Source organism: Algoriphagus machipongonensis, from assembly GCF_000166275.1.
Lineage (GTDB): Bacteria > Bacteroidota > Bacteroidia > Cytophagales > Cyclobacteriaceae > Algoriphagus > Algoriphagus machipongonensis.
In genome coordinates, this window is the sequence record NZ_CM001023.1 from 1,370,858 (window position 1) to 1,601,543 (window position 230,686).

196 protein-coding genes, 3 tRNA genes, 1 other RNA gene and 1 riboswitch (2 of these 201 cut by a window edge) are annotated in these 230,686 nt (G+C 38.5%); of the genes, 109 read left to right on the plus strand and 91 right to left on the minus strand.

What is annotated here, in order from left to right; translation table 11 throughout:
* The 3 genes from ALPR1_RS05955 to ALPR1_RS05965 form a co-directional block, all read left to right on the plus strand.
* Positions 1–655, plus strand: the 3' portion of a protein-coding gene (locus ALPR1_RS05955; protein WP_008199184.1) for a sugar phosphate isomerase/epimerase family protein. The gene continues 209 nt to the left of window position 1, outside the view; the window shows 655 of its 864 coding nt (coding positions 210–864); the start codon falls outside the window, past its left edge; its stop codon occupies positions 653–655.
* Between the two features lie 157 nt (positions 656–812).
* Positions 813–2,081, plus strand: a complete 1,269-nt coding sequence (locus ALPR1_RS05960; protein ID WP_008199185.1) for an alpha/beta fold hydrolase — start codon at positions 813–815, stop codon at positions 2,079–2,081.
* Between the two features lie 76 nt (positions 2,082–2,157).
* Positions 2,158–3,573 carry a sulfatase gene (locus tag ALPR1_RS05965; protein ID WP_040303283.1) on the plus strand — a complete coding sequence of 472 codons (1,416 nt, stop codon included), beginning with the start codon at positions 2,158–2,160 and terminating at the stop codon, positions 3,571–3,573.
* On the opposite strand, the gene ALPR1_RS05970 is transcribed toward ALPR1_RS05965, so the two are convergent.
* Entirely contained in the window at positions 3,574–4,257 is a 684-nt protein-coding gene (locus ALPR1_RS05970) for a response regulator transcription factor (protein ID WP_008199187.1), read from the minus strand.
* Positions 4,254–5,774: a sensor histidine kinase gene (locus tag ALPR1_RS05975; RefSeq protein ID WP_008199188.1), complete on the minus strand. Its 1,521-nt coding sequence runs from the start codon at positions 5,772–5,774 to the stop codon at positions 4,254–4,256. Before ALPR1_RS05975 ends, ALPR1_RS05970 begins: the two co-directional genes overlap by 4 nt.
* 113 nt (positions 5,775–5,887) lie before the next feature.
* On the opposite strand from ALPR1_RS05975, the gene ALPR1_RS05980 reads away from it, so the two are divergent.
* The 5 genes from ALPR1_RS05980 to ALPR1_RS06000 all read left to right on the plus strand — a co-directional run bounded on the left by ALPR1_RS05980 (position 5,888) and on the right by ALPR1_RS06000 (position 13,048).
* Positions 5,888–6,718, plus strand: a complete 831-nt coding sequence (locus ALPR1_RS05980; RefSeq protein WP_008199189.1) for a GLPGLI family protein — start codon at positions 5,888–5,890, stop codon at positions 6,716–6,718.
* Positions 6,719–6,748: 30 nt separating this feature from the next.
* Entirely contained in the window at positions 6,749–9,433 is a 2,685-nt protein-coding gene (locus ALPR1_RS05985; protein ID WP_008199190.1) for a TonB-dependent receptor, read from the plus strand.
* Between the two features lie 135 nt (positions 9,434–9,568).
* Positions 9,569–10,666, plus strand: coding sequence for a Gfo/Idh/MocA family protein (locus tag ALPR1_RS05990; RefSeq protein WP_008199191.1), 1,098 nt, complete (start codon positions 9,569–9,571; stop codon positions 10,664–10,666).
* 266 nt (positions 10,667–10,932) lie between these two features.
* Complete coding sequence (locus ALPR1_RS05995; protein WP_008199192.1) at positions 10,933–11,916, plus strand: c-type cytochrome; 984 nt, start codon at positions 10,933–10,935, stop codon at positions 11,914–11,916.
* Between the two features lie 133 nt (positions 11,917–12,049).
* Positions 12,050–13,048, plus strand: a complete 999-nt coding sequence (locus ALPR1_RS06000) for a c-type cytochrome (protein ID WP_008199195.1) — start codon at positions 12,050–12,052, stop codon at positions 13,046–13,048.
* Between the two features lies 1 nt (position 13,049).
* Here the strand turns inward: ALPR1_RS06000 and ALPR1_RS06005 are convergent, their stop codons facing one another.
* Positions 13,050–14,144, minus strand: a complete 1,095-nt coding sequence (locus tag ALPR1_RS06005) for a Gfo/Idh/MocA family protein (RefSeq protein WP_008199197.1) — start codon at positions 14,142–14,144, stop codon at positions 13,050–13,052.
* 91 nt (positions 14,145–14,235) lie between these two features.
* Here ALPR1_RS06005 and ALPR1_RS06010 point away from each other — a divergent pair, with 91 nt between their 5' ends.
* Complete coding sequence (locus tag ALPR1_RS06010) at positions 14,236–14,772, plus strand: aspartyl/asparaginyl beta-hydroxylase domain-containing protein (RefSeq protein ID WP_008199199.1); 537 nt, start codon at positions 14,236–14,238, stop codon at positions 14,770–14,772.
* Between the two features lie 47 nt (positions 14,773–14,819).
* Here the strand turns inward: ALPR1_RS06010 and ALPR1_RS06015 are convergent, their stop codons facing one another.
* On the minus strand, positions 14,820–15,284 hold the full coding sequence (locus tag ALPR1_RS06015) for a hypothetical protein (protein ID WP_008199202.1): 465 nt from the start codon (positions 15,282–15,284) through the stop codon (positions 14,820–14,822).
* Between the two features lie 126 nt (positions 15,285–15,410).
* Between ALPR1_RS06015 and ALPR1_RS06020 the strand changes: the two genes are divergently transcribed.
* Entirely contained in the window at positions 15,411–17,048 is a 1,638-nt protein-coding gene (locus tag ALPR1_RS06020) for a M28 family metallopeptidase (protein WP_008199203.1), read from the plus strand.
* Between the two features lie 32 nt (positions 17,049–17,080).
* On the opposite strand, the gene ALPR1_RS06025 is transcribed toward ALPR1_RS06020, so the two are convergent.
* From ALPR1_RS06025 to ALPR1_RS06070, 10 genes are all read right to left on the minus strand, one after another.
* Entirely contained in the window at positions 17,081–17,647 is a 567-nt protein-coding gene (locus ALPR1_RS06025) for a mycothiol transferase (protein WP_008199204.1), read from the minus strand.
* An 11-nt stretch (positions 17,648–17,658) separates the two neighbouring features.
* A complete protein-coding gene (locus tag ALPR1_RS06030) occupies positions 17,659–18,042 on the minus strand; it encodes a VOC family protein (protein ID WP_008199205.1) in 384 nt (127 codons plus the stop codon).
* A gap of 6 nt (positions 18,043–18,048) precedes the next feature.
* Positions 18,049–20,337 carry a translocation and assembly module lipoprotein TamL gene (gene tamL / locus ALPR1_RS06035; protein ID WP_316929470.1) on the minus strand — a complete coding sequence of 763 codons (2,289 nt, stop codon included), beginning with the start codon at positions 20,335–20,337 and terminating at the stop codon, positions 18,049–18,051.
* On the minus strand, positions 20,324–25,264 hold the full coding sequence (locus ALPR1_RS06040) for a translocation/assembly module TamB domain-containing protein (RefSeq protein WP_237701623.1): 4,941 nt from the start codon (positions 25,262–25,264) through the stop codon (positions 20,324–20,326). The genes tamL and ALPR1_RS06040 overlap by 14 nt, the downstream gene beginning before the upstream one ends.
* Before the next feature lie 267 nt (positions 25,265–25,531).
* Complete coding sequence (locus ALPR1_RS06045; RefSeq protein WP_008199208.1) at positions 25,532–25,966, minus strand: VOC family protein; 435 nt, start codon at positions 25,964–25,966, stop codon at positions 25,532–25,534.
* A 3-nt stretch (positions 25,967–25,969) separates the two neighbouring features.
* Positions 25,970–27,064, minus strand: a complete 1,095-nt coding sequence (locus tag ALPR1_RS06050) for a ferritin-like domain-containing protein (RefSeq protein WP_008199209.1) — start codon at positions 27,062–27,064, stop codon at positions 25,970–25,972.
* Between the two features lie 3 nt (positions 27,065–27,067).
* A complete protein-coding gene (locus tag ALPR1_RS06055) occupies positions 27,068–28,750 on the minus strand; it encodes a hypothetical protein (RefSeq protein ID WP_008199211.1) in 1,683 nt (560 codons plus the stop codon).
* A gap of 267 nt (positions 28,751–29,017) precedes the next feature.
* Entirely contained in the window at positions 29,018–30,385 is a 1,368-nt protein-coding gene (locus ALPR1_RS06060; protein WP_008199213.1) for a purple acid phosphatase family protein, read from the minus strand.
* Positions 30,386–30,486: 101 nt separating this feature from the next.
* Entirely contained in the window at positions 30,487–30,921 is a 435-nt protein-coding gene (locus tag ALPR1_RS06065; RefSeq protein WP_008199214.1) for a VOC family protein, read from the minus strand.
* Positions 30,922–30,937: 16 nt separating this feature from the next.
* The gene (locus ALPR1_RS06070) at positions 30,938–31,555 is read right to left on the minus strand and encodes a hypothetical protein (RefSeq protein WP_008199216.1); all 618 of its coding nucleotides are present in this window, start codon (positions 31,553–31,555) and stop codon (positions 30,938–30,940) included.
* Positions 31,556–31,750: 195 nt separating this feature from the next.
* On the opposite strand from ALPR1_RS06070, the gene ALPR1_RS06075 reads away from it, so the two are divergent.
* The 4 genes from ALPR1_RS06075 to ALPR1_RS06090 all read left to right on the plus strand — a co-directional run bounded on the left by ALPR1_RS06075 (position 31,751) and on the right by ALPR1_RS06090 (position 37,158).
* The gene (locus ALPR1_RS06075; RefSeq protein WP_008199219.1) at positions 31,751–34,129 is read left to right on the plus strand and encodes a TonB-dependent receptor; all 2,379 of its coding nucleotides are present in this window, start codon (positions 31,751–31,753) and stop codon (positions 34,127–34,129) included.
* On the plus strand, positions 34,129–35,295 hold the full coding sequence (locus ALPR1_RS06080; RefSeq protein ID WP_008199221.1) for a PepSY-associated TM helix domain-containing protein: 1,167 nt from the start codon (positions 34,129–34,131) through the stop codon (positions 35,293–35,295). Before ALPR1_RS06075 ends, ALPR1_RS06080 begins: the two co-directional genes overlap by 1 nt.
* A gap of 145 nt (positions 35,296–35,440) precedes the next feature.
* Complete coding sequence (locus ALPR1_RS06085; RefSeq protein ID WP_008199223.1) at positions 35,441–35,980, plus strand: hypothetical protein; 540 nt, start codon at positions 35,441–35,443, stop codon at positions 35,978–35,980.
* A gap of 68 nt (positions 35,981–36,048) precedes the next feature.
* Positions 36,049–37,158, plus strand: coding sequence for an endo-1,4-beta-xylanase (locus tag ALPR1_RS06090; RefSeq protein ID WP_008199224.1), 1,110 nt, complete (start codon positions 36,049–36,051; stop codon positions 37,156–37,158).
* Between the two features lie 47 nt (positions 37,159–37,205).
* Here the strand turns inward: ALPR1_RS06090 and ALPR1_RS06095 are convergent, their stop codons facing one another.
* The 8 genes from ALPR1_RS06095 to ALPR1_RS06130 form a co-directional block, all read right to left on the minus strand.
* Positions 37,206–38,111, minus strand: coding sequence for an NAD(P)/FAD-dependent oxidoreductase (locus tag ALPR1_RS06095; protein ID WP_008199225.1), 906 nt, complete (start codon positions 38,109–38,111; stop codon positions 37,206–37,208).
* A 97-nt stretch (positions 38,112–38,208) separates the two neighbouring features.
* Complete coding sequence (locus ALPR1_RS06100) at positions 38,209–38,931, minus strand: 3-ketoacyl-ACP reductase (RefSeq protein WP_008199226.1); 723 nt, start codon at positions 38,929–38,931, stop codon at positions 38,209–38,211.
* A gap of 123 nt (positions 38,932–39,054) precedes the next feature.
* Positions 39,055–39,795 carry a subclass B1 metallo-beta-lactamase gene (gene bla / locus ALPR1_RS06105; RefSeq protein WP_008199227.1) on the minus strand — a complete coding sequence of 247 codons (741 nt, stop codon included), beginning with the start codon at positions 39,793–39,795 and terminating at the stop codon, positions 39,055–39,057.
* 99 nt (positions 39,796–39,894) lie between these two features.
* Entirely contained in the window at positions 39,895–42,906 is a 3,012-nt protein-coding gene (locus ALPR1_RS06110; protein WP_008199228.1) for a PVC-type heme-binding CxxCH protein, read from the minus strand.
* A 290-nt stretch (positions 42,907–43,196) separates the two neighbouring features.
* Positions 43,197–44,990 (minus strand): hypothetical protein, encoded by a 1,794-nt coding sequence (locus ALPR1_RS06115; RefSeq protein ID WP_008199230.1) that lies wholly within the window; start codon positions 44,988–44,990, stop codon positions 43,197–43,199.
* Positions 44,991–45,167: 177 nt separating this feature from the next.
* Positions 45,168–47,831, minus strand: coding sequence for a DUF7133 domain-containing protein (locus ALPR1_RS06120; protein ID WP_008199232.1), 2,664 nt, complete (start codon positions 47,829–47,831; stop codon positions 45,168–45,170).
* 249 nt (positions 47,832–48,080) lie between these two features.
* Entirely contained in the window at positions 48,081–49,550 is a 1,470-nt protein-coding gene (locus ALPR1_RS06125) for a SusD/RagB family nutrient-binding outer membrane lipoprotein (RefSeq protein ID WP_008199234.1), read from the minus strand.
* 30 nt (positions 49,551–49,580) lie between these two features.
* A complete protein-coding gene (locus ALPR1_RS06130) occupies positions 49,581–52,727 on the minus strand; it encodes a SusC/RagA family TonB-linked outer membrane protein (protein ID WP_008199236.1) in 3,147 nt (1,048 codons plus the stop codon).
* Positions 52,728–53,251: 524 nt separating this feature from the next.
* On the opposite strand from ALPR1_RS06130, the gene ALPR1_RS06135 reads away from it, so the two are divergent.
* The gene (locus tag ALPR1_RS06135) at positions 53,252–54,253 is read left to right on the plus strand and encodes a hypothetical protein (RefSeq protein ID WP_008199238.1); all 1,002 of its coding nucleotides are present in this window, start codon (positions 53,252–53,254) and stop codon (positions 54,251–54,253) included.
* Positions 54,254–54,648: 395 nt separating this feature from the next.
* Here ALPR1_RS06135 and ALPR1_RS06140 read toward each other — a convergent pair whose 3' ends face one another.
* The 6 genes from ALPR1_RS06140 to mltG all read right to left on the minus strand — a co-directional run bounded on the left by ALPR1_RS06140 (position 54,649) and on the right by mltG (position 60,689).
* Complete coding sequence (locus tag ALPR1_RS06140) at positions 54,649–55,446, minus strand: DUF4595 domain-containing protein (protein ID WP_008199239.1); 798 nt, start codon at positions 55,444–55,446, stop codon at positions 54,649–54,651.
* Between the two features lie 639 nt (positions 55,447–56,085).
* Positions 56,086–56,170 (minus strand) — tRNA-Ser (locus ALPR1_RS06145).
* Between the two features lie 138 nt (positions 56,171–56,308).
* A complete protein-coding gene (locus ALPR1_RS06150) occupies positions 56,309–58,144 on the minus strand; it encodes a DUF885 domain-containing protein (protein ID WP_008199240.1) in 1,836 nt (611 codons plus the stop codon).
* 97 nt (positions 58,145–58,241) lie between these two features.
* Entirely contained in the window at positions 58,242–59,225 is a 984-nt protein-coding gene (locus ALPR1_RS06155) for a YihY/virulence factor BrkB family protein (protein WP_008199241.1), read from the minus strand.
* Between the two features lie 13 nt (positions 59,226–59,238).
* A complete protein-coding gene (locus tag ALPR1_RS06160; protein ID WP_008199245.1) occupies positions 59,239–59,643 on the minus strand; it encodes an acyl-CoA thioesterase in 405 nt (134 codons plus the stop codon).
* A 2-nt stretch (positions 59,644–59,645) separates the two neighbouring features.
* The gene (gene mltG, locus ALPR1_RS06165) at positions 59,646–60,689 is read right to left on the minus strand and encodes an endolytic transglycosylase MltG (RefSeq protein ID WP_008199251.1); all 1,044 of its coding nucleotides are present in this window, start codon (positions 60,687–60,689) and stop codon (positions 59,646–59,648) included.
* Between the two features lie 90 nt (positions 60,690–60,779).
* On the opposite strand from mltG, the gene ALPR1_RS06170 reads away from it, so the two are divergent.
* From ALPR1_RS06170 to ALPR1_RS06185, 4 genes are all read left to right on the plus strand, one after another.
* Positions 60,780–61,184 (plus strand): (deoxy)nucleoside triphosphate pyrophosphohydrolase, encoded by a 405-nt coding sequence (locus tag ALPR1_RS06170; RefSeq protein WP_008199253.1) that lies wholly within the window; start codon positions 60,780–60,782, stop codon positions 61,182–61,184.
* Between the two features lie 17 nt (positions 61,185–61,201).
* Entirely contained in the window at positions 61,202–61,831 is a 630-nt protein-coding gene (locus tag ALPR1_RS06175; protein WP_008199255.1) for an L-threonylcarbamoyladenylate synthase, read from the plus strand.
* 54 nt (positions 61,832–61,885) lie between these two features.
* Positions 61,886–62,509, plus strand: coding sequence for a WbqC family protein (locus ALPR1_RS06180; RefSeq protein ID WP_008199256.1), 624 nt, complete (start codon positions 61,886–61,888; stop codon positions 62,507–62,509).
* Positions 62,510–62,590: 81 nt separating this feature from the next.
* Positions 62,591–65,122, plus strand: coding sequence for an ATP-dependent Clp protease ATP-binding subunit (locus tag ALPR1_RS06185; protein ID WP_008199258.1), 2,532 nt, complete (start codon positions 62,591–62,593; stop codon positions 65,120–65,122).
* An 85-nt stretch (positions 65,123–65,207) separates the two neighbouring features.
* Here the strand turns inward: ALPR1_RS06185 and ALPR1_RS06190 are convergent, their stop codons facing one another.
* Together ALPR1_RS06190 and ALPR1_RS06195 are read right to left on the minus strand one after the other, a co-directional pair.
* Complete coding sequence (locus tag ALPR1_RS06190) at positions 65,208–65,495, minus strand: hypothetical protein (protein ID WP_008199259.1); 288 nt, start codon at positions 65,493–65,495, stop codon at positions 65,208–65,210.
* A 49-nt stretch (positions 65,496–65,544) separates the two neighbouring features.
* Entirely contained in the window at positions 65,545–67,260 is a 1,716-nt protein-coding gene (locus ALPR1_RS06195; RefSeq protein ID WP_040302600.1) for a helix-hairpin-helix domain-containing protein, read from the minus strand.
* Between the two features lie 103 nt (positions 67,261–67,363).
* Between ALPR1_RS06195 and ALPR1_RS06200 the strand changes: the two genes are divergently transcribed.
* The 4 genes from ALPR1_RS06200 to ALPR1_RS06215 are packed head-to-tail and all read left to right on the plus strand — an operon-like array spanning position 67,364 to position 70,893.
* Positions 67,364–67,762: an EVE domain-containing protein gene (locus ALPR1_RS06200; RefSeq protein WP_040303298.1), complete on the plus strand. Its 399-nt coding sequence runs from the start codon at positions 67,364–67,366 to the stop codon at positions 67,760–67,762.
* The gene (locus ALPR1_RS06205; RefSeq protein WP_008199265.1) at positions 67,759–69,381 is read left to right on the plus strand and encodes a hypothetical protein; all 1,623 of its coding nucleotides are present in this window, start codon (positions 67,759–67,761) and stop codon (positions 69,379–69,381) included. Before ALPR1_RS06200 ends, ALPR1_RS06205 begins: the two co-directional genes overlap by 4 nt.
* A 34-nt stretch (positions 69,382–69,415) precedes the next feature.
* A complete protein-coding gene (gene pyrR, locus ALPR1_RS06210; RefSeq protein ID WP_008199266.1) occupies positions 69,416–69,964 on the plus strand; it encodes a bifunctional pyr operon transcriptional regulator/uracil phosphoribosyltransferase PyrR in 549 nt (182 codons plus the stop codon).
* 2 nt (positions 69,965–69,966) lie between these two features.
* Positions 69,967–70,893 (plus strand): aspartate carbamoyltransferase catalytic subunit, encoded by a 927-nt coding sequence (locus ALPR1_RS06215; protein WP_008199267.1) that lies wholly within the window; start codon positions 69,967–69,969, stop codon positions 70,891–70,893.
* 46 nt (positions 70,894–70,939) lie between these two features.
* Here the strand turns inward: ALPR1_RS06215 and ALPR1_RS06220 are convergent, their stop codons facing one another.
* The gene (locus ALPR1_RS06220) at positions 70,940–71,557 is read right to left on the minus strand and encodes a hypothetical protein (protein WP_008199268.1); all 618 of its coding nucleotides are present in this window, start codon (positions 71,555–71,557) and stop codon (positions 70,940–70,942) included.
* 97 nt (positions 71,558–71,654) lie between these two features.
* Between ALPR1_RS06220 and ALPR1_RS06225 the strand changes: the two genes are divergently transcribed.
* The 4 genes from ALPR1_RS06225 (at position 71,655) to ALPR1_RS06240 (ending at position 76,135) form a co-directional block, all read left to right on the plus strand.
* The gene (locus ALPR1_RS06225; RefSeq protein ID WP_008199269.1) at positions 71,655–72,371 is read left to right on the plus strand and encodes an ABC transporter ATP-binding protein; all 717 of its coding nucleotides are present in this window, start codon (positions 71,655–71,657) and stop codon (positions 72,369–72,371) included.
* Complete coding sequence (locus ALPR1_RS06230) at positions 72,364–73,992, plus strand: putative ABC exporter domain-containing protein (protein ID WP_008199270.1); 1,629 nt, start codon at positions 72,364–72,366, stop codon at positions 73,990–73,992. Before ALPR1_RS06225 ends, ALPR1_RS06230 begins: the two co-directional genes overlap by 8 nt.
* Before the next feature lie 99 nt (positions 73,993–74,091).
* Entirely contained in the window at positions 74,092–75,459 is a 1,368-nt protein-coding gene (locus tag ALPR1_RS06235; protein WP_008199274.1) for a pyridoxal-phosphate dependent enzyme, read from the plus strand.
* 10 nt (positions 75,460–75,469) lie between these two features.
* Entirely contained in the window at positions 75,470–76,135 is a 666-nt protein-coding gene (locus ALPR1_RS06240) for a DUF2189 domain-containing protein (RefSeq protein ID WP_008199275.1), read from the plus strand.
* Positions 76,136–76,143: 8 nt separating this feature from the next.
* On the opposite strand, the gene ALPR1_RS06245 is transcribed toward ALPR1_RS06240, so the two are convergent.
* Complete coding sequence (locus ALPR1_RS06245; protein WP_008199276.1) at positions 76,144–76,881, minus strand: lysophospholipid acyltransferase family protein; 738 nt, start codon at positions 76,879–76,881, stop codon at positions 76,144–76,146.
* Positions 76,882–77,197: 316 nt separating this feature from the next.
* On the opposite strand from ALPR1_RS06245, the gene rpsA reads away from it, so the two are divergent.
* Both rpsA and ALPR1_RS06255 read left to right on the plus strand, forming a co-directional pair.
* Complete coding sequence (gene rpsA / locus ALPR1_RS06250; RefSeq protein WP_008199277.1) at positions 77,198–78,970, plus strand: 30S ribosomal protein S1; 1,773 nt, start codon at positions 77,198–77,200, stop codon at positions 78,968–78,970.
* A gap of 270 nt (positions 78,971–79,240) precedes the next feature.
* Complete coding sequence (locus tag ALPR1_RS06255; RefSeq protein ID WP_008199281.1) at positions 79,241–79,837, plus strand: outer membrane beta-barrel protein; 597 nt, start codon at positions 79,241–79,243, stop codon at positions 79,835–79,837.
* Between the two features lie 141 nt (positions 79,838–79,978).
* Here the strand turns inward: ALPR1_RS06255 and ALPR1_RS06260 are convergent.
* A tRNA-Cys gene (locus ALPR1_RS06260) sits at positions 79,979–80,049 on the minus strand.
* A 366-nt stretch (positions 80,050–80,415) separates the two neighbouring features.
* Here ALPR1_RS06260 and ALPR1_RS06265 point away from each other — a divergent pair.
* From ALPR1_RS06265 to ALPR1_RS06365, 21 genes are all read left to right on the plus strand, one after another.
* Positions 80,416–81,684: a c-type cytochrome gene (locus ALPR1_RS06265; protein WP_008199283.1), complete on the plus strand. Its 1,269-nt coding sequence runs from the start codon at positions 80,416–80,418 to the stop codon at positions 81,682–81,684.
* A 39-nt stretch (positions 81,685–81,723) separates the two neighbouring features.
* Positions 81,724–84,810 carry a TAT-variant-translocated molybdopterin oxidoreductase gene (locus tag ALPR1_RS06270; protein WP_008199284.1) on the plus strand — a complete coding sequence of 1,029 codons (3,087 nt, stop codon included), beginning with the start codon at positions 81,724–81,726 and terminating at the stop codon, positions 84,808–84,810.
* A gap of 17 nt (positions 84,811–84,827) precedes the next feature.
* On the plus strand, positions 84,828–86,192 hold the full coding sequence (gene nrfD / locus ALPR1_RS06275) for an NrfD/PsrC family molybdoenzyme membrane anchor subunit (RefSeq protein ID WP_008199286.1): 1,365 nt from the start codon (positions 84,828–84,830) through the stop codon (positions 86,190–86,192).
* A 2-nt stretch (positions 86,193–86,194) separates the two neighbouring features.
* On the plus strand, positions 86,195–86,725 hold the full coding sequence (locus tag ALPR1_RS06280) for a DUF3341 domain-containing protein (protein ID WP_008199287.1): 531 nt from the start codon (positions 86,195–86,197) through the stop codon (positions 86,723–86,725).
* Positions 86,726–86,738: 13 nt separating this feature from the next.
* A complete protein-coding gene (locus ALPR1_RS06285; protein ID WP_008199288.1) occupies positions 86,739–87,368 on the plus strand; it encodes a c-type cytochrome in 630 nt (209 codons plus the stop codon).
* Between the two features lie 2 nt (positions 87,369–87,370).
* On the plus strand, positions 87,371–88,666 hold the full coding sequence (locus tag ALPR1_RS06290; RefSeq protein ID WP_008199289.1) for a hypothetical protein: 1,296 nt from the start codon (positions 87,371–87,373) through the stop codon (positions 88,664–88,666).
* Positions 88,667–88,688: 22 nt separating this feature from the next.
* Positions 88,689–89,723 carry a cytochrome c oxidase subunit II gene (locus tag ALPR1_RS06295; protein ID WP_008199291.1) on the plus strand — a complete coding sequence of 345 codons (1,035 nt, stop codon included), beginning with the start codon at positions 88,689–88,691 and terminating at the stop codon, positions 89,721–89,723.
* 14 nt (positions 89,724–89,737) lie between these two features.
* A complete protein-coding gene (locus tag ALPR1_RS06300) occupies positions 89,738–91,624 on the plus strand; it encodes a cytochrome c oxidase subunit I (RefSeq protein ID WP_008199292.1) in 1,887 nt (628 codons plus the stop codon).
* Entirely contained in the window at positions 91,608–92,684 is a 1,077-nt protein-coding gene (locus ALPR1_RS06305) for a COX15/CtaA family protein (protein WP_008199293.1), read from the plus strand. Before ALPR1_RS06300 ends, ALPR1_RS06305 begins: the two co-directional genes overlap by 17 nt.
* 2 nt (positions 92,685–92,686) lie before the next feature.
* Positions 92,687–93,595 (plus strand): heme o synthase, encoded by a 909-nt coding sequence (cyoE, locus tag ALPR1_RS06310; protein WP_008199294.1) that lies wholly within the window; start codon positions 92,687–92,689, stop codon positions 93,593–93,595.
* Complete coding sequence (locus tag ALPR1_RS06315) at positions 93,595–94,176, plus strand: cytochrome c oxidase subunit 3 (protein WP_008199298.1); 582 nt, start codon at positions 93,595–93,597, stop codon at positions 94,174–94,176. The genes cyoE and ALPR1_RS06315 overlap by 1 nt, the downstream gene beginning before the upstream one ends.
* A gap of 27 nt (positions 94,177–94,203) precedes the next feature.
* Positions 94,204–94,980, plus strand: a complete 777-nt coding sequence (locus tag ALPR1_RS06320; protein WP_008199299.1) for a cytochrome c oxidase subunit 3 — start codon at positions 94,204–94,206, stop codon at positions 94,978–94,980.
* Between the two features lie 20 nt (positions 94,981–95,000).
* A complete protein-coding gene (locus tag ALPR1_RS06325) occupies positions 95,001–95,330 on the plus strand; it encodes a cytochrome C oxidase subunit IV family protein (RefSeq protein WP_008199304.1) in 330 nt (109 codons plus the stop codon).
* Between the two features lie 72 nt (positions 95,331–95,402).
* Positions 95,403–96,071, plus strand: a complete 669-nt coding sequence (locus ALPR1_RS06330) for an SCO family protein (protein WP_008199305.1) — start codon at positions 95,403–95,405, stop codon at positions 96,069–96,071.
* Complete coding sequence (locus ALPR1_RS06335; RefSeq protein ID WP_040302603.1) at positions 96,058–96,612, plus strand: DUF420 domain-containing protein; 555 nt, start codon at positions 96,058–96,060, stop codon at positions 96,610–96,612. The genes ALPR1_RS06330 and ALPR1_RS06335 overlap by 14 nt, the downstream gene beginning before the upstream one ends.
* Positions 96,613–96,643: 31 nt before the next feature.
* Positions 96,644–96,895 carry a hypothetical protein gene (locus ALPR1_RS06340; RefSeq protein WP_008199309.1) on the plus strand — a complete coding sequence of 84 codons (252 nt, stop codon included), beginning with the start codon at positions 96,644–96,646 and terminating at the stop codon, positions 96,893–96,895.
* A 55-nt stretch (positions 96,896–96,950) separates the two neighbouring features.
* Positions 96,951–100,655, plus strand: a complete 3,705-nt coding sequence (locus ALPR1_RS06345; RefSeq protein WP_040302605.1) for an ATP-binding protein — start codon at positions 96,951–96,953, stop codon at positions 100,653–100,655.
* A gap of 43 nt (positions 100,656–100,698) precedes the next feature.
* Positions 100,699–104,166, plus strand: a complete 3,468-nt coding sequence (locus ALPR1_RS06350; protein WP_008199311.1) for a hypothetical protein — start codon at positions 100,699–100,701, stop codon at positions 104,164–104,166.
* A gap of 63 nt (positions 104,167–104,229) precedes the next feature.
* On the plus strand, positions 104,230–104,934 hold the full coding sequence (locus ALPR1_RS06355) for an SDR family oxidoreductase (RefSeq protein ID WP_008199313.1): 705 nt from the start codon (positions 104,230–104,232) through the stop codon (positions 104,932–104,934).
* Between the two features lie 5 nt (positions 104,935–104,939).
* Positions 104,940–106,925 (plus strand): (E)-4-hydroxy-3-methylbut-2-enyl-diphosphate synthase, encoded by a 1,986-nt coding sequence (gene ispG / locus ALPR1_RS06360; RefSeq protein ID WP_008199314.1) that lies wholly within the window; start codon positions 104,940–104,942, stop codon positions 106,923–106,925.
* A gap of 43 nt (positions 106,926–106,968) precedes the next feature.
* Positions 106,969–107,163, plus strand: a complete 195-nt coding sequence (locus ALPR1_RS06365; RefSeq protein ID WP_008199315.1) for a DUF6728 family protein — start codon at positions 106,969–106,971, stop codon at positions 107,161–107,163.
* A gap of 50 nt (positions 107,164–107,213) precedes the next feature.
* Here ALPR1_RS06365 and ALPR1_RS06370 read toward each other — a convergent pair whose 3' ends face one another.
* From ALPR1_RS06370 to ALPR1_RS06380, 3 genes are all read right to left on the minus strand, one after another.
* Positions 107,214–108,317 carry an acyltransferase family protein gene (locus tag ALPR1_RS06370; protein WP_008199316.1) on the minus strand — a complete coding sequence of 368 codons (1,104 nt, stop codon included), beginning with the start codon at positions 108,315–108,317 and terminating at the stop codon, positions 107,214–107,216.
* Positions 108,318–108,601: 284 nt separating this feature from the next.
* Positions 108,602–109,486 carry a sterol desaturase family protein gene (locus tag ALPR1_RS06375; RefSeq protein WP_008199317.1) on the minus strand — a complete coding sequence of 295 codons (885 nt, stop codon included), beginning with the start codon at positions 109,484–109,486 and terminating at the stop codon, positions 108,602–108,604.
* 143 nt (positions 109,487–109,629) lie between these two features.
* Complete coding sequence (locus ALPR1_RS06380) at positions 109,630–109,830, minus strand: dodecin family protein (protein WP_008199318.1); 201 nt, start codon at positions 109,828–109,830, stop codon at positions 109,630–109,632.
* Positions 109,831–109,950: 120 nt separating this feature from the next.
* Here ALPR1_RS06380 and ALPR1_RS06385 point away from each other — a divergent pair, with 120 nt between their 5' ends.
* The 3 genes from ALPR1_RS06385 to ALPR1_RS06395 all read left to right on the plus strand — a co-directional run bounded on the left by ALPR1_RS06385 (position 109,951) and on the right by ALPR1_RS06395 (position 112,403).
* Positions 109,951–110,301 carry an MmcQ/YjbR family DNA-binding protein gene (locus ALPR1_RS06385; protein ID WP_008199319.1) on the plus strand — a complete coding sequence of 117 codons (351 nt, stop codon included), beginning with the start codon at positions 109,951–109,953 and terminating at the stop codon, positions 110,299–110,301.
* A complete protein-coding gene (locus ALPR1_RS06390) occupies positions 110,298–111,251 on the plus strand; it encodes an ABC transporter ATP-binding protein (protein WP_008199321.1) in 954 nt (317 codons plus the stop codon). The genes ALPR1_RS06385 and ALPR1_RS06390 overlap by 4 nt, the downstream gene beginning before the upstream one ends.
* A gap of 114 nt (positions 111,252–111,365) precedes the next feature.
* On the plus strand, positions 111,366–112,403 hold the full coding sequence (locus ALPR1_RS06395; protein WP_237701625.1) for an App1 family protein: 1,038 nt from the start codon (positions 111,366–111,368) through the stop codon (positions 112,401–112,403).
* A 1-nt stretch (position 112,404) separates the two neighbouring features.
* Here the strand turns inward: ALPR1_RS06395 and ALPR1_RS06400 are convergent, their stop codons facing one another.
* From ALPR1_RS06400 to ALPR1_RS06415, 4 genes are all read right to left on the minus strand, one after another.
* Positions 112,405–112,806 (minus strand): c-type cytochrome, encoded by a 402-nt coding sequence (locus tag ALPR1_RS06400; RefSeq protein ID WP_237701626.1) that lies wholly within the window; start codon positions 112,804–112,806, stop codon positions 112,405–112,407.
* An 86-nt stretch (positions 112,807–112,892) separates the two neighbouring features.
* Positions 112,893–113,417 carry an FKBP-type peptidyl-prolyl cis-trans isomerase gene (locus ALPR1_RS06405; protein ID WP_040303300.1) on the minus strand — a complete coding sequence of 175 codons (525 nt, stop codon included), beginning with the start codon at positions 113,415–113,417 and terminating at the stop codon, positions 112,893–112,895.
* A 7-nt stretch (positions 113,418–113,424) separates the two neighbouring features.
* A complete protein-coding gene (locus tag ALPR1_RS06410) occupies positions 113,425–114,141 on the minus strand; it encodes a class I SAM-dependent methyltransferase (RefSeq protein WP_008199326.1) in 717 nt (238 codons plus the stop codon).
* Positions 114,128–116,539 (minus strand): glycosyltransferase family protein, encoded by a 2,412-nt coding sequence (locus ALPR1_RS06415; protein ID WP_008199327.1) that lies wholly within the window; start codon positions 116,537–116,539, stop codon positions 114,128–114,130. Before ALPR1_RS06415 ends, ALPR1_RS06410 begins: the two co-directional genes overlap by 14 nt.
* On the opposite strand from ALPR1_RS06415, the gene ALPR1_RS20800 reads away from it, so the two are divergent.
* Positions 116,538–116,690 carry a hypothetical protein gene (locus tag ALPR1_RS20800; protein ID WP_008199328.1) on the plus strand — a complete coding sequence of 51 codons (153 nt, stop codon included), beginning with the start codon at positions 116,538–116,540 and terminating at the stop codon, positions 116,688–116,690. The two genes, ALPR1_RS06415 and ALPR1_RS20800, sit on opposite strands and share 2 nt — an antisense overlap.
* 11 nt (positions 116,691–116,701) lie before the next feature.
* Positions 116,702–118,036 carry a signal recognition particle protein gene (gene ffh, locus ALPR1_RS06420; protein ID WP_008199329.1) on the plus strand — a complete coding sequence of 445 codons (1,335 nt, stop codon included), beginning with the start codon at positions 116,702–116,704 and terminating at the stop codon, positions 118,034–118,036.
* Positions 118,037–118,069: 33 nt separating this feature from the next.
* Here the strand turns inward: ffh and ALPR1_RS06425 are convergent, their stop codons facing one another.
* Positions 118,070–118,819, minus strand: a complete 750-nt coding sequence (locus ALPR1_RS06425) for a LytR/AlgR family response regulator transcription factor (RefSeq protein ID WP_008199330.1) — start codon at positions 118,817–118,819, stop codon at positions 118,070–118,072.
* Positions 118,816–119,793, minus strand: coding sequence for a sensor histidine kinase (locus ALPR1_RS06430; RefSeq protein ID WP_237701627.1), 978 nt, complete (start codon positions 119,791–119,793; stop codon positions 118,816–118,818). The genes ALPR1_RS06425 and ALPR1_RS06430 overlap by 4 nt, the downstream gene beginning before the upstream one ends.
* Positions 119,794–120,155: 362 nt before the next feature.
* On the opposite strand from ALPR1_RS06430, the gene ALPR1_RS06435 reads away from it, so the two are divergent.
* Positions 120,156–122,681 carry a TonB-dependent receptor domain-containing protein gene (locus ALPR1_RS06435; protein ID WP_008199336.1) on the plus strand — a complete coding sequence of 842 codons (2,526 nt, stop codon included), beginning with the start codon at positions 120,156–120,158 and terminating at the stop codon, positions 122,679–122,681.
* Positions 122,682–122,843: 162 nt separating this feature from the next.
* Here the strand turns inward: ALPR1_RS06435 and ALPR1_RS06440 are convergent, their stop codons facing one another.
* The 3 genes from ALPR1_RS06440 to ALPR1_RS06450 all read right to left on the minus strand — a co-directional run bounded on the left by ALPR1_RS06440 (position 122,844) and on the right by ALPR1_RS06450 (position 125,675).
* Complete coding sequence (locus tag ALPR1_RS06440) at positions 122,844–123,824, minus strand: pyruvate dehydrogenase complex E1 component subunit beta (protein WP_008199337.1); 981 nt, start codon at positions 123,822–123,824, stop codon at positions 122,844–122,846.
* An 82-nt stretch (positions 123,825–123,906) separates the two neighbouring features.
* Positions 123,907–125,277, minus strand: coding sequence for an NAD-dependent succinate-semialdehyde dehydrogenase (locus ALPR1_RS06445; RefSeq protein ID WP_008199338.1), 1,371 nt, complete (start codon positions 125,275–125,277; stop codon positions 123,907–123,909).
* Complete coding sequence (locus ALPR1_RS06450; RefSeq protein WP_008199339.1) at positions 125,274–125,675, minus strand: rhodanese-like domain-containing protein; 402 nt, start codon at positions 125,673–125,675, stop codon at positions 125,274–125,276. Before ALPR1_RS06450 ends, ALPR1_RS06445 begins: the two co-directional genes overlap by 4 nt.
* A 67-nt stretch (positions 125,676–125,742) precedes the next feature.
* On the opposite strand from ALPR1_RS06450, the gene ALPR1_RS06455 reads away from it, so the two are divergent.
* Positions 125,743–126,255, plus strand: a complete 513-nt coding sequence (locus tag ALPR1_RS06455) for a metallophosphoesterase family protein (protein WP_008199340.1) — start codon at positions 125,743–125,745, stop codon at positions 126,253–126,255.
* A gap of 39 nt (positions 126,256–126,294) precedes the next feature.
* Here ALPR1_RS06455 and ALPR1_RS20940 read toward each other — a convergent pair whose 3' ends face one another.
* Positions 126,295–126,438: a hypothetical protein gene (locus ALPR1_RS20940; RefSeq protein ID WP_193352728.1), complete on the minus strand. Its 144-nt coding sequence runs from the start codon at positions 126,436–126,438 to the stop codon at positions 126,295–126,297.
* A gap of 171 nt (positions 126,439–126,609) precedes the next feature.
* Between ALPR1_RS20940 and hisS the strand changes: the two genes are divergently transcribed.
* Positions 126,610–127,977 carry a histidine--tRNA ligase gene (hisS, locus tag ALPR1_RS06460; RefSeq protein ID WP_008199343.1) on the plus strand — a complete coding sequence of 456 codons (1,368 nt, stop codon included), beginning with the start codon at positions 126,610–126,612 and terminating at the stop codon, positions 127,975–127,977.
* Here hisS and ALPR1_RS06465 read toward each other — a convergent pair.
* Positions 127,974–128,255: a hypothetical protein gene (locus ALPR1_RS06465; RefSeq protein WP_008199348.1), complete on the minus strand. Its 282-nt coding sequence runs from the start codon at positions 128,253–128,255 to the stop codon at positions 127,974–127,976. The two genes, hisS and ALPR1_RS06465, sit on opposite strands and share 4 nt — an antisense overlap.
* 186 nt (positions 128,256–128,441) lie before the next feature.
* Here ALPR1_RS06465 and ALPR1_RS06470 point away from each other — a divergent pair, with 186 nt between their 5' ends.
* On the plus strand, positions 128,442–128,777 hold the full coding sequence (locus ALPR1_RS06470) for a YbaB/EbfC family nucleoid-associated protein (protein ID WP_008199349.1): 336 nt from the start codon (positions 128,442–128,444) through the stop codon (positions 128,775–128,777).
* A complete protein-coding gene (locus ALPR1_RS06475; RefSeq protein ID WP_008199350.1) occupies positions 128,774–129,781 on the plus strand; it encodes a glycosyltransferase family 2 protein in 1,008 nt (335 codons plus the stop codon). The genes ALPR1_RS06470 and ALPR1_RS06475 overlap by 4 nt, the downstream gene beginning before the upstream one ends.
* Here ALPR1_RS06475 and ALPR1_RS06480 read toward each other — a convergent pair.
* Positions 129,778–129,996 (minus strand): PspC domain-containing protein, encoded by a 219-nt coding sequence (locus tag ALPR1_RS06480; protein ID WP_008199351.1) that lies wholly within the window; start codon positions 129,994–129,996, stop codon positions 129,778–129,780. The two genes, ALPR1_RS06475 and ALPR1_RS06480, sit on opposite strands and share 4 nt — an antisense overlap.
* Positions 129,997–130,163: 167 nt before the next feature.
* Between ALPR1_RS06480 and ALPR1_RS06485 the strand changes: the two genes are divergently transcribed.
* From ALPR1_RS06485 to ALPR1_RS06500, 4 genes are all read left to right on the plus strand, one after another.
* The gene (locus tag ALPR1_RS06485) at positions 130,164–131,849 is read left to right on the plus strand and encodes a tetratricopeptide repeat protein (RefSeq protein WP_153231772.1); all 1,686 of its coding nucleotides are present in this window, start codon (positions 130,164–130,166) and stop codon (positions 131,847–131,849) included.
* Positions 131,850–132,318: 469 nt separating this feature from the next.
* Positions 132,319–135,573: a SusC/RagA family TonB-linked outer membrane protein gene (locus ALPR1_RS06490; protein ID WP_008199353.1), complete on the plus strand. Its 3,255-nt coding sequence runs from the start codon at positions 132,319–132,321 to the stop codon at positions 135,571–135,573.
* 51 nt (positions 135,574–135,624) lie between these two features.
* Positions 135,625–137,349: a RagB/SusD family nutrient uptake outer membrane protein gene (locus ALPR1_RS06495; RefSeq protein WP_008199355.1), complete on the plus strand. Its 1,725-nt coding sequence runs from the start codon at positions 135,625–135,627 to the stop codon at positions 137,347–137,349.
* 140 nt (positions 137,350–137,489) lie between these two features.
* Positions 137,490–141,011 carry an FG-GAP-like repeat-containing protein gene (locus ALPR1_RS06500; protein WP_008199360.1) on the plus strand — a complete coding sequence of 1,174 codons (3,522 nt, stop codon included), beginning with the start codon at positions 137,490–137,492 and terminating at the stop codon, positions 141,009–141,011.
* Here the strand turns inward: ALPR1_RS06500 and ALPR1_RS06505 are convergent, their stop codons facing one another.
* Positions 141,012–141,773: a creatininase family protein gene (locus ALPR1_RS06505; RefSeq protein ID WP_008199361.1), complete on the minus strand. Its 762-nt coding sequence runs from the start codon at positions 141,771–141,773 to the stop codon at positions 141,012–141,014.
* Between the two features lie 90 nt (positions 141,774–141,863).
* Between ALPR1_RS06505 and ALPR1_RS06510 the strand changes: the two genes are divergently transcribed.
* The 4 genes from ALPR1_RS06510 to ALPR1_RS06525 all read left to right on the plus strand — a co-directional run bounded on the left by ALPR1_RS06510 (position 141,864) and on the right by ALPR1_RS06525 (position 145,715).
* A complete protein-coding gene (locus ALPR1_RS06510) occupies positions 141,864–142,844 on the plus strand; it encodes an isoaspartyl peptidase/L-asparaginase family protein (RefSeq protein WP_040302614.1) in 981 nt (326 codons plus the stop codon).
* Position 142,845: 1 nt separating this feature from the next.
* Positions 142,846–143,592, plus strand: a complete 747-nt coding sequence (locus ALPR1_RS06515; protein ID WP_008199364.1) for a copper homeostasis protein CutC — start codon at positions 142,846–142,848, stop codon at positions 143,590–143,592.
* Positions 143,589–145,133, plus strand: coding sequence for an FG-GAP repeat domain-containing protein (locus tag ALPR1_RS06520; protein WP_008199365.1), 1,545 nt, complete (start codon positions 143,589–143,591; stop codon positions 145,131–145,133). The genes ALPR1_RS06515 and ALPR1_RS06520 overlap by 4 nt, the downstream gene beginning before the upstream one ends.
* A gap of 120 nt (positions 145,134–145,253) precedes the next feature.
* Positions 145,254–145,715 (plus strand): CBS domain-containing protein, encoded by a 462-nt coding sequence (locus ALPR1_RS06525; protein WP_008199367.1) that lies wholly within the window; start codon positions 145,254–145,256, stop codon positions 145,713–145,715.
* A 58-nt stretch (positions 145,716–145,773) separates the two neighbouring features.
* Here the strand turns inward: ALPR1_RS06525 and ALPR1_RS06530 are convergent, their stop codons facing one another.
* The 4 genes from ALPR1_RS06530 to ALPR1_RS06545 all read right to left on the minus strand — a co-directional run bounded on the left by ALPR1_RS06530 (position 145,774) and on the right by ALPR1_RS06545 (position 149,400).
* Positions 145,774–146,946 (minus strand): trans-sulfuration enzyme family protein, encoded by a 1,173-nt coding sequence (locus tag ALPR1_RS06530; protein ID WP_008199368.1) that lies wholly within the window; start codon positions 146,944–146,946, stop codon positions 145,774–145,776.
* Positions 146,947–147,050: 104 nt separating this feature from the next.
* Positions 147,051–147,154, minus strand: a riboswitch (SAM riboswitch).
* A gap of 58 nt (positions 147,155–147,212) precedes the next feature.
* Positions 147,213–147,773 (minus strand): aminoacyl-tRNA hydrolase, encoded by a 561-nt coding sequence (pth, locus tag ALPR1_RS06535; protein WP_008199369.1) that lies wholly within the window; start codon positions 147,771–147,773, stop codon positions 147,213–147,215.
* A gap of 82 nt (positions 147,774–147,855) precedes the next feature.
* The gene (locus tag ALPR1_RS06540) at positions 147,856–148,446 is read right to left on the minus strand and encodes a 50S ribosomal protein L25/general stress protein Ctc (RefSeq protein ID WP_008199370.1); all 591 of its coding nucleotides are present in this window, start codon (positions 148,444–148,446) and stop codon (positions 147,856–147,858) included.
* A gap of 27 nt (positions 148,447–148,473) precedes the next feature.
* Positions 148,474–149,400 carry a ribose-phosphate pyrophosphokinase gene (locus ALPR1_RS06545; protein ID WP_008199372.1) on the minus strand — a complete coding sequence of 309 codons (927 nt, stop codon included), beginning with the start codon at positions 149,398–149,400 and terminating at the stop codon, positions 148,474–148,476.
* A 303-nt stretch (positions 149,401–149,703) separates the two neighbouring features.
* On the opposite strand from ALPR1_RS06545, the gene ALPR1_RS06550 reads away from it, so the two are divergent.
* Both ALPR1_RS06550 and ALPR1_RS06555 read left to right on the plus strand, forming a co-directional pair.
* Positions 149,704–152,427 carry a M14 family metallopeptidase gene (locus ALPR1_RS06550; protein ID WP_153231773.1) on the plus strand — a complete coding sequence of 908 codons (2,724 nt, stop codon included), beginning with the start codon at positions 149,704–149,706 and terminating at the stop codon, positions 152,425–152,427.
* 130 nt (positions 152,428–152,557) lie between these two features.
* The gene (locus tag ALPR1_RS06555) at positions 152,558–153,277 is read left to right on the plus strand and encodes an EcsC family protein (protein WP_008199376.1); all 720 of its coding nucleotides are present in this window, start codon (positions 152,558–152,560) and stop codon (positions 153,275–153,277) included.
* 57 nt (positions 153,278–153,334) lie between these two features.
* Here the strand turns inward: ALPR1_RS06555 and ALPR1_RS06560 are convergent.
* A tRNA-Gln gene (locus ALPR1_RS06560) sits at positions 153,335–153,407 on the minus strand.
* Positions 153,408–153,725: 318 nt separating this feature from the next.
* Here ALPR1_RS06560 and ALPR1_RS06565 point away from each other — a divergent pair.
* The gene (locus ALPR1_RS06565) at positions 153,726–153,971 is read left to right on the plus strand and encodes a hypothetical protein (RefSeq protein WP_008199379.1); all 246 of its coding nucleotides are present in this window, start codon (positions 153,726–153,728) and stop codon (positions 153,969–153,971) included.
* Between the two features lie 59 nt (positions 153,972–154,030).
* Here the strand turns inward: ALPR1_RS06565 and rplI are convergent, their stop codons facing one another.
* The 4 genes from rplI to ALPR1_RS06585 form a co-directional block, all read right to left on the minus strand.
* Positions 154,031–154,474, minus strand: a complete 444-nt coding sequence (gene rplI / locus ALPR1_RS06570; protein WP_008199381.1) for a 50S ribosomal protein L9 — start codon at positions 154,472–154,474, stop codon at positions 154,031–154,033.
* Between the two features lie 39 nt (positions 154,475–154,513).
* Positions 154,514–154,765 carry a 30S ribosomal protein S18 gene (gene rpsR / locus ALPR1_RS06575; RefSeq protein ID WP_008199383.1) on the minus strand — a complete coding sequence of 84 codons (252 nt, stop codon included), beginning with the start codon at positions 154,763–154,765 and terminating at the stop codon, positions 154,514–154,516.
* Positions 154,762–155,133: a 30S ribosomal protein S6 gene (rpsF, locus tag ALPR1_RS06580; RefSeq protein ID WP_008199385.1), complete on the minus strand. Its 372-nt coding sequence runs from the start codon at positions 155,131–155,133 to the stop codon at positions 154,762–154,764. Before rpsF ends, rpsR begins: the two co-directional genes overlap by 4 nt.
* A 130-nt stretch (positions 155,134–155,263) precedes the next feature.
* On the minus strand, positions 155,264–156,193 hold the full coding sequence (locus ALPR1_RS06585) for a hypothetical protein (protein WP_008199386.1): 930 nt from the start codon (positions 156,191–156,193) through the stop codon (positions 155,264–155,266).
* A gap of 26 nt (positions 156,194–156,219) precedes the next feature.
* On the opposite strand from ALPR1_RS06585, the gene ALPR1_RS06590 reads away from it, so the two are divergent.
* Positions 156,220–156,810 carry a class I SAM-dependent methyltransferase gene (locus ALPR1_RS06590; protein WP_008199389.1) on the plus strand — a complete coding sequence of 197 codons (591 nt, stop codon included), beginning with the start codon at positions 156,220–156,222 and terminating at the stop codon, positions 156,808–156,810.
* Here the strand turns inward: ALPR1_RS06590 and ALPR1_RS06595 are convergent.
* A complete protein-coding gene (locus tag ALPR1_RS06595; RefSeq protein ID WP_237701629.1) occupies positions 156,799–157,461 on the minus strand; it encodes a class I SAM-dependent methyltransferase in 663 nt (220 codons plus the stop codon). The two genes, ALPR1_RS06590 and ALPR1_RS06595, sit on opposite strands and share 12 nt — an antisense overlap.
* 118 nt (positions 157,462–157,579) lie before the next feature.
* A complete protein-coding gene (gene apaG / locus ALPR1_RS06600) occupies positions 157,580–157,966 on the minus strand; it encodes a Co2+/Mg2+ efflux protein ApaG (RefSeq protein WP_008199393.1) in 387 nt (128 codons plus the stop codon).
* 61 nt (positions 157,967–158,027) lie between these two features.
* On the opposite strand from apaG, the gene ung reads away from it, so the two are divergent.
* The gene (gene ung, locus ALPR1_RS06605) at positions 158,028–158,690 is read left to right on the plus strand and encodes a uracil-DNA glycosylase (RefSeq protein ID WP_008199396.1); all 663 of its coding nucleotides are present in this window, start codon (positions 158,028–158,030) and stop codon (positions 158,688–158,690) included.
* Between the two features lie 37 nt (positions 158,691–158,727).
* Here ung and lepB read toward each other — a convergent pair whose 3' ends face one another.
* The 7 genes from lepB to ALPR1_RS06640 form a co-directional block, all read right to left on the minus strand.
* Positions 158,728–159,804: a signal peptidase I gene (gene lepB / locus ALPR1_RS06610; protein ID WP_008199397.1), complete on the minus strand. Its 1,077-nt coding sequence runs from the start codon at positions 159,802–159,804 to the stop codon at positions 158,728–158,730.
* 15 nt (positions 159,805–159,819) lie between these two features.
* Entirely contained in the window at positions 159,820–160,542 is a 723-nt protein-coding gene (gene dapB / locus ALPR1_RS06615; RefSeq protein WP_008199400.1) for a 4-hydroxy-tetrahydrodipicolinate reductase, read from the minus strand.
* A 2-nt stretch (positions 160,543–160,544) separates the two neighbouring features.
* Positions 160,545–161,096 (minus strand): DUF5683 domain-containing protein, encoded by a 552-nt coding sequence (locus tag ALPR1_RS06620; RefSeq protein ID WP_008199403.1) that lies wholly within the window; start codon positions 161,094–161,096, stop codon positions 160,545–160,547.
* A 57-nt stretch (positions 161,097–161,153) separates the two neighbouring features.
* A complete protein-coding gene (locus ALPR1_RS06625) occupies positions 161,154–162,065 on the minus strand; it encodes a ParB/RepB/Spo0J family partition protein (RefSeq protein WP_008199405.1) in 912 nt (303 codons plus the stop codon).
* Positions 162,066–162,068: 3 nt separating this feature from the next.
* Positions 162,069–162,851 carry a ParA family protein gene (locus ALPR1_RS06630; RefSeq protein WP_008199407.1) on the minus strand — a complete coding sequence of 261 codons (783 nt, stop codon included), beginning with the start codon at positions 162,849–162,851 and terminating at the stop codon, positions 162,069–162,071.
* 284 nt (positions 162,852–163,135) lie between these two features.
* The gene (gene yidC / locus ALPR1_RS06635) at positions 163,136–164,935 is read right to left on the minus strand and encodes a membrane protein insertase YidC (protein ID WP_008199408.1); all 1,800 of its coding nucleotides are present in this window, start codon (positions 164,933–164,935) and stop codon (positions 163,136–163,138) included.
* A gap of 42 nt (positions 164,936–164,977) precedes the next feature.
* The gene (locus ALPR1_RS06640; RefSeq protein WP_008199410.1) at positions 164,978–166,594 is read right to left on the minus strand and encodes a CTP synthase; all 1,617 of its coding nucleotides are present in this window, start codon (positions 166,592–166,594) and stop codon (positions 164,978–164,980) included.
* A 609-nt stretch (positions 166,595–167,203) separates the two neighbouring features.
* Here ALPR1_RS06640 and ALPR1_RS06645 point away from each other — a divergent pair.
* On the plus strand, positions 167,204–167,611 hold the full coding sequence (locus ALPR1_RS06645) for a hypothetical protein (RefSeq protein ID WP_008199412.1): 408 nt from the start codon (positions 167,204–167,206) through the stop codon (positions 167,609–167,611).
* Between the two features lie 467 nt (positions 167,612–168,078).
* Here ALPR1_RS06645 and ALPR1_RS06655 read toward each other — a convergent pair whose 3' ends face one another.
* A complete protein-coding gene (locus ALPR1_RS06655; RefSeq protein WP_008199414.1) occupies positions 168,079–168,654 on the minus strand; it encodes an RNA polymerase sigma factor in 576 nt (191 codons plus the stop codon).
* Between the two features lie 111 nt (positions 168,655–168,765).
* Here ALPR1_RS06655 and ALPR1_RS06660 point away from each other — a divergent pair, with 111 nt between their 5' ends.
* From ALPR1_RS06660 to ALPR1_RS06675, 4 genes are all read left to right on the plus strand, one after another.
* Positions 168,766–169,101 (plus strand): DUF6249 domain-containing protein, encoded by a 336-nt coding sequence (locus tag ALPR1_RS06660; RefSeq protein WP_008199416.1) that lies wholly within the window; start codon positions 168,766–168,768, stop codon positions 169,099–169,101.
* Positions 169,102–169,204: 103 nt separating this feature from the next.
* Positions 169,205–169,693 carry a hypothetical protein gene (locus ALPR1_RS06665; RefSeq protein WP_237701631.1) on the plus strand — a complete coding sequence of 163 codons (489 nt, stop codon included), beginning with the start codon at positions 169,205–169,207 and terminating at the stop codon, positions 169,691–169,693.
* Complete coding sequence (locus ALPR1_RS06670) at positions 169,690–171,141, plus strand: CCA tRNA nucleotidyltransferase (RefSeq protein ID WP_008199419.1); 1,452 nt, start codon at positions 169,690–169,692, stop codon at positions 171,139–171,141. The genes ALPR1_RS06665 and ALPR1_RS06670 overlap by 4 nt, the downstream gene beginning before the upstream one ends.
* A 12-nt stretch (positions 171,142–171,153) precedes the next feature.
* Complete coding sequence (locus ALPR1_RS06675) at positions 171,154–171,864, plus strand: tetratricopeptide repeat protein (RefSeq protein ID WP_008199420.1); 711 nt, start codon at positions 171,154–171,156, stop codon at positions 171,862–171,864.
* Between the two features lie 397 nt (positions 171,865–172,261).
* Here the strand turns inward: ALPR1_RS06675 and ALPR1_RS06685 are convergent, their stop codons facing one another.
* From ALPR1_RS06685 to ALPR1_RS06715, 8 genes are all read right to left on the minus strand, one after another.
* Positions 172,262–173,452 carry a S8 family serine peptidase gene (locus ALPR1_RS06685; protein WP_008199422.1) on the minus strand — a complete coding sequence of 397 codons (1,191 nt, stop codon included), beginning with the start codon at positions 173,450–173,452 and terminating at the stop codon, positions 172,262–172,264.
* 194 nt (positions 173,453–173,646) lie between these two features.
* Positions 173,647–175,041, minus strand: a complete 1,395-nt coding sequence (locus ALPR1_RS06690; RefSeq protein ID WP_008199423.1) for a S41 family peptidase — start codon at positions 175,039–175,041, stop codon at positions 173,647–173,649.
* A 67-nt stretch (positions 175,042–175,108) separates the two neighbouring features.
* Positions 175,109–175,819, minus strand: coding sequence for a cell division ATP-binding protein FtsE (locus ALPR1_RS06695; protein WP_008199424.1), 711 nt, complete (start codon positions 175,817–175,819; stop codon positions 175,109–175,111).
* A 2-nt stretch (positions 175,820–175,821) separates the two neighbouring features.
* Positions 175,822–176,025 carry a hypothetical protein gene (locus tag ALPR1_RS06700; RefSeq protein WP_008199425.1) on the minus strand — a complete coding sequence of 68 codons (204 nt, stop codon included), beginning with the start codon at positions 176,023–176,025 and terminating at the stop codon, positions 175,822–175,824.
* A gap of 45 nt (positions 176,026–176,070) precedes the next feature.
* Positions 176,071–176,730 carry a fructose-6-phosphate aldolase gene (fsa, locus tag ALPR1_RS06705; protein ID WP_008199426.1) on the minus strand — a complete coding sequence of 220 codons (660 nt, stop codon included), beginning with the start codon at positions 176,728–176,730 and terminating at the stop codon, positions 176,071–176,073.
* A 177-nt stretch (positions 176,731–176,907) separates the two neighbouring features.
* An RNA gene (gene ffs, locus ALPR1_RS20515) (signal recognition particle sRNA small type) lies at positions 176,908–176,994 on the minus strand.
* 121 nt (positions 176,995–177,115) lie between these two features.
* On the minus strand, positions 177,116–177,343 hold the full coding sequence (locus ALPR1_RS06710) for a hypothetical protein (protein WP_008199427.1): 228 nt from the start codon (positions 177,341–177,343) through the stop codon (positions 177,116–177,118).
* A 40-nt stretch (positions 177,344–177,383) separates the two neighbouring features.
* Positions 177,384–177,926: a hypothetical protein gene (locus ALPR1_RS06715; protein WP_008199428.1), complete on the minus strand. Its 543-nt coding sequence runs from the start codon at positions 177,924–177,926 to the stop codon at positions 177,384–177,386.
* Between the two features lie 319 nt (positions 177,927–178,245).
* Between ALPR1_RS06715 and ALPR1_RS06720 the strand changes: the two genes are divergently transcribed.
* The 14 genes from ALPR1_RS06720 (at position 178,246) to hisIE (ending at position 190,762) form a co-directional block, all read left to right on the plus strand.
* Positions 178,246–179,658, plus strand: coding sequence for an anthranilate synthase component I family protein (locus ALPR1_RS06720; protein ID WP_008199429.1), 1,413 nt, complete (start codon positions 178,246–178,248; stop codon positions 179,656–179,658).
* Positions 179,659–179,692: 34 nt separating this feature from the next.
* Positions 179,693–180,079: a four helix bundle protein gene (locus ALPR1_RS06725; protein ID WP_008199430.1), complete on the plus strand. Its 387-nt coding sequence runs from the start codon at positions 179,693–179,695 to the stop codon at positions 180,077–180,079.
* Between the two features lie 67 nt (positions 180,080–180,146).
* Positions 180,147–180,713 carry an anthranilate synthase component II gene (locus ALPR1_RS06730; RefSeq protein WP_008199431.1) on the plus strand — a complete coding sequence of 189 codons (567 nt, stop codon included), beginning with the start codon at positions 180,147–180,149 and terminating at the stop codon, positions 180,711–180,713.
* 31 nt (positions 180,714–180,744) lie between these two features.
* On the plus strand, positions 180,745–181,755 hold the full coding sequence (gene trpD, locus ALPR1_RS06735) for an anthranilate phosphoribosyltransferase (protein WP_008199432.1): 1,011 nt from the start codon (positions 180,745–180,747) through the stop codon (positions 181,753–181,755).
* A 5-nt stretch (positions 181,756–181,760) separates the two neighbouring features.
* Entirely contained in the window at positions 181,761–182,582 is an 822-nt protein-coding gene (trpC, locus tag ALPR1_RS06740) for an indole-3-glycerol phosphate synthase TrpC (RefSeq protein ID WP_008199434.1), read from the plus strand.
* On the plus strand, positions 182,582–183,208 hold the full coding sequence (locus tag ALPR1_RS06745; protein ID WP_008199436.1) for a phosphoribosylanthranilate isomerase: 627 nt from the start codon (positions 182,582–182,584) through the stop codon (positions 183,206–183,208). The genes trpC and ALPR1_RS06745 overlap by 1 nt, the downstream gene beginning before the upstream one ends.
* A 46-nt stretch (positions 183,209–183,254) precedes the next feature.
* Positions 183,255–184,433, plus strand: a complete 1,179-nt coding sequence (gene trpB, locus ALPR1_RS06750; protein WP_008199438.1) for a tryptophan synthase subunit beta — start codon at positions 183,255–183,257, stop codon at positions 184,431–184,433.
* A 194-nt stretch (positions 184,434–184,627) separates the two neighbouring features.
* On the plus strand, positions 184,628–185,401 hold the full coding sequence (gene trpA / locus ALPR1_RS06755; RefSeq protein ID WP_008199439.1) for a tryptophan synthase subunit alpha: 774 nt from the start codon (positions 184,628–184,630) through the stop codon (positions 185,399–185,401).
* A gap of 86 nt (positions 185,402–185,487) precedes the next feature.
* Positions 185,488–186,507, plus strand: a complete 1,020-nt coding sequence (locus ALPR1_RS06760; RefSeq protein ID WP_008199441.1) for a bifunctional 3-deoxy-7-phosphoheptulonate synthase/chorismate mutase — start codon at positions 185,488–185,490, stop codon at positions 186,505–186,507.
* A 390-nt stretch (positions 186,508–186,897) separates the two neighbouring features.
* Positions 186,898–187,677, plus strand: coding sequence for a phenylalanine 4-monooxygenase (locus ALPR1_RS06765; protein ID WP_008199442.1), 780 nt, complete (start codon positions 186,898–186,900; stop codon positions 187,675–187,677).
* A 73-nt stretch (positions 187,678–187,750) separates the two neighbouring features.
* Positions 187,751–188,347, plus strand: a complete 597-nt coding sequence (hisH, locus tag ALPR1_RS06770; protein ID WP_008199443.1) for an imidazole glycerol phosphate synthase subunit HisH — start codon at positions 187,751–187,753, stop codon at positions 188,345–188,347.
* Between the two features lie 142 nt (positions 188,348–188,489).
* Positions 188,490–189,206, plus strand: coding sequence for a 1-(5-phosphoribosyl)-5-[(5-phosphoribosylamino)methylideneamino]imidazole-4-carboxamide isomerase (gene hisA / locus ALPR1_RS06775; RefSeq protein ID WP_008199444.1), 717 nt, complete (start codon positions 188,490–188,492; stop codon positions 189,204–189,206).
* Between the two features lie 115 nt (positions 189,207–189,321).
* Entirely contained in the window at positions 189,322–190,077 is a 756-nt protein-coding gene (hisF, locus tag ALPR1_RS06780) for an imidazole glycerol phosphate synthase subunit HisF (protein ID WP_008199446.1), read from the plus strand.
* An 82-nt stretch (positions 190,078–190,159) separates the two neighbouring features.
* The gene (hisIE, locus tag ALPR1_RS06785; protein WP_008199448.1) at positions 190,160–190,762 is read left to right on the plus strand and encodes a bifunctional phosphoribosyl-AMP cyclohydrolase/phosphoribosyl-ATP diphosphatase HisIE; all 603 of its coding nucleotides are present in this window, start codon (positions 190,160–190,162) and stop codon (positions 190,760–190,762) included.
* Positions 190,763–190,802: 40 nt separating this feature from the next.
* Here the strand turns inward: hisIE and ALPR1_RS06790 are convergent, their stop codons facing one another.
* Both ALPR1_RS06790 and ALPR1_RS06795 read right to left on the minus strand, forming a co-directional pair.
* Positions 190,803–192,122 (minus strand): S41 family peptidase, encoded by a 1,320-nt coding sequence (locus ALPR1_RS06790; RefSeq protein WP_008199450.1) that lies wholly within the window; start codon positions 192,120–192,122, stop codon positions 190,803–190,805.
* Positions 192,123–192,167: 45 nt separating this feature from the next.
* Positions 192,168–192,560, minus strand: coding sequence for a Dabb family protein (locus ALPR1_RS06795; protein WP_008199451.1), 393 nt, complete (start codon positions 192,558–192,560; stop codon positions 192,168–192,170).
* Positions 192,561–192,715: 155 nt separating this feature from the next.
* On the opposite strand from ALPR1_RS06795, the gene ALPR1_RS06800 reads away from it, so the two are divergent.
* On the plus strand, positions 192,716–193,702 hold the full coding sequence (locus tag ALPR1_RS06800) for an aldo/keto reductase (RefSeq protein ID WP_008199452.1): 987 nt from the start codon (positions 192,716–192,718) through the stop codon (positions 193,700–193,702).
* Between the two features lie 39 nt (positions 193,703–193,741).
* On the opposite strand, the gene ALPR1_RS06805 is transcribed toward ALPR1_RS06800, so the two are convergent.
* Positions 193,742–194,665, minus strand: coding sequence for a hypothetical protein (locus ALPR1_RS06805; protein ID WP_008199453.1), 924 nt, complete (start codon positions 194,663–194,665; stop codon positions 193,742–193,744).
* Between the two features lie 151 nt (positions 194,666–194,816).
* Positions 194,817–196,622, minus strand: a complete 1,806-nt coding sequence (gene typA, locus ALPR1_RS06810) for a translational GTPase TypA (RefSeq protein WP_008199454.1) — start codon at positions 196,620–196,622, stop codon at positions 194,817–194,819.
* Between the two features lie 246 nt (positions 196,623–196,868).
* On the opposite strand from typA, the gene ALPR1_RS06815 reads away from it, so the two are divergent.
* The 3 genes from ALPR1_RS06815 to ALPR1_RS06825 all read left to right on the plus strand — a co-directional run bounded on the left by ALPR1_RS06815 (position 196,869) and on the right by ALPR1_RS06825 (position 200,896).
* Entirely contained in the window at positions 196,869–199,019 is a 2,151-nt protein-coding gene (locus ALPR1_RS06815) for a GH92 family glycosyl hydrolase (RefSeq protein WP_008199455.1), read from the plus strand.
* Positions 199,020–199,327: 308 nt separating this feature from the next.
* Positions 199,328–200,242, plus strand: a complete 915-nt coding sequence (locus tag ALPR1_RS06820; RefSeq protein WP_008199456.1) for a glutaminase — start codon at positions 199,328–199,330, stop codon at positions 200,240–200,242.
* Positions 200,243–200,311: 69 nt separating this feature from the next.
* Positions 200,312–200,896, plus strand: a complete 585-nt coding sequence (locus tag ALPR1_RS06825) for an outer membrane beta-barrel protein (protein WP_161599219.1) — start codon at positions 200,312–200,314, stop codon at positions 200,894–200,896.
* An 8-nt stretch (positions 200,897–200,904) separates the two neighbouring features.
* On the opposite strand, the gene ALPR1_RS06830 is transcribed toward ALPR1_RS06825, so the two are convergent.
* Positions 200,905–201,570: a GDSL-type esterase/lipase family protein gene (locus tag ALPR1_RS06830; protein WP_008199459.1), complete on the minus strand. Its 666-nt coding sequence runs from the start codon at positions 201,568–201,570 to the stop codon at positions 200,905–200,907.
* A 240-nt stretch (positions 201,571–201,810) separates the two neighbouring features.
* On the opposite strand from ALPR1_RS06830, the gene ALPR1_RS06835 reads away from it, so the two are divergent.
* Positions 201,811–202,932, plus strand: a complete 1,122-nt coding sequence (locus ALPR1_RS06835; protein WP_008199461.1) for a DUF4407 domain-containing protein — start codon at positions 201,811–201,813, stop codon at positions 202,930–202,932.
* 70 nt (positions 202,933–203,002) lie between these two features.
* Here ALPR1_RS06835 and ALPR1_RS06840 read toward each other — a convergent pair whose 3' ends face one another.
* From ALPR1_RS06840 to ALPR1_RS06860, 5 genes are all read right to left on the minus strand, one after another.
* Positions 203,003–203,758 (minus strand): DUF5995 family protein, encoded by a 756-nt coding sequence (locus ALPR1_RS06840; protein ID WP_008199462.1) that lies wholly within the window; start codon positions 203,756–203,758, stop codon positions 203,003–203,005.
* Between the two features lie 3 nt (positions 203,759–203,761).
* Complete coding sequence (locus ALPR1_RS06845) at positions 203,762–204,487, minus strand: VIT1/CCC1 transporter family protein (RefSeq protein WP_008199463.1); 726 nt, start codon at positions 204,485–204,487, stop codon at positions 203,762–203,764.
* Positions 204,484–205,650, minus strand: a complete 1,167-nt coding sequence (locus ALPR1_RS06850) for a dipeptidase (protein ID WP_008199464.1) — start codon at positions 205,648–205,650, stop codon at positions 204,484–204,486. Before ALPR1_RS06850 ends, ALPR1_RS06845 begins: the two co-directional genes overlap by 4 nt.
* A gap of 56 nt (positions 205,651–205,706) precedes the next feature.
* Positions 205,707–206,105 (minus strand): DUF779 domain-containing protein, encoded by a 399-nt coding sequence (locus ALPR1_RS06855; RefSeq protein ID WP_008199465.1) that lies wholly within the window; start codon positions 206,103–206,105, stop codon positions 205,707–205,709.
* Between the two features lie 84 nt (positions 206,106–206,189).
* Positions 206,190–207,716 (minus strand): aldehyde dehydrogenase family protein, encoded by a 1,527-nt coding sequence (locus ALPR1_RS06860; RefSeq protein ID WP_040302620.1) that lies wholly within the window; start codon positions 207,714–207,716, stop codon positions 206,190–206,192.
* 179 nt (positions 207,717–207,895) lie between these two features.
* Between ALPR1_RS06860 and ALPR1_RS06865 the strand changes: the two genes are divergently transcribed.
* A complete protein-coding gene (locus ALPR1_RS06865; protein WP_008199468.1) occupies positions 207,896–208,819 on the plus strand; it encodes an AraC family transcriptional regulator in 924 nt (307 codons plus the stop codon).
* 549 nt (positions 208,820–209,368) lie between these two features.
* On the opposite strand, the gene ALPR1_RS06870 is transcribed toward ALPR1_RS06865, so the two are convergent.
* On the minus strand, positions 209,369–210,391 hold the full coding sequence (locus ALPR1_RS06870; RefSeq protein ID WP_008199469.1) for a glycosyltransferase family 4 protein: 1,023 nt from the start codon (positions 210,389–210,391) through the stop codon (positions 209,369–209,371).
* Between the two features lie 101 nt (positions 210,392–210,492).
* Positions 210,493–213,267: a leucine--tRNA ligase gene (leuS, locus tag ALPR1_RS06875; RefSeq protein WP_008199470.1), complete on the minus strand. Its 2,775-nt coding sequence runs from the start codon at positions 213,265–213,267 to the stop codon at positions 210,493–210,495.
* Positions 213,268–213,440: 173 nt separating this feature from the next.
* Between leuS and ALPR1_RS06880 the strand changes: the two genes are divergently transcribed.
* The 11 genes from ALPR1_RS06880 to ALPR1_RS06930 all read left to right on the plus strand — a co-directional run bounded on the left by ALPR1_RS06880 (position 213,441) and on the right by ALPR1_RS06930 (position 228,600).
* Positions 213,441–215,045 carry an amidohydrolase gene (locus ALPR1_RS06880; protein WP_008199471.1) on the plus strand — a complete coding sequence of 535 codons (1,605 nt, stop codon included), beginning with the start codon at positions 213,441–213,443 and terminating at the stop codon, positions 215,043–215,045.
* A gap of 88 nt (positions 215,046–215,133) precedes the next feature.
* Positions 215,134–215,586 carry a GNAT family N-acetyltransferase gene (locus ALPR1_RS06885; protein ID WP_008199472.1) on the plus strand — a complete coding sequence of 151 codons (453 nt, stop codon included), beginning with the start codon at positions 215,134–215,136 and terminating at the stop codon, positions 215,584–215,586.
* Positions 215,587–215,717: 131 nt separating this feature from the next.
* A complete protein-coding gene (locus tag ALPR1_RS06890) occupies positions 215,718–216,344 on the plus strand; it encodes a 7-carboxy-7-deazaguanine synthase QueE (RefSeq protein ID WP_008199474.1) in 627 nt (208 codons plus the stop codon).
* 4 nt (positions 216,345–216,348) lie between these two features.
* Positions 216,349–218,271: an OmpA family protein gene (locus ALPR1_RS06895; protein WP_008199475.1), complete on the plus strand. Its 1,923-nt coding sequence runs from the start codon at positions 216,349–216,351 to the stop codon at positions 218,269–218,271.
* Between the two features lie 939 nt (positions 218,272–219,210).
* Positions 219,211–222,336: a SusC/RagA family TonB-linked outer membrane protein gene (locus ALPR1_RS06900; RefSeq protein ID WP_008199476.1), complete on the plus strand. Its 3,126-nt coding sequence runs from the start codon at positions 219,211–219,213 to the stop codon at positions 222,334–222,336.
* 10 nt (positions 222,337–222,346) lie between these two features.
* Positions 222,347–223,930 (plus strand): SusD/RagB family nutrient-binding outer membrane lipoprotein, encoded by a 1,584-nt coding sequence (locus ALPR1_RS06905; RefSeq protein ID WP_008199477.1) that lies wholly within the window; start codon positions 222,347–222,349, stop codon positions 223,928–223,930.
* A 22-nt stretch (positions 223,931–223,952) separates the two neighbouring features.
* Entirely contained in the window at positions 223,953–224,798 is an 846-nt protein-coding gene (locus tag ALPR1_RS06910) for a DUF1735 domain-containing protein (protein WP_008199478.1), read from the plus strand.
* A gap of 182 nt (positions 224,799–224,980) precedes the next feature.
* A complete protein-coding gene (locus tag ALPR1_RS06915; RefSeq protein ID WP_008199479.1) occupies positions 224,981–225,400 on the plus strand; it encodes a 6-pyruvoyl trahydropterin synthase family protein in 420 nt (139 codons plus the stop codon).
* Positions 225,401–225,583: 183 nt separating this feature from the next.
* Positions 225,584–225,895 carry a four helix bundle protein gene (locus ALPR1_RS06920; protein WP_008199480.1) on the plus strand — a complete coding sequence of 104 codons (312 nt, stop codon included), beginning with the start codon at positions 225,584–225,586 and terminating at the stop codon, positions 225,893–225,895.
* A gap of 72 nt (positions 225,896–225,967) precedes the next feature.
* A complete protein-coding gene (lpxB, locus tag ALPR1_RS06925; protein ID WP_008199481.1) occupies positions 225,968–227,092 on the plus strand; it encodes a lipid-A-disaccharide synthase in 1,125 nt (374 codons plus the stop codon).
* Between the two features lie 5 nt (positions 227,093–227,097).
* Complete coding sequence (locus ALPR1_RS06930) at positions 227,098–228,600, plus strand: glycoside hydrolase family 30 protein (RefSeq protein WP_008199482.1); 1,503 nt, start codon at positions 227,098–227,100, stop codon at positions 228,598–228,600.
* Between the two features lie 73 nt (positions 228,601–228,673).
* On the opposite strand, the gene clpX is transcribed toward ALPR1_RS06930, so the two are convergent.
* From clpX to tig, 3 genes are all read right to left on the minus strand, one after another.
* Positions 228,674–229,900, minus strand: coding sequence for an ATP-dependent Clp protease ATP-binding subunit ClpX (gene clpX, locus ALPR1_RS06935; RefSeq protein ID WP_008199483.1), 1,227 nt, complete (start codon positions 229,898–229,900; stop codon positions 228,674–228,676).
* A gap of 3 nt (positions 229,901–229,903) precedes the next feature.
* Complete coding sequence (locus tag ALPR1_RS06940) at positions 229,904–230,575, minus strand: ClpP family protease (RefSeq protein WP_008199484.1); 672 nt, start codon at positions 230,573–230,575, stop codon at positions 229,904–229,906.
* A 75-nt stretch (positions 230,576–230,650) separates the two neighbouring features.
* Positions 230,651–230,686: the end of a trigger factor gene (tig, locus tag ALPR1_RS06945; protein ID WP_008199485.1), read on the minus strand. It continues 1,290 nt past the right edge of the window; the window shows 36 of its 1,326 coding nt (coding positions 1,291–1,326); the start codon falls outside the window, past its right edge; its stop codon occupies positions 230,651–230,653.

Here is a 230,686-nt window from a genome sequence, read left to right on the forward strand (position 1 = left end):
AGGAGGTATGTCTGCAGAAGAATTTGTAAAACTTTGCGCTGCTAGAGGGATCAGTATTCCTTCTACTGGCACCGGATTCGAGCAATTGGAAGAAAACCCTGAGGCTGTAGCAGATAGAGTGAAGGCTTTGGGAGCAAAATATGTGATGGTCGCGTGGTTGCCCCATAATGGAGATTTTACCAAGGCGAATGCTGATAGGGCAATCAAAGCGTTTAATGAAGGTGGGAAAGTACTGGCAGAGAATGGGATCACCTTTATGTACCATGTGCATGGATATGAATTCCAGCCTTACGAAAACGGAACCTTATTTGACTACATAGTCAAACATACCGACCCTAAATATGTCTCATTTCAAATGGACATAATGTGGACTCATTTTGGTGGAGGTGATCCGGTGGCTTTGTTAAAGAAATATGGAGACCGTTGGGTTTCACTTCATTTAAAAGATCTTAGAAAAGGTGCACCAAAAGATATGACGGGATTGACAGGGCCAGAAAATGATGTGGTCTTAGGAACAGGTGAGTTGGATATCCCTGGGATATTGAGAGAGTCAAATAAGATCGGAATCAAACACATGTTTTTAGAGGATGAGAGCGATGAGGAATTGGTGAACCTACCTAAAAGTATTTCTTACTTGAAAAGCCTGAAATATTAATTACTGGTATTTAATTGTTCTCTTCTTTGACAGATTTTCAATAGACACTGGGAATTGATTCTTTAAATCATAGTTAAAATTTTGTAAATCATTACAAAACACTTTGATAAGCTGATTTTTAAATATAAATTTTTAGTTCATTTAAATCTCTTGTCATATGAAGAAGATACTTTTTGCGGGACTGATTTTGGTATTGAGTATAAGTTATTCACTTGAAGCCCAAGTGAAATACCAAAATGTTGAAGTAAATGGAAGCCAAATTCAAGTAAGAGTGGATGGTTTAGAGGAGAGGAAGTTTCTGCAGCCAGTAGTCATTTTTGAGGCTGGCTTGGCTGAGGAATTAAATGTTTGGGATAAGGTATTCGATCAGGTATCTGAATTTTCGCCAGTCCTTTCTTATAGTCGATCTGGCATTGGATGGTCCGAACCAATAGCAGAAGAGGTAAGCTTAGAAAGTAGGGCAAAACAGCTTCATTTATTACTTCAAGAGCTTGATATTGAGCCTCCCTATATTTTTGTGGGGAATAATTGGGGAAATGAAGTGATAAGAGAGTTTGCAGCTAAATACCCCAATCAGATCAAGGGAATGGTTTACCTCGATCCAATCATGGATTTGGATAATGTTGAAGATTTGACCGCATATCTAGAAGAGCAGGGATTGGATGGGGAGTTACTTACGCAAGAGTATCTTGAGTTCCAGAAATCTATAAAAAGTCGCTATTCCGAAGCAAATAAACAGGAAGTAGCTGCTTTTTTGGGACTTTTGGAAAAAAATAAGCTGAATTGGGAAGCTAAAGAAATTCCTTTTAAAAACTCTATTATTCTGCTGGGAAGAGGAAATGATATGTACCCTATGATGGACAAACTTTCCATGAACTCAAGAAAATTTTATCAACTTATGATCGACGGGAAAGTTGATTTTTTTGAAAAGTATACTCTTGAAAACAATAAATCTTCTTTGGTTCTAACTTCAGCCGGCATGAACTTTCTGCCTTTGCAAAGATCTTTGGAAATCACAATGGCGATCCAGCAATTAATTAATACGGATGTCAATCTATCCATAGTGTCAGCTAGTATGAATTTGAACGTGAAGGAGTTTGATGAATTTATCAATGGCTTGGAAACTTATGTTATGCCTTCGCTTTTAGATGAAAGAACTTATAATATGCTTGGCTATAGTCTGATGCGACGTGATCAATACGAAAACGCTTTAGTTTTACTTAAAAAAAATCTAGAGAAGCATCCTGAATCTGCCAATGTTTATGATTCCTATGGAGAGGGCTTGGTTGCTGTTGGGAAAGTAGAGGAGGCGATCCCAATGTTTGAAAAAGCTATAAAATTGGGTTCTCATGGTCCGCATAGGGATTTAGGGTTGTTTAAAAAGAACTTAGAAAAAAGTAAAAACCTGCTCGTAGGGAAAAAGTAATTCAATTTATTAAAATAGAATCATGGAAACTCTGGGTTTATGCCCGGAGTTTTTACTTTTGATAAACCCTATTTCTATGTACAGATTCTTAGCAAGCTGGTTGCTGTTTTCACTTGCATTTAATTCCCAAGCTCAGCATAACGATGACTTTAATGTGTTGATTATCCATGTTGATGATTTGGGCTGGGCAGATATTGAGCCTTTGGGCAGTGATTTTTATGAAACTCCCAATATTACCAAACTAGCAAAAGAGGGGATACTTTTTACTAACTCCTATGCCGCTGCTGCAATTTGTTCTCCAACAAGAGCCGCTTTATTAACCGGGAAATATCCAGCTAGGTTAGGCATTACGGATTGGATTCGGGCGAAATTCAACCAAAATTCAACTTCAGGATTACCTGGAGAATATGAGGTTTTCGAAAATAAGCCACTAAAAACGCCAAAGATTCAAGGCTTTTTGCCCTTGGAGGAAATTACAATTGCTGAGCGGATGAAAGCCCATGGATATGGAACTTTACATGTAGGAAAATGGCATTTGGGAGAAGAGGGGTTTTATCCAGAAGATCAGGGTTTTGACGTTAATATCGGAGGAAATGACTTAGGTCAACCCCCAAGCTATTTTGACCCATATCTACCAGCAAAACCGCGGGAGTTTTATGAGATCACTACTTTGAAGCCACGCAAGGAAGGTGAGTTCCTTACCGACAGAGAGGGAGATGAGGTTGTTAATTATATCCAAAATCAAAAAGGAAAGAAATTCTTTGTCCATTGGGCCCCTTATGCGGTCCATACCCCTATCATGGGGAAGCCTGATTTGGTAGAAAAATACGAGCAAAAAGAACCCGGAAATCAACGTAATCCGGTTTATGCGGCTCTAGTAGAAAGTGTGGATCAGAATGTAGGGAAAGTGCTTTCTGAGTTGGAAAGGATGGGTTTGAGAGAAAATACTTTGGTGATTTTTACTTCCGATAATGGAGGATTGATCGGGAATTATGATAATCCAATCACCAATAATTACCCCCTAAAATCTCAAAAGGGATATCCTTACGAAGGAGGGATCAGAATTCCTACTATTGTTAGCTGGCCAGGAAAAATCCCACAAGGTTTTGTTGATGAAACTCCCATTATTACTATGGATTGGATTCCTACTATTTTGGATTTTATGGGAGAAGACCCAACTTTACCTGAACTGGAAGGGGTAAGCCTTAAGCCGCTTTTGACAGAAAGAAAGGACTTAGCTGAAAGAGATTTATTTTGGTATTTTCCTCATTACAGGCTTTCCGATATCAGTCCTTATGTGATTGTTAGATCTGGTGGGTATAAATTGATCCATTACTTTGATGATACCCAGGATGAGCTCTATAACCTGGATTATGATATGGAGGAAAAAGTAAACGTGATTTCGACAAGAGGAGCCATCGCAGAGCAATTACAGCAAAAAATTGATCAGTGGTTGGTATATTCTAATGCGAGACTTCCCATCGAGAAATAATTAGCAAACCAGCTTATAACCATAGCCACGGATATTCAGGATTTGGATTTCCGGGTCCTTCTGTAGCTTCTTACGTAATTTGGTGATAAAAACGTCCATGCTTCGAGCATTGAAAAAGTCGTCATTTCCCCAAATTTTGGTAAGGATTAAACTTCGGTCTGAAATGTCATTTTGGTTCTCGAGTAATATTTGGAGTAGTTGAGTCTCTCGAGCAGTTAAGGGAGTCTCATTCTCTTCAAATTTTAATAATTGGCGAGTAGGGTGAAACTCAAATTTCCCAATAGGAAGCCAGTCACTTTGTTGGTTTTTCAGCTGTCTTCTATCCAGTTGTGCATGGATTCTTACTATGAGTTCTTCCATGCTAAATGGTTTCCTGACGTAATCATTTCCTCCGTGCCCAAATCCTTTTACTACATCTTCGGTTTGTCCTTTAGAGGTAAGGAAAATGATAGGAGTAAAGGGGTCAATTTTTCTGATTTGCTCAGCTAAAGTAAACCCATCTTTTTTGGGCATCATCACATCAAGCACCAAAACTTCTGGCTGCTCACTTTTATACTTTTCCCAGGCAATTTCTCCATTGGAACAAAGGATAACCTTAAAGTCTCGGCTTTCTAAACTTTCTTGAATGATCGTTCCTAAGGCGATTTCATCTTCGGCAAGTAAGACAGTTGTTTTCTCGTTCATGGCCAAGCTGTGATAAATGAAGTGCTGTTTTTAGAAGTTTGCAGACTGATTTTTCCATCATGCTTTTCAAGAATCTTTTTCACATAATACAAGCCAATCCCAAAGCCTTTTACATCATGTAGGTTGCCTTGAGGGATTCTGTAAAACTGCTCAAAAATACGATCTCTTTGTTCTGAGGTGATTTTCCCGCCATTGTCCCAAACTTTAATTATGGTTTGTTCTGATTGCTGCAAACATATTCGGATTTGATCACCTCCATATTTTAAGGCATTATCGATGAGGTTTGAAATGGCATTTTCAAAATGAAAGGCGTCAATACAGACCGGTTTAATATAAGAGGGAACCTCTAGATCAATGCTTTTTTCAGGGGCTAAGGTCTGATATTTTTGGAGAAGCGAACGAAGAATTGGTACCACGTCAGTTTCCTCTTTTTGAAGCATCAGTTGCTCGGAATCAAGTGTGGCTGTTTCTAATAATTTTTCCACCATATTATTCAACTTATGGAGTTGAACTTTAGATATTCCCAGGTATCTTTTATTCTTTTCAGGATCGTTGTTAGGGTTGAATTGCTCGATGCCTTCTATTGCTGAAAGTGTGGTGGCAATCGGAGTTTTAAACTCATGAGTAATATTTGAAATCAAGTCTTGTTTAATCTCAGCTACTTCTTTTTGATTTCTAATTGTTCTATACAAAAAATATAAGGCATAAGAGATAATTCCTAAAAATGTAATGGAAGTGAGGATTTCAAAGATTCCTCTTTTGACAAGATTCAATGCTGTGTTTTCAAAATACAATTCCAGGGTCTCACCTCTTGGTAAAAAAGTAGATTTTGTCACTGTTTTAAATGGCATTTCCTGCAGGTCTGGGTAATTGTAAGAACCAGCAATAGTGTCTTTGGCAAGGTGAAGCAGGCCGTAATTGATGTTTATCCCCTTTCTATCTAAGTCAGCTTGAAAGAGGTCGTTTATCTTTTCAAAATTAAGTGAGTCTCTGGTGATAGAAATGATGATGGTATTTGTCAACATTTTAAGGTGTCTTATACTATCTGCTGATTCCAAGCCTCTGAAAATATTGATTTGATTTTCTTTGTCGACAGCTTTATTTGTCAGTGAGTCAAAATTTAATTGGGTGGAAATAGACGAAAAGCTTAAGCTATCATTGGTAGACCAACTCGCATGAAGAGAATCGATTCCTTCCATGCCTTCAAGGGTTTTAAGTACGATTTTACTTTTGCCTATCCGGTTAAAAAAATTAAGTGAGTTATTTTCAAGTCCATCGTTTCCTGAGGAATCACTTTTTTCTAAAAATTCACTTTCTGTCAGTGTGACTACATCAGTTTTGGCTAAATCAGCAAAATATGCCTCCAAGGCATTGTCCAGACTGACTTGGATATCCTTCGTCAATTGGGTCTCAATTTGTTTAAACTGAGAAATATTTCTATAGATCTGCACTCCAATGGAAACCACCAAAGTGAAGGCTATCAAAATACCTATACGCTTGAATTGCAGCTTTTTCACGATGCTAAATTAGGAGCAAAGAATTTGAAAACCCGAATGTTAACACTCGTTAACACTGCTTAACGCAGTTGTTTTACTTGATTCTATTCATTTGTATCAAAGAAAAACACGCTATGAAAACCAAAATTTTACTTCTCGGATTTATTGTTTTAATGAGTTTTGTCGGAACGACAAATGCTCAAGGATTAACAGGTAGAGCCTATTACAAATCATCTTCCAATATCAAGATTTCCATGGATAGCAGCAAAATGGCTCCAGATGCAATGGCAGATATTCAGCGTCAGTTGAAAAAACAAATGGAAAAGGAATATGTCTTGACTTTTACCCAAGGGGAATCGAATTGGAAGCAAGCAGAAAGTTTGGGCTCTGGGCCAGCATCAGCTTCTTCTAGCGGCGCTATGGTCGTCATCAATACCGGTAGCAGCGATTTGGTATTGTATAAAAACCTTTCAGATCAAACTTACCTAAAAGAGGAGGATCTCATGGGTAAAGAGTTTTTAGTGAATGATAAGCTGAAACTTTATGATTGGGAGCTTACAGGAGAGACTAAAAAAATCGGAAACTACGAATGTCAGAAAGCAACCTATTCGAAAATTGTAGATAGCAAACGCTTTTCAACCGGTATGGAAGAGATGGAAGTCGTGAAAGATACCATCAAGGTAGAGGCTTGGTTCACATCGCAAATCCCGGTCAGTCATGGACCATCTGAATATTGGGGTTTACCAGGTTTGATTTTGGAGCTTCAAAACAATGGCAGCACATTGATTGCCGAAAAAATTGTGTTGAACCCAGAAGAGCCTGTTGAAATAATCATTCCAAAAAAAGGGAAAGAAATGAGTAGTGAGGATTACCGTGCTTTGGCAGATGAGAAGATGGAAGAAATGATGAAAAAGTACTCAGGTAAGTCTGGGGAGCATCAGATGATGATCAAAATCGGTAATTAAAAGTCTTTAAATCAAGAAAACTAAACCAACATGAAATTGATTTTTAGGACTTTAACAGGAGTGATTCTTTTGTGTTTGATGTCTTTTTCCGCTTTTTCCCAGACCAAGAATCTAGTAGGCCAAGTATTGGATTCCTTAAATCAGCCCATTAGCTATGCCAATGTGGTGGCAGTGAATCAGAGTACCCAGAAAATTGGCGCATTTGCAATTACCAATGGAGAAGGTAGATTCAAGCTTGCTCTGGCACCTGGTTCAGAATATTTGCTTCGAATTTCATTTGTTGGATACAAGCAATTTGAACGGGTATTTACAGAATGGTCTCCTGATGAACCTATCCAGGTGGTTTTGTCTACTGATGAAACTATGCTGGATCAAATTGAAGTGGTGACTGAACTACCTGTAACGATGCAGGGTGATACCCTGACTTACAAAACTGATGCTTTTACTACCGGTACAGAGAGAAAGCTCAAAGATGTGCTGGATAAACTTCCCGGATTCGAAGTGGATGAAGATGGGGGCGTAAAAGTTCAGGGGAAAAAGGTGGACAAGGTCATGGTGGATGGGAAGAATTTCTTCGATGGAGACACTAAATTGGCCACTAAAAATCTTCCTGCCAATGCGGTGGACCGAGTTCAGGTACTGAAGAATTTCAATGAAGTTTCGCCGATTCGAGGTCTAGATAATAATGAGTCTTTGGCATTGAATATTCAGTTGAAAGATGGGAAGAAAAGAATGGTTTTTGGTGATTTGACAGCTGGTGGTGGACCAAAAGAAAGGTATTTGGGCCATGCCAATGCATTTTACTATTCCCCAAAATTAAATTTGAATTTAATCGCTGATGCAAATAATGTTGGGGAGTTGCCATTCACCTTACAGGACTACTTCCGGTTTAGTGGAGGAATGTCAGGCCTAGCAACAAGGACAGGATCTTCTATTTCTCTTAGTGGGGAAGATATGGGTATTCCAATGGCACAAAGAAATAATGCGGCCTCCTTAGAAACTGCTTTGGGAGCATTTAATTTAAATTACCACCCAAGTTCTAAATGGAGGCATTCTGGGTTTATCATTGGTTCCACCTCTGAGAATAAATTGGGAAGCAATTCTCAACGAACCTATCTCCGTAACGATGAAAATAATCAGGAAAATCTGAGTACTGCGAGTACTGTGGAAAATGCTTCCGGCTTAATGAAATATGCGGTGACCTATACTCCAAAAGAGGAAACCTATGTGAAGTATTCAGTTTTTGGAAAAGTATCCGATATTCAGAATAGAAATATCATGGATTCTGATTTTGGGAATTTTCGTCAGCAGATCAATAATCTTCAATCCAGAAGGCCTTACAGTGTTCAACAAAAGGCAGAATGGTATCATGCGCCTTCGGAGAAAAGGGTTTTTTCCATGGAACTGAACTGGGAGAAAAAGTACCAGGATCCGCTGTATGACCTAACCACAAATCAGCAACCTTTTGTAGGATTGCTTCCGGTTATGGATAGTGAATCTTACCGATTTCTACAGCAGCAGGAAGTTCATTCGAGAGTGTTGGAGGGTTCTTTTAACTACTACCATATTCTTAATGCCACGAATCATTTGAATTGGAATCTAGGATATACCAATACGAAACAGGAGATGATTTCTGGTTTGAACCAGATTTTGCCTAACTCAGAATCTTCCTTTCCTGAATTTTCAAATGACAATCGATTTGGAATCCAGGATGCTTATTTGGGGATGACCTATAAAACCAAATGGAAAGATTTTATCCTGAGCCCTTCGGTTTTTGCTCATCGCTATACTTGGCAGGATATTCAGTTTGAAGATAAGAATGAGGTTGAAAAGTTCTTGCTTTTGCCCGGTATGTATGCCAAATGGGCTATTAAATCAAATCGGTCATTGGTATACCGATTCCAGCAAACAGCGAGTTTTATGGATATTCAAAAGCTTGCCGAGGGATATGTGATTCAAGACTATAATTCCATTTTTACTGGTAATCGGATGTTGGATAATGGACTTTTTTCAAATCATTCACTGTTTTATTCCCATTATGATTTCTTTTCTTCATTAAATATGTATGGGACAGTGAATTGGCAGCGAAAGAAGAATGATTTGGTGAATACCACTGATTTCCGAGGCATCAATCGGATTCTAACCGTGATGAATATTGAGCCGGTTAATGAGACTTTGAATGGAAATTTCAATGTAGATAAGAAATTCAACACTTTTAAAATGAGTGCTGGTGGTGGTTGGAATTCCTTCACTACCAACAACCTGATCAATGATGTAGTCAATCAGAACAAGCAATTTTCTCAGAATTATCATGTAAAAGGGACAACCACCTTTTTCAAAAAAGTTGAGGTGGATTTGAGCTATACATTTGCAACAAATAAATACCAAGGGCAAAGCACTCAAAACACTTTCAATACCCATACGCCAAAAATCGAAGTGGACTGGGATATATGGAAAGGTTTAAAATTGAATGCGGACTATGCTCTGAATACCTATAATAACAAAGGGTCAGAAACCCAAAGTGAATTCGATTTTCTAAATGCTTTTTTGAGCTATCAGGGAAAGTCTAGCCCTTGGGAGTTTAGGATTTCAGTGTGGAATATCTTGGATACACGATCTATTCGAAGAGATAGCTTCACTGATAACCTGATCAGTACCTATTCTTACCTAGTCCAGCCAAGGTATGGATTACTTACAGTAAAGTGGGATATTTAACATAAAGAGGACTTTGATAGAGTCCTCTTTTTTTTGTTTATAAGTTTAGGCTGAGGTCAAACCATTTGCAAAGGCGATTTTTTCATTTAAATTGATGGTTGTCAAATTTTTATAATTCCACCAAATGTAGATTTTATGAAACTTATATCTAGAAGAGATTCGATTAAAGGCATTTCCTTAGCTGCTGGAGCAAGTTTGATTTCCCCTTTTTCCTTGATGGGTAAAACAACAAAAAGAGATAGGTTGGGAGTGGCACTGGTTGGGCTGGGCTATTATAGTACTGATTTATTGGCTCCAGCTCTTCAACAAACAGAAAACTGCTATTTGGCGGGAATTGTAACTGGGACACCCACGAAAATACCTGTCTGGAAAGCAAAATATGGTATTCCAGATTCCAATGTTTACAATTATGAGAATTTTGATACAATTGCTGAAAACCCAGATATAGATGTGATATATGTGGTATTACCACCTTCCATGCATAAAGAATATGTCATTAGAGCAGCAAAGGCTGGTAAACATGTTTGGTGCGAAAAGCCGATGGCTGTGACCGCCGATGAATGTCAAGCTATGATTGATGCCTGTAATGAAAATGGAGTGAAATTATCGATAGGTTATCGCTGTCAACATGAACCCAATACTCAGGCCTTCCAAAAAATTGTAGCAAATAAAGAGTTGGGAAATGTCTTGAATGTAGATTGTGCAGCTGGCTATAGAGAGAATAGAACCGATCATTGGAAGCAAAAGCGTGAGATGGGTGGGGGAGTGATTTATGATATGGGAGTATATTCTATCCAAGGTGCAAGATTAGGAACGGGGATGGAACCCTTGGCTGTAAAAGCCGCAAAAGTATGGGCCGAAAGACCAGAGATATATAAGGATGGATTGGGTGAAATAGTAGAAGCGCAATTAGAGTTTCCTAACAATGTCATGGCTACCATTAAAACCTCCTTTTTTGAGAATACCAATTTCCTAAACATACAATGTGAAAAAGGGAAAATAGAAATGGCACCATTCTCTGGTTACAATGGGAACAAGGGCAAGAGTCCGCTAGGTGAAATTAATTTTCCTTACTCGATTCCAAGTCAGCAGGCATTTCAAATGGATCATGATGCTACTTCCATTATGGAAGATCAACCTGTTTTAGTTCCTGGTGAAGAGGGACTTAGAGATATTAGAGTTGTTCAGGCAATACTAAAATCTGCTGAAACAGGAATGCGGGTTGCACTTTAAATTCTAAAAAAATCATCAAACCACCGCCTCTATTCATTTGGAGGCGGTTTTTTTTATTTCTTTTTGATAACTAAAAATAATACAATGGTTAATTGAAAAATTATATTTAACTTATTGATATATATATTAAACTGTACTTCAGATAGTTAAAAACGATTTATGAATTACGGTATTGGCTTTTTTTCGGTTAATGATTGATTTTTCTGTGACAGCATTTCATTACACAAAGAGTTTTTAAATGAATTGACCACCATTTTAAAGATCTAATGAAAAAATTCGTAAAAATTTTCGTGGGACTGATTGGCTTTATAGCCTTAATTATCTTGTGTTTTGTGGCTTTTGTGTTTTTAAAGTGGGATAAGAAATACGATGCACCTTATCCTGAATTGGCTGCTACGCAAGATTCTACATTGATTGCCAGAGGCAAATATCTGGTATATGGTCCAGCACATTGTGCAGGTTGCCATAATACAACGGAAAGGATGCTTAGAGTAGATCAAGGAGAAGATTTAACTCTAATTGGAGGTGCAGAGTTTGTATTTGAGCCTGGGGTGATAAGGTCTCGAAATCTTACTCCAGATATGGAGACGGGTATTGGGAAATTGACTGATGGAGAAGTAGCGCGGGTTATGAGGAATTCGATTGGTGCAGATGGAAGACCGATTTTTCCGCTAATGCCATTTCAGAATATGTCTGATGAAGATGTAGTTGCGATTTTATCGTATTTAAGATCTCAGGAACCAGTCAATCATTTTGTCAAACCAACCGAATACAGTTTTATGGGAAAAGCAGTTCTTGCCCTCGGATTGATAAAGCCAGAAGGTCCAGCGGGAACTCCTCCGAAATCAATTAAAATAGAACCCTCAGAAGTTTATGGGAAGTATTTGGCTAATTCGGTAGCCAATTGCGTGGGTTGCCACTCGCCAAGAGACCTGATGAGTGGTGAATTTATCGGGCCTAAGTTTAGTGGAGGGTTGGAGTTTGAAGAAGTTCCTGGAGCCTTGTTTGTGACTCCTAACCTTACTCCTGATCCTGAAACAGGAATCATAGCAAATTGGTCAGAAGAAGCTTTTGTAGAAAGGTTTAAAGCCGGAAGAGTTTATGAACATTCTCCTATGCCTTGGGGCAGTTTTGCAAGAATGAGCGAGGTGGATTTAAGAGCCATCTTCCGTTACCTCAAGGCTTTGGAACCAGTGTCTAATAAGGTAGAAAAAACACAATATATGCTGGAAGTAGGAGGATCTAATTAAATATTAAAAACCTCCAATCCTTTTAAAAAACAACATCTTTCTTTTTACACCGTACCAATTCCTGATTTTCAGGAACAGAAATCCTATTGCCTAAAAATTATGTAAAGTTTTAATCATTTAATCCTTTTGCCATATGAAAAATCTATTAGGAGTGACCGTAGTATTAGTTGGTGTGGCATTAACAGTTTTAATTTTTTTAATGCTATTCGTTCAAACAAATTGGGATAAAAAATATGAAAGTCCTTACCCAGATTTGCGCGCAAGTACCGATTCCACCATCATCGCCAGAGGCAAGTATCTTGTTTACGGTCCTGCACATTGTGCAGCATGTCATTCTGGAGCAGAGGATTATGAAGCAATGGAATCTGGCGAGCAAGTTCCATTAAGGGGAGGTGAGGTGTTTATTATGAAAATAGGGAAGATTGTTGCGAGGAATTTGACGCCTGATGAAGAAACAGGGATCGGTAGACTTTCTGATGGGGAAATAGCAAGGGCAATGAGAGATGCAATAGGGCATGATGGGAGAGTTTTACCAGCTTTTATGCCATTTAAATTGATGACAGATGAAGACGTGATTGCTGTAATTTCTTTTCTGAGATCTCAAAAAGGAGTCAACAATAATATTCCTGATCCGGAATATTCAAGGATTGGAAAGTGGCAATTGAGCACAGGAAAGTACCAGCCAAGAAAAATTGAGGGAGAACCTTTAAAATCCATGAAGCGCGAAGCGACGGCTGTTTATGGAGAGTATTTGGTGAATAGTGTTGCGAATTGCGTTGGTTGCCATTCGTTAGCTACTATCAAATATGGGGTAAAGGAGTTTGATATAGCACCGCTTTCAGGAGGAGTCAATTTTGGAGGAAAGGATATCAACAATTTCAGATTTATCACTCCTAATCTCACTCCTGAAAAGCAAACAGGAATCATTGCAAATTGGGATGAAGAAACTTTTGTCAACCGGATTAAAGCTGGAAGAGTCTATGAGTATTCACCTATGCCTTGGGGGAATTTTTCAAGAATGGATGAAGTAGACATCAGAGCTATTTATCGGTATTTAAAGTCGGTCAAACCTGTTGCCCATAAAATTGAAAAAACAGTTTATGCTCCAGGGGAGGCTATGCCTGATTTTTAATCTATTTGAGGAAAACTGTTTTGTGGGTTTTAGAACTTTTTACAGCAGCTTCAAGAATTTCTACAACAATTTGATTGTTTTCCAAGGAGCTTAAATCAAAAGGTGAAAGAGTTATTTCTCCTCTAATCACTGATTTGAAGAATGTGAAAGGATCATCAAACGGTGCTTCTCTTTTATCAAACTTTAAAGTTTCTTCATCAAATCCATCATAGCCTTCTGCCATTCGTATCCTTAATGTTTTGCCGTTATCAGCAAACAAGGCGCCTGTCATGCCATAAATTTCCATGTCTTTTCTACCAATAGGCCAGTTCCAAGAGGGTTCTAAAATCACTTGTGAATCTTCGTATGTAAGAATTATTGTTGCATCATCATCTACTTTGGGGTTGTTCTCTTCCTGCAACTGCTGCGTCACAGCTGTTACTGAAATCGGTCTCTCACCTTTGTGAAGCCAAGTAGATAGATTAGCGCCATAACAACCAAAATCGATAATGGCTCCACCGCCATTAAGCTTTGGGTCAGTTAGCCATTCAAGGAATTCGTCACTAACACCAATGTTTTTCGGTCCTCTATGACCATCACGGACAATTAATTTTCGCATCTCACCGATTTCTCCTTCCTCTAAAATTTCTTGAGCTTTTTCCACGGAAGGATACCAGGTGGTTTCATAATTGGTTATCAGATGGATTTGGTGTTTTTTGGCTAATGCAGCCATTTTCTCAGCATGATCCACACTTACTGCCAATGGTTTTTCTACCATGACATGCATCCCCTTTGGTGCTGCAGCCTCCACAACAGCCAAATGGTCGAAAATATTTCCAAAAGCCGTGACTGCTTCTGGTTTGGTAGCTGTGAGCATTTCTTCCAAATCATCAAAGACCAAATCCATAGAAATCCCATATTGACTTGTGAGCCTTTCGGCAAGTTCTTTATTGGGTTCAGCGATACCTACAATCTCTATATCTGCTCTTTTATTTGCATCCAAAATCCACCCGACATGTCCATGAGTCAGTCCTGCGACTCCAACTCGTAATATATCTTGGGGAAAAGCTAGGTTGACAGAACTTAAAAAGATTAGTACAAAGAGGAAGTGTCGCATGAGTTTCAATGTTAATTGATTCAAAATTTGGACAAAAGGGATTGAAAACACAAATGATTTAGTTTCTTTGGTATGTTTCGTTTAAAATAAAATGGTGCAGAAAGACAGGGTAAAATTGCCATTCCATTTCGATGTAGTTAAACTCCAAAAAGAAGTGGAAGCGCTTGATCAAGTAGGATGGATCGGACACTTTGTCAAACAAAATTATAATGGGGATTGGTCAGTCATCCAATTGACTGCGCAAGAGGGGAGAGATCATCCGATTTTAATGGCTTCTGCCATTCCCAACGGAGAGAAATTTGTTCCAACTCCCTACTTAAAATTTTGCCCCTACATTTCTTCTATTCTCGATATTTTTTTATGTGAAAAATCTTCTGTTAGGCTAATGAAATTGACAGCTGGTTCAGAGATTAAAAAACATCAGGATTACGATTTAGATGAAAAGGAAATAAGAATTCATATACCTGTTTTCACCAATGAAAAAGTTATTTTTTCTGTAAATAATCTTCCTGTCAAAATGAAGGAAGGAGAGTGCTGGTATTTAAGACTATCTGATCCACATCAAGTGGAAAATAATGGCGAAAATGACCGAATCCATCTTGTCATGGATTTGGTTTTGAATGATTGACTTAGGGAAATTTTAGAATTGGCTGGGGATCAAGTCAATTAGTAGTTTTAACTTCTAATCCATTTTTTCATTTTAGGGAAAGTCTCATAATCACACAGCTCCATCCATACTAATAAGGGTAAGCCTCTGTATTGACCATTGGTGTATTCCATGATCAACATTTCCGAATCTCCTTTGTAGCCATCCGGATGAAAAACTACTTCTGGAGGAAGTCCCAAATGAACAAGTGCAGCATATGTCCAACACATGACTCCCATTTCATTATCTTGGCCGGGAGGTCTAAATTCTTTTACATTGCCGGCAATCGTTTCTTTTTCTTCTTTGGTCATCAGTGCGATATGACCTGCTTCGTGTAATAAATCACCCGGATATTTGAGCTTTTCAGGGTCGTAAAATAAAGTGCCCTTATCGATCTTAAGTCCAGGAAGAAAAGTGCTGTCATCAAGAGTTGAGCTGACTGTAGGAATTCCTATTTCCTTTAAAAATGAAAGGATTTGATCTTGGTAATTCATTGATTTTTTAAAAGTGTTGGATAGCGAAGATATTAGAAATTTTATCGGAGGAAAATGAAAGATTAGAAAAGTGAAAAATCTTTCCCCAAATAATGTAAATTTAGAAATACCCAACCTCCTTAAAATATGCGAAACCCAACTTTATTGATTCTATTTGGAATCCTTTTATTCGTGAGTTGCAATAATTCCGAAAAGTCAGAGTATACATTTCAAATATCAGATCTCGAACCCCAACTGATCAAACTTTCCTCAGATGAATTTATGGGAAGAATGCCTTTTACTGAAGGAGAAGAAATAACTACTGATTACTTGGAAAGTGAATTCAAATCCTTGGGGCTAGAGCCAGGAAATGGAGATTCTTATTTTCAAGATGTTCCTTTGGTTTCTATTAACACCATTCCTGCTTCAGAGATGACCGTCAGCTCAGCGATCGAGAGCGTCAGTTTTGAAGGTTTAAAAGATTATGTGCTTTGGACTCAGCGAACAGATACCCTCGTGAGTTTTGAAAATGCTGAAATGGTATTTGCTGGTTTTGGAATAGTCGCCCCCGAATATGGATGGGATGATTATAAAAATATCGATGTAAAGGATAAAATAGTAGTGGTTTTAGTCAATGATCCAGGCTTTGGAACAGAAGATGAATCCTTTTTTAAAGGGAATACCATGACTTATTATGGTCGCTGGACTTACAAATATGAAGAGGCTATCAGGCAAGGTGCCTTGGGTTGTTTGATCGTTCATAACACCATTCCGGCAGGTTATGGGTTTAATGTAGTGCAGGGAAAATGGAATGCACCAATTTTATATCTGGATGAAAGAGGGACAGAAAATTATAAACCAGCTTTTGAAGGTTGGGTGACTTTACCTACCGCCAACAAGCTTTTTGAAATGGCTGGTTTGGAAGGAAGAGAATTGCTTTCGAAAGCTAGAAAAGCTGATTTCCAAGCAATCCCAATGAACCTAAAAGCGAGTTCATCAATGAAGGTGGTTTCAGAGTACAATGTTTCCAAAAACGTTATCGCCAAAATAACTGGTGCAAGTAAGCCAGATGAAGTGATTGTATATACGGCCCATTGGGATCATTTCGGAATTGGTGCTCCTGATGAAACAGGTGATAGTATTTACAATGGGGCATTAGATAATGCCTCGGGAACTGCTGCTCTTTTAGCTTTGGCAAAGGCATTTAAAACTGATCCACTACCTGAAAGAACGGTCGTGTTTTTAGCAGTCACAGCTGAGGAACAGGGATTATGGGGTTCTGCGTATTATGCACAGCATCCGATTTACCCAAAAGAAAATACAGTAGCCAATATTAATATGGATGGAATTAATCCTTATGGAAAGATGAAAGATGTTTCTCTTATTGGAATGGGGCAATCGGAGATGGAAGATTTATTGAATGTGGAGTTGGAAAAAGTAGGTAGATATGCTGCTCCTGACCCGACACCTTCTGCAGGATATTATTTCAGGTCAGACCATTTCAATTTTGCCAAGATCGGAGTGCCGGCTCTTTATTTTACTAATGGTATTGATCATTTTGAAAAGGGTAAGGAATATGGGAAAGAAATGGAAGAGGAATATGTGCGGAAGTATTATCACAATCCTTCCGATGAATATGATCCTTCACGTTGGAATTTGGAAGGGGCAGTTGACGACGTGCAACTTCTTTATGAAGTGGGTAAAAACTTGGCTAATTCTGATACTTGGCCGAAATGGAAACCGAGCTCAGAATTTAGGGCAATTCGTGAAAGTTATATGAAATAAAAAAGAGGCAGCTTCAAGCTGCCTCTTTTGATTTACTGTGGTAGTCTTGACCGAATCAAAGCAATTTGCCCCATATGATTGGACTGATGTTCCATGACGTGAAACCAAGCCCAGAAATTATTCATTTTGGTCCCTTTTCTTTTAGAGTCAAACCATTTGTCGTCTTTCTCTTTTAAAAGGTCTTTAGTGTCGGCTCTTACTTGATCCCAGATTTCAAAGTAGTAGGAAATTGGCTTCCCTTTAAATTCCTCTCTAGCATTTTCTCCCAGCATTAACCCAGTCATCCACTCTTCCTCTTCAGCCTCATTAAATTCTCGGTTTTCGAAAGTGTATACCTGATAGAATTTTTCTGTAGCTGCCAAATGCATGATCATAGCACCTATTCTATTCGCTTGATCATCTAACAGAAAATCTACCTGTTCTTGATTCATATTTAACGTGATCCGGTGAATTCTTCCTTTGATATCATCCAGCATGGCAACCATATTTCCAATGTCATGTGAATAGCCTTTTGGTGGGCTTATTTGTTGAGCAAAAGAAGAATTGAATGCCAGCATAGCCACGATTAATGGAAGGGCGTAAGTTGTTAATTTTTTCATATGATAATTTTTTAAATTGTTAGTTCAATTGCATTTCCTTCGGGATCAAGAATGACACTTTCGAAGTAGCCATCGCCCGTTAGTCTAGGCTCGCCCACCACTTCATAGCCAGCATCTTTTATTGTTTTGGTAAGAGAGATGACTCGTTCCTTGCTTCCTGTACTGATTGCAATATGAGTAAAACCAAATGAGTTATTCCTGTTTTTACTCTCTTCAATAGCAGGTTTATGCATTAACTCTATTCTTGCTCCCGATTCAAATGATAGGAAATAAGAAGTGAAATTCTTTGTTGGGTTATGGTATTTTTCTCCAGATTTCATTTCGAAAAATTGCATATAAAATGCTTTCATCTTCTCCAAATCCGAAACCCAAATTGCTAAATGCTCTAAGTTCATATTATTTTAAAAAGGATATCCAATAGCAAAATTGAAGATCAAGTTTTCTCTTCTCCAAGTTTTGCTTCCTACGTCAAATGTATTTCCCCACCTTTGACCTTCTTCCAAAAATGGTTTTCGCAGTGGTGTCGCTAAATCAAATCGAATAACAAAAAAATCGATGTCTACACGTAATCCAAAACCGGTTCCGACGGCGATTTCATTCCACCAGCTCGAACTGAACTTACCTCCGGGTAGTGCTTCATTTTCATTCATAAGCCAGATATTTCCGGCATCCATAAATAAGGCTCCTTTCAGGAAGGAAACCATTGGGAACCTATATTCTATATTTCCTTCTAATCGGATATCGCCCGATTGATCAAAATAAGAATCATTGTTAAATTCCTCAGGTCTATAACTACCGGGGCCGATCGAACGGATTCTGAAAGCTCTGATACTATTGGGGCCACCAGAAAAATATTGTTTTGAATAGGGAAGGGAGGAAGAATTACCAATTGGAACTCCTATTCCTGCAAAAAGCCGAGTGGCGATGGTTTGGTTTTTATTGAAATTAAAATGGTATCTAAAGTCAAAATCAAACTTCCCATACCTAGCATATTCCAAGCCTAGGATTTTTCCATTGTTTTCGCCGAAAAGATTGTCTATCCCTGCCATCAAATTTCCAGCGAAGTCTATTCCTAGCCCAAAGAAGTAACCATGTTTCCTGATAGGGTCATTTATTTTATTGTAGTTGAAAATATAATTGATTCCTACGATGAAATTTTGGTCGAAACTTCTTTGTAGAAATGGGTTGTTGGCAAGAATTTCATCAAATTCAGGAGAAGACTTTGTTAGGTTGACTATGTTGATATTGATGGGGTTGATCTCGTGATAAGCGAATTTATTAGCGTTCCAGAAGTAACCATATGAGGTAAACAATGAATTAAGTTGGTATAACCCGCCTCTGCTTAGATATTCTGTACCTACGCTTATTTTGGTTTTCGGTACTGAGTAACTGAATTTTTCTTTTATCGGAACAAAAAAGATGACTCTGGGGAAGATTAAATCTGCTTTCAAACCTAACTCTAGAGAATGTAAGCCAGATCGATCACCTCCTGCTATCTGAAATTCATATCCGATATTGGCAGAGATATTAAAATTCTCTCCACCCTTAAATAGATTCCTATTTCTAAAAACAAGATTGAGAGCAGGACCGGCAAAATTATTTGATTTGGAAACACCTAAAAGCTCAGCTCTGACGGATCTCTTAGTCATAGGAGAAAGTTGGAAACTTGCAGCAAGATGCCCTAATGAATCCTTAAAATCCATCTCCTCATATCTAAGGTTTACATATTTGTAATTACCAATAGAACTTAGCCGGTTACTGGAAAGCCTTGAATTCTTTGGGTCATACATTTCACCCTTTTCGATAAGGATATAATCGTTAAGTAACTCCGGTTTAAAAACCACTGTCCCCTGAAGAAATTCTTTCCCATCAAGGTGTACTGTATCCACAGGCTCATTTTCATTGTCCAAGGAGTAATTGGGATACACTTTAATTTGGTCTACTTGGTATTTTAAAGTGCTGTTTTCAGGAATATTATTTTTCAATCGTAAATAAAGATTGAATTGTCTTGCACTATCAGAGATATTCGTGTCTGCTTCAAAAATCAGAAAGTCGTTATTGAAGTTATAATATCCTTTTTGCTTTAACTCGCTATCTAATCGCTCACGCTCTTTGTTCAATGAATTCAAATCAAAACGACTACCAGGTTGAAAATCACTGTCAGCCAACAAACTGTTTATATCATGCTCGATTTGAAGTGAATCTCTATCCAGTTTAAACTCCTTCAATACATATGGGCGACCTACTTTTGCTGAATATTTCACCTCGGCAAATTTCTCGCCGCTAATACTTTCTGAACTTGCAGTTCCGTAAAAAAAACCTCTGTTTTCAAGCCTATTTAGGATTAACTCCTCGGTACGTTCCGGATTAACCTGACTGAAATAAACAGGCTCTTCCCCAAATTTCTTATTTAGAAATCTGTTGATAAAACCAGGCTTCTCCTTTTGACTTTTATAATAAGCCCAGAGCCCAAAATAGGATCCTAGAAACTTTGAATTAGGTTCTGGGCGAAGTAGACTCTGTAACTCTTCTTCCACACTTTTAAAGTCCTTCACATCTGGAGCTTCTATGTCCAAAGTGGCACCTGTGTACAATAATTCTCCTTCTGGGATATGTTTTTTGATTTGACAACCCACAGCAGAAAACAGGCAAGCAAGGCATAAGAATATGGATTTATTAATTCTCATCATCCTCCTTCTTTTCTTCAATAGTAGGAGCTTCTTCTTCCTCTTCAGGTTTATTCCAAAGCTCATTAAATTCATTGAATTCCCGATTGAAAATCAATCCTCCTCCTGTGACGATCAGCTGTCCATCAATAATACTTTCAAATTGGTTTTTTCTAAAAACTCTCACTCTCCATCTTCTGTCTTCGGTAAGCATGTATTCAAAACTCACGTTAGCCAAAATGGAGTTCGTTTGTTCCTGATCTTGTGAGCTTCCTTCTAAACCAACCTGGCTTCCTACTTCCACCACCAAGCGGTCGTTAAAAAGAGTTTGTTGCGCATTAATATTAAGGTCTGTTCTGTTTTGCGCAGAACCAGATTGATAGTCTTGATAGGTATCTACATCAAATCCCAGTTGGAAACCGCTGTCGCCAAATAGCTTGCTGGAAAGTGCATTCATTTGATCTGAGAGTACTTGACTGGCACTGTTTCTAGCAATAGCTTCTGCACCTCCATTGGAACCATCACTTCCCTGAGAAGGGAAGAACCTGTTTAATACCAATAGGGAGAATACTTGCTTATTTAATTCGTCTTCCTGATCATTGATTTGTAAAACCTGGGAATAAACATTTCCTCCGAAAGCGCCTCTTTCATTTTCTGGCATATCCAGAGTAAAGGAAATTTCTGGTTTGAGGAGTTCTCCGTCAACATTCAAATAAACCAAAAATGGTAAGCGTCTTTGATATTGGGTCTGTGTGCTTTGACTGCTGCCTGAAATCTGGGTAGCCATCAATGCTGATGCTGAAGCATCTACTTCATAAATAGCCTGAATATCCATCGAAGCATCCATAGGATCTCCATTCCAGACAATTCTACTTCCTTGGTTTATGATGAATTTTTTACTGATAAGATTGTAAAGGGACATTTCGTAATGCCCTTCCGTAATTTCATAACCTCCACTGAGCGTGATTCTTCCATTAGGATTAATATCCATCTGAAGGTTTGCACTACCAGAAACCAGTAAGTTGTCTCCAGTTTTCGGGTCAATAATGACCGTGAATTTTGCTTTTGGGTCAGCCGTTAATTGTGCTTGAATATCATATCCCGAAAATGCAGTGGTAGTTTCCTCTGTTTGTCCCGTGAGAATATCGTCTGGATTTTCTTTATTGACAAACAAAACGACTCCATCTCTTTCCACTATGTCCAATTGGGATTCAGGAATCAAAAGGCTTAGATCTGTGCTTTCCCGGACATTCAGTTTTGCTCTGACGATGGGTAAATTCAAATCACCTTTTATGGAAACATCCGCATCTATTGTTCCTCGGCCATAAACAAGCTCATTATCTTTATCTGTAGAGTTGACCACCATAAAGTTTTTTGCCAAAAGTGTTAGGTCGAACTCTGGGTTTGTAAAATCATTGGTTAATATGGAACCATCAACAATGAAAGTGTTATTATCAGCATCTTTTACTGTGAATTGACTGAGGTATATTCCTTGGTTATCAGCGGTAATGGTTTCATTGGAAAGTAAATACTTGGTGCTTAGCTCGGCGGGTACAAAAGAGGTTTCATGAAATTGAAACTCACCCTTATAAATGGGATCATTGGTAGTACCATTTGCCGTGACATTGCCTTTTAGATAACCTGAGGCATCCAGGATTTGACCTTGGGAAAGCTGAGCTATCTTTTTCATTTCGACCTGAATCAAATCCAGTTGCATGTCAAATTCCCCACCTGACTCATTGGCTATAAACTGGCCATTAACATCAAGGTCGATTCCATCATCCCGAAGCTGAAGGGCTAAAATGTAGTTTCCAAGACTTTTTGCCGAAGCTTCCAGACTTAAATCCCCTAAACTTACGCCTGTAGCTTTCAAACTGTCGATTTGCAGTTCTCCCATCAATCCAGTGGCACCAAAGGGGTTTTCGATCACAAGTTGACCTTCCATTTTTCCGCCAGCTATAATTTCTTCAGGATTCAATAAACTGGTAAGGGTGGATAGTCTGAAATTTTTAAACAGGACTGCAATATTTTCATCCGTAAAACCTTCAATGTTATTTTCTATCGTAAGCTCTTGACTCTTTTGAGTAAAACTAAAATCCTGAAAATCTATATAGCTATCCGATAAAAGAACCTGATTGCTAGCAGGGATACTCCAATTGGTTTTCTTGAAAATCAGGTTTTCTGGGTTGAGGTGTACGCTGACAGTGTCGTTTACTAAACCAATATCTGAAGCAACATGAAATAGAATGCTGTCTTTTTCATAAGATGAAAAATCAAAATAGATTCTTGAATCCTTCATCTCTCCACTCAGTAAAGTTTTGTCCATATTTAATGGGCCCGAAGTCAAGCTTAAAAAACCAAATTCCAAATTGAGACTTTCAGGGTTTGAAATCAAATCCAATCCCAAGCTATCTATTTCCGAACCGGCATAGTCTATAAATGGGAAGTCCATCTTAGCTGTCAAAGAATCCGAATCCTGAAAATATGCCAGTTGTATCCTACCAGAATCAAGTTGCTCCAAACCCTGTAACAGGAATTCATTCAGTAAAGGATCTTCATAAATAGAAAAATCCATGTCCATGACAATACTGCTATCCAAGGCTACCTGCGTGGAATCTTCTTGACCTAAATATTTCAAGAAATGGTTCGATAAGGCTTGCGACAATGCTGAAGGGTTGGTATTGGTTTTTAAGTATCCATCAGCCAATTTGCTTTTTAAAGTCACACTTGTAGAATCAGGTTTGATCATGGCCTGAATATCTGTTACGCCAATTGGGAAGGTTTTGTCTTCATATAAGACCAGTCCATCATGTAGCGAAACATCAACGGTAAAATCTTCTGGGTTTCCTTCAAAATTGACATCAAGAACCAACTTAGCTCGAGATTCTTTAGCAGAAAATCCAAGCTGTTGGAAATCCGCTCCTTTTAGGTCTAAGTTTAGTTTGACAATGGAATTAGTAGTGTCAAGATCTAAGAAGCTGATCAAGTCAAATTTTAAATATTCGGAATCGAGGTTTAGGTTAATATCACCTTTGCCTTGATTGAGTTCTCCATCTAGCTGAAGTCCTGAATAATCAGATCCATATAATTTTAACTTTTCAAAATTTGAGCTCAAGCTCGCGTTTAAATCATTAATATTATTTCCACTTCCTTTTGCTTTTAGACCAAGGGATAAGGTGTCTAAATCAGGGTTTTGAAGAATAGTGCCAAGCTGAAGCTCATTCAGCTGAAGGTCTAGGTCAAAGGCAATCTGATCGGTATTTTGGTAGTTCGCAGCAAGCGTAACATTACCAAGGTCAGTCATCAAATCAAGATCAGCGAGGATGTCAGCTAAACTTCCCTTTGCTTTTGCTTTAAGTTCTATTTCATTAGGATATTGGATGCCAAAATCTGATTCATTTGCAAACCGATTGATCGTCTCCCGATTACTTTTTAAGTGAATTTCAGGAAGATCAAAGTACAATGAATCCGTGTTCATTACATTTGAAACATTTCCTCTGGCACTCGCACTGGATTCTCCCCAATTGGCAATAAACTTAGGAATCTCTATTTCCGAGAGATTTCCGCTAAGGACCAATTCCCCTTGCAAGGGATTTCTTGCTATTTCCTGAATCAGTGTGTCTCTCGCTAATTCTGGAGCAAAGAAATACCCATCTCTGAGGTCTAAGGAATATTCATTTACATCCAATGCAAGATTCGATTGATCTGGCTTGTTGATGAGGTTTTGGATAGATGAATAGCTGATTTCTGAGTTTAAATTCAGTTTACTTCTGTTGGTTTCAATTAAGAATTTTGAAATGGATAGAGCTTTCTGGTCTATTTCTAAATCAAGGTTTAAATCCTTCAATTCAAACCCACTTCCTTCCTGTAATTGAAACTTCTCAATTAGGAGTTTGGCTGAACTTTCATCTAAACTGATGTCTGAACCCTCTAAATTAAGTTGATTTAGGAGGATGACCTCCGGGTTAAACTCTCCCTTTTTACTTGGGAGATCTACTGTTTTATATTCTAGGTTGTTTTCCGAAAGTGTAATCTTGCTCAAATTCACTTTCCAGTCAGGCCAAGCAAATTCCTCCGTTTCTAAACTTGCTGAAGTATTTTCTTGAGTTGCAGGAGATGGAGAGAAATCATGGTAAAGGATGGAGGATTCTGCTAACGAAACCTCATTGATCTCAACTATCTGTTGAGCAAGATCCAGTTTTGGCATTCCAATACTGAAAGCTTGGATGAAAACATCCGCTTGCTGCTGATCCACTTGGTTTTCGTAGTTAAGATTGATGTTGTTTAGAGTTAATTCATCCAACTTGATTAAAGGCATGATAGATTCCTCTTCTGTTTCTTCAGATTCAGCAAGTGGTTTTGTTTGTATGTATTTTATTTCTGTGTCAGAAAGTAGCACTGACCCAATACCAAATTCATATTTATTCAGATCCAATTCGGGGATTGCCAGCTCAAAGTCTCCCAATAAAATGGAGGCTTCTATTCCCAAAACCTCATCCTTAAATTGAATGTCAAAATTCCGCAGTGAGATAGGTGAAAGAGTGATGTCCAATTGGGGAGATTCTTCCTCAGGTGGGGTCTCAGCTACCTCTTCCTCTCCAGAGGAAAAAGCATCAATAATGAATTGAAAATTATAGACACCGCTTTCTTCAGGTCTTTTTACTCTTACTTTAAGCCCGTCCCATTCAAAATTACTGACATGAATTGCTCCGTTTTTGATTAGAGGAACAAAGGCAATTCCAGCTTCAAGTTCCCTAGAATAGGCAAGGGTGTCTCCATTTACATCAGAAATGTAAAAGTTGTCTAAATATATATTTCCGGAAAAAGTGATGAAAAGTCTTTCAATTTCAACATCTGCTCCTGTTTTGTCCTCAAGAAAAGTTACTGCTTTATCCACAATGATCCCCTGACCCCATGGGCTTCTAATAAAAAGGATCAGGGCGAGAATCAATACCAAAAGGCTTGCAATCGCGTACCCAAAGATCTTTAAAAATTTTAGGAGTAATCGTTTGATAATAACCGGTTAAAGAATATGCCTAAAGCGAATTTTTGAACATTACCTATTAGACCAAGAAACAAGCCAGAATGTTCCCTGTATTTATGAAAGATTTAACTTTCTAAAGATAATAAAGACTTATGGAGAAAATCACCCCAATTAAAGGCTTAGGATTCAAAGAGGTAGATGAGCTAACGATTTAGCCTGTTTTCGGTTATTATTTTAAATTTTTAAGATGTTTTCACGGATAACTAGTGAATTATAGTCTGGATCTCTAAAAAAGAAGAACTTATCTTCATAGCCTAAATCTGATGTATTTGAAAGTATATAGCTCCCCTCGATTTCATCAATTACCACTTGATTTTTTTGAAAGAGTGTCAGAGTTGCTTCTATATCCTTCACAAGAAAACTTGGCACTGTTCCATTTGAAGGTAGTGGGTTAAAGGGTGCATCAATATCTTTATATAAACCTAAAATTATTTTGCTTCCATCTTCACATGCAAGGTTCATTTGTAGATAAGGTATTTCATCTGGGGCCTTTATTATCGAGTATTTAGGGTCCAATTGAAACCCAAGGATCTTTTCGTAAAAATCCCTGGATTTCGAAAGATCACTTACCGATAATTTTGTAATTAATTGGTCGGTGATAAACTTCATGGATTAAGAATTTTGGTTCAAAATGGAGATTTCCATACTCGACAAATCCTCATTGGTGACAAACTCAAAGCTTGGCCCAGCCACATAAGTTGGGTCATTTGGATAAGGGGTTGCAAGTAATTTTCCCGCATAAAGCCTGAGAGAAAACATTAATCCCATAGCTTCATTTATTTGTTCCGTTTGCCCATTAAATGTCAAATGAAGACTATTCAGAAGACAGGTGTAGGTGAAGTTAAAAAGCTTGCTGTATTGATATGCTAAAGAGTCCTTCGGCAAATCAGCCATTTTTGGGTTAGGGTACATATTTGGGATACCATCCTCCTTTAAAGGGATGGGATCTCCTGAATAGGAATAACCTGATTGTGTATTAGGATCTTTTACCAATGTTTTTCCATTATAGATTTCTTCAAATCGATAATAGTGAGCTGGTTCTCCCTCTTCGGTATCTATTGGATCGACAAATGGATCTGTAGAGGTCCCTTCTCCTTGATCTACTATGATATCTATTGCATTGAATGCAGAGGTTTCGTCATGGATAGGAAATAATAATTTTTCAGGGAAAAACTTAGCATAGGTAAGTTGATGAGATGACTTTCCTGTAAAAATTGTCTTTCCATTTTTTTTAGCTTCTCCTTCAAGGGAAGAAATTTTTTCTTTAATCTTTTGATAAAATTGCCCTATGGTCATAGAGTCTTCAACCTTGCTCAAAGTTTCTATGTGGATTGGGCTTTCTGGTTCCTCAATGGACATAAAAACATTTTTGATTAGGGGAAGTGAAAATTTCTCCAAAGGAACTATCAGTCCTGTATCGACTCCACCGGGTAGATGTCCGGGATATTTTGGGACAAAATCTGGCGTATTCAGTGCTGGAGATCCTCCTACTGCATTTAAGAGATTACAAGCGATAGAGAGGTGCAGCATTTCCTCGCCAACAACCGAACCTATAAGATTTGAGATCTGATCATTCCCAGTATTTGCTAAAGTAAAATTAGCGGTCAAGTAAGGAGGGATTGTAGAATGTTCCAGCTCAATAGCTGTTTGTATCGCTGATCGAAGATCTTCGATGGTATCTATTTGTATGTTTTTTAGAAAAATCATGTCTTATAGTTTTTTAAAAGTGATGGAATCTTTTGTTCCTTTTTCAGCTAAAACTGAATTTAAATAGTTGATAATCATTGCTGATTTATCTCTTGAGAGATCTCTAGTGGCGGGCATGTAGTTTGGGTCTTCCCTGTCTTTACTAAAAACAAATTTTAGGATTTCCGCATTTTGATCTACCACTTTTTGGTCAGCTAGATTAAAAATTCCTTTTGACATCAAAGGATATAAATTGGAGTACTGCAACATGATCGGGTAAATATCCTCCCAAGATGGATTGTTTATTTTTTCTTGATCTACCGAATCAAAAACAAGGAAACTTATAAAGTTATTTGGGTTGCAATCTGAAAAGTAGCCATCGCTAAAGTTATAGGCAATACCATAAACCTGACCATCGATGTACTTTCTTGGGTTACCAGGGTCATTTGCTTTCACTTTTATGGTTGCTTTTCCATCAGTATCGGAAAGCGTGGTGTTGGGGAATTCTAGAGTGGTTTTAGGAACCCCGACGACAGGTGGAGTAGGGCCAAAATTACTGGCAATAAGTCTGAAATCTATGCTTTTGTTTGGGATGGGTTTCCCGAGATGTGTACAATAAAATTCTAGTTCACAATCTTCGTTCGGATTTAAGTAAAACACAAATTTATCCGCACATACGTAATTGATAGTCTCTGAAAGAATTACCTCTTGTTCAGCATTTAAGATGACAATAGGATGGTTTTCTACTAAGGAGGTTTTGTCGTTTAATGGCAGAACTGAAATTCCAGCTTTTCCATCATACCAATCAGAGGCAGAAATATCGATTTCTCCTATTGAAACTAAATCGCTTGAACCATCCACTCCTTTATCCACCATCAGTTGAAGTGGCATGGAGTGTTTCAAAGTGCCATTTGAATTGATAGGGAAAGAATTAGCAAGATCAATAGTGACTTGATTTAGTTTTTTATCCAAGATGGCATTTGCATAATTAATTGTTGAGGACTGAGGAGCTAGTGGCCTTCCTATGGTGAAGAATGTAGGGTCGTTTTCAAAGCAAGGGCCGATAGAACCCACAATTCTACCGATGGTAAAAGCGGGAGATGTTTTGTCCATATCATATAAATCAGTTGTAAACTGTATGGACAGATTCTCTTTGCTTACAGAATACAACTCTTTCAAATACCTAGAACTGCAATTGTCTATGTTCCAAGAAATGTTTTTTAGAGTCGATTGGAAAATCGCAGCTGCTCGGGTATCTCCGCCTAAATCTGGAGCTCTTGCCATCCAAATATTAGTAAAGGATGAAACCGTGTAGTCTGAATTGATGATTTCCTTTTCTCCATCCACCAAGCGAACCACCAAGCCCCAAAGTGCAGATACCATTTGTTGCTGTGGATCTAAATCCACGATTTTACCTGCTACTTTTTTGTTAGAGTCCATTATTGTCATCCCGATGACTGGATCTTCTTTTGGGTCCGATGTGCTTGTGCCGTCAAGGTAAGTGACACTTTTTACCTTACAGCTTAAAAAGCGCCAACTTCCAGTCCCTTCTGGGTTCCACCATCCGTTTGTTGCACCGCTTCCCCATTCTTGAAAATTGGGTTGAAAGGTGTCGTTGTTAAAATGTGTCGGATCATTGTTGACCGTAGAAGGATCTGCCTGAAACTGCCCCGAAAAAGTCAATCGGGGAGAATTTAAATAAGACATAAAAGATTAATTTAAAAGTGATACTAAATGAAAAATCTTATAGAAAGTTAGCCTAAAAACCTTGAAAAAACTAAGTTTTACTTCTTGTTAAAGCGTCTAAATAGTTAGAAAACAATGAGTTGCTTTTTTTATGTTATATAAACAGAATTTAAGTCTTCAAATGGAAATTGTAATGAATTTCATTTTCTAGTAGAAGTGAAAGAAACCAATAAATTTATTAGAAAAGGCAACAATTAATCTGACCATTAAAATCTAATGGGAGGAATATTAATTTCCTCCCTTGTAGGTTTTCATGTATTCAGCCATCTCCTCGGGAGTCATTTTTTCCTCTGAACCGGGAGTTAATTCTATCGCTTCCTGAATAGCTTTATCTGCACGATCAATAAATTGTTTGCTTTTACCTTTTTCCTTGATCAAATCAAATGCATCGTATAAATCCCCCTTGGCTGTATAGGCACCATAGCTAAGACGGTTTCCTTCAATTGTAATCAATTGATAGAGTTGGGTGTTTGATGCAGCTCGGTCCATCCATTTGTCAAAAGTCAGATTATACATTTTTGGACCACTTACAGAGACAACATAGACGGGGCCTTGGCTTTCTGGGTCTTGGTTTCCTACTCCGGAAGATAGGTTTCGGCCTCTTCCATACGAGTGATCATGTCCTTGTAAGACTAAGTCTACTTTAAATTTGTCAAATATTGGCTTAAATGCTTCTCTGAATTCTTTGTTATCCCTTCCTGTTCCTGAGGAATAAATAGGGTGGTGAAAAGTAATGACGGTCCATTTTTGGGTGTTTTCAGTCAATACCTTTTCCAACCAAACTCTCTGAATTTCCATGGATTCTTCATCTGAAACAATTTCTTGAGAGTTCAATGAAATAATTCTCAAATCTGAATAATCGATGTAATACACTGATTCTTCGAAGCCTTCAGGTCCATTTTCAGGAAGGGTGAATTGCTTTTGCCAGTGATAATCCAATACCAATGATCCATCCTCGTCTCGATCGTATTCATGGTTGCCGGGTGTGCTGATGCTGGGGATCATCGCATTGATAAAGCTACCTGCATAATTCCACTCCCCCCATTCTGAGTCCGATTGGGTTCTATTGATTAGGTCGCCGGCATGAAGCATAAAAGCTGCTTTAGGCAGATTTGAATATGCCTGTCTTATGATTCGCGACCACTGTGACTTTAAGTTGTTTTGAGCATCACCAAAGTAAACAAATGAAAAGGGAGCGCCTTTTTCCGGGGCAGTAGTAAATTGAAACCACTCACTCCAAGTTCCTTCATTACCCACTCGATAAGCGTAGGTAGTGGCTGGATTTAAATTTCTAAAAGTCACTGAATGATAATTGGCTTTTACACTATCCACCTCAAGAGATTCTGTTATTGCTTCAAAACTCTCCACGCTGTCTAAATAAATCGGTGTGTTTGGAGCAAGAATAATTTGAGCCTTTGAATTAAGAATATCTGATGCCGTTCTCCAGGTTACAGATTGAGATGTCGTGGGTTCCTCTGCCCAAGTCAGAACAATTCTATCAGGGAATTCAGTAGGGAGGAACTTCTGTGCCGAAAGGTTTGAAGAAATGAAGAAAATGAGAAAACTAACAAATAGAAACTTTACAGAATGGGTCATGATGATCTGGTGAATTTAAAAATAAAGAAGAAGCTAAAAGATGGGATTTAAGTGTTTTTCCTGTTAAGGAATTTTTAATTCTTTCTGGAGTAGTTTGAATCTTATTCTTCTCCCTCTTTTAAATTATAATTCACCATCCATCCATTGCCATATTTGTCTTGAAAACTTCCGAAATAAGAACCCCAAAAGGCTTTCTCGTAGGGCATTTCTATTTTCCCTCCTTTAGACAAGCCCTCAAAAAACTTTCTACCTTGTTCTTTGGAATCAGGCATTAAAGAAATATGATTGTGATTTCCCACTTTTAATTGATGCCCCATACTTGGCATAGTATCACTTGCCATGATTTTGAGATCATCGGAAATTTTAAGAGTAACATGCATTACACGTTTTTTCTCTTCTTCCGTCATGTGGTCCATTCCGGGGATCTCACTGAAATAACTTATCCCTCCATCAAACTCTCCTCCTAACACACTTTTATAAAATGTCATAGCTTCCTCAGCTTCTCCGTCAAAATTTAAATAGGGATGGATTTTCATGTTTATTGGGTTTAAGTTATTGATTGATAGTGTCTTCTAATTTCGGTGTTATTACTGATTTTTTGTCAATTCTAAAGCTTAAATAAGACAAAAACAGTCCTACAATGACCACCGAACAAGCCATTATCCAATTGATGTAGGAGATTTGTATGGAAATGATCTGTAAGGAAAGGCCGGCAAGCCATACAAGGTGAGCACTGGTCGTTCGAACAGCTCTTTCTTTGACGGAGTGACTGACGGTGCTTTCATCAATAAGTGGTCTGAAATAATCTTTGTATTGCCAGAGAATGAAAAGATTGAGAAGCATAAGAAAGCCTAATACGATCGGGGTTCCTTTCCAATTTAAAGAAATGGTCACCATCAGGATATTTCCTATCAAGGGAATCATCATGATACTCCCAAGAAGTTTATAGCGGGTAGTTACCATTAGATAACCAATGATGATCTGACTATAAGCGATAAAAACCCCGTAGAGTCCCAAACCATAAGCGGCTAATTCTTCTATCAACCAGACAGGTCCGATCCAGCCAAAAAATTGGTGTTCATAGAATAATTTTGCCATACCTGCTCCCCAAAATGTGAAGCCGAGAAAAATGGAAATCCCTTGAATGAAGTAGAATTTCAGTTTGTCCATAAATTGATTTCGCTGGTAATTAAAATTATCGAATTTTTTTAGAAGAAGAGCAACGAATGGTATTGCCTTGATTTTTAATGTGTTTCTAGCTCCTTTTATTTAGGGTCTTGATTTTTTTTAGATTAATTCTAAATAAGCCTTGTTTAGAATTAGTCTAAGTAATAAGTTTGCGTCATCATTGAAAACAACACCAATATGAATTGCCGATTATTACTCTTTGTAAGCTTGTTCTTCTTGAGTACGATTACAGTTTTTGCACAGTCAGGAAGTATCCAGGGCGTAGTAACTACGTCAGACTTGCAGCCTCTGGAATTTGTAAATGTAGGCTTGAAAGGCTTTGCCAAAGGAAATACTACTGATCGTAAAGGGTTCTATACAATAAAGAATATTGAGCCTGGTACTTACACAGTTTTTGCCTCTTTTGTAGGTGTAGAAAAGCAGGAGAGGACTATTCAGATAAGTGCCGGTGAGACCATAGATTTAGATTTTACTTTGCCAGAAAGCTCCACTGAATTGTCGGAGGTGATCGTGACCGATCTAAGCTCGAATAGATTTTACGCTGACAGTAATTTCACCGTGGCAAAGTTGCCTTTGACAGATTTGGAAAATCCCCAGGTCTATAATTCTATCTCCCGAAAATTATTAAAGGAGCAGGTGGTGACTAACATGAATGATGCATTGAAAAATGCTACTGGTATCACCCGACTTTGGGAATCAACTGGTCGAGGTGGTGATGGTGCTGAATATTACTCTATGAGAGGGTTTTCTGTTCAGCCTACGATGGTAAACGGAATGCCAAGCCTAAATAATGGGGGGTTGGATCCTGCAAATATTGAAACAGTAGATGTAATCAAAGGTCCATCTGGTACTTTGTTTGGAAGTTCTGTTATATCATATGGTGGCTTGATCAACATTACGACCAAAAGACCTTCCGATTTATTTAAAGGAGAGGTTGGCTTTATCACAGGGAATAATGGACTGAATAGAATTTCTGGAGATGTAAACGTTCCTCTGAATGAAAATGCATCCATGAGGGTAAATACGGCCTATCAACAAAACAACACTTTTCAGGATGCAGGAGGTAAAACGTCCTTCTTTGTTGCTCCTTCCTTCAAGCTTCAGGCGAGTGAAAGACTATCATTTTTAATCAATACGGAGTTTTTAAATTCTAATTCCGTCAATGCTCCAATGATATTTTTAAACAGATCTAATCCATTGACTTTTGATTCGATCGAACCATTTGAAAGAAACTATGAGAGATCATTTACAAGTGATGAATTGAGTATCAACAATGATTCTTATGCAATTCAGGCGCAGGCTTTCTACAAAATTTCCAATGCCTGGACTTCTCAGACAGTAGTTTCCAGAAGCTCTACAAAAACAGCAGGATACTACCATTACCTATTTGATGGAAGTGATGGGGATTCATTTTACCGATATATTTCTGATAGAAATGGGCAAACCCTTACCACAGATATCCAACAGAATTTTATAGGTGACTTCTCCATTGGTTCGATGAAAAACAAAATGATTGTGGGACTTGATTTCTACGATCAGGATATCAAAAACAGCAGCACAGGTTGGGTCGGAAATGGCGTGGTGACTCTTTCTGATGGAAATGATACTGGGGTCTTGACTCAAGCAGGTGTAGATGAATTATTGAAAGATACTTTTGAAGGAAATACAACCGCCGCTACTCGAGTATTGAGTGCTTATGTTTCTGATGTGTTGGAATTGACCTCACAGCTTTCTTTAATGGCCAGCGTACGAGTGGATAATTTTAAAAACGAGTCTTGGGGAACCGATACTGAGGAAAATACACAAACTGCAGTATCTCCTAAATTCGGGATTGTATATCAGCCGATAAAAGACAAGGTTTCTGTTTTTGGGAATTATATGAATGGATTTACCAACATTGCCCCGACTACAGTCTCGGATGCAGATGGTACCAATTCAAGGTTTAAAGTTTTTGATCCAGAACGCGCTAACCAGTATGAATTCGGTGTAAAGACCAATTTATTAAGTGATAAGATCACAGCCACAGCAAGTTATTACAATATCAGGGTGAGCAATCGTGTGATGACTGATCCAACGAATGTGAATAATTCCATTCAAGGTGGAGAAGTAGTGAGCAAAGGTTTTGAATTGAGTGTTATAGCAAGTCCAGTGGAGGGATTGAATTTAGTAGCTGGATTTAGTCACAACGATGCTGAGGTAACCAAGGATTATCCTGAAAGTGGTTACTTAGGAGTGAGACCTGAAGAAGCTGGCCCTGAAGATTTGTTCAATTTTTGGGCTAGCTATAATTTCTACGCAGGACCATTAAAAGGCTTTGGTCTTGGCTTTGGAGGAAATGCAGCGAGTGAGTATTTAACTTTGAATAGAGACAACATTGGATCATTTGCACTTCCTTCTTACCAGGTGTTTAATGCTTCCCTTTCTTATACAGGTTCTCAGTACTTTTTGGCTTTGAAAGTAAATAATCTGACAGATCAAAAATATTACTCTGGTTGGTCAACTGTTACTCCACAGAATCTAAGAAATGTTTCTCTTAGCCTTAATTATAGATTTTAATGAATCTTAAAAAGACAATCAATAAGCTACACCTTTGGCTCGGACTTTCGTCCGGGCTTGTGGTGTTTATAGTGGCAGTGACGGGTTGTATCTATGCTTTTCAGGCAGAAATTAAAGAACTTACTTATCCTTTTCTATCTGTAGAACCGCAGGAATCGGCCGTATTACCACCAAGCCAAATTAGTGAAATAGCACAGGATGTTTATCCCGAAGGACACCTGCATGCAATTCTTTACCCTACCAAGGAGAAGTCAGCTCAAGCGATCTTTTTTAGCTATGGGGAAGGGAATGATCATTACCAGATTGCTTATATCAACCCCTATTCAGGAGAAGTTCTCAAGCTTAAGGATGAGTATGCTGATTTTTTCAGAATAGTTTTGGACGGGCATTTTTATTTATGGCTACCTCAAGAAATCGGGCAACCAGTCGTGGCGAGTTTTACTTTGATATTCTTGTTTATGGTGATTTCTGGATTGATCCTTTGGTGGCCAAAGAAAAAGAAGAATCTAAAACAAAGTTTGAAAATCAAATGGTCTGGAAGATGGAGAAGAAAGAACTATGATCTGCATCAAGTACTGGGTTTTTATGCAATGACTTTTGCTTTGGTTTTTGCTATCACAGGCTTGGTTTGGGGTTTTATGTGGTTTAGAGATGGTGTTTATTTTCTTACCTCTGGTGGAGATAAGTTCGTTGAATATTACAATCCAATGTCGGATTCAACTCAGACATATCAAGGAGAAATCCCTGCTATTGATGCGGTATGGTTGAAGATGAAAGAAGAGTACCCTGATGCTGAATGGATTGAAGTTCATCCGCCTGAATTTGAGGGTTCAGCGCTTGCAGCCAATGCAAATCCAGATGCATCAACCTATTGGAAAACTGACTATCGGTATTTCGATCAGAACACATTAGAAGAAATTTCTGTAGATCACTTTTACAATCGAATTGAGGAAGCTACGATAGCTCAGAAAATCATGCGGATGAATTATGATGTGCATGTGGGAGCAATTGCAGGCTTGCCAGGAAAAATACTTGCATTTTTTCTAAGTGCGATCATTGGTTCTTTGCCCGTAACCGGTTTTATGATCTGGTGGGGAAGGAAAAATAAAGCGAAGAAAAATAAAGAAATAAAGGTGAAGGAAAAGCCTGAGCTAGTGGAGGCTTAATTTTTTAAGAGTATAAATATTTGAATGTGAAATGGTTGTGAGAAATTGCAGCCATTTCTTTTTGCAGCAATGTTTTATGCCAATGGATTAAGAGTTTAGATTTTCCCGGAAATCCTTATTTTGCTTATCTAAAAACTTTTGAAAAATGGCATCAGCAAGTGAATTAGCACCAGGAAGTAAAATAAAGCATCCAAAATTCGGCACAGGAATGATTCTTTCTGTAGACGAAACGTATTACAAGATTTATTTTTATTCGAATGAGGAGGTAAAAACGCTAGCGAGGGATTATGAGGGGTTTGAGGTGGAAGAAGCCAAAACCCCTGATTTCCCAATGCTCACGATGAAGGATGTAGAAAAGGCAATTCGAGAGGCCTTGACTCAAACTTCTGAGCGAGCTCCCATAGTTCCTCTAGGAGGGAAGTGGATGGGAGGAAACGTGGTTTTTGAACCTAGTGATTCAAGCCTTCAAACAAAGGAAATTCCGATGGCTACCTTCTTCCACAAAATTGTTATGGTACGTGAAAAATTGAGAGTGTTGGAGCAGAATATCAATAATCACCCGAAACTCGACGATGAGGATCGTGTTCATCTTCAACAGTATATCACTCGCTGTTACGGTTCATTGACTACCTTTAATGTGCTGTTTGCTTATAAAGAAGATCAGTTTAGAGGAAGCGGATCCTAGGATTTATGATTTATGACAAATGATTTTTTAAACTCTATAAAAAGTGATTGCCTTAAACCTATTTAACCATGATTAAAAATACGATTCTTTTCTTAGTAATGACCTTGCTGTTGGCGTCCCATAAACCAAAGGAGCAAGGGCTGAAGGATATTTTTAAGGATAGCTATCATATTGGGGTGGCACTAAATCGATGGCAAGTAACTAGCGATGATCCCAAAGCGAAATCTGTGATAGAAAACAATTTTAACAGTTTAAGTCCTGAAAATGGTTTGAAGTGGGAAAGGGTTCATCCAGATCCTGATAGGTTCAACTTTGAATTTGGAGATGAATATGTGGCTTTGGGAGAAAAAATGAGGGCTTTTACGATAGGTCATTGTTTGGTTTGGCATCAGCAGGTTCCTGATTGGGTATTTGAAGATGAAGTAGGTGATTTGGTAGGAAAAGATGTCTTATACAGCCGAATGGAAAATCATATCCAAACTGTTGCTGGAAGATATAAAGGGAAAATCAATGGTTGGGATGTGGTCAATGAAGCATTTAACGAGGATGGAAGTTTTCGTGAATCGAAATGGTTTCAGATAGCAGGAAAAGATTTTATAAAAGAGGCATTCCGAAATGCTCAAAAAGCAGATCCTGATGCCGAGCTTTATTACAATGATTACAATGTCTGGAGAGCTTCCAAAAGGAAAGGAATTCTGGATTTTGCCAAGGAAATGAAAGCTGAAGGAATAAAAATTGACGCCATAGGTATGCAGGGACATTATCAGCTGGAATCACCGACTTTAGAAGAAATTGAGCAAGGGATCATCGATATCCATGAGGCAGGATTTAAAGTAATGATCACTGAACTGGATGTGGATGTGTTGCCAAGACCGAGAAGGGCAGAAGGAGCTGATTTGAATATGAACTTTGCTAATTCAGATGAATACAATCCTTATAAGGAAGGAATTACCCCAGAGGCTGAAGCAAAATTGGCGCAACGGTATGAGGATATCTTTGCTATTTATGAAAAGCATAAAGATAAAATCACACGTGTGACCTTTTGGGGTTTGAGTGATCGAAATAGTTGGCTGAATAACTTCCCGGTTCGTGGTCGAACCAATTACCCTTTGCCTTTTGACCGGAACTTGGATCCCAAAAAAGAGGTATTTGAAAAGCTAGCCGGTGTGGTAAAATAATCAAGAAAGAAAAAGGGCAAATCATTTAATCGATTTGCCCTTTTCAATTAAATGCTTTCGTCTATCAACTCCTTGTTGCAGGCAGCTCCGGCCATGGTTCCAGAGGATACCGCAAATGCCACCGAACGGAACATATTGGTATTATCACCACAGGCATAGATCCCGGCTACGGAAGTCTTATTAAGTTGATCGATGTCCACATAGCCGTTTTCTTTTAGCTCGCATCCCAATTCTGAGATCAGTGGAGTACTTTGTTCAAATTCAGGTTTTGCGTAGAGCGCTTTGATTTTTTCTTGTGATCCATCCTCGAAAACCAAGCTTTGAATCTTTCCGTCTTGATGGATGATTTGGCTTATTTTCTTCTCAGAAATAATGACATTTTTGGATAATAATTTCTCTGTTTGCTCAGGAGTTAAAGTTGATTTTCCATTGGTGTAGAGGGTCAAATCATTAGTCCAGTTGGTAATCATTTTTCCAAATTCGAAACCGAATTCACCATTGGCTAAAATCCCAGTTTTTTCATGTCTTACTTCATACCCATGGCAATAAGGACAATGAATGACTGAAATTCCCCAGCATTCCTGAATACCTGGGATTTCGGGCAGGATATCTTTGATTCCAGTGGCAAAAATGAGTTTTTGCCCAGAGAAAGTTGAGCCATTTTTTGTTTTGATTAAGAAACCGGGATCACTTTTCTTAGCTGACGTTACGGTATCAGAATAGAAGGAAATGGTTTCGTATGCTTCGACCTGTTCTCTGGCCAAGGATGAAATCTCCATTGGTGTTTTGCCATCCTGTGTTAAAAAATTGTGCGAATGCGGTGTTTGTCTGTTGCAAGGTTTTCCGGCATCAATGACTAAAACTTTTCTCAAAGATCTTCCTAATGCCATTGCTGCAGCTAGTCCTGCATAACTGCCTCCAATAATGATTACTTCAAAATTCTGTTGCTCCATTTTCTAGGTGGTTGAATTCCAAAGATACTAAAAACCTCTATAAATGCAATAATGTTGCATTTATAGAGGTTCATTTTTGTTAATATTTAAGATGGAATTATGGGTTGGTAGACCAGAGCCCTACTTCCTTCACTAATGCGCGTTTTGGCAGTTTTAAATGCGCAATTAGTAATTCGGCAAAATCTTCTGGTTGCAATACCTTATCCGGATTTCCATCAGTCAAGTTATTGTCCATGGCCAAATCAGTGGCCACAGTACTTGGGCTCATGCTGAACACCCGGATATCCGATTTTCTAACCTCCATCATGAGTGATTCAGTTAGTCCGTTTAGTCCAAATTTGGAGGCACTATAGGCACTTGTCATCGCATTTCCTTTTTGGCCAGCAGTGGAGGAAACGTTCACAATATCACCTGATTTTCTTTCAAGCATTCCCGGCAGAACTTCATGGATGACATAGTAAACGCCAAAAAGATTGACTTTCACGATATGTTCCCATTCGCTGACATCGAGATCCAAGAATTTCCCAAACTTGCCGGTTCCGGCATTATTCACCAAAATATCCGGAACTCCAACTTCTGAAGTCAGAGAAGCGATTGCAGTTTTGATGCTGGAGAAATCTGACTGATCAGCCACGGCGATTGCCACTTTCAAGGAGGAATCAATTCCTGCTACCTCCTCTTTGACTTTCAATAAGTCTGATTCAGTTCTGGATAATATGGCAAGATGTACCCCTTCTTGGGCCAGAGCTATTGCGATTGCTTTACCTAATCCTTTTCCTGCGCCAGTGATCAGCGCTGTTTTTCCTGTTAGTGATTCCATTATTTTTGTAGATCTTAATTGGATATAAAACAACAATCCCTGAATTGAGTTCAGGAATGTCGCTAATAAAAAATCAGGAAGTGATTTCTGTATAAGGTTTTATTTTATTAGAGAACGGCTAAATCACTTCTTCTCAAACATCTCTGCTGTATAATCCAATAACTCCGTTCCTCCAATTTTCCCATGGCCAGGAATTACAATCTGAGTATCCGGAAAAGCGGATTTTACTTTTTCTACCGTTGCAGACCATTCGGAAAGATTGGCATCTTCAAGATTGCCTTTTCCGGCACCAATGGCCTTGATCATGCATCCTCCAAAAATGACTTGGTCTGCAGGGACATAGGAAATGAAATTGTCTTTTGTATGCCCTTCTCCGAAAAATTGATTGACGATTTTTATACTTCCTGCTTCCAAAATCAATTTCTTTTTAAAGTCTATTTCTGGAACGGGATATCCAACTGATTTTGCCAAAGCAATGGTTTTAGCAGATGCATAGGAGTGGATTCCCTTCCTATGAAATTCATCCAACCCACCTAAGCAATCCCAATGGAAATGAGTGGCAACGACTCCTTTTACTGTCACTTGTTGCTCTTTTTCCAGCCAATTGATCAATTCCAGACTGGCTTCCTCATTGGCAGGCGTATCGAAAACCAGAGCTTCACCTTCATTGATGACAATCATTCCATTGCATGCCACTTTTCCAAAATCATCTGTATTCAGGTAGCTGATATGTAGAAAGGTGTTTTGGCTAATTTGCTCGACCTGAAGAGATTCGGAGTTGTAGGCAAACTCCTTTTTTTGTCCAAAAACTGATTGTTGTTGATAGACAAAAAGTAGAATTAAAAGGAAAGCCTGAGTTTTCATGAAAAATTGATTTTTAGGTTTTATTTATGGTTTTTATCATCAAACAAAATCCCAGCCTATTTTCATAAGCTGGGATCAGTTTTCGGGAAATGGAACAAATTACTTTCTCAAAGTCTCCAAGTAGCTGACCAAATCGACCAATTCTGTTTCAGAAAGTGGGAATTTTGGCATTAAGGACAGATCCTGCTGGGTGACGCTTTCCACATCCGCCAGTTTATAAATTTTCTGTTCACTACTTCCCACCAGTTTCACGATCAGGTCATTTTCAGTTTTGGAATTGACAATACAAGTAAATTCGGTGCCGTCTTTCAATTTTACCAGCTGGGTTTCATACCCAAAGCCCATCCCTTCGGAAGGGTTGATGATAGCGTTGAATAATCCTTCTTTGGATAGTTTATCTCCGATTTCCGAAAGGCCTGGGCCAAAATCGATTCCTTCTTCCCCGATTTTGTGACATGCCAGGCAATAGTTAGAAGCAATGGTTTTTCCGTTTTCTACGCTTCCACTGGAAGTAAGCATTTTTGATAAGTCGTAATCGCTATTGGCGGCATCCCCGAAAAACGCATTTGCTTCAGCTCGAAGGTTTCCATTCCAAGAAGAGAGCAGAATCTTTTGTGCGATGGGAAGCAAGTCTGCAGGAACTTTATCTGCCTTCACCAATTCCCATAAATAAGGCTCAGAATTGAATCCTCTGGCAGCTTCCATTGCAGCGGTTCTGATGGCTGTGGAATTTGATTCATCAGTATAATATCCTGCCAATAACTTCGCTATGTTTTCGTTGTCAATGGTTCCAAACTTCTCGATTGCCGTAATCGTTTGGGCCTCGTCACCTTGATCAATCTCTTTTTTTATATCCTCTATTCCGTAAAGGGAAGAATAAATATTGGCGGCCATTTGTGAATGCTGGTTGTTTTCTGATTGATAAACCAATTCCTTCAACCTTTCTTTCTGGTCTTTGATCTCATATTTTCTGACGATATCAAGGAAGTCTCTATTATCAGCAATACTTCCTGCAGTTGATTTTGCCAAAGCCAATAACTCTCTGTCAGGAGAAGATGCATCGAAATTTATCTGCCTTAAAATGATCAATTGATCCTCTTCTGGTGCAGATGCGAGAAGAGATTTAAGGATTTTTGTTTTACTACTTGGCTCCTGAAAGTCCAGAGCTCTGTAATATCTCTCATTATTTCTGCCAGGCTGAGAAAGAATAATTTTCCCTAAAAGTTCTGGAGTTTCAGAACTTCTTGATCTCCAAACAATATCTGTTGCTTCCTGGGATTTCATCCAAGTTTCATCCAAATCCGATAGATAGGCACTTAGATATTCATCCCAAAACCCATCGGCAGCGATTCCCAATGCTTCCAAAAACCATCTGTCGCCAGACTGGTAGGAATTAGCAAGTTTCAGCCATACATCTTCATTATTTTGATATCTGATAGCAAGGGCCACTTCTCTTCGAACTTGAATATCTTCATCTCCAGCCATTTTCATTAAGAAATCAGGGTCGTTTAACTGATTGATTCTTGATGCCCTAACTGCAGCAACGCGTATTAATGGATCAGCATCTGTGGATGCCATTTGAATATATTCATTACCATTTGGAAGTTTTGTCAACACCCAAAAAGCACGAGCTTTCATTCTTGGGTTTTGTGAAGATGTAAACAATGTTTCCAAAGCATCTTTGGCAGCGTCTCCTTTTTCCACTAAAGCCATAAATGCTTTGAAGTGGGTTGCTCGATTGGGATTTTGCAATAGCTGAACCAAAGATTCAATATTATCATAATTAGGCGCTGAAACTTTGTAATCAACTCCCTTTGGAGCTAGTCTGTAAACTCTTCCTTTATCCTGATCGCCCATTGCATGGCCTCCAACTCCCGGGTCATACCAGTCCGAGACAAATAAGGATCCATCTGGGGCGACTGTTACATCTGATGGTCTAAACCAGTTGTCTCGGGAATTACCATCCATTAAATTTTTGATCGTAGCGGTAAAACCAGCTCCATCTTTAGATGGAATGTATGCTCTTACAATATTTGGACCTGCATCCGAATGGATGATCTGCCCCTGATAATCTTCTGGTAATAAATTTCCTTCGTACACCAAAATTCCAGTAGGTGAACCTGCAAAAGTTTGCAACATATTAGGAACCACACCTGGGTCATTTAAATGCCAATGCCTTAGTGGAATGGAATCTTCCATATTGATCCTTCGGGTTCGCCAATCAGCTCCTGTGATCTCGTCTTTGAAGCCATAATTCCCAAAATCCATGACATAGTTGATTCTAGTAGCTCTATTACCGTCATCATCATTGTCTGACTGCCACATTCGACCATAGCTATCCACAGCGACCTCATAATTATTTCTGAAGTTCCAAGCCAATACTTCTACATCTGATCCATCAGGATTCATTCTGAAAACCATTCCTTCTCGATAGGGTTGGGTCTGACTGTTGACAGGCCTACCCAATGGATCCAAAATCGGTGAGCCATCGGCATGATGTATACCTTTGCCCTCATTTCCATAGTTGAAATAAAGCTTTCCGTCAGGGCCAAAAGTAAATGCGTGCATGCCATGATCATGCTGTACTCCGCCCACGCCTTCGAAAAGAATTTCTTTTTTCTCCGGAACATCATCTCCATCTGCATCAGTAAATACATACACATAAGGACTAACCGATACATAAACTTTATCCCCCAATACCGCGATGCCTAATGCTGCATTGATATCATTTCCCTGATAAAAAACCTTGGACTCATCGGCCACACCATCGCCATTGGTGTCTTCCATGATCAAAATCCGATCACCTTCGGCCTTGGTAGGATTTCTTGGATTTAAATGACTTCTGTAATTATACGCCTCCGCAATCCAAACTCTTCCACGATCATCAATGTCCATATTGGTAGGATTAATCATCATAGGCTCAGAGGCAAAAAGTGTCAATTCCAGACGATCATCTTCTACTACAATGCCATCGATAGCATTTGTGACTGATCTTTTTTGTTCGTCAGATAGTCGAGCATATTCTTTATCTGTAATTCCTTGTTTATCTGGTTGGGAACATGAAAAAGTGAGTAAAACAAGGAAGGTGAATAGGTAAGTGGTTTTTTTCATTTTGGGCTAGCTTTTGGCAATTTTATTCGGATAAAAATCCAAATTCTAAAGTAATCTTTTGAGATTATTGAACCAATCAACTATTAAAATATTATCAGGTTTGAAAACCAAAGAATAAAAAAAATAGGCTATCTCAAATAGCTAGTTTATGTCAGACTGAGCGCACCTGCCTAAGGGTAGGTAGGAAGTCGGAGTCTAATTTAACCTAAGAAAGTTGCAATTCGACTCCGCTCAATGTGACAAATAGCTAAAAGGAGATAACCTTTTTCCACTATTTCTTAAGGCGTATATTATGTCAAGGAAGGCTTCAATACTTTGAGTTCTTCTTGAATACTTACCAGTTGCTCCTTCATTTTTAATATGATTTCTTCAGTTTCCCACTGAAATGAAGCCAAAAGCTTTTGGTAGTAATCAATTCCCATCTCTAGATTTTCTTGGAATTTGACAAGGTAATTTTCTTGTTTTGTGCTTGGACTGGCAATGAATTTCTGAAATTCATTTTTTAAATGACTTGCATAGAGCTGGGCTTCTTTCACAAATACATGCGGACGATCAGAGTCAAGATTCAGGTTTAGTTTCCCATAAATATGTGCCGCCATTTCCTTGAGACTAAATGTCCCTTTAAAATAGGCCAAGTTGGGACCAGGGCAAATAGTAACAGCGTTTAGGTTTCGTCTTGGGGTATTTCCACTGGAGAGGATAGCCGAAGCACTTAAACCTTCGCAAAGACAGTCTTTTTCAGCTACCTCATTCCATTCCTTTTTGCTGATTTCACCTTGTTGCAGTTGCTTGTTTTTAAGGTTTTGATACTGTCTGGAGGCGGTGCAAATAGGTTTCTCTGTAAATTCAGTGCTGAATGATAAGAACTTCTTATAGCATGGACTACCTGGCCTGTTTTTCTCTAGTCTTTCTTTTCGCTGCTGCTCTCCACTACTGTTTCTAAGATTGTTAAATGGAACGCCCAAAGGGGAAGCATGGCTAAGGTAAAAGTCAGATTTCTTAGCTTTCAATAACCTATGTAAAGTGTCTTCATCCACTGAAGTTGCTTCAGGAACCAGCAGGAAAGGACTTCCCCAACCGGTTCCATCTAATTGATAATAATTTCTCAAGAAGCTGTCTTCTTGAGCGTTTCCAATTCCTCCTTGGTAAGTGATTTTAAATTGGGCCAGCTGCTCTGGAAAAGAAAGACCTTTTTCTGAAATTGCTTTTTGGTAGACCTCAGATAGGCTGTTTTTTAATTCTTCTTTTTTTGATTTGAATTCCTCCAGTATGGGGCCGATCAGAAAGCCGTCTGTAGCAAAAGCATGGCCTCCACAGTTCAGTCCGGATTCTATCCTAAATTCAGAAACCCAAAGCCCTTTTTTCGCAAGGAATTTTCCCTGAATCAAAGCAGAACGATAGTCCGAAACTTTTAATATGATTTTCTTTTGGGCAGGTTTACCGTCTATTGGGAAAAAGGATTCAAATTGCTCTGCATAACTGTATAAAGCAGGGTTTAGGCCTGCTGAGAACACTACAGAACTATTCAGCTTACTTTTTGCAAAACCCCTTAATGCAGAAAGAGCATCAGAGAATTCACGAGGTAAAGTGGAGCCGTTTTTATCATAATTTAATTTATCCACCTTGGTCATGATATTGACATCGATGGCTCCCGGTTGGATCCACTTGATAAGGCTTTCAAACTTCTTACGTTTAAGATCAGCCGGAGACTTCACAAAATCTTGGTATAGCTCATTTAAGGGGTGGCTTTTGGGGAGTAGTTCAATGTAATTTTGTAAAAGAGCTGGATTCTCCAATCCCTTATGATGAATCTCCAGGATTTGTTGATCAACGATATCCTTGGTCAGATTTAGAAATGCTGTAATTCGCTTAGCACGATAGTCATCCTCTTTTTCAGAAATAGATTGAAAAGGGAAGTTGAATTTATCTGAATAGATTTTCCGCATGTCTTCCAATAGGTGGTCATCCATAATGGATATCACACTTGAAATACCATATTGAGCCACTTTTATAGGGCTGTCAACAGTAAATCCCAATCCCATCACTGGGATATGGAAAGAATGGGGAGATGTTGCTTGGATCATGTTATTCCTTCTGAGTTGAAGCTTCAAATGTACAAGTGATACAAGCTCAAAAGGTGTTTTTCGGTCTGGTATTGATCAGACCTTGAGATGATCTTTGTCAGCTTTTTTTTGCAAGAAAAAAGCACAAACCAACAATTGTCGATTTGTGCTTTGAGTTTAAGGTTGCGTTAATACGCTTTATTTCTGCTGCTGAAGGTAAGTCACTAAAGAAGCGAGTTCTTCAAAAGAAAGTGAATTTGCTAAGCCTGCTGGCATTATTGAGTTTTCCAGTTCTTTTCGGCTTTTGATGTTTTTCTTTTCTAAAGTGGTTGCCTTTCCTGTGATATCTCTTAAAGTCAATTCATCAGCAGATTCAGCTGTGATAAAGCCCATGTAAGATTTATCGTCATTGGTTTGGATCATGAAAGAGGCGAAGCCTTGAGAAATTGAAGCATTTGGCTTCATGATGGATTCAGTAATTTGATCACGGTTCATGATAGACCCGATTTGACCCATGAAAGGACCTTTCATTACCTGTCCTTTTTCTATGCTATGGCAAGCAATACAACCCTGACTTGTGAATAGGGCTTTACCTTTTACAGGATCTCCCTTGATATCGGCAACGGCCAAGATCACATCTTCAATGGAAGCCTCACCCACTTGTCCTTTTTTGTTTTTAATCGCATCTAAATCCACATTAGGATCTTCTTCCACGATTAATTCTTCAGATACTGTGCCCAATTCTGAGATCTCCATTCTGTGACGATCATTTAGGCCCGCAAAGAAATTTTTCTTCGATGGGTTGGAGTTTTCATACTCCTGAACCAAGAAACTCTTGATTTTTTCAGAAGATTCCCATGTGATTCCCTTGTAATAGGGTCCATGTGTATCTGGTCGAGTGCTCCACCACCAGCTTCCGTCATATGGAGCTTCTTCCATATACAATCTGGAAAGAGTAGTTAAAATCTCATCTTTTAGCTCTTGATCGCTACTTGACTCATAAGCATTCATCAATCCTTCTACCGCTTTAGGATCATGCATATATCTCAAAGTCCACAGAGCCAATTTCGGATTGGTATCAATTGCATTTACAGCTGCATCTACAGCGTCTAATTCAACAAGAGATTTTACTGCTAAGTGAGATAAAATGATATCTGAGTTTGGAGTTGCATGAGGACCTTCAGTTCCTGGAGCAGGAATTTTAGCCGAAGAAGGAACTTGGATTTCTAAAAGTTTTTCTGCTGCATCCAGTTTGCCTAATCTTCCTAATCCAACAATTGCAGCTGCCTGAACTCTCGGGTTGGCATCATGAACTGCTGCTAAGTAAGGCTCCACAGGAACACTTCCAAGGCAAGATTTTCTATCTGTTAATGCTCTCAAAGCAAATTCCCGAATCTTATCTTCTTCGCTAAGTTTTAACAAAGACTCCACTCCGCTTTCACACGCTATCTGAGCATAGGTATAAATACCTGCTACACGATTTTGCAAGGGTAGTGATTGATCTTGAGCAATGTTTAATGCTGCCATTGCTGCTTCATCGGCAGGTCTTTTCAAAAGTTCTTGTTGTGCGTGGAATCTTGTCACTGAATTACCTGCTTTCAAAAGTTCTCCTAATGCTTCTACTGAGGCAGCCTTTAAATCAGGGAAAGCTTCATATTCGAAATCATTTGGCAAAACTTTTACTACATATCCTTTGTCTGGGCTACCTCTATAGCCAGCTCCATCCCATGCAGCCAAGTACATTCTTCCTGATCCATCTACATCTACATCGGTGATCTGAGAAAGTTTGATGAAGTTTTCATCTTCCTGTGTAAAGCCTGGCCCATCCATCGTGACACGGTGGATAAATAATTCGCTTTTACCCCAGTCAGACATCATAGGAACATGATTGTATTCTGTAGGCCATCTATCATCATCCATAAAGTAGCTTCCAGTTCCAGAACCTCCACCAAGGTCTGCAAGAGCAGGAATGATTTCATCTGTGAAATTTTTGAATAAGCTTGGGTATCCATATTCACCACTTTGAACGTAGTGGATAAACCTAATATTCCAGCCCCCACCGTCATTGGTATTACCTCGAGTATAAATATTCATGAAGGGGTCGATGGCAACGTCATAGATATTTCTGGTTCCATGAGCATAGACTTCCATTTCGGTTCCATCAGGTCTAACTCTGACAATTCCTCCGCCTAGCATGGTCATTTTTTTGCCAGATCTATCTTCTGCTTCATGAAAACCAAAGTCCCCAACTGCTACATAAATCCAACCATCGATTCCCATTCGGATACCGTTTGTGGCATGGTCAGTACCTCTACTTCTAAGAGAGGCAGGTGAACAAATGTTCTTGATTAGCGGAATAGACGGACCATCTGCTACTCCATCATTGTCTTTATCTACAAACTCCACCAAGTCCATTCTGTCTGCCTCACCAGTTGTTTCATTGAAGACAGTGTGAAGCACAAACACTTGATCTCCCACAGGCATGATACCTCTCGGATTATCTGCTTTTGCAAATTCTGTATGGGTCTCGTAAACGCCATCATTATCCTTATCTATCAGCTTGACGATGCTGCCTTTTCCAGGTTCTTTTCCCAACGATCCCATCATGTCCACGCCGACGAAAATTTCTCCTTGTGGGCTTACCGCCAAACAAGCAGGGCTTGGGACAATGTCAGATCCAGCAATGGTAGTAATATTCAATGAAGTACTATCAGTTATTACTGAGCTAGGGTCAAATCCGGCTGGAGTATAATATTCCTTAAGTTCAGCTATATCAACTGTGGTAGAAGGCTTGTATTTGGAGCATCCGAATAGGGCTGTAAAGGCCAAAATGCTTGCAAATGGAATTTTTATTTTAGTCATGCTAAAATGGAATCGGGTTACTGTAATATTTTAATGCTAATTTTCTAACCTTCAAATATAGACGTTTGGATATCTTTTCGCCTTACATTGAAGTGATTCATTCAGTTTTTGAGGGGGTATTTTTGATAAACGGGCGAATAAACTATTGAAAAAATGCCTAAGCTTATAGGGGACGTTTGGTTTCTTTGTCCTAAACAAAATAGGGCTTCCATTATTTTATGGAAGCCCTATTTTTATAAGTATTAATGGTTATTTCAGCCACCAAGGCATCTCGTGGATGTCATCGTTTCCAGAACCAAATTGTTTCTCTATTGCTGAACTCACATTTTCTGTGTTGTAATTGTATTCAGATTGTGGGTAAATCCATCTGTATGGAATAGTAACACCTGTAGGTCTTCTGAAGGATGGGAATCCAGTTCTTAAGTGATCGTAGAATCCTGACCATTTCATTTGGAAGAAAGACTGAAGGTATTTTTGCATGATGATCAGTTCGATTTTTTCTTCATCTGAGCTCGCCATAGAAAAGTCATTCAGTGGCTCTTGAAGATAGTTACTTGCTGCTTCTGGGCTTACGTACATGCTGTACTCTTCAGAATACATTTCGTAAAACCTGAAGGATCCCATAACACCTTCTTTATAAAGCATTTCAGCATCAGCATTGATCCAGCCACGGACTGCAGCTTCAGCTAGAATCAATTGCTGCTCTGAATAGCCTAATAACTTGTAAGGCTCATTAACCGGATCTCTATGGTATCTATCATTGACTTTTGAAACGTCTCCTCTTGCAGCCTTTTCATTAACCTCACCATAAGGAGCGGCAGGGTCCCCACCTTCGTAGGCTGAAAAGTCATTGATAGCTTTTCCTGCTTCTTTGGCATTTCTTGTCTGAGTAGAGTAAATAAATAATCTAGGATCTTTTCTCTCTTGAAGCCTCTGAATGAAGGTGGAGTCCATGTACATTCCGGAGCTGAATCCACTACTGTTGAAATCAGGATAACGGTTGTTTTGCTGATCTAAGAAAACAAGCTGACCACTTTCTTCTTCACTTTCCATCAAGGGGCTGTTGGTATAAATGGAGTTGAACTCACTAAAATCCACCTCTCCGGATTTAGGAGAAAGTGTGATCAAAACTTTTAGTCTAAAAGCATTGATTAATTTTCTCCAAGATTGCACGTTTCCATTGTAAATGATGTCTCCTGCAATGATGGTATTTAGGCTCGAAAGAATATCATCTGCTTCTTTCAGCTCCATCAAAATGCTTTCGAAAACTGCACTTTGATCATCATAAACCGGGCTATAATTTTGTTCGGTTTCACCTTTTAATGCTGAAGAATAGGGGATATCGCCAAACGTTAAAGTCAGGTTATAGAAATAGTAGCTTCTAAAGAATTTCCCCAAAGCAATGTAAGCGGGTTCGTTAATTCTTTCTGCTTCTTCTATCATCTTGGTTACATTTCTCAATGTGGAGTATGCTCCAAAACTACCTCGGTCCCATTTGTAGTATTGGTTGGAGTTTTCTCCATCCGTTTGTACCAGCATTTTTTGGGCATATAAGGGAGAAGTTCCGCTATACGATCTGAACACGTCCCACTCTACATTGGTTAACAAAAGCTGAGGGTGTGTTTCAGTAGGGAGATTCGGGTTGATGTTCATTTCCTCCAAATCAGAGCAAGAAAGTAACACCAAGGAAAGGAATAGTATTAATATATTATTTTTCATTTTTTCAATTATTTGAATAGCCAAAATCTATTAAAAAACAGCTTTTAAAGTCATTCCTACATACCTGGAAGATGGATCTTGCAAGTTGTTGTCGTTTCCAAAGTCAGGGTCTAGGTAAGGAAGATTCTTTATTACAAATAAATTGTACCCGTATACTGTCAGATCCAGATTTTTAAACCTTTTGGAGGGAATGACATTCATCAAATCATAAGTCACAGAAAGCCTTCTTAATTTTAAGAATGAGCGATCATAAACATTAGCAAAAATTTCGCTTTCGTCTTCTGTCACTTGGGCTCTATAAGGATAGTTTTGTGACCAAGTCTGCCAGCTAACTGCAGTGGTATTATCAGTGTATTCACGAGAATCAGAAATGATATTTCCGTCTACGTCACGAACTAGCTCACCACCGGTTACTACTACACCATCTGGAACATAAATTGGTTGACCCGCAGCATACTCTTCATCACGATATAGAGTAGAATTAGGATGTTTTCCACCCCACCACATTTTTTCAATGGTTAGGGATCTGATTAAACCACCCCAGGCTCCATCTACATCCATCGCAATTCTAAATTTGTTGATGTTGAATTGGTTTTGGATTCCGAATCTCCATGAAGGATCCAAGTGCCCGATTTTGGTAGGAAATGGATCTCTAGTTGGCATTCCTGTGTTGGCATCTAGAATTAATTGCCCATCAGCACTTTTTTGCCATACGGTCGCGTAATAACTATCCGCTCTATCACCTTCCTTGAGGTTGCCATATTTTTCAGCTCCTCCATAGATGTCTGTAATGCTTCTGGTGAATTTTGTCCAGTTTGCTCCGATATTCCATGAGAATTTCTCTCTCTTAATGGCAGCATAGTTAAGCATTACCTCAAAACCATGAGTGGTATATTCATTACCATTGACTTTTCTCGAATTGAAGCCAGAAGCCTCTGAAATATTCAAATCAATGATTTGATTCTCATCTAGAATTCTATAGTAAGTACCTTCTAAGCTAAGTCTTCTTTGGGCAAAGGAAGTAGATAAACCAGCTTCAAAAGTGGTAGACTTCTGAGGCATAATCTCGGAGTTCACCAAGCTGGAAGGGTAATTTACAGATGGAATAGATCCATAGGTTACGCCTTTGTTGTAAGTTGAATAAATACTGTAGGGATTCAAGTCACTGGATACTTCAGACCAAGAACCATAAACCTTGATAAAATCAATTGCTTTAGGCATGGTAATGAATTCCGATACAATTGCACTCACTGAAGCAGAAGGGTAGAAGTAAGAATTATTCAGTTTAGGGAGTGTGGAAGACCAGTCATTTCTAGCCGTAAAGTTTAAGAAGATTGACTTCCAAAGATCAATACCTGCTGATCCATAAACTGATCTAATTTCCTTGTCTTCAACATAGTTTGTTGCTTGAACAGGTCCTTGAGTGTTATTAAGACTGTATACATAAGGGACAATCAAGCCATCTGAGGAGGAGTAATCCTGCTTATAACTTCTGTAGAATGTGGAGGCTCCAGCATTAACTGATATTCCAATAGTTTCATTAAAATCTTTGGAATATGCAGCAAGAAAATCAGTGTCAAGGTTCAGTTGTTCGTTATTCCAAAATTTATAATCACCATTTCTGGAGTCCCCGTAATTCATATAGGATTTAGGACTTTGCATATCCTCAAAAAGCCCCTTTTGTCTGGCGGATACTCTACCCTGAACATAGAAATTTGGAGAGAATTGATACTTCAATTTCAATTTTCCATCTACGACATTTCTATTGTAAACTTGGTTTAATTCGTAAGCAGCAAAATACACATTGTTGTACCAAGCGTAATTGTAATTAGCCTGTCTGTAGCCCTCTAATCCTGGGACGTACATATGGTCTTTAAGGTCTTGACCATTGACATCATCACCCATCCAAACAAGGATAGTATACATGTGGTTTTTTGGCCCATATCCATATCGTGGATAATTTGGAGAATAAACCTTGTTATAACTTAAAGTCGCATCTAACTGAAGTTTTTCACTCAGTTTGAAAGAAGAGTTGAAGTTAAATCCGCCTGTATTCACAGAGGTGTTGGGCACTTGGCCTCTTTGAAAAGCATAATTAGCGGAGAATCGGAATTGGGCTTTCTCTCCTTGGTAGGCAATAGAAAGGTCATTTTTTGTTACCACACCAGTTCTGATAAAATCCTTTAAGTTGTCATGTCTCACCCATGGGGTAGGAACTCTTTCATATCTTGATTTATCATCATAGACAGTCCCAGCTACATTTCCATACCATTCGATTTCTTCTCCAGTTACTTTATCTCGAATGGGGCTATTCCACTGCGGAACCATCACTCCGGGTTCGAATTTAGGCCCCCAAATCATATCTCCATCAGAAATACCTCCGTCAGCACCATCCCAGAATTCATATTGACCATTTGACCCATTACCATATTCAGTTTGAGTTTCTGGAAAAACAGTAAAACCTGCAGTCACCATATTATTGGTAGTGGCAGTGATTGTTAATCCTTCTTTTGAAGCATTTTTTCTGGTGATTAAGATAGCTCCATTTTTTCCTCTGGAACCGTAAAGTGCGGAGGCTGAACCTCCTTTTAGCACGTTGATACTCTCAATGTCTTCAGGAGAGATGTCAAATAGATCTGTTTCTACAGGAATACCATCTAAAACAATCAATGGGCTTTTGCCTCTAAGGCTAAAAGATGGTGACTGAAACATTCCAGTTGGGTTATTGACTGTCAAGCCGGCAATCTGTCCAGTAAGCGCATTACCCAAATTTAATGTAGAGGCTTCTCCTACCACATCCATCGGAACTTCCTGTGTCGCATACCCGAGCTTTTTCTTCTGTTGCTTGATACCAATAGCCGTAACAACCACTTCATCCAATGATCTGCTGTCCTCATTTAATGTGAGGTTGATAATACTTCTACCATTGATAGCTTCCTCCTTAGTTTCGAAGCCAATAAAACTAAAAACTAGCACAGCGTTTTCGTCTGCACTAATCGTGTAGTTTCCTTCAAAATCTGCAATCGTTCCTTTGGTGGTGCCTTTCACCAAAACCGTAACTCCAGGAAGTCCTTCTCCTGTTTCATCAGATACTTTCCCCTTTACTTGGACTTGTGCAAGCAAAAAGCCGGGGCTTAAAAGCATCAATAAAGTAAAAAACGTAAAAGTTTTTTTCATGCTAAAATTGTGTTTAGTTTAAAATTTTGCGTAAAGTGTTAGTGAATCATTAAATAATCAGTATAAATATTAAAGATTAAGTAATGATGATTTACTTCACAAAAGTATTGAGTGTGGCAATGGAAGGGGAGATAAGGCAGTTATATTATCATTAATTCAAAATCCAGAAAAGTAATGAAGGATTAACCTGTTTTAAGATTTTGTTTGGAAAAATAGGATTTTAGTTTATTGGGCTGGTAATATTTTGAGATGAATGCGGGTTTTGCTTAACGCTGGGGAAATATGGCTATTGATAAGCGTGAATACATTTAAAAAAAGTCTCTGTGAATGTGATAAAGGTATTTGATGATTTAGGAAGAAGAACTACTCTGATTTCATCTTTTTAAGGTATGAGAGAAACCAAAATATTTTTTTTATTACAGTTTAAAATGTGTTTTATAAATAAAAATTTGCATTAAAAAAGACAATTTTTCAAATTATGGTGATTATTTAATTGTTTAAAGCATCGAATATTTTTCAAGCATATGTTATTAATTAAGAAAATTTCTTTTCTCAGTATTTTTCTGGTGGGTTTGGTTTCAGCGACATCAGTAAATTCCGTTCCTTTTAAAACCTCTGATGCCCCATTTCTTATTGAGGAATTGAATACCGATGGATTGTATTTCGCGGAGTTCTATGATTATATCTATCGTGGTCATTTCGAGCATGTAGAATTAGCGAGAGAGGACCAACTTTTTTTAATGATTTACTCTAAGTATTTGAGGACTTTTGGTGCGACCTGTCCTGATCAACTGCCGGAAAATAAAGTGGAGATCATGGATCTCATCTGTGTGACCGAAGAAGTGACCACCCAAAATGGAATGGAAACAAGTCGGGTTTGTGTGGAATATGAACGAGTGGGGAGTGGAATTTTTGCTGACCCTGAATTGTATGCTGCTCAATTGAGATTAGAGAAGGAGCAAGCATCTGATTTTTTTCCTAAAACTTTGGAAATGTTATCTGACCCAAACTCTATAGGCAATTCATTAGATATGGTCCATAAGTCAAAAGGCCTATTGGGGGACATGGAGAGGTTTTTTATTCTGAATCCTTGTGAATCTGAAGCCTTAAAGCAGTTTGAAAGAAATCTTATGAATTATGCCCTGAATCAGGAGTCTGATCGACTGGAAGGAGTAAGCAAATATCAGCAAATGAAAGAGTCTGGTGGACCCACTGGAGCTCAGGATTTTACTAAACTATTAGATAACCTTGTCAAAGACCAAGCGAGAACTTGGGTCTTTAATAAGTATCAGGCTGGCAGCATATCCGATGTAGCTATTCAAAGTAAAGATCAGTCAGGAAGGCCTAAAATTATTCAAGCCAATTATAAGTTTTCAGGATTTATGGGGAATAGCCAAGGTTGGGTGCGTGTGTTGTTTGAAAATGGATTACCTGAATGTATAATTTTTTATGATTACCCAGAGAATTGTAAAACTCCAAATTCTGGTATTGTCTCAGACTATGCTGAGGGTGGGTATAGAAAATAAGATTCAGTATTTAGAGAAAAATTCGACGTAAATCGATTCTAAAAAAGAAAAAGACTAACATTTTTCAGTATTGGGCTAAATCAAGATGAGAGTGGGTTTTGAACTTTGCTGTTGTTAAACTTGATAAATGATAAGCTTAATCACTAGTGTTTATTTTCTATTTGAGGTTTTAGAGTTCGCTTGCAAATATTTTAATTCATAAATGAATTTTGAATAGTCCCATATATTCTTAATTGACATCTTTTACCCAAAGTTATGGTTCAAACCTATATTAATTACTTTGAATGATTAACCTTAAAATTTCGCTTGCAACATCATTATATTAAATCTTCTATTAAATGGGGATTTAAGGTGGTTCTAGTTTGAATATGGTGCATACTGAACCTTTGTTTTAATTATTCACATTGATAACTGTAATTATACTCCCATATTCTAGTGACATTCCGACCATTAGAATAAAAAGAATGACTATCTATTACTGAAGTCAATTTGCCATTTTCATCAAAATTATAGGAGAAAGCATAAAATTTATTTGCAGGATAAGTTTGTGCACCTGTATTTATTCTTAAACTAATTATTCTATTTTGAGGAAGCTTACCGAAATACCCTTGTCCATAAAGTATGTTACAGCCTTTTATTTCGCTAGCTAAGACCATAGTGTTTGCAAAGTAGAATGGAGTATGTTTTAAAATCATTGTATTTATATAGGGTTCATCACTGCTGTATTCTAAAGGTGTTTCACTTTCAAATACCGTGAAATTTCCATTTTCATAGCCAATTTTAACTTCAATGTTATTAGACTTATTATTAATCCTAATAAGCTTTTCATCTTCACTATATTCAAAAGTTAAAGTTATGAGAGAACCGGATTGATCGAGTTCAGCCCTGTAAATTAGGTTGGAATCATTTAGGTAGTATTTAACTGATTTTCCCTTTGTAGTGGCTAAGATTTCAGTAGGTGAATAGCTGAATGAAACAATTTGATCCTCCCAAAAATACCCTTGGGTAATTTTGCCCTCTGAATCAATCATAATAGGGTAGTTATTTGTCTCATCAAATACTTCTCCTTCACTATCATATTTTACTTCTAACGATGACAGTGAACAATTTTGTCTTTTTGGTTTTGGATCTTCACTAGAACAAGATGAGATTAGAATTAGTAGACAGAAGAAAAAGACACTAAAAAGTTTCATTTTATTTGTAGTTAATTAAAGTTAAAAAAAACTGGTTTAAAGCGATAAGAAAAGACTTACAATTTCAATATCAGGCTTGATGCAGAGTAGGAGAGGACAGAGCGTAAATAAACAGTCCAGTGGACCGTTTTAGCGATGGGCCAGGTAGCGGGTAGCCCCAACGACTTGAAATGAAAAAAACCAAGCAATTTTTCTATTTTTTAAAAAAAGAGGGATTGACTTCGTCGATCCCTTTTGGGGAATATGGTACAAGCAAAACCCACCTCGCTTCTTTCGGCTTTTTTTGTTGAACTATTCGCTCAAGCAAAGCTTTAAACCTGAGATAATTTCCGATTCTCTAAAAGGGTTGTTTAGCAGAGGAGGAGAGGACAGAGCGTAAATAAACAGTCCAGTGGACTGTTTTAGCGATGGGCCAGGTAGCGGGTAGCCCCGACGACTCGAAATGAAAAAACCCAAGCTATTTTTTTATTTTTTAAAAATAGAGGGATTGACTTCGTCGATCCCGTTTTGAGGGGAGTTACAAAAGAAAAGCCTGCTCTCTTCGTTCGCACAGGCATTTTTACTGATTAGTTGAATCAAGCAAGCTTGAGCAACTAAACGCAAAAAAGCCTTTCCGATCACGGAAAGGCTTTTCTTTTGCAGAGGAGGAGGGATTCGAACCCCCGGTACCTCGCGGTACAACGGTTTTCAAGACCGCCGCATTCGACCACTCTGCCACTCCTCTAGGTCTAAATCAGGATTATTTCCCCTGATTTGGATTGCAAAGGTATTATAAATGTCAACTTTTGCAAAGCCCTTATTTCAATTTTATTCTAAGCCCCTGATTCTTTTGGGATTAATTTTTCAACGAAATCAAAATATCTTATTCGGAACCCAACGATTTGCTGATCCAAAGGTCTACTTCTTCCTCCAATAGATTCAAAGGCAAGGCTCCTTGACCTAATACTAGGTCGTGAAATTTCTTAATATCAAACTTATCTCCCAATTCGCTTTCAGCTTTGCTTCTCAACTCCTGAATCTTGAGCATTCCGATCTTATATCCGGTGGCTTGGCCTGGCATTACCATATATCTTCTCACCTCAGCCTGAATTGCTCCGTCAGCAATAGAGGAGTTGTCCTTGAAATACGCAATGGCTTGAGCTTCTGTCCAACCTTTGGAATGCAATCCAGTGTCAGTAACCAATCGGATGGCTCTCCATATTTCATTGACTAATCTGCCGAAGTCGTAATAGGGATTTTTGTACTGCCCCATTTCCTTTGCTAAGGCTTCAGAATACAAGGCCCAACCTTCTACATAAGCATTGAAAAAGAACTGTGTTCTGAATTTTGGGATTTCCTGTAATTCTTGTTGAATAGAAATCTGCATGTGATGCCCAGGAATCCCTTCATGGTAAGCAACGCCCTCCATGGTTGTTTTAGGCATGGCAGTCATATCAGAAAGGTGAACATAGTAAGTTCCAGGTCTGCTTCCATCAGGTGTGCCCTGAGAGTAATGTTGAGGGGCTCCGTCTTGTTCTCGAAATGGCTCCACACGTTTAACCACTAACTCTGCTTTTGGAAGAATGCCAAAGTAGTCAGGAAGCTTTTGCGAAATGGTGTCTAAGAAGGCACTGGATTCATCTAAATAAGCTTGTCTTCCCTCGTCGGTATTTGGGTAGAAAAACTGTGGGTCTGTATTGACAAATTTGAAAAACTCTTTTAAATCTCCTTCGAATCCAACTTGCTCTTTGATGGCTAGCATTTCTGCTTGAATTCGCTCTACTTCTTTCAATCCAATCTCATGAATTGCTGAAGCCGTAAGATTAGTGGTGGTGGCTTGATTTAATTTAAAATTATAGAATGCTTCACCATCGTGATGTCTGGAAAGCCCAGTTGGTGTCTCTTCAAGGGTCGGTAGTTCCTCATTCAGCCAAACAACTAGGTTTTGGTAAGCAGGCTGAAATGAATCTATTAAGGTTTGCTTTGCTTTCTCCTTCAGTTCTTCAGCTTGCTCGGCATTGATTAACTCTTCTTCTTGAAGCTTATCAATCTTGGAAATGGCATCACTCCATAATGGTGCATCCATTTCAGAACTATCAAATGGTTGTCCCGAAATCAAATTTTCGGATTGGGTGATCACATATTCGTAAGCAAATTTAGGTGGTTTATATCCAGCTGCTGTCTGAACTTTGGCCCTTTCCAAAAGCTGATTCATAGCTCTTCCTAATTCTGCATATCTGGAAATCAAAGCTTCCATATCTTCTAAAGAATCCACCTTATGATAATTGATCAGCATATTGGGAAGGTTAGTGTGCATTCCGGTCATCTGATTAAACATGTAACCTGAGTTTCGGAATTCCCATGCGGTTTTTGCCTGCTCATATTGGTATTCCCATAAATTCCAGGATAGCTGAGCTTCATGATTGATTTGATCATAAGAGAATTTTTCATTCATCTCCTCGACGCTAGCTTTCAACCAATCCAATTTTTCCTTTTCGGCAGATTCACTCATATCATCAATTTCTGAGTAATGATCCTTCCTGCCTTGAGCTGTCAATTGCAGAGGGCTCATTTGAAGGTATTCTTCATATTCTTCATCAAACCATGCATTGAGTGCATCGGTATCATCAGTAGCTTCTTTTTCTTGTTCACAGCTACTCAGAGAGAACATCATAAAAGAAATGCAAAACAGTGGAATTGGAAATTTTAGAAATTTCATAAGGCTTTGGTTTGGTGGGTAATAGGAAACCTATATTTGCTAAAGATAGCATGTACAAGGTTGGAAAATCAATTATAAAGACTTATTTCTGAGGTAATTAATCGTTGTCATTCTTCGCTACAGGAATGTATTTCTCCTCCTCCTCGAATTCTCGCAGCTTCTTATCCTCCTCTACTAAGTCCAGACTCACATTGACCTCAAAGCATACCAATACGATTAATGATGTGATTAGAAGCCAAAGCATCAAAGCGATTAAGGTACCGATGGATCCATAAAGTTTGTTGTAGCTGGCAAAGTTGTTTAGGTAAAATGTGAAGCCATAAAACCCAAGGGTAATCAAAAGTCCTCCTAATCTTGCTCCGGTAGAAAAAAACCTCCATTTGTCGTGGACAGCTGGCGCAAAGCGAAAAATAAATGCGGTGGTGATATAAAACATAAAGAGGAGTACCATAAACTTCAAGGTGGAAAAAAGAAAGATCATGAAGTCAGAATTAAAAAGCTGCAATTCATCCAGCCTTCGAATGATTACACCACCGATGATCATTACAGCACTGGCAGCAAAAATTGTAAGGACTAGGATAAAAACGATACTTGCTGCTATCGCTCTGGTTTGAAAGAAGCCTCGATTTTCTTTGGTTTGGTATACGGAGTTAAAGGAGTTCATCATTGAAACCACGCCTTGAGTGGAGGAAAACAAGGCGAAGAAGAAACCCAAGGAGATTAAGCTTTGTCTGGGTCTAGAGACAATATCCATGATGGTGGTTTCAGCCTGAGCGTAAAGTTCTCCGGGAAGCATTTCCTGGATAAAAGTCAGAATGTTTTGGGTGGTAACAATGGGAATAAAATCCTGCAGGTAAGGGATAATATTCAATAGAAAAAGAATCAAAGGGAAAAGGGCAAGGGTAAAGCTAAAGGCCACAGAACCTGCTCTTTCTACAATATCGTCTTTTTGAAGCTGCTGTATAAATATCCTTCCGACATCATATACGTTTTTGTCAGGATCGCCAAAATGGACTTTTTTAAAATACTTCGCTTTATTTTCCAGACGTTGTCGGAATAATTCAATCTTTTCCTTGACCACAAGCTACTTGATTCTAAAAATACGGTTTCAATAAAGCTAATAAATTCTGCGGAGGTCTCGTCGGAACGTGGCTGTCTTTTTTCAGAAAGGCTAAGGTTGTCCAACCTTTGGTGATTAATTCTTGATTTGGATTATAGACTTCGTATTCAAATTTTATGCGTACGCCAGGAAGTTCAGGGATGGTAGTTTTGATAGTTAATGTTTCATCGTATTTGCCCGGCTTGAAATACTGGTAATGGCTTTCCAGTACTGGCATCATCACACCGTCATCCTCCATTTCCTTATAGCTGAAACCAATGTTTCGCATCGCTTCCACTCTTCCCACTTCAAAATACATGGCATAATTACCATAGTAGACATAACTCATCTGGTCTGTCTCGGCATATCTTACCCGAATTTGAGTTTCTGACTGGTACATGGTTAGTATATTTTTGCAGCATTTAGCGCTGCTTGATATCTCCTTGCATTGGCATTATGCTGAGCTAAATTGGTAGCAAAAGCATGATAGCCTGAAAAATCCTCCTTGGCACAGAAATAAAGATAGTTATGGTCTTGGGGGTTTAACACTGCTTCTAAAGAATTAATATCAGGAAGGTTGATTGGTCCTGGAGGAAGCCCTGGATATTTGTAAGTGTTGTAAGGACTTTCGATTTCCTTATGGACGTTCAGAACTCTTTTGATGGTGAAATCACCTAATGCGAAAACCAATGTTGGATCTGCCTGAAGAGGCATATTTAAATTTAATCGGTTGAGGTAAACTCCGGCAATTTTTGGGCGCTCATCCGATTTTTGGCTTTCCGATTGGACTATGGAAGCTAGAGTGCTAACCTCTTTGGGAGAAAGGCCTAATGCGTTTGCCTTTGCTTTTCTTTCATCCGTCCAAAAAGCCTGATATTCCTTATGCATTCGATCAAAAAGTGCTTCTGGACTGGTGTTCCACCAAACCTCATAAGTATTCGGAATGAACATACTCATGATGGTTTCTTCATTAAAATCAAACTTTCGGATATATACTGAGTCCTGAATTAATTCCAGAAACTGATCTTCATTCATTTCAAGATTGTTGGTGATGCGTTCTGCTAGATCCTCTTTCGTCCGGATATTGTTGAAAGTGATTCTAACAGGCGTTTGGTCTCCTGAGCGAAGAAGGCGAACCAATTCTAAATTGGTCATTTGTGGTTTGACGATATACAATCCAGGTTTGACTGCCTCTTGATAGCCTAGTACTTTGGAAACAAAAGAAAAGCTCACTGCATCATTAATGACCTGATCTTTATACAAGCGATCTGTTACTCCTTTAAATGTGCTATTGCTTGGTATTTTTAAGGTGTAATTTTCGCTAGATTCTATCAAAGTGTTTGGGCTAAAAAACACTTGATAAAAGTAAAAGGACATAGAAATAGCCAAGACCGAGAAGGAAATGATCAAGACTAGAAATATTTTGTTTTTCTTATCGCTACGCATACGGATTCAAAAATAGGAAAAAATAAGTTCCCTGAGATTACACGGGACTTTTCACTTTACGTTCTTTTGCTATCGATTATCTTTATCTATATGAAAACCATCGCCGTAACTTGTGCTATTATTATCCATAATGGAAAGATTTTAATTACTAAAAGATCTGATAAAATGGATTTGGCAGGGTTTTGGGAGTTTCCAGGAGGGAAAGTCGAACCTGATGAGCTTGCTGAAGAATGCTTGAAAAGGGAGATTTTGGAAGAGTTACATATCAAAGTGGAAGTTGGTACAAGACTTTCTTCTTCAAGATTTCAAATTTCTCAGGAAAAAGTAATAGAATTGATGCCTTTTCTTTGCTCTTGGATTTCAGGAGAAATTAAATTGACGGAGCATGAGGAGGTTCGATGGGTTAATATAGGTGAATTGGAAAGCTTCCAATGGGCACCTGCTGATATTCCCATTTATAAGGAAGTTTTAGTAAAATGGCCTTTTAAAGATTAATCAGAAAAATTAAAATCATGGCTGCGGAGCTTATTCGATTGTATGAAGAAAACCCTGATCCTAAAAAGATTCGGGAAATAGCTGCTCTTTTGAGAGATGGGGCAGTTGTGATCTATCCTACGGATACGGTTTATGGACTCGGCTGTGATATCACCAACACCAGAGCTGTAGAGAGGATTTGTAGGATTAAAGGTATTAATCCTAGAAAGCACAATTTCTCATTTGTATGTGCCGATTTAAGTACCATTTCTCATTACACCCGAGTCATTACCAAACCGGTGTTTAAAATGATGAAAAAGGCATTGCCAGGACCTTATACCTTTATTTTGGAAGCTAATACCCAGGTTCCAAAAATTCTTCACAGCAAGAAAAAAACCGTGGGGATTCGTGTGCCCGACCATAAAGTTCCAAGAATGCTGGTGGAGGAATTAGGTCAACCTTTGTTATCTACTTCCATAAGAGATGAGGATGAGGTTTTAGAGTACAGCACAGACCCTGAATTGATCTTTGAAAAATATGAGCATTTAGTGGATGTAGTTATTCATGGAGGTTTTGGTCAAAATATAGGTTCTACAGTCCTGGATTGTACTGGTCATGAAATGGAGATTATTCGTGAAGGACTTGGAAACGTTGAGGAGATTTTATAGTCATCTGAGGCTGGGTATTCGTAAATTGATTTTTTTAGAGTTTTAAAGAAAAATATGAAAAGAGTCGCTGTAGACTTACATTTCCTTCCTTGTATTGAGTTCTTCGTGGCAATCTTAGATGCGGATGAAATCTTGATTTCTCCTCAGGAGTATTATCAGAGACAATCTTATTTGAACCGGGCAAAAATCAGGTTGGCAAATAAAGTGGAAACCCTAAGTGTTCCGATTCAGGGTCGGAGGCCAAGGCTTCCTTTAAACAAAGTATTGATAGATTATCGACAGAATTGGCAGAAAATTCATTTACGCGGAATCCAATCTGCCTATGGTAAGGCACCTTTTTTTGAATTTTATTTTCCATACCTGCAGCCTGTTCTAGAGAAGACACATACTAGTTTGTGGAGTTTAAATCAAGAAATGCTGACAATATGTCTTAAGTTATTGCAATTTAAAGGCAAGGTGACAGTTTGTGAAAACCTCTCAGAGGAGCAAGTGGATTTGGACATAAGGGGGCAAATTATGCCCTCAAGGCCATTTACCGAAAGAAATTACTATCAAGCCTTTCCGTATACCCAACTTTTTGGCTTAGACTTTGAGCCTAACCTGAGTATTATCGATCTTTTGTTTTGTATGGGACCTGAAGCAAAAAAGGTTTTGTTAAGTTCTATAAAAAAATTATGAACAATCTTCAAAAGGATTGTGTTTTTGAAACAAATTCGGTAACATACGTACAGGTATATTAAACAATCAGAAAGGAATTAAATGGAAGCTAAATTTTCAAACAGAGTTAAAGAGGTGATCTCTCTCAGCCGTGAAGAAGCGCTTCGCCTGGGACATGATTATATAGGTACAGAACACCTCTTGCTGGGGATGATCCGAGAGGGTGAAGGTGTAGCTGTTTCCATTCTTAAAAAACTTGGAGTACCACTTGACGAACTAAGGGGTGCTATCGAAAGAGCAGTGAAAGGTACTGCCAATCACAATGTGAAGAATATGGCCAATATTCCTTTGACTAGACAGTCGGAGAAGGTATTGAAAATAACATATTTAGAAGCTAAAATTTTCAAAAGTCAACTGATAGGAACGGAACATCTATTATTGTCCATACTTCGGGATGAAGATAATATTGCTACTCAGATACTGAATAAATTTGATGTCAATTATGACTCTGTCAAAGAGATGCTGGAAATGCAATCCGATGGCGGAGCTTCTCCTACAGCTAGAGCAGAAGCTGAGGATGGAGATGAGGATGGATCAAAATTATTTGGCTCTACAGGTAGTGGATCAGGATCATCTAAATCAGGTACTGAGAAATCAAGAACTCCGGTTTTAGATAATTTCGGTCGCGACCTAACCAAGATGGCCGAAGATGATAAGCTGGATCCTATAATTGGTAGAGAAAAAGAGATTGAGCGTGTCGCTCAAATACTTTCCAGAAGAAAGAAAAACAATCCAATTTTGATCGGTGAGCCAGGTGTGGGTAAAACTGCCATCGCAGAAGGACTTGCACTCAGAATCGTTCAGAAAAAAGTATCCCGTGTTCTCTTTAACAAACGCGTTGTAACCTTAGATCTTGCTTCTTTAGTGGCAGGGACCAAGTATAGAGGTCAGTTTGAGGAGAGAATGAAAGCAGTGATGAATGAATTGGAGAAATCTCCAAATGTGATTCTATTCATTGATGAGCTACATACGATAGTGGGAGCTGGTGGAGCCTCTGGTTCGCTAGATGCTTCCAATATGTTCAAGCCTGCCTTGGCAAGAGGAGAAATCCAATGTATTGGTGCCACTACTCTGGATGAGTATCGTCAATACATCGAAAAAGATGGAGCTTTGGCACGTAGATTCCAAATGGTCATGGTGGATGCCACCTCACCAGAGGAAACAATCCAAATCTTAAATAACATCAAGGATAAATACGAGGATCATCATAATGTAAATTATACCGATGCCGCGATTGATGCCTGTGTAAAACTTTCTGATAGATATATTTCTGATCGTTTCTTGCCAGATAAAGCCATTGATATTTTGGATGAGGCAGGAGCTAGGGTTCACATCAACAATATTCACGTTCCAGATGAAATCCTGAAACTTGAAGCAGAAGTAGAAGATATCAAGACGGAGAAAAACCGAGTAGTGAAATCTCAAAAATATGAGGAAGCAGCTCAGCTCCGAGATAAAGAGAAAAAGTTATTAGAGCAGTTGGATGCTGCCAAAGTCAAATGGGAAGAGGAGTCAAAGACCAAAAGATATGTGGTCGATGAAGAGCATGTAGCTGAGGTAATAGCCATGATGACGGGAGTACCAGCCAAGAGAATTGCTCAGAAAGAGGGAGCGAAGCTTCTTACAATGAATGATGAGTTGGCAGGAAAAGTTATCGGCCAAGATGAAGCAATCAAGAAGTTAACAAAGGCAATTCAAAGAACTAGGGTTGGTTTGAAAGATCCTAAAAAGCCTATTGGTTCCTTTATTTTCCTTGGGCCTACAGGAGTAGGAAAAACAGAGTTAGCGAAAATGCTTGCTACCTATCTGTTTGATAAGGAAGATTCTTTGATCCGCATTGATATGTCTGAATACATGGAGAAATTCTCTGTATCCAGATTAGTAGGAGCGCCTCCAGGATATGTTGGCTATGAAGAAGGTGGTCAATTGACAGAAAAAGTCAGAAGAAAGCCTTATTCAGTAGTCCTTTTGGATGAGATCGAAAAAGCCCATCCAGATGTATTTAATATCTTACTTCAAGTATTGGACGATGGGATTTTGACAGATGGTCTTGGAAGAAGAGTTGATTTTAGAAATACAATCATCATCATGACTTCCAATATCGGAGTAAGAGACTTGAAAGATTTCGGTGCAGGAATCGGTTTTGCAAACAAAGCCAAGAAGGATAATATGGATGATGTAGTGAAGTCTACCATTCAATCTGCTTTGAAAAAAGCCTTTAGTCCTGAATTCTTGAATCGATTAGATGATGTTGTTGTATTCAACTCATTGAACCAAGAGCACTTATTTAAGATCATTGATATCAGTTTGGGTAAGTTGTTCTCCAGAATTACGGACCTTGGCTATCAAATAGAACTCACTGACAAAGCGAAGGGCTTCTTAGCGGAAAAAGGTTATGACCAACAGTATGGCGCAAGACCTCTAAATAGAGCTATTCAGAAATATTTGGAAGATGCTATTGCTGAAGAAATCCTAAAAGGAGATTTGTCAGAAGGAGATGTGATTACAGCAGATTATCCTGGTGAAGGATCAGAATTGGTCATTACCGTAAATAAGAAGGAGAAGGCTGATTAATAGTATTAGCTTAGAAAATAAGAAACCCCGGATAATTGAGATTCGGGGTTTTTGTTTTTTAATGTTTTTGGAAGAGTGTTCTTAATCAGATTGTCAAAATGAAAAACACCAAGGCTGCTGCCAATACCACTATCATCTTTTGAGCTTTTTCTTTATCCTCTTTGCTTACTTTTCGTTTTCTGATTACCAAAATGGCTAAGCCCACAGCGAAAAGTTGAAGGATCAGGCTTACTCCATTCAATGGACCCATAGGAATTTGGAACAATTGAAATTTTGTAATGACAATCGAAATTGTGCCCAAAATGATGCCTACAATCCCAAACAGGAAAGACCTTTCTAATAAAACCCCATCGGGCAAATCACGCCATTTCATAATTACTGAATCTTTTGAAGCTCGAAGATAAACAAAGAAAGAGGATTCTTTAATTTGTGTTTGAAGAGATGGCTTTTTTCCGATCCGAAAAATACTTTTCAATTTCAGAAAGGCTCATGGAATTGAAGGTCATTTCTTTACCTAAACCACCTTTTCTACCCACCAAAACGCCGTATTTCATATCTGCATAACCATCGATTTCATGGGCATCCGGATTGATGGAAAGTTTAACTCCCTGATCCAATGCATAGCGAACCCATCTCCAATCTAAATCTAGTCTCCATGGATTAGCATTGATTTCAATTACCACATTGTTTTTAGCACAGGCATCTATGATTATTCGATGATCTATAGGGTATCCTGCCCTTCTTAATAATAGTCTTCCTGTAGGATGACCAAGTATGGTTGTGTAAGGGTTTTCTATCGCTCTTAAAAGGCGGGTAGTTGCCTTTTTGATATCCATATTGAGGACAGAATGGATGGATGAAACAATGAAGTCAAAGCTTGCTAAAACTTCATCTGGATAATCTAGGCTTCCATCTGGCAAAATATCGCTTTCAATTCCCTTAAAGATTTTGAATGGCGCCATTTCCTCGTTAAGGGAGTCGATTTCCCGGTGCTGCTTTTGTATTCGTTCCACTTCTAGTCCTCCGGCATAAAAAGCAGTTCTACTGTGATCCGAAATACCCAAGTATTCATATCCTAAATCCCGACAGGCTTCAGCCATTTGTCTTAAGCTATGCTTGCCATCACTGTAGGTGGAGTGGTTATGAAGAATTCCTTTCAGGTCTTGATCTGTCAAAAGCTCGGGGATTTTCTTCTCTTTTGCCAAAGCAACTTCGCCGTATCCTTCTCTCAGTTCGGCAGGGATAAATTGTAATTCATTGATTTGATAAAACTCCTTTTCCGAGCTAAAATTCTTTAATGCCAATCTATCTGAAATACTTCCCTTGTCATCGACTAGCTCAGCTAAATGCATTGGACTGGAGCTTAATGCGATTTTTCGACCAGCAAAATCCTTTTTGCTAGAGAAATGAACAGTGATTTGAAGATCTATGTCTTTTACTTTTCCTCTCCATGCAAAGGGGCCAGAAGCGCTCATATCCCAGTCTATAATCTCCCATTTCTTCAACTTTTCTTTTCCTCCAAAAAGGGACTCTAAACCGATCAGCCATTCTGCCTCAGCAATTATTTCCATTTGCCTAGCAAACTCTCCCACGATAGCAATTTCTGCATCAGGGTATAATCCTTTAAGTTCCTGACCTAATTTTTCTATGGTTTCTTCTATGTCTGCATAAAGCCATTTTCCAGCATTGGAGGCTTTAAACTCAAGGTTCTGGATAATGGTCTCTTGGGTTTTTGCCCCGAAGCCTTTAGTGTTTGCTACTTTGCCTGATTGACAGGCTTCCATCAACTCATGGGTACTTGTGATTCCCAGCTCCTCCCAAAGCAATTTCACTTTTTTAGGTCCAAGTCCTTTTATCTGTAGAATTTCCAGTATTCCTGTAGGAGTTTTTTCTAGCAATTCATCCAACAAGGGAAAGCTATCAGTTTCTTTCAAAGCAATAATTGCTTCAAAAATGCTTTTTCCTATTCCTGGAATTTTTTGAAGTTCAGAATCAGATAAATCCATTAAGTCATCGTTTCCTCTATCCAAGGAATTTAATGCACTTTGGTAGCTTCTGACTTTAAATGAATTCTCCTCATGCAATTCCATTAGCTGGATGCAGAGTTTAAGTTTCTTCAGGATGGTCTTGTGATCCAAAATATTTTTATTTGTTTTTGACTAATGAGAGAATTGTCCCGACTTATAGTTTCAATTTAAAGGTCGAAACCTTAACTTAAATTTGAAATTTAATTCTGAAGAAATGAATTATTGGATGGTAAAATCTGAGCCAGGGTCTTATTCTTGGGAAGATTTCAAAAAAGCGAAAGAGGATATTTGGGATGGAGTCAGGAATTATCAGGCAAGAAATTTCCTCAAAGAAATGCAGTTGGGTGATAAAGTACTGTTTTATCATAGTGGAAAAGAAAAAGCAGTGGTAGGAGTGGCAGAAGTTTCAGAAGAGCACTTTCCAGATCCTACGGATGAAAAATGGGAAGCAGTAAAATTAAAAGTAAACAGTCAATTGAAGAATCCCGTTACTTTACATGAAATCAAAGCTGAAGATGCGCTTGCCGATATGTTGATGCTTCGACAAAGTCGCTTATCTGTAATGTCTATGGAAAAAACTGAATTTGATCTGATTCTAAAGATGGGATCATGAAGCCAATTTTCACAATCACCTTATTTATCCTTGTCAATTTTTCACTGCTAGCCCAAGTGAAATTTATTGAAAGGTTTGAAGTTCCTTCTGAATTCTACCAATCAAATTTTGAGATTGCTAGATCTGATGATGGGATTATTGCCTTTAGGACGATTCCGGAAAAGGGGCTCAACTCTAGAAGGAAGTTACAGTACTTTACTACCAACACTTCTCTTGATTCTACTGACCTAATAGAATTTCCTGTTAAAGAAGGCTTCGATATTTTAGGATATGACCTAGACGACAACTTTTTGTTTCTATTATTTCAAAAAGGTAGTAGTTACAACGCAGATAAATACATTTTCAAGATCGATCTTGATACTAAAAGGGGGCTTGAGTTTGATGCCAATAACCTCTTAGACATGCAGCTAATCGAATTTTTGGTTGAGGACGATAAAGCTATCTTTTTAGGGTCTACTGATAAAAATCCAGCGCTTCAGATTTTAGATTTAAAAACTTCTTCTGTTCATACAGTACAAGGAATTTATAATCCATCCACTCAAATTCTTCAATTGAGAAAAGTGCCTGAATACAAAGAAATAGAGTTAGTGATCAGTAAAGAATACAATCGGAGAAGCAAAGAGATTTTAATCAATACCTATGATTTGGAAGGAAACTTAATGCGCGAAGTTAAGGTGCAGGACTTTGCTCAGAAAGACCAAGAAATCATGGATGCATTGCTTCTTCCTATCAATAATTACCAGCAGTCAATGATAGGTGCTTTTGGGATTGAAAGAAGAAGCCTCTACCAAGGTATGTATGTCATGGATATTAATGAGTTTGGCGAGTATGGAGTCAAGCTCTATACTTTAGAAGATTTTCCAAACTTCTATAATTATTTAGAGGACAAGCAGAAGCAAAAAAAGCAAGAAGAGATTTTAAAAGACATAGAAAAAGGAAAAGAACTCAATATTTCTAATATCTATTCTATCCGGGATGTTTATACCACTCCGGAAGCCTATTATGTTTATTTTGATCACTATAATATCGTCAATGCCAGGGGGAGTACGAGACCAGGAGCCTATTCTCCTTCCAGTATGTATCGTTATGATCGAACCCGAAGAATGGGATATACACCCTATTTTTCAGATCCTTTTTACCAATCAACCCTTCCTAATAACGGCTCCTATCAAGTAACCACAGAATTTCACTATATCTCTTCTCATTTTGCTAAAATAGCGAAGGCAGGAAATGTGATATGGGATAACTCTAGTTCTTACGGAGATTTTGTAACGACTTATTCAGATCCTTTTGGAGAAATGGCAGTTGTTGGAGAGGATGTGTATCACATGTATGTTGAAAATCTCGATATCGTTGCCAGTTATTTTAAAAATGGTGAGAAAATTTTTGAAAACCAGTATTTTGAAATTGAGTTAATCGATGAAGAAGAAAGAATAAGAGATACCGATGTGGAGAGTCTCCGATTGTTTCATTGGTACGATAGGTACTTCTTACTTAGTGGCATGCAGAAGATTCGATTCTTATCTGAAGATGGTAAAGAAGAGGTCAGAGAGGTGTTCTTTGTAAGTAAAATTTTAATTGATGGAGATTTGTACCAGCCTGAAGAAGCTCAGGACTAGAAATTCTTTCTATATTTACCCCCAAATCTAACCCATGCAAAAACGGCTAGTCTTAGACGAAAAACAAATTGCAATCACCCTCAGGAGATTTTGCCATCAGCTGATCGAAAATCATGATGATTTCGAAAATACTGTGCTTTTGGGACTCCAGCCTAGAGGTACTTTGGTAGTTGACAAAATCGTAGAATTGTTAGAGGAGATTTCCGGAGTTACCGTACCTTCTGGCTACCTAGATGCTACTTTCCATAGAGATGATTTCAGAAGGAGAGATCTTCCATTAACTGCAAATGAGACGAAAATCAACTTTTTAGTAGAAGGTAAAAAGGTGGTTTTGGTTGATGATGTGCTTTATAAAGGCCGCTCTGTCCGGGCTGCAATGGATGCTATGATCGCATTTGGGAGACCCCAGAAAGTAGAGTTAATGGTCTTGGTGGACAGGAAACTCACTCGGGATTATCCAATTATGCCTGATTATTTTGGCGTTAGAATCAATACATTAGAGAGTCAATATGTGGTCGTGGAATGGAAAGAGAAAGGACACGAGGAAGACGCAATTTGGATCACCGAGAAAGATAAAAGTTAACCATGTCTCAACTCAGCACAAGACATCTGCTAGGCATCAAAAACATCTCTGAAGATGATGTTCAGTTGATATTACAAACGGCAGCGAATTTTAAAGAAGTTATCAACCGTCCGATTAAGAAAGTACCTTCTCTTAGAGATATCACGATCGCCAATGTGTTTTTTGAAAACTCTACTCGGACTAGGCTATCATTTGAACTTGCAGAAAAGAGACTTTCTGCAGATGTAGTAAATTTTTCTTCCGGGAATAGTTCCGTTAAAAAAGGAGAAACCCTGGTAGATACAGTAAACAATATTCTTTCCATGAAAGTGGATATGGTGGTCATGAGACATTCCAGTCCCGGAGCACCCCATTTTTTAAGTAGAAATGTTTCTGCGAATATTGTAAATGCGGGTGACGGAACTCACGAGCACCCTACCCAAGCCTTGTTGGATTCATTTTCCATCAAAGAGAAGCTGGGAGATGTTGCAGGAAAAAAAGTAGCGATTATTGGTGATATCCTACACTCCAGAGTAGCGCTTTCCAATATTTTCTGCCTACAAAAATTAGGGGCCGAAGTGATGGTGTGTGGACCAATTACCTTGCTGCCAAAGCATATAGCTAGCCTTGGTGTGAAAGTAGAACTGGACGTTCGAAAGGCTCTCCAATGGTGTGATGTGGCAAACGTATTGAGAATTCAATTAGAGCGTCAGCAAATCAAATATTTCCCTAGCCTTCGAGAATATTCCCTCTATTATGGCATCAATAGAAAAATGCTCGAAGAATTGGATAAAGAGATTGTAATTATGCATCCGGGGCCTATCAACAGAGGCGTTGAATTGAGCTCTGATGTGGCAGACTCCGAACATGCAATTATTTTAGAGCAAGTTCAAAATGGTGTGGCAGTGCGAATGGCAGTGCTTTACCTTCTTGCTGGCGCAAAGGGTTAAATTAAAGATTGATCAAATTGCATTTAGAGGAAATCTATTGGCTTCCTTAATTCCAAAGGGAATTCCATCGACCTCCCCCAACGTAAAAACCGAGGGTAAAACCAAAATACTGGTTAATGGCCTCGCCAATAACGTCTCCTGAAGCATTTTGTAGATTGCTGTTGGGGACAAAATTGTATTCTGCACCTAATCTGAATTTACCAAGCTCTAAGCCCGCTCTTACCATAGGAGCCCATTTGAAGTCAGCTGCTAAGTCCCCAAAGTTATCCGGATCATCAAAGTCTCCACTATTTACCTCAATACTACTCAATGCAAAATAACCAAAACCAGCTCCAATAAATGGCGCTAATTGGTTTTTTCCTTTATTGAAATAATAGTCAAAAGTCCCTGTTACTGAGAAGTTACCAGAAATTTCACCCTCATAATCATCAGCGATATCATAGTAGGTAACATCTTTTGCGAGTGCTGCTACTCCAAACCTTAACCCAACATTCATATTGTCTTTTAAATTGATCTTGGGCTCGATATTTACTAATGCACCGATTCCCCCATCTTTAGGGATGGCAGGACCTAAATCCATTCCTATTCTGAATCTCCCTTCTTGTTGGGAAAAAGCAAAAGGAATACAAGCGATGATGAGAAGTAGTGTGAGGATCTTTTTCATGGAAATGCAGTTTTTGTGAATTTCGGAATACAAAAAAGGTTTCAAATCTTAGAATTCCTAAGACACAGGATGTAGTTTTAGGTTCAAATATAAAAATATGCTGATAGTCAACAATCTTGTCAAAAAGTACGGGAAGCAAAATGCGGTAGATGACATTTCATTTGAGCTAAAAGGAGGAGAGGTTGTTGGTTTATTAGGCCCCAATGGAGCTGGGAAAAGTACCACGATGAAGTGCATTGTTGGACTGCTAAGAAAAAGCTCTGGTGAGATCACTATAGGCGATCATCATCATTTATCATTGGAGGCAAAAAAGATGTTTAGCTACATCCCCGAAACCCCTTATGTGTATGATATGTTGACGGTTTGGGAGCATTTTCAGTTTGTTGCTCAGGCTTACCATGTGGAGGATTGGAAAGAAAAAGCAACTGAACTAATGGAGCTTTTCGAGCTTGATGATAAGAAAGATAAATTGGGGAGAGATTTGTCCAAAGGGATGAGACAAAAAGTCTCCATTTGTTGTGCTTTAATACCAGATCCGCAAGTATTGTTTTTTGATGAGCCTATGATTGGTTTGGATCCTAAGGCAATAAAGAACACTCGTCAAATATTTAGGAAATTAAAGGAAGAAGGAAAGACCATATTAGTAAGTACCCACTTGATCGATAGTGTAGAGTCCATTGCTGACAGAATTATGATTCTTAAAAACGGAAAAATTCTAGGTAATGACACCATTTCCAATTTGAAAAAACAGTTTGTTCAGGAGGAAGGAAGTACTTTGGAAGACTTATTTTTAGAATTGACCAAAGATGAATGAAATCCGCTTACTCTTAAGGAAAGACTTACTCATACTGGTCAACAACCTTAAGTTAATTCTTAGAAATCCGCTTCGACTGCTTCCCTATGCTGGCCTTTTGGCTTATTTCTTTTTCATCTATACGATGAGAATGAGAAATAGGGAAGATCAGCCACTTCAGTCTCCTGATTTAGAGGGTTTGCCATCAGTGGATTTTGCGATGCAGAATCTGATTGGTGGGTTCACCTTATTGGCCTTGATTTTCTTTATATACCAACTCTACCGAGCCACAAAAAGTAATGTGAGTTTTTTTAAAATGGCAGATGTGAATTTGCTATTTACAGCTCCAGTTAAACCTGAGAATATCCTGATTTACTATATGGCCAGGTCTTTTCTACCTGCCTTAGGTGGGAGCATTCTGTTTATTATATACGGAGCAGGTCAAGTAGCTGATAAACTTGAGTTGACAGCGGTAAACATCACTTTTCTGATGCTAGGCTTTGCTCTTTTCTTTTTTATGGTTTCCCCGCTGAGATTTTTGATCTATACACTTCATACAAAATATGGTGTGATGTCTTATATCAAAAATGGTATAGTGATTCTTGGTGGAACATTGACCTTGATGATTGTGATCCCAGGATTGCTTGCAGAGAAATTTTGGATGGGAATGTTCAGCTGGATAAGTTCTCCTTGGTTTGATTTTTTTCCAATTGTAGGATGGAGTAGGGGGATTATGACCTATGTAGGACATCAAAACATCATCCTATCATTAGGTTTTCTCTGTTTATATGGATTGGCCTATTTTTCTGTCGTGAAGTTGGTTATTTATTTTTCTGGCTATTACTACGAGGATGTGCTAGAGGCCACTAAGAGCAATGAAGAGAAGCTTGAAAAAGTAAGAGGAAAGAAGCATGCTTCAGAGAGCAACTTTAATCTGAATTCAAAAAAGAAATTGGATTTGGCTAATTTCGGATTTGGAGCGAAAGCATTTTACTGGAGAAATTATGTGCATTCTAGCAGGCAGGATTTTCATCCGATTTTTGGTATTTATTCCATGATTATGGCTGGGATAGGGATTGTTTTTTCGATCCTATCCCATTTTGATTGGTTCTCACACATTGTCTTTTATGTGTACATGATGATTTTGTTTGTTTTTTATTTCCTAGCGGGAATAGGAAGGGCTTCCGTGGGAGACTTAAAGAAACCCTATTTTATCTTAGTCCCTGCTACATGGGGAGCCAAGTTCTTTAATATTATCAAGCTCGATTTAGTGCAGATTTTGACTTTCTCGGCTATCATGATTATTCCGTCGGTATTTATTGCTGGACTAAACTGGGCTTTAATTCCTTTGTTTTTACTAGGAATGTTTGGCTTTTATTTAACAGGTTTTGCGATCAATGTGATCCCTCAGGTAGCTTTGGAAGAAAGCTGGGATAGGTTTTTAATCAAACCTTTACTCATTGGTGGAATCTTCATTTTTGGAATTATTCCTTCTGGAGTGGCTGCTCTAATTGTCTTTATTTTAACCAAGCAATTTGTCTTTGGCTTATTGACATTGGTTCTGGGAATTGGTTTTGTTACCGCCATCTTAATGCACGTGACGCTTGATGTGATCAAAAGAGTTGAGTTCAAGGAAGTATAGTCAAGCACTTGGTTTTCGAAGTAATTTTCATTTGATTTTGTATATAAACTCGACAGGCCAATAAATTCCTGTATTTTTGAACTCCAAATATGACCGACTATGATCTATAATTCCATCATTGATACCATCGGAAATACACCGATGATCCGACTGAATAACCTAGCCAAAGACATTAAAGGAGAGGTATTGGTAAAAGTAGAATACTTTAATCCCGGGAACTCCATGAAAGACCGCATGGCTATCAAAATGGTGGAGGATGCGGAAAAAGCAGGGCTTTTGAAGCCTGGAGGAACCATTATCGAAGGGACATCTGGTAACACCGGGATGGGACTTGCTTTGGCTGCTGTTGCAAAAGGCTATAAGTGTATTTTTACCATGGCAGATAAGCAGTCTAAAGAGAAAATTGATATTCTAAAAGCTGTAGGAGCCGAAGTGATCGTTTGTCCAACCAATGTTTCTCCAGAAGATCCTAGGTCTTATTATTCAGTAGCTAGAAAGCTGAATGCAGATATACCCAATTCATTTTACCCTAATCAGTACGATAACCTTTCGAATACGGCAGCTCATTATGAGACTACAGGTCCAGAAATTTGGAAGGATACAGAAGGCAAAATAACGCATTATGCGGCCGGTGTTGGGACGGGCGGTTCCATGTGTGGTACAGCCCAGTACTTAAAAGAGCAAAATGCAGATGTGGTGACTGTAGGGATTGATACTTATGGCTCAGTTTTTAAGAAGTACAAAGAGACTGGGGTTTTTGATGAGAAGGAAGTGTACCCTTATCTGACAGAAGGTATTGGTGAGGATATATTGCCAAAGAATGTCAACTTTGATATGATTGATCACTTTGTAAAAGTGACTGATAAAGATGCTGCAGTAATGACCCGAAGATTAGCTAAAGAAGAGGGCTTGTTTGTAGGGTGGTCTTGTGGATCTGCTGTGCATGGAGCTTTAGAATGGGCCAAAGAAAATTTAAAAGAAGGAGATCAGATGGTGGTGATCTTGCCAGACCACGGAACGCGCTATCTAGGAAAAATTTATAATGATGATTGGATGAGGAATCATGGGTTCCTGGAAGATAGAACTTATTCGAAGGCACGAGATATCATTGCTCAGAGAAGCGGTAGCTATACATTGGTATCCACCAAGAAGACGGATTCTGTAAGAGATGCTATTCACCTGATGAACAATACCAGCGTTTCCCAAATTCCTGTGATGGAAAATGGAGAAGTAGTAGGGAGTTTGACGGATAATAAGCTATTGGCAAAGATTATTGAAAACCCTGCTCTCAAGGATGCCAAGGTTTCTGAAGTCATGGAGGAATCCATGCACTTTGTTGCCATGGATAGTACATTGGATGTGCTTTCATCAATGGTAGATAAAGAGAAAGCTGTTTTGGTGAGAGATGTGCAGGATCAGATTCATATCATCACTAAGCATGATATTCTAGATGCCTTTACCAAGTAATTAAAAAAGAATGGATCAAAACAAACTTCATCGAATCATCGATTCGGGGGTGGATTTTAATATTTCACAAATCATTGACAAGGCCTGGGAGCTTTTTAAAGCCCGGGCCATGTTTCATATAGGCTTTGCTTTTTTAATCGGATCGATTCAGGCATTTTTTTCTATTTATCTGGAAGATTATGCCTTTATCTACTCAATCTTCATAGCACCTCCGCTGGTTGCAGGATTTTATCTTGTGGGAAATCGGATGACTCAAGGTGAGTATTTTGACTTTCAAAATTACTTTGATGGATTCAAGTATATTCTTCCATTGATTATTGTGAATTTAATTTCTTCGATCCTGATAGTTTGTGGGCTGATATTATTGATTGTTCCGGGGATCTATTTGGGAGTAGGCTATATGTTTAGCTTGCTTTTTGTACTTTTTGGAGGGTTTGATTTTTGGCAGGCAATGGAATTTAGCCGAAGGCTTATCCATAAAAATTGGTGGAAATTCTTCGGGTTTGGATTGGTTTTGATTTTGCTCAATATTGGAGGCTTTCTGTTCTTAATAGTAGGGCTCTTAGTTTCCATTCCTGTTACCTATCTATCAGTGTATGTTCTTTTTGAGGAACTGACGATTGATGCAGCGGATACAATTGATGAGGGGATTCATCCAGAACAGCAAGGACTTTAAGAGAGAAATTAATCTATTGGCATTTTTTCTTCAATAAACGTTTCCAGTTCTATTCGGCATTTTTGTATAAATGCCTCCAGTTCTTGGGATTGGGAATCAGGTGGATCAATGGGGTTTAAAAAATAAATTCGAACCTTTCCCGGGCTTAATAAATAGGAACCTCTTTGATGGATTTGAGCTGCTCCAATGATAGCAATGGGATAAATAGGAATACCAGTTTCTATAGAAAGTCGGAATACTCCTTTATGGAATGGTAGTAAAATCTTGTCAGAGTCATTCCTAGTTCCTTCTGGAGAAACTACAATTGAGATTCCTTTTTCAAGAATCTGAACCAGTTTCGCTAAACTTTCCTTTCTAGATTCAGGATTTTCTCGATCTACCCAAACTGTCAGCCTACTTATTAAGAATCCAAAGACCGGAATGTTTTTGAGTTCTTTCTTGCCAAGTGCTCGCACTTGCTGGGGGATGGCTACTGGGATGATGGGTGCATCAAAGAAAGAGCTATGATTGAAAATATAGATATAGGGTTTTTGAAGGTCTATTTTTTCTCGACCATGAATTTCAAAACGAAAACCTGATAAGAATGACCAAGTCCTTGCCCAAACCCGGATAAAGAAAAATGATATCGTGCCTGCTTTATCACTTAATAGGACTGGAATAAGAATAAAGGGACCTAGAATCAGCATGAGGATACTGAAAATTAGGAGGGAATAAACAGTAAAAATTGCTTGAAAGATCTTTTGCATTCCAAGAATTGGTTACATTTGGGTTCGAATTAATCCTTTTAACTCTTTGCTTGCATAAGCCTCCGAGCGTTCGGGGGCTTTTTATTTTTAAAGTTAAGCGATAGATTTTTGATTTCTTAAAGAAGAGAATCTACCATAAAAAGTGATATACTTTTCATTTTTTCTATATCAATTTACGAAATAAAAGAAATTCCGTACCTTTGCAGTCCGTTCGAGTGATCGGCATGATTTAGAAGGTTCTAAATCATTGATTTACAACTAAAAACCCGCAGTCAAGTGACTCGAGGACTGATGGGATTTCAGAGTCAAAAATATTATGTCTAACAAAGAAGATTTTAACTGGGACAATTTCGAAACCAAAGGTTTTGGAGAAGGATACTCTAAAGAGCAGAAAGCTCAAATGGAGTCCATGTACGAAGGTACGCTAAATGAAATCACTGAGAAAGAGGTGATTAAAGGAACTGTAGTAGGTGTTAACGACAAAGACGTGATCATCAACATCGGTTTCAAATCAGATGGTTTAGTGCCTTTGAACGAATTCCGTGATTTGGAATCCATCAAACCTGGGGACGAAGTAGAAGTATTCATCGAAGAGCAGGAGAATGCTTTGGGTCAATTGATCCTTTCCCGTAAGAAAGCCAAAATCGTTCGTGCATGGCAAGACATCGAAGATGCGCTTGAGCATGACAATGTGATCGAAGGTTTGGTTAAGAGAAGAACTAAGGGTGGTTTGATCGTAGATATCTACGGTGTTGAAGCATTCTTGCCAGGTTCTCAAATCGATGTGAAGCCTATTAGAGATTTCGATATCTATGTAGGTAAGAAAATGGAAGTGAAAGTGGTGAAAATCAACCACGCCAATGATAACGTTGTAGTTTCTCACAAAGTGTTGATCGAGAAAGATCTTGAGAAGCAGAAAGCGGAGATCCTAAACAACCTAGAGAAAGGTCAAGTATTGGAAGGTGTGATCAAAAACATGACCAACTTCGGTGTATTCATCGACTTGGGTGGTGTAGATGGTCTTCTTCACATCACAGATATTTCTTGGGGACGTATCAATCATCCAGAAGAAGTATTGCAGCTTGATCAGAAAGTTCAGATTGTTGTACTTGACTTTGATGATGATAAGAAGAGAATTTCTTTGGGTATGAAGCAATTGACTGCTCATCCATGGGATTCATTGGCTTCTAACCTTGAAGTTGGTTCTAAAGTAAGAGGTAAGATTGTAAACGTAGCTGACTACGGTGCATTCCTTGAGCTTGCTCCAGGTGTTGAAGGTTTGATCCACGTATCTGAAATGAGCTGGTCTCAGCACTTGAGAAACCCTGCTGACTTCGTGAAAGTTGGGGATGAAATCGATGCTGTTGTATTGACTCTTGATAAGGACGAAAGAAAAATGTCATTGGGTATCAAGCAATTGACTGAAGATCCATGGACTAAGAATGATATGAGCACTAAGTATGCTGTAGGTACTAAGCACACTGGTGTAGTAAGAAACTTGACTAACTTCGGTCTTTTCCTAGAATTGGAAGAGGGTATCGACGGTTTGGTTCACGTATCTGATCTTTCTTGGACTAAGAAAATCAAGCACCCATCTGAGTTTGTGAAAGTTGGAGATGAGCTAGAAGTAGCTGTACTTGAGCTTGACGTAGACAACAGAAGATTGGCACTTGGTCATAAGCAATTGGAAGAGAATCCATGGGATACTTTCGAGAATGTATTCCCAGTAGGATCTATCCATAAGTGTACTGTTGTTTCTAAAAACGACAAAGGTGCTGTTCTTGAGCTTCCTTACGGATTGGAAGGTTTCGCGACCATCAAAAATCTAGACAAAGAAGACGGTTCTCAGGTTGAAGCAGGTGATTCTGTAGATTTCCGAGTAACTGAATTCTCTAAGGATGACAAGAGAATTGTACTTTCTCACACTGCAACATTCAAAGAAGAGGCAGCAGCTCCAGCTCCTAAGCCAGCTGCTAAGAAAGAAGCGAAGAAAAAATCTGAGTCTTCTTCAACTCCAGCTGAAAAGTCTACTCTAGGTGACTTGGATGCATTGTCTCAATTGAAAGAGCAAATGGATGGAAAGAAGTAAGAATTTAGATTCTAAACTTTCTATATAATAAAGAACGCCGGCTGCGAAGTCGGCGTTTTTTCGTTTTTAACCACAGATGTAGGGAAGTTCACCCAAAGTGCGCAATTGTCAGGCTGAGCAAAGTCCAAGCCTTATTGGCTTTCATTGCTGTCCTGCTTCTCCAGAAGCTGGACTTCTTCTAAGGATTATTCCAGCTTTTAATTCGGATGTGTAGCATAGCAGTTCTTACTTCCGTCTTGGCATAGCTATTTGATCATTAAATTGAATCCTATGAAAACCAAACTCTTACCATTCGTATTACTGTTGATTAGTTTTTCAGCTATAGCTCAATCTTCTTTAGAGGTTAAAGGTTATTTTGGAGTATCAGGTAGTACTGTGGCAAGAAAAGTGGAACTAACTGGCGCAAGTTCTGTGGAGATGAATAGTCTAATGGAACTTGGTCTGCTTCTTTCAAAAAATGTAGGAGGAAACTTTAGAGTCACCACGGGGATTAATTATTCATTTGGAGAGGTGGATTTTAGTCCGATGATCTGCCCTAACTGCAGCATGGATTTATTATATGTACATAATTATGATTTCAAAATGATTTCAGTTCCAGTGTATGGAGAGTATCATTTTTGGAACTATCTCTATCTGGCTGCAGGTCCATTGCTAGACTTTCAGCGATCAAAAGATAATAACTTCTCTGACCAAAGTGGCTTGGGCTATTTGATAGGCTTGGGAGGGAAGTATGACGCTAACAATTTTTCTTTTTCCATCTTCCCAAATTACAAAAGGCATGGAGCAATTCCATTTGATGATTCGGCCCAATACAAGCATATCCTTCAGGAGTTGGGCCTTCAGTTTGGTGTAGGGTATCGGTTTTAAAAAAGAAACTTATAATTAATTGAAAGCGCTCTATTCAAATAGAGCGCTTTTTTTATTTGTCTTGGTGAAAGCGATTAGAGATTTTGGGAAAAATACAATGAAACAAAAAAAGCATCCCGAAATCAGGATGCTTTTTGGATGAGGTCGAGAGCGGATTCGAACCGCTGTACAAGGTTTTGCAGACCTCTGCCTAGCCACTCGGCCACTCGACCATTTGTGAAATGGAATGCAAATCTAGAGAATATCTTTTTTGAAGCAAAACTACCTTCCAATATTTTCTCGATAAAGCATCAATGAACTTCCCAAAGTATTGAATTTCAAGTTAGAAAATTTCTAAAAACGAACATTTTTTCTTCTAGTTATATCCTGAAACAAAAACTATTTTATTTATAAAGATTCTAAATAAAATAACTTGATGAATAATTATTGTAAAATGTTGAAAATCAATAGGGTAAACTGGTAATTGCTGGAATGTAATGTTAGTTATTAGTATTCAATTCATGTTTGAAAAATAGAGCCCGGGTAGTACCTTTGCAGGGGTTATTGAAAACCGCTTAAACTATTTAATTAGCTAAATTATGTTATCCAAACGCTCGTTAGTAGGGGTTCGATGGAATGTTCGCACGCTGGCAGTGCTGTTTTTCATGCTGATGGGGATTCAGGCTTTTGCCCAGGATTCTTCTGTCGATAGTAGTGATGAAGCAGTATCAGCAGGTAAAACTCTTTTTGATACAAACTGTAAAACGTGCCACAGACTTGATACGAAGTTAGTAGGTCCAGCTTTAAGAGGAGCTACCGAAAGGCAACCTATTGATAATGTTAAGAGCTTTATCAAAAATTCCCAGGCCTTAATCGCATCTGGAGATTCTTATGCAAACGATTTGTATGCAGAATACGGGAATACTCAGATGCCTGCTCACATGTTCTTAAGTGATGATGATTTAAATAATCTTCTCTCTTATATAGAATATGGAGACAAAGCAGATCCAGCTGCGGCTGCTGCAGCTGCAGGTACTGAAGGAGCGGCAGGTGCTGCTACTACCGGTGGAGGTATTCCTAATGAATATCTAACAGTTATTTTAGCTGTATTGGTAGTTGTCTTGTTGCTGATTTTGGTTGTCTTGGGATTGATTATCTCAGTTCTAACCAAGTACCTAAACAAGCAAGAGCTTGATGAGGACGACAAAGAGTTTGTTTCTCAAAAGTTCGAAGCTGGCAAAATCTTTAAGAGTGATGGATTTATCATCATTGTCACTGCAATTGTTATTGCTTTGGTAGCGAAGACTGCTCTTGATGGACTTTACTCAGTAGGTGTTCAGCAAGGTTATGCCCCAAAACAACCTATTGCATATTCACATAAATTACATGCTGGTACCTTAGAGATCGAATGTCAGTATTGCCATACGGGTGTCGAGATCGGAAGATCAGCAAATATACCTTCACCTAATATTTGTATGAACTGCCACACTCATGTGCAGAATGTACAAGGAGCAGAAGGTGTTTCTCCAGAAATCCAGAAAATCTACGATGCTGTGGATACCAACACTCCAATTGAGTGGGTGCGTGTTCACAACCTTCCGGATTTAGCATATTTCAATCACTCTCAGCACGTAAAAGTGGGAGGGATCGAATGTCAAACTTGCCACGGACCGATTCAGGAAATGGAAGTGGTAGGACAGCATAGTGCTTTGACTATGGGCTGGTGTATCGATTGTCACAGAAAGACCGAGATTGCTACTGAAGGCAATGCCTATTATGATAAGTTGGTACAGATTCATGCAGATTCTAAAGATGCCCTAAAGGTGAAAGACATCGGTGGGCTCGAATGTGCTAAGTGCCACTATTAATTCATTATCCTTTTTGCAAATTCATTCCTAGATCATAAAATGAAGGAAAATAAAAAAACATACTGGAAGGGGCTAGAGCAACTTAGCAACGATCCGGAGTTTGTAAAGCACGCTGATAAGGAGTTCGCAGAACTTCCTTCTTCAATCAATGAAGACGGCAGTGCCTCCAGAAGAGATTTTCTCAAGTTGATGGGATTTAGTTTAGCGGCTGCATCTCTGGCAGCTTGTGAAGCTCCAGTTAGAAAGGCTATTCCTTATGTGAATAAGCCAGTCGACGTTAATCCCTCTATCCCAAATTATTATGCATCCACTTTCTCTTCAGGAGGTGACTATGCAAGTATTGTTGTAAAAACTAGAGAAGGTCGTCCGATCAAAATTGATGGAAACGAACTATCTCCTATTAATAAAGGCAAAGTCAATGCGATCGTTGAAGGCTCAGTGCTTTCTCTTTATGATAAGCAAAGACTTACCGGACCTTATATTTCTGGTGAGAAATCTGATTGGGCAACTCTTGATGGACAAGTAAAGTCAAAATTGGCTTCTGCAGGTTCTGTGAAGATTGTTTCCAATACAATTCTATCTCCAACTACCGAGAAAGCACTACAGCAGTTTGCTGAAGTATTTGCCGGTGCAGAAGTTATTCAATACGATCCGATTTCTAACTACGGTATCACAAAAGCTGCTGAAACTTATTATGGTTCTGCGGTGATCCCTTCTTATGCATTTGACAAGGCTAAAACTATTGTATCCTTCGGAGCTGACTTCCTAGGTACTTGGATTTCTCCAATTGAGTTTGCCGGTGATTATGCTAAGACTAGAAAGATTTCTAAGGAGAAGCCTGAAATGTCTAGACATTATCAGTTTGAATCTAATCTTTCTCTTTCAGGAGCAAATGCTGATTATAGAACTTCAATCAAAGCTTCTCAAAGTGGATTGGCTGTATTAGCATTATATAATGCAATTGCAAAAAAAGCAGGTGTGGCAACAGTTTCTGCTCCAGCAGTAGAAATAGCTCACCTAGATAAAGCCGCTAATGACCTATGGGCTGCAAAATCTGCAGGTTTGGTTGTTTCTGGCTCAAATGACCCTAACGTTCAGGTTGTAGTAAATGCAATCAATGAATTGCTAGGATCAACTGGGACAACAGTAGATTTCAATTCTCCAGTTTACTTCCGAAAAGGAGATGATGCGAGAATGAATCAATTTGTCAATGAATTGAAAGGCGGACAAGTAGGAGCGGTTATTTTCTATAACTGTAACCCAGTGTATGATTTCGCAAGAGGTGCAGAGGTAGCAGAAGGAATTGCTAAAGCAAAAGTTAGTATTTCTACCAATGGTACAATGGATGAGACTTCATCTTTGGTACAAATGGTTGCTCCTGATCATCATTTCTTGGAATCTTGGAATGATTTCCAGCCTAAGAAAGGTCATTTTTCTTTGGCTCAGCCAACGATTTCTCCATTGTTTGATACAAGACAAGCACAAGATTCTTTCTTGACTTGGGCTGGATCATCTAATAATTATTATGATTTTCTTCAACTAAACTGGGAATCTGAGATTTTCACAATGGTTGAAACTGGCGGTAACTTCCAGGAATTCTGGGACCGCTCTTTATATAATGGTGTTTTAGCTATTGAATCTGAAGCAGGTGAAGCCATCGCACCTATTAGCGATGTGGCTGCAGCAGCTTCTAGTGTTGCTAAAACTTACCAGGCTGACAATGCTGCTGCGGAGTTAGTCATTTATAGTAAAGTAGGTATTGGTAATGGTGCATTTGCTAATGTTCCTTGGCTTCAGGAAATGTCTGATCCAATTACAAAGGCCACTTGGGATAACTATTTAACAGTTTCTCAAAAATGGGCTTCTGAAAATGGGGTTACCATGATCGAGGGAGAAACCTCTAAGGCTTCTGTCACTGTCAATGGAAAATCATTGATCGTACCAATATTAGTTCAGCCAGGTCAAGCGGAAGGAACCTTTGGTTTAGCGCTTGGATATGGTAGAACAAAAGCAGGACGTGTTGCAAATGGAGTAGGTGTTAATGCTTACGAATTATTGGATGCTTCTAAAGGCTTTGTAAACTTTGATATTACAGCCGGTGTAGAAGTTGCCGCAACAGGCGAAGCTTATAGAATCGCAAGAACTCAAACTCACCAGACTTTCATGAATCGTGAAAACGTAATTCAGGAAGCTACTCTTGGGGAGTATAAAACAGATGCCGGTGCTGGTAGATATCACCCTGAAATCTACAAGGACGGAGAATTTGTTAAGCCTAGCAAGATTTCACTTTGGTCAGGTCACCAATATTCTCAGCATCACTGGGGATTGGCGATTGACATGAACTCTTGTATCGGTTGCTCGGCTTGTTCTGTGGCTTGTCAGGTTGAAAACAACGTGGCAGTTGTAGGTAAGCAAGAAGTATTGAATAGAAGAGAAATGGCTTGGATCAGAATTGACCGCTATTATTCTTCTGATGCTGAAGCAGATGATCTTGATGGTTTAGAAGTAGCTTCTTCTAATCCTGAAGTGACTTTCCAGCCGATGATGTGTCAGCAATGTAACAACGCTCCTTGTGAGACTGTATGTCCGGTTGCTGCTACAACACACTCCTCTGAAGGTTTGAACCAGATGACTTATAACAGATGTATTGGTACAAGATATTGTGCAAACAACTGTCCTTATAAAGTACGTCGATTCAACTGGTTTAAATACCACGATAATAAAGACTTTGCCGGCGTCAACATTGCTCAAAATGATGACTTAGGTAAAATGGTATTGAACCCAGATGTGACTGTAAGAGCGAGAGGTGTCATGGAGAAATGCTCTATGTGCGTTCAAAGAATCCAAGCGGGTAAATTGGCTGCGAAGCGTGAGAAGCGTAAAGTAAAAGATGGAGATATTAACGTGGCCTGTGCAGTAGCTTGTCCTACTGATGCATTGGTATTTGGTGACATGAACGATCCAGGTAGCAAAGTTTCTAAAATGCTTAAAATCAAAGAGAACACGACTTCTGCTTTGAAAGAAGTAAATGAGGAAAGAGCTTACCACGTATTGGAGGAGATCAATGTGAGTCCAAACGTTTGGTACTTTACCAAAATCAGAAATAAAGACAAAAACGAAGCGTAATCATAATTTTATAAACTATGCAGGTTACTTCATCCGTACGTGAGCCGTTAGTTACCGGAGGTAAAACCTACCACGATGTGACACATGATGTGTCCCGTCAAGTAGAAGGAAAGCCAACATTACTTTGGTTCCTAGCCTTTTTAACAGCCGTCGGTACTTTGGCTATAGGATTAATTGCCGTGACTGCCACCGTCTGGGAAGGCATTGGAATGTGGGGGTTGAACAAGACCATTGGTTGGGCTTGGGATATCACCAACTTTGTTTGGTGGGTTGGTATTGGTCACGCAGGTACATTGATTTCAGCAGTATTGCTATTGTTTAGACAGAAGTGGAGAACTTCTATTAACAGAGCGGCTGAAGCGATGACAATTTTTGCGGTTATTTGTGCTGCGATGTTCCCGGTTCTTCACATGGGTAGACCATGGTTAGGAGCTTATTGGGCACTTCCGCTTCCAAACACATTTGGTTCGCTTTGGGTAAACTTTAACTCCCCACTTCTTTGGGATGTGTTTGCCATCTCTACTTATTTCTCTGTTTCCTTAGTGTTCTGGTACATTGGGTTGATTCCTGATTTCGCCACGATTAGAGATAGAGCGACAGGTTTGAGAAAAGTTATTTATGGAGCACTTTCTTTTGGATGGGATGGAGCTGCAAAAACTTGGATGAGATATGAATCTGTTTCCTTGATTTTGGCAGGCCTTGCAACACCTTTGGTACTATCGGTTCACACGATTGTATCCTTTGACTTTGCAACTTCCGTGATACCAGGATGGCACACCACGATTTTCCCTCCGTACTTCGTTGCTGGAGCGATTTTCTCAGGATTTGCCATGGTATTGACCCTGATGATCATCACTAGAAAGGTATTTAAGTTAGAAGACTATATCACGATGACTCATATCGAGTTGATGAATATTGTAATTATCATCACTGGATCTATCGTAGGTATCGCCTATATCACTGAATTCTTTATAGCCTGGTATTCTGGAGTTGAAGCAGAGCAATATGCATTCATCAACCGTGCTACTGGTCCTTACTGGTGGGCATATTGGTCAATGATGACATGTAATGTGATCTCTCCTCAATTGTTCTGGGTGAAGAAAATCAGAACATCAATCATTGCCACTTTCGCCTTGTCGATTGTAGTAAATATCGGTATGTGGTTTGAGCGTTTCGTGATTATCGTAACCTCGCTACACAGAGATTATCTTCCATCTTCTTGGGCGATGTTCTACCCATCGATTACTGATGTTGGGGTTTATTTATTCACATTTGGATTGTTCTTTACTTTATTCTTCTTGTTTGCCAAATTCTTCCCGGTAATCAACATGGCTGAAGTAAAATCAGTATTGAAGTCTACATCTGAAAAAGTTCGTAAATAATCATGGAAAGAGATAAGAATTTTATTTTAGGAGTTTACGACGATGAAGACGTATTACTCCATGCCGTATCCGAAGTTAGAACGAGCGGAGTAAAGATTCATGAGGTATTTACTCCCTACCCAGTTCATGGTTTGGAGGATGTCCTAGGTTACAAGAGAAGTCGTTTACCAATTGCTGCATTCCTTTTCGGATTGCTTGGTACTACTTTGGCTTTGACCATGCAGCTATACATGATGCGTTTTGACTGGCCAATGATTATTGGTGGTAAAGACAATGCAGCAATCCCTGATTTTATTCCAGTTACCTTCGAATTGACAGTTTTACTGGCAGCATTCGGAATGGTTGGAGTATTTATGATCAGTTCAAATCTGAAACCATGGGCTCAACCAAGGATTTTTGATTTGAGAAGTACGGATGATAAGCATATCATGGCAATTGATATTGCAAACAATACAAGTTTAGAAGTAGTTAAAATTCAGGAGATTCTTAAATCATCTGGAGCTACAGAGGTAAATAATAAAAGTTTTGAATAGTAATTCTGGAAAAATGAAGATTGCTAAAGCACTAAGTTTATTAGGGGTGGCAGTAGCTGGACTTACACTTTTCAGCTGTAGAGCTGATGGTGATTTCCAAGGCTTAGAATATGCCCCACAGATGTATCACTCTGTAGCTTATGAGCCATTAACTCAGATCAAAGATGAGTCTAGAGGAGAATGGTTATCAAACAGAGAAGATGAAAAAGGAGAGTTCTTCAACAGTAACATATACAACCCTCATGCGATGAACATGAGAGAGCCTGTAGCTGGAACAGTTCCAAGGAATAAAGGAGGCTATTTGCCTTATCGTTATAAAGCATTTGAAGTGGAGATCGCTGGTGAGAATGTTACCAACCCGGTTGAACTGACGGATGAAGTTCTGAAGGACGGAGAAAGATTATTTATTCAGTATTGTTCCCCATGTCATGGCAAAAAAGGTCAGGGCGACGGAAAAGTCGGAGAAATTATCGGTGGTGTTGCTAACCTAACAGGTGGTGCATATATCAATTTGTCAGAAGGACATATTTTCCATGTGATCACAAAGGGTAAAGGAAGAATGGGATCGCACGCATCTCAGATTTCTCCTGAGAGAAGATGGGAAATTGTACACTATGTTAAACAAGTAATTCAGAAGCAATAATCATGGCTCACGACGTACAGCATTATAATTTGGATCAAAAATTTGATTTTACCGCTGCGACTAAGAAGTCCATATTCACGGTATTGATCATTGGTGCAGCATTGTTGGTCATCGGTATTTTGATGGCAATGTTTGGTGGTGGTCACCATGAAGAGGCTGCTGAAGCAGGTGGACATGCATTTCATTGGTACGAGCGTCTTTACGCTAACCTTTGGATCAATAATGTCTACTTTACTGGTATCGCTATTATAGGAGTATTCTTCTTTGCTGTGCAGTATGCTGCGCAAGCAGGTTGGTCCGCTCCAATCTCTAGAGTTATGTTATCTTTTGGTAGCTGGCTTCCATATGCAGGGATTTTAATGATCGTTACATTCTTTGTAGCAAATCATGACTTGTTTCACTGGACGCATGCTTCCCTATTCGATGAGAATTCTGCAGATTATGATAAAATAATTGATGGAAAAGGTTCTTTCTTTTACTGGCCAATGGCTAAAGGAACTTTCCCGGTATTCTACATCTTGAGAATGGTTTTATTCTTTGGATTCTGGGTTTTCTTCTTCAATAAATTCAAGAAAATTTCCGCTCAGGAAGATGAGTTAGGTGGAACCTCTCATTGGTTTAAAATGAGAAGTTGGTCTGCTTACTTCATTATTTTCTTTGCAGTATCTTCTTCTATCAGTGCTTGGGATTGGGTGATGTCTATCGATACACACTGGTTCTCAACACTATTTGGATGGTATGTTTTCTCTTCTTGGTTTGTATCTGGTCTTTCAGCAATTACTTTATTGGTAATCTTCCTGAAAAGCAAAGGATACTTAGAGATGGTTAATGAAAACCACGTCCATGATATGGGTAAATTCGTCTTTGGGTTCACCATTTTCTGGACTTACCTATGGTTCTCTCAATTCCTTTTGATTTACTACGCAAACATTCCTGAGGAATCTGTGTATTTCGTCGAAAGACTATCTAGTGATATTTACGGTCCATATATCTTTGTGAACCTTATCATGAACTTCTTCTTGCCTTTCTTGATTCTTATGACAAGAGATGCGAAAAGACATGGTATCTTCTTGAAAGTAGTATGTACTTTGATTATTGCTGGACATTGGGTAGACTTCTTCCTAATGGTTCAACCAGGAACTTTGGGACACAACGGAGGTATTGGTTTTATGGAAATAGGAGCCTTCCTAGTTTATGGATCCGCTGTCACATTAGTTGTATTGACTGCGCTTTCTAAAGGAAATCTAATTCCGAAAAATCACCCAATGCTTGAAGAAAGCTATCATCATCACATTTAATATTAGCCGAAAAAATTAAGCTATGTACGGATTTCTTATTGGAGTAGGAGTTCTTTTGTTACTATCCATTATTTGGATGGTTTATAGAATTCAAACCTTGGTTTCTGTAGTAAAAGGATCTGACAAAAAGATCGCTACAGGTAGCAATAAGGTAAATGCTATTTTGTTTGTATTATTTCTTGTAGGAACTGGAATCTTGATGTTCTGGTATTCTATCAAAGAATTTGATAACTATGAATTACCAGTAGCCTCAGAACATGGGGTGGTGACGGACAGTCTTTTCTGGATTACCATGGCCGTAACTGGTGTGGTATTTCTAATCACTCATGTTTTGTTGTTTATCTTCCCTTATAAATACCAATATAAAGAAGATAGAAAAGCGACTTTTTATCCGGACAACAATAAGCTTGAGATCATTTGGACCGCAGTTCCAGGTGTTGTTTTAGCGGGATTGGTTATTTCTGGCTGGATGGCTTGGTCTGATATTACTGCTCCTGCTCCTGAAAATGCTCATGTGATTGAAATCATGGGGTCTCAGTTTCAGTGGGATGTAAGATACCCTGGTAAAGATAATGTCTTAGGAGATTATGATTACCGATTGATTACCGCTACCAATGGTCATGGAGTAGATTTTACTGATAAGAATGCAGTAGATGATTTCCCATCTCCGGTAGTAGTTATCCCTAAAGGTGAGCCAGTTTTATTCAAGATTAGAGCAAGAGATGTATTGCACTCTGTTTTCGCTCCTCATATGAGATTGAAAATGGATGCGGTTCCAGGTATGCCATCTAGATTCTGGTTTGTTCCTACAAAAACTACCGCAGAAATGCGTGAAGAAACAGGAAATCCTGAATTCCAATACGAGATCGCCTGTACAGAAATCTGTGGTCGTGGTCACTTCTCCATGAGAAAAATCATCGAAGTAGTAGAGCCTGCTGAATACCAGAAATGGTTTGCAGAGCAACAGACTTTCATTCAAATGGACCCTGCATTGGCAGAAGGATATCAACCTGAAGTGAAAGAGGTAGCAGAAGTTCAATTAAGCGAAGGAAATTAACAAAATTAGAGATTATGTCAACAGCATCTATCACCAATCATGATACAGACGCTCACGATCATCACGATCACGAGCATCATGGTAATTTTGTGACAACATATTTATTTACTACTGATCATAAAATGATTGGTAAGCAGTTCTTGGTAACTGGTATTTTCTGGGCTTTGATTGGAGGTTTCCTTTCTATCTTGTTCAGATTACAACTTGGTTTCCCTGACATGAGTTTAGAATTCCTTCGACCTCTTTTGGGCGGATGGTTAGACGATGCAGGTAAATTGGACCCTAACTTTTACCTGGCTTTAGTGACAATGCACGGTACCATTATGGTATTCTTTGTATTGACAGCAGGTCTTAGTGGAACGTTCTCCAATTTCTTGATTCCATTACAAATTGGTGCCCGAGATATGGCATCTGGATTTATGAACATGTTGTCCTACTGGTTCTTCTTTGCATCCGGTGTGATCATGTTTATCTCTCTATTTATACCAACTGGTCCAGCCGGTGGTGGATGGGTAGTGTACCCACCTCTTTCTGCTCTTGAGCAAGCAATTCCTGGTTCAGGTTTAGGTATGACCCTTTGGTTAGTTGCGATGACTTTGTTTATTGCTTCTTCCTTACTTGGTGGAATTAACTATATCTCTACCGTTATCAATTTAAGAACGAAAGGGATGTCTTTCTCTAGACTTCCATTGACCATTTGGGCGTTTTTCTTAACAGCTGTAATCGGTTTGCTTTCTTTCCCAGTATTGGTAGCTGCTGCATTACTTCTTGTATTTGATAGAAGCTTTGGTACATCCTTTTATTTATCTGATATCTATATCAATGGAGAGGCTCTTCCAAACACTGGAGGTAGCCCAGTACTATACCAACACTTATTCTGGTTCTTGGGTCACCCTGAAGTATATATCGTACTTCTTCCAGCACTAGGTATTACTTCTGAAGTTATTGCTACCAATTCCAGAAAACCAATTTTTGGATATAAGGCGATGATTATTTCAATGTTGGGAATTACGATTTTGGCATTTATTGTATGGGCTCACCATATGTTTGTGTCTGGTATGAATCCTTTCCTTGGATCAATCTTCATGTTCTTAACATTGATTATTGCAGTTCCATCAGCGGTGAAAGTATTTAACTACTTGACCACTTTGTGGAAAGGTAACTTGATCTTCACACCTGCGATGTTGTTCTCCATTGGTTTGGTTTCCTTCTTTATCTCTGGTGGTTTGACAGGTATTTTCCTTGGTAACTCTGCTATTGATATTCAGCTTCACGATACGTATTTCGTAGTAGCTCACTTCCACTTGGTGATGGGGTCAGCTTCTTTCTTCGGAATGATTGCTGGTATCTACCACTGGTTCCCAAAAATGTTCGGAAAAATGATGGACGCCAAGTTAGGCTACATTCACTTCTGGTTAACATTCGTTGGGGTTTATATGGTATTCTTCCCAATGCACTACATTGGAATCGCAGGTTTCCCAAGAAGATATTACTCTTGGACAAACTTTGAATTTGCGAATATGTATACTGATTTGAACATGTTTGTTTCTGTTGCTGCCATTATCACATTTGGAGCTCAGTTTATCTTCTTGTTCAACTTCTTCTACAGCATGTTCAAAGGGCGTAAAGCTAGCTTGAACCCATGGAGATCTAATACATTGGAATGGACTACTCCATTGCATCCTGGACACGGTAACTGGCCTGGAGAAATCCCTGCAGTTTACAGATGGCCTTACGATTATTCTAAGCCTGGAGCTGAAGAAGATTTTATTCCTCAGACTGTACCTCTTTCCGCTACCCCAGAATCCAACTTGCCTCATGAGCAAGAGCAGGTTAAGCTTGAAATGGAAATCATGAAGGATGAGGAAGAGGTTTTGGTTGCAAATGAGTCAAAGCACTGAAAATAAAATAAGCAGCTTTCGCAAGATTAGTTTTCTAACTGTGATAGCTGTTTATTTCCTGATTTTGGTAGGAGGGATAGTCAGATCTACAGGATCTGGAATGGGCTGTCCCGATTGGCCAAAATGTTTTGGAAGTGTAGTCCCACCAACAAGTGTTGACCAACTTCCGGAAAATTATCAGGAAATATATCTCCAAAAGAGAATTGCCAAAAACAATCGGTTTGTGGCTACCCTTGAAAAACTTGGATTCGATGAAATGGCTGATGCCATTGCCAACGATAAATCCATTCTGATAGAAGAAGAATTTAATCCGGTTAAGACCTGGATTGAATATCTAAACAGACTAGTGGGAGTAATTATAGGTTTCTTTATCATACTGACAGTATGGAAATCATTCCCATTATGGAAGCTGGATCGCTGGATTCCAATACTTGCTATTGGCTCCTTAGTTTTAGTGCTGTTTCAGGGATGGATAGGTTCTCTAGTCGTTTCTACCAATTTACTTCATTGGATGATTACATTTCATATGATGTTAGCCATACTTCAGGTAGGCGTCATGATATACTTGTATCACCGGTCGGGAAGGTTGAGGAGCAAAAGAGGAGTTAGTATGGATGTTCCATCAAAAATTGAATGGGTACTTATCCTTGCGCTTATCTTAATGTTGGTTCAAGTAGTTTTGGGAACACAAGTGAGAGAAGAAATTGACCAAATTTCTTTTGCTTTAGGTAATATGTTGAGAGGTCAATGGATAGAAAAGATTGGATTACCATTCCTTATTCATCGATCATTCTCATTACTTCTATTAGGAGTTCATGTGTTGTATTTCTTCTGGGCATTTAAGTATACGCTAAGAAAATCTACAATTAATTATTGGTCCCAGTTGCTGATGGTATTGGTGATTGTTGAAATCGCCACCGGAATGGGAATGGCATATTTTGCAATTCCAGCCTTCCTTCAGCCGATTCACTTGTTGATAGGGATCTTAATATTAGGAGTTCAATATTTATTGATCTTACAATTGCGAGAGCAAAAACAATTTCGATTAAACGCAAATTGAAAATGAGGACAGTCGGCGTAACTGACCATAGTATATATCACTTGGTTCAAACCAGATTAAAAGCCTATTCAGAATTATTAAAATTCAGATTATCGGCTTTGGTTACATTTTCTGCTGTATTCGGATTTATCTTAGGGGATACGGGTACTTCTTTTGGCTGGACTAGTTTTCTAGGATTGGCTTTAGGTGGTTTTCTTATCAGTGGAGCTTCTGGTGCCGCCAATGAAATCATGGAGCGGGACTTGGATAAATTGATGAAAAGAACAGAAAACCGTCCGCTTCCTTTACAGATTATTTCTCTGTCAGAGGCTTACTGGTTTACTTTCTTGATTGGATTTATTGGGATAGGTTTACTATGGATTTTCACTAATCCATTGACCACTTGGCTTGGAGTATTGAGTATGGTGCTTTATGTATTTGCTTATACACCGCTTAAAAGAGTAGGACCTATTGCAGTATTTGTAGGAGCGATTCCAGGTGCCATGCCTCCTTTATTGGGATGGACAGCTGCTACAGGAGCCATTTCCTATGAAGCCCTAATCATATTCGGGATTCAATTTATTTGGCAATTTCCTCATTTCTGGGCTATCGCCTGGGTAAGTGATGAAGATTATAAAAGAGCTGGTTTTAAATTACTTCCTAGTGGAGGAGGTAAAGATTTAAACACAGCTATTCAAATAATGATTTATACCTTATTCCTTCTTCCTTTAGGTTTACTACCTAGCTATTTTGGGTTGACAGGATTGAATTCTGGTATTGTAGCTACCATTTGCGGAGCTTTATTTCTTGCTCAAACATTCTCCTTGATGAGAGACTGTTCAAGAAAATCTGCTCTTAAAATCATGTTTGGTTCGTTTTTATACTTGCCAATTGTTCAGATAGCTTACCTGCTTGATAAATTACCACAATAATGGAAAAGGAACTCAAGTATGTAGATTTAGTGGAGCAACCAATCTCCATGCACCCAAAGAAGTTTGCTTTATGGCTTTTTATGGTGAGTGTGGTGATGATATTTGCAGCGATGACTTCTGCCTATATTGTAAGGCAATCAGAAGGCAATTGGCTTGAATATGATTTACCACAAATCTTCTGGTTAACTTCTGGAATCGTGGTTCTGAGTAGTTTATTCCTACAATATGGATATTCGTCTGCTAAGAAAGATAATATAGCGGGCTTAAAAATAGGATTAACTGGAGCTGTCATTTTGGGTATAGCCTTCCTTATTGGCCAGTGGTACTCTTGGGTAGCATTAGTCGATGAAGAGGTTTTCTTTGTGGGAAATCCTGCTGGATCTTTTCTGTATGTCTTTACAGGATTACATGCCCTACATTTAATCAGTGGTGTGATATTTCTGATTATTGTATTAATTTCGAGTTTCAAATATAAGATACATTCAAAAGCCATGGTGAGAATGGAAATGGCCACAACTTATTGGCATTTTCTCGGTGGGCTTTGGCTTTATCTCTTTATGTTTTTGCTTTTAAATCATTAAAATAAATTTATTACAAACCAATAATTTATGTCTGCGCATTCTACTGCTATTGGAGTAAGCTCAAAAAGGGGCATTTGGGGAGGTGGAAATGAACCTCTGAAGGCCAGCTATGGAAAACTGATGATGTGGTTTTTCCTGCTCTCCGACATTTTCACTTTTGCTGCGTTTCTGATTACTTACCTTTCGATCAGAGTTAGTTATCCTGCTTATGCTGGACCTGCTACTGACTTTGTTGGGTCAAATGAATATTGGCCAATACCAGAATTGGTATTTGATGCTATCCCATTTGTGCATGGCGTTCATGCTCCTTTGGTGTTTGTTGGTATCATGACGTTTATTTTGATTTCCTCTTCTGTAACCATGGTATTGGCTGTGGAAGCGGGACATAGAAATGACCGTAAGGATGTAGTGAAATGGTTGCTTTGGACGATTGTTGGTGGTGCTACTTTCTTAGGCTGTCAGGCTTGGGAATGGAATCACTTTATCCATGGAACAGACGGAGGTACTACATTGACCTACATTAACTCCATGAATAATTTGGTTACTGAACTTGTACATGGAGCCAATCTTAATGTCAATGAGTATGGACCTGCAGCATTTGCTCAGTTGTTTTTCTTCATTACTGGATTCCATGGTTTTCACGTAACGATTGGTGTCTTCCTTTTATTCCTTTGTTTCTATCAGGCAGCTGTAGGGATTTACGATCAAAGAGGTCATTATGAAATGGTAGAGAAAATCGGTCTTTACTGGCACTTTGTAGACCTTGTATGGGTGTTCGTATTTACCTTGTTCTATCTTATCTAAGCTTTTAAAATTTTCGAGATATGGAAATTCAACAAAATAAATCCACGCTAGAAGTTCATCCACGTAACGATGAAAAAATTAAAAAAATCTGGAAAACAGCCGGAATTCTTTTAGCAATTACTGTAGCGGAATTTATCATGGCATTTACCATGGATAGAGGTTTGCTTTTATATTTCCTTTTCATCGCCTTGACGATTTGGAAAGCTAGATATATCATGCTTGACTTTATGCACTTGGGAGATGAAGTAAAACCATTATTCTATTCCATCATTGTACCTTTGATTTTCTTAGTATGGTTGTTAATCGCTTTAGCTAAGGAAGGATCAGATATCTTTATGCTGCGCTGGTAAACAGTAAAAAAAAATCTAAAAAAGATAGGTTGGAGTGAGACACTTCAACCTTCTTTTTTGTTAAGTGATATTATGAGAGGACTTAGATTATTACAGGGATTGGTTTTGGTATGTATTCTTTTGATACCATTATTGATCTTTTTGTTTTTAAGAGGTTTTGGTGAGAATAACTATGAGATCCCCGTTTATTATGAGAACGGGACCAATAACCCTTTTAAAGAGTGTCCTATTGGAGATTCAACCCAGCATTACATTCCTGAATTTACTTTTACCAATCAAGAAGGAAATCCAGTGGGCAAGGAACAAATGGAAGGAAAGATTACAATTGTAGACTTTTTCTTTACCTCCTGCCCAAGTATTTGCCCCATCATGTCACAAGAAATGGAGCGAGTGAATGATATTTTTAGAGATAACCCAAACGTAAGGATACTTTCTATAAGCATAGATCCGGAATACGATACACCGGAAATTTTACAGGAATATGCCGACAAACATCATGCGGATGCAGGAAAGTGGGATTTTCTTACTGGTGATAAATTAGAGACCTACAGATTAGCTAAATGTGGATTTATACTTCCCACTTTAGATGGAAATGGAATTCCCGATGATTTTGTTCATAGCGATAAGTTTACTTTGATAGATGAACAAGGAAGAATTCGCGGGTATTATAGTGGTACGGACCGTGAGTCTGTAGACTTGTTAATATTAGAAACTAAAATATTGTTGCATGGAAACGAGTAAAACAACTCTGATGCAAAATGAAAGGAAGGTAAAGAACTGGATAATCGCTATTTCAGTAATTATTCCTGTAGCTGTTGCAGTTCTTTTGTTTATGCCTGCAAAAGTAGATGTGGGTAGTGATTGGGTTTATTTTCTACCTCATTTAAATGCTGTAATTAATAGCGCTGCCACGATTGCATTGATTTTCGGATTAGTTTTTATCAAGAAAAAAAACATCCCTTTTCATAAAGCCTCCATGACGGTTGCTTTTGTGCTAGGGGCGATTTTCTTAGTGTCCTATGTGATTTATCATGGAGCTGCAGAAAGCACCAGCTTTGGAGGAGAAGGGTGGATCAGGCCTGTTTATTATGGTCTTTTAATCAGCCATATCTTATTTGCTGCAATCGCATTGTTCCCGATCTTATTTGCTTATTATTATGGGTATACAGATCAGCGGGAAAAACACAGAAAATTGGTTAAATTTGCCTATCCTATCTGGTTATACGTGACGATTACGGGAGTAGTGGTTTACCTGATGATCAGTCCTTATTATATTCATTAAACTGTCGGAATAAAAATCCGTTACTTGGAATATGAACCGATTACTTAAAATTGTCTTTGCTTTTACGCTGTTTATGTTGCTGCAAGTTCAGTCTTTTGCACAATGTGCGATGTGCCGGGCTTCAGTAGAAAACAATGTATCAAATGGGGAAACAACAATTGGAGCTGGTCTCAATGCCGGAATTCTTTATTTGTTTGTGATGCCTTATTTGATGGCCATGGTAATCGGTATACTTTGGTATAGAGCTGCCAAAAAGAAGAAAGCAAAATTGTCTTGGCATTAACATCTCATTTATAGCAAAGTTTGATTCAGGCTTTGCTTTTTTTATTTTTAGATAAATGAGCTACGGATCCCGACGCTTGATCATATTGATCAGTGTATTCTCCTTACTAACTGTACTGGTACTCAACTTCTTTTTCTTCCAAAAAAGCGAGGAGAAGATCTATTTGCAGGCTTTGCAGGAAAGAATACAAAATGTTGATCAAGAATTTGATGAAGATTTTATTCAAATCTTGATGAATGTGAGATCGTCGGATTCTATCTCTTTTGAAAAGCTCACTGCCATACCCAATTCTCACCCTTATTTTATTTTAAGTCCCGAGAGAGAATTATTGTATTGGTCAGATTTCACTTTTTCATTCGATTTTGATCAATTGAATGAGGAAAATGAATATCAGTTGATCGAAGACCCTTACGGTACTTTCCTTGTCAAGATTCGAGAAGTCAGCAGAGAGGGAACTCCCTTGTTAATGGTGCATGCTCTAAGGTTGATTTTCCCAGGGAATATTGAGAATGATTACTTAGTGACAGGAGCAAATCCTGAGGTGTTTGGGAATAACCGATTTGAGTTATTTCCAGTGGAGGAGGAAGCAAGCCTGAAAGTAAAGAACCCTGCTGGAATCCCTATTTTTGGTGTCAATTTTCTTTTTGGTTATCAGCCTTCCGACCGACTGGTTAATCCAGCCATCCTAATCTTCTTTACCTCAGTATTTTTATTGTATTTCCTTTTAAGCTCTGATTTTGTTTTAAATAAGTGGCGTAAAAAACAGCGTTGGCAATCGGTAGGATATGCGATCTTGGTTTTAGGTGCCTTCCGGATGATTATGTTGTTGCTTGACTTTCCGGGAGCGTATTTAAATATCCCGCTTTTTGATTCTGGCAATTATGCATCTTCTTGGTTGAACCCGAGCCTAGGGGATTTGGTCTTAAATACCATTTGTGCTGTGATCGTGTTTGGGATGATTATTTTCCTTCTCGCCTCAAGTGAACTCAGAGAAAAGATCAAAACATTTCAGACTACAACTGAGATTCGAGTTTTTGGTTTGATCATTTTATTGATTAGCTCACTGGGGGTTTATATGATTTGGTATTTACCACGTGACATTATTTCTAATTCCCAATGGGCTTTGGATATCACTTCCATCCCGAATTTTGATTGGTTTAAAGGATTGAGTTTTCTGATTCTGTTCTTTTGGGGAGCGATTTATGCATTGATGTCCTTGACTTTGGTCAACTTGCTTCTGGAAGTTTACAGAAAGAAAAAAGTCCTTTACCAATGGCTAGCTGCCATTGCTTTACCTATCGCCGCGATCATGGCATTTTTCAGCGCCTGGGCGGGAGTAGTATGGCTTATTCATATCGCATTCCTGGTAGTAATCATCAAGTTTGAGTTGTTTAGAAATGTTTTCAAACTGGGGCTTTCGACCTTCTTGACATTCTTCTTTGCTTGCCTGATTACAGCTGGAATATGTGGAGTTAGTACATTCCAAACAGAAAAAAATAAGTTGATTCAATCTAAAATCAGATTTGCTAATCAAAATTTGATTGAGAATGATTTGATGACAGAGTTTTTCATTAGCGAGATTTTCACTAGGATAAAGTCTGATTTGTTTATTCAAAATCGGATGGCCGATCCATTGCTATCAAAAGATCCCATTGAGTCCAAAATCCGTAAAATTTACCTGGATAATTACTTCGATCAATTTGAAGTGAAAATCGGGGTGTTCTCTTCTTCTGGACAGCAACTTCAGGGAGCACAAGACCTCGGAGACTTAAATGATCTTAGACTCCAATACATAAATAGTGATTATGCGACCAGCGTAAAAGACCTATATTTTATTCGTGGAAATGAGAGAAGTGGTGGTAACAGGTTTATCGCATTTATCCCTGTGATGAAAGATAACTCCCTCCAAGGAAACATATTTTTAGAGTTAAATCAGTTAAGAGTACAGCCAACAAGTGTCTATCCCAAATTACTTCTCGATAAGAAATATTCTGAGCGTTTAGACCCTATTAGATATGATTACGGGGTGTTTCAAGGGGAGGAGCTGGTCAGAAACTCAGGATCTTTTAATTATTTAAACCCAAAGCTGCTTGCGCGACTCGGAGAGCCTAAGCTCTTAACTGAAGGGATTCACGTAGGAAATTATCAGCATTTTGGAATTCCTAACGGGGAGGAGTTGATAGTAATATCCTCGCCAAATATATCTACCTCTCATTTCTTCGGTAATATTTCTTTATACTTCGTCTTGTTTGTGTTTTTGACATTTGTGACCATTCTGATCAATACACTTTTCAAAGGATATAGAAATTTTGAGTTTAATTACTCTACCAAACTTCAGCTTTACCTGAATTTCGCCTTTTTCTTTCCTATTATCATCATAAGCATTATTACGATTGGTCTTCTGGCAAATAGCTATAGAGAAGATCTGGATAGGCAATATATTCAGAAGGCAAGCCTTATCCGAGGTAACTTGGGGAGCTTTTTGACCAATCAGAAAGTATCTGACATGGATCAAGATTTGATGAATGAGGAAGTAAGTAATCTAGCAAATACGATCGCCAGTGACCTTCATGTTTACTCAGATGAGGGAGTTCTTGAGTCTACTAATAGGCCTAATATTTTCGATAAAAAAATCTTATCTAATTGGATTAACCCTGAAGCTTTGGCTGAGATAGAAGGGATGAATCAAAATTTGTTTTTAGCGGAAGAAAGAATTGGGAAACTCGTTTATAAATCGGTCTACTTGGCCATCCCATCCCAAAACAATCAGGAAAATCTTGGGATCTTGGCTGTGCCATTTTTCGAGTCTGAAGCAGAATTGAATTCACTGATATCTGATGTGCTCAGTAATATCTTCAATGCATTTGTCATCATCTTTATCCTGTTTTTGATCGTTTCATTCTTTGTTTCCCAAAACCTTACTTTTCCATTTAAGCTGCTAACACAAAAGTTGAAAGCGACTAATTTGGAGGATAATGAACCTATGTACTGGGCTTCCAAAGATGAAATTGGCTTGCTAGTCAATGAATACAATAACATGCTTTTCAAACTGGAATCAAGTAAAAAGGTACTTGCTTCAACGGAAAAAGAATCTGCATGGAGGGAAATGGCGAAACAGGTAGCACATGAGATAAAAAATCCATTGACTCCAATGAAACTCACTTTGCAGCATTTATTAAGGCTGGAAAGTGCTGGGCTTTTGCAGGATCAGGATAAGCTTAGAAAATCTCTAGAAACTTTGATTCACCAAGTGGATGCCTTGAGCGGTATAGCTTCGTCTTTTTCTACATTTGCTAAAATGCCACTTCCCAAAAATGACTTGATGAATTTCAAGGAGGTGTTAAGTCAGGTAATCGAGCTTTTTAAAAATGATGAGCGTTTAGACCTTTATTTTAAAGACGATTCCTACACAAAAGATATCCCCATTTTTGGAGACGATAAGCTGTTCGGTAGAATAATCAGTAATCTGATCATTAATGGAATTCAGGCAGTAGAAGGTGATAAAAAACCTGAAATAAGAATTTGGTTGTGGATGAGTGATCAGGCTGTTTTCCTTGAAATTACCGATAATGGAAAAGGTATTTCGCCAGAGTTACGTGATAAAATATTCATTCCTAATTTCAGTACGAAAACCCAAGGTTCAGGACTTGGTTTGGCCATAGCAAAAAGTGGAGTAGAGACAGCAGGTGGTAAAATATGGTTTGAAACAGAGTTAGATGAGGGGACAACTTTTTACCTGACATTTCCACTCCTCGAATAAATTTTCCTTTTTAGTACATTGGTGATAAAAGGGGCTTTTGTTGATGATTCGTTTTTGGGTGTTTTCTATAATTATTTTACTTGCAGCGGCTGCTTCGGTACAAGCGCAAGAGAAATGTTATTGGGTGAACACTTCTGATTTTTTAAAACCTCAAGTGATAGACTCCCTTTCTGTCTTAGAGGAAAGCATTCGTGTTTTAGATAGAAATGGGAAGAGTTTTGATTTTAAATATGACCTAAATTCGAATAGCCTCCAATTCCTTATTGAAGAGGATAGTTATCCAGACTCTTTGAGGCTTTGCTACCGAACATTTGCTTTACGTTTTGATAGGCCATTGGCGAAAAGAACTTTGATGCAGGATTATGACTCTACAGCAATGTTTAGAAATGCTCAATTGCAAGAGTCGCCTACCTTTGATTTTCGTGAGGAACTGTTTCCTAGCACTAATTTGTATAAATCAGGAAGCTTGACCAGAGGGATTTCCTTCGGAAATACTCAAAATGTATTTGTTAACTCAGCGCTGAATTTACAGTTGGAGGGTAGTATCTCTGAGAATTTAAATATCCGAGCCAGCATCACTGATCAGAATGTGCCCTTTCAACCTGAGGGAAATACACAGCAGATTCAGGACTTTGATAATGTGTTGATTGAATTATATAATGATGATTTCAGCCTTGCAGCAGGAGATGTGGTTTTGCAGCAAAGACAATCTGAGTTTCTGAGGTATTATAAAAATGTACAGGGAATCCAGTTTACATCTAATTATAAATTGAAAGGGAATTGGGAAGCGAGCTCTCAGGCCTTTGCATCTATTGCCAAAGGAAAGTTTGCTTCCATCCAAGTGCCAATTTTGGAAGGAGTGTTAGGTCCTTATAAAATTAAAGGTCCCCAAAATGAGCGTTTTGTGATTATCATGGCAAATTCAGAGCGGGTGTTTCTGGATGGAAAACAATTAGAGCGTGGGTTTAATGCAGATTATGTAATCGATTATAATCAGGCTGAAATCACCTTCACTCCCAAAGTGTTAATCACTCAATACTCCCGAGTTCGGGTAGATTTTGAATATGCTGAAAGGAATTATAGCCGTTCAATTATTGGGGCTAATCACACCCAGAGCAATGAAAATGTTGAGTTCTATTTGAATTATTACCAGGAAAAGGATAACCGAAATCGTCCCCTTTTCACAGAGTTAAATCAGTCCGAACAGCGATTACTTTCTTCTGTAGGGGACAATACTCAAGATGCACTTATTCCAAGAATTGACAGCGTAGCTTTTGATCAAAACCGAATTTTGTACGAGAAAATCATCGATTATAATTCGATGGGTGACTCGATTGTTTATTACCAATATTCTACCAATCCTGAACTCGCTCATTATGCCTTGGCTTTCTCTCAGGTGGGACAAAATCAAGGAGATTATAGACGCAAAAACCAGCTTGCCAACGGTACAGTTTATGAATACGTCCCGAAGGTGAATGGACAATCCCAAGGTGATTATTCTATTTTGACCATGCTCCCTTCACCAGATAGCAAGAGGATGATGACCGCTGGTACTCGGGTGAAAATGAGTGAGCATGAAAAAGTTTACACAGAAATTGCCCTGTCTTCTCAGGATATGAATCTTTTTTCTCCTTTAGATGATGAGGATAATCAAGGCCTTGGGTGGAAAATAGGGCTACAGTCTGAAAAGCGAAAAATAAATTTTCTGAAAGGGTATGAGTTTAATGGACAAACGGAGTTTGAGTATAATTCTACTGACTTTAAATTCATAGATAGATTAAGGTATATTGAGTTTGATAGAGATTGGGGATTATCTCTCGAGGCTCTCCAGAATGCTGCGGCAGAAAAGCTCTTTTGGACTCGGGTTTCTCTGGAAAAGGACCTGCTCAATCACTTTGATTACCGGATTTATCTAAGAAATAGACAAGGTGTTTTACAGGGTAGCCAGCATACCGCGAACTGGAATTTGGAGTTGGGTAAAAGGATACGGGTCCGGCAGGAATTTTTTCAGTTGGAAAGCCAACAGGATAGCTTGGATACAGACTGGATTAGGTATTTAGGGGATATGTCATTTCAGTCAAAATTTATTGTTCCAGGCTATCAATTTTCTGTAGATAGAAACACCCTTTTGGATACGGAAAAGGACTCGGTCATAAGTACTGCAATGAATTTCCAGCAGCATTTGCTCTATTTGAAATCAAATGATTCGCTTTCTTATTCCTTCCTGGTAGATGCCGCTTGGCGTGAAGATCGTGCCCCTTTCCAAGGTAAACTTGAAAACGACACTAAAGCATTTACTTCCAACTTCACCTTTAGCAAGCAATGGACAAAGCATAGCTTGAGAAGTACTTTTACCTACCGGGAATTGAAATACATCATGCGAGAACTTCCTTCAGAACTTACGGTGATGGGTAAGTTGGATTATCAAGGAAGCTTATGGGATAATGTAATCCGAAATGAATTTAGTTATGCGATAGGTAATGGCCGAGAGTTGCAAAGGGAATTTATTTTTCTTCCTGCACCAAATGGTGATGGTACGCATACTTGGAGAGATGATAATGGAGATGGAGTCCAACAGCTAAATGAATTTTATCTCGCTATCAACCCTGAAGAAAAGCAATTTATCAAGGTGTTTGTTCCTACAGACACATTCATCCAGGCATATACTAGTATTTTGAATTACAGGCTTCAAGCGAGGTTTCCAGAAGAATGGAAACAAGAGGGAGGCTTTCGGTCTTTTCTTCACCGCTTTTCCAATACCACCAGTCTAAGCGTGGAAAAGAAAGTTACATCAGATGATTTTGGGGATAGAGTCAATCCATTTATTGGTAAAGTGGATAGAGAGGATATTCTTTCATTACGACAGGTAATCCGAACTTCTTTCTTTTTCAATCGAGCTTCCGCGAAATTTGGGTTTGATCTATCTCTTTTTGATTCACAGCTAAAACAATTACTATCTGGAGGTTTTGAAGATCATATTCAAAAAGACTGGAAACTGAATTCAAGGTTTAATTTCTCAACGAGCAGCTCACTTCGAGTGGTAGCAGGAAAAGGGGAAAGAGTTTCTAGCTCAGATTATTTAGCAAATAGAAATTACCAAATTGGTCAGCATCAGATAGGGCCGGAATTCGCATGGCAACCTAGTCCATTTTTTAGGACAACAGCATCTTATTCCTTCACCAATAAAGAGAATCACGAAAATCTAGAGTTTGAAGAAAAAGCCACACTGCATCAGGTTGGATTGGATTTACGCTATGCAAAGGCTATCAAAACAACTTTAACGGGAAACCTCAAATTGATTCAAATTGATTACAATGGAGTTTCCAACTCCCCTGTAGGATATGAAATGTTGCAAGCTTTGACTCCTGGAACAAACGTAACCTGGACATTAAATTGGCTTCAAAAAATAGGGGAAGGGCTTCAACTTAATTTGGTTTATGAAGGGAGAAATTCCCAAGGATTAGATCAGATCGTTCATGTGGGAAGAATGCAGGTTTCGGCTCTGTTTTGATAAAAAAATGTAACTTTGTTACTTGTAGATAGTTGTTGTACTAACTATTAAAACACGAAATAAATGAGTAAAAGTATTTTGGTTACTGGTGGTACCAAAGGCATTGGAAGAGCGATCATCGAGCGCTTTGCTGATGAAGGTTTTGATGTGATAACTTGTTCAAGAAATGAACAGGATTTAGCCGAATTGAGAGCTTCATTGGAAGAAAACCATGCTTTGATTCATGTATTGGCAGTAAAGGCTGATCTTTCAAAAAAGGAAGAAGTATTAGAGTTTGCGGAAAAAGTCAAAGCATTTTCCATTCCTGATGTCTTGGTAAACAATACGGGGGTATTTATTCCTGGAGCAATCTTAGATGAACCTGAAGGCAATTTTGAGATGATGATGAATACAAACCTTTATTCTGCTTATTACTTGACTCGTGCTTTAATAGGAGGGATGAAGGAAAAGAAAAGTGGGCATATTTTTAGTATTGGCTCTATTGCAGGTTTGACTGCTTATGCCAATGGCGGAAGTTATGCCATTTCTAAATGGGCGATGTTGGGAATGACCAAATGTCTACGCGAAGAATTGAAAAATGAGCAGATCAAAGTAACCTCAGTCTTGCCTGGAGCAACCTATACTGCAAGTTGGGAAGGGGTAGAATTACCCGAAGAAAGGTTTATGCGCTCGGTTGATGTTGCAGAATCTGTATGGTCTGCTTATAACCTTTCGCCTCAATCTGTTGTTGAAGAAATAGTGATAAGACCACAACTCGGAGATATCTAAAATATATGGAATCAATTATTAAGTCAGCGGATCAATTGTATTGCGATAGTTTGACCTCATACGCTCGTAGAAAAACAATACCTGTCAATGTTGGTGGAGTTTTGATCGGCGGGGATAATCCTATTGTAGTTCAATCTATGACTACGGTAGATACGATGGATACTTTGGGTTCAGTGGAGCAATGTATTCGAATGATCGAGTCCGGTTGTGAATTGGTGAGAATAACTGCTCCGAGTATTAAGGAGGCCGAAAATCTTAGAAACATCAAGGATGAATTAAGAAAACGGGGTTATAAAACACCTTTGGTAGCAGATATTCATTTTACTCCTAATGCCGCTGAAGTAGCAGCCAGGATTGTAGAGAAAGTACGTGTTAACCCAGGGAATTATGCCGATAAGAAGAAATTTGAGGTCATAGAATATACTGATGCTACCTACCAAGAGGAGCTAAACCGTATCCGTGATCGCTTCTTGCCATTGGTGAAAATTTGTAAGGAACATGGTACTGCCATGAGAATTGGTACCAATCATGGTTCCCTTTCTGATAGAATCATGAGCCGCTACGGCGATACTCCCTTAGGGATGGTGGAGTCAGCTTTGGAGTTTTTGAGGATTTGTGAAGATGAAAACTATTTTGACATCGTGATATCGATGAAGTCATCCAACACCCAAGTGATGGTTCAGGCTTATCGATTGCTGGTTCAAAAACTAAACGAAGGAGGCTTCAAGCCCTATCCTCTTCATTTGGGAGTGACCGAGGCTGGAGAAGCAGAAGATGGAAGAATAAAATCCGCTGTAGGAATTGGGACTTTGCTAGAAGATGGACTTGGTGATACGGTTAGAGTTTCACTTACGGAAGATCCAGAATTTGAGGCTCCAGTAGCTAAAGCATTGATTGACCGATATTCTCACCGTGCCCCTCATGCTAAAATTAAAGAGATAGATACCTATCCAATCCATCCTTTTGACCATGAAAAAAGGCATAGTAACGAGATTTATAATTTTGGGGGTCAAAATGTACCACGTGTCATTACCGATATTTCCAAAATTGAAAATATAACAGAAAAGGAGATTAAGCAGACAGGGCATTTCTACCTTCCGGAACTAGATAAATGGAAAATGAATGATCAAGGATGCGACTTTGTGTATTCAGGATCCAATCCAATTCCATTTATGTTGCCCAATGGAATGAAGGAAATTCAAGACGCAGAAACTTGGGAGAAATCAGGGGATGCTGTAAATAAATTCCCTCTTTTTGATTTGGCGGCCTATGCTAAAGCCCAAAAATTTCATCCTGAAGTAAATTTTCTAGAGGTCTTCGATACTGAAATAGAATCAGCAATTTCTTTGCTTTCCAAGAGAGATAAAACGGTCTTGATATTGAAGACATCCAATAAACATGCGATGCCTGCGATGAGGAGAGCTATTGTTTCTTTAATGGAAGCAAAAATGGATGTTCCGGTTATTGTAAAAATCGCATATCCAGATCAGAACCAAGACTTGACGATGCTTTATGCGGCTACGGATGTTGGAGGTCTTTTAATAGATGGTTTGGGAGACGGGATTTTCATTTCTCTCGAAAAGGAGAACCAAACGGATCGAGAAGAGGTACTGGAACAGATAAAACTGCATAATTCTGTTGGATTTGGAGTTCTACAAGCAGCAAGAACCAGAATGTCCAAAACGGAGTATATTTCCTGCCCTTCTTGTGGAAGAACTTTATTTGACCTGCAGGAAACTACTGCAATGATCAGAAAAAGAACAGATCATTTGAAAGGCGTGAAGATTGGAATCATGGGATGTATTGTCAATGGTCCTGGAGAAATGGCTGATGCAGATTATGGTTATGTAGGGTCCGGAAAAGGTAAAATCACTTTATATAAGGGAAAAGAAGTCATGAAACGCTCGGTGCCTTCAGCCAATGCGGTGGATGAATTGATAGAAATCATCAAAGAAGATGGAATGTGGAACGAATCTGAGGAAGTTTCTTAAACTAATTTTCCATCCAAGCTGTTCGATCATTAAAGCATAAACTATGTCAGAAAATAATAAAGTAAAGGAGTTCTTTAAGTTAGGAGAGGTAGGAAATTATTTTATCCGAGTTTTTCAAAAACCTGACCCCAACCAAAAGTCAAACCTTAACCTGAGGATGATGCATGGAATCAATAAGATATCCATTATTATCTTTCTTTTGGCCATCATCGTATGGACGGTTAAAAGATTTATTTGAGGCATTTAAAAGAGAAAAAAGGTCATTTCCATAGGGAGATGACCTTTTTTTTATATTCTGAAGAATATTTTCTTTTTGTATAGAAAGTAGCAAAGCCCCCACATACAAGCTAATGTAATAAAAGAGGTGATCACTGCGATGAAATGTTCACCAAGCCCTATTGGGCCTAAAAATCCATCCGTAAATATTCTGATGGTTCTGAAAAGCCATCGATGACCTAATATTTCCGCAAATAGGTAGATAAATATGGAATTCATTCCCACAATAATGAATGGGAACGCCTTTGATTGAAATTTTTTGACATCAATAAGCCAAAAAGAAAAAGCCAATGTAATAAGAGCCCAGCCCCCTGATGCCAAGGCGAATGAACTTGTGCTAATCCGCTTGATGATTGGAGTGATACCAGTTAAATCTAACCCATAGCCGATGATTAATGCTATTACTCCGGCGATCGTAAGAGTTTTGATTTTGTCTTGATCTGATTTTTTTGATAGGAGTAAATTGCCACAGATAGCTCCCCAAATGGTATGTGCAGCAGTAGGGATGCAGTTTATTGCAACCCAACCTCCGCCATTGATTTGTCCCATCAGGATCATGTCAATATAATTCCCAAAGTTTGTCCCATGTTCATAGGGTGTTTCAGGGTTATAAATTCTGTAAAGGAATTCAGTTAATAACAATAGAGCCACCGAGACTCCAAGTTGGATTTTCCAGGATTTTGAAATCAAAAAGTAGGTGACCAAAATAGTGAAAGAAAGCTGAGTCAGGACATTCCAAAGCTCAAATACTAACTCTCCGCTATAGATGCAGTGTAATCCAGTGCCAAATAGAAAAAGGTAAAAACATCTTTTAAGAATGTGTTTGGTGACCTCCGACCTGTTTTCTTGGTTTTCGAGACGTTTGTTTAGCGAGAAAGGCATTGCAACGCCCACAATGAACATGAAGAAAGGTTGGATTAAATCCCAAAACCTAAGCCCGTTCCAGGGGTGATGTGTAAACTGGGTGAAAAAGGAGTTTAAAATGCCAGGATCTGGAAAAGCCTCTAAAAGACTTTCATAAACAAATGCTGCCTCCGCAATCAATAAAAACATGGTGAGGCCCCTAAAAGTGTCCAAGGAAACAAGTCTACCAGACTTGGATAAGGGTGAATTCATTCGGTATAAGGTTGGGTTTAACCCTAATCTAATGAATAGGAGGTAGTAGGCATAAAAAAAGGTGCAGAATTTCTGCACCTAGTCAATTAAATCAATAATCATTTTTTTTACTTTCCTTTTTGGCTGCTTTTGCAGCCCTTTTTTCTTTTAGTGTTTTTGCAGGAGCGGATTTATCACTTTTCGGCTTGCCTTCAGGTTGTTTTGCCATAATTGGATGGTGGCTTTTGTAGAGGCCACAAAGACTTTAACGCAGTAAAATATAAAACAGCCAATTATTCGAAGCTTTATTTTTTTCTGAAGATTTTCTTAAAGGGAGCAATGTTTTGTCCGATAAAATCTTCTGGATAATTTTCTTCATCCGGCAACCCCACAGGCAGATTTTCATCGTCAGATGGCCAATAATTTGTCCTAAAAAGGAAGTCCCATAGGCTCAATGAAATCCCATAATTAAACCCATTTGGGTGTGATTCAGGTAATTCCTTAGCATGATGCCATAAATGCATTTGAGGGCCATTTATGATGTATCGGAAAGGTCCAAGGGGAATGTAAAGATTGGCATGCCCCAGTTGGCCTAAAACCAATGTAAAAATATGTACAATGAAGAAATCAGTAATTCCGAACCCAATCATTGCCAAAGGAATATACTCTAATGTTCGGTAAAGAATGTTTTCCATCCAGTGGTAACGCAGTAAAGCAGCGAAACCCATTTCTCTCGTACTATGATGTACTTTATGAAATTCCCACATCCAGCCTACATGATGATACATCATATGAATGGCCCATTGCATAAAGTCACGGACAATAAATATGATTAGAAGCTGGACCCAGCCGGGTAATTGATCGACTTTAATTGCGACGGTATTCGTAATGCCAAATAGACCGAGAAAGTCATTGAATGCTTCTACAGCTACCATGGACAAGGCATTGTAAGCCACCAAAGCAAATAAGAAATAATTCCAGAATAGGTAGAAAATATCCAGCCAGAAATGCTCTCGAATGATGGGTTGATTTTTTCTCCAGGGAAAAGCTACTTCTAATAACCAAATGGCTAAAGAAGCCCCGACAAGCCAATAAAAATAATTATGCCAGCTTGGGTTTAAAATCTCATTGATCAAATAATTCCAATAGCCGTAATAGCCATCAGAAATTGCTTTGATGTACTTTTCCATGAAGCAAAGATGTACTTTTTATCTTTTTTAGTATGTGATTTTACGCACAAAAAACGCTTCAAAACTTCATTTTGTTTAAAGTCAAAATAAAACAGGGAACAGCCTTTATGGTTGTTCCCTGTTTTATTAAGCTTATTTATGTATTAGTCCACACGGAATGATACCTTGCAAACACATCCATATGAACTCACTTTGCCATCTTTTACGTGAGCTTTGATATCTTTGACATAGACTGAATCAATATTTCTTACTGTTTTTGAGGTCTCCTCAACAGCGTTTTGTATTGCATGTTCTATGCTTTGATCTGACGTGGCGATTACTTCTAAAACTTTTACTATTCCCATCGTTATTTTGGTTTATTTGAAAATTAATCTTGCTTAGAATATACCTAAATTTTATCGGAGGTCTAAATTGATAAATCATATAAGTTGTTCTATACCAAAAGTTTCTATTTATTATGCCTTATGACTCTGACCTATTTTCGTGATTACTGTCTTGCCAAACCCGGTGTAACTGAAGACACCCCTTTCGATAAAGATGCCCTTTGCTTTAGGGTGGGAGGCAAGATATTTTCTATAACTTCCATAAACTCCTTTCAGTACATCAATTTGAAATGTGATCCAGAACGTGCTGTATTGCTAAGAGAAGAATTTGAAGGAATCACTCCTGGATACCACATGAATAAGAAGCAGTGGAATTCAGTCAGCACTACAGGAAATGTTCCCGACACACTGATATTGGAATTGGCAGATCACTCCTATGAACTTATCTTTGGCAGCCTGCCAAAAAAAATCCAAGCACAAATTCGTCCATGAGTTACTTTTCCGTCCAAAATGTATCCAAATCTTACGATCAAGGTTTGGCACTATCCAATTTCTCTTTATCCCTGGAAAAAGGTGAGTTTTTATCGATTGTCGGTGCAAGTGGATCTGGAAAGAGCACTTTATTACGTATCATGGCTGGATTGGAAATACAAGATGAAGGTGAAGTACATTTGGATGGAGAACTAATACTTAACCCAAAGCATAAACTGGTTTCAGGGTATGATGAGATTAAATTGATCCATCAGGATTTTCACTTGTTTCCAAACTCTACTGTGGAGGAAAATATAGCCAGACCACTTCTTCATTATGAGAAAGATTATTCCAAGGCTAGGGTAGAAACTCTGTTGGATTTATTGGGGCTTCAAGAATTTAAATCCCGATATCCCAGGCAACTTTCCGGAGGACAACAACAAAAAGTGGCTATCGCAAAAGCATTAAGTGTGGAGCCTGATTTATTGTTGTTGGATGAGCCATTCAGTTCTTTGGACACTATTCAGACACATCAGTTGATTTCTGAATTGAAGAGTTTGTTTTTAGAGTTAGGAACGACGGTCGTATTTGTAACTCACGATCTGGATGATGCGCTACGGCTAACCGATAATCTACTGATTTTACAAAAGGGGAAGACCGTGCAAACAGGGAGCTCCAAGGATCTTTGTGAAAGTCCTAAAACCCAGTATGTCGCAAGGCTTTTTAGCCCGATTAATCGGTTGCCCAATTCAAAAAGCAGCTACCTACGACCTGCAAATGTAAAATTGAGAACGAAAAATGGCTTACTTGCACATGTGGTAGATTCCCGGTTTTTGGTCCATTTTAATTCGCTCCAAGTGAAATTGAAAGAAAGTGGAATTACTTGGGAAGTGGATGATCCACAGCGAAAGTATGCCGTTGGAGACCGGGTGTATGTGAGCTGGGAGGAAGAGAAAATAATGCGACTCTGATTCGGTAAGGTTTTACCCATGTCAAAAAAAAGACATCTCATTTTAAGTGTTTTATACGAAACCAAACTGTTGGTCAGTCAATCAATTTTATGGTTGTGGATCAAACTAGGTTGGATGAAATCTATTCTGATTGTTCCCTACGAAGGCTTTGGCAATGAGAAAGAAATATTACTCGTCGGTCGAGTAATTCGTGATAATAGAATTGGGGTTTCTAGCCCAGAGGACAGTGTCTGGAAAAACATAGGGAAAATGCGAAGGAGGTTTATGAGTGTGGTCATTCCCAAAGTTACTTTGAGAGCAGAGTTTCAAGGCAAAGAGTATTTCGCAAAAACAGATGAGGAAGGTTATTTTGAATTTAAAATTCAACCTAAAGCCTCTTTGATATTACACTCGAGGTGGCAGGAAATAAAACTGACACTAATAGATGAGGTGATCAAAAATCAAGGGGAAGTAAGTGCTTATGCGGATGTCTTTTTACCAGTAGGGAATATCGATTTTGGGATTATTTCAGATGTGGATGACACTATTATTCCTACAGGAGCAATGCGAATGTTAGAAATGCTGAAAACTACTTTTGCTAAGAATGCACATACCCGTGTTCCTTTTCCTGGAGTCGCTGAATTTTATAAAGCTTTGCAAAAAGGGACAGATGGGGTAGAAAGTAATCCGTTTTTTTACGTTTCAAGCAGCCCATGGAATCTATATGATTTTCTACATGAACTACTTCAGATTCATCAGATTCCCAAAGGCCCTTTACTTCTAAGAGATATTGGGCTTTCTAGAACTGAATTGATTGCAGGTAGCCATTCAGAGCATAAACTTGAGCAAATAAGACAGGTTTTAAGGACTTATTCGCAGTTGCCTTTCATTCTGATCGGTGATAGTGGGCAGGAAGATCCGGATATATATTTGCAAATTGTCAAGGAATTTCCAGGAAGAATAAGGATGGTTTTTATTCGGGATGTACATTCTTCAAGACATGAATATGTAGAAAGAGTCAAGGTGGAGTTACAAAAGCTGGGTGTGGATATGCTTTTGGTGAAGAATACTTTAGAGGCTTCCGAGTATGCTCTATCAAAAGGATGGATTAACGAAGGGGATTTGATTGATATAGCAGAGGGCAAAGTGAAAGATGAAAAAGAAAGTAATTGAATTAATCTTCCAAAGAAAGGATGTAACTCACCATAGCTTTGGCATCATCTTCATTGATTTCAGGATGAGGGGACATGATCGGATTTCCCCAAGATCCTGTGCCACCAGAAATCACTTTTCTTGCCAATAAATCTAGGTAAACCTGAGAAGTTGGATACCTCTTTGCAATATCCCGAAAAGCGGGGCCTTTAGATCTCATGTCATCCTTGTGGCATTCTGAACAATCTGAATAAGAGATCAATACTTCCCCTCTTTGGATCATCTCGTGATCTAATGGTTCATCTATTCCTTCTATAACCCGGATATAATCCTTCTCTTTTATTAAAGAGGTGTCTTTTGTGTCTGCGGAAGGTTTTTGGGTGCAGGCAGAAAGAATCATCAGTAGGATTATGCTACTCCTCAATTATTCTGGGGTTACGTTTTAGAAAACTATAAAAAAAGAGAGGTAAGGCTTTTCGACCTTACCTCTTGAACTAATTAATTTCAGTGTCAATCATGAGCTCCATGTTCTCCATGAACATGGCCATGCGCTAATTCCTCCTCAGTTGCTTCTCTGACTTCGATGATTTTCCCATCAAAATGAAGGTCAAAACCTACCAAAGGATGGTTAAAGTCAAGCATGATTTCCTCGCCAAGGTCTTTGATGATCTTTGCTTGCATTGGTATTCCATCTTCATCCATCAAAGGAAGAAAGTTTCCCTCTGCCAGCATGTCTTCGTTGAACCCTTGCTGCGAGGAAAATTGAGATTTTGGTAGATTTACTAGAAGTTCCTCGTCTGCTTCACCATAAGCCTCTTCTACTGCTAGCGTAAAGGAGAAATCTTCTCCCTCAGCCTGACCAGCTAACAAATTTTCGAATTTTTCTGGAAGCCCACTTTGTCCAAAAAGGAAGTAAAAAGGGTCTTCAGTATCTCTGATTTCTACACTAAATGGTGCAGACTCTATTTCATCTTCTAGTTTGCTGACTTTGAGTTCGTAGGTTAAGCCAACAACCGTATTGTTTTTGATTTTCATAAATTCATTAATTAATGCCATGCTTCAAGCGAATGCTGATTCTTTCTTTCAAAACCTGCCATTTGCTTCTTGGGGTTGATTTTTCTAATGGTTTTTGTGATCTGAAGATAAAATATTGGTAATCTTTTTCAGTATAAAAGACTGGATAGGTCTCCATTTTTTCTAGGTAAAAGCCACAGGAAGTGATGCTTTTAATTAAATCTCCAGAATCTAACGGTTGGTCTATGACCTGAAGTTTTTCGGGTTCATTATTGATCATCCATTGTAAATATCTCGGAGCAGGTATATGCACAAATATGACCGAATCCTGATGTGAATGCTCCTGAATGTTTTGGAATAACCTTTTGTGCTGATCCACTGGGATATGTTCCAAAACGTCTGGAAACACAAAAAAGTCGAATGACTGATTTTCCTTGTGAAAATTGGACATGTCTGAAACTTCAAACTTCAGGTTTTTATGCTCTTTCCAAATCACTTTTGCCTTGTCAATACTTTCAGGGCTAATGTCCACTGCTAAAACTTCTCCTTGAGGTACTTGGCTTGCCAATAAACTACTGACTGTTCCTATCCCACATCCAACTTCTAGTATTCTGTGATGCTTCTCAAGCCCCGCTGCTTTCACCTTATCGAGGATACTCAAATGGCGAGAGTTAATGCCAGTTTTCTCTTGTTTTTCAGAAAACTGATCATAATAGCTGATGATTTTATCTTTAGGCTCTTCCATTTTCATCTTTTATGGTAAAGAATATTCCTGCTATTAATCCTATAAGGATCAAGTATTGGAATATAATCATTGGGGTTTTGGTGCTGTAATAGCTGTCTGGAGCAAATTGAAACTCTATTTCATGCTGCCCTGCTGGTAAGCTTAACCCTCTTAAAAGATAATCAGTTCTAAGAATTTCGGATTTTTCACCATCGATGGTAGCAGTCCAACCCACAGGATAATATATCTCCGAGAATACTGCCAGTCCTCCTTGGTTCATATTAGCTGAGTAAGTCAGCTTGTTAGGTGCGTGCGAGGTAAGTTCAATGCTTCCTGAACCAGCCGGGATTTGACCGAATTCTTCCTTGTTGATGGTAGCTGTCGATTTCGTGTTGATCTCGCCAATGACTTTAATCTCCTCTTCATTACTTGTTACAGTACGAATGTCACTTGGAATCCATGCTGCACCGTTAGCAGCTTGATTTTCAAATACAGCATTTGCTGCATTGCCAGCAATGATATATTTTGTGTTTAACATATTGAAGGTTTGAATTCCTTCAAAATCAAAATCCCCTTCCTGAGCCTTGCTTAAAAAAGCGCTTAATTCATCTGAAAGTCTATAGTCAATCAAGTCCTGAAACCTCCTCATTTTGGCACCATGGTAACCTCCAATTGCATGAAACCTATAACTTGCTCGTCCCGCAGACATTAGCCCTTCAGTTAAGTCCAGAACTCTGAAATAACCCGTGTCTTTTTCAATTTCCTTGTCAGCAGGAGTAGCGCTGAAGTAGGATTGGGAAGGGCTTACATCAAAGGACTCATTATTTAAATAGGGCCTATTGATCGTCCAAAGATCCGCTAAAACCAGAACGAATAAGCCTGCTCCAAGAATAAGGTCATTTATTTTACCTTTTACGGTAAAGTAAATTAAGGCAAATGCAGCTGCCAGAAAGCCTAAGCTTCTAAATGCACTGGACTGAAGCATCGATTTCCTATCTTCTCTAAGTGGTCCAAGTAGCCAGTCTGGTAAAGTCTGGTCAGCGGCTCCTGCATATCTAAACATACCTGCACCCACAATAAAGAGTAAAATTAACCCTCCGGTGACAGCGCCAGCCATCATAAGTGATTTGGTCTGCTTCTCTGTTATTAGTTTTTCTAAGGAAATAATTCCAAGCACAGGAATTGCAAATAGGGTCATCCCAAGAGCCATAGAGACAGCTCTGAATTTATTGTAATAAGGGAAGTAGTCGAAAAGGAAGTAATTAAACCATGAAAGATTTTTACCCCAAGAGAGCATCAGGGAAAAAACTATGATCACTCCGAAGCTAATAAGTGTTTGTTTTGGAGCTGCCCATATACCAAGTACTGCTAAGAAAATCAAGATGACTCCACCATAGATAGGTCCTCCAGTAAATGGTTGGTCTCCCCAATAAGTAGGAGCTCCTTGAACGATCCCATTGATCTGGGCAGGATCCATTCCTTGCTGTCTAAGTGCTGTTTCCGTTGCAGAATTTTTAGGTAAAGGAGAGCTAGACCCGCCTCCATAAAAGTCAGGTATTAATAAAGTGAAAGATTCCATGATACCATTGGACCAGCCAAAAGCATAATCCTTTGCTAAACCTGCTTCTTTACTCTCAATCGTTACTTCTCCACGGGTAGAATATTTAGAGTATTCTAAAGCTGTTGCCAGTCTTCCAATATTTCCACCTACAGCTAGAAACGTACCTAAAGCTAAAATCCCTACCGTTTTTCCTAAGCTCGCCCAGCCTTCTTTTTTCCATTCAAAAATTAGTCTGACGATCACGTAAATACCTAAAATCAAAAAGGTGTAATAGGTGATTTGTACGTGATTGAATTTAAACTGCAATAGAAGTCCTAATGCAAGGATCGAAGCTCCGAGTATCCTTTTTCTTTCAAAGGCAAGGTGTACGCCTGTCAAAATCAAAGGAATTAAACATTCTGCCCATATTTTAGCATTGTGCCCTGCAGCAAGGCTGAGTAAGTTGTAGCTGTTTAAGGCAAAAGCTAAACTACCCAAAATGGCGAAAGTAGGCCTGACTTTTAAGCTTAATAAGAGAATGTACATCCCAACCATGCCTAAGAATAAGCCATTGATAGGGTGAGGAAGACCTAAGCTTAGCACGGATACTACCGCATTGGTAATGTCTCCTGGGAACTCCATGCTAATAAAATAAGCAGGCATTCCGCCAAACATGCTGTTGGTCCAAAGCGCTTCCTCGCCAGTTGCCTCGCGGAAATCCATGGCTTCTTTAGCAGAACCTTCCCATTTTAGTATATCCCCTTGGAATATGACTTTGTCTTCTAATAATAGAGGTGAAAAATAAAATGCAACAATGGCATAAAATATGGCTACTCCTATGGCGTGAGGAAGTATATTCTTTTTAAAATCTATCGTCATGAAAGAAGTATTTTCGGAGATTTTTTCAATGCTTGCGCAAATTAGGAATTTAAACCCAAACAGACCTAATCAAGAAGTAGGGGACATTTTAGGAATAGATGAAATGAATCTTTCTATCCCTGATGAAATTCATTACTTTTGCACCAAATAGCCGCAATAGGAATGTTTGATAATTTAAGTTTTAAACTAGACCGGGCTTTCAAAACTTTGAAAGGAACCGGGACCATCACTGAAATTAACGTTGCCACAACTGTCAAGGAGATCAGAAGAGCCTTGATTGATGCCGACGTAAACTATAAAGTTGCCAAAGAAGTAACAGATAAGATTAAGCAAGAAGCTTTGGGTAGAGATGTATTGATCTCTGTTTCTCCAGGACAATTGCTTGTGAAAATCACACAGGAGGAGCTTACCAAATTAATGGGCGGTACCAAAGTGGAGATCAATCTTAGCGGAGATCCATCTGTTGTCTTGATTTCAGGTCTTCAGGGTTCTGGTAAAACAACATTTTCCGGTAAACTAGCAAGTCTTTTAAAGAAGCAAGGCCGCCAGGTGCTTTTGGTAGCTTGTGATATTTATAGACCCGCTGCAATCGACCAGTTGAAAGTATTGGGAGAGCAAGTTGGAGTGGAGGTTTATGCCGAGCCCGAAAATAAAAATGCTTTAGAAATTGCAAACAATGCGATTGCTTACGCAAAAAAATCTGGAAAGAAAACAGTCATAGTCGATACTGCAGGTCGTCTAGCAGTTGATGAGCAGATGATGCAAGAGATCGAAGCTTTGAAAAAAGCTTTGAACCCATCAGAGACCTTGTTTGTAGTAGATTCCATGACGGGTCAAGATGCAGTGAATACTGCAAAGACCTTTGATGAGCGATTGGATTTCAACGGAGTAGTATTGACCAAGTTGGATGGTGATACTCGAGGTGGAGCTGCCATTTCTATTCGCCATGTAGTAAATAAACCCATCAAATTCATCTCTACAGGTGAGAAGATGGAAAATATTGACGTGTTCCACCCTGATCGTATGTCTCAGAGAATTCTGGGGATGGGTGATGTTATTTCTTTGGTTGAAAGAGCTCAGCAATCATTTGATGAAGATGAGGCGAAGCGAATTAATGCCAAGATCCGTCAAAACAATTTTAATTTTGATGATTTCCTTTCTCAGCTTGAGCAGGTTAAGAAGATGGGTAATATCAAGGATTTGATGGGGATGATTCCGGGAATGGGCAAAGCAATGAAAGGTTTGGATATCGACGATGATTCATTTAAGCCGATCGAAGCGATCATTAAAAGTATGACGCCAAAAGAGCGCCATCAACCAGATATTATTGATGGAAGCAGGAGAAAAAGAATTGCGAATGGTTCGGGAAGAACCATCACAGAGGTGAATAACCTGATGAAGCAGTTCAGCGATATGCGGAAGATGATGAAGCAAATGAATAAAATGGGCGGAGCAAAAGCCGCCATGAGCAAATTAATGCCTCCGGGAGGCAGATAAACAAAAAAGGAGCTTTTCAGCTCCTTTTTTGTTTTAGTTCATCCACTTGCTTATAAATTCCAGAAAAGCTTCTTTATAATTATCGCCGACTGCAATTTGATGCTTTCCTATTTGGATCACATTTTTTGAAACCGAATCAATATGATTCAAAGCAACAATATAAGAACGGTGAACTCTCATAAATTGCTGAGAGGGGAGCAGTTCTTCCATGCTCTTCAGACTAGTCAGAGAGAGCATTGGGTTAGGCTTGGACAGCAAATGAACTTTCACATAATCCTTGTAGGCTTCCACACAGGCGATGTCTTTAAGAATGACTTTGACTAGCTGGTATTCAACTTTCAAAAAAATGTATTCGGGCTGTGCGGAATCACTTTGTGAAGCAACTGCCGGTTGTGAGTGGTTTTTTAAACGTTCAAAATAGCTGAAAGCTTTAGTGGAGGCATTCAAAAAATCCTCATAACTGTAAGGCTTCAGTAAGTAATCAAGCGCTTCAACCTTGTATCCTTCAATAGCAAATTGATGGTATGCCGTGGCAAAGATGATTCTCGTATTATCTGAGTTTTTCTTCCCATCCAAAACTCTTGCGAGCTCCATACCTGACAGATCAGGCATTTGGATGTCCATGAAAATTAACTGAATTTCATTTTGATTGATAAAGCCTAAGGCTTCAACGCCATTGGTGAATTTACCTATCAAATTCAAAAAGGAGGTTTGCTCGATAAATTTACAAATTAGGTCGAGTGCTAATGGTTCATCATCGATGGCTATACAATTGAGTTTCATGCCAAGTTGATTGTCAGGTTTACCCAATATTCATTTTTTGCCTCGTCCTTACCAAATTTGAGCTTATGTTTATTTGGGTAGAGCAATTCTAGTCTTCTTTGAGTATTAACCATTCCAATACCGTTTTCTTTAGCTTCTGGGCTGTCGGAGTGAATCGGGAAAATCTGGTTACGAGTTTCAAAAAACAAGGTGTCTCCCATAACTTCCAATCGGATAGATATTTCACATTCTTTTTGATTGCTTATCCCATGCTTAAAAGAGTTCTCTAGGAAAGGTAAAAGCAACATAGGAGCTATGATTTGGTCTTCTTTGGGCTCTTCAATTTTTAAATTAAGTATCACATTTGGTGTTAACCTCATTTTCATGAGTTCGATGTAATCTTGTATAAAATTAACTTCCTTTTTCAGCAATGTCTCATCCTTTTGATTTTCATAAAGGACGTATCTCATCATTCTAGAAAGCTTCAAAAGAGCTTTTTGTGCTTTTTCTACATTAAGGTTGGTCAGCGAATAGATATTATTTAGTGTATTGAAAAAGAAGTGTGGGTTGATTTGAGCTTTCAAATAAGAAAGTTCGGTGTTGATTCGCTGTCTTTCAAGATCTTGCCTTTTCTCTTCATCTCTTCTCCATTTTTGTACTAATGCCAGGGAAGTACTAAGCCCAATCGATACCATGTAAAGTAGAATCTGGAATACATCACCAGGTAACCATCTTTTTCTTTGCTCATAGGGTTCCCCAGGATTGAAGAACTCATGCATCTTCATAGGATACTTAATGAACTGCTCGAAATATATGATTGAAAAGTAAAAAAGTACCGCCCCACTGACCACCAATAACAGGTATTTATAGTTTCTTCCCTTTAATAAAACCTTTGGGACAAAAATGGAAACGTTGCAATAAAATACACTTATTAAAAAGGCTACCAGGAATACCTGTTTAAACCAAAATGCATCTGGTAATTCGTTATTTCCCATTCTCCAAGAGAGAGGGGAAAGAAGAATGAGGACAATACAGAGCATTACCCATCCGAGAAAATGGACAAGGAATGAAAGGTTCTTTTTCGTGCTAAAAGGGAACATAGGCCTTAATTGTATATCCAAACTAAGGAAAAGAAGCCCGAACCCTCAAATGAATTCGGTCAATAGTATGATTACATCTTCGAAACCCCTATATGAGCGGATAAAGCGGTTTATCCATAGAAACTCTGGGTTTGTCTGGTGAAAAGGGTGTTTTGTCGATAAAACAATCCCAGTGGTCTATTACACCATTAAAGTGTAAAACATACACTGTTGTTTTGCTGTACATAACTGTGTAACGCAACTCAGCAACGACGAAAATGAAGAATTTTATCTACTTATCACTGTTTTTTAGCTTTCTAGCATTTAGCAGTGTAAATGCCCAAACAACTACAGCATCTAAGAATGCTCCAGCAAGAATTGTTGGTGTAGCTAAAGACAATGCGACTGGAGAGCCTGTACCTTATGCTACCGCAGCACTTTATAAGACTGGTACAGAAGAAAATATCGCCGGCGCGGTTGCTGATGATGAAGGTAAGTTTTTTATCACTGGAATGAAAACAGGCGACTATACCCTTAAAATTAGCTTTTTGGGATTTGAAACCAAGGCTGTAAATGTCTCTGTGGCTTCTCCAACTGGTGATGTGAATTTGGGAGAAATCTTAATGACAGATGAGGGAGTTGCACTAGAAGAAGTGACGGTTCAAGGTCAACGCGAATTAATTGAAGAGCGTGTAGATAGAACTATTTATAAAGCAGAGAATGATAAAACCACTGCCGGTGGTGATGGAACAGATGTATTGAGAAGAGTTCCTATGTTATCTGTTGATTTGGATGGGAATGTGTCCATGAGAGGAAGTAGCAATATCACGGTATTGATTGATAATAGACCTTCTGCGATTGCAGCAAGTAGTATTACAGATGCCTTGAAGCAAATCCCAGCGGATGAGATCAAAGCAGTAGAAGTGATTACTTCTCCATCAGCTAGGTTTGATGCGGAAGGAACTTCAGGTGTAATTAATATTGTCACAAAGAAGAATAACTTGCAAGGGATGTCATTAAACATCCGAACTGGAACTGGACTTAGAGGGTCAGATCTTGGACTTAATGCCAGTGCAAGAAAAGGTAAGCTTGGATTTACTTTAGGAGGTTTCGGAAGATCAGGATATAATATCTTGGGTGGATTTGAGAATAAGCAGGTGGTTACCAACCCTGATAATTCTACCTCAACTATTCTTCAGTCTGCAGACACAGAAAGAACTCACTTGTTTGGGAGATACAACTTTGGTGTGGACTATGAGATTGACAAGTATAATTTCTTGACTGGTGCTGTTAATTTCGGAATCAGAAACTCAAAAAATGCACAGGAAAACTTTTTAACTGAGAGATACCTAGAGGGAAATCTTGTTAGTAATCTGCTTAGAAAGACTAATTCGAAGGATAACTCTAACTCAATGGATTTGAGTTTGAATTACACCAGAACTTTTGAGAAAAAAGGAAAGGAAATCAGTCTTTTGACTTTGTATACTAGAGACAATAGAGAAAGCTCTTTCATTAACTCTCTGTACAGTGATGATTTCCAAACGATTGATTCTAGATTGAAAAATGACAATCCAAGTAAAAACGAAGAGTATACAATTCAGTTGGATTTTGTGGAGCCACTTGGAAAAGAAGGGAATTCTATCCTAGAGTATGGAGCGAAAAATATCCTTAGAAAAGCGGTTTCTGACTTTACTTACTATGAGGCAATGGGTGAAGATGGTGAATATGTGGAAAGCGATAACCCATCATTGACGAATGCATTCAATTATGATCAGAATGTTACGGCTGGGTATGTGTCCTACACTACTACACTTTTCAAGAATTATACTATTAAGCCAGGTTTTAGGTACGAGTATACTACGATCAATGCTGACTTTAAAACTGAAGCAGCTGCAGATATTCCATCTTATGGAACATTGGTCCCAAGCTTAAACTTGAGTAGAAAACTTAAAAATGGAAACCTGATTAAGGCAGCCTACAATAGAAGAATTTCACGTCCTTCATTAAGATACCTTAATCCTAACTTGGATGTTTCAAATCCTACTCAGTGGTCTCAAGGTAACCCAACATTGGATCCTGAATTCACAGATAACTACGAGTTGGGGTATAGTACTTATTTCAAAGAGACTATGTTGAACTTCACAGGTTTCTACAGAAATACTACAGGGTCAATTCAAGCAGTGAGAACTGTTCAGGATAATGGTGTGATTTTCACCACTTTTGATAACATCGGACAAGAGAAAGCAATTGGTGGTAGTATTTTCACCAACATCAACATCAGTAGCAAGTTCTCATTGAATGGAAGTATTGAGACTTATTACTCAATGTTAGACAATGGCTTGACAGATCCTCAATATGCAGCATCCAACCAAGGATTTGTAGTCTCTGGACGTATGTTTGGAAACTATACCTTACCGAAAGATTGGCAGATTCAGCTATTTACTTTTGCTAGAGGTAGCAGAGTTCAGTTGCAAGGTACTTCCGGAGGATTCGCTGCCTACGGTTTAGGAATCAATAAGCAATTCAATGAGAAAAGAGGAAGTATTGGATTTGGTGCTGATAACTTCTTAACCAAAGAGTTTAAAATGAGAAATAAGATCGTTACACCTACCATTGTGCAGAATAGTACCAATGTGATGAGGAATATGAATTTCAAAATCAACTTTAGCTATAGAATCGGAAAACTAAGTGTTGACCAAAGACAGAGAAGGAAAAAATCAGTTAATAATGATGATTTGAAAGGTGGAGACGGAGGCGATATGAACCAAGGTGGAGGAGTAGGAGTCAGCAATAACAACAAATAAAAAATTAAATCGAAAGTCATGAGTTCATTCTCATGACTTTCGCTGATTGTAGGGACAGTCCCATACAATCTAAAGAGTATCTTTTATAGATAGATTGGGTAGTAGTAATCAAAAAACCCGACCTTTTTGAGGTCGGGTTTTTTTATGAATTTTAAAGGGGACTTATTTTTTGTAGCTAACTTTTTTGATTGCCTCAACAGTTCTTTGAACATTAGGAATTGTTACCTCAATGTAAGAAGGAGAGTAGCTCAACGGAATATCCATGGAGTTCACTCTGATTACTGGAGCATCTAAGTAATCGAAAATGTGTCTTTGGAAGTGATAAGTTAATTCAGAAGAAATTGCAGCCATAGGATTTGCTTCTTCCACTACTACCACTCGATTTGTCTTTTTAACAGACTCTACACAAGTTTCAAAATCTATAGGTCTAACCGTTCTTAAGTCAATAACTTCACAATCAATACCCTCTTTTGCCATTTCTTCAGCAGCTTGAAGCGCTACTTTCATCATTTTACCAAAGGATATAACAGTCACGTCATTACCTTTTCTTTTGATGTCAGCTACTCCAATTGGCAATAAATATTCTCCTTCAGGAACCTCTCCCTTATCACTGTACATTACCTCAGATTCCATGAAAATCACTGGATCTGGGTCTCTTATAGCGGCTTTCAGTAAGCCTTTTGCATCATATGGGTTAGAAGGGACAATTACTTTTAAACCTGGGGTGTTAGCAAACCAATTTTCAAAGTTGGAAGAGTGCGTAGCACCTAATTGACCGGCATTTCCTGTTGGACCTCTAAAAACGATAGGTACACTATAAGCTCCGCCTGTCATGGCCAACATTTTAGCAGCAGAGTTAATGATCTGATCTATCGCAACCAAAGAGAAGTTGAAAGTCATAAACTCGATGATCGGTTTCAGGCCATTCATAGCGGCACCTACTCCCAAGCCAGCAAAGCCTAGCTCTGCAATAGGGGTATCATATACTCTCTCTGGGCCGAATTCATCGAGCATCCCTTGTGATACTTTGTAAGCGCCATTGTATTCAGCAACTTCCTCACCCATCAAAAAAACGTTTTTATCACGTCTCATTTCTTCAGACATGGCCTCTCTAAGGGCTTCGCGAAACTGTATTTCTCTCATTAGTTCAAGACAAAATTTGGTTCGTAAAAATAGAAAGGAATTGGGCAATTGCAAAAATACCCGAAGGGTTTAATCCCCATATTTAACCCAAATACACAGTTTTTGAATTGACAAATTCTAAAATGCCGTATCGACTGAGTTCTCTGCCAAATCCTGACTTCTTAATTCCACCAAATGGAAGGTGTGGATTAGAAGCTACCATGGAATTGATGAAAACTGCCCCACTTTCAATTTTAGAGGATAAATACTCTCCTTTTTTAAGATCTTCGGTCCAGAGTGATGAGCCTAAACCAAACTCAGAATCATTGGCCAGGGCGATTGCTTCATCTTCATTTTTAACAGAAAACAAAGTGGCTACAGGGCCAAATAGTTCATCTTTATAGGCGGGAGAATTTTTAGGAATATCTGTTAAGACGGTTGGGGAATAAGCCGCGCTTCCATCTTTTGGGGTGTCTCCGCCCATTAAGACCTTAGCACCCATATCTATTGATTCTTGGACTTGCTGCCCTAATTCCTCAGCTAAATCAGCTCTAGCCATACATGCATAGTCAGTATCGTCCTCCAAAGGGTTTCCCTCTTTTAAAACATTTAAATGTTTGCAGAATAAATCAGTAAATTTTTGAAATACTGGTTCCTCAATGATGAACCTTTTGGCAGCAATGCAACTTTGCCCAAAATTAATCATCCTTGCTTTTACAGCTGTTTTTGCTGCCTCATCAATATTGGCATCTTTTAAAACGATAAAAGGATCGCTTCCTCCTAATTCTAACACGGATTTCTTGATGTGTTTAGCAGCTTCTGAGGCCACGGATGCACCAGCTTTTTCACTTCCTGTGAGAGTAACAGCTTTTATCCTAGAGTCAGAAATCAGCTCTGTGGTGACTTTTGAGTCAATCAATAAGCTTTGAAAAGTTCCTGCTGGAAAACCTGCTTTGGTAAATACTTCTTCTATGGCTAAGGAACATTGAGGGACGTTAGAAGCATGCTTGAGAAGGCCTGTGTTTCCTGCCATCAATGTTGGGGCTGCAAATCTAAAAACTTGCCAGAAAGGGAAGTTCCAAGGCATTACTGCCAATACTGTTCCTATGGGTTCATGGCTGACTTTTGCCTTGGCTCCATCTGGAAGTGAAATAGGTTCATCTGCTAAAAAAGACTCGGCTTTTTCTGCGTAGTAGTCACAAACCCAAGCGCATTTTTCTACCTCTGCTTTGGCTTCTTTGATTACTTTGCCCATTTCCTGAGAAATGATTTTGGCGTATTTATCCTTTTCGCTCCGTAATTGATCGGCAGCTTTGGACATTAAATTAGACCGTTCACTAAATGAACTTTCCTTCCATTGATCAAATGCTTTTTCTGAAGCATTTAATTTATTTTCAATTTCTGTTTTATTTAGTGATTCAAATTTTTTTAATAATTCTCCTGTAAATGGATTAATTGATTTAATGTGATTCATTGTTCAGTTGGTTTTCCTTCTGCTAGCCAGCTTGTCATTCCACCGTCTAATAATAGAATGTTTTCAAAACCCATGGATTCCATCTGGATACTGGCTTTTTCTTGCCTTCCACCGGCTTTACAATACAGTAGGTAAGTTTTGCTTTTATCTAGGTTTTCGATTTTACTTTGAAAATCATCTCCCATAAAATTGATTAAAATCGCATCCTTTATATGGCCTTCAGAAAACTCTTCTGGTGTTCTTACATCAAGGATGACTAGGTCCTCGTTTTCAGATTGGACTTTGTCAAAATCTGTGACAGCCACAATCTTGTTACTTGCCTCTTCGGTTTTATTAGAGCAAGATGCTATCAATACTAAAGAGAACAGGGCGAGTGTAATTTTAATTTGTGTTTTCATGAGATATTTTTTTGAAGAGAAAATTTAGAAGACCAACTTGAAAGAAATTTAACTTTATTCGACGTAAATGCCTACTAAGGTCGCTCTCATTTCCGATTCCCACAGTTACATTGACCACAAAACGCTTACCTATTTAGATTCTGTAGATGAGATATGGCATGCTGGAGATATAGGAAATCTACAGGTAATGGAAAGTTTGCCCCCTGGTAAGCAGATTAGAGCTGTTTTTGGAAATATTGATGATGCTGAAATTCAGCAGGAATATCCGGAATGGTTGGATTGGGAAGTGGATGGCGTTCATGCGCTGATGACCCATATTGGGGGAAAGCCACCTCGATATGCCAAAGGAATCAAGGCAAAAATCAAATCCGTAAAGCCGAAGATTTTCATCTGTGGGCATTCACATATTTGTAAGGTAGAGTTTGATAAGGAGTTAAACTGCCTTTATATGAATCCAGGAGCTAGTGGTCAACATGGTTTTCATATCATGCGAACCATGCTGCTTTTTGACTTGGATGCTGGAGAGATAAAAAATTTAAGAGTGGTAGAATTAGGGAAGCGTGGAAAACAAAAAAGGTGATCCTAGGATCACCTTTTTTATGATTTTTCTCTTAGAGAATTATTTCTTGAAAGACTTTTTCAATTCTTCTACGTCCACGTTTTTGATCACTGGCTTAGCGCTCAGCTTTTTGATTTTGATCACGCGAGTAGTTTGACTTTGTCTTCTCCTTCTCAACTTTCTCTTTAACGTAGTAACTGCCATGGTCGTAATATTTATAAATAATGTTTTTGTTTCGAAACGAAGCGCAAAATTAATGAAACAATTCTTTTTAGCCTAATACTATTACGAAATAAATTTCAAATGATTCTCAGTCGGGAAGGCTGTTTCCTTTTTTTTGAATAAATTTGGCTTTTCAAATCACCTGATTAAATCATGCAAAAACCTGGACTTCCTAAAGGAACGAGAGATTTTGGGCCAGTAAAAATGGCTCGTAGAAATTTTATTCTAAATACCATTAAAGACACTTTTCAGCTATTTGGTTATCAGCAAATAGAAACTCCTGCAATGGAAAACCTAAATACTTTGACAGGTAAGTACGGAGATGAAGGTGATCAGTTGTTGTTTAAAATATTGAATAGTGGTGATTTCCTGAAAAAAGTAGAGAGTAAGGATATCGAAGCAGGACCACTAGCGACTTTACCCAAAGTTTCCGAAAAAGGGTTAAGATATGATTTGACGGTTCCTTTCGCACGCTTTGTAGTGATGAATAGAAATGAATTGACTTTTCCATTTAAAAGATTTCAAATCCAACCAGTTTGGAGAGCAGACCGTCCTCAAAAAGGAAGGTACAGAGAGTTTTATCAGTGTGATGCGGATGTAGTAGGGACTGATAGCTTGGTTTGCGAGGCTGAGATTATTTTAATGATCAGAAGAGTCTTCTCGCAGCTTAAACTGAATGATTACGATATTAAAGTTAATAATCGGAAAATCCTGACGGGGATTTCAGAAGCGATCGGTGAGGCAGGAAAAGAAGCTCCTTTATGTGTGGCAATTGATAAAATGGACAAGATCGGCTGGGAGAAGGTGAAAATAGAATTAGCGGAGCGTGGTTTTGCGGATCAGTCTGTAGAGAAATTGGAGCCTTTGGTCAATCTGGATACAGATCTTGAAGGGAAAATCAGTTTTCTAAAAGAATTTTTAGCATCGAGTGAAGTAGGCCTTAAAGGAGTTGCTGAACTAGAGGAAATGATAATAATTCTAGGGCAAATGGGAGCAAATCTTGATCATGTTGATTTTGATATCCTGTTGGCAAGAGGGCTTTCCTATTACACAGGAGCTATATTCGAAGTGAAAGTAAATGGAGTTTCCATTGGTTCCGTGAGTGGTGGAGGTAGATATGATAATCTGACTGGTGTATTCGGTCTTGAGGGCGTATCTGGAGTAGGGTTTTCATTTGGGGTGGATCGTCTGTATGATGTCTTGGAAGAATTAGATTTGTTCCCGGCAGAAAGTTTGGATGGAACCCAAATACTTTTAATTCATTTTGATCAAAAAGGCTTGGATTATGCTTTAAGTGTTTTGCCAAAATTGAGAAATGCAGGGATTAAAGCGGAGATTTACCCTGACAGTGCAAAAATCAAAAAGCAATTTGATTATGCTACAAAAAAGGGAATCCCTTTTGTAGGTATTTGTGGAGATGTGGAAATTGAAAATAGAATGCTTGCTTTGAAAAACCTGGAGTCTGGAAATCAAGAGTCCATGTCAATTGAGCAAGTAATTGATTCTGTTAAAAAGAATTAATCTATTGCTAAAATAGAAGATACCGGAAGTGTTAGTCCACCCTTCAAAGAGATGAAATCTGGACCCACAGCCCATACTGTCGTATGAATTTGGTAGATATGATCATCAGCAGTAGAGAATGTAAGCAATACCTTGGTTCGAAGAAGATTTCCAAGGGTTTGAGATCGAATGAGTTTAGAGAGTCTGTCCTTTTGTAAATCAGGGTTGTTTAAGACTTCCTTTTTGCTGAAGAACAAGTGAGCAAGTTGCTCTTTTTCAATGATTTCGATGGGTTTCATAGGCTCATTGTTTGTTAATTATTAAGACTGGTTTTTGAGGTAAAAAGTTGCAGATTTTCAGCCATTTAAGAACCTTTCTTTACGGATTGAGATTATTTTAAAAATTGGATGATTTGTTTTTCCATAAATCAATAAAATTTACCCCTATGAGGGGTTTTAGGAAATAGACTAAAAAGCGATAGAATTATGTTTGATATCATGGGAATGATGGGCAAAGTGAAAGAGGCCCAGGCGAAGATTAAAGAAGCTCAGGCCAAATTGGTTCATCTTACCGCAGAAGGTGAGTCAGGAGCAGGCTTGGTTAAAGTCACTGTTAACGGTGAGAGAAAAGTCTTGAAAATTGATTTAGATGAATCTTTATTAACGCCAAATGATAAGGAGATGCTAACTGACCTGGTGGTCGCAGCAACAAATATTGCCATGGAAGCAATTGAGGTAAAAATAAAAGCTGCTATGAAAGATGCCACGGATGGAGTAATTCCAAATATCCCAGGTATGGACCTAGGTGGTATGTTTGGATGAAATCCTGCGCTATTGTCATACTCAATTATAATGGGGAAGAAATGCTTCGACAATTTCTTCCCTCTGTTTTGGAATATAGCCAATCCGACATTTGGGTAATAGACAATGCAAGTACCGATCAATCCATTGAGGTTTTAAAAAAGGATTTTCCCAGTATCCAACTGATCACACTTCAAGAAAATTTTGGCTTTGCAGGTGGTTATAACCATGGGCTGGAATTTTTGAAAAATCAGTACAAATATTACATTTTGCTAAATTCTGATGTGGGAGTAACTCTGGATTGGGACTTGAATTTGGTGAGTCACGCAAGCGAAAACCCTGGTTATGCGGCTTTTCAGCCCAAAATCATATCCTTTCAAAACCCTGATCAATTTGATTATGCTGGTGCAGGAGGTGGGTTTATTGATTCGCTGGGATATCCTTATTGTAGAGGAAGAATTTGGGAACATGTGGAAAAGGATTCTGGTCAATATGACGATAATACAGATATCGACTGGGCCACGGGTGCTTGTTGTATTATAAAGTCAGAATTATACCACAAGTTCAAAGGGTTTGATTCTCATTTCTTCGCCCATATGGAAGAAATTGATCTTTGTTGGAGAATGAGAAACGAGGGTTGGAAAATAGGATATTTAGGATCGGTAAAAGTTTACCATGTGGGAGGTGCCACACTTTCCAGAACAAGCCCAAAAAAGCTTTTCCTTAATATTAGGAATAGCCTATCAATGATTTATAAGAATGAAAGCCATTTTGCTTTCTTATTGAAATTTATATCAAAATTCTGTTTGGAGATGATGGCGGCAGCTTCCTTTGTAATGAGGGGGGATTCACAAAATGCAAAAGCCGTTTTCAAGGGTTATCGTGAATTCCTTTTTTCTAAAAGTTACTCCGAAGATCAAATCTCCAAATTGGGCAGAAAGCATACATCTTATACCAAAGGACCTGTATCCTTTTTGATTTACCATACGGGTATCTTACGGAAAAAATACTTTTCCGAGCTTTAATCAAACAAAACAGGGTTGTTGCTCTTTCTAAAGTATTTTCTGATTTTCATCATCATGGCCATGCTCATATAAATAATTACAGGTGAGCCCATTGTGATGAATGAAGTATAAATGAAAAATAACCTGATACTGTCGATCGGGAAATTGAACTTCTCACCGAGTCTGGAACAAACTCCAAATGCTCTTTCCTCAAAGAATAGTTTTAGTTTTTCCATGGCATAGATGTGGTTTAGTAGCTTAAATTTATAAAAAATGTTCGTCGAAACTATAAATTGAAATGTTTAATCGATTGTTTTTAAATTCCTTACTTTTTTCAATTGCAATTTTACTATTCTCGAATTGTGGTTCAAGAATAGTGCCTGAAAGTAATTTTTTAGAGGATATGGAGGTCTCTCCAGCCAAATTGAGCTACTTCAGAGATTCGATTCAATTTGAAGTCTCAGGAACCATACCTATAGAATCTGTTTTAAGTCCCAAAAACCCACAACTTGAACTGGTGTTTCGAGGTTCGGATTCTGAATTGCTGCTTGGTGAAATTGAATTAAATAAAATTCTGGCTGCTTACGAATACAAAGAGTCTTATAAGCTCAGGTATGAGCCATGGATGGAAGGAGCGGTTTTGGAAGCTTATTTTTATCATGGAAAAAAGAAAGAAGATCCATCTGAAAGAAAAATTTTAGCTAAAGGAGTTATCACGACACCCTTGCTTGCAAAGGTAGGGCATGTCAGGGTAGATGAGCCCATTCCTCAAATTGGACTCTATATACCCACTGGGAGCATGGATAAGGATCTATCCCGCTATGGTGAGTTTGTATTGCAGTTTGAGGCTGGATCCTCTGTTGTAAAGTCTACCAGGCAAAACCAGGCAATCTTAGATAGCTTAGAGCAATTTATTTTACGTTACCCTTCCATTTCTTCTATTCGCATTACGGGAACCCAGTCCCCAGAAAATAGTGAAGGAAAAAGTAGTAGGCTAGGGATGGATCGAGCGAATGCAACATTAGCAGTTCTGAGGAAATCTAATATTAGATTTCAGGATAGCGCATTGACAGTTACATCACGATGGAATGACTGGTTTGACTTTAGATTATTATTAAGAGATTATCAACGCTTTTCTACACAAAAGAAAGATGAACTGTATGCGATTTTATTGAATGGACAAGATTATCAGACTCAGGCAAGTCAGTTGAGAAAGGTTTCAGGTTTTTCTCAGGTCTCCAGAGATCTATTTCCCAGGTTGAGGGCTGCGAAAATCGAAATTAATGCAAAGCCTTTGCCTGGCCTGGATCAGGAACAGTCAGCAAAATTAGAAGAAGCCTTAAAGGGGACTGGATTAAATTCAGGTCTAAGTCAGGCTGAATGGGCCATCGCCGGAGAGTCCTCGCCAAGGCTAGATGATAAAGATGAAATCTATAGCAAAATGACAGAGCTTTTTCATTCTGCTTTGCCATATAATAACCTTGCCGTGGTAAGAATGCGCCAAGCCCAAAGGACTTTAGATCAAAAAAAGAAAGACCAACTATGGGAAGAAGCTAATCGATTGTTGGAGCAAGCATCCAAAATGGAGAACAGTCCTTATGTTCTCCATAACCAGGGGCAAATCTTGGTGCTTCAGGGAGACTCATGGTCCGCATATAAAAAGTTGTCAGATGCATCTGTGATAACGAAGAACGAAGACTTTCTTAAAATCAATGAAAGTCTTAGGGGATCTTTGGATATTTTAAGAGGTGATTATAAATTGGCTATATTGCGTTTTCAATATGTATATAGCGAACCAAAGGATTTTTTTAATAAAGGATTGGCTTATTTCATGAGTGATGACTATGCAAATGCCAGTATTTCTTTTGAAGAGTCGGTCACAGCAGGACGGTCATTTGGATATGGTTATTATGGGCTTGCTTTGATTGCAGCGAATAGTGGCCAAGAAGAGGTGGCTCTAATCCATTTAAAGCAAGCTATTGATGCAAGTGAGGTGTTGTATCAAAAAGCTCTTATCGATCCAGAATTTGAAGAATTAAGAGGAACTCAGGCATTTTTTGAAATATTTAAGTCCTCTCCAGAAAATTAATTTCAATTTCATTTTTCTAATAAAGCATGGTGTTTTTTGAAAAATTCCTAATTATTCAGGTTGTAAAAAAAGCAAAATGTAATTCTTGTAGGATAAAATTAAATATTTAATCAATTAGGGTTTATTTTTTTTGATAAATATTGCTCAAACCAAATTTTATTTTTCCTGTTTGGATTTGAAATTTGTTTTAGAATCTTTAACATTGACGATCAAGTAAAACAATAAAACCCAAAATGATTGCCGATGAAACATCTCTTCTAACCACAGCACATCTCAAAAAGCATCACCCGATGCACTCAAACCTATGGGTTAAATTCCCTATGCGCAGGTATTCTTTATTGCCAAGGTATAATGAGATAGAGTACAAAAATTAAATTTCTCATTTCATTATTTACAATGTTTTCGAAATCGATTGCATTGACAAATGAAAGACAAGTAATTACAAGTAATCTTGTTACCCAATCTATCTATGTTTATGAAAAATGTTTACAAAAGCCTAAGTGCACTAGTATTGCTCTTAGTCCTTTCCAGTGCGACCGTTTTTGCTCAAAAAACCGTCACTGGAACAGTGTTGGATGAGTATGATGTAGGACTTCCCGGAGTCTCAGTTTTAGTAAAGGGAACTACTACAGGTACCGCCACTGATATTGATGGTAATTTTAGCCTCAATGTCCCTAATGACCAAGCTGTATTGGTCTTCTCCTTTATTGGATACAATAAAGTTGAACAAACTGTCGGTAATCGAAGCGTTATCGATGTAAAATTAGCTCCAGATGAAACCACATTAACTGAACTCGTGGTAACTGGTTATACCATTGATAGTCGAAGAGAGACTACTGGTGCTATTGCAACAGTCGATCCCAAGGATTTGACTGTAATTCCTACAGGTAACGTCGAGCAGGCCTTACAAGGTCGAGTTTCCGGTGTAACTGTTATTACAAACGGTCAGCCTGGTACAACTTCTATTATACGTGTAAGAGGTTTTGGTTCCTTCGGTGGAAACGAGCCACTTTATGTTGTGGATGGAGTTCCAGTACAATCAACTGACTTTATTAATCCTGATGATATTGCTTCTACTACAGTATTGAAAGATGCTGCTGCAGCTTCAATCTATGGTGCAAGAGCTTCTAACGGTGTAATTATTTATACCACAAAAAGAGGTAGAAGAGGCAACCAGAAGTTGAGAGTAGATTATAACGGAATGTTCGGTGTAACAACTCCAGGTGATGGTCTTGATATGATGAATCCTCAGGATTTCGCAAATACTACTTGGCTAGCTGAAACTAATCAAGCTATTATTGACGACAGAGATCCAAATTATGAGCATCCTCAGTTTGGTACAGGTACTTCTCCAGTTCTTCCTTATTACATCAATGTGGGTGGTGCTGCCGGTGTTCCTGGTCCATTTACTGCTGCTCAATTGGAAGAAGAAAGAGCGAAATATAATGTCGACAGAAATAAAGGTGGTGTTTATCAGGTGGTAAGAGCTGCTACAGGTGAAGGTACAGACTGGTACAGAGAATTAACTAGAAGTGCACCTTTAACACGTCATTCCATTGGATTGAACGGTGGTTCGGAAACTAGTAGATTCTTTATCGGTTTAGGATACCAAGATCAAGCAGGTATCATGAAAAACAATAATTTCAAGAGAATCTCTTTAAGAGCTAACTCTGAATTTGATGTTACTAAGAAATTTAGAATTGGTGAAAACTTCCAAGCTACTTACCGTCAAGTTTTAGGACAGACCGGTGGTAACGGAGGTAGAGGTGTTTCTGCTGACGAGAATGATATTCTTCAGGCTTTCCGTATGCCATCAATCATACCTGTTTATGATGAGTTTGGTGGATATGCAGGTACTGCAGCAAGAGGTTTTAACAACCCAAGAAACCCTATCGCAAACAGAGATGGTTTGGAAAACAACAGAAACTTTAATGCCAACATCTTTGGTAACGTTTATGCTGAATATGACATTTTGGATGATTTGACTTTCAGAACTTCAATCGGTGGTCAGTATAATAATTATTACTACTGGAACTATTCAAGATTGCAGTATGAAAACTCTGAAAACAACTCCTCATTCGGATATAGCGAAGGTTCAGGATTTAATTTCCAGTGGGTATTTACAAATACTTTAAGTTGGAAAAAGACTTTCGACAAGCATGCATTTGATGTAATTCTTGGTCAGGAAGCCTTGAATAATGGATCAGGAAGAAATATTGATGCTTCTGGTCAGAATCCTTTCTCAACCGATCCAGATTTTATCACGGTTTCAAACTTACCTGTATCTTCTCGTCAAGTAAATTCAGGTCTATTTAGAGGTGTTAATTTCGCTTCTTACTTCGGTAGATTAAACTATACTTTCAACGACAAGTATTTATTCAGTGCTGTTGTAAGACGTGATGGTTCTTCTGTATTCGGTGAAAATTCTAGATACGGTGTGTTCCCTGCATTCTCAGCAGCATGGAGAATTTCTTCTGAATCTTTCTTGCAAAGCGCAACTTGGATAGATGAATTGAAAATCCGTGGTGGTTGGGGTCAAATGGGTAACTCAAACCCAGTTCCTTCTACTAACCAATTCTCATTATTTGGTGGAGATGTAGGAGCTTCTTCTTATGATATCAATGGTTCTAACAGTTCAGCACTTATTGGTTTTAGAAGAACACGTATTGGTAACCCAAATACACAGTGGGAAACTGCAGTGACTAAAAACATTGGTTTTGATGGTACTTTCTTCAACGGAAGATTGGATATTATCTTAGACTTATGGCAGAAGGATACTAAGGACTTGTTGTTCCAACTTCCTATTCCTCAGACAGCTGGTAGTAACGCAACTCCTCCTTTTATCAACATTGGTCAAATGAAAAATGCTGGTGTTGACTTATTGGTAGGTGTGAAAGGAAATCTTTCAAGCGCATTTACTTATGACTTGACAGTTACTGCTTCTACTCTTAAAAATGAGATCGTTGCATTGGCTCCTGGATTGGATGTTATCACTTCAATCAATCCTTCTTACAGAGGTATTCAGCCTATCAGAAACCAAGTAGGTCAGTCTTTATCTGCATTCTTCGGCTATAAAGTTGAAGGCTTATTCAGCAGTGCTGAAGATGTTTCTAATCACGCAATTCAAGACGGAGCTGCTCCAGGTCGTTTCAAGTTTGAAGACCTTGATGGTGATGGAGAAATCACTCCAGAAGATAGAACTTTTATCGGTAGCCCAGTTCCTGATTTCACAGGTGGTGTGAACTTTACACTTGGATTTAAAGGCTTAGACCTTTCTGTTTACTTGTATACTTCTATTGGTAACGAGATCTGGAATCAATCAAGATGGTTTACTGACTTCTATCAAACATTTGAAGGAGCAGCTATTTCTGAGCGTTTGAAAGATGCTTGGACACCAAATAACTTGGGTGCTGAGATTCCTGTAGTTGAAAAAACTGCAAACTTCTCTACTTCAAACGTGGGTAACTCTTTCTATGTAGAAGATGGGTCTTACTTAAGATTACAGAACATCACTTTAGGTTATACTCTTCCTGCTACTTTATTGGAGAAATGGAGATTAGAAAGAGTAAGAATGTTTGCATCTGCGAACAACTTATTTACTCTAAGTGGATATAGTGGTTTGGATCCTGCAGTAGGTGGTAATGCTGATACAACTTTCGGTATTGATGTTGGTAACTATCCTGTTACTACAGGTTATACTTTCGGCTTAAATCTAAGCTTCTAAGTATCATATAAAGACAAATCGAGTTATAGAAACTATAATTGATTAAAAAAAATGAAGAATTATAAATTAAAAATCGGAGCGCTTTTGTCTTCAGCAGTCATGATGGTGGCAGTTAGCTGTAGCGATGATTTTCTCGAGGTGCCAGCGACAGGCCAATTGGCGGAAGCTCAGTTGACAACGCTTGCAGGTCTTGAGGCATCTTTGATTGCTGTATACTCCCAGGTGAATGGTAGAGCTAATCGTTTAGCATCGCCATCCAATTGGGTTTGGGGAAGTATCAGAGGTGGAGAAGCAAATAAAGGTACTGACCCTGGTGATTTTAGTACTATCAACCCAATCCAACGTTTTGAAGTAAATGCTGCTTCAGGAGACGTAGGTGCAAAATGGAATGGTGCCTATGAGGGAATTGCGAGAGCAAATAATGTTTTAAGATTAATGTTGAATAAAGCCGATGATGTGACGGATGCAGATGCTACCTCCATTACTGCTCAAGCAAGATTTCTTAGAGGTCATTATTACTTCCAGTTAAAAAGAGACTATGGTGATACTCCTTATGTAGATGAGACTGTGGATTACGGTTCTGGTCTAGAGGAAGTGAGTAATAACCAAGATCTTTATCCTTTCATCGAAGCGGATCTTAAGTTTGCTGCAGATAACTTACCTGCTACACAATCACAGGTAGGTAGAGTGAATTCTTGGGCTGCAAAAGCAATGTTGGCTAAAGTTTATTTGTATCAGAAGAAATTCTCTGAGGCTAAAACTTTATTTGATGATATCATCGCCAATGGTGTGACCAGTAATGGATTGAAGTATGGCTTAGTAGAGTATTACGACGATATGTTTAGAGGTGCAAATGATAACCATCAGGAATCTGTTTGGGCTTATCAGGCTGCTGCTAACACAGGATCTGTAAACAATGCCAACCCTGAGTTTGACTTGAACTTCCCATATAATGGTGGTCCAGGTGGATGTTGTGGATTCTTCCAGCCAAGTTTCTCATTTGTAAATGCATTTAGAACAGATGCTAATGGACTGCCATATATTGATGGTTCTTACAATGACGCTGGAAAAGCTGTAAAATCAGATATGGGTATTCAAAGTGATGCTGCATTCACTCCAGATGCTGGAAACCTTGATCCAAGGTTAGACCACTCTGTAGGTAGAAGAGGTATTCCTTATTTGGATTGGCAAGATCATCCAGGTGCTGCTTGGATTAGAAACCAGCCAAATGGAGGACCTTATGCTCCTAAGAAATATGTCTATCAAGTTGCTGAAATCGGATCTTATCAAGATGGATCTTCTTGGACTCCTGGTTACACTGGTATCAACTTCATGATCATCAGATTTGCGGATGTGCTATTGATGGCTGCGGAAGCAGAGATCGAAGTAGGTAGCATGGAAAAAGCTCGTGAGTATGTTAACATGGTTAGAACTAGAGCTCAGAATTCTAGATTATTGAGAGAAGATGGTACTCCAGCTGCTAATTATAATGTAGGACTTTATACTGCTGCTTGGACTGATCAGGCTACTGCTAGAAGAGCAGTTAGACTTGAAAGAATGCTTGAGCTAGGTCAGGAAGGTCACAGATTCTATGACTTAGTAAGATGGGATACTGTACAAGAGGAACTTGATAAGTATTTGGCTTATGATGGATCTATCCTTGTAGCTGCTTTAGGTGGTGCTAAATTCACTCCTAAGCATAAGTTTGTTCCAATTCCTCAAGATCAAATTGACTTAGTAGGATCTGATATTCTGATTCAGAATGACGGTTTCTAATACCAAACTATAATTAAAGTAATAAAGAGAAGGTCATTGACCTTCTCTTTTTGTTTTTTGACTAAATACTAGAAAAATATTTTCTCCTTATCTTCTAAAAGTACTAATTTGACCACCTATATACCCAATCTTACCCAATTATGAAATTTCAATATGTCCTCTTTTTTGCTGTCTTACTAGGATTAGCAAGCTCCTGCCAAAAAGAGACTAGTATGTTTGAATTAAAGTCTCCAGAATCAACAGGAGTGACCTTTGCTAATGAAATAATCGAATCTGATACATTTAATATTCTAACGGATGAATATATCTTCAATGGTGGAGGTTTAGCAGTTGCTGATTTTGACAATAATGGCCTTCCCGATTTATTTTTTACTGGCAATCAGGTGCCAAACAAATTATTCTTAAATAAAGGTGATTTTCAATTTGAAGATATCACAGAAGTTTCAGGTGTCGCAGCAGCTGATCGCTGGTGTACAGGAACAACAGCTGTGGATATTAACCAAGATGGTTTGATGGATATCTATGTTGTTTCCGCAATGATGGAAGGTCCAGGTGAGAGAAATAATTTATTGTTTGTTAATCAAGGTGTAGACAGTAATGGGGTAGTCACTTTTAAAGAGATGGCCTCCCAATATGGAATAGCAGATTCAGGCAACGGAATGGGTGCTGCTTTTGTAGATTATGACTTGGATGGAGACTTAGATTTGTATGTTCTTAATAATGAACAGAGCAAAGTTACGCCAAGTAATTATCGTGAAAAGATCACCGATGGGTCAGCTATTAATAATGATGCCTTTTATAGAAATAACGGGGATGGTACATTTACCGATGTAACCCTTGAGGCAGGAATTACGATTGAAGGCTTTGGTTTAGGTTTGTTAATAGCAGATTTAAACAATGATGGTTGGCCTGATATTCATGTAAGCAACGATTACATTACCAATGATATTCTTTACATCAATAACCAGGATGGAACTTTTACCAATCAAATAAAAGAGTCTCTCAGACACCAAAGTCAATTTTCCATGGGAGCTGACATTGCTGATTTTAACAATGATGCTTATCCTGACATCTTCACCCTTGATATGCTAGGTGAAGGGAATTATAGAAAGAAAACTACCATTGGTAATAATGTTTATCAAACCTACATCAATAACGATCAGTGGGGATATGAGTATCAATATGTGAGGAATATGCTTCACATGAATAATGGTCCAGGAATACCTTACAGTGAGGTAGGAATGATGGCTGGAGTTTATCAAACGGATTGGAGTTGGGCTCCTTTATTTGGAGATGTGGATAATGATGGATTGCGTGATTTATTGGTTACTAATGGGTTCCCTAGAGATATTACGGATAAAGATTTTGCAAACTATCGGGCAGATGTAGGAAGTGTGGCTACCATCAGACAGCTTTTGGATTCTATCCCTATTGTCAAAATCCCAAATTATGCTTTTCATAATGTTGGAGACCTTCAATTTGAAGATGCTGGTGCTAACTGGGGACTGAATAAACCTTCCTTTTCAAATGGTGCCGCATTGGTTGATTTGGATTTGGATGGAGACCTCGATTATGTCATTAACAATATCAATGATCCGGCATTTATCTTCGAAAATCATTTATCAGAAACTCCAAACCATGGCAATTACTTGCGAGTGGCTTTAAAGGGAACACCAGAGAACCCAAATGGTCTAGGAGCTAAGCTTTTGCTAAAGTTGAAAAATGGAAATCAATTATATCAGGAGCAGCAAATTGTTAGAGGTTATATGTCCTCAATAGAACCTATCATTCATTTTGGAATAGGAGCTGAAACTGAAGTAGATCAACTCCAAGTTATCTGGCCTGACGGCAAGAAGGAAGTGATTCCAAATATTGCAGCAAACCAGGTGCTTAAGGTTGAGTATTCCAATTCTAAGGCTGGCTCGAATAATATGGCCATTATGGACTATGGGTTTGGAGCAAAGCTTTTTTCTGATGTGACAGAAGCCACTGGCTTACTTTATGAGCATCAAGAGGATGATAAGATCGATTTTAATGTGCAGAGAACTGTGCCGCATAAATTATCACAATATGGACCCAGCCTGGCGGTTGGAGATATCAATGGAGATGGTTTAGAGGACCTTTTGGTAGGATCTTCTAGTGAATATTTGCCAAAAGCATTTTTTCAAAACCAAGATGCAACCTTTACTGAAGTCGATATTTTGGCGAACGAAAGCCCAGTTTATGAGGAAATGGGAATGCTGCTTTTTGACTTGGACAATGATGGAGACTTAGATCTCTACATGGTTAGTGGAAGTAATGAATTTTTACCAGAAGCAGCAGAGTTTACAGATAGAGTATATCTAAATGATGGAAAAGGAAATTTTACCTTGAACAAGGATTTTTCTACAGTTAAAGCGAGTGGGTCTACTGTGAGAGGGGCTGATTTTGATGGGGATGGATTCATGGATCTTTTTGTAGGAGGGAGATCACCAGTTGCTCAATACCCACTACCTGAAAACAGCTTTCTTTTAAAGAATCTTAATGGCAGCCTTCAAGATGTGACAGATGAAGTGGCGCCAGAGCTGAGGAAAATTGGGATGGTTACAGATGCGATTTGGTCTGATGTTGATTCCGATGGGCAGGTTGATTTGGTCATAGTTGGAGAATTGATGGCCATTACGGTATTTAAAAATGATGCTGGGAATTTCACTAAAATGGCTGATACAGGATTGGAGAATTATCTGGGGTGGTGGAATTCGATCAGCTCTGGGGATTTCGATCAAGATGGGGATGTTGACTTTATTGTCGGAAATTTAGGCGCTAACAACTCACATCAGCCTTCTGCTGAAAGGCCTGTGAAAGTTTATGCCAAAGATTTTGATAAGAATGGAAGTATAGACCCTGTGACCTTTGCTTATTACAAGGATAGAAATGGTGAGTATAACTCATTTCCAAGCCATTTCTGGGGAGATCTTTATGGGCAAAGTACTTTATTTAGAAAGAAATATGAGCGCTATAAGACATACGCTTTAAGTACTGAGCAAGATTTATTAACTCCCTCCGAAAAAGAGGATGCTCTAATTTTAACCGGGAATTTTGACAAAAGCTCTTATGTAGAAAACCTTGGTGGAGGAAAATTTAAAATAAAGGCATTGCCAAGAGTATCTCAAATAGGCCCAGTGAACGGCATTGTTTCTCGTGATTTTGATCAGGATGGAAATTTGGATGTGGCTTTAATCGGGAATGATTATGGGAATGAGATCTTCATCGGAAAACTAGATGCTCATATTGGTTTGATACTAAAAGGAGACGGCCAAGGGAATTTTAAACCAATGCTGCCTACCGAAAGTGGGTTTTTAGTAACAGGGGATGGGAAAGCCTTGGTGACTGTTTCTTCAGCCCAAGGAAGCTCTATTTTGGTTGCTTCTCAGAATAGATCAGCCTTAAAGGCTTACCAAGCCAAAAATTCAAATTCCCGCACGATGATCCCAGGATTGGATGTTTTGGCAATAGTATTTGAATTGGAAAATGGGAAAAAGCAAAGGGTAGAAACTACTTTGGGAGCCGGATTCCTTTCCCAGTCAAGTAGAGAAGTTCAAATCCCCAGTGGAGTAACAAAAATCCAAGTGATTGACTACAAAGGAGGAGTTAAAGACTTAGATATTAATTCCTTGGATTGATCATTTATATAATTCTCCGGGCTTTGCTTGGCAGATTTCTGTCATTAGTTGAGCCACTTTGTTTGTAGCATCTTCAAAATAAAGCTTTCCTTTTTCAGGGGAAGCTTTTTTTGGATTGCCTATTCCTGTGTCTTCTGATACCTCTGACCACCTTCTCTCAGCCCAAGCCCATTTTTCCTGTAAGCCTGTAATAACTGATTTTTTCTCTGAACCTAAACCAGCTTCCTCCAGTGGTGATACTAGCTCTGGGTGCAAATACATGATAAGCGAGGTTTCCATTTCATCTGCATGATCCCCCATCTCTTCAAAATAGAGTGTCTTATCAAGTGATTGAAACCAATTGCATGTAAAAAGCAGCATATCTGGAAATTCTAATCCTAACTCCCTAAGTATGGTTTTGAAGTCATTTCCGCCATGGCTATTCAGGATTAATAATTTTTTCAATCCTTGTCTATCCAAAACCTCTATCAAATCTCTCAAAATTGCCATTTGAGTACTTGGGTTTAGATTCATGTCCAAATAGATGTCATGTTGTCCAGTATTCACTCCGAATGGAATAGTAGGTAATACAATTACCTTAGAACCTTTCTCCCAAGCTTTCTTTGCACCTATCTCAGCAATAGCATCTGCTTCATATACATCTGTACCATAAGGCATGTGATAATTATGGGCCTCTGTTGCTCCCCATGGTAAGACAGCTAATTCAAATCGATCAGTTTTTAAGTTTTTCCAATTGGCTTCTTTTAATAAATAAGGCTTCATATTATGGGGATTTAGAAAGGATTTTTCAAAAGGTAGGCTTTATTAAAATCAATTTTAATAATTTCAATGCCTCATCCGAAATTAAGTCATATGTCTGAAAGAAGAAAGTTTATTAAGAAGTCCCTGTTAGGGTCAGCAATTGTCATTCCTGCTATTTCTAAATCTATTGCTCAGCCTCAAAGACCAAGTTTGGTCGGTGAAAAACCACTGATATTATCTACCTGGAACCATGGGTTACCTGCCAATGCTGCAGCAATCGCAAAGCTGAAGGAAACAGGAAATATTATTGATGCTGTTGAAACAGGTGTTATGGACACAGAAAATGACTTGAGTAACTTGTCTGTAGGCCTTCAAGGATTGCCCGATAGAGAGGGTATAACCACATTGGATGCATCCATCATGAATGGTAATGGAGAATGTGGATCAGTTGCCTTTGTAAGACAAGTAAAACATCCGGTTTCATTAGCCAGAGTTGTTATGGAAAAGACTCCACATGTGATGATTGTGGGTGAAGGTGCTAGACAATTGGCAATTTCTGAAGGTTTTCCTATCGAAAAGGAAGAGTTAAGTCCAAATGCTAAAAAGGCCTATGAAAAATGGAAAGTACAAAGCCAATACAAACCCATCATCAATATTGAAAATCATGATACTATAGGTATGATAGGGTTGGACAAAGATGGGAATTTAGCAGGTAGCTGTACTACTAGTGGATTGGCTTATAAAATGCATGGAAGAGTAGGAGATAGTCCCATTATCGGAGCGGGTCTTTTTGTAGATAATGAGGTAGGAGCTGCTACTGCAACAGGCCTTGGTGAATCTATTATTAAGGTTTGTGGAAGTTTCATGATCGTAGAGTTAATGAGGCAAGGAAGAACACCTCAGGAAGCTTGTGAAGAAGCTGTGAGGCGTTTGATTTCCAAAAACAAAGGAAATATTAAAGATATTCAAGCGGGTTTTCTCGCAATAAATAAAGATGGAGAGGTGGGAGCATTTGCTGTACAACCAGGCTTTAATTATGCTCAAGGGACCATGAGCTATAACAAGATGATAGACTCAAAAAGTCATTTTTAAGATGGGAAAAGTAACACTAGAAGCACCGGTATTTAGTGTGGAGGCTGCTCTAGAAGCTGCTGATTTCGGAATTGATAGATTGGAGCTATGCGCTAATTTTCCAGAAGGAGGAGAGACTCCAAGTGCTGGGATGCTTAAGTTCTTGAGATCAGAAATTGATATTCCCATTTTTGTGATGATTCGCCCTAGGGGAGGAGATTTTGCCTATTCTCAAAAGGAATTAATGGTCATGAAACGAGACATTGAATTGCTTGGTGAACTTGGTGCTGATGGTTTTGTATTTGGTGTTTTGGATACAGAAGGCGAAGTAAATACTGCTGCTTGCGAAAGTCTAATTCGAACAGCATCCGGTAAACCTTGCACATTTCATAGAGCATTCGATGCCTTGTCAAACCAATTTGATTCCTTGGAAACCATTATTTCTTTGGGTTTTGATCGAATTCTAACTTCAGGAGGAAAAAACTCTGTAAGCGAAGGATTTTCAAGAATTCAGGATTTAATGGAAATAGCACAAGATCGGATTAGTATCATGCCTGGAGGTGGTTCAAAGCCTGAGCATGTAACCTCACTTTCTAAAATCCCCTATTTCAAGGATATTCATGCTTCCTGCAAGACATGGAAATCTGCCAACAATAATTTTGTGAATCCTGATGTTTCTTTTTCTGATGATCCGGAAGCTTTTAGTAAGCACCTTCTAGTAGATCAGGAAACAGTTAGTCAATTTAGAGAAGCGATTGATTCCCTATGAAAATCAATAAATCCTTATCGATTGCTTTAATCGCACTTTGTTCCTGTAATCCCATTTCAGAAAGAAAGCAGCCACCTCCCTCACTCACCCAGTTGGCATCCGCAGATTTAAATCTTGATGGGGAGCAATTGGCAAATGCCTATTGTGCTAGCTGTCACGTGAAACCCGAACCAGAAGTTTTAGATAAGGCTACCTGGAAGGATAAGGTGCTTCCTGACATGAGGAAAAGGATGGGATTGGTAATTGATGAGGATTTTGGAACACTGATGCCAATTGATATGGATGTGCCAAAAGGCATATACTCAGAAGTTCCTTTGATCAAAAGAAAAGATTGGGATAAAATTCTTGATTATTATTTGGCTAATTCTCCTGAGCAACCTTTGCCCCAAGAGCAAAAAATACCTGTAAAAAAAGGAATTCCTGGTTTCGAATTAAGGCAACCGAAATTTGATAAGGATTACACAAATTTGGTCACCATGCTTCAAATTGAGCCTAATTCAGGAGATTTGTGGTTAGGACATCGTTTTAAATCTGTTTTTGTTTTTGACTCCAAAAATGGGTTTGAGCTGAAAGATTCTATTCCTACTGACACCGCGCCAATTGATTTGAAATGGCTAGAAAATGGGCAAGATTTTGAATTGTTGACAATGGGCTTGATGGATCCATCGAATGATTCTGTAGGGGCTTTAGTTCAATATCATAAAATTAATGAGGCTTGGGAGACCTCTTCTGTTCTTTCTGACCTCAAAAGGCCTGTGCATTTGGCAAGTGAGGATTTCAATGGAGATGGGATTGAAGATCTAGTCGTTAGTGAATTTGGAAACCATGTGGGAGAATTGAGTTTATATTTATCCGACGGAGATGTTTTTAAGAAACAGGTTTTGAAAGCAAAACCCGGGGCCAGAAGAGTAATTATTGAAGACTTAGATACTGATGGAGATTTGGATGTCTTAGCCTTGATGACACAAGAGAATGAAGGTTTCTTCGCTTACTTAAATCAAGGAGATGGAAGCTTTAAAGAGAAAATTATTTTACGTTTTCAACCAGCATTTGGATCTAGTGATTTCAGGTATGAAGACATGAATGCTGATGGTTTGAAAGATTTGGTTTTAGTCAATGGAGATAATGCAGATCTGTCCCAGATTTTAAAGAATTTCCATGGAGTCCGAATATTTTTGAATGAAGGGGATTTTGAGTTTAATCAATCTTGGTTTTACCCCATGTACGGAGCCAGTGGATTAGAAGTAGATGATTTTGATCAAGATGGTGATGTAGATTTAATGGCAATCTCTTTTTTTCCAGATCCTGAACAAGTACCAAGACAAGACCTGATTTATTTTGAACAAACCGTAAAAGGCGAATTTCTACCTTTTGTTCCTGAAATTGATTTTAATTCACATTGGTTGACTATAGCCAAAGGAGATTTGGATTTGGATGGAGATCAAGACGTAGTTGTGGGTTCTTTTGAGTTCCAAGATTTGTATCAGAAAGTAAATCACCCTTGGAATCCCATAATAGTCCTAGAAAACACAAAGGAATAATATTCTTTAATTATTGATTATTTCGATTTTTAGTATCGAATAATTTAAATTTTAAGACTTCTATTTTTATATATGATATTATTTCAGTAAATTATTCTTTCACCTATAATCTTTTTTGCTATGGTTAAGAGTTTTCAGGGAGTAAGAATGGCTGAGCCAAAAAAGTCTCCCGCAGCACCAATTTTGGTCAAAGATCATATGAGCACTAAGCTGGTGACCTTTCTTCCGGACGATACAATCGACATGGTTTTGGAAGTTCTCACCAAACGAAAAATTTCAGGCGCTCCTGTAGTGGATGAGTCTGGTAGCTTGGTTGGGATTATCTCAGAGGTAGATTGCTTGAAAGAAATTATCAAAGGGAAATACACTAACACTCCAAAGTTTCCGGGAAAAGTTAAGGATCACATGAGTGTAGATGTCATTACCTTGGGTCCTGAACTTTCGATTTTCGATGCTGCTCAGAAATTTTTAGAATTAAAAATAAGGCGATTTCCTGTGATAAGGGATGGTAGTTTGATCGGTCAGATAAGTTTGAGTGATATTATACGAGCTTTCCCTAAGCTGAAAGACACTACTTGGTAAAGCACTTTAGCTACTAGGATTAAAAAGCCCCTATCATTTATATGATAGGGGCTTTCTTTTACTTCGATCTGTTTAGCGCTTTTTCTACATCCTCAATAATGTCGTCTATATGCTCCAGTCCAACGGATAGTCTTACCAGGCCATCCGTAATCCCAACTCTTGCTCTTTCTTCTTCTGAAAGCTTGCTATGTGTAGTGGAAGCGGGGTGAGTGACGATGCTTCGGCTATCTCCTAGGTTTGCAGTCACAGAAATCATTTGCAACTGATCTATAAAGCGCTTTGCTCTTTCTAGGCCACCCTTTAATGTTAAGGTAATTATTCCTCCCCCAAGCTTCATTTGTTTTTTGGCTAACTCATATTGAGGGTGAGATTTTAAAAAGGGATATTTAACTTGATCTATCTCTTGGTTTCCTTCAAAATAAGTAGCGGTTTTCAAGGCGTTTTCACAATGCCTATCCATTCTTACTCCCAATGTTTCCATGCTTTTGGATAAAATCCAGGCATTAAACGGAGAAATTGCAGGCCCGGTATGGCGAGTGAAAAACTGGACCTCTTTCATCAATTCCTCGGTTCCTAAAATCAAACCTCCTAATACTCTACCTTGTCCGTCGATATATTTTGTGGCGCTATGAGTAACGATGTGTGCCCCCCATTTGGCAGGTTGCTGGAGGTAGGGGGTTGCAAAGCAATTGTCTACTACTAAGATCAAATTATGCGCTTTTGCAAAATTTCCGGCCCATTCCAAGTCAATGATTTCCAATCCAGGGTTCGATGGAGTTTCTATGAAAAGCATTTTGGTATTGGGTTGTACTAATTTTTCCCAATTATGAATATCTGAAATATCTCCATAGGTTGAGGTGATTCCCCATTTAGGAAATACTCTGGTCAACAGTTGGTGAGTGGAACCAAATAGGGATCTGGCAGCAAGCACATGGTCGCCTTGTTGAAGTAAGGAAGCGATACTACCAAACATAGCTGCCATACCTGAGGCGGTGGCAATTCCTGCTTCGGTGCCTTCTGCAGCACAGATTTTATCGATTAAGTCAGTTGAATTAGGGTTTGCATACCTTGAATAGATATTGCCTTCAATTTCATCTGCAAACGTCGCTCTGGCCTCCTCTGCTGAATCAAAGGTAAAGCTAGAGGTAAGGTAAAGTGGAGAGGAGTGTTCCTTTTGATTTGACTTGGATGGGTTGATCCGAATGGAGTTGGTTTCAAAATGCTTACTCATAGCGATTGCCTGGATTATAATTTGATACAATTAGGCTCATACAGTTTGAGAAAGTCAAACCACAGCGGTCTATTCGAACTAAAAAGGGGTGTTTTTGTAAAGCCTGTTTATAGTTCCCGCAGTGGGTAGGACTTGGCACCTTTCCCGAAATCGTGGATGGTTGCCAGAGGGTCAGTGAGCCTAATCTCTCGCCTCTTCTTTATAAATCAGTTACCTGAAGTGCCACAAAGTAAGCTGGACTTTATCTTATTTCCAAATACAAGTTGTCAATTGTTAAATTGATTCATGGTATGTTGGATGCCAATAGTGCAAAAGGCCAAAGACATGTCTATTGCTTGGTCCATGATTTCTGGCAATTGATCGAATTCTTCTTGAGTAAACTTGCCCAATACGTAATCTACTTGTCGTCCTTTTGGGAAATCATCACCTATTCCCATTCTTAATCGAGGGTAATTTTGTCCGCCAGTAAGTGCTTCTATATTTTTCAATCCATTATGACCTGCTGCGCTACCTTTGGGCTTCATTCTTAGTTTCCCAAATGGCAATGCCACCTCGTCTACGATAATGAGGATATTCTCTTTTGGAATCTGAAGTTCTTTCATCCAGTAATTCACAGCTTTACCACTCAAGTTCATGTAAGTGGTAGGTTTGATAAGGTGAATAGATCTCCCCTTAAATTTGTATTCAGTTTTAAAAGCTAGGCGGTCACTTTTCCAAGTTAAATTCTCTTTTTCAGCTAGCCTATCGACTGTTAAAAAGCCAATGTTATGACGTGTCAATTCATATTCAGGTCCGATGTTTCCTAAACCGACAAGGAGGTACTTCATAAGAGTGGAGTTTATTTGGGTAAAAATAAAAAATCCTGCCCAGTAAATGGGACAGGATTTTGTAATGTTGATTTAGGTAGGATTATGCTTCCTCGCCTTCCTCTTCTACTTTTTTGCCTCTTAGTGCTCTTGGGATACCAATGGTTACCAAAGAAACATTTGGGCTAGTTAAGATTTCAAAACCTTCTGCCTTCAATTCAGAAACTTTGAAAGACTTACCTAAGTCTAGCTTAGAAATGTCAGCTTCAATGTAATCTGGAAGATCACCTGCTAAACCTTTAACTTTTAAAGATCTTGTTTTAAATTCAAGTTTACCACCTTTAGCAAGTCCTGGAGAACTTCCAGATACTTTAACAGGAATCTCAAATTTAATAGGCTTGTCATTAGTGAAAGCCATGAAGTCAGCGTGAAGAAGAACTTCACTTACTGGGTGGAATTGAGCTTCTTTCAAAACAGCCTTTACGATTGTTCCTTCGATGTTCAATTCTACTACGTGAACTTCAGGGGTGTAAATCAAATCTCTGAACAAGATAGCCGGAGCATAGAAATGAATCTGCTCAGGAATGCCTGGTCCGTAAACTACACAGGGTACATTGCCAGAATCTCTGATTTCGTTTAGAGTGGCACTGTCGAGATTTGCTCTTTTAAACCCTATAATCTCTAGTGTTTTCATAAGATATATATTTAATAAAATTGGTTCTTAAATAAATAAAGAACTGATCGAAGTGTGTCCTGTTACAGCATGGATAGCTTTGGCGAACAAGTCAGCAACGGTCAATACTCTAATTTTTGAAGAATCTTGTTTGAGTGGAATCGTATCAGTAATAACCAATTCCTCCAAAACAGATTTTTCAATGTTATCAATGGCTTTTCCTGAAAGTACTCCATGTGTGGTAATAGCTCTGACGGAAGTGGCACCTTTGTCTGTCAGGATTTCTGCAGCTTTACAAAGCGTTCCCGCAGTGTCTACCAAATCATCTACCAATATCACATCCTTTCCTTCCACGTCCCCAATGACCTGCATAGAAGCAACTTCATTGGCTCTTTTTCTGTGCTTATCACAGACTACCATTTCTACTTCAAAATGCTTTGCATATGCCCTTGCTCTAGCCACTCCTCCTACATCCGGAGATGCAAAAATCATGTTGGGTAAACTCAGCGAATTCAAATAGGGCACAAAGATAGCTGATCCATTTAAGTGATCCAAAGGGATGTCAAAAAAACCTTGAATTTGTCCAGCATGAAGATCACAAGTCATAATTCTATCTGCACCTGCTGAAGTGATCATATTTGCGATTGCTTTAGCTGCTATAGATACCCGAGGTCTGTCTTTTCGATCTTGTCTGGCATATCCAAAGTAAGGAATCACTGCACATACTTTATAGGCACTAGCTCTTTTAGCTGCATCAATCATCAAGCAAAGCTCCAGTAGATTATCACTAGGAGGGTTTGTGCTTTGGATAATGAAGACGGTACAACCACGGATAGACTCATTAAAACTAGGTGATAATTCTCCATCACTAAACTTTGAGATGGTTAGGTCGCCTAATTTTTTTCCATAGTTTTTGGCAATTTGATCTGCTAAAATATTGCTGTTTCCACCTGAAAAGATTTTGACTTCGGACATATTTGGAGGTTTAATCGGGGAAGAAATGGTATGAATAAGAAAACAAAAATAGTAAAAATTGACAGGATGGCTAAACCTAAGCTAGATCATTAGAAATATTAATTTCCAAGGATTGATTAAGATCGGTTTTTCGCCCTGTTTAATTGAATTTGTAGTGGGAGAGCTTTTTAGGGTGGGTTTTCATTGTGTTATTATCCCGATCCTGTAATATTTTATTAGAAAGACCACAATGAGGATAACATACCTCTATTTTCATAGTATTTTGAAGAGGGTAAAGTCAAACCACCAACCAAATAAATGAATATGAAAAAAAGATTTACATTCTTAATGCTATTGATGAGCATTGGGTCTTTTGCCCTTTTTGCTCAGACAGTCCCCGACCCCAAGTCTCATTTTGGGTTTAATATCGGGGACGACTATAAGTTAGCCAACTACACTCAAACGGAGGCTTATTTTAAAAAAGTTGCTGATGCCAGCGATAGGGTGCGATTGGTGGAAATTGGCAAAACAGAATATGGAAGATCGCAACCAATGATGATTGTGACCGCACCAGAAAATTTTGAAAAATTAGATCTGTACAAAGAGATTTCACAGAAATTAGCCCATGCTGAAATCAGTAAAGAAGAAGCTGAGAAGCTTTCCGTAGAGGGTAAACCGGTTGTTTGGATAGATGGTGGTTTACATGCCAATGAAGTGGTAGGTCCTCATCAGTTAATCGAAACTTTGTATCAATTGGCTTCTAGGTCAGATGAGGAAACTTTGGAAATCCTTGACAAGGTTATTATACTTTTGGTTCATGCAAATCCTGATGGGATGGAGATCATGTCCAACTGGTACATGAGGAAAGATAATCCAGAAGAAAGAGATCAAAATATCCCTATACTCTACCAAAAGTATGTTGGCCATGATAATAATCGTGACTTCTACATGAATAATATGAGTGAGGCAGCAAACATGTCTCTCCAGCAATATGTGGAATGGATGCCACAGATTATTTATAACCATCACCAGTCAGGGCCTGCAGGAACGGTAGTAGCAGGACCTCCATATAGGGATCCTTTTAATCACGTTTTTGACCCATTGATTATCACTAGTCTTGATGGAGTCGGTGCTGCGATGATCAACAGGTTGACGAGAGAGGATAAGCCTGGATATACCAGGTTGGATGGCTCTGTCTTTTCTACTTGGTGGAATGGTGGGTTAAGAACTACTCCTTACTACCATAATATGATTGGAATTCTGACCGAAATCATCGGCAACCCTACTCCGGCTACCGTGCCATTAGTTCCAGATAGGTTAATTCCAAATAACGGAACTCCTTTTCCAGTAACTCCACAGGACTGGCATTTTAGAAGGTCTATTGATTATTCTGTCTCTTTGAATTATTCCATTTTGAATCATGCAGTCAGGCATGGTGATGAGCTTTTGTATAATATCTGGCTGATGGGAAAAAATGCAATCGAGAAAGGTAGTAAGGACACATGGACCATGTATCCAAAGTATGCCAAAGCTGTGGAAGATGCATTTAATGAATCTCAGAAGAAGAAATCCGAGGATGATGAAGATGCAGTGTATTACGGCTATCGATCTGGAATACCTAAGCAGTTTTATGATTCAGTTTACCAAGATCCGGCAAGAAGAGACCCTAGAGGCTATATTCTTTCTGCAGATCAGGCAGATTTCCCTACAGCTATTAAGTTTTTGAATGCCTTGATTAAATCTGGTATTCTTGTTCATAAAGCAACAGCAGATTTTTCAGTAAATGGTAAATCATACCCAGCAGGTTCCTATGTAGTAAAGACTGATCAGGCGTTTAGGCCGCATGTCATTGATATGTTTGAGCCACAGGATCACCCAAATGATTTTCTTTATCCAGGAGGACCTCCAATTAGACCTTATGATGCTGCTGGTTGGACATTGGCTTATCAAATGGGGTCACAGATTGATCGTGTATATGAAGGCTTTGAAGGCCCTTTTGAAAGAATGCCTTACGGAGAATTGTTAAAGCCTGAGCCGAAAGACCTGGTGTCTGGGTCTGGCTTTCTTTTGGACGCAAGAGGTAATAATAGTTTTATGGCGGTGAATGATCTTTTGCAGGCAAAAGTGAAAGTTTATAGAACCTCAGAAGAAATTGACGGAATGCCTGCCGGATCCTTTTATGTAGGAGGGGCTGGGAAAAAAGTTCTTGAAAAAGCAGCCAGTGAATATGGAGTATATCCTGTTTCGACTAGGGGAGTTCCTTCTGGGGCGAAAGAGATTGAAGCTGCAAGAATAGGTTTGTTTGACTATTATGGTGGATCTATGCCTTCAGGTTGGGTGAGATGGATGATGGAACAATTCCATTTTCCTTATGAGCTTGTTTTTCCTAAGGAAATTGATGCAGGTGATCTGAATGATAAATATGATGTTTTGGTATTTATCGGGCCAGGAATCCCTGGAGAAGGCGGAAGGTCTTACTCTAGAAGACAGCCAGATGCCGAAGAGATTCCAGAAGAATATAAACACATGCTTGGAGGTATTTCTGTTAACAAGTCCATTCCTCAGCTTAAGGAGTTTATCGAAAATGGAGGAAATGTAATCACAGTAGGTTCTGCTACGGATTTGGCCTATCACCTTGATTTACCTGTAGAAGATGCTTTGGTGGAAATGGGCCCTGATGGCAAACCACATAGTTTGAGTGGAGAGAAATACTATGTTCCGGGATCTGTTTTGGAAATGCATGTGGACAATTCAGTTCCTATGAATTATGGAATGGGAGAGAAGGCTTATATCATGTTTAATAGAAGCCCAGTCTTTAAATTGACTCCAGCTGCAGCTACAATGGGTGTGAAACCAATCGCCTGGTTCGGTGAAGAGGAGCCGCTGAAAAGTGGATGGGCTTGGGGCCAGTCTTATTTGAAGAATGGTGTCACCGCATTTGAAGCGCAAATAGGGTCAGGAAAATTATACGCATTTGGACCGGAGATTACGTTTAGAGCACAGTCTCACGGAACATTCAAAATGTTATTTAACGGGCTTTACAAATAATTAAATTAGAATAGGTGAAAAAGGTTCTTTCTTCTTGAAAGGACCTTTTTTTTATATCTATTCTTCTTGTCTGATAATAAGATGCAACTTATTGATACTTGATCCAGTATAGGTGTATAAATAAACTTCCATGGATTCCTACCAACATTACGTACGGGCTGAACTTAGTCTCTGGCTTTTTAAAATGAAAAAGAAGGCCGGAATCATGGGGAAAATGACTCATGGTGTTCAGGGTAAAATCAATAGTTGGATACCTGAAAAAATCCATAAAGCCATAACAGTTGCCATAGAGAATATGGTGAAGTTGGTGATATCTGGCTCAACATTAATAAGACCCAAGTCTGGCAAGGGATTGGAGTTGAAAGAACGAGAGGATAAAATCAGAAATAGAATTAAATGGTATAGAAATACCGCATCTGCTGAAGGGGCTATTACGGGTGCAGGAGGGATCTTGCTTGGCTTTGCTGATTTCCCTGCATTTCTAACGATCAAGATGAAAATGCTTTTTGATATTGCCTCAATTTATGGCTTCGATACGAAGGAATATAAAGAGCGTTTATTTTTACTATACGTTTTTCAATTGGCTTTTTCATCCCAACAAAGGAGGAATGAGTTGGTTGAGAAGATAGAGAACTGGGAAAGTTTTCAAGATTCCTTACCTGAAAATTTCGATGAATTTGATTGGAAGACTTTTCAATTAGACTATCGGGATTATATTGATTTGGCTAAACTAGCGCAATTGATCCCTGTAATAGGAGCGGGTGTAGGAGCCATTGCTAACTATCGATTGACAGAGCATCTCGGGAAGACTGCTATGAACGCCTTTAGAGTTCGAATCTTACAATCTTAAAGGTTTTACCTTATGAAAAAGCAAAAGCCTCGTACAAGATGTACAAGGCTTTTTTTGTTGGTCTACCAGGGCTCGAACCTGGACTCTTCTGAACCAAAATCAGACGTGTTGCCAGTTACACCATAGACCAGTTTTAATTGATTTCCTTTCGGGTATCTCTTAAAGTGTCACAAAGGTAGATTTTCGATTCTTTTTTTCCAAACTCCAATAAAAAGTTTTTTCAAGTATTCTCTTAACCTCCTTTATTTCAGCTATAAATAAATTAAAAGTATAGCAGAGGAGCCTCCTTTTGAAATGAAGGGCTTATGATTGAATGTTTTATTGTGATAATGTCACTATTGTTACGAATAAATTTCTAAATCATTAATATTTTTACATATATATTGACTTATTGAAAATATATAGTCAGATTTATTCAAAAATATTAAACCACTAATTAACTAATGTTATGAAAATCGAAAAATTAGAGAAAACAATTCCAGAGGCAATTCTAAAATTAGAAAAATTGAGTATTGGAGGTTCCTTGGCTGCTGAATTAGATTGGTGTTGGAATAGCTTTAAATACGATCAAAATCCTGTGGGGGTGATTGAAAAATCTCAGGAAGTGATTTCCATATTTAAGGAGGCGAGGGAGAAGAATTCCAGAGCGGTTTCTAAAAAACTTATTGAGGAACTGGAGAAGTCTTTGAATTAAGCATAAAAAAAGGCTTGCCAGATGGCAAGCCTTTTTAGTATCAATTGAAATAGCAGAGATTATTCTCCTACTACTACGAATTTCACATCAGTTTTTACTTCTCTATGAAGATCCACCTCAGCGGTGAATTCTCCAGCGCCATCTACTGGGCCATTGATAGAGATTTTCTTTCTGTCTACGTCTACACCATTTGCTGCTAAAGAATCAGCAATTTGTAGGGTAGTCACTTTACCGAAGATTTTACCTGATTCACCGATTTTTGCCTTGATCTCTAAGGTCAATTTTGCAATTTGTTCAGCGATGTTTTCTGCTTCAGTCTTGATTTTTTCTGCTTTGTGAGCAGCTTGCTTGATATTTTCGGCAAGGATTTTTTTGTTTGAGCCGGTTGCTAAAACTGCAAATCCCTGAGGGATAAGGTAGTTTCTTCCATAACCTGGCTTCACCTCAACCATATCGTTTTTATAGCCAAGACCTTTGATGTCTGTTTTTAGAATGATTTCCATTTGTAATGATCTTTTTTGATTGGACGATACAAGACCGAATTATTTCAATCCATCTGTTACGAATGGCAACAAAGCCAAATGTCTTGCTTTTTTGATGGCGTTAGCCACTTTCTTCTGATACTTTGCAGAGTTACCTGTAAGTCTTCTTGGAAGGATCTTACCTTGCTCGTTTACAAATTTCAATAAGAAGTTAGGATCTTTGTAGTCGATGTACTTGATGCCATGCTTCTTGAATCGGCAATACTTCTTTCTGTTTTCGCCTCTGTTGATTGGCTCATTAATTAATGTCATTTGGCTTGCTCCTCCTTAGCTTCAGTTTTTTTGTTAAACTCTCCTTTTCTTCTTCTTTCGGCATAAGCAATTCCATGCTTCTCCAAAACAGTAGTCAAGAATCGCATCACTTTTTCGTCTCTTCTAAACTCTAGTTCGAATTTGCTAATGACGGTAGGATCGGCCTTGAACTCAACCAATACATAGAATCCAGTTGTCTTCTTGTCGATAGTGTAAGCCATCTTCTTAAGACCCCAGTTTTCCACATTAATAACATCTGCTCCCTCTTCTTTTAACAAGTTCACAAACTTGTCTACGGTATCCTTCATCTGAACATCAGACAAAACGGGAGTTAATATGAATACCGTCTCGTAATTTCTTTGGAACATTTTTAAATGTGTTTAAGGAATTTGAATAAACAGACCGCAAAAGTACAAGAAATACCTTTGTCTTCCAAATGGTTCTGTAAACTAATTAGGGAAAGAAATCCAAAAAAAAACCTCCCGAAGGAGGTGGTGATTATTTTACCGAGAAGGTCTTTGAGCCAATCTGATAATTGTCAACAAATATTCGTACTTCATGAGTGCCTGATGTGTAATCAGATCCTTTTTCATAATAAAAGGTGAGTTCTTGCTCTGTATTATCAAATATGATGTCTTGCTTCACAGTATAAAACTCTTCCACTCCATCCATCATAAACGTTCCGGAACCTTTCGCAACATCGAAAATAGGCTGGGCATTTGGGGCTAATATTTGAACATAAACATTTCTAGGTCCCTTTTCTGCTACTTTATTGTCAACAAAATTGAAACTTACTTTTATCCGCTCAATTTGTCTATTTTTAAAGTCTTTTGTGGTCTCAACCCTCTCTTTACCTCTTGAATTGATCGCAGCTATATTAATATCTTCTGCTTTTAGCATTGCTGCTATATTCACTTTTGCCTGGAGGTCTTCCTTCTGGATATTTAATTGGGCTACCTCTTGCTCTATTTCAGCTTGGGTTGTTTTGAGGTCTTGGTTTTCAGCATAAAGCTGTTGGTTCATTGCTCGAAGTTGAAGGATCTCTTGGTCCTTTTCTTCGATCAATCCTCCATAACTTCTGATTTTCTCATTCAAAGCAGCAATCTCATTCGAGCTTCTTTGACGTGCAGAATTTCTTTCTGCTATCAACTGATCCCTTACCTCTTCTAACGCTTCTACATCACCCCCTAATTTTTCTATTTCCTGAATTCGAAGGTCGAGTTGGTAAGTAACAGAATCCAAACGCTTGTTGAGTTCATTATTTTCAGTAGATAGAAGTAGAATCTCTTCCGTTTTTTTACTTCTGTCTATATAATCTGTGTAGAGTTTAATCCCACTAATTATCACTAGAAGTACTAATACAATGATGATAATATTTTTACCTTGGTCTTTCTTTTCTGTGGGCTCTGACTCGAAATTTGTGCTCATAGTATTTGGTAATAAGGCTTTAAATTATGGCTGAGTTAGACGAAAAATACTGGTCCGAACGTTATAAATCTGGATTGACAGGTTGGGATATTGGTTTTCCATCTACCCCTATTGTGCAATATTTAGACCAAATTGTAAATAAGGATGTTGAAATTCTTATTCCAGGGGCGGGGAATGCCTATGAGGCTTATTATGCCTTCCAATCGGGGTTTTCAAACGTTCATGTATTGGATATTTCTCAGGAGCCTTTGAGGAATTTTAAAGATAAGTTCCCCAATTTTCCCAGTAGCAATCTCCATCATGGGGATTTTTTCGAACATCATGGAAGCTATAATTTGATTTTGGAGCAAACTTTTTTCTGTGCTTTGAATCCAAGTCTTAGACCAAAATACGTAAAGAAAATGAGTGAATTACTTTTGAAAGGAGGGAAGCTTGTTGGTCTATTATTTAATAAAGAATTTAATTCACCTGGCCCTCCATTTGGCGGGGGAATTAAGGAGTACCAAAAACTTTTTCATAACTCCTTCGAAATAGATGTAATGGAGGAATGTTATAATTCCATTCCTGCAAGGGCTGGATCAGAGGCATTTATTAGATTGATAAATTCAAAAGGATAATAAATAGTGAGATTTTTCTCCCGGACTGGCAAAAAACAGGACGCCACATTCATAGAAATCCAAGCTTAAAGTAATCGAAGGATCTCTTTTTATTTCCTCCCAAGCTTTATTCATTTCCGAAGACCAATGGATGTCTCCAATAATAATAATTGTCTTTGAATAAGATTTTTTTTTCAATTCGCTAAAGGCAAACAAGGTCCCATCATAGGTGTGATTCGCATCGATTAAGGCAAAGTCTAGTTGTTGTATTTTTTCCAGCTGATAAGGTAACGTGTCTTTTATATCTCCTAGTAAAAAATGAGTGTTATTGCCTTGAAAATTAGTCTGAGCGATTTGTTGAATACTTTCAGAACCTTCAAAAGTGAAAAGATCACCTTTGACTACTTTTGATAAATACCGTGTGCTGATCCCCATACAGGTTCCTAGCTCAAATACATTTTGGCTTGGAGTCTTGCTACAAAAAAATTGAAACAATTGGCAGAATTTCCTACTACTTGTACTGTATCGGGTGATATCAGAAATTTTTCTTTCCTGAGTATTGACTTTTTTGGAGCCAGCACCTAAGTCAAGAACCTCAATGATTTTTTGGGATGCTAACAACTCCTGTCTGAAATCCTCAATTTCAAGATCGGATTGTTTTTTATCTATCAAAAATGCTTTGAGGCTTTGATAAATTTTGAAAAGAAATGGTGATTGGAGAGAGTATCCATCCTCTTTTTTTAGCCAATGGATAAAAAAAGCTAGAATCGGATATGCCTTTCGAAGCAAATTAATTATGGAAAATATTGGCTATCATTTGAAATTCAGGTACCTGTGCCTCGATACTTTTGCCGTCGACCACTTTTTCCATATAATAGACCCCTTTCATTTTGCCAAGTCCAGATTTCAAGTTACAACCTGAAACATAGCTATGGGACTCGTTGGTTTCAAGGATAGGTTGTTGGCCTACCACGCCATCTCCTTCTACAGTTTTGACAGTTTCTGCAGCATCATAAATTTCCCATTTCCGTTTCAATAGTTGAACGGTATAGGGACTTTTATTTAGGATTGTTACTTTGTAGGTAAAAACAAAATGGTGTTGATGTGGGCTGGAAAATTCCGCCTGATAGGTAACTTCAACACTTACTTGTATTCCTTCTGTTACAGCCGTGACCATGACGTTTTGGATTTAAAAAGTAAAGATACAATTGAAAACTGGATAATCAATATAGTAAACTATGGACATAAAAATTGAATCATCTTGGAAAGAAGCTTTAAAACATCACTTCTTAAAAGATTCTTTTATGAAATTAACTTCTTTTGTTAAAGACGAATATTCTAAAGATAAGGTTTTTCCCCCTGGGAAAGAGATATTTAGTGCTTTTTGGCATTGTCCATTAAATGAAGTGAAAGTAGTGATATTAGGGCAAGACCCATACCATGGTCCTGGCCAAGCTCATGGCCTTTCGTTTTCTGTGAAGCCCGGGATTCCTTTTCCTCCCAGTTTACTAAATATTTTAAAAGAGCTTAAATCTGATTTGGGTTTGGATTTACCTCCCAATGGAGATTTGACTCGATGGGCAGACCAAGGAGTGTTTCTCTTGAATGCAACATTGACGGTGCGTGCTCATCAGGCAGGTTCACATCAGAAAAAAGGTTGGGAGGAATTTACCGACGAGGTAATTCAAGTTATTTCAAAAGAAAGAGAGGGAGTAGTTTTTTTACTTTGGGGAGCCTATGCTCAAAAGAAAGCCCTATTGATTGATGAGACCAAGCATCTGATATTGAAAGCACCTCACCCTAGTCCTCTTTCAGCACATCGTGGTTTTTTAGGCTGTAAGCATTTCTCTAAAACAAATGAATACCTACTTTCGAAGGGGAAAGAACCAATCAAATGGTAATAAAAAAGCCTGTCTAAAAACCGGCTTTTTTTATGTTTTAATCAATTCCTTTAAAGAATCGACTCCATCTTATTTTATTAAACATGGATTCATATTTATCCAAAGAAAGCCATAGGAACCATGCCTTGCCAACGATATGATCTTCCGGTACAAAACCCCAGAACCTTGAATCAAGGGAATCATGACGATTGTCCCCCATCATAAAGTAGTAATTCTGCTTGAAAGTATAAGAGTCTACCTTTTGTCCATCGATTAACAAATTTCCATCCTGCAAAACCACAGAGTCATGACCTTCATAATGCTCGATAGTGTAGAAGTATTTTTCCAAATTCTCCTGAGTCAATTGAATAGTCTCACCTTCGGTAGGTACTTTTAATGGGCCAAAATTATCTCGGTTCCACTTGTAATCCGTGTTAGGCGGGAAAATAGTGTTGTCTCTTAGACCTGCTCTTTCTATTCTTTTATTTACAGAAGTAACTACTGGGGAAGATTCAAGTCTTGAAATAACCTCATCTGTAGCAAATACTAAATAACCTGAGCCATCTGAAAACGTGAGAAAACTTTCTTGATTGACACCATATTCCTTAAAAAAATCAGGGTTAAGAGGCCTATTAGAAATTACATCATAAGAGTACTGCATTTCTTCTGGCTTGAATGCCTGCTCTCCATTTACGATGAGTTCACCTAACTTGATTTCGATGACATCACCTGGCGTTCCAACGGCTCTTTTGATATAATTCGTCTTAAGGTCAGGTGGATACTGAAACTCTACCGGATAGTTAAACACCACCACATCATTTCTTTGTACATCAGTAAAACCGGGTAAGCGGTAATAGGGGAGTTGAATAGCATCACTGTAAGAAGGGATTTCTGTCCCCCAGATTTTTTGGTGTGTCAGAGGTACCTGAAGTGGAGTTTTTGGGATTCTAGTTCCGTAATGCATTTTACTTACAAATAGAAAATCCCCTACTAAAAGAGATTTTTCCATTGAGGCAGTAGGAATCGTAAAAGGCTCTAATAGCAACCAGCGAATCAAACTTGCCGCTACTACAGCGAATACCAGAGCGTCAACCCATTCACGGGTTGGGGACTTTTTCTTTTTAGTTTTGCTCATCTTAAATTAAATATTTCAGAAAGATAAAAAATCATCCATAGAAAGCACCCCTTTCTTTGTTGGGATCCATTCTGCGACCATAACAGCTCCTAAAGCAAAACCCTGTCTGCTATGTGCTGTATGACTGATTTCTATATCGTCTATGTCAGATTTATACCTAATAATATGTGTGCCCGGAGCTGGATCAATTCGTTTTGACGTGATTTCCAATGAAGAATCACTTCCTTTTGTTTCACCAGCCAGATTCCAGGAATTTTTACTTTTTAAATTACGGAGTACACCTTCAGCTAGGGTTATGGCTGTTCCGGAAGGAGCATCCTTTTTTGCTGTATGGTGAATTTCTTCAATGCTGGGATTATATCCGCTTGTTTCGTTCATTAGTTTTGCCAAAAACTCATTCACTTTGAAGAATATGTTTACGCCAATGCTAAAATTGGAAGCATAAAAGAAGCTTCCGTTCTGTTCTAAGGCCAGCTTTTCTATACTCGGCTTTTGATCTAACCACCCGGTAGTGCCTACGACTATTGGGATGTCGTTATTCAATGCCCAAGAAATATTTCCAAAGGCAGCTTCTGGTTGGCTGAATTCAATAGCAACATCAATAGTTTTCGGATCTAATTGCTTTAAATCATCTTGGTTATCAATATTGATTTTGCCAGCAATAGAATGTCCTCGGGATTCGGCAATCTCCCCGATTATTTTGCCCATTTTACCGTAGCCAAGCAATAATATGTTCATTTTTAGAAATTCAGTTTTAAAGAAAAACCCATTGAATTGTTTCTCGAAGAAAATGTTTCTACATGAGGTTCTACCGATAAGGAAAGGTCCTCAGATACATTAAATCCCGACAAATGGGCATCAACATTAGCATCAATGATATTTAAAGCATAAATGCCGGCCAACAAAAGTATGCAAAGGTCTCGGTTTCTTCTCCAATAATCCACATTTCTCACCAAACCATCCCGATTTAAATTAGGGAATTCTGTTGTGATCCCATCGTCAAAATCAAAAAGGGCCTGCCTGAAGACCTGGTACCTTCTATTATTAAATCCTATAAAATAGATGTCTGTCATAAACCCAGCATATAGGATCGGTACTTTCCAAGCTTTGTTATTATAAACTTGCCCAGCCCCGGGAAGGATTGCAGATAGAATCGTTGCTTTTCTAGGATCTTTCGGAAGGTTGGAATAATCGGGACGTTCCTTTTTTACTTTTACAGGTTTGGTCTCAACTTCTGCTTCTTGCGCATTTACAGGACAAGTTACAAAGAAGCATAAAACCAAAAGTCCCATGAGGATCCATGGGGCTTGAAGAACTTGAATTTTATGAAATTTTAAGGGTTTCAAGGGTTAAATTATTTCCAGGATTTCCAGAATTCTATTGAGGTCTGAGTTGGAGTTAAAAGGAATCTTGATCTCGCCTTTATTTTTCTTGTCCGATTTCAAAGAAACTTTTGTTCCAAAATGAGAAGCTAAACGTTGCTGGATTTTGCTGATCTCATACTTTTTCACTGGATCTAGATCTGGCTCCGTCTTCTTTTCAGGCTTACCTTCATTCAAAGCTTTGACAAGAGCTTCTACTTTACGAACACTTAATTCCTCTTCTACGGCTTTCTTAAATATGGCAAGTTGCTTATCTACATCTTCCACATTGATCAAAGCTCGGGCATGACCCATTGAGATTTGTTGATCTCTGATGGCTGCCTGAATAGTAGGAGGTAATTTTAAGAGTCGTAAATAATTGTTTACAGTAGTTCTGTTTTTACCTACACGGTCTCCTAATTGCTCTTGTTTTAAATCACATTCCGCTAAAAGTCTTTGATAGGAATGGGCTATTTCCAATGCATTTAGGTTTTCCCGCTGAATATTTTCAATTAAAGCCATTTCCAGCATCTGCTGGTCATTGGCAGTTCTTACGTAAGCAGGAATTTGAGTTAATCCAGCAATTTTGGAAGCTTGGAATCTTCGCTCACCAGAGATCAACTGGTATTCGTTGGTGTCCAGCTTTCTTACCGTGATGGGCTGAATGATTCCTTGGACTTTAATAGACTCAGCTAATTCGCCCAAAGCATCCTTATCGAAATGAACTCTAGGTTGGAATGGGTTTACCTGAATTTCTTCCAAAGGAATTTCAAAAATCCCAGTTTTTACAACTTCCGGTAAAATTTCCTCAGATTTATGCTTGGCAGGACTATCCTCCAGCAAGGCTCCAAGGCCCCTTCCTAAGGCACTTTTTTTTCGATTAGGCTTATTGTCTGACATAAATTAACTGTTCACTTTTTGAAGGCCATTTTTTTGAGCAATCTCACTGGCTAGGTTGAGGTAAGCTACGGCTCCTTTGCCATCAGCATCAAAAGCGATTGCTGGCAGTCCAAAGCTAGGCGCTTCACTCAAACGTACATTTCTTGGTATAATTGTTTCAAAAACCATGTTCTTGAAGTGTACTCTTACTTCTTCTACCACCTGATTAGAAAGTCTAAGCCTTACATCATACATCGTTAAAAGAATACCTTCAATTTCCAGATCAGGGTTTAGCCTTGTCTGAATGATTTTGATGGTGTTCAACAATTTACCAAGCCCTTCCAAAGCAAAATACTCACATTGGACAGGGATTATTACTGAATTTGCTGCTGTTAGTGCATTAATGGTAATAAGACCTAAGGAGGGAGAGCAGTCAATGACGATGAAATCATAGCTGTCTTTGATGTCTGAAACGACACCTCTCATCTTTTCCTCCCGATTATCTAGGTTGATCATCTCTACTTCCGCACCCACTAGATCAATATGAGAAGGTACAAGGTCTAGGTATTCCATCTCAGTATTAAGGATAATATCCTTGATGTTGACCTCATCTACCATGCATTCGTAAATACTGCTGTTGATAGACTTTGGGTCATGGCCTAGGCCTGAAGTAGTGTTGGCTTGAGGATCTGCATCGATCACCAAGGTTTTATATTCCAGTACAGCAAGGCTTGCAGCGAGGTTCATCGCAGTTGTGGTTTTCCCCACCCCACCTTTTTGATTGGCAATGGCAATGATTTTTCCCATGTTATTTTTTCTCGGGTAATTGAATACCAATATTAAGCAAAATCAATTCTTTTCTGGCTGATCAACGGGATTTTTTCCGTTGTGCTTTTCGGTTCTTCCCAGCCGTATTTTACAATTAGTCTTGGAATAGAAGTGAAAAGCCCTTTTCAAAGCTTTTATTCAGTTTACTCCTCATTTTTTATTTTGTTTCTAGATATGAAATTTTTATCAAAATGATTTAATCTAGAAAAGGGAGATTGGATTTTTGGTCAGAAAAAAGGGAGCCATTTAAGCTCCCTCATTCTTTATTTTTTTCTGTTGGCATCTGCTGCCTTCATCGCATCTTCCAGTTTTTGCTGGAATTTAGATTTCTTCTTATTGGCATTTTTTCTCTTACTTTCTTCCACTTTCGCTCTGATCTTATCATCATCTACAAAAAGCTTGATTACCGCCTGCTGACCAAAAGTCACCATGTTGGAAACGAAGTAATAGAAACTCAAACCAGCAGGGTAGGAGTTTAGGATAAACATAAACATCACAGGCATGATGTATCCCAAATTCTTCATTGGGCCCGTAGCTGTGGTCAATTGATTGTTGAACTTGGTGTAAACAATTTGAGAAACTGTCATCAACAAGGTGAACAAACTGACATGAGAGCCATAGAATGGAATCGTAAATGGCAGGTTGAAGAAGGTGTCATATGTAGACAAATCATTTGCCCACAAGAATGACTCTTGTCTCAACTGGATTGCATTCGGAAAGAAGAAGAACATGGCAAACAAAAACGGCATTTGAAGTACCATAGGTAAACACCCTGAAATTGGACTTACTCCGAGTTTCCCAAAGAGCTTCATTTGCTCTTGTTGCATCTTCGTTGGGTCATCCCCGTATTTTTCTTTTAGCTCATCAATTTCTGGCTTGATTACACGCATTTTCGCCATTCCTACATAAGACTTATAGGTAAGTGGTGAAAGCGCTAATTTGATAGCTAATACGATCAAAATAATGATCACACCATAATTAGAGAAAAACTTCTCCAGGAAGGCAAAAAGGTTAACGATGATGTATTTGTTTACCCAGCTTACAAAGAAGTAACCCATGTCTACATTCTTCTCAAAACCTTCAGTGACTTTTTTCAATCCTTTGTAGTTGTCAGGACCAAAATAGAATCTAAAGGAAGCTGTATTGTCTTTCAATGGGATGCTCAAAGAGGTTTCCATATACTTGACAAAAGAACTGTCGGCAGGAGTACTTTGTGCCAGGTTTACATCCTGAAATGTTTCATCGGCAATAATTCCTGCGGTAAAGAAGCGTTGGCTAAAACCAATCCATTTTACAGGCTCAGCAACTTGCTCTTGTTCTAAATCATCTCCAACTCCCAGGTTTTCATAGGAATCTGATGCCAAGAAGTAATTGACTTGAGTTTTTCTTCTTGATTCACCAATGTCTCTTTCCTGCTTTCTAACCTGATCAGCCCAAGTAAACTGCAGCGAGTTGCCCGTAAAATAATTGGAGAAACGATCTATTTTAAGAGACTTGTGAACCTCATAGCTTCCATCTTTTAACGTGAAAGTTTGAATAATTTCACCACTTTCTGTTCCAGCACTTAGGGTTAAAGTATGTACCGCATTCCCCTCTTCATCTTGGCTTGAGTTTAGAGAAGGATTAAAATACAGGTCATTTAAATTAACACTCCCTGTGTTACTTTCTAAACTAAAAGCCATTTTAGAACTCTCACTATCTATTAGGAGAAGAGGTTCTTGAGTCCAGCTTTTATACTCTTTAAGCTCTACCTCATTTACTGAGGCGCCTTTAGTAGAAATAGAAACTTTGATCAGATCATTTTCTAAAGTCACCAACTGCTCTTCACCGGAAGCTAATGTTGCTAATGCACCAAATTTTGCCAAATTAGCTTGAGAAATCATACTATCATTCTCTACTGGCGCTTGGCTTTCCATTGCCGGTTTTACATCCTGTACAGTCTCTGTCTGAGCAGGTGCTTCCACTTCCTCTACTGGTACTTCAGGCCCACTCGCAAAAAAGAAGGAGTAGACCAAAATTACTGCTGCGAAGAGAATTAAACCTGTCGCTTGATTTTTGTCCATAATTAAAGGATAGATTCGGGATACTGTTCCCGTAATAAAGTGTTACTTAATTTTATTATTGATCGCAGCTTGAATGAACCTTACAAACAAAGGCTGCGGTGACAATACAGTGCTTTTATACTCTGGGTGAAATTGTACGCCCACAAACCAAGGATGGTTCTTTAGTTCGATAATTTCCACCAGTCCTGTATCTGGATTTTTTCCTGTAGCAAGCATTCCGTTCTTCTCCATTTCTTGAAGAAAATCGTTGTTAAACTCATAACGGTGACGGTGTCTTTCCTGAATTTTTGATTTTCCGTAAGCTTGGAATGACTTACTTGGCTTTTTCAGGTCGCAAGCATACGAACCCAAACGCATTGTTCCGCCCATTTGATCGATTTTCTTTTGCTCTTCCATCAAAGCGATCACTGGGTGAGGTGTATTTGGATCCATTTCTGTACTGTTAGCTTTGGTATGGCCAAGTACATTGCGGGCAAACTCAATTACTGCTACTTGCATTCCCAAGCATATACCTAAAAATGGGATTTTGTTTTCTCTGGCGAATTTTACGGTTTCAATTTTTCCTTCGAAACCTCTTTCTCCAAAGCCTGGTGCAACCAGTATTCCATCCAAATCAACCAATTTCTCTTTAAAATTATCGGTATTGATTTCCTCTGAAGACAACAACTTCAAATTGACATGGCATTCAATGGATGCTCCTGCATGGGTAAATGCTTCTATAATGGACTTATAGGAATCTGGAAGTGAAACGTACTTTCCTATCAAACCAATGGTAACTTCCTGTGTTGGGTTTTTTAATTTGCCTAAGAAGTCTTTCCATTTTTCCAGATCAGTATTTTCTTTTGACGAAAGCTTCAGTTTAGTCATTACTCTTTCGTCAAGTTTTTCCTTTTTCATCAATAAAGGAACATCATAAATGGAATCGGCATCCATTGCTTCAATCACTGAGTTTAACTGCACATTGCAGAAAAGAGCCAGTTTTTTCTTGACATCAGAAGGTAAATGATGTTCTGTTCTACATACTAGGATATCTGGTTGGATACCAGCTTCTAGCAATTGTTTCACTGAATGTTGTGTAGGCTTTGTTTTAAGCTCTTTTGCTGCACTCAGGTAAGGGATCAAGGTCAAATGAATAACCAGGAAGTTATTTGGTCCTAAATCCCAACGTGCTTGTCTTACAGCTTCAATAAAAGGCAATGACTCAATGTCACCCACACAACCTCCTATTTCTGTAATGATAACATCGTATTTGTTATCCTCGCTTAATTTATAAAAGTTGGACTTTATCTCATCTGTGATATGAGGAATTACCTGAACAGTTTTTCCTAAAAACTCTCCCTTCCTTTCTTTCGTGATGACATTATTATAAATTCTACCTGTCGTCACATTGTTGTTTTGAGAAGTAGTGACGTTTAGAAACCTTTCGTAATGACCAAGGTCTAAATCTGTCTCAGCTCCATCATCAGTCACGTAGCACTCCCCATGTTCATAGGGATTAAGTGTGCCCGGATCAATGTTTAGATAGGGGTCGAATTTTTGGATGGTTACCTTAAACCCTCTCGATTGTAGTAACTTACCTAGTGATGAGGCAATGATTCCTTTTCCGAGAGAGGAGGTGACTCCTCCTGTAATGAATATGTATTTTGTAGATGAGGCCATAAGAATGAAGGCAGGATGAAATTGATTGAATTCTTATGGGGCTCAAAATTACGGAATTTTCCCGATTAAGGGACTTTTTGTTCTTTTGATTTTAATAAAATCGAGAATTTAATGATCTAAATGATTAGGTGTCTTTTTTTTCAATGTATTTAAAGTTGCTAAATCATTGTGAAACAAAAATTTGTGTATGACGATTTGACTATCTAAATGTATCGTTTAACAAGAGGTTTATTGATGAAAATGATGGCAATTGATTATTATTTAAAATATTTGATGGATGAGGGTGGGTTTTTGATTTCCAACTCAAAAAAAGTGTTTTTATTATACTTTTATTTAAAAAACTAGTTGGGAAATATTTATTTCATTCTTTTCAATAATATTTAATTAAAAATAATGAGGGGAATTGCCTCCGTCCATTCTGGGGATTGAATGTTTGATAAATATAATTTAAGGTAGAGGGTCTATTATGAAGATCATTGATTTTATAATTTAAGTTTTAGGGTAAATAAAATTTATATAAAAATCCCTAAAAATCATTTATTAAATTTCTTTTGATTTCACATTATTATATATATTGCGTTAGGATATTTTACAAATGAATAATTTTATATGAAAGATTTGATTAAGGAGTCTATCAGCGACTTGAAAAAAAGTGAAGGGTTTGTTTACGTTACTGCAGATGGTGATAAAATAGATTTACATGAGGCAGCATCAAAAGGAATCGCTGTTACTCCTGTGGATCCAAAAACTGAAGTTATTAAAAAACTAGAAGCTGCAGGCTTATTTTTAATGGATGGGAAATTCCTAAATGATTTAAATGAATTGATTAGCTTAATCAATGGATCAGGGGCCTCCAAAGTAAAAACTGGTAAAAGAAGAACTTTTACAGATGCTGAAAAAAGTAAGATTGTAGAGGAATGGAAAAAGGTTGAAGCTGCAGGTAAAAAGACAAAAGCTGCTTTCGCAAGAGAAATAGGTGTTGGCTATCAAACATTCATCAATTGGTTGAGAAATTGATATTTTAATTATTTGATAAGTTTAAATAAAAAAAGACAACCGATCGGTTGTCTTTTTTTATTACCCTAATTTAAATCTCTTGGATTGATATAATATCCAGGTTAGGAATAATAAAGTAAATGAAAAGATCGAAGTGCTGAATATTGGACCAAGATGAATTTTCGGTAAACTTATATGTGGAATTGATTTTATTGTAAACGAACTTCCAAAGTCTGGAATTTGATTCCATAAAGTTGATGAGCTATTGTCATTTGGTATAAACAAAATTGTCATTAGTACCAAAAACACAATTAGAGACGCTATTAGTTTGAGTCCCAGTGGAGAAATTACAGGTTTATATTGAAACGAATGTGCATTCTCTATCCTTGACAGGACTTTCAAGTGAAAATCATTTGAGAGATTTTCAGGCCCTGCTTCCTTAATCCAGTTTCTTATTTGCTGGTCATTCATATTTGAATCTAAATTATTCATAGCAAATGGGAAATTTCTTTCTTTGTGAATTTCTGCAAGGAGATTAACATGTTTTTTCTTCCCCTGTGCAAAAGTATTTTTATATGTGACTCTGAAAGCTCTGTAATCACTTCAATTTCCTTGATACTTTGCTCTTCTAAATAGAATAAAGTAAGTACCGCAGACTCTGTAGCTTTCAATCCATCCAATGCATTTTTTATCAGGTCTTTTCTTTCTTGCAAATGAAGTAATTCAAGTCCATTACTGAAATCATCAACAGGTAACTTGAGGTCTGTAACCTCATCGATATCTATCATGATATTTTTCATTTTCCTCAATCGACCTAATGCCTCATGGTAAACGATCTTATAAAGCCAAGTGGTAAATTTCGACTTTCTTTCGAATTTTTTCAAAGAATCGTAAACCTTCATGAAACTATCCTGAGTAGCTTCCTCTGCCTCTTCTGAATTTTTAAGTATTCTATACGCAAGGGTATAGGCATAGTTTTGATGCTTTTGAATCAATTGTCCAAAAGCATGCCTATCTCCAGCTAAAGTCTTTTCTATGTAATAGAGGTCGTTTTCGAAATGCATTCTTTTCTTAGATGCAATAAGTCATCTAGAAGTTACAAATAATTTTTTTTATGATTTTGTAACCTTTTCTCCCCAGGCATCATCAAAGAGTAAAACCTAATAATTAAAATCATGGATGTAACCACAGTACTTGTAACCCTAACTATATTTTCCACCATCTTTGGGGTTGTTTACTTGTTTCTAACCACAAGAAATAAGGAGAGATTAGCATTAATAGAAAAAGGAGCAGATGCCAGTTTATTTAATACAGGCAAAAAATTCAGCTTTTCAGAAGTGGTAATGAATTTGGCTCTATTGGGTATCGGTGTTGGCGTTGGAGTACTGATGGGTGAACTCCTAAGTATTATTGGAATGAATTCTGATGTATCCTTTCCTGCTTGTATCTTTATTTTTGGTGGCCTAGGATTATTAGCAAGTGTTTTTGCGAATAAAAAATATTCAAATTAAGCCATTACAACATATTTAACTTCACAATAACCTCCTGTAATCAGGAGGTTTTTTTTTGTTTATGTTTTTAGAAAGGGCTGCTCTCGATATTCTGATTATTTTTGTGTCAAAATTAAAAGCCTTGGATCATTCTCAGTTTCTAAAATCATTTAAAAAAGAAGGAGTTCTCACAATAAAAGAGGGAAACGGTAAAAACTTGACTTTGATGTCGCAGGATCAATGGACGCCTGCTATGGGTAATGATTGGATTTATTTATTATTCGATTTATTTCAAATTAGATCAGTTTGTGAGCAATTCTCTGAGGTGTCTTTAGACATCGTAGAGTTCGCCTCCAAACCTACGATCTATCATAGTGATGCAAATAAGATATTATCGAAAGGGCCAATCAAAGAAGGGGTATTGAAGTTTTCTTTGATCCGTGAGCCTAACTGGAATAAATTTCTTTTTCAGATTGCCCAACCTGTTTTGGTGCAACTTAATTCAGATAGAAAAGCAGAACTAAAAACTGATTTATATTTCCCTTTATTTAGCTCTAGCACCAAAGAGTTGTATCTAGGAGCAGAAGGAGAGGTTAAAATTTTGAAAAGATGAATTTTAAATCACATCTAGACGAAATAGAAGTGTTTAGTAAAGTGGCCAAAGCTGCCCAAGATCTAGGTCTAGAAGCCTATGTGGTCGGTGGGTATGTTCGTGACCTTATTTTAAACAGAAAAAAGTCCGATAAAAGAGATATTGATTTTACCTGTGTGGGCAGTGGGATAGAGCTGGCAGAGGAAGTAGCTAAAAATTTTGATTACCATGTTCCGGTTTCTGTATTCAAAAACTTTGGGACAGCCATGGTAAAATTGGAAGAATGGGAGTTGGAGTTTGTGGGAGCGAGAAAAGAGTCTTATCGCTCAGAATCCCGAAAGCCTATCGTGGAAGATGGTACGCTTCAAGAAGACTTAGAGCGAAGAGATTTTACGATAAATGCCATGGCGATTTCACTTCACGCTAGCAACTATGGTGATTTGCTGGATCCTTTTGAAGGATTAGTGGATTTGAAGCGTAAAACTATTCGAACACCCTTAGAGCCCTCGATTACATTTTCGGATGATCCTTTAAGGATGCTTCGAGCTATCCGTTTTGCAGCTCAACTTGATTTTGATATTGATCCTGATACCTTTTATGCGATCACCCAAAATGCGCATAGATTAAGAATTATATCTGGCGAAAGAATTATAGACGAGCTTAATAAAATCATGTTGGTGCCGAAGCCTTCCTATGGTTTTAAACTTTTGTTTGCAAGTAAGTTATTGCATGAGTTTTTTCCAGAAATGGTAGAGCTTCAAGGTGTGGATTCAGTCGACGATAAATCACATAAAGATAATTTCTACCATACACTACAGGTATTGGACAATGTCTCTGTCATGAGCGAGGATCTTTGGCTTAGATGGGCAGCTGTTCTACATGATATAGCCAAACCAGCTACTAAACGCTTTAATAAGAAAGTGGGCTGGACCTTTCATGGGCATGAGGATAAAGGGGCAAGGATGACTCCTGGGATCTTTAGGAGGTTAAAGCTTCCTATGGATGATCGGATGAAGTTTGTCCAAAAATTGGTTCGATTACATCTTCGCCCAATTGCATTGGTGAAGGATGAGGTGACTGACTCAGCATTAAGACGGTTGTTGTTTGATGCGGGAGATGACATTGATTCACTTATGAAGCTATGCAGGGCGGATGTAACTTCAAAAAATAACCGAAGAGTTAAGCGATATTTGGAAAACTTCGATAAAGTGGAGAAGAAATTGATGGAAGTGGAAGAAAAAGACCAAGTCCGAAATTTTCAACCCCCAATATCAGGAGAAGAAATTATGGAAACTTTTGGTCTTTCCCCTTCAAAAATCGTTGGAGAGATCAAAGAAGAAATTAAAGAAGCTATATTGGAGGGCAAAATTCAAAACAAGCCCGATAAAGCGAGAGAGTTGATGTATGAGATAGCCAAATCAAAAGGCGTTTCTCCCATCAAGGATCTTCCAAAATCATCATCAAAATAAAAATTAATAAAAATGAAGCGCGTATTATTCATGCTGCTATTGGCATTAAGTGCCAGTCCGATTATTGCCCAGACGGAAACAAATGATTCGATACCAAGATTGGATCAGAAAACAAGAAGAGTCTTAAATTCTCAAGACCAAGCAGCTTTTCAATTATCACAGCGGTATGCTGACCCATTGGTAGGTAGAGTTAAACTCTATGAGTTGATGGTGAGAAATCCTGAAGATATGAGGTATCCTGAGTTGTTGGCAAGTAAGTATTTTGAAAGCAACCAATATACCTCTGCAGCACTCGTTGCAATGGATATTTTAAGTGTCAATGATAAGAGTGTGGGAGCATTGGAAATTGCTGCATTTTCACTTGAACAAGTGGGAGCCTTGGATAGAGCTTTGCCTCACTTCGAAAGCTTGTATTTGTTGACTGGAGATAACTTCAGTTTGTACAAATCTGCATTTATCCAATACTCGCTAAAGCGATATGAAGAAGCTCTTAATTCGGTAAATATGTTGGTGAAAAATGTCACCGCGGAAGATAAGATCGGCTTTAATACTGAAGCAGGGGTTACACAAGAAGTAAGTATGAAGGCTGCAGCCCTTAACTTAAAAGGAATGATTTATTTGGATCAAGGATCAAAGCCAGAAGCTAAAACGGCTTTTGAAGAAGCGATTCAGCTAGATCCTAATTATGAATTGGCAAAAGAGAATCTTAAGAAAGCTCAATAATTATAGATTAGCTTAACCCATTTAAAGGCTGGTGAATAACCGGCCTTTTTTATTAGAAAAATAAAAAATAAGCGAGGGTAGTTGATACTACTGAGATAGAAAAGCTCACTAGTAGTATTTTTGAATAGTTAGTTACCAGATTTCGACCATGTCCTCCTTGGGCGACTACTGTCTTATATGGTTTGATAATCTCTTGGGTTAATGCCAAGCTTCCAAAGAAATAGATGGACAAAATCAAAAATAAACTTGCTGCTAGTTCCATGGGCTTTCGTTTTTAACAAATGTAATCGCCTGTAAATTTTTTTAAGACTATTTCTGAAAACTTAACAATTTGATAATGAACAAAAAAAGAGACTCGGGTATCCGAGTCTCTTTTATTTTGTGATATTTAGTCTCCTTATCTTACCGCTACTTGATCAACGTCACCATCAGGATCTCCATTAACGGGGCCTCCGGCTTTTGGAGTTCCCCAAATCAGTAATCCGCAAACATGTGGAGAAGCCATGGATGTTCCATTATACGAAGCATATCCACCGCCTGGGATAGTAGATCTTACCCCTACGCCAGGAGCAGCAAAATCAATTGGAGGGTTACCGTAATTTGAGAATGACGCATAAGTGTCATTACTATTCACTGCTGACACGGTATAAATGTTTGGGTGATTAGCTCTTGCTGGAGATGAAGAATTTGCATCAGTGCTCTCATTTCCTGCAGCTAATGCTACTAGGACTCCTTTTTCAGCTAATTTTATGACAGCAGCGTCTAAAGCATCTGATGGAGGACCTCCTAAGCTCATATTGGCAACATCCCCTATTTCCGCTTCTGCTTCAACAAAATCTACTCCTGCAATGACTCCTGAATAGGAACCGGAACCTCTTGAGTCAAGTACTTTTACCGGAACGACCGTTACTCCAGCTGCCACACCAACTACACCTATTGAGTTATCTATGGCGCCTACAGTTCCAGAAACATGGGTTCCATGTCCGTTATTGTCGGAAGATAAATCAGAGTCTCTACCTTTGGTGAACGCATTAAATCCACTTGCCACATCTACATTTAAATCTGGGTGCGTGGAATCAATTCCAGAATCAATAATATAGGCTTTTTTACTTCCTGTGTAGGTTTCTCCTCCGCCAACTCTAGCAATCCCATAAGGGGTTTCTTGTTTTGGGTCAGACCCACCTCCTCCACCATTATTGCCTTTTCCTGGAGGTGGTGCTAATGCTATTATTCTATCTCTTTCAATGAACTTAATAGCAGGATCTTTTGATATTTCTTCGTATTGCTCTTCAGTAAGGGTTACCGAAAAACCTGTGATGGCATTTCCATAAACATGGCCTAGATTTTCATTTCCGATTCGGTATTTGGAAAGAAGGTCTGAACTTGTTTTTCTCATAGCTGCCTGAACAGCATCGTAGCTCATGTCCTTTCTGAAATTCAAGGTAGAAGGCTGGAGTGTAATAATGTACTTTCCAGGAATTACATCCCCGCTTTTATAGCCGATGTGTTCGACAGCGTCTTTGGAGATTGGGGTGTCGTCTTGAGGTTGGCAAGCAAAGCCTAAAACACCGATGGCCAATCCTGCCATGAGGATTGGTTTGTTCCAAATTTTGTTTTGGTTGAACATAATAATGTTTAGTTAATGATTGGAAAAAGCTTTATTAGGTTGAAGTACCTTCTAAACCTTCGATAATGTCCAAAATTTTTATGTTTTTACCAATCCCTTTTTCAAAAAAAATAGGGGTATAAAAAAAGGTCTCATCAATTTGAGACCTTTTCTATTTATTTTATTATTTGGTTTTCTATCATATTTCCAAACCTGACTTTCCGTTCTAAAGTACTTCCAATATCCTTTCTGTCCAGTTTTTCGAACCTTCCAGAGGATGGGACTCCAGTAATTTGTTCTATCGCTGTTCTCAATAGTAGTTCATTTACATTACCTAGTGGTGACAACCTCTCAGAAGATTCCCTCACTTCAATGTTGGGAGTAAAACCAGTGGAATAATCGGATTGGTCTAAACTGTTGAAGCTTTGAGAAACAATAGGTAGAATACCATAAGGATTGTCCGGGTTGTCCTCATCTTCAAATGGAATTGAGCCTACATTTTTACCATAGGTAACATCACCAATCATAAATACATCTAAGTAAGGCTTTAATCCATTGATGACTAATTCTGATGCAGAAGCAGTTCTCTGTGAAGTAAGTACATATACTCTATTGCCTTCTAAAATATTTCCGAGGTTTTGAGCTTTTACCTTAAAAGCGGTTTTTACATTCGCTAACTCAGGTATTTCAGACATCAAAATATTGTTGTACTTCGTTTTGGAGAAAATGTCCGTATTGGTCACGTTTGGAGCTATTAAGCTTGCCAAGTTTGTTGCTGAGGAAACATATCCTCCTCCATTGTATCTAAAATCAATAATCAGGTGTTGGATACCTTCTGCTTTAAATTTCGCAAATATTTCATCAGTTTCCTGATCATAAACAGTGCTGGTTCCTCCATTACCCGGAGCAAAGAAGTTATACATGAAGTATCCTATCTTTTGACCCTCAATGGTATAAACCGTGTCAATGTAATTTGGGTTTTCACTTAATTGTACTACTTCCAATGTCAAAGGAGCCTGCTCTTCATAAACCAAGGAAGAAGGGTTGATACTTAAATAAGTGATGGTATGTTGAGCTTCTGTTTCGCCAAGTAACTCCCTGTAGTTTTCTGTAGTCATTTGTACTCCATTGATGTGAGTAATAATGTCTCCTCTAACTAAACCTGCTGCTTCAGCTGGGCTGCCTTTCTTCACATAAGAGATTTCCGCGATTACATTAGTGCTTCCAGTGCTTTCTAAATAAAGCTGAAACTCATAGCCTGCTTCTAATGTGACGCCACTTAAGCTATTGATCAGTTCTTGGTAGTCTGGATAAATCACTGAAAAACGATCCGTTGGTTTATAAAGAAGAGACTCAAAATAATCTTCAGGATCTGAATCATCAGCAATCGGGGTTCCCAGATCACTTACCCAGTAATAAACCTCATCCATGACATCATAGATCCAGTTATTAACGGCTACTTCTGAGCTTGGGTCAATAACCGGCTCGGTATCTTCTTTGTCTTTACAGCTCCAACCAAGCACCATGAAAGATGATAGGAGGGCTACTTGTAGCAATTTGGTTGATTTCATAAAACGTAATTTAGGGCAATTTATGAACGAATTGGGAATGTATTTGTTTGGTTTTGAGGATTTTTTGTCAATACGTTGACCCAAAGGATACATCGTGTGTCTTGCTGTCTAGCAATTTCCCATTTTCACACTTAAGTACTCTGTATGGGTATTTACGAAGTAACTCATGGTTATGGGTTGCCATCAATATAGATGTTCCTTTTTTATTAATTTCTTGAAATAGTTTGAATATCCCATCCGCTACATCTGGATCAAGGTTTCCAGTAGGCTCATCCGCCAATAAGATAGAGGGTTCATTGAGCAAAGCTCTTGCAATTACCACACGTTGTTGTTCCCCTCCAGAAAGCTGGTGAGGCATTTTACTTGCGGCATTATTCAATCCTACAAGAAGAAGGACTTCAGCCATTCGGGCTTTTATTTTAGAAGAGTCCTTCCAGCCCGTAGCTTTCATGACAAAATTTAAGTTCTCAGCGACAGTTCTATCACTAAAAAGCTGAAAGTCCTGAAATACGATGCCGATTTTCCTTCTTAAAAAGGGGATTTCCTTGGTTTTGATTTGGGTGAGGTCAAAGCCAGCAATCTCAACTTTCCCGCTTTTTAATGCCAAATCAGCGTATAAAGTTTTTAACAACGAGCTTTTACCACTTCCGGTTCTTCCGATTAAAAATACAAATTCGTGTTGCTCGACTGAAAAATCCACGTCAGTCAAGACGGGATCCATTCCTTGGAATATTGTGGCATTGGTTACCTGGAGAACAGGTTCTGTGGTAAAATCCATCTTCACAGATCTAATTTTTTAAGTTTCCCAAAAGGCAATTCTTGAATTAGGTTTTCCAATTCAGTTTCTTTTCCCTCCAATCCAAATTTCTCAATATTTTTCAAGGGTCGGTCTGCTCTAAAATAAGCAACCAACACAAAGTTCTCATCTCTGATTTGGATGTAGTCTGGAATTTTAGCTTTGCCTTTTACTTTAATGATATACATACGTGGAAGTTAAAAAAAGGCCGACGAATGCCGGCCTTTTCATTGTTATTTTCCTGCCGCTTTCGCATGATCAGCCAGAAACTGTGCCAATCCTGAATCCGTCAGCGGGTGTTTTAATAAGCCAGTGATAACTTTTAAAGGACAAGTCACAACGTCTGCTCCAATTTCTGCACATTTTATCAAATGCATGGTATGTCTTACAGAAGCTGCTAACACTTGTGTATCAAAGCCGTAATTTTGGTAGATATGAACAATCTGTTCGATTAGCTCCAACCCGTCATAAGAGATGTCATCTAATCGGCCAATGAATGGAGAAAGATAGGTGGCTCCAGCTTTTGCAGCAAGAATTGCTTGACCTGAAGAAAATACCAAAGTACAGTTAGTGCGAATTCCTTCACTGTGAAAATATTTGATTGCTTTCACACCATCTTTGATCATCGGAATTTTCACCACGATTTTGTCATCAATTTTGGCAAGCTCTTTTCCTTCTTTGATCATGCCTTCATAGTCAGTAGAGATGACTTCGGCACTTACTTTATCATCAACGATGTTACAAATAGCTTTGTAGTGCGCAGTTACATTTTCTGCTCCGCTGATGCCTTCCTTTGCCATAAGTGATGGGTTGGTAGTTACACCATCCAATACACCAAGGTCATATGCTTCTCTGATTTCGTCCAGATTTGCGGTGTCAATAAAGAATTTCATGATTGAATTGTTAATAAAATGGTCACCTAACTTCCTTTAAAGTTATGTACAAATGAATTGTACTCCTACAATAAGACTTTAGATGGGTTAAATAGATTTAATTGCAGTGGACAAAGTTAGAAGATTAATCAAGATTAGGAACTTGATAATGCACTGCTTCACAAAAAAAAGGGTAAAAAAGAAGCGGCATCGCACCGCTACAACCGCCTACCCTTGCTTCCTTCCGGACCTGGGGGATTCAGCAGGAGCTGGTCGTGCCGCTAGGCCACAAAGGTAAGGCAAAAATTACAGTTTACAATCCCTGAATGGAATATTTGCTTTGATATCTATTATCTGTACTGACTGTCAATGCGATAATTATTCAGAATCTTTCAAATAAAATTTTCTATGCTTTGGAAGCTTGAAGTTGAAACTCTAAAGGACTACAAGTTTTAAATTCGTCAACCTCTAAATCCTCAAAAATTTCTTCGTCAAATTCCATTTCAGTTTTTTCAACTTTTCCATCAGGGTGGATGATCAGTTCTAATCCAGTAAAATCCTCGGGGTTGACCTGAACAAGTACCTGATAGTCATCAAAGACTCTTTTAAAATAATGGGAAAGAACTTTTGCCATAATTGCTTTTTATTGCAAAGGTAGAAAATCATTTCTTCTCTTAATATCTAGAAGTATATGGGTAGGAATAAAATTGATTGTATTCCTCAGTCGGTGTTTGAGTCTCTTTAATTCGATCAAATACGTAAAAGGCCTGTATCAATAACTCCTGATCGCTATAAGTTTTTGCATAGCCTATTCCTTGGTTTTCTACCTTGAATAATACTCCATAGGGGCCTATGATTTCATATCCATTAGGATTTTTCTTTCGTTGGATTTTTATGGTTTCCCCATCAGCAAACTCAAACCTTGCTGAGCCAAAAAAGTAACTACCTCTTCCTTTTGCTATCAGTTCATTCGTTTGATTGTTGACTATCCTTACTTTGGAGAGGCTCTGAATATCTTTATGAAAGAAAATCCTCGTGTCATTCGATTCTTTAATTAGGTCGGCAAATAAAAAACCTTTGTCAATTTTTAAACTTACCGAGGAATCTAATTCTGTTCCGTATGGAATATCCATGACGGGTGTGCTCCATTTTGGGCCGTTTTGAGCAAAAGAACTTACTGTTAAGAAAAATACTCCAATAGCAATTAAATTTTTCATCTGAAGTGTAGTTTAGAATATTGTTTTACGAGTTCAAGACTTTATAGTTTACAAGGATTGCATCTTTTGGAGCAGCGAAATTTCTGAAGTGAAGAATTTTTTTTGAAAAAAAAATGACTTGATGCTTTGTACTTCATAATCCCTTTCTAAATTTGCTGCCATTCTTATGAAAACATTCGCAAACAAATATTGGTGGTGGCATTCTTATTCTTTCCAAAAGGAAGTTTAGAAAGCCCCTGCAATAAAATTTGCGTTACGATATAGTATAAAAGGCTTACTGGATTTCCGGTAAGCCTTTTTTATTGAAAATAACCACGAAATGACTCAAGTAAAACTCCCGATTTTAACCACTTATAGAAAGCGATTAGCGGATACAATTACTCCTGTGAGTATTTATCTGCAAATCCGAGATCGATTTGCCAATCCGATTCTTTTGGAGAGTTCTGATTACCATGGACACGAAAATAGCTATTCCTATATCTGTTTTAATCCATTGGCTACTTTTACTTTCAATGCAGGTAAAGTAGAAGAAACTCTTCCTCTTGGACATTCGGTTTCGTATGAGGTTAACTCAGATCAGAGGCTGATGGATAGTCTAAGAGCTTTTGGAAATAAATTTGATATCTCTCAGGATAAATTCAAGTTCAGTTCCAATGGACTTTTTGGATATATCAAGTACGATTCAGTTGCATATTTTGAGGATATCCAACTTGAAAATACGGAGCCAAATGCGGTTCCTATGATGCAGTACTCTGTCTACCAAAATATTATTGTGGTGGACCATTATAAAAATGAATTGCACCTTTTGGAACATCGCATCGCTGGGGCAGAAAATCCTGAGTTGATGGATGAAATCGAGCGTTTACTGGCGAATAAAAATATTCCGAGTTATTCATTTAAGCGAGTAGGGGAAGAAAACTCAAACTACACGGATGAGGAGTTTTTAAAGATATTAAATCAAGGAAGAGAGCATTGCTTTAAAGGCGATGTTTTTCAGATCGTGCTTTCCAGAAGATTTAGCACAGAATTTAAAGGCGATGAATTTAATGTATATCGAGCTTTACGCTCTGTAAACCCATCGCCTTATTTATTCTATTTCGATTATGGCTCTTTTAAAGTTTTCGGAAGTTCACCGGAAGCCCAGATCGTGGTGAAAGAAAATAAAGCCACGATTTATCCCATTGCAGGGACTTTCCGAAGGACTGGTAATGATCAGGAGGATGCAGCTTTGGCAAGAAAGCTTTACGATGATCCAAAAGAGAATTCAGAACATGTCATGTTAGTGGATTTGGCTAGAAATGACTTAAGCAGGACTTCTGAGAAAGTAACGGTGGATGTTTTCAAAGAAATCCAGTATTACTCTCATGTGATCCACTTGGTTTCAAAGGTTACAGGAGAGTTGCCAGAAAAAGCCAACCCTTTACAGCTGGTAGCAGATACATTTCCGGCTGGAACGCTTTCAGGAGCACCAAAGTATCGGGCAATGCAGCTAATTGACGAATTAGAAAATGTCTCCAGAGAGTTTTACGGAGGAGCCATTGGGTATTTGGGCTTCAACGGAGATTTCAATCATGCCATATTAATCAGGTCTTTTGTCTCAGAAAACAATCATCTGAGATTTCAAGCAGGAGCTGGGGTAGTTGCCAAATCAACCATTCCATCAGAATTGCAAGAAGTGGCCAATAAACTGGAAGCCTTACGAGTTGCACTTCGTGCGGCGGAGAATATTTGATTGAAAAATTGTAAGATTTTAAAGTTGAAAAATTATGGCAAAGGTTGATCGATTTGAAGATTTAAATGTTTGGAACCATGCAATCGAAATAGGATTGAAAATTTACCAACTGGTAGAGTCAAATCATTTGGTAAGGGATTATCGAGCAAAGGATCAACTTATAGGAGCTGCAATTTCAATTTCAAACAATATAGCAGAAGGGTTTGAGTACAACAGTAATCGTCAATTTATAAAATACTTAGCTATTGCTAAAGGATCTGCTGGAGAGCTAAGAAGTCAACTGTTTTTATTAGTTAAAGCAAATAAAATAACAGAAAAAGAATATGAATTTCTCTATCAAGAGATGATTCAGATTTCCAGTGAGATAAAAGGATTTATTAAATACTTGAAGGGATTTGAACAGAAGAAAAAAGGGAAATGAATCCAATATTCCAATTTTCGAATTTTTCAATCTTTCAATTACAATACGGAAAAATAAAACAATAAAGATGAGAATCTTAGTCCTAGATAATTATGATTCCTTTACCTATAACCTGGTTTATATCATTAGGCAATTGGGTTATGGAGGGCAAATGGATGTTTATCGTAACGATAAAATAACAGTGGAAGAGGTAGATCAGTACGATAAAATCCTACTTTCTCCAGGACCCGGAATTCCAGAAAATGCGGGTATTATGCCGGAGCTGATTAAAAAATACGCGGATACCAAGTCAATTTTGGGTGTTTGTTTAGGACATCAGGCTATAGGAGAGGCCTTTGGTGGAGATTTAACCAATTTATCAGAAGTGCTTCATGGAGTGTCTTCTACGGTAAAAGTTTCGGATGATTTGCTTTTCAAAGAGGTTCCCGATACTTTTAGTATTGGTAGATATCACTCTTGGGTAATCAATGAAATCACCCTTTCCGAGGATCTTGAAGTGATTGCCAGAACACCAGATCAACAGATCATGGCAGTAAGACACAAGAAGTTTGATGTCAGAGGATTACAGTTTCATCCAGAAAGTATCTTGACAGAAAATGGTATCCAAATCATAAAAAACTGGCTAGAAAGTTAAATCTAGCAACACCCTAACAACCCCCTTTATTATGAAAGATATTATTAACCACTTAATAGAACATCGGACTCTTAGCCAAACGCAGGCCAGAGAGGTTTTGAAAAACATCACATCAGGTGACTACAACCAAAGTCAGATTGCGGCTTTTATGACAGTTTACATGATGCGAAGTATTACGGTTGAAGAACTTTCCGGTTTTCGTCAGGCTATGTTGGAGCGATGCATTGGAGTGGATATAGCCGAATACGATGCGATGGATCTTTGTGGTACTGGTGGTGATGGAAAAGACACGTTTAATATTTCAACTCTTTCTTCTTTCATTGTGGCAGGAGCTGGTCAGAATGTGGCTAAACATGGAAACACTGGAGTATCATCGATCTGTGGTTCCTCAAACCTTTTGGCCTATTTTGGCTATGAATTCACCAGTGATATTGATAAAATTCGTCAAAGCCTGGACGATGTAGGTATTTGTTTTTTACATGCCCCACTTTTTCACCCTGCAATGAAACATGTAGGTCCTATCCGAAAGGATTTGGGTGTAAAAACTTTCTTCAACATGCTAGGCCCTATGGTTAATCCAAGTTTTCCGAAAAAGCAGATGGTTGGTGTCTTTAGTTTAGAATTAGCCAGGCTTTACGGATACCTTTATCAGGAAATGGATGCTAGATTTTCAATCATTCATGCCATGGAAGGATACGATGAGATTTCTTTGACAGGAGATTTTAAAATGATTTCTAATGAAGGAGAAAAAGTTCTTAATCCAAAGGACTTAGGGTTGCAAAAATTAGATGCTACTTCGATTGAGGGGGGAAAGACAATTGAAGAATCAGCAAAAATATTTGAATCCATCCTCAAAGGAAAAGGTACAAAAAGTCAAAATTCGGTGGTTTTGGCAAACTCTGCTGCCGCATTGGTGACCGCGCAAGAAGGGCTTTCGTTTCCTGATGCCGTAGCTAAAGCTGAGGAAGTTTTACTCTCGGGAAAAGCATTGGATGTATTTGAAGGACTTGTTAACCCAAAAACTACCGTTTCATTAGCCTAAATCACATGAATATTTTAGATAAAATTATTGCAAGAAAGCATGAAGAAGTTGCTGAAAAAAGCAGCTTGGTTCCTGTGAAACTACTAGAGAAAAGTCTGTTTTTCGAAGGGAAAGTAGTGTCAATGAAAAAATATGTGACAGATCCGGAAAAATCAGGTGTCATTTCTGAATTTAAAAGAAAATCTCCTTCCAAAGGATTGATCAATGGTGCTGCCGCTGTAGAAAGTGTGAGTATTGGATACATGCAGGCGGGGGCTTCAGCATTATCCATTTTGACAGACAAAGATTTCTTTGGAGGATCTAACGAGGATTTGAAGACTGCTCGAAAATTCAATTACTGCCCAATCTTAAGAAAGGACTTTGTTGTGGATGAATATCAGATTTTGGAAGCAAAATCTATAGGCGCTGATTGTGTTTTATTGATTGCAGCTGCTTTGGAGCCAAAGAGATTGAAGGAATTGGCAGCTTTTGCCAAAAACTTAGGGCTGGAAGTGTTGATGGAGGTGCATGATGGAGAGGAATTGGAAAGAAGTTTATGTGATGATTTGGACTTGGTGGGAGTAAATAATCGTAACCTGAAGACTTTTGACGTTTCCTTAGATACATCGTTAGAATTAGTGGATCGAATACCTTCTGAATTTGTAAAAATTTCAGAAAGTGGGATTTCTAAGCCAGAAACCTTAGTAACCTTAAAGAAATCTGGATTTGACGGGTTTCTGATTGGTGAGAATTTCATGAAATCTGCTAGACCAGAACAGTCTGCGTACACTTTTATCAAGGAATATAAAAAGTTGCTATCGAAAGAAATAGCATTGAATAAGGTCTGATGCAAATCAAAGTATGTGGTATGCGGGAGCCGGATAATATTCTGGCTTTGGTCGAAGAAATCCAACCCGATTGGATGGGATTGATTTTTTATGCCAAGTCTCCACGTTTTGTGCCTTCTGAAAAAGTAAAGGAGTTAGCAAAAGTTTCGCTTCCTAAAGTGGGTGTTTTTGTAGATGAAACGGTAGAGGAGGTGCTCCAGAAAATTAAGGAGTTCAACCTTTCTGCAATCCAGCTTCATGGGAGTGAAAGCCCAGAATATGTTCGAGAACTCAAATTGAAAACGAATAAAAAGCTTTGGAAAGTTGTGTCGGTTGGGGATAGGGTAGAATGGGAAACATTGAGAGCTTATGTGGGGTTGGTAGAATGTTTTCTGTTTGACACAGCTACAAAGAATCATGGTGGTTCGGGTAAACAGTTTAATTGGCAGATTTTAAAAGATTATCCTTTTGAGGTGCCATTCATTCTGAGCGGAGGCATTGATGAGGAGTCAGCCGATGAATTACTTCGATTTGCAGAGAATTCTCCCCAGCTAAAAGGGATCGATTTAAACTCCAAATTCGAAGATGCACCAGGGCTGAAGAATATAGAGAAGCTGAAGAGTTTTAAAAATAAAATTAGACCATAGTGTTTAGTCCATGTTCCTTGGACTAAAACTATCAACTATAAAATATATGATCAAAGTAGATGAAAAGGGCTTTTACGGCAAATTTGGTGGAGCATATATACCAGAGATGTTGCATCCGAATGTCGAAGAACTGAGAGAAAACTATGAGTCAATTATGGCTTCTAAGGAATTTCAGGATGAGTTTAGAGGTTTGTTGAAAGATTATGTAGGAAGACCAACACCGCTTTATTTTGCTTCCAGACTATCTGAAAAGTATGGCGCTAAAATTTATCTAAAGAGAGAAGATCTTTGTCATACGGGAGCTCATAAAGTGAACAACACCATCGGTCAGATTATTCTGGCCAAAAAGCTGGGTAAAAAGCGGATTATTGCGGAAACAGGAGCCGGACAGCATGGAGTAGCAACAGCTACAGTCTGTGCTTTGATGGGGATGGAATGTACCGTTTATATGGGAGAAATAGACATTGCCCGTCAGCATCCTAATGTGGAAAGAATGAAGATTTTGGGTGCGACAGTTGTACCCGCTACCTCTGGTTCCAAGACTCTAAAAGATGCAACCAATGAAGCCATGCGTGCCTGGATCAATAATCCAGTGGATACCCATTATATCATTGGTTCGGTTGTAGGCCCTCATCCTTATCCAGAAATGGTAGCGAGATTTCAGTCTGTTATTTCAGAGGAAATCAAGTGGCAATTGAAAGAAAAAGAAGGTAGAGAAAATCCTGATATAGTCATTGCTTGTGTGGGCGGTGGATCAAATGCTGCTGGAGCATTTTATCATTATTATAATACTCCAGAAGTACGATTGGTTGCTGCAGAAGCTGGAGGTTTAGGTGTGGATTCTGGAAAGACAGCAGCTACCACTTCCAAAGGGACGCCAGGGATCTTACACGGCTCAAAGACTATTCTTATGCAAACTGAAGATGGACAAGTGGTAGAGCCGCATTCCATATCAGCAGGTTTAGATTACCCAGGAATAGGTCCTGTTCATGCCCATTTATTTGATGTGGGGAGAGGGGAGTTTGTAGCCGTGGATGATAAAGATGCGATGGAAGCCGGCGTAGAGTTAAGCAAGTTAGAGGGCATTATCCCAGCCATTGAATCTGCACATGCGCTTTATGCTTTGAATAAAATTGAATACTCCAAAGATGATGTGATCGTAGTCAACCTTTCTGGTAGAGGAGACAAAGATCTGGAGACCTATATTAAATGGGGGAAATATTGATTTTGGAATTATGAAGTAGGTTTTATAAGGTCTATGGAACTTCGGTTTTTTCTAAACATTCAACCTTTTAGTAATCTAATCTCGAATGATGAATGCTGAATTTAGAATATTGAAGTAACACAGCTTTCAATCCTTACCGCCTTCCAACCCCCAAGTCAATTTTCCAATTTTAAAATTTTTCAATTCCGAAAAAAATGAACCGAATACATACATTATTTAATACTAAAAAGGAACGCGTTCTCTCTATCTATTTTACAGGAGGGTTTCCTGAATTGGAAAGCACGATGGAAATCATGGAAGCGATCCAAGCAGGTGGCGCTGATATCATTGAGATCGGGGTTCCCTATTCTGATCCTGTGGCTGATGGTCCGACTATTCAGGATAGTAATATGATCGCATTGGAAAATGGTATTTCGCTGAAAAAGATTTTCGAACAATTAAAGGGCTTTCGTGCCAAAATTCATATTCCAGTGGTTATGATGGGCTACCTAAATCCGATCATGCAATATGGAATGGAGGAGTTTTGCAAGAAGTGCAAAGAAGTAGGAATAGATGGATTAATCCTCCCAGATCTACCAATGCAGCAATACTTGGATGACTATAAGAGTCTTTTTGAGGAATATGAATTGGTGAATACTTTCTTGATTTCACCTCAAACTTCAGAAAATAGAATTCGTGAGATTGATGAAAATACCAATGGCTTTATCTACATGGTCTCCTCCCATAGTATAACAGGGGCGAAGGCCGGGATTTCTGAAGAACAGATAGCTTACTTCGAGCGAGTAAAAGCAATGAATCTGAAGAACCCAAGGTTGATTGGCTTTGGGATCTCTGATGCCGAGACTTTCTCTAAAGCTTCAGAATATAGCAATGGAGCAATTATCGGATCGGCTTTTATTAAGACAGTAAAAGATTCTAAAAGTTTAAGTGAGGATATTCAGAAATATTTAAAAAGTATTGTTGAATAAAAAGTAAGCCATTTTATCTCATTTTCTAATAAAAAATTTATCAATCCGAAGTCTCGTACTTCGTATTTCGCAAATCGTATTTCACCATGATTATTCAGCTTCAACCCGATATATCCGAAAGCCAAAAAGATAAATTGATCCGTGAGGTCAACGGAATCGGCTACAAAACAACCGAAGTAAAAACCCAGTTGGGAGACTATTTGATCGGGATCGGTAAAAAGGATTTTGATATCCGAAAAATTGGTCAAATGGATGGCATCGTCGATATCCATATTGTTTCTGACGAGTATAAATTAGTATCCAAAAAGTGGAAGGCCAAACCAACCTCAGTGGATTTGGGAGATAACATCTTTATCAAGGATGGAGAGATGGCTGTAATTACTGGGCCTTGCTCAATAGAGTCCGAGGAGCAAATCCGTGCGGTGGTTGCCCATTGTATAGAAAATGACATCAAGATGATGCGTGGAGGAGTTTTCAAGCCAAGAAGTAGTCCATATGCCTTTAGAGGTTTAGGGTTGGAAGGTTTGAAATTATGGCATGAAATCGCCAGTGAAGCTGGTATAAAGATCGTGACGGAAGTGATGCAAACTTCACAGATCGAAGAAATGTATCCTTATGTGGATGTATATCAAGTAGGAGCTAGAAATTCCCAAAATTTCAATTTGCTTGATGAGTTAGGTAAGGTGGACAAAGCCGTCATGATTAAGCGAGGAATTTCGGGAACGATCGAAGAACTATTGCAGTCTGCAGAGTACGTGTTCTCGGGAGGAAATGAGAAATTGATTCTCTGTGAAAGAGGAATCAGAACTTACGAAAGAGCTTCTAGAAATACTTTGGACTTGAATGCAATCCCGATTTTGAAAGCTAAATCGCATTTGCCGGTCATAGTTGATCCATCTCATGGAATCGGTATCCGCGCTTATGTGCCACAAATGGCTTTGGCAGGAGTAATGTCTGGTGCAGATGGAATTATTTATGAATCCCATGAAGTTCCTGAAAAAGCTTATTCAGACGGTCAGCAGACGCTTGATTTCGCACAAAGTGCAAGGTTAGCCGCATGGATCAGAGAGAGTTTTGCAATGCGGAAAGGATTTGATTTGTTGTAAAGTATTGATTTCTAGAATTACCTGATTAAATTAGAGGCATGAATCCAACACCAAGAACTTTCGTACATCATTCTTATTACCATTCTCAATGAAGGGATAGGATGACTATGGATTTTTGGTAAAAAATAATAGAGGCCTATTCCTAGCGGAATAGGCCTTTTTTGTTTCTAGAAAAACAATAACCGTTCTGCTGCTTCTCCAGAAGCTGCATCTCTTAGGATGAATTTCGTCCTGCTTATGGAGAAGCAGAACAACAGAAATTAGAAGAAAACAAAATATGGTTTGTGAAGACACAAACCACGGCAATGTTATCGTCTAGCCTCTGGAGAAGCTGGACAACTGAAAAGAAGAATATTTAATTAGAACAGAATATACCCAAATAGCAAGAACATGAATTCAAAACCAAAAGACTGGGTCTTTAGCGATCCGAGATTACAGAAACTCAGGCAGGAGTATGACACATATACTTCGGAGGACTTTAAAGTTTGGAAGATCCTTTTTGAAAGGCAGATGCCAAACTTACCAAAGGCGGCCTCCAAAGCCTACCTTGATGGTGTGGAGATCGTTGGTTTCTCAGCAGATCGAATTGCGAATTTTGAGGATTTGAATCAAATTTTAGCAAAAACTACAGGTTGGGAAGTTCAGGTGGTTCCTGGTTTGATTGATGATGATTTGTTTTTTGGCTTACTAAACAATAGACGATTCCCATCATCCACTTGGCTAAGGAAAATGGAGCAGTTGGATTACTTGCAGGAACCGGATATGTTTCATGATGCATTTGCTCATATGCCCATGTTGACCAATCAACCTTATGTGGACTTTCTGGAAAAACTTTCCGGCATAGCTTTAAAACATATCAACAATCCTTGGGCGATCCAGCTTTTAAGTAGGATTTATTGGTTTACCATAGAGTTTGGATTAATAAAAGAGGGTGGAGAGCTAAAAATTTACGGTGCAGGTATCTTAAGTTCAGCAGGAGAGACTAAATTCAGCCTTTCAAATGAACCGAATCATATAGATTATGATGTTCGAAGGATTTTGAATCAAGAATACTGGAAAGATCGCTTCCAAGATAAATACTTTGTGATCGAGAATTATGAGCAGCTTTACGAATCGCTTCCAGAGATAGAGGAAGTGTTGGAGGAGATGCTTTTAGAGAAAAGACAATAGACATTAGACGCTAGACATAAGAATTGAGGATGGTTAATCTTGAATCTTGAGTCTAGCGTCTTGATACTGAAAAATGAAAATAGCAGTCATAAAATATAATTCCGGCAATGTGCAGTCGGTACTCTACGCTTTAGAAAGACTTGGGGTAAATGCTGAGTTGACAGATGATCCTGAGGTGATTCGAGCGGCCGATAAAGTGATTTTTCCAGGGCAAGGTGAAGCAAGTACTGCGATGAGATACCTTAAAGAGCGAAAGTTGGATTCTTTAATTAAGGAATTGAAGCAGCCTTTCTTAGGGGTTTGTTTAGGCTTGCAGCTTTTATGTGAGTATTCTGAAGAAAATAGAACAGAATGTTTAGGAGTTTTTCCAGTTCAGGTTAAACGATTTATTCCGGAAAATTCGCAGGAATTTAAAGTTCCTCATGTGGGTTGGAATGAGTTGGAAAATTTATCAGATAACCCCTTGTTAAAGGATTTACCAGCCGAACCATTTGTGTATTATGTGCATAGCTTTTACGCAGAATTGAGTGACTTTACCATCGCTCAGACACATTATATTCATGATTTCTCCGGTATTCTCCATCGGGATAATTATTATGCTATTCAGGCTCACCCAGAGAAGAGTGGTTTAGTAGGAGAGAAGTTATTGGAGAATTTTATTTCTCTTTAAAAGTATAGTAAAAACACTTCGACTTCGCTCAGTGTGACAAAAACCTTTGTCAGGTCGAGCGGAGTCGAGACCATATTGAACTAACTCAAACCTTAAGTTATTGATTCTTGATTCTTGAATCTTGCTTCTAAAATCTCAAAAGATGCAAATAATCCCAGCAATAGACCTCATCGGAGGAAAATGTGTCCGACTTAGTCAGGGCGATTACAGCAGCAAAAAAGAATACCACGATGACCCGTTGGAAATGGCCAAGCGCTTTGAAGGTGCCGGAATACAACGCCTACATTTGGTGGATCTTGATGGAGCCAAAGCTAAGAAAATCGTGAATGGCGAAGTGTTGCAGCGAATTAGTGCAGGAACGAACTTAAAAGTTGATTTTGGTGGAGGAATTCAGGCGGATGAAGAGATAGAAAAAGCTTTTGAATTAGGAGCTAAACAAGTGACTGGGGGAAGTATTGCGGTGAAAAATGCCAGTTTGTTTAAATCTTGGATAAAAACTTACGGCTCAGAAAAGATCATTCTAGGAGCTGATGCAAAAAATAGAAAAATTGCTGTTGGGGGTTGGGAAGAAACTACCTCGGTGGATTTAATTCCATTTATCAAGGATTATGTGGCACTGGGAATCAGTTATGTCATTTGCACAGATGTAGCGAAAGACGGATTGCTTCAGGGCCCTTCAGCAGACTTATATAAAGAAATATTGGAAGAAATCCCTAACGTTAAATTAATTGCTAGTGGAGGAGTTTCTTCCGTGAAGGACTTAGAAGAACTGGAGAAAATCGGTGTCTTTGGGACAATCGTGGGGAAAGCTTATTATGAGGGAAGAGTGACGCTGGAAGAATTGGCAGCTTTCATTTAAGTCAGAAGGCTAAAATTAGAAATCTGAAATCTTACAACTTTACCACTTTACAACATAATTTTCCAATCTTTCAATTTTAAAACCCGCCATGGCGGACAAGTAATTCCAATTCAAAATGTTAACAAAACGAATAATCCCCTGCCTCGATATTAAAGAAGGCCGAACTGTCAAAGGAGTGAACTTTGTGGAACTTCGAGATGCAGGAGATCCTGTGGAGTTGGCGAAGATTTACTCTGATGAGGGAGCTGATGAATTGGTGTTTTTGGATATTACAGCGACAGTTGACAAAAGAAAAACCTTAGCTGAATTGGTGACCAAAGTGGCAAAGGCAATCAACATTCCATTTACAGTAGGAGGAGGGATTTCTACGGTGGAAGATGTGAAAGTGCTTTTGAATGCAGGGGCAGATAAAATTTCTATCAATTCATCTGCGGTGAAAAATCCTCAGATCATCAATGAAATGGCGGCAGAATTTGGTTCTCAATGTATCGTGGTGGCGATCGATACGCGAAATGTCGATGGAATTGACTTTGTGCATACACATGGTGGAAGAAAAGCTACTTTGCTAAAGACCCAAGAGTGGGCTCAAGAGGTCTGTGATCGAGGTGCTGGAGAAATTCTGTTGACTTCCATGGATCATGATGGAACCAAGGCAGGTTTTTCAAATGCTCTTTTGGCTGAGATATCATCAGCTCTCAGTATTCCAGTTATTGCTTCGGGAGGAGCTGGGAAAATGGAACATTTCAAAGATGTGTTTACCTTTGGGAAAGCAGATGCTGCTTTAGCGGCCAGTATTTTTCACTTTAAAGAAATTGGTATTCCTGAGTTGAAAAGTTATCTCGCAGGTGCAGCAATCAGTATAAGAAAATAAGGGAATAACCTTTGAGGTCTTCAAGACCTCGAAGGTTTTAACTAAATAAACCTTCGGGGTTTTAGAAACACCAAAGGTTAGAATGGATATGAACATAGATTTTAAAAAAATGGACGGTTTGGTTCCGGCAATTGTACAAGATGCTATTAGCGGAAAAGTATTGATGCAGGGCTATATGAACGAGGAGGCTTTGACAAAAACGAAGGAAAGTGGAATGGTTACTTTTTTCAGCCGAAGCAAAAACCGACTTTGGACCAAAGGTGAGACTTCCGGTAATTTTATGGAACTGGTTAGTATCGCAGTAGATTGTGATGGCGATTCCCTATTGGTAAAAGCCAATCCTAAAGGCCCAACTTGTCACACTGGAGCAGATACCTGCTTTAATGAGGGGAATTCTTCTAAGACGGGCTTTATAGATCAATTGAGAGCTATCATTAAAGACCGTAAGAACAACCCAACGGATCAATCTTATACAGCAAGCTTATTTGCCAAAGGCATCAATAAAGTAGCTCAGAAAGTAGGAGAAGAAGCAGTAGAAATTGTGATTGAAGCGAAAGATGATAATAAAGAGCTTTTCATGGGGGAAGCAGCAGACTTACTCTATCACTATTTAGTGCTTTTGGAAGCCAAAGGTTATGAACTAGATGAGGTGATGGATGTTCTGATTGAACGACATAAAAAATAGAAAATGATTAAAGCCTGATTTCTCTCACAGGCTTTAATTTTTAATAGACGGGAAACTCTTTTCTGAGGCCTTCAAAAGCATCTATCATTTCCCAAGAAGGTCGAAAGTAACTGTTTTGAATTCTGGCGTTCACATTTCCGTTTTCTAAAAACTCCAAAGCTGCTTTTAGCCTTAAGTCATTAGGATCTCCCCAATTAAACTGGGGGCTGTCACCTACCAAAAAATCCGGTTCAAACCCATCAAAATATTCAGCATTCCCTTCTGCATTGGCAGTGGCAAAAGTGATTGGTACAAGCTCAACATTATTGGATTTTAAGGTATTGTTATAATTGGATAATGGAAAAGAGCCTACGGGTTTTCCATAGGTATTATCCCCGATTAAAGTAATGTCGAAATAAGGGTTTAGGCTATTAATGACCAATTCGGATGCTGAAGCACTTCCTCTTGAAGTGATAAAAACGAGTTGAGAGAGGTTTAACCCGCCTTGTTTTTTGAAAAGGGTTTCCCTTTCAAAATTTGCTTTTAGGCTATTGAGCTTATTGGTATACATAAGCTTTTCATTATCCTTTGCCTGAATCAAAAAGTTCATGATTTGTTCGGCAACATCCACAGACCCTCCACCATTGTACCTCAGGTCAATAATGAGTTCAGATATATTTTGATCTTGAAAAAAATCTAAGGATTCCTGAACTTCTTTACTTTGTGTGGGACTTAGACCCGCAGTGGCTTTGAAACTGTTGTAAACCCAATAGCCAATTTTTTTTCCACCTCTCTCAATTACCTCCTGATGGAGAATTGAGTTGGATTGATATTCTGCTTTCGTATTACTTCTACTTGTGGTAGACCCATCGGGTAATTTAAATGTAAAGCTATTTGTGATTCCAGCTTCCGCGTTTCCTAATTGAAAATCATAAGAACCTGCACCATTTTTATATTCTGAGATTGCCTTTCCATTAATTTCTATTATTTCCCAACCTCGTTTCCAGCCATCTTTTCCTGCTGGGGCATCATCATAGACAAAGGTTAAAAAGAGTTTTTCATTTGCATCGAAGGCAAAGCCAAAACCATGACCGGCATTTTTACCTACGAAAGAATTGTTGAAATCCTCAATAGTAGTAATGTAAGAAAACCGGTCAAGGGGTTTGAATTTTAAAGCTTCTAGGTATTCCTGATTACTGTCAAACCCCTTGGGCTCAGGTCGTTCAGGTAATTCTTGATTCCAGTAATACCACTCTTCCAGTGCATCATAAATCGCATTTTTGACTTCAATTGAATCTGGATTTGGAATAGGGTCATCTTTTGATTGACAAGACCAAAAAACCAAAATTACCATCGTAAATAGCCAAAATGTCTTTTTCATGCTTATTGGTAAATGAATATGGTATGAGTCAAGAATTAGAAGCTATTAGATAGCGATATCGTAAACTTGGACTTTACTCCACATTGATGAATATTTCTCGATAAATTCTAAATGAGTTGGGTCAGTTTGATATACGTTTTGATCTTCTAAACTGTCGAAGAAAATAGTACAAGAAACCTGAAAACTATGATCTACTACATCTCTGTCCGCAGTGTCTGCAGGAGTTCCAGCAATAAATTTCCCAACTGTTTTACATCTTCCTAACATTGGAACTGCCTCCGTTAGGAATTCTTCAGTATTAGCTACGTCGTGTAGCCAAAAATAGACTTGATGGATCATTTTTTGTTTTGCCATTTCTTTAGCGATTGATTGAATAGGTAAAAGGGCTGCAGCACTTGCTACTCCCATTGTTGATAAGAATTGTCGTCTTGATTTCATGTCAAATTTGTCAAATGGAATTTATAGCAGGGGTTAAATCTGACTTCGATTCCTCAAAGATTCTAAAGATAAAAATTTATATTGCTTTTCGATAACGATTTTGAAACGCCCAGGACCTGCTTTCCAAAAGCAGGTATTTCTTTAATAAAATAACCATGAATTATCGGAAATTAGGAAAAACAGGATTTGAAATTTCGGAAGTTGGCCTTGGTACTTGGCAGATTGGTGGAGGATGGGGAAATCCATTTGATCCAAAAATTGCTGAGGAGCTTTTAGCTGAGGCATTTGATCATGGAGTAAACTTTATTGATACAGCTGATGTGTACGATGCTGGCTTAAGTGAGGCTGCGGTTGGGAAAGCTGTGAGAGAATTTTCAGGGAAAATTTTTGTTGCTACCAAATGCGGAAGAAGGATTCAGCCTCATCAAAATCAAGGCTATACCGTTGATAAGTTGAGAAGGTATGTGGAGGATAGTCTCAGAAATACGGGGCTAGAACAGCTGGATTTAATTCAATTGCATTGCCCACCTACAGAGGTGTATACCAGGGATGAAATTTTTGGGCTGTTTGAAGATTTAAAAAGCGAGGGGAAAATTGCAGCGATGGGAGTTAGTGTGGAGAAAATCACAGAGGGACTTAGCGCTATGAAATATGAAATCGTCTCGAGTATTCAGGTGATTTTTAATATTTTTCGCCAAAGGCCGGCGGAAATACTTTTTAGAAATGCTGCTAAAAATGACATTGGATTGATTGTTCGGGTTCCTTTGGCGAGTGGCCTGTTGAGTGGAAATATTAATACCGAAACTAGCTTTTCGAAAGATGATCATCGCTATTTCAATAGAGAGGGTAAAGCTTTCGATAAAGGTGAAACTTTCTCTGGAGTACCTTTGGAAATTGCCTTTCCAGCGATAGAAGAATTGAAAAAAGAAATTGGGGCAGATTATTCCTTAGCGGCTTTTGCTTTGAAATGGGTGCTGATGTTTCCTGAGGTTAGTACCGTAATCCCAGGTGCATCCAAGCTTTCACAGCTGCAATCAAACATCAAAGTTTCGGAAATGGCACCTTTATCTGAAAAAAATATGGCTATCGCAAGAGAGGTATATGACAAATACATTCGGCCAGAAGTGCATCATCTGTGGTAAAAAATTAAGCCCCTTGAATCGAGATTCAAGGGGCTTTTATTATAAGCTATTTTGGTTATCTCTTTCTTTCCTTAATTGGACCATTTTGATTTGATTTTGAACAAGCATGTTTTGATCTGATAAAAGATCAAAGTTTACGACTGCTTTATCTGTTCGGTCCATTAAAGTGATCATGTCATCTCCGATTCGGATGACTTCTAAAGATTCACCTTTAAATTTCAAGTCTTTAGGCTTTACAAATAATTTACCTTCCTTTTCAATAACCTCCCCTAGATCAAAAAGAATCGGGTTAAGTTCTTTGTCCACTGATTCTTGAATTGAAATACTTGGGCTCCAACCATTTCTTGCCAGTTGAATCTTTTGATGATAGTAAAATTTGTGGTTTTCAATCAGTGCTCTTGCAGCTTTTGTATCTAGCTTTTCGGAGGAATAGGCTTTGGCAGAGTAAGTCGTCATGGTACTATTGCCAGGGGTATTTTCATTTCCGTACTGATTTCCTCTCTGAAATTGATTCCCAATGAAAAGCGCATTAGCGCCCATCATAAATGCCTCGGTTTTCAATTTAGTCAGCGCTCGATTATTCACATTGTTCACACTAGAAAGTGTAGTTACTCCAACAGCTTTAGAAAATAAATCCCCCATAATTTCCAAGCCTTCTATTTCGACTGGATTGAAAGTGACAAAGATTTTATCGATATCAAGAAGTGTATTTACTTCTTTAAATGGGCTTTTGAATTCTTCAGTTCTTCCACTTGAAAATTCAATTTTATCTACAAGATTCTTGCTGATAGAATAGAGTACCTCCTCACCAGGATAGGTGTATTTAATGATCCCGGTCCCAACTTCCTTAATAACAACTTCTTTATGCCCGTCTTTCAAAAACAATTTATCGCTTTTGGTTTGGGAAAAGCTTTTGCCGGTAAATGCCAAGCAAAATAGCACTGGGATAAGGGTTCTTTTCATAAATAAGTTAGTGAATAATTTCTACTCAAAGTTCGGAAGTATTTACGGTGTAGTTAAACGAATGTTCTAATTTTATTTGCTATTTAGTAAAAAAAAATCCCTCAAACTTTCGTCTGAGGGATTTTATATATTCTTGACTCTTGATGCTTATTTAAGCGTCTTTTTTGGCCATTCTTGTTCTTTCACCTTCATCCAAGAAAATTTTTCTCATACGGATGGTTTTAGGAGTGATTTCAAGGTATTCATCCTTTTGGATATATTCCATTGCTTCCTCAAGAGAGAACTTCACTGCAGGAGCAATCTTAGTGTTATCATCAGAACCTGAAGCACGCATGTTGGTTAGCTTCTTTCCTTTTTGAACGTTAACTACAATATCACTGTCTCTGCTATGCGCGCCAATTACTTGACCTCCGTAAAGCTCTTCTCCAGGATTTACGAAGAATGTACCTCTATCTTGTAGCTTATCAATTGAATAAGCAGTACAAGGACCGTTTTCCATAGAAATGATAGAACCAGTTGTCCTTTCTGGAATCGTTCCTTTGAAAGGCTCATATGCACTGAAACGGTGGTTCATGATAGCTTCACCTTGAGTGGCAGTAAGCACGTTGTTTCTCAAACCGATCAAACCTCTTGAAGGGATTTTAAACTCCAAGTGTTGAAGATCACCTTTTGGCTCCATGATCAATAGCTCACCTTTACGCTGAGTAGCTAATTCAATCACTTTACCTGCGGTAGATTCAGGAACGTCCACTACCAATGTTTCGATAGGTTCGTTCTTTTCTCCGTCTATTTCTCTGAAAATTACTTGTGGCTGACCAACTTGCAGTTCATATCCTTCTCTTCTCATTGTTTCAATCAAAACAGACAAGTGTAGAATTCCACGACCGTAAACCAAGAATTTGTCCTCAGAATCAGTTGGCTCAACACGTAGTGCTAAGTTTTTCTCTGTTTCTTTCATCAATCGATCTCTCAAGTGACGAGAAGTCACAAACTTTCCTTCTTTACCGAAGAATGGAGAGTTATTGATCGTGAAGAGCATATTCATGGTAGGCTCGTCAATCGCAATTCTTTTCAGAGGCTCAGGGTTTTCTAAGCTTGCGATGGTGTCACCAATCTCGAAGTCTTCGATTCCTGTTACAGCACAAATATCACCGGCTACAACTTCAGTTACTTTCGCTTTACCTAATCCTTCAAACGTATGAAGTTCTTTTACCCTTACTTTTTTGAAAACGTCATCATTTTTACAAAGAGTTACTTGCTCTCCTTCTTTGATGCTTCCTCTTTTTACTCTACCGATAGCGATACGGCCAACGAAGTTAGAGTAATCCAAAGACGTAATTTGCATCTGTAAAGATCCCTCTTCAATTTTTGGAGCTGGAATATAATCTACGATTGCATCCAAAAGAGGAACGATTGAGTCTGTTGGGTTTTTCCAATCAGGTCCCATCCAATTCTGCTTAGCAGAGCCATATAGGGTATGGAATTCCAATTGCTCTTCTGTAGCATCTAAGTTGAACATTAATTCAAAAACTGCTTCATGAACTTCGTCAGGACGACAGTTTTCTTTGTCCACTTTATTGACCACTACAATAGGTGTAAGTCCTAGATCCAAAGCTTTTCCCAAAACGAATCTTGTTTGTGGCATTGGTCCTTCAAAAGCATCTACCAAAAGAATAACTCCATCGGCCATCTTCAATACTCGCTCCACTTCACCACCGAAATCGGCGTGACCAGGGGTGTCAATGATGTTGATTTTTGTGTCTCTATATCTTACTGATACGTTCTTGGAAAGGATAGTAATCCCTCTTTCACGCTCCAGATCATTATTGTCAAGAATCAAGTCGTCGAACTGCTGATTCTCTCTAAAGATTTTAGAAGCATGAATGATTTTATCCACGAGTGTAGTTTTGCCGTGGTCAACGTGTGCGATGATCGCGATATTCCGAATATTCTGCATGGTTTGCCTGATTGAAGGCGCAAAAGTACGAATAATATTTCGCAGTAAGGTTATGACTTCGTGAAGTTTGGCTCATTTATAAGAAGATCTAAAAAGAAAATGGCCTTTTTATGAAGATTTGTGTGATTCCTTATATAAAATTCTGGTTTGATAGGCGCAATAGTTTTAGTAGAATTGACAGCCAATTTTAGGTAAAACCTAAATTACTGATCAGTAATTACTTAAAAGTCCTCACAGAAACTACACATGAAAATAATTTTTAAACTTATTAGTCTATGTGTTTTGTCTTTATCATTTCAAGTGGCTTTTTCTCAGGAAAAGGCTACTGATTTAGTCAATCCATTTATTGGAACTGCACCACTAACAGATCCCGAGGTCATTGGCTACACACCTCCCAAGGATTGGAGAGTCTGGGCTGGATTGACTTTTCCTGGAAGTGCCTTGCCCAATGCGATGGTCCAACTTAGTCCTATAACGAAATGGGGGTCAGGAGCAGGATATGAATATGAAGACTCTGAGATTTTAGGTTTTGCTCATACGAATAAAGGCCATTGGAATCTTTGTAATCTTCCGGTATTGCCAATTTCTGCAGAGGCTGTTGCGCCTTTTAAGTCATCTTTTTCCCATGAAAATGAAAATGCCAGCCCTGGATATTATGACGTTTATCTAGATGACTATAAAGTGGGAGTGAAGTTGACTTCGACACTTCGAACAGGTCTCCATGAGTATAGTTTTGACAATTCAAAAGGACGTAGAATTCTTTTTGGTTTAGGGAAAGCCAATAATGGAGTTTCTGATTGGGAAATCCGTTTAGTTGGTACAAAAGCAGTGGCGGGTTTTCAAAGAGTAGGAAGGGATAAAGTTCATTTCTATGCTGAGTTAAGCCATGAGGTAAACGATTTGAAACTGGAAGCACAAGGACAGAAGGACGGATTTGCTGTTCTTTCTCTATCCGATCAAGATGCAGGGGTAGTAACAATGAAAATCGGGATATCTTATGTGAGTATAGCTAATGCAAAAGAGAATCTGGAAAGTGAATCAATCGATGCCTCTTTTGAAGAAGTTCAAACTGCTGCAGAAAAGGAATGGGATGGTTTGCTGTCTAAGATTTCTGTAAAAAGCGATTCTCGTCGGGACAAGGAGATGTTCTATACCTCACTTTATCGTACTTTCCTTTGGCCGGCTTTACGCAGTGATGCAAATGGAGAGTTTTCAGATGAAGCTGGAAAGATTCAAAAACAGGATTTTAAGTATTATACCATTCCTTCACTTTGGGATACTTATAGAAATAAATTGGTTTTGTTAAGTATTCTGTCTCCTGAAGTAACGGGAGATGTGATCTCTTCCCTGATCAATCGAGCTGAAATTACTGGATTTGTTCCGACTTTCTTCCATGGAGATCATGGGGCGCCATTTATCGCCGGGTCTTACAAGAGAGGAATCAGTAATTTTGATGTGCAGAAAGCATACTCCTTCCTTTTGAATAACGCCTATAATGCCAAAGGGCCTAGAGCTCATGTGGAAGAGTACATTGCCAAAGGCTTTATCTCAGACCCTCAAGTAGAGAACCCACATGTGGAGACCAAAGCAAAGGCAGGAGTGTCCAAAACTTTGGAATATGCCTATGACGATTATTCCTTGGCGATTTTAGCAGATACACTAGGTGATAAAGAACATTTTCAAGATTTGATGAGTCGCTCCCAGAACTACAAGAATGTCTTCGATCCATCTATAAATTTTATGAGGGGAAGGCTGGAGAATGGAGATTGGATTTCTCCATTCGATACGGAGTATCCATATTATGAGTACATGTTCCGAGAAGCGAATGCCTGGCAAGTTTCTTTTTATGCTCCCCATGATATGCCTGGTCTAGTGAGTCTGTACGGTGGGCCAGACATGTTTGAGGAAAAGCTAGATGAGTTTTTTACCAAGCCTTGGAATCCAAATCATATTGCCAGAAATGTTTCCACTTTTATCGGTCAGTATTGTCAGGGAAACCAGCCTGATCACGAGGCTCCTTTTGCCTATTACTATGTGAACAAGCCAGAAAAATCACAGGCAATTCTGGATAAGATCATGAACGAGCTGTATGGTATTGGGCCAGAGGGTTTGGCGCTTTCTGGTATGGATGATGCCGGTGAAATGTCTTCTTGGTTTGTGTGCGCTGCTGTGGGTCTGTACCCCATGTCTCCAGCTGACGCGGATTATTTGGTGACTGTGCCACTATTTGACGATGTAACTTGGAAGGTGGATAATGGAAATGACTTAGTGATCCTCAATCCAAATAGAGGAAGAAAATTACAAGAGATCAAAGTCAATGGAAAGACTCTAGATGGATATTTTGTAGGGCATGACTTATTTAGAAAAGGTGGGAAGATCGAGTTGGTGACGAATTGAATTGACAATTTTCAATGATCTGGGAGCAAAGCTAAAAGTCGAAGAATATATCAATTTGAATAAGGGAGAGTTTTATGCCAGCTGAGCGCTTTTGACCGTTCCAGAAAGTACTCTATAGCTTAACACTAATAACAGGCAGAACCAAAATGAAAATGCATATAATAAGGTTTGGTTTCTAAATCCAGTCCATTGAAACCACTCTAATAGCAATACAATCTGACTAATCCCTTTGCTCAGCTGCTCTCCAGTCTTTTAGCTTTTCTCACAAAAACCTTTCATTCTCTCCCAATTTTTCAGACTTTTCTGAGATGGATTACCAGCAGCTAATAGAAGAAGTTTACCAAGAGGTTCAGGAAGAGAATTTAAAAGGCAAAGTCGCAGACTATATTCCTGAAATTGCCACGGTTGATCCGAACCAGTTTGGCATTGCTCTGGTAGATATCAAAGGAAATGTCTTTGGTGTAGGAGATCATCAGAAACCATTTTCTATTCAAAGTATCAGTAAGGTTCACACCCTTACCATGGTGTTTAATTTTTTTAATTCAAAGCTTTGGACTCGTGTCAATGTGGAGCCTAGTGGCGACCCTTTCAATTCCATTGCGCAGCTAGAATACGAGAAAGGGATTCCTAGAAATCCCTTTATTAATGCAGGGGCTCTGGTAATTACCGATGCCCTTTGTAGCAAATTTGAGAAACCTATAGAGCAAGTGTCGGCTTTTATTAATGAGCTCGCAGGAGAGACATGTGTGATGGTCAATAATGATGTTAAGAATTCAGAAATGGATCATGGGGAAAGAAATACGGCTTTAGCTTACTTTTTAAAGTCCTTCAAAAATTTCAATAACCCAATAGATCAAGTGTTGGAAGTTTATTTTTCCCATTGTGCTATGGAAATGAGCTGTGTTGATCTTGCAAAATCCTTCTCTTTTTTAGCAAATGATGGTTATTCAATTTTTGCAGATCGGCAGGTTTTGACAGAAAGCCAGTCTCGCAGAGTAAATGCATTAATGCTGACTTGTGGATTTTATGATGAAGCAGGTGAATTTGCTTATAAGGTTGGACTCCCTGGGAAAAGTGGCGTAGGAGGTGGAGTAGCGGCTGTGATGCCTCATAAGTTCAGTATTGCCGTTTGGAGTCCAGAACTCAATGAGAAAGGGAATTCTGTCAAAGCGATTCGTGCTTTGGAGCTATTGACCGATAAGCTATCCTTTTCATTGTTTTAAATTTGTAACAAAACTTCTTTTGGTTCTCTTTTTGATGCAAATTCAATAAAGGCTCACTTCCTAATGAGAATGTTACGGTTTTACTTTCTGTTTCTAACTTTATTTCTGTGTGGATTTTTGTCCCATGCACAGAATAAAGGACCCGGTTTTGGAGTAAAGGGAGGTGTCAACTATGCAACATCAGGAAAGTATTTTACTGATGCCGGATCCATTTGGAAAAACCCACAAGCTTCAACGGGTTATCATTTTGGAGCCTTTTATAAATTGGGGAATTACGACTTATTTCTTCGTCCTGAGCTAATTTATTCCAATACGAAATTTGATGCTGGAGTTGGGACGGTGAAATTGCGACGCCTAGATGCTCCGGTATTAGTAGGGATGAATTTTTTTAAATTCATCAGCTTGGTGGGAGGCCCTTCATTTCATTATAGCCTAAAAGACAACTATTCTGACTTTTTTGAAAATTCACCCAACAAAAAACTGTTTTTGGGGTACCAGTTTGGGTTAGGGTTTAATGTAGGTCCAGTAGGCTTAGATTTAAGGTATGAACGTGTTCTCAATGATCAGAAAATGACCTTAGATCAGTTTTTGAAAAGGAAGGATAAATTTAGAACAGAGCAGATAATTTTAGGACTGTCCTTTCAGATCAAGTAATTTCAGATTTAATCCTCTACAAGGAAAGGAGTGAAAATTTCCTTCCACAAAGAATATCCTTTTTCATTCATATGAAGGTTGTCCTCGATGAAAATATCGTTTCTTGGCTTCCCTGTTTTGTCTAGCATGATATCCCACACATTGACGAAGTTTACATTGTCATGAGCCGTGCAGTATTGTCTCATCAAATCATTCAAAACTAGGTAGGAGGTCTTTAATTCCCATCGGGATATACTTGGTTTTGCTGCAATGAGGTTGACAGTGGTATTCGGGAGTTGCTTCTGAATTCGGGTTACAATTTCATCCAACGTTTTCATGACTTCAGTGGCGGTTTTTCCTCCGTTGATATCATTGTCCCCTTCATAAATAAATACTTTTGAAGGCTCAAAGCGTAAGACCGCAGGGAATAGTTGAGCAGATAAATCCTCCGCTGTAGAACCGCCAAAGCCGGTGTTAATGATAGGGACTTCAGGAAACTGTGCTTGAAGGTTTTTCCACATTCTTATACTGGAACTGCCAGTGAAAAGCACGCTTCCTTTTGACCAGCCTTTATTATCTACCTCTTGGCTAATTTGAGCGATTTCCTGATCAAATCTATTTTCTTGAGCAAAGAGATTTGCAGTTGCTGTTAAGCTCAAAAATAGGACTAAGGTTACTAGGGTTTTAAGTTTCATAAACTAAATATATTTCTTTTTCTGAGATGATCAATAACGTCCATAAAATGCTCATTCTCGTACAGTACGGACATTTTATCGATTTGTTCAAAATCAATTCTAGCCCAAAATTTCAGTAAAAAACTACTTTAATGAGCATTTTAGAATGATTTCGTCACATTTCGACTTTTCGAATGTCTAATTTAACTTTTTTGGAGAAGTTTTAGCGTTATAAGTCCAGACTCATCCAAATAATCACTTATGTCTCAAGTAACTCGCTTCTTTTGGTTTTGTAGTGGAGCTAACTTTTCACTATTAAAACGCTCGCCGACAGAATCAAATAAATATATAGGAATTGGTGCTACCGTGTTTTTCACTGGAGTGCTCGCAGCTTTGGCTGCAGGGTATGCGCTCTTTACCGTTTTTCAATCTATTTGGCCCGCCATGTTCTTTGGCTTGCTATGGGGGCTTATGATATTCAATCTGGATAGGTTTATCGTTTCCAGTATGCGAAAAAAGGAAAATTCCTGGTCCGAATGGAAATTGGCGATTCCTCGTTTGGTTCTAGCGGTCCTTTTGGCTTTGGTTATTTCTAAACCACTTGAGCTAAAAATGTTTGAACGTGAAATCAATAGAAAGATTGATGAAAAGCGAACAGAGTTTATTGCTCAATCTAAAGCAAATTTGGCGAAGGGGTTTCCTGAAATCCAAGAGCTTGAAGGCAAAATTGAAGTGCTTAAAATTGAAGTGAGTGAAGCTGAGAGTTTTCGGGATCAAGTTCAAGATGAGTATGATGCTGAGAGATTTGGCGAAAAGACTTCCAGTACTAGTGGGATTGTTGGGATTGGTACCAATGCTAAAAAGAAAGAGGAGCAATTGGATGCTGCACAGGTGGCTTTGGATAAGTTGAAGGCTAGGAATCAGATCAGAATAGATACCCTTGAAGCCCAGATTAGAGACTTTATGGCTTTAAGACAAGCCGAATTTGAAAAACAACAACCTGGAATTGAAGGGTTTGATGGGTTAGCAGCTAGAATGGAAGCTTTGGCAGTATTGACGGAGGAAAGTTCTGCGATGGCGATGGCTAATATTTTTATTATGCTCTTGTTTATCGCCATTGAGACATCTCCAATCTTTGTGAAATTGATTTCTCCAAGAGGGCCTTATGATGAATACCTAGAATTGCATGAAGATAAAGTGAAGCTTTTCAAAGGAGAAAAATGGACCTTTGCAAAAGGTGAGTCTGAGTCTAGGGTTGATTATTTTCAAGAAACACATTTCTATGCTACTGATTTGAATAAAGTAAAAACTAACAGGAAAAATAAAGTAAAGACTGAATACGAAATTGAGGAGATAGAATCCAAGTTTGGAAAGAAAGTATAGTCAAAATGAAGAGGTGTTTTCTAAAATTGGAAACACCTTTTTTGTCTTTTAGGTCAAAATTAGGAAGTCGTTAAATCACTTTTTGGGCGACTGAGTCCAATTGATCCATGGTTTTGCTGACTGATTTCCATTCTGCGAATCCAATGATTTTGATAAGAAAGCTTAAGAATTTACCTGGGTTGATCAGCTTTCTAGCAAGATTAGAAATGTTATTGTCTCTGTCCTGAATTTGGAAGTTTTTATCAGTTGCTGCGTGGTATTCACCAGCATATTTCCAAGCTCCGTCTCTTGCCAATTGAATTGAAAAATTCAGCAGCATTTCATCTCTTCCCTTAGCAAGTGGAATCAAAAGGCCAAAAACAGGAGATACAGTACTGATATTAGCTTTTACTCCATCTACTAGTTCAGCAAGGATCGAATTAATTTTGTTGAAGTCATTTTGAATCCCCAGCAAAGGTTCATCTCCTACAGTATCAGCGGCCGAAATACCTAAGTCCAGATTAATGTGAGCATTGATCCCTAGAAATAGGTGTTGCAAAACAAGGTGTTTGCTTGATTGGCTCGCTTCAAATGCTTCTAGCCAACTTCTCGTTAGGGTTTGATTATTTTTCCATTGATTGTATGCATCGATAAACCTACCTGCAAATAGTACATCTAGTTTTTCCATTCTAGGATTATCTTCGAATTCCTCTGCAAGAATTCCCTGTTTTATCCTGCGAGTCACTTGTCTATAGAGAATGGCGAAATACCCAACTCTAGAATTTTGAGACTTGCACTCGGCTACAATCTCATCCATTCTGATTAAAACTTCATCAATGTTTTTCATAGGTTAATTGATAAAAAAGCGTTCTAAAAGATCCCCAACATAAAAGGCAACAACAGCTGCCAAAAGGCCTAGAGCTACCGTTTCTGCAATACTTCTAAATGCTGAGGTTTGATTTACAATGGACTTTAACCACCCGACGACCATAAAAGCCGCTCCGGTGAGGATACTCGTCCAAATAAAAATATTAATGGAAATGGGGTTAAAGAAGTCCCATAAATATACCGTTAGGGGTATAAAGCCAACAATAATAAATGAGATGAAAGTTGCGAGACCAATTTTAAAAGGACTCTTGGTTTCTTCCATCATATTCAGTTCATCTTTCATCATCTCTGCCACCCATAGGTCTTTATTGGAGGTGATTTGATCCACTACCTGCTCCAATAATTCTCCTTTAAAACCTTTTGCTTCATAGATTTCACTGATTTCTTCTCTTTCTTTTTCGGGTAAGTTATCTACTTCCCAGTACTCGATAGCTTCGTGCTTTTTGAAGTTTTCCTTTTCGCTTTTTGCTGAAAGATAAGCTCCTACTGACATAGAGAACCCATCTGCCAATAAATTTGCAAAGCCTAAAATAATGATGATTCCAGGGTCTAAATCTGCTCCAAAGCCTCCAGCAACGACAGCAAATGTGGTCACCGCCCCATCTATTCCACCATATACAAATTCGCTCAGATATTCCTGTAGCTTCTTGAAATAAGTGCTTTGCTGGTGTATATGATCTTCATTCATTGGTCTAGATTTTTTAGAAAAAAGCGTTTCACATTTTCGCCCATTATTGCTTTGATATCTGCTTCAGAAAATCCTGCATTCATTAGTCCTTCTACTATGAGTGGCAAGCCTGTGATATCAAATGGAACTTCTACGGCTCCGTCATAATCAGAACCTAGGGCGATGTATTCAATTCCTACTAGGTCGCGCACATGTTTCATGCTTTCGATAATTCCTTCAAGCTCCGGTTCGCCTACTGCCATGTCAAAAAATGCGATTCCAATTATTCCCCCGTTGGCTGCAATTCTTTTGATCTGCTCGTCAGTTAGGTTTCTTTGAGAATCTAAAACAGCCCTTACACCTATATGTGAGACCATAACGGGTTTAGTAGTCATCTTCAATACATCGTCTACTATTGCAGGTGAGCAATGAGCCAAATCAATGAAAATATTGAGCTCATTCATTCTTTGAATCACCTCTTTACCAAAGGCTGTAAGTCCTGCTCCGTTTTCACCATGTGCAGACCCTCCTAGTTTGTTGTCAAAAAAGTGAGTTGGGCCAATCATCCGGATTCCAGCTTCATAGACTTTATCCAGATTATCTAATTCTCCTTCCAAAGCATGAGCTCCTTCAATCCCAAGCATTGCTCCTACTACCGATGGATCTTTTTTCCTTGCGCTGATGAGTTGCTCTAGATCAGTTCGGTCTTTTACAAAAATCACCTGCCCCTCTTCTTTCTCAATAAACTTGTGAAGGTTTTCGGCTTGAGCAAGAGTGCGATTGATAAGGCTGAACCAGTTGCTTGGAGGATCCCCTTTTGCGATAGTTAGCGGCGTAATATTGTCAAAAGCATCCGCACTATTGCTTTTCATATTTTGACCTGCTGGTGATTTCGAAACAATTGTAAACATTTCTAAACCGACATTCGCTTCCCTCATTCTAGGGAAGTCAACATGGCCTCTATCACCACGTTTTCTCAAATTTCTTCCCCATAATAAAGCATCGCAATGCAGGTCTGAAATAAAATCCAACCGGTCATATAGGGCTTGGGCTTCTGGAGAAACAGAGTAAGGTGGGGCTGATTTGACTGGGTTTCTTTGCTCCTCAATATAGGGTGGGACAAAAACTGTGACTGCAAAAAGCAGGAGTATAATTACTCCTATAGCAAATATTAATTTCTTCATAGCATAAGGTTGGGCTATTGAAGATAATGAAAATTGGAAAGTAAATGGGTAGAGACTTAGTTTTCAGCTAAAATCTCTTCTCCAGTCTTCACGGGTGTCAAATTTCCTAGCTCTTCCATTGTGAATAATTTGGACCGAATCAAAAACCGAATACCCATTGGGATTTCAAGAGAAAAGCTACTACCTCTTCCGGGTGTTATATCTAGAGTCAATTGGGTGTGTTTCCAATATTCAAATTGGTCTGCACTCATAAAAAAATCACAGTTATAGACTTCTCCAAGCCAAATATCTTGGCTTCCAACCTTGAAATCTCCCTTTTCAAAACACATAGGTGAGGAGCCATCGCAGCAACCGCCGCTTTGGTGAAACATTAGCTCAGAGCCAAATCTTTTTCTCAAGGTGTCAATTACTTCTTTGGCTTGATCCGTGATCAATACTCTTTTAACAGTTTGCATAACTTTGGGTTTATGTATTGAATTTAATGAAAGAAAGGCAGGAGATAGTTCCCCTGCCTTTTCTGGAATTAGAGATTGACAATATTAAAAGAAGCCTAGTTTATCCTTGGAATAGGAAATTAGCATGTTTTTAGTTTGACGATAATGGTCTAACATCATCAGGTGATTTTCCCTGCCAAATCCAGATTTTTTGTATCCTCCAAATGGGGCGTGAGCTGGGTAGGCATGGTAGCAATTCACCCACACTCTTCCTGCTTGAATGGCTCGTGGAACTTGATAAAGTTCATGTGCATCTCTAGACCATAAACCTGCTCCCAATCCATACATAGTGTCATTTGCAATTGCAATTGCTTCCTCGGTAGTTTTGAAGGTGGTGACACAGGTTACCGGACCGAAGATTTCCTCTTGAAAGACACGCATTTTATTGTTGCCTTTGAAGATGGTAGGCTTGACATAATAACCGGTTTCTAAACCAGAATTGAGTCCAGCTGATTCACCTCCGCAAAGGGCGATTGCTCCTTCTTGTTTTCCAATGTCCAGATAGGATAGGATTTTTTCGTATTGGTCGTTGGAGGCTTGAGCACCCATCATCGTGTCCTCAGCCAGTGGGTGTCCCATTTTAATGGCTTTGGTTCGCTCTACTACTTTCTCCATGAATTTATCATAGATGTCTTCATGGACTAAGATTCTTGAAGGACAGGTACAAACCTCACCTTGATTTAAGGCAAACATTACAGCACCTTCCACTGCTTTATCAAAAAACTCATCATCTTCATCCGCTACAGACTTCATGAATATGTTAGGGGATTTTCCTCCCAGTTCCATGGTGACAGGAATCAGGTTTTCAGATGCATACTGCATGATTAGACGTCCGGTGGTGGTTTCACCCGTAAAGGCTACTTTTGCTACTCGCTTGGACGTTGCGAGTGGTTTTCCAGCTTCTACTCCAAAGCCAGAAACTACGTTTAATACACCTGGAGGCAAAACATCTCCAATTAATTCCATAAGAACCATAATACTTGTGGGAGTTTGTTCTGCTGGTTTTACCACTGTACAACATCCCGCTGCTAAAGCAGGTGCGATTTTCCAGGTGGCCATTAAAAGTGGGAAGTTCCAAGGGATGATTTGAGCTACTACTCCTAATGGTTCATGAAGCGCGATACTTACCGTGTTTTCATCATGTTCAGAAATGCTACTTTCATCAGCTCGGATAACTCCTGCAAAATATCGAAAATGGTCAATACAAAGTGGTAAATCAGCAGCTCGTGTTTCTCTTAAGGCTTTTCCATTGTCTACTGTTTCTAACCGAGCGAGCATTTCCAGGTTTTCCTCAATGATATCAGCAATTTTATTGAGAACTCTACTTCGTTCGGCAGCCGGGGTTTTTGACCAGGAAGGAAATGCCTCATGCGCTGCATCAATGGCTTTCTCAACATCCTCCTTATTTCCTCGGGCAGCTTTTGTAAATGGCTTGCCATCGATCGGAGAGATGTTGTCGAAATATTCTCCTGAGCTGGGAGCTACCCATTTGCCTCCAATAAAATGATCGTATTTTTCCTTGACCGCTGGGCGGTCCACAGGCTTAGACTGTGATAATGTTAGTGTTGTCATGATAGACGGTTATTTTGGTTTTAATCAAATTTCCTATTTACCTCTTCTAAAAAATTACACTGAAACATCATCCTATCAACCTGTATTGATATTTATCCGTTTGGAAATATAGAAGGAATTAATGGCTGAAAAAAAGGAGCTATTTTTTTGAGTGATTTATTTATTCGTAAATTATTGACATGACCCAAAATAACTTTATTGCAGGAGTGCCTTGGAGAAATACCCGGGACTTAAAAACTCTTGTAGAAAACCGCACGACCTATACCCTCGAAAATTGCGAGTTGAATATTTTTGAGACTCATCAGCAGGCTGATGATGTGAATTTGGTTTTTGGAGATTTGGTGTTGACGACTATGCTGAAAGGGAAAAAAGTCATGCATCTATTTGATAAACCAGGATTTGAATATTTACCTGGTGAATCTGTTATCGTGCCGCCGAATGAGGTGATGAAAATTGACTTTCCTGAAGCTCAATGGGATAATCCCACCCAATGCATCGCTCTGTCTATTTCAAAGGAAATGATAGAGGCAACTTTTAACCTGCTTAATGAGAAATTTCCAGATAAAGTAATTACCAAAGACTGGGGATTGGACCTGAGTTACTTTCATTTAATAAACACGCAAGACTTATCAGAGATCATCAATCGCTTTGTCCGAATAGGGGTTAAGGATGGTTCTAAAGAAAAGGACTTGATCGCAACTTTAGCACTTAAAGAATTACTTATCAGATTAAGTCAGACTCAGGCGAGAGATATGTTAGAGAAGACCTATAAGGAACTTGCGAGTGGAAATCGCATGGCACATGTAGTGGAGTATATCAAAAAAAATATCCGGGAAACAATTTCCCTTGATGATTTAGCGGGTGAGGCATGTATGAGCAAAGCTCATTTTTTGAGATCATTTAAACAGGAATTGGGTTTAACGCCTATGGAGTTTGTGCTTCATGAAAGGCTCAATCTGGCCAAGCAATATTTACTTTTGGGAAATCATCAGATTCAAGAAGTATGTTATATGGCAGGTTTCCGGAATATTACCTATTTCATCCGAGCCTTTAAACAAGAGTTTGGTTTGACCCCAAAGGTTTTTCAAACCAAATCGAATTAAAAAAAAGCAAAAAATTTTTGTCTGTTTTTGTGTGATATAATTCATTTTTATTAAGTTTAAGGAATTAAAGAAGTCATAAAAACGAAATGAAAGGCTAATCAGCCGAATATTATTTGGTTTTAGACGATTGACAATAGACCCACATTTGGGGGCTTTTTTCGAAAAGCCCCCTTTTTTTTACCCTCTTTTCAAATCGATTTTTGCAGGAATTCAAAAAACAGGTTTAAAAATTACCTCATTTTTTAGAAAAAAGTGTGAAAAGTGAAAAAACTGGTTTCTTAAACGAATAGACTGTTAAATTTTTTGTTTTAGTAGATATGAGGGGTAAATACCAAAAATCATCATGAAAGTTTTGATTTTCACAAAATAGGCAGATTATGAAATGATTAAGTTTAGGTGCAGGATTTTTGATTTTCTGAATTATTTGATCTGAATCAAATGTTTAATCCCCTAGTAAATTGGTTTGGGGAGGAGGTTTTTAAAAAAATCGGAAAAATTTCTTGAGAAAATCCTCTCGTTATTCTCGGTCTAAATACTAGATGAATTTTTTTAGGACAAGGCCTTTAGTAAAGCCTGCTTTCTCTTTTGGTACGAGTACATCTTTTGAATTTTTTGGGAAGCACTCTTTCTAAGTAAATCAATATTAGAACTCGGAATAGAGTTAATTAAATTTTCTAATTGTGGAAGACTCTTTTGTGGTAAAATGATTCCTGTGTCTCCAATGATTTCAGGAATAGCACCTACTGCCGAACCAACAGGGATACATCCACAGGCCATTGCTTCGCCTAAGGAATTTGGAAAGCCCTCAGAGGCGGAGAGTTGAAGGTAAAACTGATGTTTATTGTATAATTGAATTAGCTCATTTGGTGATTTTTTACCTAGAACTTTTACGTTGGGCATGGAAGTAGGATAGGCAGGATCTCCAATCAAAGTAAAACTCCAGTCTGGGTGACGGGATGCAAGTTCTTCAATTAGATCATAGCCTTTAATTTTGGCTCTGACTGAATGGGAGGTCCCTGTGGCAACACTTATAAATGAAAATGAGGGTCTTTCTTGGTTCAAGTCTTTCCAAAAATCTGTGTCGAACCCATTAGGAATGACTTTTATCTCGGTTTTGAGCTCAGGTATCAAATTTAATAAACCTTGCTTTTCAGAAATGGAGGAGTCATAACGGTAGTCTTGCTTGACTAATGCTTCAGCAACAGGGAGAATTAAATCACAGTTTTTGAAGCTGTAACTAGTCGCTTTTCTCAACCATTTTTTCCTGTAATTTCCATAGCCTATTTCAGCCATGTTGATGCAATCCATTCCTCCAGCCTGTATCAAGCATCTCTTTCTAAATACTTTTCCAAACCAAACGGGAAGGACAGAGTGGTAGCCCCCAAAAAAGCAGAGGTATTGTGAAGTTTTTGGTAAAAACCATAAGAGCTGAAAGAACTGTAAAATAAAGTAAAATGGAAGCTGTACTGGGTTCTGAGTGAATTCTAAAGCTTTTATTTCTAACTCATCCCCGATCATCTGCAGATCTCGATCTGTAAAGGCAGTTCGTACAGGGTGAATATAGAGAATCATTTTTTAAGCTTAGAAAAATAAAAATAGGGTTTAAAAAAGAGAAGGAGCAAAGAATCATCATGATAATGTTTCCTTGCTCCCTTATTATTGTTCAGGTTTTGTTAGACAACTAGGTTTACGATTTTACCTGGGACAATAATTATTTTCTTTGGAGCCTTTCCATCCAGCCATTTTTTAACAGTCTCATCTGCCAAAGCGGCCTCTTGTATTTGATCCTTAGAAAGAGAAAGGTCTAAGTTGATCTTCACTCTCATTTTACCATTGATCATCACTGGGTATTCAAAGGAGCTTTCTACAAGATAGCTTTCATCAAAAGCTGGGAATGTAGCTTTCGTGATGGATTCTTCATTACCCAATAAGCTCCATAGTTCTTCTGTGATATGCGGTGCATAAGGAGAAATCAAGATCGCCAAGGGCTCAAGAATTTTTCTTTTGTTAGATTTTAATGCAGTCAATTCATTCACACAAATCATGAAGCTTGATACCGAAGTGTTGAAAGAGAAATTTTCCATGTCCTCTTCCAATTTCTTGATAGCCTTATGCAGTGCTTTGTATTCCTTTTGACTTGGCTCAGCATCAGAAACCTGAAATTCACCGGCATTGTTATGGTATAAGTTCCACAGCTTTCTAAGGAATTTAAAAACTCCATCGATGCCATTTGTATTCCAAGGTTTGAATTGCTCCAATGGGCCCAAGAACATCTCATACAATCTCAAAGTGTCAGCTCCGTAACGCTCGATGATATCATCTGGATTGACCACATTGTATTTGGATTTAGACATCTTCTCTACCTCTGATCCGCAGATATATTTGCCGTCTTCCAAGATGAATTCAGCGTCTGCCAAATCTGGTCTCCAAGCCTTGAATTTGTCCAAATTCAGTTGGTCGTTGTAAACGATATTCACGTCCACGTGCATGGCAAAAGTATCGTATTGATCTTTCAAGCCGTGGCTCACAAACTGATTGGTTCCTTTTACTCGATAAACAAAGTTTGATCTACCTTGAATCATACCTTGGTTGATCATCTTTTGGAATGGTTCATCGATGCTTACTACACCCAAATCATATAAGAATTTGGTCCAGAACCTGGAATATAAAAGGTGTCCAGTCGCATGCTCAGAGCCACCGATATATAAATCTACAGATCCCCAATAATCAGTTTTTGCTTTATCAGCAAATTCACTTTCGTTTTTAGGGTCAGTATATCTAAAGAAATACCAGCTGGATCCAGCCCAACCTGGCATGGTACTTTTTTCCAATGGGAACTCACCATCTGCAGTTTTGTAAGTCCAATCTGTGGCGCGTGCCAAAGGTGGTTCACCATCTTCCGTTGGCAAGTATTTATCAACCTCCGGTAAAACCAAAGGCAAGTCTTTTTCATCTACTAGATAAGGAAGTCCTTCCTTGAAATAAACAGGAAGAGGCTCACCCCAATAGCGTTGACGGGTGAAAATGGCATCCCGCATTCTGTACTGGATTTTACCTTTACCAATCCCTTTTTCCTCCAAGAATTCGATGGCTTTGATCATGGCTTCTTTCATATACATATTAGAAATAAAGCCGGAATTGATGATGTATCCATCTTTGCCCGGGAATGACCCTTCTTCCATAGAACCTTCAATCACTTGTCTGATTTCAAGGTCAAAATGTTTGGCAAAATTGTAATCACGCTCATCATGAGCAGGAACGGCCATGACAGCTCCAGTTCCATAACCTGCCAAAACATAATCAGCCACCCAGATCTGAATTTCCTCACCATTAAATGGGTTAATGGCATAAGAACCTGTAAACGCACCTGAAATTGTTTTAACATCGCTCATTCGCTCACGCTCAGAACGGTTTTTGGCAACTTCAATGTAGGCTTCGGCTTGTTCTCTTTGATCTTCTGTGATCAGCGCTGCTGCTAAATCAGATTCAGGAGCCAAAGCCAAATAAGTAACACCATATATAGTATCCACTCTGGTGGTAAATACTTTGATTTTTTCTTCAGAGTCTTTGACGTCAAAAATTACTTCTGCTCCGATAGATTTCCCGATCCAGTTTCGCTGCATTTCTTTGATAGGCTCTGACCAATCCACTTTGTCTAAACCTTTCAATAATCGGTCGGCATAGGCAGTAATTCGCATTGACCACTGCATCATTTTCTTTCGCTCCACTGGGTGTCCACCTCGCTCAGAAAAACCATCTTTCACCTCATCGTTAGAAAGAACAGTTCCTAAGGCAGAGCACCAGTTAACCGTGGTTTCAGCTAAGAATGTTAATCTATATTTAAGAAGCATTTCTTGCTTTTCCTGATCGGAGAAAGCATTCCATTCGTCAGCAGAGAAAGTAGGAGTCTCATCATCGCAGACAGCCTTTACACTTGCATTTCCAATTGTTTCAAACTTTGAAATCAAAGATTCAATGGAAAGGGCTTTATCAGCATCTTGGTCGTAATAGCTGTTGAAAAGCTTCATAAAGATCCATTGGGTCCACTTGTAATAATCTGGATTGGAGGTTCTTACCTCTTTACTCCAGTCAAAAGCAAAACCAATGTTCTTTAATTGCTCCGTATATCTGGTGATATTTTGTTCGGTTGTAATAGCAGGGTGTTGCCCAGTCTGAATCGCATATTGTTCAGCAGGTAAGCCAAAACTATCGTAACCCATCGGGTGAAGTACATTAAAGCCTTTGAGTGCTTTAAATCGAGCGACGATATCGGAAGCAATATATCCCAGTGGATGGCCTACGTGAAGCCCAGCGCCTGAAGGATATGGAAACATGTCCAAGGTGTAAAACTTTGGTTTGTCAGGATTGACCTTAGCTAGGAACGTTTGATTCTTTTCCCAGTAAGCCTGCCATTTCTTTTCTATTTCCCTAAAAGTGTATTCCGCCATGATTGAACTTTTCTTAATTTTTTTAGCTAAACGCCTGCAAAAATAGGAAAATTGACTGGGTTTGGAATGAAAATTCCTAATTCCTCCTGTCTATTAATATTTCCCTTTGATCATTTTTTTGAAATCAACTCAGGTCTTTTTAGTATTTTCAGAAAAACCTAACCACCAATCATATGAAAATTATTACTAAATGGCGACAAACGCTTCTTGTTTGTTCCGCATTATTATGCTGCAATTTGGTTGTGGCGCAAAAAAAGCTTTCCGAAAAGAAACAGGAAGCTTTGAAGGAAGAGGTTGCGGCTATTGTAGGGCAGGAGGCTAAAATGAGCCAAGTGATGGTCGATAAGATTTTTAGTTTCGCTGAACTTGGCTTTCAAGAGGTTGAGTCTTCCAAGTACCTCACAGGAATTCTCCAAGAAAATGGGTTTGAAATAAAAACGGGTATTTCAGGTATTCCAACTGCCTGGTTTGCTACATGGAGTAATGGAGATGGGCCCGTCATCGCGTTAGGTTCAGATGTCGATGATATCCCAAAGGCTTCTCAATATCCAGGAGTTGCCTATCACAAACCTATTATAGATGGAGCTCCGGGACATGGGGAAGGTCATAATGCAGGGATTCCTCTTAATATTACTGCAGCTTTGGCGGTGAAGAAAATCATGGAAAGGGAAGATATCGGCGGAACGCTGATTCTATGGCCAGGAATTGCAGAAGAATTGGTTGCCTCCAAAGCTTGGTTCGTGAGAGATGGACTGTTTGATGATATAGATATCTGTATTTTCACCCATGTGGGTAGCAATTTGGGAGTAAGCTATGGACAGGCCTCCGGTACTGGCTTGATTTCCGTAGAATATACGTTTAGTGGTGAAGCCGCCCATGCAGCTGGTGCTCCTTGGAGGGGTAAAAGTGCATTGGATGCTGCTGAATTAATGAATGTAGGTTGGAATTATAGAAGAGAGCATTTAGATCCATTAAAGAGGTCACACTCTATTTTTACTGATGGTGGAGATCAGCCCAATGTGGTTCCTTCAAAAGCTTCTATTTGGTATTATTTCCGAGATGTGAAATATGACGGAATCATGGAAATGTACGATGTGGCCAATAAAATGGCTGAAGGTGCTGCATTGATGACGGATACTGAGATGACGTCCAAAATTCTTGGAACTGCTTGGCCAAGGCATTTCAACAAAGTTATTGCTGAAAAGATGTACGCTAACATCCAAAAAGTGGGTTTACCCGAATGGTCTGAGGAAGATCAGGCATTAGCCAAAGCAGTTCAGGAGGAAGTAAATTCTTCTCGAAAAGAAGGACTTCCAACCAAGTTGGATACGATAGGCTTGCCAGTAACGACTCCTCGCTCTGGTGGCTCTGATGATATTGGTGATGTTTCTTGGGTGCTGCCTACAGTCACGATGAGATTTCCATCCAATATCCCTGGACTTCCAGGTCATCATTGGGCAAATGCTATTGCAATGGCCACACCGATTGCTCACAAAGGTGTTACAGCGGGAGCCAAAGCTGAAGCAATGACGATTTTGGATTTTCTACTGAATCCTGAATTGGTGGATGAAGCTTGGGATTACTTTAAAAATGTTCAGACGAAAGAGGAAGAATATAAACCGATGATTTCTGCTGATGATGAAGCGCCAATTTATTTGAACAAGCAAATCATGGATTTATATCGTCCTATGATGGAAAAGTATTATTATGATGAAACCAAATATGATAGCTATTTGGAGCAATTGGGAGTGACTTACCCGACGCTTAAAAAGGACTAGATTATAGCAATAGTTAAGATTGGAAAACTGAGCTTTTACTAAATTTGTATAGAAGCCAGTTTTCCAATTTTTATTTAATGTCCTTTCCTTGAAAGAAAAGCCAGATCGATTCATAATCAAAAAAGCTTCCTTAGAAGAGCTTTATCAAATTCATCTGTTAATCCCGGAGTTTGAGGGTGAAGTAAAAATCGACTTTTATCAAGATCGTCTAAAAGATAAACTTCATTTAGCTTTGGTGGCGGAGGTAAATGGAGAGCTTGCTGGTTTTAAAGTGGGTTATGAAAGCGACAACCCTGAAATTTTTTATTCTTGGATGGGTGGAGTGATTCCTAAGTACAGAAAAACTGGAGTCGCAAAAGGCTTGGCAGACTATCAAGAAAAATGGGCTCAAGAAAATGGGTTTCATGAAGTCTTTTTTAAAACTCGAAATCGCTTTACGGCTATGGTAATGTTTGGACTTAAAAGAGGGTTTCATATCGAGGAAGTGATCCAAAAAGGTGACGTAAGGGATTATCGAATCTTGATGCATAAACGTCTATAGCCCCAATATTTGTTCAGGTTTTGAATAGGGTAACTTTACAAAGTTGATCTTTATCGCTTCACAACTTAAAAAACCTTACCTTTGCCCCTGATTTTCACCAGCGGTTCAATTGCCCGCTTTATCAAAAATTCATGAAGACAGAAGAATTGATTGCAAAAGGCTTATCGCTTCCTTTGATGGAAGCATTTTATACCATCCAAGGGGAAGGTAGATTTACTGGACATCCTGCTTATTTTATCCGGCTTGGGGGCTGTGATGTAGGTTGTGTCTGGTGTGACGTGAAAGAATCCTGGGAAGCTGGTAAATGGCCAATTTTACCCATTGAAGAAATTGTCGCTGAGGCAGTAAAATACCCGGGGAGACTAGTAGTGATTACGGGAGGAGAACCTTTGATGTATGATCTTGGGCCTTTGACTTCCCTTCTGAAAGAAAAAGGCTTTACTACGAATATTGAAACTTCCGGGGCACATCCGTTTTCTGGAGATTTTGATTGGGTATGTTTTTCACCCAAGAAATTCAAGAAGCCTCATCCTTCTATATATAAGGTGGCAAATGAGCTAAAAGTGGTTGTGTTTCACAATAGCGACTTTGCTTTTGCTGAAGAACATGCTTTAAAGGTCAATGAGAACTGCGAATTGAGGCTTCAACCAGAGTGGAGTAAATCAGAGAAATTCACTCCTTTAATTATAAACTACTCGAAATATCATCCAAATTGGAAAATTTCGCTTCAAACTCATAAATTTATGGACATACCCTAAGTCCATGAGACGAATTTTCGCTGTTTTTGTACTTTTTTTCATATGTAGTCTAGCACAAGCTCAGACTTATTCCATCATTGATGGTAGGGCAATCAAATTTTTTAAGGAGGCAGAGGAGCTGACACTCTCGAGACAATATGATAAGGCAATAGAAAAATATCAGGATGCGATTAATAGAGAAGCCTCCTTTTTAGAAGCCTATGTAAAGATGTCTCAGTTGCTCATGACTCAAGGAAGGATAGAGGAGGCTGAGACTGTAGCAATTGCAGGGAAGTCCAGGCTCGGAGGAAAGAATGCCAGTCCTAAGAATGTAGCGGATTATGGATGGCTCTTTACCAACTTATATTTGGACAAAGGTGAGTTTCAAAAAGCATTTGATGAATTTCAGAATTCTGATCCACTTTTTGATGCAGACTTTAAAAAGACCGTTTACTACGTTCAGATGAAAGAGCAAATGGATTTTTTGGAAAATCAGCTAGGACAAGCAAAAGCAATCACAAAAGAAAAGCTAGATGAACCGATCAATCAATTTCAACTCCAATATTTTCCAGTCCTAACAGCAGATGGAGAACAAATTTTATTTACCAAGAGAGATGGTACAGGCAATTTCGATAAGGAAGATATCTTCACTTCATACCTTGAGCCAGACGGTACATGGACGCCTCCTGTTGGTATTGCCTCTACTATAAATTCTCAATACAACGAAGGGACCTGTTCAGTCACTGCGGATGGAAATATTTTGATATATACTTCTTGTGATGCTCCAGATAGTCAAGGAAGCTGCGATTTATACATCGCTTATAAAACGAACGGAATCTGGCAACGGCCGAAGAACATGGGGAAAGAAGTGAATTCCAGGTCTTGGGATTCTCAGCCCTCTCTTTCTGCAGACGGTAGAATCTTGTTCTTTTCTTCTAATAGAAGAGGTGGGTTTGGAGGCAATGATATTTGGTATAGCGTTAGGCAAGAGGATGGCAGTTGGTCGGAAGCCCAAAATCTAGGAGAGCCGGTCAATACTGCGAAGGATGAGGTTTCACCCTTTATGTTTTTTAATAATGAGATTTTATTTTTTGCTTCCGAAGGGCACCAGGGTTTTGGGGGAATGGATATATTCCTTTCGCGAGTGGAGGGGGGAGAATTTACGGAGCCTGAGAATTTGGGTTTACCTATTAATGATCATCTAGATCAAGTCGCTTTATTTATTACTGCCCAAAAAGACTATGCCTACTTCACAGAATTAACTTCTGCGGAAAATGGAAATGACAGATCCTTGTTGTATAGGTTTAATTTTCCTGAGGAAATCTATTTGGGTGAAAACTTAACGGTGACGGGAGGGAAGGTTTTTAATGCAAAAACAGGGGAGCCCATAGATGCAACACTTTCTTTGGTCTCCTTAGCCAATGACAGTACTTTATACGAATTTAAAGCGGATGGAAAGACAGGGGAGTTTATGATGCTCTACCCTGAAAAATCTATCTCAGGTCTTTATGTGGAAAAGAAAGGCTTCTTGCCAAAGATCTACAATGTGGAGCGTGATAAGCTTCAGAATGTAAAAGATCTCGATGTAGAACTGGTTCCTGTGGCCCCAGGGGAGGAGTTTGTGTTTGAAAACATCTTCTTTGATTTTGATAAATACGACTTAAAGCCTGAGTCATTAAGTTCCTTGAAAAGGCTTTTGAAATTTTTAAAGGAAAACTCAAACGTAAATATCCTGATCTCAGGTCACACCGATAACGTGGGTTCTCCTAGCTACAATCAAGAGCTTAGCTTAAAACGTGCCCAGAGTGTACAGCAATATCTTGTGGAGCAAGGAATGCACCCTGGGCGTGTAATGGTAGAAGGTAAAGGGGATAAAGAACCTATGGTGCCCAACACGAATTCTCAAAACCAAGCGCTGAACCGAAGAATCACCGTAAAGGTTCTTTAGGATAATTTTTTAAATCCTTTGATTCACAGAATAATTTAATTGATGTTGGTAAAATTAAATTATTAACCTCCTTTATATTCAAATTATCTAACAATAATCTATTGGGTTGAAATTTTATATTCTGTTTAACTAAATTTTTATGAATTACTATTTTGTTTTTTAGTTTCTATTTGAAATAATCATTGGTAACAACCTGTTTTTTCTTTAATAATTAACTGAAGTCTTAAATTGTACTTCTATTAATTGCATTTTATAAATGAGATTTTTGTACAAAAAGACTATGTGATTTTATATTAAATTGGTTTATAGGGTTATTATATATATGATATTCAGCTTTGGTTAATTTGATCAATAGTATATTTCGTGATTGTTAATATATATAGTATAATGATATTGTGTTCGCTAATGGTCATTGGTATATGTTATTTATTTTAATTCCCGTCTTTGGAAAGAATGTTTTAGTCCGGTTTTGAATGGGTTTTGCAGTTTGTGCTCCTAAAAAGGCGGTATGATAGGGTTTTGGCGTTATTCATCAATTTTTTGGATGAAATTTTAACCTGATTTTTAGAATTATTACTTGTTTTATTATATATAAGTCTATTTAAAATTCTGTTTTCATGTGAAATACCAAATAAGGTATATGCTATTAAAGGTAAATAAGTGTTAATTTCTGATTATCATAAAAACAACTAAAATATTAAATATTTAAGAAAATTTAGAAAAATTAACTTTTGAAATATTTATGATTAATGAAATAGTATTTCTGAAATCGGCCTTTAAAAGAAAAGGACAAAAATAATATGCTGAAAATTTAGGTGATACCTCTATTTTATTTGTTTTTTTTGATTTAACCATCCGTCAACTTTTTATCTAAAAGTTATGGTATACTTATAAAGAAAAGTTAGTATTACCGCTTAATTAAATATCAACCAAACCATTATGAAGAAAATATTACTTCTTGGATTGACGTTTTGTTTGGCAACAGCTATCGCTTTTGCTCAATCACGTCAAGTCACAGGAGTGGTGACATCCGGCGAGGATGGATCACCTATCCCTGGTGCAACAGTGCTTGTGAAAGGCACAACAAATGGAACGGCAACCGACCTTGACGGTAAGTTCACTCTTACTGTTCCTGGACCGGATGCGGTTTTAGTATTCAGTTTTATAGGAACCTCTACTCAAGAGATTAATGTTGGACAAAAATCCATCATTAATGTGGTTTTGCGTGAAGATGCGCAAAGTCTAGAGGAGGTAGTAGTAACCGGTGCTGCTGGTATCGAATCCAGAAGAATCGAGATGGGTTACAATGCTACTAGTATTGAAACTCGTGACGTTGCTCAAGGTAGAGCAGTAAACGTAGCTGCAGGTCTAACTGGTAAAGTGGCAGGTATGCAGATTAATACTACTGGTTCTGGTGTAAACCCTAACGTAAGAGTAGTATTAAGAGGTAGCCGTTCTTTAACAGGTAACAACGAAGCTTTAGTAGTTGTGGATAATGTAATTGTCCCTAATTCTATTCTAGGAAACCTGAATCCACAAGATATTCAGGAAATCACTGTATTGAACGGTTCAAATGCTGCTGCTCTTTATGGATCTGCTGCATCTAATGGTGCCTTGATCATCGTTACTAAGAAAGGTAAAGCAGGAAGTACTCGTGTGACTGTAGGTCATACTATGAACTTGGAAAATGTGAGTTTCTATCCTGAAATTCAAGATCAGTTCGGTTCTGGATATGCCGGTGGTTACCCACATCAGTATGTTCCTTACGAAAATCAGCAGTACGGACCAAGATTTGACGGTTCTATGGTAAATATTGGTAAGCCATTGGAAGATGGATCTATCCAAACTATTCCTTATTCTCCAACTGGAGCTAAAAATAATTTCTGGGAAACTGGTATCACTAATCAAACTGATGTAACTGTTTCAGGTGGTGGTGAAAACTCAACCACTTTCTTCTCTGCGCAGTATTTGAATAATGACGGTACGACTCCAGGTGATAACTACACTAGAGCTTCTATCAGATTCAACGGAACAAGAGAATTCAGCAAGAAATTCGCATTGAACTACTCTTCTAACTACGTGCAGAATAGATACGATATCACAACTGTAACGGGTGGTATGTTTGATAATATTCTTCAAACGCCAGCTCATATACCTTTGACTAGCTACCAAGATTGGGAGAACGATCCCTTCGCTAATCCTAATGGTTACTACAATGAGTATTATGATAACCCTTACTTCGCGATCGATAATAACCGTCAGAATTCAGGAAATGATTACATCGTAGGTAACATTGAATTGAAGTATAAGCCTATACAGTGGATGGACGTAACCTACCGTGTAGGTATCTCTAACAGATACTTCTACAGTAAGTCTACTACAGGTCAGTTTACTTTCTCTGATTACACAAAGGATATTTCTGCTGCTAAAACAGATATCGCCGGTGGTGTAAGTGATAACTCTGGATTCAACACGCAAATCAACTCCGATCTTTTGATCATGTTGAAAAAAGCGGCTGGAGAAGATTTCTTCTTCAATTTATTGTTGGGTAACAGTTTAAGACAAAACAGATATAAAAGCGTAAGTACTGGTGCTAACGGTATCGTAATCCCAGGACTTTACAACGTTTCCAATAGAGTAGGTGAAGCTTCTGCTTCAGAAGCAAATTATCAAGCAGCTCAGGTGGGTGTTTTTGCTCAGTTGAAAACTGCCTATAAAGACTTCTTATTCTTAGAATTGACAGGTAGAAATGACTGGGTTTCAATCCTTGCGAAAGATAACCGTTCTTTCTTCTACCCAGCAGCATCTGTTTCTTTCGATGCTACAAACGCGATTCCTGCTTTAATGGAGTCTAGTACTTTTGACTTGTTCAAGCTTAGAGGTGGTATCTCTCAAGTAGGTCAAGTTAACTTGGGTAACAACAGTAACTTCGGTGCTTACCAATTAGCTCCAACTTTCAGCCCATCTGCAGGTTTCCCTTACGGAGGTCTTTCAGGGTATTCTTTGGATAACAGATTGGTAGCTGCTAATCTTAAGCCAGAGATCACTACAGCTTATGAGGCAGGTTTTGATTTCCAATTGTTTGAAAACAAAGTCAACGGTGCTTTCACTTACTATAAGTCAGAAACTAAGAACCAAACTATCCCAACTGGTGTAGCGACTTCTACTGGTTTCTCGTCTTACCTACAAAACACCGGTGTGGTGGCTAACGAAGGTATCGAGACGAACTTAAACGTGGTAGCTCTTTCTAGAAACAACTTCCAATTGACTGTGGGTGCTAACTATACATTCAATGACAACTGGGTAGTTTCTTTATCTGATGATTCTGATCAGTTGGCTCTTTCTTCTGGTGGACAAGCTCAGGTATATGCAATCAAAGGTCAGCCTTTCCCAATCTTACAGGGAACTGTATATAATAAAGATGAGCAAGGAAGAATCATCGTAGACCCAAGAACTGGTTACCCAAGCGCTGCAGAACAGCAAGCTGTTTTAGGAAATACAGTTCCTAAGCATAGATTAGGTTTGAATGCAGAGGTTCTTTACAAAGGCTTCAGACTTTATGCTTTGGCAGAATATAGAGGTGGATACAAGATCCTTTATAACGGTGGAGGTTCATTTGACTTCTCCGGTTCTGGTATCACCACTACTTACTTCAACAGAGAGCGTTTCGTAATTCCAAACTCTGTATATGAAGATCCTGAGAATCCAGGTACATACATCGAGAACACTAACATCACTGTTACAGATGGTGGAGCTGGTTTCTGGACTGATGGTTCTTTCAGAAGAAATGTTGCAGAAAACTATTTGGTATCCGGTGATTACTGGAAGCTTAGAGAGGTTGCAATTTCTTATGATGTCCCTACTTCATTCATGAATAAAATTGGTTTTGTACAGGGAGCTACAATCACCGCTCAAGGTAGAAACCTATTGATCTTCACTCCGAAGTCTAACGTTTATACTGACCCAGATTATAACTTCAGCGCTGGTAATGCAATTGGTATTGTAACCTTGGCTGCAACACCACCTACTAGATTCTTCGGTGGATCAATTACATTAACATTTTAATTAGATTGAAATGAAAAATATATTAAGAATATTAGTAGCATTCTCTTTTATCTCTTTGACGGCCTGTGAGTCCTTCCTTGGAGATAATGAGAATCCAAACCAGGCTACTTCAGCGACACCAGAATTGGTGTTACCGAACGCCTTGACAAATACAGGAAACTTGTTGCTAAGCTATAGTAGCAGTGCCCAGTGGATTAATGGATACACCGTCAATGCCGGTGGTTATGGTGGTTGGGGTTCTACAGTAACCTATAACTACACTACTTCAAGCTATAATGGACTTTGGAGTTCTACTTATGATGATTTGATTAACTATCAGTATATCATCGAAGAAACTGCAGAAAATCCTTCTTTGGCTTACTTCCAAGCAGTAGCTAAAACAATGAAAGCATTTGATTTCCATATGCTAGTAGATGTTTTTGGTGATGTACCTTACTCTGAAGGTCTTCAGGGAGCTGAGAATGTAACTCCAGCTTACGATTCACAAACAGCTGTTTACCAAGATTTGGTGGCTGAATTGAACGGAGCAATTGATATTTTCCAAAATGCTGAAGGTGCTAACGGTCTTGGTTCTGCGGATGTTATTTTCGGAGGAGATATAAACAAGTGGGCTCAATTTGCAAATACTTTGAAATTGAGACTTCTTCTAAGAATGTCTTCTTCTTCTGAAACTAGTGGATTTGCTTCTACTGAATTTGCTTCTATGGATATGGGAGTTGGTTTCTTGACTGATGATGCTATTTTGAATCCAGGTTATATCGCTACTGACGGTAAGCAGAGTCCACTTTGGAATAGATATCACTCAAATGCTGCAGGTTCTCTTGCAGGATCAGGTAGATCTGCTATTCCAAGTATTTATACTTATAGCTTCTATGACGGAACCAAAATTATTGATAACGGTAGAGGTGCTGCTACTTACCGTAGCTTCTTGAGCAACACTCCAGTTGGACAGCTTGGTAACTTGGTTGATAACCCTGCTGCACTTTCAGGACAGACTGCATGGTATGTAGGTACTGGATCTGGATCTGATGCGACAAACACTATCGGTTTATTAAAAGGTAGAACTGCAGGTTACCCAATCATGTTGGCAGCTGAGTCTTACTTATTGCAAGCTGAAGCTTACATGAAAGGTTACCTTTCAGGTGATGATAAAGGTGCGTTTGAAAACGGTATCCTTGCTTCTTTCGAGTACTTGTACAAAGGTGCTGACGGAAACATTTCATCTGATATGGATCCTGCTGCTGATTTTGACACTTATTTGGCTGAAAATGCTGGTAATTACCTAGTGAATTATGAGTCAGCAAGCTCTGACGAGCAAAAATTGGAAGCTATCATCACGCAGAAATACATTGCACTTAACTTCCTAAACGGTCAGGAATCTTGGACTGAATTTAGAAGAACTGCTTATCCAAAAATCGTGAATGGTTCTATTAATCCAAGAGAAACATTCGCATCTATCCTGTCTACTTCTTCTAGAGCAGATGAGTTGCCAGTAAGATATTTGTATGCTTCGTCTGAATTCCAGTTGAACACGGATAACGTTCCTACCGGAGTTAGCCAGTTCACTACTTTGATTTTCTGGCAAGCCCAATAATTAACAGTTAAAGAAAACTATTATGAAATCATTTATAAATAAACTAGGACTGTTCGGTGTAGTACTTCTTACACTAACGTCTTGCTTGGATGAGGATCCATTATTCGATCCTTCCAATTCAACTGGAATTATTGAGATAGTTGAAATTGGTCCATTGGCTACTTCTGGTAGTATTTATCCAATGAACAGATTGACATTTGAGTCTGTTCCTGAAGATCAAATTGAAGTGATCGTTCAGTATTCTGGTGCATTTGATGCTCCAGAAGATATCGATGTAACAATCGAAGTTGCTCCTTCTGCTCTTGATGACTTTAATGCAGATCAAGGATTAGACGAGTCAAATGGATATTACATCATTGACGATAGTAGCTACGAATTGCCAGGTGGTGGTAACTCAGTTACTGTTACGATTCCAAAAGGCGAGAAAAGAGTGAGTGTTATAGTTACTGTAAGACCAGATCAGTTTGGTTTTGATAAGAACTATGCGCTTCCAATCAGAATTGCTTCTGCTTCTTCTGGTCAAGTAAGTGGTAACTTCAGCAATATGATCTATGCGGTTATCCCAAATAATCAGTGGGCCGGAGATTGGACAAACACTTATTCTAGTCCATTTGGATCAGGTACTAACACCGTTCATATGTCTACTACTGGTGAGTTCACTACTACTTCAAACTTGATTGGGGTTTATTCAAACCAAACCGTAATTGAAGTAAATCCAGACACAAATTATGCTCAGGTGCTATCTGTATCAGGATTAGGTCCTGTAACCAATAGCCCAGATAATTATTGGGATCCAGAAACAAAAACAATTTACCTTTCTTTTGTGTCAAGTGGCTATGCCTTTGAACAAACAATGGTTAAAAAGTAAAAAGACCTCTGTCTAATTTTAGATAGTTGTTTATTTCAAAATATGGAACACCACCTAGCATTCGCTAGGTGGTGTTTTTTTATTTCTAAAGAAATATAGATTTAGTGCTTTGACTTTCCTTTTTACTGTTCATTCATGATTTTCTGTCTTTTTACTTAACTTTGCGACCTATTTAAGAATCTATGATTTACGTCTGTAGAAAAGAACATTTCAATGCCGCACATAAACTTTGGAACCCTAAGTGGTCCGAGGAAAAAAATGTGGAAGTATTTGGTCCTTGCGCCAACGTCAACTGGCATGGGCATAACTTTGAGCTGATAGTTATGGTCAAAGGAACTCCCGACCCAGAAACCGGTTTTGTAGTGGATTTGAAAAAATTGAGTACTACTATCCGGACTTTAGTTATTGACCGGGTGGACCATAAAAACCTTAATGTGGATGTAGATTTTATGGAAGGTAAATTGGCAAGTTGTGAAAACTTGGTGATGGAATTCTGGAAGATTCTTGAGCCTGCAGTACGTGAACTTACCCATCATGGAGGACTTCATAAATTAACCCTTTACGAAACGCCAAGGAATTTTGTGGAATACTTTGGAGATTAAAATTTATAGTGAGTAGTAAGTTTGGAGTAGGTGCTGTAGGTGAAATGTGATAGGTAAGAGGTTTAAGTCAGAATATTGTAAAGCGCATAATATATTTTTAATCCTAAATGTTTTCGCTGTGGCTTTTGTAAATTCTTTTAAAGAACTAGAAGTTTATATAAGTTATCTCGTGAGCTCGCCTCTATGATTTATAAACTATCACTTATTTTTCCAGCTGAAGAACGATATTCCTTGACTGATCAGATTAGAAGGTCTTCCCGATCAATAGGTGCGCAAATAGCCGAAAGTTGGGGGAAGAGACGATTTGTTAGGCACTTCATAAGCAAGCTCACAGATGGTGACGCGGAGCAATTTGAGACGCAGCATTGGGTAGAAATTGCTCATGATTGTGGTTATATTACCATTGATCAAGAAAAAATATTGCTAGATAAATGTATCACCATTAATCACATGTTAAACTCCATGATCAATAAAGCAGATTTATTTTGTAAATAGGACACAGTCTTGATTTGGAGTTGCTTTCTACTTTCCACATATTACTTTTCACTTATCACATCTAACTAAAACTTGATTTCTCCTCACAAACTCTACATCATCTCCGGTGAAAGATCCGGTGATTTGCATGCCTCCAATTTGGTTTTGGCTTTAAAAGAAAAAAACTCAAACCTTGACTTTAGAGGGATGGGAGGGAGTTACTCTCAAAATGCAGGAGTGGATTTGGCTGTAGATTATTCAGAGATCGCCTTAATGGGTATTTTGGAAGTGGTATTAGGGTTTCGGAAAGTCTTGAAATACCTATCAACAGTCAAAGCTGATATCATTTCTTATCAACCCGATGCAATTATTTTGGTTGATTATGGTGGCTTCAACATGAAAATAGCTGCTTTCGCAAAAGAAAAGGGGATTCCTGTTCATTATTATATTCCGCCTAAAGTTTGGGCTTGGAATCAAAAAAGAGCCTTAAAGTTAAAAGCATTTACAGATCATATTTATTCCATATTACCCTTCGAACCTGCATTTTTCCAAACGTATGGCATGGAAGTGACTTATGTTGGGAATCCACTATTTGATGAAATAAAGAAATTTCAAAAGCATGACTTTTTCTTTCAGAAGAATGAGTTGAACTACCAACCGATCGTTGCCTTGCTTCCTGGTAGTAGAAAGCAGGAAGTGCAATCCATGTTGAATAAAATGGTTGAGTTGACAGGTGTATTTCCAGGAGCACAATTTGTCATTGCAGGCGTGGATAGCTTAGATGAATCAATTTATTTGCCAGCTCGTAAGGCGGGATTAAAAGTGGTGTTTAACCAGACTTATGATTTGCTTACACATGCAGTAGCCGCTGTAGTAACTTCGGGCACAGCCACCTTGGAAACAGCATTGTTCAGAGTTCCACAAGTGGTTGTTTACGAAACCAGCCCGATCACCTATTTCATTGCTAAAAGACTGGTGAAAATCGGTTTTATTTCTTTGGTAAATCTAATTGCTGAAAAAGAAGTAGTCAAAGAATTGATCCAAGGTGAATTTTCAGTTCAGAATCTTAAAAAGGAATTGAGTTTGATTTTATCTGATCAAGTTTACAAAGGTCAAATGCTTCAAGGCTATGATTTGATTCAGGAAAAACTTGGGATACAAAAAGCTTCTGAAGTGACAGCGGATCTTATTTTGGCCAGTTTATCAAACAATAACTAAATTCCATGAATTTTAGAATATGCCTATTTCTTTTTTTGCTATCGGTTACAATTTCCAAAGCGCAGGAAACTAAAAATGAAATTTCGGTTACTCTCCATCCTGAGGTTCAATTCCAAACAATAGATCATTTTGGAGCTTCTGATGCTTGGTCAGCTCAATTTGTTGGGAATTGGCCAGAAGCCAAAAAAGAGGCCATTGCTAATCTATTGTTTAGTCAGGAAATGAAACAGGGAAATCCGGAAGGGATCGGGCTTTCTATGTGGAGATTTAACCTCGGGGCTGGAAGTGCAGAGCAAGGTGAAACAAGCGGAATTAAAGATGAATGGAGGAGGGCAGAGTCCTTTTTAGGCAATAAAGGGGAATTAGATATGTCCAAAGCTGAAAGACAAGTTTGGTTTGCTGAGGCTGCAAAAAATAGGGGTGTAGAGAAGCTTTTGCTTTTTTCAAATAGCCCGCCCATTCAGTTTACCAAAAATTCAAAGGCATATTCCAGTGATGGGAGATCCAATCTAAAAACAGATGCAATTGATGATTTTTCAGACTATCTAAGTGATGTTGTTTCTGGCCTGCAAAAGATGGGATTAAACCCAGGCTATGTGAGTCCAGTAAACGAACCCCAATGGGATTGGTCGGATGGAGGACAAGAAGGGAATCCCTACACCAATGAACAAATTGCTGAATTGGTAAAAGGGATCAATACTTCCTTTCAAGAGCATGACATTAAAGTGAAGATTGATGTAGCGGAGGCAGGTAAAATTAATTACTTGTTTGAAAAAGCAGACAAGCCGCAACGAGGTACACAGGTGAAATCATTTTTTGATCAGAAGTCTCCAACGTATTTGGGAGATTTGTCAAACCTTTCTAATGTCATTTCTGCGCATAGCTATTTTACAACAAGTCCACTGGATAAATCTGCTGACCTTAGAGCCAAAGTCGCTTCTACTGTAGCCTCCATTCCAGGTTTAAATTATTGGATGTCTGAATATTGTATTTTGGGAGATAATGAGGGTGAAATTAGAGGGAATGGTAGAGATTTGGGCATGAAATCCGCTTTGTATATGGCGAGGGTCATTCATCAGGATTTGACCATTTCAAATGCTTCAGCATGGAATTGGTGGTTGGCGATTTCACCTTACAATTACAAGGATGGCCTTATTTATATTGATAAAGAGAAGAAAGATGGGCGATTTTTTGAAAGTAAAATGCTATGGGTTTTAGGGAATTATAGTCGTTTTATAAGACCTGGATATCAAAGAATAGGCTTAGATGTTTCCAATGAAAAATTAATGGTCTCAGCATTTCAAAATCCGGATACAAAAGACATTGTTTTGATTGTGTTGAATAGCAACCCTACCTCGGAACTATTGAAAATAGCTAATTCTGACACGAAGTGGATCAAGGCATACATAACCGACGAGAATTCTAATTTAGCAGCAATTGAAATTTCAGGATCGCTACAAGAAATACCCAAAGAATCTGTGATGACCTTTTTAATATCACTGGATTAATACCTTTTCAATCAAAAAAAATCCCTTCAAAAATAATTGAAGGGATTTTCTATATCAGATGCAATGTAAGGTTTTAAGCTACTTGCAATCTTTTAAATTTAGATTTATCAAATTTACTCTGTGCGTATTTCGCATCAATAACCAATTCTTTGATGGAATCATCCGATGGGATTTCATACATCGCATCAGTAATGATGGCTTCACAGATAGATCTTAGACCGCGAGCACCAAGATTGAATTCTACTGCTTTGTCCACAATAAAATCAATTGCATCTTCTTCAAATACGATATCTACTCCTTCCATTTTGAGTAATTTATCATATTGCTTCACCAATGCATTTTTAGGCTCTGTCAAGATTCTTTTCAGAGAATCTCTATGTAGTGGATCCAGATGAGTTAAGATTGGAAGTCTTCCTATGAGTTCAGGAATCAAACCAAAAGCTTTCAGGTCTTGCGAAGTAACGTACTGAAGAAGATTTTCTCTATCTGCAACCGCATTATCTTTTGCTTTGCCAAATCCCATGGGTTGCGTATTTAGGCGCTTTCCAATATGTCTGGCGATTCCATCAAAAGCTCCACCACAGATGAAAAGGATATTATCAGTATTGACAGCAATCATCTTCTGGTCTGGGTGTTTTCTGCCTCCCTGAGGTGGAACATTGACTACTGTTCCTTCCAACAATTTCAGCATAGCTTGCTGTACACCTTCTCCACTTACATCTCTAGTAATGGATGGGTTGTCTGATTTACGGGCTATTTTATCAAGTTCATCGATGTATACGATTCCTCTTTCTGCCGCTTCTACATTGTAGTCTGCAGATTGAAGGAGTCTTGTAAGGATGCTTTCCACATCTTCACCTACATAGCCTGCTTCCGTCAAAACGGTGGCATCTGCAATACAGAATGGGACTTCCAATATTTTGGCCAAAGTCTTGGCTAAATAGGTCTTCCCTGTTCCTGTGTCACCTACCATGATGATATTGGATTTTTCAATCTTCACATCATCCTTGTCGGTTTTTTGAGATAGCCTTTTATAGTGATTGTATACTGCAACCGTCAAAACTTTTTTTGCCTCTTCCTGCCCAATTACAAATTGATCAAGAAAGCTGGTAAGTTCTTTCGGCTTTTTTAATTGAAACTTTGGTTGAGCATCATCCGGCTTTTTGGTCTTTTCTTCTTCACCAAGAATCAGATGGGCTTGATCGATACAGAAGTTACAAATGTGTGCAGAAATACCTGACACCATTAAATCCACATCTTTCTTATTTCTACCGCAAAAGGAGCAGGTAACTTGAGCCATTACTTAGGATTTTTTAACTAATACTTCATCAATGAGGCCGTAATCTTTCGCCTCTGGAGCTTTGAGCCAGTAATCTCTATCAGAATCTCTTTCGATTTCTTCATAGGTTTTACCAGTATGGTTTGCCAATATCTGATACAGCTCCTGTCTCATGGATAGGATTAATTTAAGAGAGATCTCCATGTCACTGGATTGACCTTGCATTCCTCCAGATGGCTGGTGAATCATTACTCTTGAATGCTTCAGTGCTGATCTTTTATCTTTCGCTCCACCTGCTAACAATACAGCTCCCATAGAAGCTGCAATTCCTGTACAGATAGTAGCTACATCAGGACCAATGTACTGCATTGTATCATAAATGCCTAAACCTGCTGTTACAGAGCCTCCTGGGCTATTTACATAAAGCAAAACATCTTTTTTAGCATCAACCGATTCCAAAAATAGAAGCTGGGCTACAATGATATTGGCAATATGATCATCGATACCTGTTCCCAGGAAAATGATTCTGTCCATTATCAGTCTTGAGAAGACATCAATTTCTCTAAAATTCTGTGGTCGCTCTTCAATTACTGAGCGGGTCATGTTTTCGATATGCTGTGTATACTGGTCAAATGCAGTACCGTTCACCCCTTGATTGTGGATGGCATATTTTCTGAATTCTTCTTTATTGATCATGTTCGAGTTTGTTGTGGTAGACAAAAATAAAAAAAGCCCTTAAATAAGGACTTTTTTATGCTATCAATAAACGAATTACTTTTCTAAAAGTTCCTTGAACTCATCAATCGT

Excerpts from the sequence above, each read along its gene's own strand:
- ALPR1_RS05960 (WP_008199185.1), top strand. The coding sequence starts at position 813 with ATGAAGAAGATACTTTTTGCGGGACTGATTTTGGTATTGAGTATAAGT.
- ALPR1_RS05965 (WP_040303283.1), top strand. The coding sequence starts at position 2,158 with ATGTACAGATTCTTAGCAAGCTGGTTGCTGTTTTCACTTGCATTTAAT.
- ALPR1_RS05970 (WP_008199187.1), bottom strand. The coding sequence starts at position 4,257 with ATGAACGAGAAAACAACTGTCTTACTTGCCGAAGATGAAATCGCCTTA.
- ALPR1_RS05980 (WP_008199189.1), top strand. The coding sequence starts at position 5,888 with ATGAAAACCAAAATTTTACTTCTCGGATTTATTGTTTTAATGAGTTTT.
- ALPR1_RS05985 (WP_008199190.1), top strand. The coding sequence starts at position 6,749 with ATGAAATTGATTTTTAGGACTTTAACAGGAGTGATTCTTTTGTGTTTG.
- ALPR1_RS05990 (WP_008199191.1), top strand. The coding sequence starts at position 9,569 with ATGAAACTTATATCTAGAAGAGATTCGATTAAAGGCATTTCCTTAGCT.
- ALPR1_RS05995 (WP_008199192.1), top strand. The coding sequence starts at position 10,933 with ATGAAAAAATTCGTAAAAATTTTCGTGGGACTGATTGGCTTTATAGCC.
- ALPR1_RS06000 (WP_008199195.1), top strand. The coding sequence starts at position 12,050 with ATGAAAAATCTATTAGGAGTGACCGTAGTATTAGTTGGTGTGGCATTA.
- ALPR1_RS06005 (WP_008199197.1), bottom strand. The coding sequence starts at position 14,144 with ATGCGACACTTCCTCTTTGTACTAATCTTTTTAAGTTCTGTCAACCTA.
- ALPR1_RS06010 (WP_008199199.1), top strand. The coding sequence starts at position 14,236 with ATGGTGCAGAAAGACAGGGTAAAATTGCCATTCCATTTCGATGTAGTT.
- ALPR1_RS06015 (WP_008199202.1), bottom strand. The coding sequence starts at position 15,284 with ATGAATTACCAAGATCAAATCCTTTCATTTTTAAAGGAAATAGGAATT.
- ALPR1_RS06020 (WP_008199203.1), top strand. The coding sequence starts at position 15,411 with ATGCGAAACCCAACTTTATTGATTCTATTTGGAATCCTTTTATTCGTG.
- ALPR1_RS06025 (WP_008199204.1), bottom strand. The coding sequence starts at position 17,647 with ATGAAAAAATTAACAACTTACGCCCTTCCATTAATCGTGGCTATGCTG.
- ALPR1_RS06030 (WP_008199205.1), bottom strand. The coding sequence starts at position 18,042 with ATGAACTTAGAGCATTTAGCAATTTGGGTTTCGGATTTGGAGAAGATG.
- tamL (WP_316929470.1), bottom strand. The coding sequence starts at position 20,337 with ATGATGAGAATTAATAAATCCATATTCTTATGCCTTGCTTGCCTGTTT.
- ALPR1_RS06045 (WP_008199208.1), bottom strand. The coding sequence starts at position 25,966 with ATGAAGTTTATCACCGACCAATTAATTACAAAATTATCGGTAAGTGAT.
- ALPR1_RS06050 (WP_008199209.1), bottom strand. The coding sequence starts at position 27,064 with ATGATTTTTCTAAAAAACATACAAATAGATACCATCGAAGATCTTCGA.
- ALPR1_RS06055 (WP_008199211.1), bottom strand. The coding sequence starts at position 28,750 with ATGTCTTATTTAAATTCTCCCCGATTGACTTTTTCGGGGCAGTTTCAG.
- ALPR1_RS06060 (WP_008199213.1), bottom strand. The coding sequence starts at position 30,385 with ATGACCCATTCTGTAAAGTTTCTATTTGTTAGTTTTCTCATTTTCTTC.
- ALPR1_RS06065 (WP_008199214.1), bottom strand. The coding sequence starts at position 30,921 with ATGAAAATCCATCCCTATTTAAATTTTGACGGAGAAGCTGAGGAAGCT.
- ALPR1_RS06070 (WP_008199216.1), bottom strand. The coding sequence starts at position 31,555 with ATGGACAAACTGAAATTCTACTTCATTCAAGGGATTTCCATTTTTCTC.
- ALPR1_RS06075 (WP_008199219.1), top strand. The coding sequence starts at position 31,751 with ATGAATTGCCGATTATTACTCTTTGTAAGCTTGTTCTTCTTGAGTACG.
- ALPR1_RS06080 (WP_008199221.1), top strand. The coding sequence starts at position 34,129 with ATGAATCTTAAAAAGACAATCAATAAGCTACACCTTTGGCTCGGACTT.
- ALPR1_RS06085 (WP_008199223.1), top strand. The coding sequence starts at position 35,441 with ATGGCATCAGCAAGTGAATTAGCACCAGGAAGTAAAATAAAGCATCCA.
- ALPR1_RS06090 (WP_008199224.1), top strand. The coding sequence starts at position 36,049 with ATGATTAAAAATACGATTCTTTTCTTAGTAATGACCTTGCTGTTGGCG.
- ALPR1_RS06095 (WP_008199225.1), bottom strand. The coding sequence starts at position 38,111 with ATGGAGCAACAGAATTTTGAAGTAATCATTATTGGAGGCAGTTATGCA.
- ALPR1_RS06100 (WP_008199226.1), bottom strand. The coding sequence starts at position 38,931 with ATGGAATCACTAACAGGAAAAACAGCGCTGATCACTGGCGCAGGAAAA.
- bla (WP_008199227.1), bottom strand. The coding sequence starts at position 39,795 with ATGAAAACTCAGGCTTTCCTTTTAATTCTACTTTTTGTCTATCAACAA.
- ALPR1_RS06110 (WP_008199228.1), bottom strand. The coding sequence starts at position 42,906 with ATGAAAAAAACCACTTACCTATTCACCTTCCTTGTTTTACTCACTTTT.
- ALPR1_RS06115 (WP_008199230.1), bottom strand. The coding sequence starts at position 44,990 with ATGATCCAAGCAACATCTCCCCATTCTTTCCATATCCCAGTGATGGGA.
- ALPR1_RS06120 (WP_008199232.1), bottom strand. The coding sequence starts at position 47,831 with ATGACTAAAATAAAAATTCCATTTGCAAGCATTTTGGCCTTTACAGCC.
- ALPR1_RS06125 (WP_008199234.1), bottom strand. The coding sequence starts at position 49,550 with ATGAAAAATAATATATTAATACTATTCCTTTCCTTGGTGTTACTTTCT.
- ALPR1_RS06130 (WP_008199236.1), bottom strand. The coding sequence starts at position 52,727 with ATGAAAAAAACTTTTACGTTTTTTACTTTATTGATGCTTTTAAGCCCC.
- ALPR1_RS06135 (WP_008199238.1), top strand. The coding sequence starts at position 53,252 with ATGTTATTAATTAAGAAAATTTCTTTTCTCAGTATTTTTCTGGTGGGT.
- ALPR1_RS06140 (WP_008199239.1), bottom strand. The coding sequence starts at position 55,446 with ATGAAACTTTTTAGTGTCTTTTTCTTCTGTCTACTAATTCTAATCTCA.
- ALPR1_RS06150 (WP_008199240.1), bottom strand. The coding sequence starts at position 58,144 with ATGAAATTTCTAAAATTTCCAATTCCACTGTTTTGCATTTCTTTTATG.
- ALPR1_RS06160 (WP_008199245.1), bottom strand. The coding sequence starts at position 59,643 with ATGTACCAGTCAGAAACTCAAATTCGGGTAAGATATGCCGAGACAGAC.
- mltG (WP_008199251.1), bottom strand. The coding sequence starts at position 60,689 with ATGCGTAGCGATAAGAAAAACAAAATATTTCTAGTCTTGATCATTTCC.
- ALPR1_RS06170 (WP_008199253.1), top strand. The coding sequence starts at position 60,780 with ATGAAAACCATCGCCGTAACTTGTGCTATTATTATCCATAATGGAAAG.
- ALPR1_RS06175 (WP_008199255.1), top strand. The coding sequence starts at position 61,202 with ATGGCTGCGGAGCTTATTCGATTGTATGAAGAAAACCCTGATCCTAAA.
- ALPR1_RS06180 (WP_008199256.1), top strand. The coding sequence starts at position 61,886 with ATGAAAAGAGTCGCTGTAGACTTACATTTCCTTCCTTGTATTGAGTTC.
- ALPR1_RS06185 (WP_008199258.1), top strand. The coding sequence starts at position 62,591 with ATGGAAGCTAAATTTTCAAACAGAGTTAAAGAGGTGATCTCTCTCAGC.
- ALPR1_RS06190 (WP_008199259.1), bottom strand. The coding sequence starts at position 65,495 with ATGAAATGGCGTGATTTGCCCGATGGGGTTTTATTAGAAAGGTCTTTC.
- ALPR1_RS06200 (WP_040303298.1), top strand. The coding sequence starts at position 67,364 with ATGAATTATTGGATGGTAAAATCTGAGCCAGGGTCTTATTCTTGGGAA.
- ALPR1_RS06205 (WP_008199265.1), top strand. The coding sequence starts at position 67,759 with ATGAAGCCAATTTTCACAATCACCTTATTTATCCTTGTCAATTTTTCA.
- pyrR (WP_008199266.1), top strand. The coding sequence starts at position 69,416 with ATGCAAAAACGGCTAGTCTTAGACGAAAAACAAATTGCAATCACCCTC.
- ALPR1_RS06215 (WP_008199267.1), top strand. The coding sequence starts at position 69,967 with ATGTCTCAACTCAGCACAAGACATCTGCTAGGCATCAAAAACATCTCT.
- ALPR1_RS06220 (WP_008199268.1), bottom strand. The coding sequence starts at position 71,557 with ATGAAAAAGATCCTCACACTACTTCTCATCATCGCTTGTATTCCTTTT.
- ALPR1_RS06225 (WP_008199269.1), top strand. The coding sequence starts at position 71,655 with ATGCTGATAGTCAACAATCTTGTCAAAAAGTACGGGAAGCAAAATGCG.
- ALPR1_RS06230 (WP_008199270.1), top strand. The coding sequence starts at position 72,364 with ATGAATGAAATCCGCTTACTCTTAAGGAAAGACTTACTCATACTGGTC.
- ALPR1_RS06235 (WP_008199274.1), top strand. The coding sequence starts at position 74,092 with ATGATCTATAATTCCATCATTGATACCATCGGAAATACACCGATGATC.
- ALPR1_RS06240 (WP_008199275.1), top strand. The coding sequence starts at position 75,470 with ATGGATCAAAACAAACTTCATCGAATCATCGATTCGGGGGTGGATTTT.
- ALPR1_RS06245 (WP_008199276.1), bottom strand. The coding sequence starts at position 76,881 with ATGCAAAAGATCTTTCAAGCAATTTTTACTGTTTATTCCCTCCTAATT.
- rpsA (WP_008199277.1), top strand. The coding sequence starts at position 77,198 with ATGTCTAACAAAGAAGATTTTAACTGGGACAATTTCGAAACCAAAGGT.
- ALPR1_RS06255 (WP_008199281.1), top strand. The coding sequence starts at position 79,241 with ATGAAAACCAAACTCTTACCATTCGTATTACTGTTGATTAGTTTTTCA.
- ALPR1_RS06265 (WP_008199283.1), top strand. The coding sequence starts at position 80,416 with ATGTTATCCAAACGCTCGTTAGTAGGGGTTCGATGGAATGTTCGCACG.
- ALPR1_RS06270 (WP_008199284.1), top strand. The coding sequence starts at position 81,724 with ATGAAGGAAAATAAAAAAACATACTGGAAGGGGCTAGAGCAACTTAGC.
- nrfD (WP_008199286.1), top strand. The coding sequence starts at position 84,828 with ATGCAGGTTACTTCATCCGTACGTGAGCCGTTAGTTACCGGAGGTAAA.
- ALPR1_RS06280 (WP_008199287.1), top strand. The coding sequence starts at position 86,195 with ATGGAAAGAGATAAGAATTTTATTTTAGGAGTTTACGACGATGAAGAC.
- ALPR1_RS06285 (WP_008199288.1), top strand. The coding sequence starts at position 86,739 with ATGAAGATTGCTAAAGCACTAAGTTTATTAGGGGTGGCAGTAGCTGGA.
- ALPR1_RS06290 (WP_008199289.1), top strand. The coding sequence starts at position 87,371 with ATGGCTCACGACGTACAGCATTATAATTTGGATCAAAAATTTGATTTT.
- ALPR1_RS06295 (WP_008199291.1), top strand. The coding sequence starts at position 88,689 with ATGTACGGATTTCTTATTGGAGTAGGAGTTCTTTTGTTACTATCCATT.
- ALPR1_RS06300 (WP_008199292.1), top strand. The coding sequence starts at position 89,738 with ATGTCAACAGCATCTATCACCAATCATGATACAGACGCTCACGATCAT.
- ALPR1_RS06305 (WP_008199293.1), top strand. The coding sequence starts at position 91,608 with ATGAGTCAAAGCACTGAAAATAAAATAAGCAGCTTTCGCAAGATTAGT.
- cyoE (WP_008199294.1), top strand. The coding sequence starts at position 92,687 with ATGAGGACAGTCGGCGTAACTGACCATAGTATATATCACTTGGTTCAA.
- ALPR1_RS06315 (WP_008199298.1), top strand. The coding sequence starts at position 93,595 with ATGGAAAAGGAACTCAAGTATGTAGATTTAGTGGAGCAACCAATCTCC.
- ALPR1_RS06320 (WP_008199299.1), top strand. The coding sequence starts at position 94,204 with ATGTCTGCGCATTCTACTGCTATTGGAGTAAGCTCAAAAAGGGGCATT.
- ALPR1_RS06325 (WP_008199304.1), top strand. The coding sequence starts at position 95,001 with ATGGAAATTCAACAAAATAAATCCACGCTAGAAGTTCATCCACGTAAC.
- ALPR1_RS06330 (WP_008199305.1), top strand. The coding sequence starts at position 95,403 with ATGAGAGGACTTAGATTATTACAGGGATTGGTTTTGGTATGTATTCTT.
- ALPR1_RS06335 (WP_040302603.1), top strand. The coding sequence starts at position 96,058 with ATGGAAACGAGTAAAACAACTCTGATGCAAAATGAAAGGAAGGTAAAG.
- ALPR1_RS06340 (WP_008199309.1), top strand. The coding sequence starts at position 96,644 with ATGAACCGATTACTTAAAATTGTCTTTGCTTTTACGCTGTTTATGTTG.
- ALPR1_RS06345 (WP_040302605.1), top strand. The coding sequence starts at position 96,951 with ATGAGCTACGGATCCCGACGCTTGATCATATTGATCAGTGTATTCTCC.
- ALPR1_RS06350 (WP_008199311.1), top strand. The coding sequence starts at position 100,699 with ATGATTCGTTTTTGGGTGTTTTCTATAATTATTTTACTTGCAGCGGCT.
- ALPR1_RS06355 (WP_008199313.1), top strand. The coding sequence starts at position 104,230 with ATGAGTAAAAGTATTTTGGTTACTGGTGGTACCAAAGGCATTGGAAGA.
- ispG (WP_008199314.1), top strand. The coding sequence starts at position 104,940 with ATGGAATCAATTATTAAGTCAGCGGATCAATTGTATTGCGATAGTTTG.
- ALPR1_RS06365 (WP_008199315.1), top strand. The coding sequence starts at position 106,969 with ATGTCAGAAAATAATAAAGTAAAGGAGTTCTTTAAGTTAGGAGAGGTA.
- ALPR1_RS06370 (WP_008199316.1), bottom strand. The coding sequence starts at position 108,317 with ATGAATTCACCCTTATCCAAGTCTGGTAGACTTGTTTCCTTGGACACT.
- ALPR1_RS06375 (WP_008199317.1), bottom strand. The coding sequence starts at position 109,486 with ATGGAAAAGTACATCAAAGCAATTTCTGATGGCTATTACGGCTATTGG.
- ALPR1_RS06380 (WP_008199318.1), bottom strand. The coding sequence starts at position 109,830 with ATGGGAATAGTAAAAGTTTTAGAAGTAATCGCCACGTCAGATCAAAGC.
- ALPR1_RS06385 (WP_008199319.1), top strand. The coding sequence starts at position 109,951 with ATGACTCTGACCTATTTTCGTGATTACTGTCTTGCCAAACCCGGTGTA.
- ALPR1_RS06390 (WP_008199321.1), top strand. The coding sequence starts at position 110,298 with ATGAGTTACTTTTCCGTCCAAAATGTATCCAAATCTTACGATCAAGGT.
- ALPR1_RS06395 (WP_237701625.1), top strand. The coding sequence starts at position 111,366 with ATGAAATCTATTCTGATTGTTCCCTACGAAGGCTTTGGCAATGAGAAA.
- ALPR1_RS06405 (WP_040303300.1), bottom strand. The coding sequence starts at position 113,417 with ATGAAAATCAAAAACAATACGGTTGTTGGCTTAACCTACGAACTCAAA.
- ALPR1_RS06410 (WP_008199326.1), bottom strand. The coding sequence starts at position 114,141 with ATGGAAGAGCCTAAAGATAAAATCATCAGCTATTATGATCAGTTTTCT.
- ALPR1_RS20800 (WP_008199328.1), top strand. The coding sequence starts at position 116,538 with ATGAAAGAAGTATTTTCGGAGATTTTTTCAATGCTTGCGCAAATTAGG.
- ALPR1_RS06415 (WP_008199327.1), bottom strand. The coding sequence starts at position 116,539 with ATGACGATAGATTTTAAAAAGAATATACTTCCTCACGCCATAGGAGTA.
- ffh (WP_008199329.1), top strand. The coding sequence starts at position 116,702 with ATGTTTGATAATTTAAGTTTTAAACTAGACCGGGCTTTCAAAACTTTG.
- ALPR1_RS06425 (WP_008199330.1), bottom strand. The coding sequence starts at position 118,819 with ATGAAACTCAATTGTATAGCCATCGATGATGAACCATTAGCACTCGAC.
- ALPR1_RS06430 (WP_237701627.1), bottom strand. The coding sequence starts at position 119,793 with ATGGGAAATAACGAATTACCAGATGCATTTTGGTTTAAACAGGTATTC.
- ALPR1_RS06435 (WP_008199336.1), top strand. The coding sequence starts at position 120,156 with ATGAAGAATTTTATCTACTTATCACTGTTTTTTAGCTTTCTAGCATTT.
- ALPR1_RS06440 (WP_008199337.1), bottom strand. The coding sequence starts at position 123,824 with ATGAGAGAAATACAGTTTCGCGAAGCCCTTAGAGAGGCCATGTCTGAA.
- ALPR1_RS06445 (WP_008199338.1), bottom strand. The coding sequence starts at position 125,277 with ATGAATCACATTAAATCAATTAATCCATTTACAGGAGAATTATTAAAA.
- ALPR1_RS06450 (WP_008199339.1), bottom strand. The coding sequence starts at position 125,675 with ATGAAAACACAAATTAAAATTACACTCGCCCTGTTCTCTTTAGTATTG.
- ALPR1_RS06455 (WP_008199340.1), top strand. The coding sequence starts at position 125,743 with ATGCCTACTAAGGTCGCTCTCATTTCCGATTCCCACAGTTACATTGAC.
- ALPR1_RS20940 (WP_193352728.1), bottom strand. The coding sequence starts at position 126,438 with ATGGCAGTTACTACGTTAAAGAGAAAGTTGAGAAGGAGAAGACAAAGT.
- hisS (WP_008199343.1), top strand. The coding sequence starts at position 126,610 with ATGCAAAAACCTGGACTTCCTAAAGGAACGAGAGATTTTGGGCCAGTA.
- ALPR1_RS06465 (WP_008199348.1), bottom strand. The coding sequence starts at position 128,255 with ATGAAACCCATCGAAATCATTGAAAAAGAGCAACTTGCTCACTTGTTC.
- ALPR1_RS06470 (WP_008199349.1), top strand. The coding sequence starts at position 128,442 with ATGTTTGATATCATGGGAATGATGGGCAAAGTGAAAGAGGCCCAGGCG.
- ALPR1_RS06475 (WP_008199350.1), top strand. The coding sequence starts at position 128,774 with ATGAAATCCTGCGCTATTGTCATACTCAATTATAATGGGGAAGAAATG.
- ALPR1_RS06480 (WP_008199351.1), bottom strand. The coding sequence starts at position 129,996 with ATGGAAAAACTAAAACTATTCTTTGAGGAAAGAGCATTTGGAGTTTGT.
- ALPR1_RS06485 (WP_153231772.1), top strand. The coding sequence starts at position 130,164 with ATGGAGGTCTCTCCAGCCAAATTGAGCTACTTCAGAGATTCGATTCAA.
- ALPR1_RS06490 (WP_008199353.1), top strand. The coding sequence starts at position 132,319 with ATGTTTATGAAAAATGTTTACAAAAGCCTAAGTGCACTAGTATTGCTC.
- ALPR1_RS06495 (WP_008199355.1), top strand. The coding sequence starts at position 135,625 with ATGAAGAATTATAAATTAAAAATCGGAGCGCTTTTGTCTTCAGCAGTC.
- ALPR1_RS06500 (WP_008199360.1), top strand. The coding sequence starts at position 137,490 with ATGAAATTTCAATATGTCCTCTTTTTTGCTGTCTTACTAGGATTAGCA.
- ALPR1_RS06505 (WP_008199361.1), bottom strand. The coding sequence starts at position 141,773 with ATGAAGCCTTATTTATTAAAAGAAGCCAATTGGAAAAACTTAAAAACT.
- ALPR1_RS06510 (WP_040302614.1), top strand. The coding sequence starts at position 141,864 with ATGTCTGAAAGAAGAAAGTTTATTAAGAAGTCCCTGTTAGGGTCAGCA.
- ALPR1_RS06515 (WP_008199364.1), top strand. The coding sequence starts at position 142,846 with ATGGGAAAAGTAACACTAGAAGCACCGGTATTTAGTGTGGAGGCTGCT.
- ALPR1_RS06520 (WP_008199365.1), top strand. The coding sequence starts at position 143,589 with ATGAAAATCAATAAATCCTTATCGATTGCTTTAATCGCACTTTGTTCC.
- ALPR1_RS06525 (WP_008199367.1), top strand. The coding sequence starts at position 145,254 with ATGGTTAAGAGTTTTCAGGGAGTAAGAATGGCTGAGCCAAAAAAGTCT.
- ALPR1_RS06530 (WP_008199368.1), bottom strand. The coding sequence starts at position 146,946 with ATGAGTAAGCATTTTGAAACCAACTCCATTCGGATCAACCCATCCAAG.
- pth (WP_008199369.1), bottom strand. The coding sequence starts at position 147,773 with ATGAAGTACCTCCTTGTCGGTTTAGGAAACATCGGACCTGAATATGAA.
- ALPR1_RS06540 (WP_008199370.1), bottom strand. The coding sequence starts at position 148,446 with ATGAAAACACTAGAGATTATAGGGTTTAAAAGAGCAAATCTCGACAGT.
- ALPR1_RS06545 (WP_008199372.1), bottom strand. The coding sequence starts at position 149,400 with ATGTCCGAAGTCAAAATCTTTTCAGGTGGAAACAGCAATATTTTAGCA.
- ALPR1_RS06550 (WP_153231773.1), top strand. The coding sequence starts at position 149,704 with ATGAAAAAAAGATTTACATTCTTAATGCTATTGATGAGCATTGGGTCT.
- ALPR1_RS06555 (WP_008199376.1), top strand. The coding sequence starts at position 152,558 with ATGGATTCCTACCAACATTACGTACGGGCTGAACTTAGTCTCTGGCTT.
- ALPR1_RS06565 (WP_008199379.1), top strand. The coding sequence starts at position 153,726 with ATGAAAATCGAAAAATTAGAGAAAACAATTCCAGAGGCAATTCTAAAA.
- rplI (WP_008199381.1), bottom strand. The coding sequence starts at position 154,474 with ATGGAAATCATTCTAAAAACAGACATCAAAGGTCTTGGCTATAAAAAC.
- rpsR (WP_008199383.1), bottom strand. The coding sequence starts at position 154,765 with ATGACATTAATTAATGAGCCAATCAACAGAGGCGAAAACAGAAAGAAG.
- rpsF (WP_008199385.1), bottom strand. The coding sequence starts at position 155,133 with ATGTTCCAAAGAAATTACGAGACGGTATTCATATTAACTCCCGTTTTG.
- ALPR1_RS06585 (WP_008199386.1), bottom strand. The coding sequence starts at position 156,193 with ATGAGCACAAATTTCGAGTCAGAGCCCACAGAAAAGAAAGACCAAGGT.
- ALPR1_RS06590 (WP_008199389.1), top strand. The coding sequence starts at position 156,220 with ATGGCTGAGTTAGACGAAAAATACTGGTCCGAACGTTATAAATCTGGA.
- apaG (WP_008199393.1), bottom strand. The coding sequence starts at position 157,966 with ATGGTCACGGCTGTAACAGAAGGAATACAAGTAAGTGTTGAAGTTACC.
- ung (WP_008199396.1), top strand. The coding sequence starts at position 158,028 with ATGGACATAAAAATTGAATCATCTTGGAAAGAAGCTTTAAAACATCAC.
- lepB (WP_008199397.1), bottom strand. The coding sequence starts at position 159,804 with ATGAGCAAAACTAAAAAGAAAAAGTCCCCAACCCGTGAATGGGTTGAC.
- dapB (WP_008199400.1), bottom strand. The coding sequence starts at position 160,542 with ATGAACATATTATTGCTTGGCTACGGTAAAATGGGCAAAATAATCGGG.
- ALPR1_RS06620 (WP_008199403.1), bottom strand. The coding sequence starts at position 161,096 with ATGGGACTTTTGGTTTTATGCTTCTTTGTAACTTGTCCTGTAAATGCG.
- ALPR1_RS06625 (WP_008199405.1), bottom strand. The coding sequence starts at position 162,065 with ATGTCAGACAATAAGCCTAATCGAAAAAAAAGTGCCTTAGGAAGGGGC.
- ALPR1_RS06630 (WP_008199407.1), bottom strand. The coding sequence starts at position 162,851 with ATGGGAAAAATCATTGCCATTGCCAATCAAAAAGGTGGGGTGGGGAAA.
- yidC (WP_008199408.1), bottom strand. The coding sequence starts at position 164,935 with ATGGACAAAAATCAAGCGACAGGTTTAATTCTCTTCGCAGCAGTAATT.
- ALPR1_RS06640 (WP_008199410.1), bottom strand. The coding sequence starts at position 166,594 with ATGGCCTCATCTACAAAATACATATTCATTACAGGAGGAGTCACCTCC.
- ALPR1_RS06645 (WP_008199412.1), top strand. The coding sequence starts at position 167,204 with ATGAAAGATTTGATTAAGGAGTCTATCAGCGACTTGAAAAAAAGTGAA.
- ALPR1_RS06655 (WP_008199414.1), bottom strand. The coding sequence starts at position 168,654 with ATGCATTTCGAAAACGACCTCTATTACATAGAAAAGACTTTAGCTGGA.
- ALPR1_RS06660 (WP_008199416.1), top strand. The coding sequence starts at position 168,766 with ATGGATGTAACCACAGTACTTGTAACCCTAACTATATTTTCCACCATC.
- ALPR1_RS06670 (WP_008199419.1), top strand. The coding sequence starts at position 169,690 with ATGAATTTTAAATCACATCTAGACGAAATAGAAGTGTTTAGTAAAGTG.
- ALPR1_RS06675 (WP_008199420.1), top strand. The coding sequence starts at position 171,154 with ATGAAGCGCGTATTATTCATGCTGCTATTGGCATTAAGTGCCAGTCCG.
- ALPR1_RS06685 (WP_008199422.1), bottom strand. The coding sequence starts at position 173,452 with ATGGCAGGATTGGCCATCGGTGTTTTAGGCTTTGCTTGCCAACCTCAA.
- ALPR1_RS06690 (WP_008199423.1), bottom strand. The coding sequence starts at position 175,041 with ATGAAATCAACCAAATTGCTACAAGTAGCCCTCCTATCATCTTTCATG.
- ALPR1_RS06695 (WP_008199424.1), bottom strand. The coding sequence starts at position 175,819 with ATGGATTTTACCACAGAACCTGTTCTCCAGGTAACCAATGCCACAATA.
- ALPR1_RS06700 (WP_008199425.1), bottom strand. The coding sequence starts at position 176,025 with ATGTATATCATTAAAGTAAAAGGCAAAGCTAAAATTCCAGACTACATC.
- fsa (WP_008199426.1), bottom strand. The coding sequence starts at position 176,730 with ATGAAATTCTTTATTGACACCGCAAATCTGGACGAAATCAGAGAAGCA.
- ALPR1_RS06710 (WP_008199427.1), bottom strand. The coding sequence starts at position 177,343 with ATGGCAAAAGTTCTTTCCCATTATTTTAAAAGAGTCTTTGATGACTAT.
- ALPR1_RS06715 (WP_008199428.1), bottom strand. The coding sequence starts at position 177,926 with ATGAAAAATTTAATTGCTATTGGAGTATTTTTCTTAACAGTAAGTTCT.
- ALPR1_RS06720 (WP_008199429.1), top strand. The coding sequence starts at position 178,246 with ATGACTCAAGTAAAACTCCCGATTTTAACCACTTATAGAAAGCGATTA.
- ALPR1_RS06725 (WP_008199430.1), top strand. The coding sequence starts at position 179,693 with ATGGCAAAGGTTGATCGATTTGAAGATTTAAATGTTTGGAACCATGCA.
- ALPR1_RS06730 (WP_008199431.1), top strand. The coding sequence starts at position 180,147 with ATGAGAATCTTAGTCCTAGATAATTATGATTCCTTTACCTATAACCTG.
- trpD (WP_008199432.1), top strand. The coding sequence starts at position 180,745 with ATGAAAGATATTATTAACCACTTAATAGAACATCGGACTCTTAGCCAA.
- trpC (WP_008199434.1), top strand. The coding sequence starts at position 181,761 with ATGAATATTTTAGATAAAATTATTGCAAGAAAGCATGAAGAAGTTGCT.
- ALPR1_RS06745 (WP_008199436.1), top strand. The coding sequence starts at position 182,582 with ATGCAAATCAAAGTATGTGGTATGCGGGAGCCGGATAATATTCTGGCT.
- trpB (WP_008199438.1), top strand. The coding sequence starts at position 183,255 with ATGATCAAAGTAGATGAAAAGGGCTTTTACGGCAAATTTGGTGGAGCA.
- trpA (WP_008199439.1), top strand. The coding sequence starts at position 184,628 with ATGAACCGAATACATACATTATTTAATACTAAAAAGGAACGCGTTCTC.
- ALPR1_RS06760 (WP_008199441.1), top strand. The coding sequence starts at position 185,488 with ATGATTATTCAGCTTCAACCCGATATATCCGAAAGCCAAAAAGATAAA.
- ALPR1_RS06765 (WP_008199442.1), top strand. The coding sequence starts at position 186,898 with ATGAATTCAAAACCAAAAGACTGGGTCTTTAGCGATCCGAGATTACAG.
- hisH (WP_008199443.1), top strand. The coding sequence starts at position 187,751 with ATGAAAATAGCAGTCATAAAATATAATTCCGGCAATGTGCAGTCGGTA.
- hisA (WP_008199444.1), top strand. The coding sequence starts at position 188,490 with ATGCAAATAATCCCAGCAATAGACCTCATCGGAGGAAAATGTGTCCGA.
- hisF (WP_008199446.1), top strand. The coding sequence starts at position 189,322 with ATGTTAACAAAACGAATAATCCCCTGCCTCGATATTAAAGAAGGCCGA.
- hisIE (WP_008199448.1), top strand. The coding sequence starts at position 190,160 with ATGGATATGAACATAGATTTTAAAAAAATGGACGGTTTGGTTCCGGCA.
- ALPR1_RS06790 (WP_008199450.1), bottom strand. The coding sequence starts at position 192,122 with ATGAAAAAGACATTTTGGCTATTTACGATGGTAATTTTGGTTTTTTGG.
- ALPR1_RS06795 (WP_008199451.1), bottom strand. The coding sequence starts at position 192,560 with ATGAAATCAAGACGACAATTCTTATCAACAATGGGAGTAGCAAGTGCT.
- ALPR1_RS06800 (WP_008199452.1), top strand. The coding sequence starts at position 192,716 with ATGAATTATCGGAAATTAGGAAAAACAGGATTTGAAATTTCGGAAGTT.
- ALPR1_RS06805 (WP_008199453.1), bottom strand. The coding sequence starts at position 194,665 with ATGAAAAGAACCCTTATCCCAGTGCTATTTTGCTTGGCATTTACCGGC.
- typA (WP_008199454.1), bottom strand. The coding sequence starts at position 196,622 with ATGCAGAATATTCGGAATATCGCGATCATCGCACACGTTGACCACGGC.
- ALPR1_RS06815 (WP_008199455.1), top strand. The coding sequence starts at position 196,869 with ATGAAAATAATTTTTAAACTTATTAGTCTATGTGTTTTGTCTTTATCA.
- ALPR1_RS06820 (WP_008199456.1), top strand. The coding sequence starts at position 199,328 with ATGGATTACCAGCAGCTAATAGAAGAAGTTTACCAAGAGGTTCAGGAA.
- ALPR1_RS06825 (WP_161599219.1), top strand. The coding sequence starts at position 200,312 with ATGTTACGGTTTTACTTTCTGTTTCTAACTTTATTTCTGTGTGGATTT.
- ALPR1_RS06830 (WP_008199459.1), bottom strand. The coding sequence starts at position 201,570 with ATGAAACTTAAAACCCTAGTAACCTTAGTCCTATTTTTGAGCTTAACA.
- ALPR1_RS06835 (WP_008199461.1), top strand. The coding sequence starts at position 201,811 with ATGTCTCAAGTAACTCGCTTCTTTTGGTTTTGTAGTGGAGCTAACTTT.
- ALPR1_RS06840 (WP_008199462.1), bottom strand. The coding sequence starts at position 203,758 with ATGAAAAACATTGATGAAGTTTTAATCAGAATGGATGAGATTGTAGCC.
- ALPR1_RS06845 (WP_008199463.1), bottom strand. The coding sequence starts at position 204,487 with ATGAATGAAGATCATATACACCAGCAAAGCACTTATTTCAAGAAGCTA.
- ALPR1_RS06850 (WP_008199464.1), bottom strand. The coding sequence starts at position 205,650 with ATGAAGAAATTAATATTTGCTATAGGAGTAATTATACTCCTGCTTTTT.
- ALPR1_RS06855 (WP_008199465.1), bottom strand. The coding sequence starts at position 206,105 with ATGCAAACTGTTAAAAGAGTATTGATCACGGATCAAGCCAAAGAAGTA.
- ALPR1_RS06860 (WP_040302620.1), bottom strand. The coding sequence starts at position 207,716 with ATGACAACACTAACATTATCACAGTCTAAGCCTGTGGACCGCCCAGCG.
- ALPR1_RS06865 (WP_008199468.1), top strand. The coding sequence starts at position 207,896 with ATGACCCAAAATAACTTTATTGCAGGAGTGCCTTGGAGAAATACCCGG.
- ALPR1_RS06870 (WP_008199469.1), bottom strand. The coding sequence starts at position 210,391 with ATGATTCTCTATATTCACCCTGTACGAACTGCCTTTACAGATCGAGAT.
- leuS (WP_008199470.1), bottom strand. The coding sequence starts at position 213,267 with ATGGCGGAATACACTTTTAGGGAAATAGAAAAGAAATGGCAGGCTTAC.
- ALPR1_RS06880 (WP_008199471.1), top strand. The coding sequence starts at position 213,441 with ATGAAAATTATTACTAAATGGCGACAAACGCTTCTTGTTTGTTCCGCA.
- ALPR1_RS06890 (WP_008199474.1), top strand. The coding sequence starts at position 215,718 with ATGAAGACAGAAGAATTGATTGCAAAAGGCTTATCGCTTCCTTTGATG.
- ALPR1_RS06895 (WP_008199475.1), top strand. The coding sequence starts at position 216,349 with ATGAGACGAATTTTCGCTGTTTTTGTACTTTTTTTCATATGTAGTCTA.
- ALPR1_RS06900 (WP_008199476.1), top strand. The coding sequence starts at position 219,211 with ATGAAGAAAATATTACTTCTTGGATTGACGTTTTGTTTGGCAACAGCT.
- ALPR1_RS06905 (WP_008199477.1), top strand. The coding sequence starts at position 222,347 with ATGAAAAATATATTAAGAATATTAGTAGCATTCTCTTTTATCTCTTTG.
- ALPR1_RS06910 (WP_008199478.1), top strand. The coding sequence starts at position 223,953 with ATGAAATCATTTATAAATAAACTAGGACTGTTCGGTGTAGTACTTCTT.
- ALPR1_RS06915 (WP_008199479.1), top strand. The coding sequence starts at position 224,981 with ATGATTTACGTCTGTAGAAAAGAACATTTCAATGCCGCACATAAACTT.
- ALPR1_RS06920 (WP_008199480.1), top strand. The coding sequence starts at position 225,584 with ATGATTTATAAACTATCACTTATTTTTCCAGCTGAAGAACGATATTCC.
- ALPR1_RS06930 (WP_008199482.1), top strand. The coding sequence starts at position 227,098 with ATGAATTTTAGAATATGCCTATTTCTTTTTTTGCTATCGGTTACAATT.
- clpX (WP_008199483.1), bottom strand. The coding sequence starts at position 229,900 with ATGGCTCAAGTTACCTGCTCCTTTTGCGGTAGAAATAAGAAAGATGTG.
- ALPR1_RS06940 (WP_008199484.1), bottom strand. The coding sequence starts at position 230,575 with ATGATCAATAAAGAAGAATTCAGAAAATATGCCATCCACAATCAAGGG.